188 protein-coding genes and 9 pseudogenes (1 of these 197 only partly in view) are annotated in these 196,493 nt (G+C 68.9%); 113 read left to right on the top strand and 84 right to left on the bottom strand.

Annotated features, from left to right (window positions below):
- From ACN6LM_RS01210 to hisG, 8 genes and pseudogenes are all read left to right on the top strand, one after another.
- On the top strand, positions 1-2,102 hold a 2,102-nt coding region (locus tag ACN6LM_RS01210), incomplete at its 5' end, for a lantibiotic dehydratase family protein (RefSeq protein ID WP_445063356.1).
- 11 nt (positions 2,103-2,113) lie between these two features.
- Positions 2,114-3,169: a lanthionine synthetase C family protein gene (locus ACN6LM_RS01205; protein WP_445063355.1), complete on the top strand. Its 1,056-nt coding sequence runs from the start codon at positions 2,114-2,116 to the stop codon at positions 3,167-3,169.
- 35 nt (positions 3,170-3,204) lie between these two features.
- Complete coding sequence (gene fxlM / locus ACN6LM_RS01200) at positions 3,205-5,250, top strand: methyltransferase, FxLD system (protein WP_445063354.1); 2,046 nt, start codon at positions 3,205-3,207, stop codon at positions 5,248-5,250.
- A gap of 4 nt (positions 5,251-5,254) precedes the next feature.
- Positions 5,255-6,367, top strand: a complete 1,113-nt coding sequence (locus tag ACN6LM_RS01195) for a hypothetical protein (RefSeq protein WP_445063353.1) — start codon at positions 5,255-5,257, stop codon at positions 6,365-6,367.
- A gap of 382 nt (positions 6,368-6,749) precedes the next feature.
- On the top strand, positions 6,750-8,015 hold the full coding sequence (locus ACN6LM_RS01190) for a M15 family metallopeptidase (RefSeq protein ID WP_445063352.1): 1,266 nt from the start codon (positions 6,750-6,752) through the stop codon (positions 8,013-8,015).
- A 132-nt stretch (positions 8,016-8,147) separates the two neighbouring features.
- A complete protein-coding gene (locus ACN6LM_RS01185) occupies positions 8,148-8,744 on the top strand; it encodes a class I SAM-dependent methyltransferase (protein WP_445063351.1) in 597 nt (198 codons plus the stop codon).
- 38 nt (positions 8,745-8,782) lie between these two features.
- A pseudogene (locus tag ACN6LM_RS01180) lies at positions 8,783-9,175 on the top strand (class I SAM-dependent methyltransferase); the annotation flags it as partial.
- A 93-nt stretch (positions 9,176-9,268) separates the two neighbouring features.
- Positions 9,269-9,574, top strand: a pseudogene (hisG, locus tag ACN6LM_RS01175) (ATP phosphoribosyltransferase); the annotation flags it as partial.
- 156 nt (positions 9,575-9,730) lie between these two features.
- On the opposite strand, the gene ACN6LM_RS01170 reads toward hisG, so the two are convergent.
- Together ACN6LM_RS01170 and ACN6LM_RS01165 are read right to left on the bottom strand one after the other, a co-directional pair.
- On the bottom strand, positions 9,731-10,912 hold the full coding sequence (locus ACN6LM_RS01170; RefSeq protein WP_445063350.1) for an MAB_1171c family putative transporter: 1,182 nt from the start codon (positions 10,910-10,912) through the stop codon (positions 9,731-9,733).
- A 285-nt stretch (positions 10,913-11,197) separates the two neighbouring features.
- Positions 11,198-11,713, bottom strand: a complete 516-nt coding sequence (locus tag ACN6LM_RS01165) for a regulator component (protein ID WP_445063349.1) — start codon at positions 11,711-11,713, stop codon at positions 11,198-11,200.
- Positions 11,714-12,024: 311 nt separating this feature from the next.
- On the opposite strand from ACN6LM_RS01165, the gene ACN6LM_RS01160 reads away from it, so the two are divergent.
- Positions 12,025-12,867: a helix-turn-helix domain-containing protein gene (locus ACN6LM_RS01160; RefSeq protein ID WP_445063348.1), complete on the top strand. Its 843-nt coding sequence runs from the start codon at positions 12,025-12,027 to the stop codon at positions 12,865-12,867.
- 54 nt (positions 12,868-12,921) lie between these two features.
- Here ACN6LM_RS01160 and ACN6LM_RS01155 read toward each other — a convergent pair whose 3' ends face one another.
- A complete protein-coding gene (locus ACN6LM_RS01155; RefSeq protein WP_445063347.1) occupies positions 12,922-13,422 on the bottom strand; it encodes a hypothetical protein in 501 nt (166 codons plus the stop codon).
- Between the two features lie 660 nt (positions 13,423-14,082).
- Between ACN6LM_RS01155 and ACN6LM_RS01150 the strand changes: the two genes are divergently transcribed.
- The 13 genes and pseudogenes from ACN6LM_RS01150 to ACN6LM_RS01090 form a co-directional block, all read left to right on the top strand.
- Positions 14,083-15,006 (top strand): helix-turn-helix domain-containing protein, encoded by a 924-nt coding sequence (locus ACN6LM_RS01150; protein ID WP_445063346.1) that lies wholly within the window; start codon positions 14,083-14,085, stop codon positions 15,004-15,006.
- Positions 15,007-15,011: 5 nt separating this feature from the next.
- Entirely contained in the window at positions 15,012-15,698 is a 687-nt protein-coding gene (locus ACN6LM_RS01145; protein ID WP_445063345.1) for a zinc finger domain-containing protein, read from the top strand.
- 147 nt (positions 15,699-15,845) lie between these two features.
- Positions 15,846-16,487 (top strand): WhiB family transcriptional regulator, encoded by a 642-nt coding sequence (locus ACN6LM_RS01140; protein ID WP_445063344.1) that lies wholly within the window; start codon positions 15,846-15,848, stop codon positions 16,485-16,487.
- A gap of 14 nt (positions 16,488-16,501) precedes the next feature.
- Positions 16,502-18,052 carry a hypothetical protein gene (locus ACN6LM_RS01135; protein WP_445063343.1) on the top strand — a complete coding sequence of 517 codons (1,551 nt, stop codon included), beginning with the start codon at positions 16,502-16,504 and terminating at the stop codon, positions 18,050-18,052.
- Complete coding sequence (locus ACN6LM_RS01130; protein ID WP_053558947.1) at positions 18,049-18,240, top strand: hypothetical protein; 192 nt, start codon at positions 18,049-18,051, stop codon at positions 18,238-18,240. Before ACN6LM_RS01135 ends, ACN6LM_RS01130 begins: the two co-directional genes overlap by 4 nt.
- 95 nt (positions 18,241-18,335) lie before the next feature.
- Positions 18,336-18,569, top strand: coding sequence for a hypothetical protein (locus ACN6LM_RS01125; protein WP_445063342.1), 234 nt, complete (start codon positions 18,336-18,338; stop codon positions 18,567-18,569).
- A 293-nt stretch (positions 18,570-18,862) separates the two neighbouring features.
- Positions 18,863-19,246 carry a plasmid mobilization protein gene (locus ACN6LM_RS01120; protein WP_445063341.1) on the top strand — a complete coding sequence of 128 codons (384 nt, stop codon included), beginning with the start codon at positions 18,863-18,865 and terminating at the stop codon, positions 19,244-19,246.
- On the top strand, positions 19,243-20,991 hold the full coding sequence (locus tag ACN6LM_RS01115) for a relaxase/mobilization nuclease domain-containing protein (protein WP_445063340.1): 1,749 nt from the start codon (positions 19,243-19,245) through the stop codon (positions 20,989-20,991). Before ACN6LM_RS01120 ends, ACN6LM_RS01115 begins: the two co-directional genes overlap by 4 nt.
- 428 nt (positions 20,992-21,419) lie before the next feature.
- Complete coding sequence (locus ACN6LM_RS01110; RefSeq protein WP_445063339.1) at positions 21,420-21,863, top strand: hypothetical protein; 444 nt, start codon at positions 21,420-21,422, stop codon at positions 21,861-21,863.
- Positions 21,864-21,959: 96 nt separating this feature from the next.
- Positions 21,960-22,652: a hypothetical protein gene (locus tag ACN6LM_RS01105; RefSeq protein ID WP_445063338.1), complete on the top strand. Its 693-nt coding sequence runs from the start codon at positions 21,960-21,962 to the stop codon at positions 22,650-22,652.
- Between the two features lie 200 nt (positions 22,653-22,852).
- Positions 22,853-23,614: a DUF5677 domain-containing protein gene (locus tag ACN6LM_RS01100; RefSeq protein ID WP_445063337.1), complete on the top strand. Its 762-nt coding sequence runs from the start codon at positions 22,853-22,855 to the stop codon at positions 23,612-23,614.
- Positions 23,615-23,759: 145 nt separating this feature from the next.
- Positions 23,760-24,362 (top strand): hypothetical protein, encoded by a 603-nt coding sequence (locus ACN6LM_RS01095; RefSeq protein WP_445063336.1) that lies wholly within the window; start codon positions 23,760-23,762, stop codon positions 24,360-24,362.
- Between the two features lie 161 nt (positions 24,363-24,523).
- Positions 24,524-24,796: pseudogene (locus ACN6LM_RS01090) on the top strand (transposase); the annotation flags it as partial.
- 6 nt (positions 24,797-24,802) lie between these two features.
- Here the strand turns inward: ACN6LM_RS01090 and ACN6LM_RS01085 are convergent.
- The gene (locus ACN6LM_RS01085) at positions 24,803-25,531 is read right to left on the bottom strand and encodes a DUF2625 domain-containing protein (protein WP_445063335.1); all 729 of its coding nucleotides are present in this window, start codon (positions 25,529-25,531) and stop codon (positions 24,803-24,805) included.
- A gap of 132 nt (positions 25,532-25,663) precedes the next feature.
- On the opposite strand from ACN6LM_RS01085, the gene ACN6LM_RS01080 reads away from it, so the two are divergent.
- A complete protein-coding gene (locus ACN6LM_RS01080) occupies positions 25,664-26,086 on the top strand; it encodes a hypothetical protein (RefSeq protein WP_445063334.1) in 423 nt (140 codons plus the stop codon).
- 116 nt (positions 26,087-26,202) lie between these two features.
- Here ACN6LM_RS01080 and ACN6LM_RS01075 read toward each other — a convergent pair whose 3' ends face one another.
- On the bottom strand, positions 26,203-27,360 hold the full coding sequence (locus ACN6LM_RS01075; RefSeq protein ID WP_445063333.1) for a hypothetical protein: 1,158 nt from the start codon (positions 27,358-27,360) through the stop codon (positions 26,203-26,205).
- A gap of 194 nt (positions 27,361-27,554) precedes the next feature.
- Between ACN6LM_RS01075 and ACN6LM_RS01070 the strand changes: the two are divergent.
- From ACN6LM_RS01070 to ACN6LM_RS01055, 4 genes and pseudogenes are all read left to right on the top strand, one after another.
- Positions 27,555-27,941: pseudogene (locus tag ACN6LM_RS01070) on the top strand (aminotransferase class IV); the annotation flags it as partial.
- Complete coding sequence (locus ACN6LM_RS01065) at positions 27,938-28,657, top strand: HAD family hydrolase (RefSeq protein WP_445063332.1); 720 nt, start codon at positions 27,938-27,940, stop codon at positions 28,655-28,657. The pseudogene ACN6LM_RS01070 and the gene ACN6LM_RS01065, both read left to right, overlap by 4 nt.
- Positions 28,642-29,826 (top strand): glycosyltransferase family 4 protein, encoded by a 1,185-nt coding sequence (locus ACN6LM_RS01060; RefSeq protein ID WP_445063331.1) that lies wholly within the window; start codon positions 28,642-28,644, stop codon positions 29,824-29,826. Before ACN6LM_RS01065 ends, ACN6LM_RS01060 begins: the two co-directional genes overlap by 16 nt.
- The gene (locus ACN6LM_RS01055) at positions 29,819-30,253 is read left to right on the top strand and encodes a hypothetical protein (protein ID WP_445063330.1); all 435 of its coding nucleotides are present in this window, start codon (positions 29,819-29,821) and stop codon (positions 30,251-30,253) included. Before ACN6LM_RS01060 ends, ACN6LM_RS01055 begins: the two co-directional genes overlap by 8 nt.
- A gap of 263 nt (positions 30,254-30,516) precedes the next feature.
- Here ACN6LM_RS01055 and ACN6LM_RS01050 read toward each other — a convergent pair whose 3' ends face one another.
- From ACN6LM_RS01050 to ACN6LM_RS01040, 3 genes are all read right to left on the bottom strand, one after another.
- Positions 30,517-31,203 carry a DUF317 domain-containing protein gene (locus ACN6LM_RS01050; RefSeq protein WP_445063368.1) on the bottom strand — a complete coding sequence of 229 codons (687 nt, stop codon included), beginning with the start codon at positions 31,201-31,203 and terminating at the stop codon, positions 30,517-30,519.
- Positions 31,204-31,281: 78 nt separating this feature from the next.
- Positions 31,282-31,563, bottom strand: a complete 282-nt coding sequence (locus ACN6LM_RS01045) for a hypothetical protein (RefSeq protein WP_445063367.1) — start codon at positions 31,561-31,563, stop codon at positions 31,282-31,284.
- A 103-nt stretch (positions 31,564-31,666) separates the two neighbouring features.
- On the bottom strand, positions 31,667-32,038 hold the full coding sequence (locus ACN6LM_RS01040) for a DUF317 domain-containing protein (RefSeq protein ID WP_445063329.1): 372 nt from the start codon (positions 32,036-32,038) through the stop codon (positions 31,667-31,669).
- A gap of 242 nt (positions 32,039-32,280) precedes the next feature.
- Between ACN6LM_RS01040 and ACN6LM_RS01035 the strand changes: the two genes are divergently transcribed.
- Both ACN6LM_RS01035 and ACN6LM_RS01030 read left to right on the top strand, forming a co-directional pair.
- Positions 32,281-36,807 carry an AAA family ATPase gene (locus ACN6LM_RS01035; RefSeq protein ID WP_445063328.1) on the top strand — a complete coding sequence of 1,509 codons (4,527 nt, stop codon included), beginning with the start codon at positions 32,281-32,283 and terminating at the stop codon, positions 36,805-36,807.
- Positions 36,804-37,670: a serine peptidase gene (locus tag ACN6LM_RS01030; RefSeq protein ID WP_445063327.1), complete on the top strand. Its 867-nt coding sequence runs from the start codon at positions 36,804-36,806 to the stop codon at positions 37,668-37,670. Before ACN6LM_RS01035 ends, ACN6LM_RS01030 begins: the two co-directional genes overlap by 4 nt.
- Before the next feature lie 1,522 nt (positions 37,671-39,192).
- Here the strand turns inward: ACN6LM_RS01030 and ACN6LM_RS01025 are convergent.
- Entirely contained in the window at positions 39,193-40,113 is a 921-nt protein-coding gene (locus tag ACN6LM_RS01025) for a hypothetical protein (RefSeq protein WP_445063326.1), read from the bottom strand.
- 157 nt (positions 40,114-40,270) lie between these two features.
- On the opposite strand from ACN6LM_RS01025, the gene ACN6LM_RS01020 reads away from it, so the two are divergent.
- Positions 40,271-40,435: a hypothetical protein gene (locus ACN6LM_RS01020; protein ID WP_445063325.1), complete on the top strand. Its 165-nt coding sequence runs from the start codon at positions 40,271-40,273 to the stop codon at positions 40,433-40,435.
- A gap of 151 nt (positions 40,436-40,586) precedes the next feature.
- On the opposite strand, the gene ACN6LM_RS01015 is transcribed toward ACN6LM_RS01020, so the two are convergent.
- The 13 genes from ACN6LM_RS01015 to ACN6LM_RS00955 all read right to left on the bottom strand — a co-directional run bounded on the left by ACN6LM_RS01015 (position 40,587) and on the right by ACN6LM_RS00955 (position 50,419).
- Positions 40,587-41,600, bottom strand: coding sequence for a SpaA isopeptide-forming pilin-related protein (locus ACN6LM_RS01015; RefSeq protein WP_445063324.1), 1,014 nt, complete (start codon positions 41,598-41,600; stop codon positions 40,587-40,589).
- A 49-nt stretch (positions 41,601-41,649) separates the two neighbouring features.
- The gene (locus ACN6LM_RS01010; protein ID WP_445063323.1) at positions 41,650-42,009 is read right to left on the bottom strand and encodes a hypothetical protein; all 360 of its coding nucleotides are present in this window, start codon (positions 42,007-42,009) and stop codon (positions 41,650-41,652) included.
- Between the two features lie 171 nt (positions 42,010-42,180).
- A complete protein-coding gene (locus ACN6LM_RS01005; protein ID WP_445063322.1) occupies positions 42,181-42,651 on the bottom strand; it encodes a hypothetical protein in 471 nt (156 codons plus the stop codon).
- Positions 42,652-42,683: 32 nt separating this feature from the next.
- Complete coding sequence (locus ACN6LM_RS01000; RefSeq protein WP_445063321.1) at positions 42,684-43,571, bottom strand: DUF317 domain-containing protein; 888 nt, start codon at positions 43,569-43,571, stop codon at positions 42,684-42,686.
- Between the two features lie 33 nt (positions 43,572-43,604).
- Entirely contained in the window at positions 43,605-44,828 is a 1,224-nt protein-coding gene (locus ACN6LM_RS00995) for an ATP-grasp domain-containing protein (RefSeq protein WP_445063320.1), read from the bottom strand.
- A 52-nt stretch (positions 44,829-44,880) separates the two neighbouring features.
- Positions 44,881-45,219 carry a hypothetical protein gene (locus ACN6LM_RS00990; protein WP_445063319.1) on the bottom strand — a complete coding sequence of 113 codons (339 nt, stop codon included), beginning with the start codon at positions 45,217-45,219 and terminating at the stop codon, positions 44,881-44,883.
- Between the two features lie 41 nt (positions 45,220-45,260).
- Complete coding sequence (locus tag ACN6LM_RS00985; protein WP_445063318.1) at positions 45,261-46,502, bottom strand: MFS transporter; 1,242 nt, start codon at positions 46,500-46,502, stop codon at positions 45,261-45,263.
- A complete protein-coding gene (locus ACN6LM_RS00980) occupies positions 46,499-47,014 on the bottom strand; it encodes a hypothetical protein (protein ID WP_445063317.1) in 516 nt (171 codons plus the stop codon). Before ACN6LM_RS00980 ends, ACN6LM_RS00985 begins: the two co-directional genes overlap by 4 nt.
- On the bottom strand, positions 47,011-47,904 hold the full coding sequence (locus ACN6LM_RS00975) for a winged helix-turn-helix transcriptional regulator (protein ID WP_445063316.1): 894 nt from the start codon (positions 47,902-47,904) through the stop codon (positions 47,011-47,013). Before ACN6LM_RS00975 ends, ACN6LM_RS00980 begins: the two co-directional genes overlap by 4 nt.
- Before the next feature lie 30 nt (positions 47,905-47,934).
- A complete protein-coding gene (locus ACN6LM_RS00970) occupies positions 47,935-48,354 on the bottom strand; it encodes a hypothetical protein (protein WP_445063315.1) in 420 nt (139 codons plus the stop codon).
- Between the two features lie 12 nt (positions 48,355-48,366).
- The gene (locus ACN6LM_RS00965) at positions 48,367-48,795 is read right to left on the bottom strand and encodes a hypothetical protein (protein ID WP_445063314.1); all 429 of its coding nucleotides are present in this window, start codon (positions 48,793-48,795) and stop codon (positions 48,367-48,369) included.
- Entirely contained in the window at positions 48,792-49,250 is a 459-nt protein-coding gene (locus ACN6LM_RS00960; protein ID WP_445063313.1) for a hypothetical protein, read from the bottom strand. Before ACN6LM_RS00960 ends, ACN6LM_RS00965 begins: the two co-directional genes overlap by 4 nt.
- 605 nt (positions 49,251-49,855) lie before the next feature.
- A complete protein-coding gene (locus ACN6LM_RS00955; protein WP_445063312.1) occupies positions 49,856-50,419 on the bottom strand; it encodes a hypothetical protein in 564 nt (187 codons plus the stop codon).
- Between the two features lie 309 nt (positions 50,420-50,728).
- On the opposite strand from ACN6LM_RS00955, the gene ACN6LM_RS00950 reads away from it, so the two are divergent.
- Together ACN6LM_RS00950 and ACN6LM_RS00945 are read left to right on the top strand one after the other, a co-directional pair.
- Positions 50,729-51,253, top strand: coding sequence for a hypothetical protein (locus tag ACN6LM_RS00950; RefSeq protein ID WP_445063311.1), 525 nt, complete (start codon positions 50,729-50,731; stop codon positions 51,251-51,253).
- 322 nt (positions 51,254-51,575) lie between these two features.
- Entirely contained in the window at positions 51,576-52,058 is a 483-nt protein-coding gene (locus ACN6LM_RS00945; RefSeq protein ID WP_445063310.1) for a hypothetical protein, read from the top strand.
- A gap of 320 nt (positions 52,059-52,378) precedes the next feature.
- Here the strand turns inward: ACN6LM_RS00945 and ACN6LM_RS00940 are convergent, their stop codons facing one another.
- The 10 genes from ACN6LM_RS00940 to ACN6LM_RS00895 all read right to left on the bottom strand — a co-directional run bounded on the left by ACN6LM_RS00940 (position 52,379) and on the right by ACN6LM_RS00895 (position 61,217).
- Positions 52,379-53,365: a hypothetical protein gene (locus ACN6LM_RS00940; protein WP_445063309.1), complete on the bottom strand. Its 987-nt coding sequence runs from the start codon at positions 53,363-53,365 to the stop codon at positions 52,379-52,381.
- A gap of 7 nt (positions 53,366-53,372) precedes the next feature.
- On the bottom strand, positions 53,373-55,826 hold the full coding sequence (locus ACN6LM_RS00935; RefSeq protein WP_445063308.1) for a tyrosine-type recombinase/integrase: 2,454 nt from the start codon (positions 55,824-55,826) through the stop codon (positions 53,373-53,375).
- Complete coding sequence (locus ACN6LM_RS00930) at positions 55,819-57,018, bottom strand: tyrosine-type recombinase/integrase (protein WP_445063307.1); 1,200 nt, start codon at positions 57,016-57,018, stop codon at positions 55,819-55,821. Before ACN6LM_RS00930 ends, ACN6LM_RS00935 begins: the two co-directional genes overlap by 8 nt.
- 17 nt (positions 57,019-57,035) lie before the next feature.
- Positions 57,036-57,233 carry a hypothetical protein gene (locus ACN6LM_RS00925; RefSeq protein WP_445063306.1) on the bottom strand — a complete coding sequence of 66 codons (198 nt, stop codon included), beginning with the start codon at positions 57,231-57,233 and terminating at the stop codon, positions 57,036-57,038.
- 53 nt (positions 57,234-57,286) lie between these two features.
- Positions 57,287-57,967, bottom strand: coding sequence for a hypothetical protein (locus tag ACN6LM_RS00920; RefSeq protein ID WP_445063305.1), 681 nt, complete (start codon positions 57,965-57,967; stop codon positions 57,287-57,289).
- Positions 57,964-58,434 carry a GNAT family N-acetyltransferase gene (locus ACN6LM_RS00915; protein ID WP_445063304.1) on the bottom strand — a complete coding sequence of 157 codons (471 nt, stop codon included), beginning with the start codon at positions 58,432-58,434 and terminating at the stop codon, positions 57,964-57,966. The genes ACN6LM_RS00920 and ACN6LM_RS00915 overlap by 4 nt, the downstream gene beginning before the upstream one ends.
- A gap of 29 nt (positions 58,435-58,463) precedes the next feature.
- Positions 58,464-59,159: a DUF3631 domain-containing protein gene (locus ACN6LM_RS00910; protein WP_445063303.1), complete on the bottom strand. Its 696-nt coding sequence runs from the start codon at positions 59,157-59,159 to the stop codon at positions 58,464-58,466.
- Positions 59,156-59,641 carry a hypothetical protein gene (locus ACN6LM_RS00905; RefSeq protein ID WP_445063302.1) on the bottom strand — a complete coding sequence of 162 codons (486 nt, stop codon included), beginning with the start codon at positions 59,639-59,641 and terminating at the stop codon, positions 59,156-59,158. The genes ACN6LM_RS00910 and ACN6LM_RS00905 overlap by 4 nt, the downstream gene beginning before the upstream one ends.
- Entirely contained in the window at positions 59,638-60,258 is a 621-nt protein-coding gene (locus ACN6LM_RS00900; protein WP_445063365.1) for a DUF4913 domain-containing protein, read from the bottom strand. Before ACN6LM_RS00900 ends, ACN6LM_RS00905 begins: the two co-directional genes overlap by 4 nt.
- Before the next feature lie 203 nt (positions 60,259-60,461).
- Positions 60,462-61,217: a DNA-methyltransferase gene (locus tag ACN6LM_RS00895; RefSeq protein ID WP_445063301.1), complete on the bottom strand. Its 756-nt coding sequence runs from the start codon at positions 61,215-61,217 to the stop codon at positions 60,462-60,464.
- 510 nt (positions 61,218-61,727) lie between these two features.
- Here ACN6LM_RS00895 and ACN6LM_RS00890 point away from each other — a divergent pair.
- The 30 genes from ACN6LM_RS00890 (at position 61,728) to ACN6LM_RS00745 (ending at position 84,292) form a co-directional block, all read left to right on the top strand.
- Positions 61,728-62,846 carry a C40 family peptidase gene (locus ACN6LM_RS00890; protein ID WP_445063300.1) on the top strand — a complete coding sequence of 373 codons (1,119 nt, stop codon included), beginning with the start codon at positions 61,728-61,730 and terminating at the stop codon, positions 62,844-62,846.
- 133 nt (positions 62,847-62,979) lie between these two features.
- Positions 62,980-63,297, top strand: a complete 318-nt coding sequence (locus tag ACN6LM_RS00885) for a DUF6112 family protein (protein WP_073967528.1) — start codon at positions 62,980-62,982, stop codon at positions 63,295-63,297.
- Positions 63,297-63,977 (top strand): hypothetical protein, encoded by a 681-nt coding sequence (locus ACN6LM_RS00880; RefSeq protein WP_445063299.1) that lies wholly within the window; start codon positions 63,297-63,299, stop codon positions 63,975-63,977. The genes ACN6LM_RS00885 and ACN6LM_RS00880 overlap by 1 nt, the downstream gene beginning before the upstream one ends.
- A 35-nt stretch (positions 63,978-64,012) precedes the next feature.
- A complete protein-coding gene (locus tag ACN6LM_RS00875) occupies positions 64,013-65,380 on the top strand; it encodes an SCO6881 family protein (RefSeq protein ID WP_445063298.1) in 1,368 nt (455 codons plus the stop codon).
- 87 nt (positions 65,381-65,467) lie between these two features.
- Positions 65,468-66,940: an SCO6880 family protein gene (locus ACN6LM_RS00870; protein ID WP_445063297.1), complete on the top strand. Its 1,473-nt coding sequence runs from the start codon at positions 65,468-65,470 to the stop codon at positions 66,938-66,940.
- A 56-nt stretch (positions 66,941-66,996) separates the two neighbouring features.
- Positions 66,997-67,467 (top strand): DUF6238 family protein, encoded by a 471-nt coding sequence (locus ACN6LM_RS00865; protein ID WP_445063296.1) that lies wholly within the window; start codon positions 66,997-66,999, stop codon positions 67,465-67,467.
- Positions 67,468-67,684: 217 nt separating this feature from the next.
- Positions 67,685-69,199: an ATP-binding protein gene (locus ACN6LM_RS00860; protein WP_445063295.1), complete on the top strand. Its 1,515-nt coding sequence runs from the start codon at positions 67,685-67,687 to the stop codon at positions 69,197-69,199.
- A 51-nt stretch (positions 69,200-69,250) separates the two neighbouring features.
- The gene (locus ACN6LM_RS00855; RefSeq protein ID WP_445063294.1) at positions 69,251-69,706 is read left to right on the top strand and encodes a hypothetical protein; all 456 of its coding nucleotides are present in this window, start codon (positions 69,251-69,253) and stop codon (positions 69,704-69,706) included.
- Between the two features lie 28 nt (positions 69,707-69,734).
- Positions 69,735-70,502, top strand: coding sequence for a hypothetical protein (locus ACN6LM_RS00850; RefSeq protein WP_445063293.1), 768 nt, complete (start codon positions 69,735-69,737; stop codon positions 70,500-70,502).
- Between the two features lie 277 nt (positions 70,503-70,779).
- On the top strand, positions 70,780-71,331 hold the full coding sequence (locus ACN6LM_RS00845) for a hypothetical protein (protein WP_445063292.1): 552 nt from the start codon (positions 70,780-70,782) through the stop codon (positions 71,329-71,331).
- Positions 71,309-71,923 carry a hypothetical protein gene (locus ACN6LM_RS00840; RefSeq protein ID WP_445063291.1) on the top strand — a complete coding sequence of 205 codons (615 nt, stop codon included), beginning with the start codon at positions 71,309-71,311 and terminating at the stop codon, positions 71,921-71,923. Before ACN6LM_RS00845 ends, ACN6LM_RS00840 begins: the two co-directional genes overlap by 23 nt.
- Before the next feature lie 399 nt (positions 71,924-72,322).
- Entirely contained in the window at positions 72,323-72,868 is a 546-nt protein-coding gene (locus ACN6LM_RS00835; protein WP_445063290.1) for a hypothetical protein, read from the top strand.
- A 338-nt stretch (positions 72,869-73,206) separates the two neighbouring features.
- Positions 73,207-73,728, top strand: a complete 522-nt coding sequence (locus ACN6LM_RS00830) for a hypothetical protein (RefSeq protein ID WP_445063289.1) — start codon at positions 73,207-73,209, stop codon at positions 73,726-73,728.
- Between the two features lie 40 nt (positions 73,729-73,768).
- Complete coding sequence (locus ACN6LM_RS00825; RefSeq protein WP_445063288.1) at positions 73,769-74,578, top strand: DUF317 domain-containing protein; 810 nt, start codon at positions 73,769-73,771, stop codon at positions 74,576-74,578.
- 54 nt (positions 74,579-74,632) lie between these two features.
- Positions 74,633-75,817 carry a hypothetical protein gene (locus ACN6LM_RS00820; RefSeq protein WP_445063287.1) on the top strand — a complete coding sequence of 395 codons (1,185 nt, stop codon included), beginning with the start codon at positions 74,633-74,635 and terminating at the stop codon, positions 75,815-75,817.
- 68 nt (positions 75,818-75,885) lie between these two features.
- The gene (locus ACN6LM_RS00815) at positions 75,886-76,287 is read left to right on the top strand and encodes a hypothetical protein (protein WP_445063286.1); all 402 of its coding nucleotides are present in this window, start codon (positions 75,886-75,888) and stop codon (positions 76,285-76,287) included.
- Complete coding sequence (locus ACN6LM_RS00810) at positions 76,284-76,634, top strand: hypothetical protein (RefSeq protein ID WP_445063285.1); 351 nt, start codon at positions 76,284-76,286, stop codon at positions 76,632-76,634. Before ACN6LM_RS00815 ends, ACN6LM_RS00810 begins: the two co-directional genes overlap by 4 nt.
- Before the next feature lie 31 nt (positions 76,635-76,665).
- The gene (locus tag ACN6LM_RS00805) at positions 76,666-77,160 is read left to right on the top strand and encodes a hypothetical protein (protein WP_445063284.1); all 495 of its coding nucleotides are present in this window, start codon (positions 76,666-76,668) and stop codon (positions 77,158-77,160) included.
- 81 nt (positions 77,161-77,241) lie between these two features.
- Positions 77,242-77,691 (top strand): hypothetical protein, encoded by a 450-nt coding sequence (locus ACN6LM_RS00800; RefSeq protein WP_445063283.1) that lies wholly within the window; start codon positions 77,242-77,244, stop codon positions 77,689-77,691.
- Between the two features lie 105 nt (positions 77,692-77,796).
- Positions 77,797-78,213 carry a hypothetical protein gene (locus ACN6LM_RS00795; protein ID WP_445063282.1) on the top strand — a complete coding sequence of 139 codons (417 nt, stop codon included), beginning with the start codon at positions 77,797-77,799 and terminating at the stop codon, positions 78,211-78,213.
- The gene (locus ACN6LM_RS00790; RefSeq protein WP_445063281.1) at positions 78,210-78,602 is read left to right on the top strand and encodes a hypothetical protein; all 393 of its coding nucleotides are present in this window, start codon (positions 78,210-78,212) and stop codon (positions 78,600-78,602) included. The genes ACN6LM_RS00795 and ACN6LM_RS00790 overlap by 4 nt, the downstream gene beginning before the upstream one ends.
- Positions 78,603-78,623: 21 nt before the next feature.
- The gene (locus tag ACN6LM_RS00785; protein WP_445063280.1) at positions 78,624-79,337 is read left to right on the top strand and encodes a hypothetical protein; all 714 of its coding nucleotides are present in this window, start codon (positions 78,624-78,626) and stop codon (positions 79,335-79,337) included.
- A 30-nt stretch (positions 79,338-79,367) separates the two neighbouring features.
- Positions 79,368-80,120 (top strand): hypothetical protein, encoded by a 753-nt coding sequence (locus ACN6LM_RS00780; RefSeq protein ID WP_445063279.1) that lies wholly within the window; start codon positions 79,368-79,370, stop codon positions 80,118-80,120.
- On the top strand, positions 80,117-80,782 hold the full coding sequence (locus ACN6LM_RS00775) for a hypothetical protein (RefSeq protein ID WP_445063278.1): 666 nt from the start codon (positions 80,117-80,119) through the stop codon (positions 80,780-80,782). The genes ACN6LM_RS00780 and ACN6LM_RS00775 overlap by 4 nt, the downstream gene beginning before the upstream one ends.
- A 25-nt stretch (positions 80,783-80,807) precedes the next feature.
- Entirely contained in the window at positions 80,808-81,212 is a 405-nt protein-coding gene (locus ACN6LM_RS00770; protein WP_445063277.1) for a hypothetical protein, read from the top strand.
- Entirely contained in the window at positions 81,209-81,544 is a 336-nt protein-coding gene (locus ACN6LM_RS00765; RefSeq protein WP_445063276.1) for a hypothetical protein, read from the top strand. Before ACN6LM_RS00770 ends, ACN6LM_RS00765 begins: the two co-directional genes overlap by 4 nt.
- A 29-nt stretch (positions 81,545-81,573) precedes the next feature.
- Positions 81,574-81,963 (top strand): hypothetical protein, encoded by a 390-nt coding sequence (locus tag ACN6LM_RS00760; RefSeq protein ID WP_445063275.1) that lies wholly within the window; start codon positions 81,574-81,576, stop codon positions 81,961-81,963.
- Complete coding sequence (locus tag ACN6LM_RS00755) at positions 81,960-82,766, top strand: DUF317 domain-containing protein (protein WP_445063274.1); 807 nt, start codon at positions 81,960-81,962, stop codon at positions 82,764-82,766. The genes ACN6LM_RS00760 and ACN6LM_RS00755 overlap by 4 nt, the downstream gene beginning before the upstream one ends.
- 348 nt (positions 82,767-83,114) lie before the next feature.
- Entirely contained in the window at positions 83,115-83,462 is a 348-nt protein-coding gene (locus ACN6LM_RS00750; RefSeq protein ID WP_445063273.1) for a hypothetical protein, read from the top strand.
- On the top strand, positions 83,459-84,292 hold the full coding sequence (locus tag ACN6LM_RS00745) for a DUF317 domain-containing protein (protein ID WP_445063272.1): 834 nt from the start codon (positions 83,459-83,461) through the stop codon (positions 84,290-84,292). Before ACN6LM_RS00750 ends, ACN6LM_RS00745 begins: the two co-directional genes overlap by 4 nt.
- Before the next feature lie 77 nt (positions 84,293-84,369).
- Here the strand turns inward: ACN6LM_RS00745 and ACN6LM_RS00740 are convergent, their stop codons facing one another.
- Positions 84,370-84,798, bottom strand: a complete 429-nt coding sequence (locus ACN6LM_RS00740; RefSeq protein ID WP_445063271.1) for a hypothetical protein — start codon at positions 84,796-84,798, stop codon at positions 84,370-84,372.
- Between the two features lie 136 nt (positions 84,799-84,934).
- On the opposite strand from ACN6LM_RS00740, the gene ACN6LM_RS00735 reads away from it, so the two are divergent.
- From ACN6LM_RS00735 to ACN6LM_RS00680, 12 genes are all read left to right on the top strand, one after another.
- Entirely contained in the window at positions 84,935-85,726 is a 792-nt protein-coding gene (locus ACN6LM_RS00735) for a DUF317 domain-containing protein (protein WP_445063270.1), read from the top strand.
- 41 nt (positions 85,727-85,767) lie between these two features.
- Positions 85,768-87,561, top strand: coding sequence for a type IV secretory system conjugative DNA transfer family protein (locus ACN6LM_RS00730; RefSeq protein WP_445063269.1), 1,794 nt, complete (start codon positions 85,768-85,770; stop codon positions 87,559-87,561).
- Positions 87,558-88,406 carry a hypothetical protein gene (locus tag ACN6LM_RS00725; RefSeq protein ID WP_445063268.1) on the top strand — a complete coding sequence of 283 codons (849 nt, stop codon included), beginning with the start codon at positions 87,558-87,560 and terminating at the stop codon, positions 88,404-88,406. Before ACN6LM_RS00730 ends, ACN6LM_RS00725 begins: the two co-directional genes overlap by 4 nt.
- Positions 88,407-88,508: 102 nt before the next feature.
- Entirely contained in the window at positions 88,509-89,279 is a 771-nt protein-coding gene (locus tag ACN6LM_RS00720) for a hypothetical protein (protein ID WP_445063267.1), read from the top strand.
- Positions 89,280-89,545: 266 nt separating this feature from the next.
- Complete coding sequence (locus ACN6LM_RS00715) at positions 89,546-89,956, top strand: hypothetical protein (protein ID WP_445063266.1); 411 nt, start codon at positions 89,546-89,548, stop codon at positions 89,954-89,956.
- A 153-nt stretch (positions 89,957-90,109) separates the two neighbouring features.
- A complete protein-coding gene (locus ACN6LM_RS00710; RefSeq protein WP_445063265.1) occupies positions 90,110-90,805 on the top strand; it encodes a hypothetical protein in 696 nt (231 codons plus the stop codon).
- A gap of 77 nt (positions 90,806-90,882) precedes the next feature.
- On the top strand, positions 90,883-91,746 hold the full coding sequence (locus tag ACN6LM_RS00705; protein ID WP_445063264.1) for a hypothetical protein: 864 nt from the start codon (positions 90,883-90,885) through the stop codon (positions 91,744-91,746).
- 60 nt (positions 91,747-91,806) lie between these two features.
- A complete protein-coding gene (locus ACN6LM_RS00700; RefSeq protein WP_445063263.1) occupies positions 91,807-92,310 on the top strand; it encodes a hypothetical protein in 504 nt (167 codons plus the stop codon).
- Positions 92,311-92,658: 348 nt separating this feature from the next.
- Complete coding sequence (locus tag ACN6LM_RS00695) at positions 92,659-93,525, top strand: hypothetical protein (RefSeq protein ID WP_445063364.1); 867 nt, start codon at positions 92,659-92,661, stop codon at positions 93,523-93,525.
- Positions 93,525-94,784 carry a DNA cytosine methyltransferase gene (locus tag ACN6LM_RS00690; protein WP_445063363.1) on the top strand — a complete coding sequence of 420 codons (1,260 nt, stop codon included), beginning with the start codon at positions 93,525-93,527 and terminating at the stop codon, positions 94,782-94,784. The genes ACN6LM_RS00695 and ACN6LM_RS00690 overlap by 1 nt, the downstream gene beginning before the upstream one ends.
- Positions 94,785-95,897 carry a DnaB-like helicase N-terminal domain-containing protein gene (locus tag ACN6LM_RS00685; RefSeq protein ID WP_445063262.1) on the top strand — a complete coding sequence of 371 codons (1,113 nt, stop codon included), beginning with the start codon at positions 94,785-94,787 and terminating at the stop codon, positions 95,895-95,897.
- Between the two features lie 49 nt (positions 95,898-95,946).
- Positions 95,947-97,527: a DUF317 domain-containing protein gene (locus ACN6LM_RS00680; RefSeq protein WP_445063261.1), complete on the top strand. Its 1,581-nt coding sequence runs from the start codon at positions 95,947-95,949 to the stop codon at positions 97,525-97,527.
- Here the strand turns inward: ACN6LM_RS00680 and ACN6LM_RS00675 are convergent.
- Positions 97,469-97,879, bottom strand: coding sequence for a hypothetical protein (locus ACN6LM_RS00675; protein ID WP_445063260.1), 411 nt, complete (start codon positions 97,877-97,879; stop codon positions 97,469-97,471). The two genes, ACN6LM_RS00680 and ACN6LM_RS00675, sit on opposite strands and share 59 nt — an antisense overlap.
- Positions 97,876-98,211: a hypothetical protein gene (locus tag ACN6LM_RS00670; protein WP_445063259.1), complete on the bottom strand. Its 336-nt coding sequence runs from the start codon at positions 98,209-98,211 to the stop codon at positions 97,876-97,878. The genes ACN6LM_RS00675 and ACN6LM_RS00670 overlap by 4 nt, the downstream gene beginning before the upstream one ends.
- 209 nt (positions 98,212-98,420) lie before the next feature.
- Here ACN6LM_RS00670 and ACN6LM_RS00665 point away from each other — a divergent pair, with 209 nt between their 5' ends.
- Both ACN6LM_RS00665 and ACN6LM_RS00660 read left to right on the top strand, forming a co-directional pair.
- Positions 98,421-98,771, top strand: a complete 351-nt coding sequence (locus ACN6LM_RS00665) for a DUF397 domain-containing protein (RefSeq protein ID WP_445063258.1) — start codon at positions 98,421-98,423, stop codon at positions 98,769-98,771.
- 79 nt (positions 98,772-98,850) lie between these two features.
- Complete coding sequence (locus ACN6LM_RS00660; protein ID WP_445063257.1) at positions 98,851-99,822, top strand: helix-turn-helix domain-containing protein; 972 nt, start codon at positions 98,851-98,853, stop codon at positions 99,820-99,822.
- A 21-nt stretch (positions 99,823-99,843) separates the two neighbouring features.
- Here ACN6LM_RS00660 and ACN6LM_RS00655 read toward each other — a convergent pair whose 3' ends face one another.
- From ACN6LM_RS00655 to ACN6LM_RS00645, 3 genes are all read right to left on the bottom strand, one after another.
- Complete coding sequence (locus ACN6LM_RS00655; RefSeq protein ID WP_445063256.1) at positions 99,844-100,701, bottom strand: SAM-dependent methyltransferase; 858 nt, start codon at positions 100,699-100,701, stop codon at positions 99,844-99,846.
- A gap of 139 nt (positions 100,702-100,840) precedes the next feature.
- Entirely contained in the window at positions 100,841-101,248 is a 408-nt protein-coding gene (locus ACN6LM_RS00650) for a hypothetical protein (RefSeq protein WP_445063255.1), read from the bottom strand.
- Between the two features lie 194 nt (positions 101,249-101,442).
- Entirely contained in the window at positions 101,443-101,682 is a 240-nt protein-coding gene (locus tag ACN6LM_RS00645) for a hypothetical protein (protein ID WP_445063254.1), read from the bottom strand.
- Positions 101,683-102,270: 588 nt separating this feature from the next.
- Between ACN6LM_RS00645 and ACN6LM_RS00640 the strand changes: the two genes are divergently transcribed.
- The 4 genes from ACN6LM_RS00640 to ACN6LM_RS00625 all read left to right on the top strand — a co-directional run bounded on the left by ACN6LM_RS00640 (position 102,271) and on the right by ACN6LM_RS00625 (position 104,124).
- Positions 102,271-102,789, top strand: a complete 519-nt coding sequence (locus ACN6LM_RS00640; RefSeq protein ID WP_445063253.1) for a DUF6207 family protein — start codon at positions 102,271-102,273, stop codon at positions 102,787-102,789.
- Positions 102,790-102,911: 122 nt separating this feature from the next.
- Positions 102,912-103,331, top strand: coding sequence for a hypothetical protein (locus ACN6LM_RS00635; protein ID WP_445063252.1), 420 nt, complete (start codon positions 102,912-102,914; stop codon positions 103,329-103,331).
- 101 nt (positions 103,332-103,432) lie between these two features.
- Positions 103,433-103,783, top strand: coding sequence for a hypothetical protein (locus tag ACN6LM_RS00630; protein WP_445063251.1), 351 nt, complete (start codon positions 103,433-103,435; stop codon positions 103,781-103,783).
- A gap of 32 nt (positions 103,784-103,815) precedes the next feature.
- Positions 103,816-104,124 carry a DUF6233 domain-containing protein gene (locus ACN6LM_RS00625; protein ID WP_445063250.1) on the top strand — a complete coding sequence of 103 codons (309 nt, stop codon included), beginning with the start codon at positions 103,816-103,818 and terminating at the stop codon, positions 104,122-104,124.
- A gap of 43 nt (positions 104,125-104,167) precedes the next feature.
- On the opposite strand, the gene ku is transcribed toward ACN6LM_RS00625, so the two are convergent.
- The gene (gene ku / locus ACN6LM_RS00620) at positions 104,168-105,088 is read right to left on the bottom strand and encodes a non-homologous end joining protein Ku (RefSeq protein WP_445063249.1); all 921 of its coding nucleotides are present in this window, start codon (positions 105,086-105,088) and stop codon (positions 104,168-104,170) included.
- Positions 105,089-105,464: 376 nt separating this feature from the next.
- Between ku and ACN6LM_RS00615 the strand changes: the two genes are divergently transcribed.
- Positions 105,465-106,007 carry a hypothetical protein gene (locus ACN6LM_RS00615; protein WP_445063248.1) on the top strand — a complete coding sequence of 181 codons (543 nt, stop codon included), beginning with the start codon at positions 105,465-105,467 and terminating at the stop codon, positions 106,005-106,007.
- Between the two features lie 92 nt (positions 106,008-106,099).
- Here ACN6LM_RS00615 and ACN6LM_RS00610 read toward each other — a convergent pair whose 3' ends face one another.
- Positions 106,100-107,422 carry an XRE family transcriptional regulator gene (locus ACN6LM_RS00610; protein WP_445063247.1) on the bottom strand — a complete coding sequence of 441 codons (1,323 nt, stop codon included), beginning with the start codon at positions 107,420-107,422 and terminating at the stop codon, positions 106,100-106,102.
- Positions 107,423-107,897: 475 nt separating this feature from the next.
- Here ACN6LM_RS00610 and ACN6LM_RS00605 point away from each other — a divergent pair, with 475 nt between their 5' ends.
- The 7 genes from ACN6LM_RS00605 (at position 107,898) to ACN6LM_RS00575 (ending at position 116,383) form a co-directional block, all read left to right on the top strand.
- Entirely contained in the window at positions 107,898-108,467 is a 570-nt protein-coding gene (locus ACN6LM_RS00605) for a hypothetical protein (RefSeq protein ID WP_445063246.1), read from the top strand.
- 41 nt (positions 108,468-108,508) lie between these two features.
- Positions 108,509-110,074: a glycoside hydrolase family 3 N-terminal domain-containing protein gene (locus tag ACN6LM_RS00600; protein ID WP_445063245.1), complete on the top strand. Its 1,566-nt coding sequence runs from the start codon at positions 108,509-108,511 to the stop codon at positions 110,072-110,074.
- Entirely contained in the window at positions 110,065-111,114 is a 1,050-nt protein-coding gene (locus tag ACN6LM_RS00595) for an Ldh family oxidoreductase (RefSeq protein ID WP_445063244.1), read from the top strand. The genes ACN6LM_RS00600 and ACN6LM_RS00595 overlap by 10 nt, the downstream gene beginning before the upstream one ends.
- The gene (locus ACN6LM_RS00590) at positions 111,111-112,709 is read left to right on the top strand and encodes a hypothetical protein (protein ID WP_445063243.1); all 1,599 of its coding nucleotides are present in this window, start codon (positions 111,111-111,113) and stop codon (positions 112,707-112,709) included. The genes ACN6LM_RS00595 and ACN6LM_RS00590 overlap by 4 nt, the downstream gene beginning before the upstream one ends.
- Positions 112,706-114,835 carry a hypothetical protein gene (locus ACN6LM_RS00585; RefSeq protein WP_445063242.1) on the top strand — a complete coding sequence of 710 codons (2,130 nt, stop codon included), beginning with the start codon at positions 112,706-112,708 and terminating at the stop codon, positions 114,833-114,835. The genes ACN6LM_RS00590 and ACN6LM_RS00585 overlap by 4 nt, the downstream gene beginning before the upstream one ends.
- Before the next feature lie 190 nt (positions 114,836-115,025).
- Positions 115,026-115,871, top strand: a complete 846-nt coding sequence (locus ACN6LM_RS00580; protein ID WP_445063241.1) for a sugar phosphate nucleotidyltransferase — start codon at positions 115,026-115,028, stop codon at positions 115,869-115,871.
- Positions 115,868-116,383 carry an NUDIX domain-containing protein gene (locus ACN6LM_RS00575; protein WP_445063240.1) on the top strand — a complete coding sequence of 172 codons (516 nt, stop codon included), beginning with the start codon at positions 115,868-115,870 and terminating at the stop codon, positions 116,381-116,383. The genes ACN6LM_RS00580 and ACN6LM_RS00575 overlap by 4 nt, the downstream gene beginning before the upstream one ends.
- Before the next feature lie 816 nt (positions 116,384-117,199).
- Here the strand turns inward: ACN6LM_RS00575 and ACN6LM_RS00570 are convergent.
- Positions 117,200-118,654 carry a hypothetical protein gene (locus tag ACN6LM_RS00570; RefSeq protein ID WP_445063239.1) on the bottom strand — a complete coding sequence of 485 codons (1,455 nt, stop codon included), beginning with the start codon at positions 118,652-118,654 and terminating at the stop codon, positions 117,200-117,202.
- Between the two features lie 112 nt (positions 118,655-118,766).
- On the opposite strand from ACN6LM_RS00570, the pseudogene ACN6LM_RS00565 reads away from it, so the two are divergent.
- Together ACN6LM_RS00565 and ACN6LM_RS00560 are read left to right on the top strand one after the other, a co-directional pair.
- Positions 118,767-119,269, top strand: a pseudogene (locus ACN6LM_RS00565) (Tn3 family transposase); the annotation flags it as partial.
- A 331-nt stretch (positions 119,270-119,600) separates the two neighbouring features.
- Positions 119,601-120,082, top strand: a pseudogene (locus ACN6LM_RS00560) (transposase); the annotation flags it as partial.
- A gap of 522 nt (positions 120,083-120,604) precedes the next feature.
- On the opposite strand, the gene ACN6LM_RS00555 reads toward ACN6LM_RS00560, so the two are convergent.
- Entirely contained in the window at positions 120,605-121,444 is an 840-nt protein-coding gene (locus ACN6LM_RS00555; protein ID WP_445063362.1) for an endonuclease NucS domain-containing protein, read from the bottom strand.
- Positions 121,445-122,199: 755 nt separating this feature from the next.
- Between ACN6LM_RS00555 and ACN6LM_RS00550 the strand changes: the two are divergent.
- Positions 122,200-122,487: pseudogene (locus tag ACN6LM_RS00550) on the top strand (hypothetical protein); the annotation flags it as partial.
- A gap of 317 nt (positions 122,488-122,804) precedes the next feature.
- On the opposite strand, the gene ACN6LM_RS00545 reads toward ACN6LM_RS00550, so the two are convergent.
- The 3 genes from ACN6LM_RS00545 to ACN6LM_RS00535 form a co-directional block, all read right to left on the bottom strand.
- Positions 122,805-123,098: a putative quinol monooxygenase gene (locus tag ACN6LM_RS00545; RefSeq protein ID WP_445063238.1), complete on the bottom strand. Its 294-nt coding sequence runs from the start codon at positions 123,096-123,098 to the stop codon at positions 122,805-122,807.
- A gap of 31 nt (positions 123,099-123,129) precedes the next feature.
- Positions 123,130-125,691 carry a GH32 C-terminal domain-containing protein gene (locus tag ACN6LM_RS00540; RefSeq protein WP_445063237.1) on the bottom strand — a complete coding sequence of 854 codons (2,562 nt, stop codon included), beginning with the start codon at positions 125,689-125,691 and terminating at the stop codon, positions 123,130-123,132.
- Between the two features lie 213 nt (positions 125,692-125,904).
- Complete coding sequence (locus ACN6LM_RS00535) at positions 125,905-126,867, bottom strand: carbohydrate kinase family protein (protein ID WP_445063236.1); 963 nt, start codon at positions 126,865-126,867, stop codon at positions 125,905-125,907.
- Between the two features lie 246 nt (positions 126,868-127,113).
- Here ACN6LM_RS00535 and ACN6LM_RS00530 point away from each other — a divergent pair, with 246 nt between their 5' ends.
- The 4 genes from ACN6LM_RS00530 to ACN6LM_RS00515 all read left to right on the top strand — a co-directional run bounded on the left by ACN6LM_RS00530 (position 127,114) and on the right by ACN6LM_RS00515 (position 131,180).
- The gene (locus tag ACN6LM_RS00530; RefSeq protein WP_445063235.1) at positions 127,114-128,136 is read left to right on the top strand and encodes a sugar ABC transporter substrate-binding protein; all 1,023 of its coding nucleotides are present in this window, start codon (positions 127,114-127,116) and stop codon (positions 128,134-128,136) included.
- Positions 128,137-128,263: 127 nt separating this feature from the next.
- Positions 128,264-129,259, top strand: a complete 996-nt coding sequence (locus tag ACN6LM_RS00525; RefSeq protein ID WP_445063234.1) for an ABC transporter permease — start codon at positions 128,264-128,266, stop codon at positions 129,257-129,259.
- Positions 129,256-130,089, top strand: coding sequence for an ATP-binding cassette domain-containing protein (locus ACN6LM_RS00520; RefSeq protein WP_445063233.1), 834 nt, complete (start codon positions 129,256-129,258; stop codon positions 130,087-130,089). The genes ACN6LM_RS00525 and ACN6LM_RS00520 overlap by 4 nt, the downstream gene beginning before the upstream one ends.
- Positions 130,090-130,163: 74 nt before the next feature.
- Positions 130,164-131,180: a LacI family DNA-binding transcriptional regulator gene (locus ACN6LM_RS00515; RefSeq protein ID WP_445063232.1), complete on the top strand. Its 1,017-nt coding sequence runs from the start codon at positions 130,164-130,166 to the stop codon at positions 131,178-131,180.
- 157 nt (positions 131,181-131,337) lie between these two features.
- Here ACN6LM_RS00515 and ACN6LM_RS00510 read toward each other — a convergent pair whose 3' ends face one another.
- The 5 genes from ACN6LM_RS00510 to ACN6LM_RS00490 all read right to left on the bottom strand — a co-directional run bounded on the left by ACN6LM_RS00510 (position 131,338) and on the right by ACN6LM_RS00490 (position 137,236).
- Complete coding sequence (locus ACN6LM_RS00510) at positions 131,338-132,807, bottom strand: glycoside hydrolase family 32 protein (protein ID WP_445063231.1); 1,470 nt, start codon at positions 132,805-132,807, stop codon at positions 131,338-131,340.
- 76 nt (positions 132,808-132,883) lie between these two features.
- Positions 132,884-133,756, bottom strand: coding sequence for a carbohydrate ABC transporter permease (locus ACN6LM_RS00505; protein WP_445063230.1), 873 nt, complete (start codon positions 133,754-133,756; stop codon positions 132,884-132,886).
- A gap of 1 nt (position 133,757) precedes the next feature.
- Positions 133,758-134,684: a carbohydrate ABC transporter permease gene (locus ACN6LM_RS00500; protein WP_445063229.1), complete on the bottom strand. Its 927-nt coding sequence runs from the start codon at positions 134,682-134,684 to the stop codon at positions 133,758-133,760.
- A gap of 71 nt (positions 134,685-134,755) precedes the next feature.
- Entirely contained in the window at positions 134,756-136,057 is a 1,302-nt protein-coding gene (locus ACN6LM_RS00495; RefSeq protein ID WP_445063228.1) for a sugar ABC transporter substrate-binding protein, read from the bottom strand.
- Between the two features lie 144 nt (positions 136,058-136,201).
- Positions 136,202-137,236: a LacI family DNA-binding transcriptional regulator gene (locus ACN6LM_RS00490; protein WP_445063227.1), complete on the bottom strand. Its 1,035-nt coding sequence runs from the start codon at positions 137,234-137,236 to the stop codon at positions 136,202-136,204.
- Positions 137,237-137,775: 539 nt separating this feature from the next.
- On the opposite strand from ACN6LM_RS00490, the gene ACN6LM_RS00485 reads away from it, so the two are divergent.
- The gene (locus ACN6LM_RS00485; RefSeq protein WP_445063226.1) at positions 137,776-140,565 is read left to right on the top strand and encodes a GH32 C-terminal domain-containing protein; all 2,790 of its coding nucleotides are present in this window, start codon (positions 137,776-137,778) and stop codon (positions 140,563-140,565) included.
- Between the two features lie 1,108 nt (positions 140,566-141,673).
- On the top strand, positions 141,674-142,468 hold the full coding sequence (locus ACN6LM_RS00480; RefSeq protein ID WP_445063361.1) for an IS5 family transposase: 795 nt from the start codon (positions 141,674-141,676) through the stop codon (positions 142,466-142,468).
- Here ACN6LM_RS00480 and ACN6LM_RS00475 read toward each other — a convergent pair.
- Positions 142,416-143,009, bottom strand: coding sequence for a hypothetical protein (locus ACN6LM_RS00475; protein WP_445063225.1), 594 nt, complete (start codon positions 143,007-143,009; stop codon positions 142,416-142,418). The two genes, ACN6LM_RS00480 and ACN6LM_RS00475, sit on opposite strands and share 53 nt — an antisense overlap.
- A 129-nt stretch (positions 143,010-143,138) precedes the next feature.
- On the opposite strand from ACN6LM_RS00475, the gene ACN6LM_RS00470 reads away from it, so the two are divergent.
- Together ACN6LM_RS00470 and ACN6LM_RS00465 are read left to right on the top strand one after the other, a co-directional pair.
- Positions 143,139-143,762, top strand: coding sequence for a hypothetical protein (locus tag ACN6LM_RS00470; protein WP_445063224.1), 624 nt, complete (start codon positions 143,139-143,141; stop codon positions 143,760-143,762).
- 43 nt (positions 143,763-143,805) lie between these two features.
- Positions 143,806-144,575 (top strand): annotated as a pseudogene (locus ACN6LM_RS00465) (transposase).
- A gap of 245 nt (positions 144,576-144,820) precedes the next feature.
- Here the strand turns inward: ACN6LM_RS00465 and ACN6LM_RS00460 are convergent.
- The 3 genes from ACN6LM_RS00460 to ACN6LM_RS00450 form a co-directional block, all read right to left on the bottom strand.
- Entirely contained in the window at positions 144,821-145,144 is a 324-nt protein-coding gene (locus tag ACN6LM_RS00460) for a hypothetical protein (protein WP_445063360.1), read from the bottom strand.
- A gap of 2,677 nt (positions 145,145-147,821) precedes the next feature.
- Positions 147,822-148,151 (bottom strand): trypco2 family protein, encoded by a 330-nt coding sequence (locus ACN6LM_RS00455; protein ID WP_445063223.1) that lies wholly within the window; start codon positions 148,149-148,151, stop codon positions 147,822-147,824.
- Between the two features lie 375 nt (positions 148,152-148,526).
- On the bottom strand, positions 148,527-149,162 hold the full coding sequence (locus tag ACN6LM_RS00450) for a hypothetical protein (protein WP_445063222.1): 636 nt from the start codon (positions 149,160-149,162) through the stop codon (positions 148,527-148,529).
- 506 nt (positions 149,163-149,668) lie between these two features.
- On the opposite strand from ACN6LM_RS00450, the pseudogene ACN6LM_RS00445 reads away from it, so the two are divergent.
- A pseudogene (locus tag ACN6LM_RS00445) lies at positions 149,669-149,767 on the top strand (IS5/IS1182 family transposase); the annotation flags it as partial.
- Between the two features lie 462 nt (positions 149,768-150,229).
- Here the strand turns inward: ACN6LM_RS00445 and ACN6LM_RS00440 are convergent.
- Positions 150,230-153,319, bottom strand: coding sequence for a Tn3 family transposase (locus ACN6LM_RS00440; protein WP_445063221.1), 3,090 nt, complete (start codon positions 153,317-153,319; stop codon positions 150,230-150,232).
- Between the two features lie 198 nt (positions 153,320-153,517).
- On the opposite strand from ACN6LM_RS00440, the gene ACN6LM_RS00435 reads away from it, so the two are divergent.
- The 4 genes from ACN6LM_RS00435 (at position 153,518) to ACN6LM_RS00420 (ending at position 157,410) form a co-directional block, all read left to right on the top strand.
- Positions 153,518-154,423, top strand: a complete 906-nt coding sequence (locus ACN6LM_RS00435) for a hypothetical protein (protein WP_445063220.1) — start codon at positions 153,518-153,520, stop codon at positions 154,421-154,423.
- A 6-nt stretch (positions 154,424-154,429) separates the two neighbouring features.
- Positions 154,430-155,143 carry a hypothetical protein gene (locus ACN6LM_RS00430; protein ID WP_445063219.1) on the top strand — a complete coding sequence of 238 codons (714 nt, stop codon included), beginning with the start codon at positions 154,430-154,432 and terminating at the stop codon, positions 155,141-155,143.
- A gap of 8 nt (positions 155,144-155,151) precedes the next feature.
- A complete protein-coding gene (locus ACN6LM_RS00425) occupies positions 155,152-155,613 on the top strand; it encodes a hypothetical protein (RefSeq protein WP_445063218.1) in 462 nt (153 codons plus the stop codon).
- Positions 155,614-156,036: 423 nt separating this feature from the next.
- Positions 156,037-157,410, top strand: a complete 1,374-nt coding sequence (locus ACN6LM_RS00420) for a hypothetical protein (RefSeq protein WP_445063217.1) — start codon at positions 156,037-156,039, stop codon at positions 157,408-157,410.
- A gap of 120 nt (positions 157,411-157,530) precedes the next feature.
- On the opposite strand, the gene ACN6LM_RS00415 is transcribed toward ACN6LM_RS00420, so the two are convergent.
- Both ACN6LM_RS00415 and ACN6LM_RS00410 read right to left on the bottom strand, forming a co-directional pair.
- Positions 157,531-158,886: a class I SAM-dependent RNA methyltransferase gene (locus ACN6LM_RS00415; protein WP_445063216.1), complete on the bottom strand. Its 1,356-nt coding sequence runs from the start codon at positions 158,884-158,886 to the stop codon at positions 157,531-157,533.
- Between the two features lie 110 nt (positions 158,887-158,996).
- Entirely contained in the window at positions 158,997-161,045 is a 2,049-nt protein-coding gene (locus ACN6LM_RS00410; RefSeq protein WP_445063215.1) for an APC family permease, read from the bottom strand.
- A 331-nt stretch (positions 161,046-161,376) separates the two neighbouring features.
- On the opposite strand from ACN6LM_RS00410, the gene ACN6LM_RS00405 reads away from it, so the two are divergent.
- Both ACN6LM_RS00405 and ACN6LM_RS00400 read left to right on the top strand, forming a co-directional pair.
- A complete protein-coding gene (locus ACN6LM_RS00405; RefSeq protein ID WP_026242838.1) occupies positions 161,377-162,045 on the top strand; it encodes a potassium channel family protein in 669 nt (222 codons plus the stop codon).
- A complete protein-coding gene (locus ACN6LM_RS00400) occupies positions 162,045-162,722 on the top strand; it encodes a potassium channel family protein (RefSeq protein WP_445063214.1) in 678 nt (225 codons plus the stop codon). The genes ACN6LM_RS00405 and ACN6LM_RS00400 overlap by 1 nt, the downstream gene beginning before the upstream one ends.
- A gap of 52 nt (positions 162,723-162,774) precedes the next feature.
- Here ACN6LM_RS00400 and ACN6LM_RS00395 read toward each other — a convergent pair whose 3' ends face one another.
- From ACN6LM_RS00395 to ACN6LM_RS00340, 12 genes are all read right to left on the bottom strand, one after another.
- Entirely contained in the window at positions 162,775-163,530 is a 756-nt protein-coding gene (locus tag ACN6LM_RS00395) for a DUF3159 domain-containing protein (protein WP_445063213.1), read from the bottom strand.
- Between the two features lie 3 nt (positions 163,531-163,533).
- Complete coding sequence (locus tag ACN6LM_RS00390; protein ID WP_445063212.1) at positions 163,534-163,950, bottom strand: OB-fold nucleic acid binding domain-containing protein; 417 nt, start codon at positions 163,948-163,950, stop codon at positions 163,534-163,536.
- Positions 163,951-164,037: 87 nt separating this feature from the next.
- A complete protein-coding gene (locus ACN6LM_RS00385) occupies positions 164,038-164,730 on the bottom strand; it encodes a response regulator (protein WP_361025286.1) in 693 nt (230 codons plus the stop codon).
- Between the two features lie 53 nt (positions 164,731-164,783).
- Positions 164,784-167,327 carry an ATP-binding protein gene (locus tag ACN6LM_RS00380; protein WP_445063211.1) on the bottom strand — a complete coding sequence of 848 codons (2,544 nt, stop codon included), beginning with the start codon at positions 167,325-167,327 and terminating at the stop codon, positions 164,784-164,786.
- A 142-nt stretch (positions 167,328-167,469) separates the two neighbouring features.
- Complete coding sequence (locus ACN6LM_RS00375) at positions 167,470-168,204, bottom strand: ABC transporter ATP-binding protein (RefSeq protein ID WP_445063210.1); 735 nt, start codon at positions 168,202-168,204, stop codon at positions 167,470-167,472.
- Positions 168,205-168,282: 78 nt separating this feature from the next.
- Positions 168,283-168,936 carry a potassium-transporting ATPase subunit KdpC gene (gene kdpC / locus ACN6LM_RS00370; protein WP_445063209.1) on the bottom strand — a complete coding sequence of 218 codons (654 nt, stop codon included), beginning with the start codon at positions 168,934-168,936 and terminating at the stop codon, positions 168,283-168,285.
- Positions 168,937-168,942: 6 nt separating this feature from the next.
- Positions 168,943-171,006: a potassium-transporting ATPase subunit KdpB gene (gene kdpB, locus ACN6LM_RS00365; RefSeq protein WP_445063208.1), complete on the bottom strand. Its 2,064-nt coding sequence runs from the start codon at positions 171,004-171,006 to the stop codon at positions 168,943-168,945.
- Positions 171,003-172,667: a potassium-transporting ATPase subunit KdpA gene (gene kdpA, locus ACN6LM_RS00360; protein WP_445063207.1), complete on the bottom strand. Its 1,665-nt coding sequence runs from the start codon at positions 172,665-172,667 to the stop codon at positions 171,003-171,005. Before kdpA ends, kdpB begins: the two co-directional genes overlap by 4 nt.
- 7 nt (positions 172,668-172,674) lie before the next feature.
- Positions 172,675-172,764: a K(+)-transporting ATPase subunit F gene (gene kdpF, locus ACN6LM_RS00355; protein ID WP_361024991.1), complete on the bottom strand. Its 90-nt coding sequence runs from the start codon at positions 172,762-172,764 to the stop codon at positions 172,675-172,677.
- A gap of 304 nt (positions 172,765-173,068) precedes the next feature.
- On the bottom strand, positions 173,069-173,833 hold the full coding sequence (locus tag ACN6LM_RS00350; RefSeq protein ID WP_164401025.1) for a DUF3710 domain-containing protein: 765 nt from the start codon (positions 173,831-173,833) through the stop codon (positions 173,069-173,071).
- A gap of 1 nt (position 173,834) precedes the next feature.
- Positions 173,835-174,371, bottom strand: coding sequence for a dUTP diphosphatase (gene dut, locus ACN6LM_RS00345; RefSeq protein ID WP_405939229.1), 537 nt, complete (start codon positions 174,369-174,371; stop codon positions 173,835-173,837).
- The gene (locus ACN6LM_RS00340) at positions 174,368-174,952 is read right to left on the bottom strand and encodes a PaaI family thioesterase (RefSeq protein ID WP_445063206.1); all 585 of its coding nucleotides are present in this window, start codon (positions 174,950-174,952) and stop codon (positions 174,368-174,370) included. The genes dut and ACN6LM_RS00340 overlap by 4 nt, the downstream gene beginning before the upstream one ends.
- 57 nt (positions 174,953-175,009) lie before the next feature.
- On the opposite strand from ACN6LM_RS00340, the gene ACN6LM_RS00335 reads away from it, so the two are divergent.
- Complete coding sequence (locus ACN6LM_RS00335; protein ID WP_164401022.1) at positions 175,010-175,468, top strand: DUF3093 domain-containing protein; 459 nt, start codon at positions 175,010-175,012, stop codon at positions 175,466-175,468.
- Between the two features lie 42 nt (positions 175,469-175,510).
- Here ACN6LM_RS00335 and ACN6LM_RS00330 read toward each other — a convergent pair whose 3' ends face one another.
- The 4 genes from ACN6LM_RS00330 to ACN6LM_RS00315 form a co-directional block, all read right to left on the bottom strand.
- Complete coding sequence (locus ACN6LM_RS00330; protein WP_445063205.1) at positions 175,511-176,455, bottom strand: hypothetical protein; 945 nt, start codon at positions 176,453-176,455, stop codon at positions 175,511-175,513.
- A 13-nt stretch (positions 176,456-176,468) separates the two neighbouring features.
- Positions 176,469-176,765, bottom strand: a complete 297-nt coding sequence (locus tag ACN6LM_RS00325) for a DUF4193 domain-containing protein (RefSeq protein WP_003965732.1) — start codon at positions 176,763-176,765, stop codon at positions 176,469-176,471.
- Between the two features lie 406 nt (positions 176,766-177,171).
- Positions 177,172-178,407 (bottom strand): sensor histidine kinase, encoded by a 1,236-nt coding sequence (locus tag ACN6LM_RS00320; protein ID WP_445063204.1) that lies wholly within the window; start codon positions 178,405-178,407, stop codon positions 177,172-177,174.
- 5 nt (positions 178,408-178,412) lie between these two features.
- Positions 178,413-179,066, bottom strand: a complete 654-nt coding sequence (locus ACN6LM_RS00315; RefSeq protein WP_143617776.1) for a response regulator transcription factor — start codon at positions 179,064-179,066, stop codon at positions 178,413-178,415.
- 384 nt (positions 179,067-179,450) lie between these two features.
- Here ACN6LM_RS00315 and ACN6LM_RS00310 point away from each other — a divergent pair, with 384 nt between their 5' ends.
- Positions 179,451-179,627 (top strand): hypothetical protein, encoded by a 177-nt coding sequence (locus tag ACN6LM_RS00310; protein WP_018105385.1) that lies wholly within the window; start codon positions 179,451-179,453, stop codon positions 179,625-179,627.
- A gap of 87 nt (positions 179,628-179,714) precedes the next feature.
- Here the strand turns inward: ACN6LM_RS00310 and ACN6LM_RS00305 are convergent, their stop codons facing one another.
- Together ACN6LM_RS00305 and ACN6LM_RS00300 are read right to left on the bottom strand one after the other, a co-directional pair.
- On the bottom strand, positions 179,715-180,545 hold the full coding sequence (locus tag ACN6LM_RS00305) for an inositol monophosphatase family protein (RefSeq protein ID WP_445063203.1): 831 nt from the start codon (positions 180,543-180,545) through the stop codon (positions 179,715-179,717).
- A gap of 70 nt (positions 180,546-180,615) precedes the next feature.
- Positions 180,616-181,743, bottom strand: a complete 1,128-nt coding sequence (locus ACN6LM_RS00300) for a ferrochelatase (RefSeq protein ID WP_445063202.1) — start codon at positions 181,741-181,743, stop codon at positions 180,616-180,618.
- A gap of 208 nt (positions 181,744-181,951) precedes the next feature.
- On the opposite strand from ACN6LM_RS00300, the gene ACN6LM_RS00295 reads away from it, so the two are divergent.
- Complete coding sequence (locus ACN6LM_RS00295) at positions 181,952-183,274, top strand: D-arabinono-1,4-lactone oxidase (RefSeq protein ID WP_445063201.1); 1,323 nt, start codon at positions 181,952-181,954, stop codon at positions 183,272-183,274.
- A 7-nt stretch (positions 183,275-183,281) separates the two neighbouring features.
- Here the strand turns inward: ACN6LM_RS00295 and ACN6LM_RS00290 are convergent, their stop codons facing one another.
- A complete protein-coding gene (locus ACN6LM_RS00290; RefSeq protein WP_445063200.1) occupies positions 183,282-184,364 on the bottom strand; it encodes a hypothetical protein in 1,083 nt (360 codons plus the stop codon).
- A gap of 495 nt (positions 184,365-184,859) precedes the next feature.
- On the opposite strand from ACN6LM_RS00290, the gene sepH reads away from it, so the two are divergent.
- The gene (gene sepH / locus ACN6LM_RS00285) at positions 184,860-185,918 is read left to right on the top strand and encodes a septation protein SepH (RefSeq protein WP_019521018.1); all 1,059 of its coding nucleotides are present in this window, start codon (positions 184,860-184,862) and stop codon (positions 185,916-185,918) included.
- A gap of 68 nt (positions 185,919-185,986) precedes the next feature.
- Here sepH and ACN6LM_RS00280 read toward each other — a convergent pair whose 3' ends face one another.
- Positions 185,987-186,817, bottom strand: a complete 831-nt coding sequence (locus tag ACN6LM_RS00280; protein WP_445063199.1) for a sulfurtransferase — start codon at positions 186,815-186,817, stop codon at positions 185,987-185,989.
- 230 nt (positions 186,818-187,047) lie between these two features.
- Here ACN6LM_RS00280 and ACN6LM_RS00275 point away from each other — a divergent pair, with 230 nt between their 5' ends.
- Positions 187,048-187,824, top strand: a complete 777-nt coding sequence (locus ACN6LM_RS00275) for a VOC family protein (RefSeq protein ID WP_445063198.1) — start codon at positions 187,048-187,050, stop codon at positions 187,822-187,824.
- Here the strand turns inward: ACN6LM_RS00275 and ACN6LM_RS00270 are convergent.
- A complete protein-coding gene (locus ACN6LM_RS00270) occupies positions 187,796-188,242 on the bottom strand; it encodes a hypothetical protein (RefSeq protein ID WP_445063197.1) in 447 nt (148 codons plus the stop codon). The genes ACN6LM_RS00275 and ACN6LM_RS00270 overlap by 29 nt on opposite strands.
- Positions 188,243-188,342: 100 nt before the next feature.
- On the opposite strand from ACN6LM_RS00270, the gene ACN6LM_RS00265 reads away from it, so the two are divergent.
- Positions 188,343-188,699, top strand: a complete 357-nt coding sequence (locus ACN6LM_RS00265; protein ID WP_445063196.1) for a MerR family transcriptional regulator — start codon at positions 188,343-188,345, stop codon at positions 188,697-188,699.
- A gap of 3 nt (positions 188,700-188,702) precedes the next feature.
- Here the strand turns inward: ACN6LM_RS00265 and ACN6LM_RS00260 are convergent, their stop codons facing one another.
- From ACN6LM_RS00260 to ACN6LM_RS00245, 4 genes are all read right to left on the bottom strand, one after another.
- The gene (locus ACN6LM_RS00260) at positions 188,703-189,353 is read right to left on the bottom strand and encodes a thymidine kinase (protein WP_445063195.1); all 651 of its coding nucleotides are present in this window, start codon (positions 189,351-189,353) and stop codon (positions 188,703-188,705) included.
- Between the two features lie 51 nt (positions 189,354-189,404).
- Positions 189,405-190,595: an alkaline phosphatase family protein gene (locus ACN6LM_RS00255; protein WP_445063194.1), complete on the bottom strand. Its 1,191-nt coding sequence runs from the start codon at positions 190,593-190,595 to the stop codon at positions 189,405-189,407.
- Positions 190,595-191,191 carry a DUF5998 family protein gene (locus ACN6LM_RS00250; protein WP_164401008.1) on the bottom strand — a complete coding sequence of 199 codons (597 nt, stop codon included), beginning with the start codon at positions 191,189-191,191 and terminating at the stop codon, positions 190,595-190,597. The genes ACN6LM_RS00255 and ACN6LM_RS00250 overlap by 1 nt, the downstream gene beginning before the upstream one ends.
- Positions 191,192-191,279: 88 nt before the next feature.
- Positions 191,280-194,138, bottom strand: a complete 2,859-nt coding sequence (locus ACN6LM_RS00245) for a bifunctional acetate--CoA ligase family protein/GNAT family N-acetyltransferase (RefSeq protein ID WP_445063193.1) — start codon at positions 194,136-194,138, stop codon at positions 191,280-191,282.
- A 171-nt stretch (positions 194,139-194,309) separates the two neighbouring features.
- Here ACN6LM_RS00245 and ACN6LM_RS00240 point away from each other — a divergent pair, with 171 nt between their 5' ends.
- Positions 194,310-194,591, top strand: coding sequence for an HPr family phosphocarrier protein (locus tag ACN6LM_RS00240; RefSeq protein ID WP_018105371.1), 282 nt, complete (start codon positions 194,310-194,312; stop codon positions 194,589-194,591).
- A 185-nt stretch (positions 194,592-194,776) separates the two neighbouring features.
- On the opposite strand, the gene ACN6LM_RS00235 is transcribed toward ACN6LM_RS00240, so the two are convergent.
- A complete protein-coding gene (locus ACN6LM_RS00235; RefSeq protein WP_445063192.1) occupies positions 194,777-195,481 on the bottom strand; it encodes a GntR family transcriptional regulator in 705 nt (234 codons plus the stop codon).
- Positions 195,482-195,690: 209 nt separating this feature from the next.
- Positions 195,691-196,493 carry the 3' portion of a M23 family metallopeptidase gene (locus ACN6LM_RS00230; protein WP_445063191.1) on the bottom strand. Its footprint extends 16 nt past the window's final position, so only the last 803 of its 819 coding nucleotides appear in the window; the start codon falls outside the window, past its right edge — the gene reads right to left on this strand; its stop codon occupies positions 195,691-195,693.

The following is a 196,493-nucleotide window of genomic DNA, read 5'->3' as shown; positions in this document are numbered from 1 at the left end:
GGGCGGGGGCTTGCCCCCGCCCGGCCCGCGTCGCCCACCAAGCAGGAGATGAGGAGAGCCTGATGACACGGCACCGGCCCAGCCTGTTCGAGGGCGCGGGGCAGGCCATGCTGCGCGCCGCGGTTCACACAAGCGAGCCCGCCATGCCGCCCTGGCCGACGTCCACGGCACCCACGCAGGAGTGGCGCGCGTGGCTCAGCACGGTGTGGTCCGATACCGACTTCCGGCGGACCGTGTCGCAGGCGAGCCCTCACCTCACCGAGCAGGTGCAGGCCATCATCGACGGCCGCACGCCGAAGGCACGCCGAATGCGCCGGGCAGCGCTGTCCACCGCCCGCTACGCGATCCGCTACGCCCGCCGCTCCACCCCCTACGGCCTCTTCGCCGGCGTCGCCCCGCTCGCCTTCGACCGGGCCACGTCCGTCCACATCGGCACCAAGCACCAGGCCGTGGCACGCCCCGAGCCGGTCGGGCTCGACGAAATGCTCACCACCTGGGAGAGCGACGCGGTACGCATGGCCGACGCCGAGGTCTGCGTGAACACCCTGATCAGACAGCAGGGCCAGCACATCCTCGTACCGTCTGAGGGCGACGCCGCTTTCCGCCTCTCCCTCAGCCCGGCACTGCGTCTCGTACTCGACGTGGCCCGATCGCCGATCGGGTACCGCCAGCTGTCCGACAAGCTGGCCGCAGAATTCCCCGCGGTGAGCGACGCCTCACGCGACCGGCTGCTCGGTGAGCTGTTGCGGGTGCGGCTGTTGCGCTCCTCCCTGCGTGCGCCCGCCACCGTCGCCGACCCCACCGATGTCCTACCGCCTGCGGCGCGCGTCAAAGCAACCGATCTGCGGGCCGCATACGACCTACGGCTGGACGCCGACGTGCGCCTGCCCGAGCAGGTGCTGACTGAAGCGGAGACCGCGGCGAGCGTCCTGGCCCGCCTGGTCACCCACCCGGCCGGAACACCGACCTGGCGGCGGTGGATCGCGCAGTTCACCGAGCGCTACGGCGAGAACACCGCCGTGCCAGTGGAGATGGCCACGAACCCCGGCCAAGGAGTGGGCTTCCCTGCAGGCTTCGTCACGGCGAGCGAACCCCCTCGTCCGATGTCCCGGCGGGACCGCTTGCTGTTGGAGCTCGCCGGCACCGCCGCCGCCGAAGGCTGCCTCACCGTCACGATGACCGGGTCGATGATCGAGGAGCTGGAAGCAGCAGCCGGCGAGATGCCTCATGACACGGCGCCCCACCTCGAACTGGCCGCACAGGTCCACGCCACGTCCGTCCCTGCCCTGGACCGGGGCGACTTCCGGCTGCGAGTCCTGACCGTTTCCCGCTCCGCCGGCTCGATGACCGGCCGGTTCTGGCACCTCTTCCCCGGCACCGAGAGGACGTGCGCGCGCCTGCCTACCGTTGACCCGCAGGCCGAACTCGCCCAGCTCTCCTTCCACGCTGGACGCGTGCCGGCCGACCTACTCACCCGCGCACCCCAGGCCCTGCCCCGGATCGTCAGCGTCGGCGAGTTTCGGCGCCCCGGACCGCATGTCCTCTTCCCTCGCGACCTGTCGGTCACCGTCGCGGACGGTCTCCCCAAGCTGGTGGAATCCGCGACGGGCAGGCCGCTGGAGCTGCTGGCCCCCACCGCCATCAACTTCCTGTGGAACAACTACACCCCGCCGATGGCGCGCTTCCTCGGCGAGATCGGCCGGGCCGCGTCCCCGCAGGTGACCTGGTTCGACTGGGGCGCCGCCTGGGCCCTGCCCTTCACCCCGGCCCTCACCTACCGGCGCACCATCCTCACCGCCGGCCGTTGGAAGATCCGCAGCCGCACGCTGCCCGCCCGCACCGCCTCACTTGAGCAGTGGGCGGACCAACTTCACGCCTGGCGTGCCCGGGTCCGTGTGCCGGAACGGGTCCTTCTTGCCGAGGACGACCAGCAGCTGCCCCTCGACCTTTCCCGCGACGTCGATCTGGACCTGCTGCGCGCGCACCTGGATTCCAGCTCCTTCGGCATCGCCACTCTGCACGAGGCGCCCCCGACGGGGGCCGACGGGTGGATCGGCGGCCGGGCCCACAGCATCGTCGTCCCACTGGCCAGGCGCTCATGACCATGATCGCCGTGCCCCGCACGCAGGACCTGTCCGAGGGCGCCCTGGGGATGGCCCTGCTCGACATCGAACGCCACGACCTGTCCACCGCTCGCCGGCACCTAACCCAGGCCACTGCACGCGGGGTCAGCACCGGCAGCAACGCCAGCCTCTTCCACGGCGCACCTGCCCTGGAGTTCGTCCTGGCCCGCGCCCACGGAGCCGGCGACGACGTCCGCGCGGCGGTCGACCGCGTTGTGGACGCCCGGCTCGCCGCAGCCCACCGCCGTCAGGCGTCCGGCGCACTGCCCCACCTCGCAGAGTGGGACCTCATCCGGGGCCTGACCGGGCTCGCCGCCCTCTTGCTGTCCCGCCAATCACCCGCTCCCCGGCTGCCCGACGTCCTCACCTGCCTCGTCGCGCTCGCCCGCCCCGGCCACAGCGACGGCCGGGTACTGCCCGGTTGGTGGTCGGCGGCCGGCCCGGACGGGAAGGAGATGGTCGGCGGGCATGGCAACAACGGCATGGCTCACGGCATCGCCGGGCCCCTTGCCGTGCTCTCCCTCGCCTTGCGCGAAGGCGTCCGCGTCCCCGGGCAGGAAGAGGCCGTCGGCACTGTCGCGACCTGGCTCGACCGGCACGGCAGCCATTACTGGTCCACCGCAGCCCATCTGGACGTCGAGCAACCGCCTGCACCGGAGCCATCCCGCCCGTCCTGGTGCTACGGCCGGCCCGGTATCGCCCGCGCCCAGCAGCTCGCCGCACTCGCCCTCCAGGACCCAGCCCGCCGCCGGGTGGCCGAGGACACCGTGGAGAGCATCCTGACCGACCCGACGCATCTCGCCCCGGTCACCGACTCCACGCTTTGCCATGGCTGGGCCGGGTTGCTGACGCTCACCCGCGCGGTCGCCGCCGACAGCACCACCCCTGACCGCTTCACCCCGATCATCCAGGACCTGCAGCAACGGCTGGCCAGCGGCTGGGAGCACCTGCCCAAGCTCGGCTTCATGGAAGGCCGTGCCGGAGCCCAACTCGCCCTCCACTCCCCCGATCCCACGGGGTGGAGCCGCGTCCTCCTGCTCACCTGATCCCCGGACCTGCCCATGCACAAGGAGCTTCCCGTATGAACTTCGACGACGAGAACCTGCCGATCCCCCCGGCCGCGTCCTGGTGGCACGCCTCCGTGGCCTTCGCCGATCCGCACGTAGATGCTGCTCGGGCCCTGGCGACCGCGCTCGGCGAGCACCGTTTCCACTTCCTGCGCAAGGACGGGGGCGTGCGCCTGCGCACCGATCAGCCCGCCGCCGGTCTCCTTGACCAGCTCCTCGCTGACCGCGTCATCACCGGATGGACGGGCGGGGTCTACGAGCCGGAGACCTATGCGTTCGGCGGCCCAGGGGGCATGGCCGTCGCGCACGACGTGTTCTGCGCCGACAGCCCGGCCGCGCTCGCCGAGACCGGCACCCTCGGCGCCCGCGAGCGCAGCGTGATGCTGCTGTCCGCCATGATCCGCGAGGCCGGGCTGGACCCGTTCGAAGCCGGCGACGTCTACGCCCAGTGGGCAGCTCTGCGGCCCCCCGTCACGCCGCCCCAGGGGCCTGCCCTGGAGAAGGCTGTCTCCGCGATGCGGCGGCTGATGAACGCGGACGCCGCCCTGCGCCCGGCGCCCGAGGCGGGCTGGGTCGAGCGGGTCGCCGCGTTCGAGGACGCCGGCCGACGCCTGCGTCGGCTCGCCGCCGACGGCCGGCTGATACGCGGAATCCGGGGCGTCATCACCCATCACGCGATCTTCGCGTTCAACCGCGCGGGCGTGCCTGCCGAAGCGCAGGCCGCCACCGCGTGGCTCGGCCGTCACGTCGCCTTCTCCGCCGGAGAAGGCGCTGACGTGTCTACCCGCAAGTCCGCCTCCGCAGACCCTAGCCTCCCTCGAATGGAGACCACCGTGACACCCGTGACCGACCCCATCAACCTGCGTGAAGCCCTCGCCCAGAGGCTCATCGACAGCGGCCACCTGCGCAGCAAGGCGGCCATCGACGCCTTCCGCACCACCGACCGGAACGCCTTCCTGCCCGGCGTCGATCTGGAGAGCGCGTACAAGGAGGACGCGGTCCCGGTCAAGCACGACGAGTACGGGGAGATGATCTCCTGCATCTCCGCGCCGTCCATCGTCGCCACCCAGCTCGAACAGCTCGGGGCCCAGCCCGGCCACAAGGTCCTGGAAGCCGGAGCCGCCACCGGCTACAACGCCGCCCTCCTCGGCAAGATCGTCTCCCCCGGCGGACAGGTGTGGACCCTCGACGTCGACCAGGATCTTGTCGCAGGTGCGGGCAAACACCTCGCCGAGGCCGGCGTCGACAACGCCACCGCGGTGATGGCCGACGGCGCCGCCGGGCTGCCCGAGCACGCCCCCTACGACCGGATCATCTTCACCGTCGGCGCCGGCGACGTCCCCGTGAAGATCCTCGACCAGCTCGCTCCCGGCGGGCGCCTGGTCCTGCCGATGCGGATCCGCGGCAGTATCTCTCGGAGCTTTGCCTTCGAACGTGACGGAGAGACGTGGAAGACCGTCTCCTGCGAGATGGCCACCTTCATCCCGCTGCGCAAGGGCGTCTGCGACGACGTGTACACCCTCGTACCGATGGCGGGGGACGGCAACGTGCGACTGGAGACGTTCAGCGAGCAGGACATCGACCGCGACGCCCTGCGCACCGTCCTCGACCAGCAGCAGACCAAGATCTACACCGGGGTGAAGTTCCGCCAGGGCTCCGCCTGGGAGTGGCTGTACCTGTACCTGGCCTGCGTGCTGCCCAACGGCCTCTCCCGACTTCCGGGTCAACGCCACGGATTCACCCCGCACTTCGGCTGGGGCTCCATGGCCGCCCTCGACGGCGGATCACTTGCGTACCTGACCATCCGCGAGGGCGAAGACAAGGAAGGCCGGTACTGGGAAGTGGGTGTGATCGGCCACGGCGAGGGTCGCGCCGCCATCGCCGAGCGCGTCGTGGACGAGATCCGCGCCTGGGACGCGACCGGCGGAAACGACGCCCCGGAACCCGGCTTCCGGATGGCCGTCGCCGATGCCCGTGAACGGCTTACGGCGGACGACCCGCGCTTCGTCGTCGACAAGCCTTACAGCCGACTGGTCGTCGACTGGGCGCGCAAGGGCTGAGTCGGTGATCCCCGCGATAGCCAGCCGCATCCCACTGGTCCGCCGCACCAAGGCGCCCGCGCTCCCCATGGTGGAGCGCATCAAACACCTCACCGGGCTGACCGTCGCGCCCGCAGGTGCGGGCCACCACAACTTGGTGGCCCGCACCTGCGGGGTCCTCAACTACGCCGCGCTAATCGCCTCCGACGTCGGCTTACCCGGCCTGGCCGAGGACCTGTGCTGGCGCCAGCACCAGGTCTTCGCCGATGCCGGGCGTCTGAATGGGCGGATCGCCGTCATGTCGCTGATGCCGCTGGTCAACCTCTCCCGACTGCAGACCCGCGCCGGCCGGGGCGAACTCGGCTACAGCTTGTTGCGCTGCCTCAACGACGCGGCCCGCCACCGGAGCAAGACCAACATCGACGGCCGCACGGTCGACCTCGCGGCCCTCACCGGAACGGACCAGGACCATCGCACCGTGTGCCAGGAGCTGTACGTCACCCTGCTCGTGGACGGTGCCCGCGCCCTCGCCCAGATCGGCCGGTGGACCGAGGCCGCCGATGCCATGGCCCAGCACCGCGGCATCGGTAACCGTCTCCTCGACGGCCGCCAGATCAAGATCATGGCCCTCATGGAACAGGGCCAGGAACAGCAGGCCCTCGACCTGATCGACGCCACCCAGCCCACGGAGCCCTGGGAGAAGGCCGTCGCGCTCCTCCTACACGCCCACTGTCGGCCCCCTGACGGCCCCGTCCCCAAAGCCGATCTCGACCGAACCCTCGATGAAGCCCTTCAGCTCCTTGTCCAGCCCGATTTGTCGACCGCTGCCTTCCAGACCCGGGTGGGCCTCTCGGCTCTGGAGCTGGATCGAGCCGGGCGTCATGCCGCCCCAATTCTCGCTGCCCTCGTCAACGTTGCCCGACTCGACGCCTACGCAGCACGAGAGGCTCTGCACCACCCCGTCGCCGCATCAGCCCTGGTCGACCAGGCGACAGCAGAGCTCACCACGGTGATCGCCACGGCCGGACTGGGAGTCGGTGCCCTGTCCGCCCACGACCACGAGGCTCTGACTGGCGCGGTCGGCCATGCCGAGAGGGAGCTGGAATGGCTGCTGCAGGCCGAGCCGGATTGCGTTTAGGAGGGGACGGCTTGCGGCGCCCCGGTGTACCCCCTGCACGGTGCGGTGTTATCAGCGTTTCGGCCATTCCCTGCCCGCAGCCGCTCCCAGTCAGATCAGGGATCGAGTGCCCGTCGGGTCAGCGCACGCTGGGAAAGCGGGCTTCCCAGCACGACCGAATGACGTGTGTTCGATATCGCATCCGTGTCGTTAGACCTCACGACTCAGCCGCAGCGACCGTCCTAGGGGGAACGATGACCTCGGCCATTCCACAAGACCAGCCGCCGCAATCCCGCACTCAGGGGGACCTCTGGGCCCCTGCCGTGCTCCTCGACGACCTCGCCCCCTTCATGCGGGTGGCCGTCCAGAACGGCGCGTTGTACAGCGAGACGGGCTGCACCGCATGACCCGCACACCGGCCGATGCGCCCCACCGCGCGCCGGCTGCTACAGCGGCCGGGCGTCCCGACACCCGACTCGTGGTGCTTCGCGGGAACTCAGCGTCGGGCAAGTCGAGCGTGGCCCAGGGGCTGCGAGATCACTACGGCCGCGGTGTCGCGATCGTGGGCCAGGACGTGATCCGCCGGAACGTGCTGCGCGAGCACGACACCACGGGCGGTGCCAACATTGCCCTGCTCGGCAGGATCGCCCGCCAGGCCCTCGACGCGGGCTTCCACGTAGTGCTCGAAGGGATCCTGTACGCCGACCGCTACGGCCACATGATCACGTCACTGGTACGGGACCACCGCGGCGTCTCGGCCTGCTACTACCTGGACGTGCCGCTGGAGTCGACGTTGGTACGGCATGCGTCGAAGGCGGACGCCGCGTACCTGGAGCAAGTCACCGACCGCCACCTCACCTCGTGGTACCGGGAGCTGGATCTGCTGCCAGGCGGACTGGAAGCCGTGATCCCGGTCGACAGCACGCTGCAGGACACCGTCGCCCGGATCGTGCGCGACACCGATTTGAACCCTGCCGCCGCCCCGCCACCGCAGTGCAAGCCTTCACAGGGAGACGCCATGAACCCTCTGGTGCTGATGTCCGATCCGCAGGTCGCGGCGATCCCGGTGCGCGAGTGCGGAGAACCGCTCGTCGACGTGCGCGACCACGACTTCCGCATCGACCCCCGCAAGCAAGACTCCCTGGGCGCATTCGCCCACGTCCGTGAAGGCATCCTCGCCCGGCTGAAGCATGCTCGTTCGATCCTGCCCGCCGGCACCGACCTGCTGTTCATCGAGGGCTACCGGCCACTGGCGCTCCAACAGCGCTACTTCACCGCGTACCGCGACGAGCTCGCCGCCGCCCATCCCGACTGGACACCTGAGCAGCTGCACCAGGCCGCCAGCCGGTACGTGTCTCCGCCGGAAATCGCGCCGCACTCCGCCGGCGCGGCCGTGGATGTGACCCTCGTCGACCAGGACGGCCACGAACTCGACCTCGGCACCCGCGTCAACGCCACCCCCGAGGAAAGCAACGGAGCCTGCTTCACGCACGCCTCAAACCTCAGCGACCAGGCGTGCCACCACCGCATGCTGCTGCTCAACGCCATGAAGAGCGCGGGCTTTACGAACTATGGAACCGAGTTCTGGCACTTCTCGGCAGCAGACAGGTACGACGCGCTGATGCGCCAAGAGCCGCATGCGCGCTACGGACCGATCAAACTGCCCTAGCACGTCGGCGGACTCGCCCATTCCCCCGCCGCCCGCTCCGATCCGCAGACACAGGAGTGCGGCGGCCACCGTTCCGCGACCGGTCCGCACGACCGCGACGGCCGGACAGGCACCGAACCGAGGCACATACATATGTCCGACGACACCCAGACCACTGCTTCCACCGCGAGCCCGGACTACTGGGAACCGCTCTGGGCCGACGGCCGCCGCTACCGGCAGCTGTGCCAGGCCGAGAAGCAGCTGATGGCCGAGCATCTCTGTCCCGGCGAGGGCCGCCCCGCCCTCGACATCGGCAGCGGCGACGGTGGCCTTGCCCGCCACCTTCACCACGAACTGGGCTACCGCACGACAGGCATCGACTGCTCCGCCACCGCCGTCACGCTCGCCGCCGCCCAGGACACCGGTCCCGGGCCGACATGGCAGTGCCTGGACATCACCGCCGACGACCTCGCAGCACTCCCGGACGCGGCGTACACCCTCATCACCTGCCGTCTGGTCTACCGGTGGATGGACGACAAACCCGGCTTCCTCAGCCGGGTCAGCCGCCTGCTCGCGCCCGGCGGGACCTTCTGGGTCGTCACCGAAATCGCTGGCCGCCGCACGAGCACCGACCCGGCTCTCCTCGGACTCGGCATCTCGCCCGCGGACGCCGAGCTGCTCACGGCCGGCTGGTCCGTCGTGCGTACCGCGGACCTCGACGTCCTGCGCTGCTACGCCCTGCGCCCCTGACCACCCAGCGCTGCCCCGCGAACGGAAGGAAGCCCTTCGTGCTGGAAATCGAGAAGCACATCGCCGGCGTCTGGACCCTCTACGGCCAGCATCAGCTCGGCCGCACGTTCAACCTGCCTGAACTGGACGACTGGGACTGGGACATCCCGCAGGCCGGGCCCGGCATTGACGTGCTCGGCGAGGTCGCGGGCCTGCGCGTCCTGGACCTCGGAGCCGGAGTTGGCAGGCACGCCGCCCACCTGGCCTCCCTCGGCGCTCACGTCACCGCTGTCGATGCCTCCCCCACCCAACACCAGCGCGCCCTCACCCGATACCCCGACGCCCCCGGCCTGCGTTTCGTGTGCGCTGACGCCGTCGACCATCTACGGAAAGCTGAACCCTACGACCTGATCTACTCCGTCAGCAGCACGGACGAGGTCATCAGGGAAGCCGAATGGATCCATACACTGATTAGAGCACCAGTTCGAATCTCAGGTATCACCGGCCCGCCCGTGGGACCTGTGCGGCTCGCTCAAGCTCCGGCTGGCGCCGACACCGACGACGCCGCGGTACAACGCTTCCTCCGGCGCCTCAAGAACGTCCACGTCGCACGCTCCTACGTGATGATGGACTACGACATCCGCATGGAAAACGTCGAGGCCGCCATCAAGCTCACCCCCGGCCTGGAATCACCGACCGTGTCACCACTGCACAGCGAGGGCTGGGCAGCCGTACGCGCCATGGTCCCCGCCGACGATGCCCAACTCATCATGGACAAGCTCGAAGCCGCCGGCGCCCGCGCCATCCTGACGACCCGCATCCACGCCTGCCGCATGACTTGTCGGCGGTGAAGGGCCGCCTTGGTGTCGGCGTATCCGTTAACCGGATAACTCGTATGGCCGCCCCGACCGGGGACGCTCTGCACCGGGCCGGCGGATCGCGTCGCGGTGTAGGCGGCGTACGGGTCTGAAGAGGCATGGGCGCTGTGGATTGAGTCGTTCCTCGTTTCACCCTTCGCCACGCTGGGACGGCTCGCGGACATCGACGGGTCTGGTGTAGGCGTGAGCTACCTGGAGGAGCCAGTCCGTGTCGGCGCGCAGGTCTTTGCGGGCGGCTGTCTTCTTCGGCGGAGGGGCCACATCGTGGGCGAGGTGGCCGACGGCCAGGTCTGCGAGTGCCGCCTTCACCACGGCTGCTTCGATCGCGGCGGCGGCGCGATCGGTGCCCGATGTGAACGTCCGGGAGGCAGCTTCCTGAGTACTGCGGGATCGGTACGGTCGCAGTGCGAGGATGCCGTCGCTTATTTCGATGACGCGTCGCTGAAGGTGATACGAGGTATCGGAATCGGGTGTGCTGCCCGCGATCGGCCTGGCGGGCGAGAGAACGATATGCGGCACAGCCTCCGCAAGGTCCCGCCACAGAGGGGTGAGAGCTTCGAAGGAAGCCTTTTCCCAGCGGCGCTGGCGCATGTGCCGGATCGGATAGACGACGGCGGGCAGGGTCAGACCGAGACAGATCAGCACGACGGCAAGCGCTGGAGACGTCACACCGGCTGCGCAGCGCACGGCGCTCAGTGAGGTGCACCTGTCCCCGTGGCTGATGGGCGCCGGGTCCAGCCCCAGGTCTAGGAGTCTGAAGGATATGTAGCCGAGGTGAATCAGCGCGAAGCCCGTGCCCACCGCCGCGGTACGCAGGCCGATACGCACGGCGGTCCGTCGCGTCCTCCCCACTTGGCGCAGCGCCTGGACGACGAAGTTCACGTCCGTGGCTCCGATGACGGAGATGTACACGAGCATGTAAAAGACGTACGCGCGTGCCGAGTGACGGGTGGCCTGCTCGTATGCGAATAGGGCAACGACGCTGGCGAGGCCAGCAATAATCCATTTCAGACGCGCTCTGATGAGCCTCCTTGCTTCGGCGGGGCCCAGATTGAGCTGGAGCGAAACGGCCAGGACCGCTGCGGTCGCTCCCAGCGATGCACAGTCGCCGAGAATTCGGCTTCCATGGGGAACGGCCGCATCGAGGATTCCCTCGACCAGAGGCGCATACGAGGCAAGGAAAAGGGCGAAGGCCGCCAGGAGCGCGCTCATGGCCCACGTACCGGGAGGCCGCGGCCTCCTCCTGCCGAGAACCCAAAAAACGCCCGCCACGGCGAGCAGCGTGGCCATGCCGAGGAAAAAGATGCTCACGGGTCGACTTGACGCCTTCTAGAGGACTGAGTGCCCGAAGCCCCCCGGTGCTCCGGGCCCAGTCTTGAACGGGTAGGGGATTTTGCAGACTTGACGGTCAAGCCGGTGCCGGCGGCGGCACACAGGGCCGGACGCCTTCGGGTGAGCCACACGGCTGACTCTGGGAGCAGGTCAAGCCGAGAGAAATCTGCGAGGGCGACGTAGCTACCGCCCGCGAGGATGTACTGCCGAGAATGCGGGCGTCTGCGGCACTAGCGGCGGAAACGGAGGCGCAAGAGAAAAGGCTCATCGACCCCGTCTCCAGGCGGTCGGGAATGGCTGAGCAAAGAGAGCGTCCCACCTGGCTGGGCTGGTCTCCGGGCGGCGGGGCGGAGCGTCCCGGTCCTGGTAGATGCGTCGCCGGACCAAGCTGGCCATGATTTCGGCCTCTCGCTCTTCGCCGGTGGAGTACCCCGTGCGGCCCGACGCCCGGAACAGCTCTCCCGTGTCCGAGTCGGCCACCAGCCTGCCGGGATGGTCGCAGTACACATGGCTCAGCTCGTGCGCGAGAATATGCCGCTGGTGATGCACTGAAATGCCTTGCGCATAGAAGATCACGTCCGAGGTCTGCGTTTCCACCCGCATACCACAGACCCCACCGGAAATAACGAAGTCGGGAAGTGGGTTGAAGATAATTCCCTTCCCCCGTCGATCCGCTATTGCATCACAGAATTGGCGCGTCGTGAATCGATACGGGAGGCCGAGTTCATCGATCTTCTTCTCGCACTGCTCCCGCAGACGACGCTCAGCAACTTCGGACATGCACACGGCAAACTCCCATCTTCCGCATTACGGGCGCCCACGAGGCAGCGAGAACGCCAAAAGGTTAGGCCGAACCGGAACTAGCGGAACTGGGGCTGCCGCATACGGAACGTAACCTCCACCTGGGCCCAAGGGGGGCGACCTGTGATGCCCAGGTACACACCGAAAGGCCCATAGGCACCATTTCGGTCATGCCGTCGGCGCGCGAGGCGCGGAGCGCGATCGGCCCGCACTGGAGCCGGTTACGCTGAATGACGGAATGTTTCGCGATTTGTGACACAGATCACCAAGGCGGGGTTACGTTCCCGATCATGATTTCTGGGGACCGATACGACGGAGTCAGCGGCGAGCCACTGCCGATCCTGATGCGGTACTGGCGGGCGAGACGGAATCCCCGAGATATCCCCGGCCTCCCGCAGACGGTGCGGCGTAGAACGGGACTGACCCAACAGGATGTGGCCCACCTGGCAAAGGCGAGCGTGCGCTGGTATCGGCAGTTGGAGAACGGCGTCGCGGCCGACTATTCGGCCGACCTCCTTGACCGCGTCGCAACTGCACTTGACCTGAGTCCCGCCGAACGCGCCACGCTGTATCTGAGAGCCGTAGGCCGGCCACCGGCCCCCTCAACACCGTCCGGGAGCGGAGCGTCTGGGGAGTGGGACCAGGACCTGCTCCAGTGGTTCCTGGAGAACCAGGAGCCAGTTCCGGCCTTTGCCACGGACCTGTGCTGGGATGTGGTCGCGCACAACTCCAGCCTGCGGCGCTGGTTTCCCTGGGTAGAGCACGGAGCCAACCAGATGCGCTGGGTATTTCTCGATCCCTCGGCGCGGGAGCAGTTGGTGAACTGGTCGGTGGACTGGGCGCGGCCTTTTCTGGGACAGCTCCGCTATGCGCGGGCCCATCACCCGGAAGACGTCGCGCTGGCCCAGCTCGAACACGACATTCTCACGGGTTCCCCGGCCGCGCGGACATTGTGGGGCCGACCGGAGTTGGTTGAGCATACCCACGGAGAAATCCGTCGCCTCAGGCTCCCGTATCACCAGGGCAGGGAAGTGACCGTGCGCATCGTCACGATGCGGCCGATTCGCACCGTATCGCTCTGCGTGAATCTGCTGGTGAAGTACGGCTTCCCCGGGGGATCAGCCGACGCGTGACCACCGCGCCCCCTGCCGGGAAGTGACCCGCGCGCCGCGCTTCGGGCCTGGGCTTCACTCGTCGTCCAGGAGGTCGGAGAGGTCTGCTTCCGGCAGCCCCTGCAGCCGGCGCGTCTGGTCGAGCACCACTTCCACCATCCGCAGGCTCGACTCGTCCAGGCCGTCCGCTCGCAGGGCGACCCGGAGTACCCCCCGGTCACGCATGGCCGCGAGCACCCGCTCCTCGGCACCCTGCAGTTCGCTGCCCTGGTCCACGTCGGCGCCGGGCTCGTCGGCGCCGGGCTCGTCGGCGCCGGGCTCGTCGGCGCCGAGAAAGTAGTTCGGCTCCACCTTGAAGAAGGCAGCCAAGCCTTTGACCGTGGCCCACTTAGGGTTTTGGTTGACGCCCGTGCGTAGCTGCTGGAGGCCGCTCGGTGTGATCTTGATGCCGGTGCGGTCGAGGATGCCCTGGGAAACCTCCAAGTACGTGTACATGCGCCCTGCCGGATGTCTCTCCGTCTGCCAGAGGCGTTCGAGCAGCTCTGAGAAGGCTAGCTCTCCATTGCTCTGCGTCATCCATGGCCCTTTCGTCGCAGACGTCATTCTATCCACTGCAGTGGCGCCCCCGCGTGTCTCAAGTGGCAAAACTGCAGTTGACGGGGAGTGGGTGTCGGGGTGTACTTGCCCCCACGTTCGACCACCGGAGTGGATCGCTCCTGGTCGCAGGGCCATGGCGGGCCGCTGGCTCGCCGTCGATTGAAGGGCGAAGGAACTATGCGGCTCGTTCGACGGACTGGCACCTGCCGGCAGCCCCAGGCCCCCGCAACCAGTACAGGGTTTAAGAGCTACCTCTGGACCTTGACGCGGAGCCGTGCGTATGTTCGTCATCCCCCGCCGGGCAGACCGCCCGCGTGGACGAGCACAGGAGCACTGACGTGCACAACCTCCGGGCCTCATAAGTCCTTGGATACGGCGACGGCGCCCAGGAGCTGGAACTCTCGGACGCCGACCGCCTGACGGTACCCCCGCCCCGGCAAGGGCGGAGATCACCCACCACCGCACCGGACCTTTCCTACGGGCACCCCGGCGCGGCTTTCACTACAGAAGAGAGTCTGTCATGCCGCCTGCCCTGCGCAAAGGGCCGGCGCTGCCGGCCTGCGCGGCAGCCACCCCCGCTCCCCCGCTTCCCGTCCCGTCGAGACCCATGCCCGTGCGCCTACTGCAGGTGGTGTCCCGATGAGCGGCCAGGCACGCAAGTGGGTGTGGGAGAGCAGCAGCAGCCGCGGCACTGCCCGCCTGGTCCTGCTGTCGATCGCCGACCGGATCCCCGACGAGCAGTGCGTCGCGTACGCCTCCGTGACCGAGCTGATGACGCGGACGAACGCCAGCCGCAACGCGGTGCGTACCTCACTGGCCTTGCTGGCGGACGCCGGCGAGCTGGAGGTCATCCACGAATACGAGGGCCCGCAGCACAGCACGGTCTACCGCATGCCGCGTCCAGCTGCCTGGCTCGCGAAGGTCGCCGCTGCACAGAAGGCAGACCCGGCCCAGAGCGTCGAGGATGTCAAACCGCTGACGGACGCCGATCCCCCTCCGGCTTTGAAGGACCTTGACGAGGAGCGGCTGCGCAAACACCGCATCTGGCGCACCACGGGGTCAGAAACGGGCCCCCGTCGTCAGAATCCGGCCGGGTCAGCATCTGCTCCCCCTCGTCAGAATCCGACCCCTCCCCGGGTCCAAAACGGACCCCCCTCCGGGGCCAAATCTGACCCCCAGAACTGTAGTAGTGAACCGAAGGTGAACCGTAGGTACAGCAGTGGTGCTGCCGACCTCACCTCGGCTACTGACTGGCAGGTCGACGACGCGAGCCTGTCTTGGGCCCAGCAGCAGGGCCACCTGGAACGCCTCGGCGAGCAGGGCCTGCAGGCCGCGGACGCGAAATGGCGCCATTACCGCGCCACCTGGAGCCCTCGCTCCGCTGCTGCCTGGGCTACCGACTGGCGGTCCTGGATCGACCGCGAGCACACCCCCGCACCGCAGCGTCCGAGCCTCTACGCCCTGCCCGGCGGCAGTCCCGCCCCACAGGCCGGCATGACCCGCTCCGAAGCGCACATGGCCGCCCTGCTCGCCGCCATCGACGAACCGACTGGAACGGAATAACTGCATTGGACCGCCGCGAAGTTGCTGCCGTAATCGCCTACGTCGGCCGCCTGGACCCGCGCACGATCCGCACTGACGCGGGCGAGGCCCGCGACCAGCTCGCCATGTGGCACGAGCTGCTCGGGGATGTGCCCATGGCTACCGGCCAGGGCTGGGATGTGCGCGACGTGGTGCGCAAGCGCATCGTCGCCTCTCCGTACCCGATCCTGCCCGCCGATGTGGCCCGTGAGTGGAACGCCCACTACCGCGATCGTCTGGGCCGGCACACCGATCCAACGCCGATGGCCAACCCCGACGATCCGCGCGCCTGGCGAGCGGAGCTTGTGGCGACCCGCGACGCCGTCGTGACCGGGCGGATCGCCCCGTCGCCGCACCGTGGGGTGACGGCCGGGGAACCCCGCCCCGGCCTGGAGAAGACCCTCAAGGCCGTCGGCATCTACGTCCCGGACGCCGTACGAGCCGAGCTCGCTCCCTTCCGTCCGGCCCGTGCCGCCCGCGAAGCCGTCATCGCTGCCGGTGGACCCGACGTCTTCTGCGTCCCGTGCGAGAGGTGCCGCGCCCCGAAGGGCGAGCCCTGCCGCGAACTGAGCGGTGGAGGTGTCCGCAACCGGCACACCAAACCGCGCATCGAGCCGCATCCGACCCGCGTCGAGGACGCCCTGGCCGCTCAACCCCAGGCCATACCTGCCTGACCCGGCCACCACCCCCTCGAAGAAACGTTCCTCCATGCGGTACGGCCCGCCGCCGTGCCCCAAGCCCGCCTCGCCAAGGCCAGCCGCACCCCGCCACCACCGGTGCCGAGCGAACCGCGCCGGCCGAGGCGCCCTTCGGAGACTCCCTTGCGCCACATCACCACCAACGACTCCCCGGCCGCGACCATCCGTGGCATCGCCGACCACAGCTGGCAGGCCCGTGGCCTGTGCCACAACATGCCGCCAAAGGTCATCGACTCGCTCTTCTTTCACGCGGCCCGCGACCGCACGGCCATCGGTAAGGCGAAGTCGATCTGCGGCCAGTGCCCCGTGAAGAGGGCCTGCTTCGACTACGCCCTCGGCAACGAGATCAGGCACGGAATGTGGGGCGGCCTCACCGAGGACGAGCGCCGCCCCTGGCACGCCAAGGTCAACAAGCGCCTGGACTACAGCCGGGTGAAGGCAGCCTTCGAAGGGCGTGACATCCACCTCAGCGACGCCGAACGCGAGGCCGTCACCCGCCACGCGTACGTCCGAGGCTGGAGCCCCGAGCGCCTCGCCTTCACGCTGCGGCTCGACCTGGACTGGGCGCGTGACCTGATGCGCAACGCCGCTCACGCTGTCGCCGACCGCGACCGCTACTGGGACCAGGACGACGAGACCGAGCCGGCCGACGACGAGACGGCCCAGGACGAGACGGCCGAGGATGAGGACGTTGTCTCGCCGGTGCAGGTGCCCCGCCAGGTTCAGACCCACTCCCTGATCGCCGCTCTCCGAAAGGCCGCATGACTCACCCCATCGCCATGTCTCTGCCACTCGGCATTGATCCCGTCCACCCGGTCGCTGCTGTCGGGGTGCTCGCCCTGGTGCTGGCCGGATGGTCGATCCGACGCAACCGGAGACGGGCAGGCGCCCCGCGCACCGGCACCCCCACGGTCTGGGTCGCTGCCCTCGCGGCGCTGGGCTGCACGGCGTACAGCGCGGAGACCAGCTGGTTCTTCGCCGCTGACTACCTCGGCATGACCGGCACCGTGCAACGGGCTGCCTTCTTCTCCACAGCCGAGCTGGCGCTGTTCGCGAACGCTCTGCTGGCCCGCCAGAACCTGCGCAATCAAGGCGCACCCGGTGTGCCCGGCGTCCTGGTCTGGGTGCTCACCGGGGTGCAGATCATCCCGGCGTACGCCGAATCAGGGCCGGTCGGCGGCACCGTACGCGCGATCGTCGGTCCGGTCATGGCGGCCATGCTCTGGCATCTGGCCATGGGTATCGAGCTGCGGCTGCACAAGCCGGGCGCCTCCTCGCAGGGGCTGTTGGCTACGCTCGGCCGCGAAGTACGGGAACGTCTCCTCTCCCGCCTGGGTGTCGCCACACGGAACCGCGATGCCGCCCAGATCACCAGGGAGCGCGCCACGGAGCGAGCGGGGGCACTCGCGTCCCGACTGGCCAAGATGGCGGAGAAGGACCGCACGAATCGCCACGGGCGCCGGATCGAACGGCGGCTCGAGACGGCCCTTTCACGATCCGGGGTCGGCACCGATCCTGACCAGCGTCGTGTGCTTCTGGACCAGCTGGCCGCCCGCCGGCATGCCGCGGCCCTCGCCTCTGTCGCCCTGCCGTCCCCTTGGACTCAGCCCTCGTGGGAGCAGGACGACCACCTCGGGGACCGGTCCCCACGCGCTACGGCCCCGGGGACTCGGACGCTCCCCGAGGAACAGGTGAGCCCGACGGGGACGGTCCCCGAGGCCGGTACCCGAACCGCAGCCTCGATCGGGGACCGCGCTGTCGGGGACGCGGCCGGGCCCGTTGGGGACGGTCCCCACACCGTCCCCAACGACAACGGGGACCGGGAACACCCCCACACCGAAACGGGGACCGAGCCCGCCGGGAACCGTCCCCACACCGTCCCCAACGACAACGGGGACCGGGAACACCCCCACACCGAAACGGGGACCGAGCCCGCCGGGAACCGTCCCCACACCGTCCCCAACGACAACGGGGACCGGGAACACCCCCACACCGAAACGGGGACCGAGCCCGCCGGGAACCGTCCCCACACCGTCCCCCTGCGCCGCAAGCCGCCGCAGAAGGGCTCTCGAAACCGTCCGGGCGCTGGGAAGGACAAGGGCCGGCGGAACGGGCCCCGGCTGACCGTCGAGCAGATGGTCGAGCGGGTTCGTCCGCACGTGCCCGCGCTGCTGGAGCGGGACGGCAACGCGTCGGTCACCCGTCCCCAGCTGCGGGAGATCCTCCGCGCCGAGAACATCCAGGGCGGCCGGAACGAGCGCCTGACGCCGGTCCTGCAGCGGCTGCGGGACGAGGCCGCCACCACCACGACAAGGAGCACGGCCCGATGAAGACCTGCCATCGGTTCGCCACCATCAAGTCCGGCTTTGAGCAGGACATCCGGTTCCTGCGCGGTCACTCCGAGCGTCACCAGGGATCGACGTCGGCGAAGACAAGCGCGAAGAACGCCTTCTCGGTGAAGCGGAACATGGCGCGGGCCTTGAACCGGCACCTCGACCGCTGTCCCGAGTGCGGCTGACACCCGCAAAGGAGCAGGTCACGCGCCTGCCTCCGAATTCCGCCAGGTGGTCCGGCCTCGGTCGGGCCACCCGCGCCTGCGATGGAGGGATCGCCATGCCTGCCCGCAATCCGTGTGCGCGCGCCCCGTCGACCGCCGAGGCTGGCGCCTGGGCAGACGTGCTCGTACGACACCAGCTCCTACACGCAGCCGTGCTGGCCCCCAACGGCCAGTGGCTCGCCCAGGACCGCCCCGAGTCCCCTGTCCGGGTCCTCGACGGCCCGGCCGCCATGGTCGAACTCGCCGCCGAGAACCAGCACCGCATCCGCACCACGAGGAACCGCACCTGATGACGTACCCGACGAGACCCCCCACACACGCGCACGGTGAGCCGGACTACAACTCGACGTCATCGCGAGCAAGTTGGTGCGAGAGTAGTACTCCCGTTGGGAGTACTACTCTCGCGTCCTCCGCCCCGGGGGTGGCGGAGGCGGTCCAGCGCCGGGGGGCGCCGGACCGAGGGGATGCGACCGAGGGCGGTCGGCATCCCCAGGAGGTGCAGACAGCCACCCACCCGTGCCACAACCCGCACTGCACGTACCACGCGAGCGCGCCGTCGAGCCAACCGCCCGCGCGTAACCGCATGCCGAAGACCAAGTCGAGCAAGCGCAAGCATCTAATCACCAGCCGCTTCAACGACGACGAGAAGCAGTCCGTCCTCGACGCCGCCGCCGCGTGCGCCATGACGCCGTCCGGCTTCCTCGCCCACGCAGCACTCAGCGCCGCGCGCGACCTGACGCGCACGGCAGCCGAGATCGCCGGCGAACGCGAGATGCTCGCCGAACTGTTCAGCCTCCGGCGCCACCTCGGGCAGATCGGCAACAACGTCAACCAGGTTGCCAAGACGCTCAATTCAGGCGGAGACGCCCCGCACGCCGAAGCAGTCCTCTCCGCCGTACAACGTGCCGCTCGACGCGTGGACACCTTCACCCAGCACTACCTGGACAGCGAGCGTCCGGCTGCATGATCCCCAAAGTCCACGACATGGGCACGGACACCCGCGGCCTGGTGGCCTACCTGTACGGTCCCGGAAAGGCCGAGGAGCACATCGACCCGCACCTTGTCGCCGCCTGGGACAGCCAGCCGCCCGACCCCGGCCGCGATCCGACGGCAACGTACGGCGACCTGCAGCGCCTACTCGACCAGCCCGTCATGGCGCTGCCCGAGAGCGCCAGGCCCGCCGAGCACGTATGGCATCTGTCCGTACGCGCCGCGCCCGAGGATCCGATCCTCACCGACGAGCAGTGGGCCGACATCGCCCGCCGCATGGTCGCCGCCACCGGCATCGCTTCCGAAGGCGACGAAGCCGCCTGCCGCTGGGCGGCCGTCCGGCACGCCGACGATCACATCCACATCGTCGCCACCGTCGTACGCGAGGACGGCCGCCAGGCCCGCATCCGCCAGGACGGCGCCCGCTCCCAGACCGAAGCCCGGAAGGTCGAAATCGACTACGGCCTACGCCGGTTGAACGTCGGCGACGGAACCGCCGCCAAGCGCCCCACCAGCGCCGAACGCCACAAGGCGAACCGCCAGGGCAAGGAACGCACCCCACGCGAAGAGCTGCGCGAGACCGTGCGCCGCGCCGCAGCCGGAGTCGCCAACGAGGAGGAGTTCTTCGACCGCCTGGCCGCCGCCGGCCTCCTGATCCGCCGGCGCACCGCACCCTCCGGCGACCTGCTCGGGTACAAGGTCGCGTTGCCGGACGACCGCAACGAGGACCAGGAGCCGATCTACTATTCCGGCTCCACCCTCGCGCCCGACCTCTCCCTGCCCCGCATCCGCAAGCGGTGGGCCGCCGACGCGTCCGGTCGCCACAGCGACACCGACAAGGACCGCTCCTCCGACTCGCCCCGTATCAGCCCGTCGGCCGCTCGGCGGCAGGCGACGACAGCGGTCTGGCAGGCCGTGCTGATACTCGACCAGGGCGACGATGGACAGATCGCCGCGCACCTCGCCGCAGCCGGCGAGGTCCTCGACGCGCTCGCCAAGACCTCGGCCGCGCACACCCGCCGTGAACTGCGAGATGCCGCCTGGGCGTTCGAGCGGGCGACCCGCTCCCACGTCCAGGCCGAGCGAGGCCACGACCGTGCCCTGCGTCAGGCTGCCCGCGATCTCGTCTACGGCGGTCCCGCCCTCGGCCGCGGGGAGGACGGTGCCACCACCGCCATGCTCATCGACATGGCGTTCTTCCTGGTCAGCGCCGCCGCCCACTGGCACGGGAAGAAGGAGCACGCCCAGCAGGCCGCTGCTGCCCGACAGGCCGCCGACCACCTGCGTGCCGCCTACCAGGCCGCCGCGCCGCTGCACCTCGGCGTGATGCACCAGCGCGGTCGCCGCCTGTCCCAGCCCCTCCAGCGCAAGCAGGCCGCCTATCTCCGACAGGCGGTGCCGGAGCTGGCCGGGCAGGTCCTGGCCGAGCCCGGCTGGTACGCCCTGGCCGCTACCCTCGTCGACGTCGAGAACGCCGGCCACGACCCCGCCGCGCTCTTGGCGGAAGCCGTGGAGCGGCGCGAGCTGGAGACCGCAGATTCGATCAGTGACGTGCTGGTATGGCGGCTGCGGCGCATGGCGGATCTGCCTGCGGACGCCTTGACTGGGCCGGAGAGCGGTACGGCAAAGGCCGCATCGAAGGGACAGTCGCGGAAGCAGGCGACGCCACCGTCGCAGAACGCCTCGGTCAAGTGGAGCGGCACGAGAGAACCGCGGCGCTGAGCAACGCGGTTGCCGCACCGAGGTGGACTCCGCGACGACCACGGTGACGCCTGCGGTGCACAGAATGATAGTGCGCGCCTCCGGCACCCGGCGATCTCGTAGTTCAGGCTGCGGCTCGCGGGTGCCGGAGCACCGGCAGCCGGTCGAGTGCTCCATGATCGGCGACTCCCGCCAGTACGCGCCGCTCAGCTGCGTCGGTAACGTTGAAGAACCTGTGACTCGCATGCTCGGGGCAAACACCCGTCCGTCCAAAACGGCACATGCCGCAACCGATCTGGAATGAGGAGCAGGCGACCCCCGCCCCACTCACAGGTGCTGCGCCGAAGCCCTCCGGCGCGTCGTCCGCCTTCAACATTTCTAGAGTTGCAGCAGGTCAGAGGATTGCGGCACTCTCCTCGTGCAGGCGAGACAAGAGAGATGGAGACGGCATGTTCCGACGCAACCGTGCGGACCGAGAATTTCGTGATGCCCAGCGGGCCGACCAGGCAGTGCTGGCGATGCACACCGAGTTGCCGCTGCCGGAGTGGGCCGACTCCCACGCAACGCCGGCACCTGCCGCGCCGGATTCCACGGTGGTGCCCGACTTCCTGCCGGCGGACTTCCGTGCGCCGTCCCGCCAGGACGTCTCGGGGTTCATGATGCGCTGGGACCTGCCGCTCGTCGTTGACGGCGAAGTCCACGAGTGCCACTGCGGCGCGTACCGGAACTGGATCGTCTTCAACATGCGTGACGACTCGGTATGGCTGCGCTGCGAGGCTGGCCACGAGGCAAAGGAGTCCCGTCTGGACACCGCCTGGTACAACCGCAACTCCGGTCCGGTCGACCACTTCCACCCCACCCTGGACGAGGGCCTGCGCCACCTCGGCCGCTAAAGTCCCGAAACCCCTTCCCGCACTCCCTGCCTTCGTCGGCACCCCGGAGGGCCGACCTGGTCAGACCGTCCAACTCGCATCACAAGGGGTTTTCGCATGCGCCGTTCCACCACCATCTTGGCCCTGAGCGCCCTCTCCATCCTCGCCCTGACGGGCTGCTCCCGCAGTACCAAGCCCACCGACCTCTCGGCCGCGTCTTCCACACCCGCGCACCGGGGCGGTCCCAGCGCCTCCGCGTCCGCGACGTTCTCGTCAGCCGCGCTGAACGAGCGGCTGCTGAACGAGAGCGACCTGGGCGAGGGCTACACCCGCAAACCCCAGACCGCTGACCGGCACAACGACGTCACCGTTATCGGCTGCCCAGCGCTGGAGAAGCTCGGCAGCGACGCGGCCACGGGAGCCACCCTCGACTTCACCCGCAAGGCGAAGGCGTCCTTCACTTACGCCGGCAGCACCAGCTCCGAGGTGAGCGAGGAGCTGTACAGCGATAGCGCGACGAAACTGTCCAACCGGATCGGGAAGGTCTTCAACGCGATGGTCTCCTGCCCGTCCTACCGGGTAATTTCAGGGAGCACCACCATCGACATGGGCACGCAGAAGACAGCCGTGCCGGACCTCGGCGACGAGCAGTGGAGTCAGCTGCTCACCTACTCCGCCGGCGGGCAGCGCAGCGTCGTCAAGCAGACGGCGATCCGATCCGGCAACATCCTGGTGATCGTCTCCGGCTCGCCGGACCTGGTGGACGCCCATCTGGACGAAGCGGTCGCCAAGACCCGCACCGCACGCTGACCCGCCCGCTGGAGTCACATGGCCCTGATCGGCGCTCTGAACAGAGCCGCGGCCTCAGCCCCGGCCCGCGCATCCCCCCGCCAGGGTTCCCCCCTTCCCAAGGAGTAGCCGGCGGGCCTCCTGCCGTCCGGCTCAGCAAGGCTGCGGGCCATGCGCAATTTCGGGTGCGCTGCTTGCGGCGGCTGCGGGATCGTTGCGCCATGAGTATCTCCGCTGAGCAGCGCAACGAGAAGGCGTACCAAGGCCTGCAGGAACTGACCGAGCTGTTGAAGCTGGACACGGGACTCCACGCGCCCCCCTCCAAGGACAGCCGGCCGTTCACGATCGGGTGGGGGCTGGTCGCCGCGCTTCACCGCCAGGCGTGCGCCGTCGTCCTCCTTCACCGCAACGGGCTGGGTCACGAGGCTGCCCCGAACCGCCGTCTGATGATCGAGTACATGGCTCAGCTCCAGTGGCTGACCCGGGATGGCGAGGACGCCGTGGACTCGATGAACAAGGCGTTCCAGTACAGCCACGGCAAGCTGCGCAAGGCCGTCGACACGGGCGGTGTGTTCACGTACGAGGACGAGGTGGCTGCCGCAGCCGACGTCGTGGCGGCGGCGGTCATCCCGCCGAACTCCGCGAACGAGTTCAACCTTACGACCAAGCTCCTGGGGCGCCTCGGAAGCGGGCTGCCCGAGATCTGGACCAGCGAGACGCAGCACTCCCACTCCGGAATCGCCGCAGCGCGCGTCTTCTTCGACGACAGTTGGGAAGGAGCCGTCCAGCTCTACGACTGCCCGCACTACGGCGATGCGCCCAACCCGGACGAACTGTCTCCGTTCATGGCATTCATGCTGCTGTACTTGGGGATGGAGGCATTCAACGACCTCATGGTCGGCGCTCCGTGGACGGACGAGCTCCAGCGCATTGGCCAGACGGCTGGGCTCTTGGAGTCGGCGGCGGACGAATTGTCGACCTGAGGGGCCCTGCAGTCGAAGGTGATGCCGGCTGAGGTCATTTGACCCACTGCGGCCAAAGCACTTGCCGCTGCAAAATGGCCACCTCGACTCTTCTCGAAACCCCGTAGCCTGGCCTTTTCTGCCATACAGGGAGGGGAGTTGGGGCGTGAGCGAAACCAACGAGAAGTGGCGGCCGACGGAGCACGGCGCCAACATCGGGCACACGTCGGCGTGGATGGCGCACCGCAAGGTGGCCCTCGACATTCACCGGATGATCAGCGAGGACGACTCCGACCGCACCATCATCGACGCCCCGTACACGGTGATGGCCCTCCGGCATGTGCTCCGCGGCGTCGATATGACGCGACAGCATGTGAAGAGCGAAGCCGCCAAGGAGCTGCTCGCGGAGGCCCTCACCGTCTTTGATGAGACCGTGCCGGGGGGCAAAGACGCCCGCGACGTGATCGAGCACTTCGATGAGTACGGCATGGGCATCGGCAACCTCCAGCAGCCGGACATACGCAGGAAGCACAGAGAGCCGGACGACGACCTGGCCGAGCAGTTCAACCACAGACTCGAATGGGAGCTGGTCGACGGCCAGCGCCGGCCGATGTACAGGGCGGGGCCGTTCAGGATCGACCTCGTGGCGGCCGAGGACGCGGCCTTCCGGCTCGTGTGCGACGCGTACGAGGCCCTGCTCCTGGACGAGGGCAACCTGGTGCAGCGTGGCTGGACGTATGAGTTCCAGCGCGGCTCGCTTCGCATGTGAGCGACCAGTTCAGGACTTCCGTAGCTCACCAGCCCTTGGATGCCCTCGATGAGACTCACCCTCACCCCATGGCCGGATCGACTTCGGCGCCCCGCCTGGCATCGCTGAGCCGTGCCAGACTCGGCTCACGACCGCATCCGCTCCCGGCGCGGGCCGCGGCGCGGCGGCCTGCCAAGCTCCATGGCGACAAGGGGTACGACTACGACGGACTGCGCAAGTGGCTGCGCTCACGGAACATCACCCCGCGCATCGCCCGCAAGGGCATCGAGTCCTCCCAGCGGCTAGACCGTCACCGATGGACCGTGGAACGGACGGTGGCCTGGCTTGCCGGGTGCCGTCGTCTGCACCGCCGCTACGAGCGCAAGGCCGAACACTTCCTCGCCTTCGCCGGTATCGCTGCCGCGCTCATCGGCTACCGGCGTCTGGGTGCGTGAGCTGGTTCATACGGCTCCGATGAACCCCGGGTCGGTGCCGTCGAACTGCAGGCACGAGTCGCGGCTCTGCCTCAGGAGTTCCGCCATGGGCACCGCACGGCGACTGGTCGCCGGCAGGTCCTGGCGGGCTTCGGCCGACCACACCGGCGGGAAGAACGACAATCCCTGCCGGCCGTTCAGCCCGGAGACCTCAGTGCGCCAGCCGTCCCACCGCAGACCTTCGTAGAACTCCTGGAGCCCTCCGGAGAGAGTCCAGGACAGCCAGGCCGAGTGCCCGGCGCCTAGCGTTTCCCAGCCAAGGGAATCGGGAGCGAAGTAGACGATCTCGCCCGGCTCGCCGGGCCGACCGGCCTCACGGGGGTTGCCCCCGTTGAGGGCGAAGACCCCGCCCAGCACATCGTGCGCAACCACGAGCCCGGCTCCCGGCCGCCAGGCTGGATCGAACGTCGAGGGCATCGCGTTGATCTCTGCCAGGCCCGGCAACCGCTCGGCGTCGGGGCCACCCGGGCTTCCGAAGATCCGCAACCAGCCACTGTCGACGAGCAGACCGCCGCAATTCAGCACGATCCCGCCTAGATTCGATCGGGCTGAGACCTGGAGCTGCAACAGGGACGCGTGGCCTGTCTCGGCGTCGCAGGGCAACACCTCAACTGGTACGTCAGTGCTGGACAGCTCCTGGAGAAGGATCGGCCAGGCTGGATCATCGACGTTGAGCAGCTCATTGACCTCGCGCATCCCCGCATCGTCGCACCAGCACTGAGAGCGCAGTCCGCCAGGGCACCTTCACCTCGCTCCACCAAACGAGACGATCTCTAAGACGGAGACGCTCTTCTGGGGTGCCGCCCCGTCCAGCCGTAGAGTCCCGCCATGACGAAAACCGTGTACCACTTCACCACGCCCGGTAACTGGGAGAAGATCCTCAAGGACGGGCATCTCGAACCGTTGTGGGACTACGGCGGGGCCGTGTCGGCGATCGTGCACGTGACAGACTCCCCGGACTGCTCCACGCTTCCACAGCACCACGAGGCCGGGCGAACTATCCGGTTCGAGGTCTTGCTTCCGGAGCAGGACGTCCACCAGTGGCACACGTGGGGAAAGGACAGAGGGCTCCCACCCGAGGCGTTCCGCTCCCTCGGTATCCCCGTCTGGACGCCCGACGACCCTTCATACCTCACGGAGACGAACCGGGAGAGCCACCGGTGGTATGTAGTCGAGCGGCGGATTCCCAGCCCGGAATGGGTCCAGGTGACGGACACCGAAGCCGACTCTGTCATCTGGCCACTGGCGTAGGGCTGATCGTTTCCTCGGTGAATCCAGTCACCGCCGGGGTGCGCCAGCCCGTTCGCCTATAGAGCTGGGCTCGTCGTGTCCACTATTAACGATTCGAAATTTGGTGAACGCGTTACTCAGGCAGCCGAAGGGGGCCAGAACCGTGCTTCCAGGTCGGCGAAGAAGCGTCGAATGAATGTAAGATCGTTCTTTGCTTCGAGTATCTCCCTTCCACCAAAGCGGAAGACCTCGTAGCCCTTCAGCCGGAGAGCCCGGTCCTCAGCGACCATCTCGGAGTAGAGGTCGGCCGCGACCTCCCAATTACCTGACCCAGGGGGAACCTCCCGGGCGTAGTGGTGCTTGCCGTCTACCTCGATCACGATCCGGACTCCACCGGGCAGCAGAAGCAGGAAGTCCATACGCTCGCGGGCGAGCCGTCGAGGCTTGTTGAGCGCTCGGCGCTGCCTCTCGGTGAGCGGGTCGAAGTGCAGGTATACCTGCGGCAGCAGAGCCGGTTGCTGCCTAGCGTTGGGCCCGGCATATCGACTGCCGAAGGCGTGAAAGACGTAACGCTCAGCGTCCGAGGCCAGAGATGCTTTCAGTTGCTCATACAGCGACCGGGCAACCGTGCGGTCGTCTGCCTCGCCCATGCGATTCCGTTCGCGCCACCAGTCGACGAGTTGCCCCCACGTCAGTCCGTCCTCGGTCAGGGGCCGGTCGTAGATCAGACAGTTGTCTTCGTGCTCCACAATTTCGATCGCGCCGTCGATGACCTGGCTCATCACGATCGCGGGCTTGGGGCCGGTGGAGGCGAAGATAATGTTGCGCGGCTCCCCATTGACTCCGCGGAATCCGTGGGCCTCTGCCTCGGCAACGTCGAGCTCGTCCAGAGCGAGCCACACCGGCGAGAACAGCGTGTTGAGGTAGCCACGGCGCGCTGCCCAGCCGCCTCCCCCGCTCATGCCCTGGGCGCTCCAGTAGCCGTGAAACCCCCGGAAGTCCCGGAAAGGCGGGTTGAACGGTATGCCGAGCCGGCGGAGTATTGCCTTCAAGCACCTGATCGCCGCGGCGATCTCCTCCTCGTCCAGCCTATGTCCGCTGTCGGTGCCGCAGTGCTCCAGCTCCGTGTGTACCAGCGTGGCCAGGCCGTCAGCCGCATCACAGTCCGAGGTACCTTCCAGGGCACCCCTGCGTAGGCGCTCCACGAGCTCGATCTCGAACTCATTGACCGTCAGGGGCTCGCCCCAGCCGCCAGTACCGGTGACGACCGTTCGGAAGAAGTCGCTGGCCTTCATAGTCCAAGGCTACTGACGGTCGCTGACAGCGCCGGGCCTGATCGCCCCCGCCCCAGCCCGCCCGGTGGAGCCGATGCGGTGCATCGTCAGCAGCCGGCAGCGGATCGCGGACGACGCGCTGCCGACCGCCGCGAAGACCGGCGCCGCGTACTCCGGGTTCCGCCTGGCCCGTCTGGAGGCGCTGGAGAAGGCGCGGACGAGGCGATCTGCTCAACCAGCACGGCAACGTCGCCGAGACTGGCGGCGCCGCCGTGTTCGCCGTACGGCACGGCCGAATCACCACGCCGCCGCTCACGGACGGCATCCTGCCCAGCATCACCCGCGCCACCGTGCTGGACCTGGCGGAGCGTCTCGGTATCCCGGCCGCCGAGCACCCCCTGACCCCCGGCGACCTGCACGGCGCCGACGAGGTCTTCGTCACCGGCACCCTGGACGAGGCCCGCATCGTCGGCCAGATCGACGGCCACCGCCCCCGCCACCGTGACCACCCGATCGGCAGCGCGCTGCGCGAGGAGTACCTGGCGATGTGCACCGGCACCCGGCCCGCCCTCGACTCCTCCTTCCTGGAGGTGCTCGCGTGACGGCCCCGAAGGCTGTGCTGTTCGACATCGGGATGACCTTCATCCACCCCAGCGGACAGGTGATGAGCGAGGAACTCGCCGCCGTCGGCGTACCCGGCGTGGGAGTGAAGACCGCCGAAGCAGCGCTGGCCACCGCCGCCGAGGCCCACCACCTCGACTTCCCGCAGGGCCTGAGCCGGCCGGAGAAGGTCGGCGCCGCGCGGGGACAGCTGCTGCGCGTCGGAGCGGAGACCGGCCGCCGCGCCTGGCGGCGCTGCACCGACCGCGCCGATCTGTACCGCGACCTCGACCCGGACGCGGTCCCGGTGCTCCGCGAGACCTGCGGGCGGGGCCTGGCAGTGGCGGCGGTCTCCAACTCGGACGGCACCCTCACGGAAGAACTCGCCCGATTCGGCCTGCTCGACTTCTTCACCGCGGTCGTGGACTCCACCCTCACCGGAGTCGAGAAGCCAGACCCCGGGGTCTTCGCCTCCGCCCTCGGCCAGCTCGGCTGCGCGCCCGCGGACGCGCTGTTCGTCGGGGATGGGCTGATCAACGACATCTTCGGCGCGCTGCGGGCCGGCATCACCTCCACCGTCCTCTACGACCGCCACCAGGTGTACCGAGAACTGCCCGTCCCGGTGATCACCGCCCTGCCTCAGCTCCTGGACCACCTGCCCGCCCGCCTGAGCAACTTCCGCAACGAGGGGAGAGGTACAGCATGCATGTCGGTTTAGTCAGCACCACCTACCGCCCACGGCGCGGCGGTATGGAGACCCATGTCACCACCCTCGCCGAACACCTCACTGCAGCCGGCCACGAGGTGACCGTCCTCACCAACCGCGATTCGCCGGACCAGCCCGCCGCCACTTGGGAAGGTGGGGTGCGGGTACTGCGCGGCGGCGCGCTGCTGCAGCCGCCGGACCCCAACGCGGTGCCGTGGGAGCGTGGCTTGTTCGCCGCCCTGGACGACTTCGCCCCCCTCGCTGACGCGCAAGTGGACGTCATCCACACCCGCACCCAGGCCGCGTTGCTACTGACGCACATGTCCGGCCTCGCCCAGACGGCGCCCGTCGTCGCTTCCTTCCATGAGACCCGGCCCGAGACGGAGCCGGGCGGGTGGCCCCGCTCCCGCTTCGTAGCCCGGACCTGCACGCCCACGCTGGTCCTCGCCGGCAGCCGGGTTTTCGCCCGGCAGGCCGAGGGCTTCGGGTACCCCGCCGAGTGCATCCGCACCGTTCATCTCGGCGTACGCCACCGGCCGCGCGTCCACGACCGCCGGGTGGCCCGGCACTTCCTCGCGCAGGCCGCGGGCGTGCCCACCGACGGCCTCCTGATCGCCCTCACCGGCCGCTACACGCCCCGCAAGGCCCAGCACCGGCTCCTGGACGCCGTAGAGCTGATGGCCACCCGCGCCGACTGCCGGGGGGTCCTGTTCGGCTCCACCAACGGCTCCGACGCCGCCTACCTCCGGTACATCACCGAACGCGCCGCCCGGCACGGCGACCGGGTCACCCTCCTGACCGACCGGAGTGACGAGGTACGCGACCTGCTTGCCGAGGCCACTGATCTGGTCACCCAGCCCAGTACCGCCGAAGGGCTCGGGCTCGCCGGTATCGAGTTCATGCAGCACGGCGCCCCTGCCGTCGTCAGCGACATCGACGGGCTCAACGAGGTGGTCACCCCCAACACCTGCCGACTCGTCGACACCACCGACCCGGCCGCGTACGCCGCCGCGCTGGACGTACTTTCCGCCCTCCCCACCCTGGGGGGCCACACCGGCCGGGCCGCCGCCGACCGCGCCACCCGCAACTTAGGCATGGCCCGCTGCGTCGCCGACACCGTCTCCGCATACCGCGAGGCGATCAACGCCGTTCGCCCCCTCGTCGGAGTGGCTCGTGTCTGAGCAGCGGCTGCCCACCCTCGGAGTCTGGGGCCCCGCCCCGCGCAACAAGAGCGGCGTCGCCGGGTACATCACCCAGTCCCTGCCCCACCTCGCGCGGTACTTCACCACCCGCCGGATCGCCGGTCCCGGCATCGACCCGGCCGCCTTCGACCACGTCCTCTACCACCTGGGCAACAACACCCTCCACCACCGCGCCTTCCGCGCGCTGGCCGCCCGGCCCGGCACGATCCTGCTCCACGAGTACAACAACCTCGACTACTACTACGGGGCGTGGGACCAGCTGCCCGCCGCCGAGCAGCAGGCCACCCTGAGCCGGATCTCCACCGCGGTCGGCACCCGCCTGAAGACCAGGTCGGCCATGGAGCGGTACTTCACCCACCACCCGCACGTCGACCGATGCGGAAGCGACTGCGTCGACTACATCTGACGTGATGCCGAGATCACCGCGCGAGTGAGAGTGGAACAGAACAGCCTGGCAACGGCGCTCCCGACAGTGTCGCCGCAGGAATGACGTGCGGGAGAGTGCCTATTCGGGACGTGGATCCTCGGTTCGCGGGCGGGGCCGCTTCCATGCCCTTTACCCGGGTACGGCGAAGGCCCGGTGGTTCCGCCCCCGAGGGGACTGCGGAACCACCGGGCCAGCGGGGGCGGACCCCATCCATCCCGTTCTTGGATCGCCCACGATCGTCGTCAGCTGCGGTAGACGACGGTGAGGCGGTCCTCCGCCCCTTCGGGCAACTGTCGGCGTGGCACCGGGGCAGGTGCAGCAAGCGAGGAGGCGAAGGCGGCCACCAGCTCGTGTGGCGCGCTCGCACTGAAGGTCGCACACCACAGGTACGGCGCTCCCAGCACGGGCTCCGCCCATGCCTGCCACCCAAGAAGGTCGTCCCGGGGGTCGGCGTCGTGGATGAGCGGCGGAAGCATCTCGAGCGAGACACTGGCGGAGAAGCCGGGGTCCGTCGCGGTCGTGCGGGGGCGGTCCATGTCGCGCAGCCAGCCCCGCGCGCCGAGCGCGCGGAGCACCGATTCGGCGCCCTCGAACCCGGCATCGGGGGTGGCACAGGCGTCGAGTGCGAGCAGGAGGTCAGCGAGGGCCTCGTGCGGGACGCCGGCGGTGAAGTATGCGTTCCATTCGGTCAGCGCCGAGGCGGCGTGGGGACGCGCCGAAAGCTGCCAGGCCACCGGGAGTCCGCCCAACTCGAACGGGTAGGCGGCGAGGATCCACTCGGCGCCCCGCAGTCCGTCCGGGCTCACGTAGAGCAGGGTGTTGCGGGAGGTCGGCCACATGCGCCAGCCGAGGCCGGTCAGGGTGTCGCCGATCCGTTCGGCAAGCGCTCCGTCATCGCCGGCCAGGTGGCGCGGGGTGACCCAGTACAGCGGGTCCGGCGGGCCGGGGTGGGAAGGCTCGATGGGGTGGTGCGGGTGCAGGGGCGCCTCCGTAAGTTCGGGGATGGATCACTGGCCGGTGTTCGGCCCGGTCGCGCCGCGTCGGCGGCGTCGGGGTGCCTCGACCGGCTCCTGCCAGGTCAGAGCCACAGCCACCGCGGGCGGCAGAGGGCCGCACTGCTCCGCTCCCTCGGACTCAGCGATGTAGACCATCGGCAGGTCGCGCTCGTCGACCGCCTTGTGGACAGCGCCCAGGCGGTGGGCCATGGGGAAGAAGGGGTTGATGGCGAGCCGGACAGGTGTGTCGCGGTCGCAGGCAGACAGCAGGTCGAGGATCTCGCCGACGGTCATCTCGGGCGCGTGCGGGTCCAAGGCGTTCTCCTAGCGGTGGCGGACAGGGCCGCGAGAGCAGAGGCGGCGTACGCGTCGCGTACGAATGGAAGGGGTCTGTAGGTCACCGGGGCCGGGTGGGGGCCAGGATTCCGGCCACGGCAGCGGCGACGATCTCCGCCGGTGTGTCCGTTCCGAAGGCCATCCGGTACCCCGGCACATTCGTGGTGCCGGTGATGGCGATAGCCCAGCCCTCGCCGCTCACCCAGTCCTCGTCGGCGCCGCCGGGCCGGCCGTTCGGGAAGTAGCCGAGGTAGAAGCGGCCGTCGCGCGAGCTGACGTGCACGTCGCCCCGGTCGTCCACGACGTGAGTGAAATCGGCGTCCTTGAACTGGTCGAGCACCTCCATCGGCTGGCCGGCGCCCAGCTTCCAGGAGCGGAGCCGTGGGGCCGCGACCGTGGTGGCGAATCCAGGTTGCGCCGCGTTCAAAGCCATAGCATCACCTCTCTGACCTGGTGCTTTTACGGGGAGGTCGTTCAGGTTGACATGCCGTGGCAGCGTCCACCAGTCCTCTGGGCGATTTTCCCTGTCTGCCATCGGCGAATATCGTTCGTCATCCAATAGATACGTTTGGCGGCAAACACAGCCGCCTGGGCTATCTGACAGGGAATCTAGTCGCGTGGGTGACCAGCCTCGATCCCGATAGCCTGGAGACCGAAGCGTAGGGGCACGGGGGGATGATGGTTCGAGCACTTCTGCTCGGGGTTGGGGCCTTTGAGGGCGTGGTCGACGGCGAGTGGAACCCCATGTCGGAGGGGTTCCGTCCGCTGCCGGCGGTTGAACCGCAGGTGCGTGAACTCGCCTCGGTGCTTTCGCGCTTCGACGGCCTGCACGTCGGTGAACCGGTGATCGACGCGGATCGAGTTAGCGTTGAGGAGAGCTGGCGGCAACTGCGGCACGATTCGGCGGGCCGGCCTCGTATCGTTCACTTTGCTGGCCACGGGGCTCTTCGTCGCCGGGTCTTGTACTTGCCCGTGCACGACAGCCGTCCAACCGACCTCCCGGAGTCGGCGATTGATGTAGGTCGATGGCTGAACGAGGTCGAGCACGGGTCCAACCAGTCTCCTGTGCTGTTCCTGCTCGATGTTTGTGGTGCAGGGGCCGCGACGGACTATCAGCTGTTCCAGGACGTTCCCGAGGGCGATCGTAGGACCTGGGTGATTGCAGCCTGCACGGCGGACGAGAGCGCCTTTGACGCGCGGTTCACCAAGGCCGCGACCCAAGCGTTTGAGCGGCTCCGCTTGGGCCACTGGGATATTTCTCCGGCTTTGTCCCACGTGCCGGTGGAGGCTGTCGCCGACGAGATCGCACGGGAGCTGGTCCGCCTCGGCGAGGGATATCCGCAGACCGTGGTGCACTCGCCGCGCCGGGCCGCCTCGTTGCCGGTACCGGAGTTCTTCGCCAACCCGGCGTTTAGCACAGACGGCTGGCAACGTCTTCGGAGTCGAATGCGTTTTGCAGTCCGGGAACTAGCGACGGAGTTCGACCCCGGTCTGGACCCCGTCCACTTCCTCACCCGGGCGTCCGGCCGCCTGGACGATGCCGCTGCGATCATGGGCTGCCTGTTCACTGGGCGGACCCGTGAGCTGACCCGGATACGCTCCTGGCTGGCGAGCGACGAACCCCTGTTGCTGGTCGCCGGAAGCCCTGGGGTCGGAAAGTCGGCGCTGCTGGGGGTAACGGTTTTCCTGTCGCACAACCAGCTTGCCGAGCTGAGCGCCGGGCTGGTTGGCCGCATTCCTGCTCAGTTCCGCCCGGAGCGTCGGTACCCGACTCTTGTCGCTGTCCATGCCCGGCACCGGAGCATGGCCGAGGTGATCGCTTCGATCATGGCGCAACTGATCCCCGAGGATACGGAGCCGGACGATGCTAGCAGTGAGCCAGTTCTCGACCAGCTCAAACGCATCGCCCAGGACCTACCAGAACCGGTCATACTCATCCTCGATGCCGTTGACGAAGCCCTGGAGAGCGACGGCATCGCCCGCGATCTGCTACCCGAGCTCCTGCGCACGCCCCGCCCCGACGGTCGCCCCGCCTTCCGAGCACTCGTAGGAATGCGCCCGCCGCCGGCGGACAGCCACCGGTTCTGGCTAGAGCTCGGCGCCCGCGGGAGGGTGCTTAACCTGGACACCTCTTCCAATGTCGAGGACCTTACGAACGACCTCACGACCTACATCGCCGACATCCTGTACAGCGCACCCGGCTACAGCGACCAGGCCCTCCGCGAGTCCGTAGCCCGAGCGGTTGCCAGTCCGATCGCGCATACCCGCGGGCGCAGCACCTTCCTCGTCGCAGCACTCTTCGCCGACTTCCTGCGGGCCGGCGTGCCCCTGCAACCTGCCGAGGCGGTCGCTCGGCTGCCGCAGACGCTGCCGCACCTGCTCGAACTGCATTTGCGGACCACGCTGGACGGTGACCCGTGGATGCGGCACGTAATGGTGGGGCTGGCACAAGCGCGGGGTCAGGGTATGCCACTGGAGCTTGTGGCGGCAGCGGCCACCGCTTCCGCCATGGCCGCAGGTCAGGGGTTTCGCCCCCTGACACTGGGTGAAGCCCGCGAGAAGCTGGCCACCGCCCGTTTCTATCTACGGACGAACATCGACTCGGACGGGCGTCAGCTCTACCGGTTCTTCCACGAGACGATCACCGAGCACTTCCGTGACGCCGGGGCCGAACTCGACGGGCTCGCCGACAAGCTCTTCCACGAGCTACTGTCGACCGTCCCCGGATGGTGGGGTGCTGAGGGGCCTCGGTGGGACCTCGCTGCCCCCTATCTGCTACGACACCTTATGGATCATGCCGCCGCTGTGCCGGGCGCATCCGCAGTCGACCTGTTGTTCCTGCACCCGGAGTACCTAGTCCGCGCCGATCACAACAGCATCTGGGGAGCCGTTCACAGAACACAAACGCCCACGGCGCGGCGAGCTGGAGCCGCGTACCAGAAGGCATTCGGTCGTGGCAGCCTCTTTGGACAGGACGGATTGCTGGAGACACGGCGTGCGAGGCTTCAGCAGAGCCTCGTGACCTACCGGGCGGCCGGACTGGCGCGCCACCTCCAAGACCAACAGGCGGTGCTCTGCACGCGCTGGAGTACGGGCTTGCCGGAGGAGTCCCTGCTGCACGTCTTCACCAAGGACGAGTTGGGCACCACGGTGTCGGCCCTGGCCCTGGGAGCTGCCCATCGACGGCTCTTCGCTGTGTTCGGCGGCACCGACGGCTCCCTCCAAGCGTGGGACATCACACCGAGCCGAACCGGCGCCGTCCCCAGGTATTCCTCGACGCAACGGACAGACAGACATGCCATCACTCACATGGTGATCGTGGATTTGGAGGAGCGGGCGGTCATTGCCTTGGTGACTGACCAAAACGTTCTGCGACTGCACGATCTCGCCACGGGTGCGATCGTTGCCGACGCGTACCTCGACGGTGCCGGGGTCTCTGCCCTGGCTGTCGCCGACAATGGGGACGAAACCTTCCTTGTAGTTGGTCGGGTCAATGGTGACATCAGCCGGATCGGCCTGCTGGATGAGTCGTTCGGTAAAACCCTCGACACCATCAACGCCGGGAACACCGCCATCTCCTCGCTAATCGCGGTGGAATCCGCGGACGGTTCCCTCGCGATCCACTATGTTTGCGCCGAACCTCAAGATGAAGCACCGAGGCTGCTGCACAAACTGGACGGGCGGCCCGTCTGCCTCACATCCGCCGGCGAATTGCAAGCAGTGCGAATCCAGCGCACCAACGCGCCGGCCCTGCTTCTGTCCCTCGCCGCCTACACCGCCAGCATGTACGCGGTCCGGGCGAACGGTGACACCGTCCAGGTCATCACACGCCCAGAGGACAGAAGGCTGGTGCTAGGGGATATCCGCCGCGTCAACCGCTTTCAGCTCGCGCTGACCGCCCATCGCGACGACAACATACGAGTGTGGGACCTCGACGTTTGCCCACGCTTCGGCCACGGCCAAAACCATTGGCACCCCGCCTCAATGCTCGGCACCATCCGGCTCGGCGGCTCGGAGATCGCCCTCAGCGCCGAACTCAGGTCCGGCACGATCAAGGCTTGGAACCTGAACACCGGCGCCGAGGAGCGCGAATTGACCGACCTGGGCAGGCTCAGTCATGCCACCACCGTGACGGCCAGCGACGCGTCCTACATCGTCACGGTGACCACGGAGAATGAGCTCGACACCTGGAATGTCCGTGAGGACGCCCTGGAATCGACGATCCGCCTCCCCGCCCCGGCTACCGCGTTGGCCGCCGTGCCGCACGGCGATTCGGTGTGGGCCGTGGTCGGCGATGCCGACGGCGGTATCCATGTCTGGGACACAATCAAAAAATCGACTTCCCACCTCCTCGCCAGCGTGGACGGGCCGGTCACAGAGCTGGTCGCAGGCGCCGTTGGCGGCGAGTCCCTCCTGATCAGCGTCCACAATGAACACAGGGTTTGTCTCTGGTCCCTGGCTGACAACACCCTGCGGCAAGCGATCACGCTGGACCGGATCGGCGCGATCGCGATGCAGGACAAGCGCCTTTTCGCTGCCGAACAATCATCGGACGACGATCAGGTGCGAGTCTGGGACCTGATGACAGCCTCGCTCGTGGGTACCGTCCCCGTGGCCGGGCCTCGGGTGATGGCTGTCAGCCAAGTGAACGGCAGGCCGGTACTCGTCGCCGCCGTCAACAAGGCCGAGGTACAGGCGTGGGATGTCGAATCCGGCGATCCCCTCGGACCGCCGACCCCAGTCCCCGATCGAGTACACACGATCGCCTCCTACGAGAACGGCGTGCTGGTCGGCAGCAAAGCCGGCCATGTCACCGCCCTCGGCTGGACCTGCTCCGCGACGGCCCAGGAGGTCCATCCGACGCGACCGAGCGTCCACGTCACCCACGTCCTGGCATGGTTGCCGGGCGAACTGCTATGTGGCGATGCCCGCGCAGACGGATGGGAGTTGCATACCGCCGACGAATGGGAGAGAGGACTGCCGCCGTCGTCCGGCCTGGTCTGCAACCACTCCATCACTGCGACGACTACCCAACTCCACGATGCTCTCGTCGACGTACTGACGCCCGACGGATTTGAGGTCGTGCGACTGGAGGCACACATGTACGAGATCAGCGAGGTCGACGGCGTGACCACCGGCGGTCCGTGGCAATTCCCGGCGTACTCCGTTCACTGTTACTCGGAGAAAGGATCAGAGCAGTGACGATCGTCGCAGTGCACGGTATTGGCAACCACCTGAACGGACGCTTGCCGGAACAGGCAGCCACCGAACTAGCAGGGCAGTGGCGACTCAAACTTCAGCACGGCTTCACAGCCGCCGGACTGGGCGCCTACCAACTCCCCGCCCTCCACGCCGCGTACTACGCTCATCACACCCGCGGCGGAGAGCGGCAGACTATCGTACCGGATGTGCTTGCCATTGACGAACGAGAACAGTCCGTGGTCATCGCCTGGGCGCTGGCTTTGGGTTCGCCCAGCCTCCAGGAACGGCAGGGACTGATTACTGCGCCGCTGCGGCAGGTCCTGTCCTGGGTTTCCCGACGCCGCAACATCCCCATCGGGACGGTCATCCGGCTCGCCGCCCAGCTGGCGGGCGAGGTCCACCGCTACCTCCACGTTCCGCAGATACGGGATGCCGCCCGATCCGCCGTGGCCGAGTCGATCCGCCGGGTGCGGCCCCGCGTGGTGCTGGCGCACTCCCTCGGCTCCGTCGTCGCGTACGAGGCCCTCCATGCACACCCCGAACTGACTGTTGACTGCTTCGTAACCCTGGGCTCTCCCTTGGGCCTGCCAGGCGGGATCTTTGATCACCTGATGCCCGCACCCATCGCCGGTCGGGGTGCCCGACCCGTCGGGGTCCAATACTGGGTGAACCTCGCCGACACCGGTGACCTTGTAGCAATTCCCCGTCGGCTCGGCAACCGATTCCCCGTTGACCAGCACGCCGATACCCCGATTGGCCGTATCGACTTCCACACCCTCGGCGCGTACTTGTCCTCCCCGCTCACCGCTGCAGCGATTGCTCCCTTCGTCCTCGACTCGACAACCTCGGACCAGATCGTGTGAGACTCTCGTCGGTCTGCGTGTTCAACGACGTAGCGTCGTGGGCAACGCTCCTGCATGCAGGAGCGTGCTCACCTCGCACGACTGGGTTCGCTGTCAAACGACTGTCTTGGATGTCAGAGGACGGCTCCTCCCTGTCATCCGTGGGATCTCGAACCTCGTGGCCGGATCTCACGGCCAAGGGCCACTCGCTGGCCGATCGGCCACGGGTCCGAGGCCGCTTCCGACGCAGGGGCGGACGCGCGGGCCGGCCACTGGCAACGACGCAGGCAGCGGAGCGGAACCCCAACCGCAGAGCACCACTGCGGAGGACCGTACCGCTGACTGCGCAAAGAGGGCACCGTATGTAGGCCACGCCGAGAAGGTCACCGGCCCGAAGCTCGCACAGTATCTTGGCTGCCCGGTGCAGGTACCGCTACCTCGGCGGAGTGCAGTCGGCGGTGCAGGTGGTCCAGATGCGGCGGTTGGCAGGAACGCCAAGTGCCACCGTCATTGCACAATTGGGTTTACGACTGTGCATTGAGGGCCTGAGAGAGGAGTGTGCTCACCCCCGCACGCGCGGGGAGCACGCTCGGCGACCTGCCTAGATTCGGAACGATAAGAAGCGCGGACCACCCCCGCGCGTGCGGGGAGCGCGCTACAGTGCTTGGGGTGACGACACATATAACTTGACGCATGCCTAGGCATTGAATGGGAGGCGTCGGGTTCATAGTTTGTCGCCAGCGAAAGAGCGGGGCCACGCCCGGCAAGACGTGACCCCGCAAGGACGGGTTCGTGCGACCCGGCCAGTTGACCGCATGTGCGGTCAGCGAAGGGTGACCAGGGACCAGCTATAGGCTATGGCGCCTCCTCCAGTCGCTGAACCAGTCGGCAACAGCTCGACCAGCCAGCGCTGACAGGAAGGTGATCAAGACCTTTGCTGGTCCCTTCTTTTTGTCGCGAGACTCCCCGTCGTCCATGTGTGCCTCCAATGCACCAATGCGAGTGGTATGGCCACGAACTCATGTGCTGATGCTTGGAGTTGCACGCGTCGGACGGAACCGACATCGCAGAGACGACGATATGTCGTGCCGCAAAGCCGGAAGCCACCTTCCCGAGAAGTCCGAAATCACACCCCTTCCCCCATGTGTAGCCAAAAGGGCCGTTGGATTGCGCGCCCAGCGCGCCGCAACGCGCGTACAGCGCGCATTGGAGAACCGAGGGCAGCCCCCAGTCCGGAAATCTTCACAAGCGGATGAATCACTTCCCCCTACTTTCGAATGTGCGTCCAGAAGGAGAGTGCGCGATGGTCCACTTGTAGTGCACATGGGTCAGTTGAAAATCAGACTGAGAAAATGGCCGCGCCCCGGCGATAGGGGCGCGACCATCTGGGGCCGCGCGCACCCGACAAACCTAGACGCGTTGTGCGGAATCCGGAGAACCGGACACCTCCTGCGCCCGCGGTCGTGGTGTGAACACCGCCCGGGACCCGCTGGGGGCACGCGGCACATCGGGGCCGCGCAGCGGCGGTGGCGGGCGGTGCCCGTCAGCGCACCAATTTGCGGCGTGCTGTCTCTGCGGCGTGAAACGCGGCTTCGATCAGCCCGTGTTCGCCTGCGAGGGTTCCCACGAAAGCATCGACGGCCTCAATCGCGCGACCCTCCATGGTGTCGGGTTCTGCGAAGTATGCCGCGAACTCTCCGGCGCCGACAGCCGCCATGGTGGGTCGACGGGCCTGGTACTCGGCCCACATCGGCCTGTAGACCGCGCGCACCCGGTCGAGTTCGGCTTCGTCGATCTCCTCGTGCCGCAGGAGGCGGACTGTTTGCTGGCGGGCCCGCCACATGGCGATGTGGTGCTGGACGGAGACCGGCCCGAACGGGCCGGGTAGGGCTCGCTCGATCCTCGGGATACCCGGCTGGGCCGGCCAGGGCGAGTACAGCTCTGTGAGGACCGACGTCAGTCTGTCGATATCGATCTGCCCGGTCCTCTCGCCCTCCTCAAGGACGAGCTGGGCCGCGCGCCGTTGCTTGAGAGTGGCAGACGGGTGGGCGAGTTGCTCGACGACGGCACGGACGTTCTGGCTGCGCCGGACGGCGTTCGTCTGTCCCGTGGCGCGCGCATGGGTGCGCCAGGCTCGGCGTGCCTGCGGCGTTGGCACGATCGTGTCGTCGATCAGCCACAGATACAGCACGACGCGGATCAGGGAGCGTTGCGGGATGCGTCCCGGCGTGGAGCGTTCCCGGGCCTGCAAGAGCCTGGTGAACAGCTCGCGCTGCTCGGGTGGGAACACCCGCGGATCGCTGCCATGAGCGCTGGTCTTGCGCGGTTCGGGGTTGGCCAGCATGCCGTCCTCGACCCAGGAGGTCACCATCCGGGGACTGGCCTTCACGGCCAGCGCGAGCGCGTCGGCGACCAGGTCGGCCGACGTTCCCTCGACCCACGTGCTGGCCCGATTGCCTTCCATGGCCCAGAACTTACATCGAGATTCAAGCCTCCGGAGCTGCATTCACAGCACGTCAGCCATAAGGCTTAGGGCCAACAGGAACTGCACCCCGCACCGTATCCCTGCCAGGAACACGCGGTGCGGGGGCAGCCGACTCATCCCCTGAACGGAGACCGTCATGAACCACCGTACGCACCGCCGGGCACCGAAGCGGCGCCGAGCCCGCCGCCGTCTCATCGAGGGCCTGGGACAGACCGCGTTCTACGCCGCTTCCGCCACTTTGACCGGCGGGCTGGTCCACGAGCTTCTCCAACTGGTCCACATCCGCGCCTCCTCGTGCTGACCTGAGCAGGGAGGCTCCGGAACCGAGGCCGCGTGACCGGATGAAGTACCGGATGCGTGTAGCGCGGCCTGCCGGGTCCTGCCCGCACCGCGCGAAGGCCCCCGGAATCACGGTGATTCCGGGGGCCTTCGGGGGTACGGCGGCAGGTTGATTAGTTGTCGTCGGTGGAGTCGTCCGTGCGACGTCGGCGGGCCGCGAAGAGGGCACCTCCGCTGGCGGCGATCAGCACTCCGGCGCCGCCGATCATCCACAGGGTGGCGTCCGCGCCGGTGTGCGCGAGCGAGCCCGCAGGTGTGGGGACCGCGGTGTTCGACGCGGCCTCGTGGGTGGGCGCGGTCGATGGGGCCGGGGTGCCCTCGTCCTTGCCGGGCTTGTCCGGCGTGGGCCGGCCACTCGGCTTATCAGTGGGCTTGTCGCTCGGCTCGTCGGTCGGCTTCTCCGTGGGCGGCGGGGTGGTGGCGGTCTTGGCGTTGGTGACGGTCACCGTCACGGGATCGCCCGGCTTGGCCTTGAACGCCTTCGAGGGCTTGTAGATCTCGTAGCCGTCGGGCGCCTTGATCTGCTTGACCCAGAAGTCGCTGCTGGTACGGGAGCTGGTGGGCAGCTTGCCGCTTGCCGTGCCGTCGGAGCCGGTGGTCAGCGTCAGGAGCGTCTTGTCGCCGCGGCCGATGTTGACCGTGGATCCGGCCAGCAGCTTGCCGGTCTTGTCATCCTTGGCCTTCAGTAGGACCGAGGCGTCCTTGAGCGGATCCACGATCGTCAGAGGCGTGTCCACGCCGGGGGTGACGATCACGTCCTGGTCATCGACAGTGTCATGCAACGGACTGCCACTGGAGGTCTCCTTGAGACGGTAGACCCCGGGAGCGAGGTCCCGCAGGGCGAGCTGCCCCTGGGCGTTGGTTTCGCCGCTGGCAGCCTCCTTCCCCGTGGAATCGAAGAGGGTGAAGGCCGCCCCGGCGAGGACGTCGCCGCCGGCGCCCTTCTTCAGGATGGCCACGCCGCCGGACTCCGGTTCGGGTGCGTTCTTCGGAGTCGAAGACGCGGAAGTGGACGGGGTGGGATCGGGGCTCTGGGCCGAGGCGGTCGGTGCCCAGGACAGGCTTCCGGTCATCGTGGCGGCGACGGCGACAGCGGCTGGCAGGGTGCGAACGGAGCGGATGCGCAAGTAGGGCTCTCCAAGGGAACACGTACGGTTGATGGAGCGGGGTGGTAATTCAGCGGGAGCGGCCGGGCGCCGGACGCGGAGGTGGTGCTGTCGCCGGGGCGGCGGGCGAACGGGAAGGCGCGGTGATCGCGTATCTGCGGGCTGCGGCACGGACGAGCTGCTGTTGGTGCTGCACGGGCAGCTGCTCGATACCGGACAGGCCCTGGGCGATGGCCAGGCCGAAGGGGCAGCCGGCGTCGAGGCCGGCGGCCTGCACGATCTGCGCTGCGGCCTCGGCTTCGACCAGGACGCCGTAGGTGCTGGGGACGCCGAGCATGTGCTCGGCGTGGTCGCGGGCACCGCCGAGAACTCCAGTGAGCGAGACGTCGTCATCGTTGAGGCAGTCCTCGACGATATCGAGGAGGATCAACGTCGCACTGTGCAGTCGGTCGCGGAAATCCGGGTCGGTGATCCAGAATCCGTTCGGGCCCGGCGGCGGTGGCGGGGCATGAACCGAAGAGGAGGTCGAGCGCTCCTGCTGTCTTCGGTGGAGTGGAAGCCATCGCGGCGGCAACCGGAACTCTTTTCGTCTGTTGGTTGGTTAGCGAGTGCGGGGTGAAGCCCCGGGGGTGGGTGTGGACTGAGCGACCGGCCGGGCCTGCTGCGGTGACACGGCAGGCGGCGGGAACCACAGGTGGATGTACTGCTCGATCACGGTGCGCAGTCCCGTGCCGTCCGCGCCGTCCCAGGCGGGCCCACTGCTGTGCCAGTCGCGGAAGACGGCGTAGCCGTCCATTCCGGCGACAAGAGCGCGGGCGGTATCGCGTCGGTCGAAGGTGCCGTACTCGGAAAAGCGGAGGAGAACCGTGTCGACTTCGCCTTGCTCGGGATGGATGACACGCAGGCGCAGTCCGTTGTACTCGTCTCGGCGGATGGTCGGGGCGAAATCGATCCGCAGCCGCAGAGACGAGTTCGGCTGGGGGGCTGCGTATAGGGAGTCACCGACGACGGCGTACTGATAGAGGGGCAGTTCGAGGACGTCATCGAAAAACTGCTGGGCGTGAAGGGGCACATGACCTCACGGGTAGAGGGGAGTCCGGCAGGTCAGCGGCGCGGGCGGGAGGGGCGCGCGGGCAGGATCGCCGGTGGGGTCGTCGTGGTGCCCCAGCGCGGGACGCTGCGTGTGGTCAGCGCGGGGCGCCGTCTCGAAGCGGTGCGGCGGAGTTCGAGGGGTGTGGGCACCGGGGGCGGTGGCGGTGTCACGGGTACCAGCTGGGCATGGTCGCGCAGTCCGCGCGGCAGGAAGTCCTTCCAGCGCGGCACCGGCTCGGGGTCGGACACGCTCTGGGTGATGGCCTTCACCAGCGGCGTCGGGGTGTTGGTGGTGGCAGTGGCGTACCAACGCGCGTATCCGTTCTCCGGGCCGCCCCACATGTACCAGCGGGCCTCCAGTGTGGTGAGTTCCCTCTCCGCGTCGAGCCGGCCGGTGGTGTACTCCAGGCCGGCCATCCCGTCCGGGGTCTGCAGTTCCAACACACCCCACCGCCGATGCTGGATCTGCCAGCCACGGTTGATCAGAGGGGCAACCGCGTTGAAGGCAGTGAGTTCGCGATCCGTGGGATCGGGGCGGGCGAGGTAGTACTCGGGCCCGTTCTGGTACGCCTGGGCCAGGGCCGTGGTGAAGGCGGTGACGACCTCGGTGGGGCAGCTGTCGTTGAAGCTGACGCCCCAGGCGGGCGGCCCGAAGCGGTCCGCATAGGCGTTGATCCGCCACAGTCCGTCGTCGTCGCCTTCTGGTAGGAAGCCGAGACGGACCTTGTGGTCGGGGGCATTGAGATAGGCGTTGCCGAGGTCGTCATGGGTCAGCTCCCAACCCAGCTGCATCAGGGGCTCAAGTGCGGGGTCGCCGATGCCGGTGGTGCCGGCCAGGTAGCGGGGGAAGACGTAGACATCGCCGTCGATGTCGAAGTCGGGATCGGTCAAATTGGACATCCGGGAGGGCCGGGGCGGGCGCTCGGGGAGGCTCTAGGCAGGGGTGACCTGGACCACCAGGTGCCGGTACGCCTCGGTGGAGCGTGCTCGCGCTTCCGCGGCGCTGGTGCCAGTGGTGATCAGAAAGCCGATGCGGGCGGTGAACATGTCGCCCCCGTCCTGCGGCAGGACGAGGTGATCGCCGACTTCCCGCTGAAAGCTGACGCGTTCGAGCCAAGGGAAGGTGCCGTCGAGGCTGAGCTCGGTAAGAGTGCCGGAGTAGGCGGGGTAGACCAGTCGGATCGCCGCCGCCTGACTGCGTGTGGGAGTGAGGTCGGGCGCCAGCCCGCAGGCCACGTCCGCAGCGGCGCGGGGCAGGTCGACGCCGGTGGCCAGGCTGACGAGGTGGCCGATCATGTCGCCGCCCACGCGGGCGTTGACTTCGATCAAGCGCGGGCGCCCGTTCACCAGGCGCATCTCGACGTGCTGGATGCCGTCGGTGATTCCGAGTGCCTTGACGGCTGCCGCGGCGACGGGGGCGACTTGTGCGAGCAGTGGGTCGGCCGCGTCGACGCAGTGGGCGACCTCCTCGAAGAACGGCGGGTCGCCGAGGGTCTTGCGGGTGACGGCAACCGCAGTGGTGTGGCCGCGGTAGGTGACGCACTCGACGCTCACTTCGGGACCGTCGAGGAATTCCTCCACCAGGACGTGAGTGCTTTCGATACCGTCGCGTGCTTCCGCCGAGGCGAACTCGAAGCCGGCGGGGAGTTCCTCCGCGCAGTCCACGCGGATGACGCCGATGCTGGCGGCGCGGGCAGCGGGCTTGAGGACGATGGGGTAGCCGATTGTCTCGGCGGCAAGCGCCGCTTCCAGGAGTGTGCGGGCGGTCATGGAGGAGGCCGAGGGGACTCCGTGCCGGGCGAACAAGGTGCGGGCGGTGGCCTTGTTGCGGGCCGCCTCCATCACTTCCGGACTGTTCGTGGCCAGGCCGAGCTGGCGTGCGAGGCGAGCAGTCTGGGTGAGGTACCACTCGGTCCACGTCGCCACACCGGCCAGCTGGTGGCGGTCGGCCAGAGCCCGGCCAGCCTGGTCGAGCGCCTCGGCGTCGTCCGGGTCCGCGATCTCGAAGTCGCTGATGAATTCCTTTTCCCACGTGGGCTCGCTGGGGGTGATCAGCACGATGTCGTAGGAAGCGGCGACGCTTTCGAGACAGTAGCCGCGGTATGCCTGCGCCTCCGGACCGGAGGACGTCACGACGAGGATGGTGCGAGAGGGCAAGGGAACTCCAGAAGGGTCGCTGAGACGTAGTTGAGAGATGGTGCGCGGCGGTTCAGGGGGTGCGGCGGTGGCGCAGCTCGAAAGCAGAAGCCCAGTGGGGGTGGTCCTCGATCAACTTGCGCGCGTAGAGCGCGGTGAAGTTGTTGTTGAGGCCACGCACGCCTTGGGGCAGCCGCCACCGCAGTTCTTCGAAGAGGCCCTTGAGCCCTATACGGGTGGCGCCGGCAGCTACCCGCTCGGCGGTCAGACGCTCCAGGGCCCGGTAGACGTAGGGGTGCTCGGAGTCGTAGGCCAGGAACTGGTCGGTGAGCGTGGGCCGGGAGCCGGCCCGAAGCGAAGGACGGAACACCGGCAGCACGGTCTGGGTCGCCGTGACATCGGTCGTGGGCATCGGATGGATCTCCAAGGTGAACAGTGGGGGCGGCCGGCAGATCAGGCGAGCGAGACGCGCAAGCCGGTAAGGGTGCGCAGACGCGCGAAGGCGACAAACAGGCCCAGGGCCTGGAGAACGGCACAGCCGGTGATCACGTGGCCGAGCAGTGCGGGCGGCACGGCGGCGATGAGAACGCCTGCCACGGGAAAGGGCAGCAGGAGGACGAGAACCGTCATCGCGAGGGTGCTGCCGAACACCTCGGCCGGGATGAGGTGGGAGCGCAGAGTGCGCAGTACGACGGTCATGCCGCCCTCGCTGGCCATGAGCACCGCGATCAACACGAGGTATGCGGTGTAGGTGTGGGTCAGCGAGACGGCCAGGCATGCACTCGACGCGATGCATGCGGAGACGGCACCGACGGGCCACAGGCCCCACCGGTCGATGGCGCGGTGGCAGACCGCGACCGTGACCAATGTCGCTGCGGCGGCAACGGACCAGATCACACCCACGTCAGCGCTGGAGTGTCCGAGCTGCTTGACCACGATCACCGGGGCCGCGGCCTGGAGGAGGCCCGCAGCCAGGTTCGACAAGGTGAGCCCAGTGATCAGCCAGGCAAGCGCGGGGAGCGACTTGAGCGTGGTCCATCCGGTGTGGAGCCCCTTGAGGATGGGCTCCGGGGCCGTGGTCCGCTGCTGGGCGGTTGGACGGGTGGCGAACGCGCAGGCGAGGAGGGAGAAGACTGCGATCGTGGTCAGCATCCCGGATGCCCCGGCCTGCTCCAGGAGCAGGCCGGCGAGTGCGGGGCCGGCGAGGGTGCCGACCTGGTCGATGCCGAGCAGTACGGACTGCACGCGGTGGGCGCGCTCGCCGGCGGCCCGGCTAGCCACGCCGCCTGCGGTTTCGGCGGCGATATAGGAGAACTCTGTGAGCATGCCGGTCAGGGCGGCGAGCGTCATGACCGTGATGGTGGTGCTGAGACCGGCCTGTAGTTCGGGCAGGGCCATCGCGGCGGCCAGGACGACGGCTGCTCGTGTCCCGGAGGCGAGGCGGAAGACGCGGGTGGTGCCGTAGCGGTCGGCCATCGCTCCGGCGAGGGCGAAGGCGCCGAGTCGCGGGAGCCACTCCAGCGCGAACGCGAGACCGGTCAGTGCGGTGGAGTTTGTGGTGGCGAGCACCAGCAGGGGGATGCCGTACGTGGTCATGGCGAGTGCGCCGGCGTCCATGCTGCGAGGTAGGTAGATGCTGCGCAGCAGGTTGGGGACCGGGCGGCGGGCATGCCGCGGTCCGATACGGGTGCTCACGCAGCGTGCTCGCCTTCGGCTGGCTCCTGAGAGGAGCGGGCGTCGGCGTGGTGCAGGGCGCCGGGGTTGGACTGCAGCCAGTCGGTCAGGGCCCGTCGCGGTGCCGACGGCTCCGGCATCGGTCCGTTCGGGTGTGGGTCGCGGCTGTGCAGCTGGAGGGTGTGCTGGACCCGGGCGACGAAGTCGACGGTGGCGACGGGTAGGTTGCGGGCGCGGGCCCAGCGGGCCGCGGTGTCGTAGACCTCGGCGAGGGCCTCGCCGCTCTTGGTGAGCCGGTAGCGCTCGGGGGTCGTCTCGTCGGAGTGGACCAGGTCGAGGGCGCGGGCGGTGTCGATGGCGTGGCGCAGTTGCCCAAGGGTGAGGTCGCCGAAGGCGCCTTGCAGACTGCCGCGCCGGTGGCTGATGGGGCCGTTGTCGTCGATCTCGGTGATCAGACGTATCAGGCCCGGCAGAGTGAGGGTCCGAATGGTGCGACGTTCGTGCAGGAGGCTGTCAGGCAGGGCGCGGGTCATCGGCGCGGGCCTCCCGTCGGGGAAATCGGACGGGCCGGTATCTGATGGGAGAAGAGGTCGCCCGCCTTCCGTGCCGGGCCGTTCGGCGGCGTAGTGGTCAGGGCGGGGCCGGCGGACCGTACTGCGGGAGCCTCGGGTGCCGTACGCCGTGACGGTGTGGTCGCCCAGGGTCCGGAACGGTTCTGCGACGGGGCCAGGCCCAGCCCCCGAGGTCGGCGGGCATCGGCCTCGGCGGGCGGGGCGCCTGCCCAGACGGAGATCGCCTGGAAGACGGGGGACAGTGCCCGGCCGCTGGCGGACAGCAGGTAGTCGCCGGAGTTGCCGGCCGTGATGAGGCCGTCGGCGGCCAGGCGCTCCAGCGGCTTGTAGACGGCGGTCAGCCCGTAGCCGGGCATGGCGTCGGCGGCCAGGTACTTGGCGGTTGCGCTGCCCCTGGCCTGGAGCGACCACAGGATCGGGGTGGCGTGCCGCGGCGCGAGCAGGGCGAGCGCATCGTCGATGTTCTGGGCCGGCGGGATTCGCTCGGGCTCCATCTCGCCAGTGGTCTTGTTGCCGACCAAGTCCTTCTCCAGATACGTGTCGCCCCAGGAAGCGATCGTGGCGAGGACCGGCATGAGCGCAGCGCCGCGGCTGGTGAGGCCGTAGGTGACGTGGCGCGGGGCGTACTCGGTGCGCTCGACGAGGCCGGCGCCGGTGAGATGGCGCAGCCGGGGGTGGAGTTGGCCGTCCGCGAGCCACGGGAGCTTGGGCTTGATCTCGGCGTATCGCAGTGTCTGCGAGGAGAGGGTCATCAGCACCCATACGCTCCAGCGCGGGGCGAGGAGATCCAGGGTCTTGGTGACGCCGGAGAGGTCGTGCGATGCAAACGGGGTCGGCGCGGTGGTGGCCAAGGAAGGGGCTCCTCAAGCGGTACGAGTGGATCAGCGGGTGCGGGAGACCGCGGCCGTCGGGGCCGCGGGCACGGGCGGAGCCGGGCGTTGGGTGTCCGGGGCCGAGGCGCGGCGCAGGCCGCCCAGGACCGCGCCGGTGCTCTTGGCGTAGGCGTCGCGGGAGGCGACGGATTCCGCGATGCGGCGGGCGCAATCGAGGATGTGGACGGCGTCGGACTGGCCGATGTCCCTGTTGGGAGCGGTGAGTTCACGCAGTCGGCGCAGCTGGAAGGCAATGTTGCGTTCCGCGAGGGCCAGGGCGCTGTGGTTGCTGGTCAGGGCGGCGAGCAGTGTGCTCTCGGGGACATCGGCGAGTGCTTCGAGTTCAGCGAGCGGCTGTCCGTACAGCGCCTCGATGCGCTGGGCGACGGTCTGGGAAACGGCGTGGGCGGGGTCGTCTGGCGAGGGCAATCGGTGTCGCTTTCAGCGGCGTCGGGCCCGCACCGGCCCGGCTCGGGGCCCGGTCGGGGCGGGCGGCGCTGTGGCGGTGACCTTGGGTCGCGGGCCGGCACGCGGAACGTTCGGGTGGCTCGGCGGCGGCATGGTGAGGAACAGCTCGTCGAGGGCGGCCTCGTAGAGGTCGCAGCTAGCCACGGCGGCCTCGATCCACTGGTCGTGACGGTGGACGTCGTCGCTGGACAGCTCGCCCATCCGGGAGTCGGACTCGGCGATGCTGTGCACTTGTTCCAGATGCTCCTCGGCGACGGCGAGGAAGCTCCGCAGCTCCAATGCGCGCTGGACGGCGGCATTCGCCTCGCCACAAGCTGACTGTACGTACAGCGCGTCCACTTCGGCGCCGAACGCCTCCTGCAGTGCGACATCGCGGCTGGTCGCTCTATCGACAACGCTCACCGTGCTGTCCCTCGCACTGTCGTGTTCCGAGCGCTGGGCAGCGTGGGCGGGGTGGTGGGCAGGGCCGGGGCACGGCGGGCGGCGGGGGACGCGCCACGCCACGCGCCGGGGCCTCGTTTGCCGGGTGCGTTGGGGTCGAGGAGATAGTTCACGACCATGGCGCGGCCGTCGCGGGAGGCGACAGCGGCATTGACCTGGTGGGCCAACTCCAGGACGGCATCGTCGAGTACGTCGGCCGGCTGGGTGCCCAGCGCCTCGACGAGCGCGTCTTCCGCGGTGTCGAGTGCCTGCTGGGTTTCGGTGAGCAGGCCGTGCCAGTGCACGAGGGTGGTCGCCTCGGGGTCGGACTGCGGTGCCGCCTCAACCGCTCGGCGCAGGTCGGCGAGCGGCATCTGGAATTGGTCCTCGATGCGCTCGGTGAGGACGCTCAACACGTCTTCGCTGGTATCGGACACAGCGTAGCTCCCTTCATTTCGAGGATTTCCGTTGCGGGAATGAGAAACTGGGACGCGGCTGGTTAGTCCAGGTACATGTGGACGGTCCGGCGGACGTATGCTCCGGAAGCTCAGACCGTTAACCCGGTCTTCCTGTCCGTGATGTGGACCCACGAGCCGGTCCTGGTTGCCTTGCGGACGATGGGCTCGTGGATCGGGTAAAGGACTCCGCCGGCATCCGACTTCGACGACTCCTTCGAGCGGATGGTGACCGTACTGGTCCCGTGCGCCATGTACGGGTCTGCCCTGTGACACGGCGAGGAGGCGGGGACAGTGCCCGGGGCTTCGACGTTGACGGACGTAGCGGTGACGGCGGGCAGCGCGAGCGCGGCACAGACAACTCGGCATCGGCAACGCGAGTAATGTGCACGGAGTTTTCCCTAACTGGCTATGGGGAGGGAATGCGGAATTAGCCCCGGGCGGATGCCGTACGGGCTGATAACAAGAGTCCGCAGAATCCCCGGTTTCGGTAACCGGGGACTGCGTGCTATGTTCCGCGCTGCCCCGCACGCGTTTCGCGGCATTCCGCCGGTTTCAGAGAGAAAGACATGTGCGCTGGGGGGAGTTCAGTGGCTCGGGCCGCGCGGCAGTGTAGGGCGGGCCGGCACGACGGGGGCTGCAACAGTGGTGTGCCGGACCGCAGGTGAGGCCGCGGGCAGCGGCGGCTTGTCACCCCTCCAGTGCGCTTCCCACCACTGGGTGGTGGCCTGGAACGTCTGGAAGCCGCCTTCGCGCAGAGTGTGTGTCCACGCGTGGCTGTCGACCTCTTCGAGTAGCACTCGGAAGGGCAGGGCCGCGTTCTCGTCGAGGGCCCGCAGCAGCACGGTGGTCTCGATCGGCTCGCTGTCCTGCGTGTAGCTGGTGAGCAGCGCGAAGTGGTCGCCGTCACTGCGCAAACGCTTCTCCAACGCGCGGGTGGCATCGTTCGCGGGGGCGGTGCCCATGCCCTCGGGCAGGAGGATCGCCTCCTCGGGGCAGCCGCGGGCGACGAGCCAGGACTGCGCCATGAACGGCAGCGGCAGCATGTCGCTAGCGAACCGGAACGTGTGGGTCGCCGGGTCGCGCTTGAGGTGGAGGGCGGCGATCTGGGGCTTCCCCGGGGTTCCCCAGGTGACGGCCCGGTTGTGCATGACGAAGATTCTCTGCACTAAGTCAAGCGCATGGGTCAGGGGCTTGAGGTGAGCCGTGACAGGCGGGCTTGACTCTGAGGGCGAGCAGGATCACTGCGGGTCGGGAACGAGGACGGCCTTGGGAACACTGAGAGGGCGGTGCCACCGACCGCGTTCTGCGCCGTCCTCCTCCCCCTTGGGGGCCACGCCGACAAAGGGCTGCCTGGAGGCCAGACGTGAGGCGAGAGGAACTGACCTCTACGTTCTCCCGAGGTCTGGCTGAAAATAATGCTAGGCGGATGCAGGGAACGTTGCGCAAGAATTCAGACTATGACGTCACTCTGGGTTCCAGGATCGGACAGCGTCGACGATGCGGACGAACGGGTCAAGACTGTGTTCGCAACGTACGGCCTCGCGATGTACCAAGCTGCGCTCTTGGAAGTAGAACTCGTGCATGCCTTCGCGCTGCACAAGATCATCGATGCGAAGAGTGCGGCGAAACTTATCGCCGACCCATGGCATAGCGGATACAAGAAGAAGCTCTTCGAGCTGATCAGGCATGTCGAGGGCCAGTCGCCGAGTGATCCGGACCTCGTTGAAGACCTCACAGAGTGCCGCAAGCGTCGAAACTGGCTTGCCCATTCGTACTGGCGCGAACATGACCTGCATTTCGTCTCGCCCTCAGGTCAGACGGAGATGATCCGTAATCTGGACGCAGATGTCGAGTTCATCCAGGGAGTTCGCGCCCGCCTGAGCACCGTGGTCCACGAGCCGGCTCACCAGGATCTCGGCTTCACTCAGGGCATGTTTGACGCCGAATTCCGACGGCTCTATAGCGAAGCTGGCGGCGAGTAGCGCTCCCGCCCACGACGGTGCGAAATTTCTGGTGGCCCGGCCGGGTTTCACCCTCGGAGGACGCACGAAGCTCAGTAGCACTAGCGCAACGTGGCCGAGCCGGTCAGTAGGGGGTACTCTCCTGCGCGCCTCGCCAGGGCGGTTACTTAAAAATCATCTCATTTGACTATCGGCCGAGGGCGGCTCACACCCGCACGCCCCGCGGCAGGTGAGGTAGGGACGTAGCGGGCCGGGCTTAGGTGAGGTACCGTCAAAACACGCCTACGGGCGCCCTGTCCACGGACACTCGGACCTACGGGTTCTCTCCCTACGAGGAGTTCGCGTGCTTACACTCACGCCCATCGAACGCGACATGCACAGCCTTCTGCGCTCCCTTGCGAAGGCTGGCGATCCGGTCGACCCGCTTTCCGCCTGCATCGGCTACAAGGAATTCGCGCAACGCGTTGACCCGCACGGCTTGGACCCCTACACGTCGCAGGGCCAGATGCGCGGGCTGTACCCGAAGCTCGGCCACATCAGCGTCTACGAGCATCAGCACGGTCGGCCCCTGCTGTCGGCGCTTGTCATTCGCAAGGCTACCGGTCGGCCCGGGACCGGCTTTGCCGAGCTTGCGTCGCAGCTCGGATTCGAAGCCGCCGAGGATGCTGGGTTTTGGGAGCATCAGGTTGCTCAGTCCGTGCGCTTCTGGTCGGCTGACGACCCGGTCATGCTGATGGACTCCGCGATGGACCAGGTATTGAAGGAGCTTGGCTCCATCAAGCGCGCCGTACGCCGACTCGCCGCGAAGGCGCCCGAGAAGGGCTAGGCCCGACTGACCGCCTCACGGGGCAGAGCGCCCCGACTTCCCTGAACCGGTTGACGCTAGCCGCAGTTGCACTCGGCGCCTAGGTACGGCTCGGATCGTTTGACGTGAGGCTGGCCCATCAATCGGATGTTCAGTCCCCACAGCGTCCTCTGCCGGACCAGTCAGAAATCGCGCAGGGGGTTGCCGCACCCGACACCCCCTCCGCAAGCCCGGGCATCAGCGGGCGGGCGCGCCCGGGCACCAAACACTCCCTGGCCTGCACCGGCATCGCCTACGTATTAACCTGCTACCCCCGACACTCACCAAACGAGACCGATCTCTTAGTTCGGGGAGTCTCTAGGCCCGACCCAGGTCCACTCCTCGACGTCGTAATCGATGTCCTCTGGGAAGTGGGCAGCGAGCCGTTCAAGCGTGGCGTCGGCTCGAGCGGCCTGCAGAGCCGACTCAATGACGAACAGCCTGGCTTGTTGGTAGTCATGGGCGGTCACAGACTTGCTCATGTCGTTCACGGAGAACTTGATGCTCCCGTCGTGGCCCCAGCTGATCCCATTAGGTGTCAAGACGCTGAAGTGCATGTAGCGGGCGTAATCGATGCCAAGAGCGATCATCGTCATCGCATGTTTCATCTGGCGCGTTGTGGTCGTTAGCGCCTTGAGCTGGCGGGCCACTGGGGATTCACGCTCGCCCCTCTCCGGCCGGAATATGGGCAGCCGGTCGCCGAAGGTGTAGGGCGACTCTCCCCACCCCTTCCTCCGAGACATGTAGTGCTCCAGAAGCTCCTGGAAGGCCAGTGCGAGTCCAGCCATGGCAAAGACGACGCGATCGGCCAAGAAGTGTGTGCGTGCTTCATGTAGAAGTCGGGCGACTTCGGGATGGGCAACCAAGTCCGCCATGTCTACGGTCTCGAAATCAACGTTGAAGATCATTTGTGTCGCGTCCATGAAGAAGGTCGTGACATCAGCCTTGGACTGGGCGATGGAGTGGGAGGACGGGACGTTTCCGTGATGCTTCAGGTCGACGCGCAGCTTATTGACCCTGCCGAGGGCCTGCTTGCTCGGTAGGACCTGTCCGGTTGGCAGCTTGGGCTGGAGTTTCTCCCAGTACTGCAGAAACTGCATGCTGCTCGGCAGATTTACTTCGAGGTGATCGGCACTGATCAGCAGAAAGTGTTCGACCGCGTCCTGGAAGGACAGGATGGCGGCGGCTGACATCGGCTCGGGTTGCGCGCTCTGGGCGACGCCCTGCGCGTGCAGGAAGCGGACGAAAGCGAGCCGTTGGATCGTCTGCTGGCTGAGCGGTTTGGTCATGGTTCTCCTAGCGGCGCGGCTGCGGGATTCCCAGGTCGACGGGAGCCCGGCGTGTGAGTCGTGCGGCGTCTGCCTGCTTGGCCCGGAGGAAGGTGAGTGTCAGCTCGATCCCTTCCATCTCGCCAAGCCAGTGCTCCTCCTCGGCCCTCTTACGCCGCAGTAGGAGATCCTTCTCTATTTCGGCCAGCCTCGGCAACATTTTTGGGTTGACCTGCAGCATCGGACATCGGATGCAGGCGTGCTCGTGCTGGCAGGGTGAGCCATAGGGGCGAGCGCAGTTGCCCAGCTCGACCTTGCGCTTGTCGAAGCGGTCCTCGAACTCAGCCCATTCGTCGGGGGTGACGTCGACATACTCACCCTCGGGACGGAGCAACCGGCGGTGGTTGAGGAACTCCTGGTAGTGCTTGACGATGTCCTCGGCGAACACCGCGACGTAGCCCTGAGTGGTTTGCAGATTCAGGTGCCCGAGCAAAGCGGCTCCGATGTGGATGGGCAAGCCGCCGTTGACGATGTCGGTGGCGAAGAGCCTTCGGAAGTCGTGCGGGGTGAACTTGGCGAAGGCCGGGTTGGTCTTGCCGATCTCCACGCAGGTGCGGGTGAGCATGTGCAGGACGGTGCCCGTTGCCATAACGCTCCGGACGACACCGAGTTGGCGTTGCAGCAGGAACGGCATGGGCTCTGACCAGGTCTTTTCGTGAGGGTCATAGCGGCTGATCAGTGGGATGGTCCGCTTGTTCCGGGTCTGTCGGCGGACGATCTGGGCGACGGCGTGGAAGAGCTCAGCGGACATCGGAATGACGCGCTCGCGGTCGCTCTTGGACGGGGCGATCACCAGGAGGGCGATGACCTCGCCCTTGGGCCTCTGGTATTGGCGGATGCTGAGGTGGGATAGCTCGCAGAGCTCCTCGACGCGGATGCCGCTGTGCCGCAGGACCTCGACGACCGCCCACCCCCAGAAGGCCGCGTCCTCGGCCATGGTCACGTGGATGGTCTCACCGGTGCGGTGGTCGATGACCCGGACGGACGGGTCGGAGACGGTGGCGGCCCGGCGTCGGTCATCCCGGGAGTCGGTGCGGCTGTAACTGCGTCCCTGGTGTACGAAGGGTTCCCCCAAGGGGACCGGAGTGGCGGCTTCGAGCAGGCTGGTGAGGTGTTCGTAGCGTGCCTCGACATGCTGAACGAGCACGGGCAGCAGCGGCTGGCGGACCCGGGTCCTGTCGGCCATCCGCCGGTGGATCTCCCGGCTGCGTTTCCCGAAGCCCTTGAGGTCTCGCGGCATGATCGGGCAGGGAGCCACCCACTGTGCCCACCGTTCGGGTTCGGTGATGGACCAGCTGTGCAGGTCGACGTAGAGGCCGCGGACGGCCAGCAGGATACTGGCGGCGCCCTTGCGGAGCTTGGTGCGGTCTCTTTGCTGGTACTGGAGCTCGGCTCGCCATTGGTCGTAGACCCCGGAACTGAGCGCGAGATCCTGCTGGCTGGGGTTGATGCGCTCGATAGTCGCCCAGAACAGGCTGGCCAGATTGCGGGTGAGCGCTTCGATGGTGATGTAGTCGGTCTCCGCGCGTCGCCGGACGAGGTAGTCGATCAGTAGCTGGCGGACGCCGGCATTCCTGATGCCGTAGCGGTCGACGAGTTCCTCGACGGTGGACTGGCCATTGTAGATGAACATCCGTAGCGTCGCGGCGGTCCCGGGCGGGAAGTGCCCCATGCGATGCAGAACCTCCCAGGCACCCAGTGCCGCGAAGCGGGTGGTGTTGTTGGTGGCGCCGTGAGTCAGGCCGAGCCGCTTATTCTCCATCGAGTAGTGCAGCAGGGCGGACGGCGTCAGGTGTTCCAGCGCGATGCCCTGCGTGGTGAGCGCGCAGGTGAGGTCGAATTTCGCCCGCCGACGGTGGCCCGGGTGCAGATGCGACTGGGCATCGACCGTCTCGAAGAACTCATCCAGCCGCGGGTCCTTCTGCATGATGCGGAACGGCTCGGCGTAGTCGGTGAACGTGTTGGCCCTGAACCCTGGCACGGACGGCTGGATGATCCGCAGGGAGAATGCCATCTTGAGCGCGGAGGTCAGGCAGCTGCTGTGGTAACGGACCTCGGGCCGCCCCAGGACGGAGACCGACGCAGCGTTCACGTCGTTGAAACCGCTGGCCTCCCACCGTTCCTGCCACGTGGTCCCCGGCAGGGTCGCCAGGTGGCCGAACAGTATCCGGATGTCGGCCCGGCGCTGCTCGGCCGATGACCCGCTCTGGCCCGGCAGGATGTCCCTGGTCAGGCCGCACAAATCGGCGACCTCCGCCTTCGAGAGGTCCCCGAACGGGGCCGGCGGGGTCTCCGGCCGTGGGGCCGGTGCTGCTTTGAGGGCGGCGCGGGTGAACGGGGTCGATGGAAGGCGGGGCTCCTCGCGGAAGGTCTGCCGACGGTTGCGGGCCGTGTAGGTGCCGAACGTGGGCCGGCTATCCACCGAACACCGCCTCGACATCGGCAGGGTCGTATTCCGGTGCGAAGCTCCGCTCGACGCGGGGCCGGTTGTAATGCTGCTGCAGGGCGTCGAAGAGGTCCTCGACGCGGGCGTTGAGATAACGGCCTGTGGTCGCCAGGTCGGTGTGCCGCATGATCGTCCGCACTTGAGGGAGGGTGAGGTGCGGGTCGTTGGCCATCCGGTTCGCAGCGGTGTGCCGCAGGTCGTGCAGGGTCCAGTTCGTCTTGAGCTTCTCGTTCGCCCGCTGCAAGACGCGACGCATCGCCCAGTAGCTCAGCGGCTTGTCGGGACCGCGGAGGGTGCGGAAAATCGGCTCGTGGGCCGGCGGCAGACCCGCCTGGTCGAGGTAGGCCGCCAAGACGACCAGGGCCTGCGGGCTGGCCGGGACCGGTTCACGGTCGTCGGTTCCCTTGGTCACCACGTAGATGTGCTGACCGGGCCAGTCGATGTCGCCGGGCGTGACGCCCAGGAGCTCACCGGCCCGAGAGCCGCTGGAGACATAGAGCAAGATCGCCGCCCGGTCCCGGGTGTGAGCCATCGCATCGAAGAGCTCGTCCCACATCGCGTCCGGGATCGCGCGCGGTTCGGTCTGCCTGACGCGCTGGCGCAGACGAGCCCGCCGGAACACCGGCATGGCGCCGTCGGGCGTACGGTGGGCCAGAGCCTGGCGTTGCGCCCGCGATGCCGGCACCGGATTCACCAGCGGACCACGACTGTGGTGCCGGTGAAAGGCGTAGAAGCCGCTGACCACGGTGAGGTTGTGGTTGATCGTGATAGGCGCGTAACCGGCCTTGAGGTAGCGCTTGCCAGTCCGCAGGTTCACCGAGCCCGGCGGCGGAGCGTCACGAGCCCTCCTGCCCCGCTGCGGGTTCTCCGCGGCACGCAGCCAGCCCACCAGCACGGAGGCTTCGGCCTCGGTAGCCCGCTCCCAGTCCACTCCGAGGAACCACAGCAGCCTGTACCAGCGCAGCATGTCGTACGCGTAGCTTCGGCCGGTCAACGGCCGACTGTCATCAAGCGCGAGCTCACGGAGGTACGACGCGACAGGCTCAACCACACCGCCGGAAGCGTCGAGGACGGCATATCGGGGATGTACGGTCTCCAGCTCGACCACAGAGCCGACGCGGGGCACACCGGCCCGCCCCTCGATCAGCTCACGATGTAGATCCTGCAACTCTGTCTCCCTAGTGTTCAGTTCACCCCGCTCAACGAGCCAGAGAAGGTGCAGTTAACACAGCAGCTGTGCTCCCCGTTGGCGCTGTGGTGCTCGGCGAGCACGGTCATGTCGTGCTGCTCGATGCCAATGCTGGCCCAGAACTGTTCGGCAACGTTGTTGTTGACTGCTTCGTATCCGTCGAGACGGAAGTCGGGTTCGTAGCTGGGCATCATGGCTTTCGTTCGATAGCGCCTGAGTGCCGTGCGCGTCGCGTGCACAGCGCCGTTCAGCGGCGGGGACGGGAAACAGAGGGAACGGCCGGAGGCGGAGATGCGGGCGCGGCACTGGGAGGGCCGGCGCGGCGGGGAGCGGTCAGGACGGCTCGGCCGGCGTCGGTCAGGGTGACGGGCTGTCCGGCCTGCATCGGATGCGAGATGTCGCGCTCCACGAGACCGTTCGCCTCCAGGCGCTGCAGCTGGGCGTAGGAAATGCGAGTACGGGTCGGCGTCGCCACGGTCAGCCGGTGGGTGACGAGGTGTTCGTGGAGCTTGGCGCCCTGAGCGATAGCGAGCAGGGCCGCGACGTCCTGGGACGGGATCTGTCGGGGCACCTGCCGGGGAACGTCGGCCTCGATCGACTCCAGAGCGGCGGCTGCCGTGGTCTGCTTCGCCTCGCGTAGACCGGCGGCTTGGGCCAGTTGGTCAAGGGTGCGGTCGATCCGAGTGAACAGCGCCTGGTCCACGGGCAGATCGCTGGAGGCGAGACGGGCGAGCCGGACGCGATGGAAGGTGACGTCCCGCTCGGCCGCCACGAGATCACGGTGAGCATCTGCCAAGGCGGCATGGGAGGCGTCAAGGAGACCGTCGTCGCGGTGCTGCCGCAGCTCCTCGACGCTCCAGCCCACCGCGGTCTCGATCCGCTGATCGAGGGCAGTCCGGGTGAGCCGGTCGGGAGGGGACGGGGTCATGGCGGAGGGACGTCTGGATCCGGAACAGACGCGTCAAGAGCGACACGGACCTCGACGTACGGGCCGTCGCGCGTGTGCCGGGCCGGGCCCAGCCTGTCCATGACGCGGAGCATCGCCGTGTTGGATGCCTGCGTGAACGCGGCGAGGGTGTGCGCTCCGCGCGCGCGGGCAACGGCCGACGCCTGGCAGGCAAGGGCCGTGCCGATGCCCTGACGGTGCCGGTCGTCGGCGACTTGCAGTCCGAGGTCGGCGACGCCAGGCTCCCGACTGACGGGCCCGACGCAGACGAGGGCCAGTGGCCTCCCGTCGGCGCCGAGGCCGATCCAGCATGTGGCCTGGTCGAGCATCCGTGTCAGGTCACGGGGCAGGAGGCGAGTCCGGCCCCAGCGGCGCAGCATGTTCGCATCGGAGCATTGCGCGTGGAAGGCGGCGACCAGGTCCCCGTCCGCCGGTGTCACTAGGCGCATATTCGCAAGGGCGGGGTGGATTTGCAGGGTCAGTCCGCGAGGGCGCCGAGCAGGTCCGTGCGCCGGAACGCCCGGTAGCGACTGCCGTCGGCCGCCCGCGGCCTGTGGGACTGGACTCCGTGGGAACGCCGCAGGATCAAGGACAGCCGCAGTGCGTTGAGGTCGGCGTAGCGCCAGCGTGCATCGGCGTGACCGGGCAGTTCGCGCAGGCGCTCGACCAGCTCTGCGGAGCTGACGTACTCCGGGGAGCCGTGGGCGTCGAAGACGTCGAGGCAGGCGTGGACGATGGTCTGTGGGCGGCTGGGACAGGACAGGAAGTCCTCGGCCGGGTCCTCGTGGAGGTCGTCGAATTCGTCCATTTCCTCCAGGTCATCGAAGTCGTCGAAGTCCGGATCGAAGTCGGGCTCATCGTCCTCCGCCAGGTCGTAGTCGCCCGGGAGGTCGGGCTCGGACGCGGCGGCGCAGCAGCAGTTGGTGGACAGCAATGCACTCAGCTCGGCCCCCGCTGCCATGCGCTCGACGAGCAGGTCGGTCAGCGTGTCCAACTGCTCGCCGGCGCTGACCCCGGGGAGGTCGGCGGCAGCCAGCTCGGCGATCTGCCGGTCGAGTTCCTGGGTATCGACGAACACGTCGAGGATGGCGCGGTGGTGCGGGTTCTCGCTGACCTCGGTCGGTGCCAGTACGGCGGCGGCGATCTGATCGATCAGGGTGGGGAACTGCGTCAACGGACAGGGCCCTTCAGGGGTGGGGAGGCGGGTCGGGGAAGACCGGGCACCGCATAGGGCGGTGGACCGGGTTTGGGTACGGGCTGCCGTGCGGTCAGCTGCGGTGATCTGGTGCGGGCGGCATGGGTGCGTTCTCCGAGCGGGCGCTGCCGGATGCCCAGGCGGGCACGGGCGGTGTCGTACACGTCGTGGGCCTCGCGCGGACGTACGGCCACGACGTGGATCTCGGCGGTGTGCGTGGAGTTCGCGGGCGCCGGCCGCTGGGCGTAGACGATGCGCCATGCGTTGCGGTGATCGACGTAGACCTTGCGGCATCCCACGAGATCGCGGGTGAGCTTGGTGCCGAAGAGGCGTGCGTCGACCAAGTCCTGGAGCTGGGCGAGGGCCAGGTCCCGGATGTCACTGGGGGCTTGGAGCAGGTCGGTCAGGGCGCGGGGGTCGATGGAGAGGCCGAAGGCCGGCCGTTCCACGCGGCCCGTCATCCGTCGGCCTGGCCGAGTTCGCTGCTCCCCTCGGGCTCCTCGGCCGTGGTGGTCCGGTTCGATGGCGGCGGGCCGGGCAGCAGGCGGTGCGCGGGCCGGTCTGGGTCGGTCATGCACGCGGACAGCGGACCGCCGGCCGCCCGCACGGTGGCCATGGCGTGGGTGAGGAAGTCCCGGTGCCAGACGAACAGGCCGGCCGGCCCCGCCTCCGGGTCCTTGTGCTGCTGGTAGGCGAGCCATAGTGCGTGGAGCCAGGCGACGACATCGGCGTGTTCCTGCCACTGCTCGCACCACGGGGCGGCGGTCGTGACCTCCGCCCCGTAGACCCGGACAAGGAAGTCATCCACCCAGTCGGACAAGAAATCGAGTTCGTCCTCGTACTCCTCGCCCTCCAGTTCAAGGATCGGGCGAGGCTCGGGCGGGGCTGCCGGCGACGGCAGGCCCGCGAACCCCGGCATGCCCGGCATCCCGAAGGCGCCGAACGGCGAGTCCGCAGGCGGTGGCGCGGAAGCGAGGCTGTCGAGCTGACGGGCCTGCTCCGCGGACTGGTCCAGCAGTTTACGGACGCTCGCCTCGATGCGTTCCAGGTCGGAGTCCGGAAGCCGGACCGGTTCCATCTCCCCGTCGTCCGGGAGGTTTATGGATTCAGGCACGAGAATGGGCCTCCTTGAGCCGCAGCCATAGGGCGTGAGTTACGGCTCCAACCATCCGGAGAATCCCCGGTTTCGGTAACCGGGACTTGGCTGGTATATATCTCTGCGCGGCACGAGCGGGCACGCACGGAGGGCTCCGAGCCGCGTCGCCCAGACAGAGATTTACCTCAGACCACGAGCGTCAAATCGTCCTGGGTGAGGGTCTGCTGCTGCGCCTCGGCGAGCCGGTCAGCAGCGATCTCGGCATAGGTCCTGCTCTTCTCTACACCGACGAAATCGCGCCCCTCCAGCAGGGCCGCGACACCGGTCGAGCCGGATCCACAAGTGAAGTCGAGCACCGTACCTCCCGGCGGAGCGATTTGCACCAGCTCACGCATGACGGAAACAGGCTTCTGCGTGATGTGCTGCCGAGCCTTGCCGCTGGGCTGCGAGGCGCTGAAGAGGCCGGGCAAGTAGACCGGATTACGGGCCGCGTCGATCGGCCCGTTGCTGGCCCAGACGATGAACTCACAGTTCTGAGTGAAGCGCCCCTTCTGCGGCCTGGCCTGCGGTTTATGCCAGGCGAGCACACCACGCCACAGCCATCCGGCGGCCTGGATGGCATCCGTGGTGATCGGCAGCTGCCGCCAGTCGGTGAAAAGCAGCGCCGTGCCACCGACCTTGGTGAGCCGGTGCGCCTCGGTCATGATCTGGGTCAGCCAGTAGCCGTAGCTCCTCTGGTCCATGTTCTCGCCTGTGAAATCCGGCAGCTCGTGCCCGGCGCCGGCAGAGGTGTACTTCTGCTTCGCGGACCGGGAGGTCCTCTCCTTCGCCGTCCGCCCGCCGCTGTTGTACGGCGGGTCGGTGATCACGGAGTCGACGCAGTTGTCCGGCAGCTCGGCGAGGACGCCGAGTGCGTCGCCCTGGTGCAGGGAAAAAGGCAAAGAGATACCCCAATTCGGTTCGGGTGGAGGGGGACAGACGCTCCGGCTCGCCTGGATGAGACCCGTTGGACCAGATGCGGGAAGGAAGGCTCCGCGATCCGCGCAGCGGGGAGGCGAGGGGAGGAGCCAAAACTGTAGGACACGATTCCCGGTTGAGCGCTATCGACGCCAAAGACCCCGAGACAGGTCCTCGACCAGATGCGATTTCGGCAACCGGGGATTCGCCCTTACTGTTTTGGAACTGCCCGACCAACACCGTCGACGGCACGTCCTTGTCCCTGCCTTCACGGAGATTTCCCATGTCCTGGCACACCTGACCCGACGCCCCGTGCCCATGCGAGCGGCAACTCGCACCCGTGCACCCGGGCCCCGAACACCCACCACCCCGGCAATCGCGCCCTTTCCTCAACGACGCACGCGTCGTCGGGGCTTCACCAAGGAACCGCTTGTGACGTCGCTCTACCCTCCCCCGCCCACCCCTCGTGACCGTCTGCCGGGCGGCAGGCCGGATTGAAGGGCATAGCCGCCGGCATCGGCGTCGTCGCCCTCTCCCCTCTGCTGCTCGCGGGCACCGCCATGATGATGGCGTCCTCCGGTGAAGCCGCGGCCACCGCTTCGTTGAGGGGTTGCCTGACCGGCCTCGACACCGCCGAGGTGACCAAGGAAGTCACCAGACTCCTCGACGGCGCCTCCGGCAAGAACATCCACATCCAGGGCCTGGACCTTCCGACCGAGCAGATCCCCAACGCCCAGACCATCGTGGCCACCGGCCTGAGCCTCGACGTGCCCAGGAAGGGCCAGATCGTCGCCATCGCCACCGCGATGCAGGAGTCGCGGCTGCGCAACCTCAACTCCGGAGACCGGGACAGCCTCGGCCTCTTCCAGCAGCGCCCCAGCCAGGGGTGGGGTACCGCGCAGCAGATCCGTGACCCAGTGCACGCGTCCGAGCAGTTCTACAAGCACCTACTCAGGGTCAACGGCTGGGAACAGATGAAGGTCACCCAGGCCGCACAGGCCGTGCAGCGGTCCGCCTACCCGCACTCGTACGCGCAGTGGGAGAACCTCGCCACCGCGTTGCAGAAGGCCATCGCCAAGACCTTCCCGAACGCTGGCAAGGATGAGCCCACCAAGGAAAAGGAATCCGCGTCCGGGCCCGGCATCTGCAAACCGGACGAGGACGGAACGTCCTTCGGACCGATCCCCGAGGGCACCGTCCCGAAGGGATACAAGATCCCCAAGGACGCCGACCCCAAGGCACGCGCGGCCATCGAGTGGGCCATGCACCAGCTCGGCACCCTCTACCAGTGGGGCGGATCCTGCACCGACTCCCACGGCCCCGACCCGATGAAGCGTTGCGACTGCAGCTCTCTGATGCAGCAGGCGTACGCGCACGCCGACGTGAAGCTCACCCGCACCACGTACACGCAGGTCAACGACGGCAAAGCCGTCTCGGCAAAGAACCTCAAGCCCGGGGACCTGATCTTCAGCCGCGGCACCACTGCCCGGCCCGAGCATGTCGGGATGTACATGGGCGAGGGCCTCGTCATCGAGGCACCACGCACATCAAAGCCCGTCCGGATCGCTCCGATCAAGGACTGGGAGATCCTCGCCGCGCGCCGCGTCATCTGACGCCGCACGCCGCCCGGACACCACCCGGGGCGCCGCCGGGCCTTCCTCTCGCGCCCCGCGCTTCGCCCCCCCTTCGTTCACCTCTTTCGCCGGCCCCTGTCCGGCCCGCGCACGCAAGGAGCCCTGCCCCACTATGCCCATACCTCTTGCAGACCGCGCCCTCGTCGTCCTCGCCTACGACCCAGGGGTCTCCCCGCAGGGCGGCGGCCTGCCCGGCCTGGCCGTGCTGAAGAACGTCGTCAACTCGATCAATCTCTTCGGCATCGTGGCCGTCGTCGGTGCTCTGGCCGTGTCCCTCGGCGTGTGGGCCTGGGGCCACCACACCGGCGGCCACCAGGCCGAAGCCAACGGCAAGAAGGGCGCGGTCGTGTCCGCGGGCGCCGCGCTCGGCCTCGGCGCCGCCAACGGCATCGTGGCCTTCTTCTCCGGTCTCGGGTCGCAGGTCCACTGATGCAGAAGCGATTCCCCTCGCTGTCCGAGTACGGCGTGACCTGGTCGGCCAACAAACGCGTCGCGATCGTCGCCCTGGTCATCACCGCGCTGCTCATCATCGCCGCCACCACCGCCTGGTTCACCGGCCGCGGCGAGCACGACCAGAGCGTCGGCGCACCGTCCCCGTCGAGCAGTTCCTCACCCTCCGAGGCCACCCCGAAGCCCGCGGCCGGGTCGGGTTCGGTTCCCAAGCCACCGCAGATCAGTGAACCGATCGCCTTCGCCAAGGCGGCAGCGGCGATGCTCTGGTCGTACGACACCCGCGACGCCGACCGCGACCAGCAGCTCGCGGGCATGGGCACGTGGATGACCAAGGAGACCAAGTACGCCGACTGGCCGTCGGTCTCCGGCCAGGTGCCCGACCCGCTGCTGTGGTCACGCATGGCCGACCAGGCTCAGCACGCCACCGGCACGGCCACCGAAGGCCACTACCCCGGCGCGTTCAAGCAGGCGCTCGCCGAGAACCCCTCCGCGATCACCGAGGCGTACATCTACGTGGTCACCGTCAACGGGCGCCAGCAGATCGAGTGGAAGGCGGGCGGCGGCGGAGCCGAGGAGCGCGCCGTGACTCTCGCCGTGCAGTGCCGGCCCAGCCACGACTGCCGCCTGGCCGCCATCGCCCCCAGCGTCACACAGTGACCCACCCCGCCGACATGTAAGGAGACCAACCCCCTGTGGGCTTCTGCGACTTGCCTCTCGCGGACAGAATGTGCGCCGTCGGCGACGCCGTCGACTTCGCGAGCAATCCCATCCAAGCTGTCGGCGACTGGATAGCCAAGAGCGCCGGCGAACTCGCCGCCACAGCAGCGGACCTGGCTGCCGAGGCCGTCAACCGCACCACCAAGGTGGACCTGCGGGCCGGATGGTTCGTCGACAACTACGAGGTGCTGCTGCCGATCGGCCTGACCATACTGGTCGGAACATTCTGCGCGCAACTCATCAGGGCCGCCGCCAAACGCGATGGACAGGCCCTTGCCCAGGCATGCACCGGCACCGCGTCGGGCGTCTTGTTCGCCTTCTGTGCCATCGCCCTGACGACGGTCGCCATCGAGGTCGTCGATGCCTTGTCCGGCGGCCTGTTCGCCTCATCGCACCTGAACATCGAAACAGCCGTCCGCCGCATGGTGAAGGTGTCCCAAATCGGAGCTCTGGCCGGCCTGGGCTGGTTGGTCCCGACGGTCGCCGGACTCGGCGCCGCTTGCGGAGCCCTTCTCTACTGGTGCGTCATGATGGTCAGAAAGGTGGGCATTCTGGTCATGGTCACCCTCGCCGTCTTCGCGGGCGCCGGTGGCGGCTGGGAGGTCGCCCGCCGGTGGCGCCGCGGCTGGATCGAAGCCACGGCCACCCTCGTGGTCAGCAAGTTGCTGATGACCATCATCTTTGTGCTCGGAATCGCCGCCATGGGCAAGACGGAGGCCAAGGACGGCCTCGGAGCACTCGCCGACGTCATGGCGGGCATTGTGATCATGGTCTTGGTCTTGCTCTGCCCCTACGCCACGTTCAAGTTCGTTCACTGGGCAGCCGAGGGCACAGACGGAGAATCGATTCACCGCGCCGGTGGCGCCGGTGCTCAGCTCGCCCGGCAGCACGCCGAGAAGGCCGGCCGCAAGGCCGCTGCTGCTACGGCCACCGCCGGCACGGGCGGCGCGGCAGCAGGAGTGGGCGGCGCCCCGCAGGGCCCCGATGCCGCCGGAGGCGGCGGGTTCCCCGGCGACATCGCCGCCAACCCCACCGGGGGCGACAGCGGCAAGGACGGCCAGGGTTCTCAGGGTTCTTCCGGGCCCGAAGGGATCAAGAGCGGCCTGGAGAGGGCTGTCCAGCCGCCCCCGACCAATCCCAGCGACGACACCAGCGGCCAGGTTGGCGGTGCCCCCGGAAGGGGTGGCGGCTCCGGATCGCCGTCCGAGGGAGGCAGTGGCTTCATGTCGCAGCCCAGCGCCGGAGGGTCCTCGCCCCCGCCCCAGGGCGCTCCGCCGGCACCGGACTCAGGCACTGCCTCCAGCGGGACCGGCGCTCCGCCGCCCCCTCCCGCCGGCCTGTAGCCCCTGTCCGACTCCGGGGCGGCATGCGCCGCGCACTTGCCGCCGCGTGCCCCCCCGGCCACCGCCCGCGCATCCCCGGAACGGCCCTTGTCTGATCTCACTGTCACACCGCTCACCGTCAAATTCCCCCACCGGTCGAAGCGCGGCATCCTGCTCGGCCTGTCGCTGCCACAACTCGTGCTGTTCTCTTGCGCGTTGGCGCTTCTGCTGGCCGCCGTGGTCTCTACCGGTCTGCTCGGCGCCATCGCCCTGACCCCGCTATGGGCCGTGGTCGCCGCCTTGGTCGCCGTCCGCCGACACGGCCGCTCGCTGATCGACTGGGCGCCGATCGTCGTACGCTTCGCCCAGCGGCGCCGCACTGGCCAGACCCTGTGGCTCGCCCGGCCCGTCACCCGGCCCCGCCAGGACGGCGTCCTGCATCTGCCCGGCACCGCCGCCTCGCTGCGCGTGGTCACCCCGGGCGACTCCGCCACCGGTGCCGCTGCCGTCCACGACCCGCACCATCAGACCCTGACCGCCGTGGCCCGGGTCTCCAGCAGGGCCTTCGCGCTCCTGGATCCGGCGACGCAGAACCACAACGTCGCGGGGTGGGGGCGAGCCTTGGCGGGCATCGCCCGTACCGGACACGTCGCCACCGTGCAGGTCCTGGAGCGCACCGTGCCCGACAGCGGGGACGCCCTCTCCCGCCACTGGAGCCAGCAGGGTCACCCCGAAACGCCGGTCGCCGGGCAGGTCTACAGCGAACTCGTCGCCTCTGCCGGGCCCGCCGCCGCCCCGCATGAGGCATACATCGCGATCTCCCTCGATCTGAAAGCCGCCAAGCGACTCATCAGCCAGGCCGGCGGCGGGCTCCCCGGCGCCTTCACCGTGCTGGAACAGACCACCAGCTCCATCGCTCAGGCAGCGCGCAGCGCCGGACTGACGGTGACCGGCTGGCTCTCGGCGCGCGAGATCGCCGCCGTCGTCCGCACCGCCTACGACCCCAGGGCACTGTCCGCACTGCAGCAGTGGTCGGAGTCCGGACGGGCGGAAGCCGACCCGGCCGCCGCCGGTCCCGTGGTCCAGGTCGAGGAGTACGACCGGCTCGCCACCGACTCCGCCCGGCACGCCACCTACTGGGTCGAGGACTGGCCCCGCACCGAGACATCCGCCGGGTACATGCACGGCCTGATGTTCACCGCCGGAGTCCGGCGCACCCTGTCCCTTATATACGTGCCCCAAGGGATCGAGTCCGCAATGCGTGACGTCCAGCGCAAGAAGGCCGCCATCATCGCCGACGCGAACGAGAGGTCGCGGCGTGGACAGGTCGACTCCGAGGCCGACAGTGTGGAGTACGCGGACGTCAAGACCCGCGAGCGCCAGCTGATCGCCGGACACGCCGATGTGGCTCTGACCGGGCTGCTCACCGTCTCCGCCGAGACCGACGCCCTGCTCGACGCCGCTTGCGCGCAGATCGAGACCGCTGCCGTCACCGCCCAGGTCGACCTGCGGCGCTTGAACTTCCAGCAGCCCGATGCCTTCACGCTGGGCGCCCTGCCGCTCGCCCGCAGGGCCCTGTAACCCACGCCCCCGCCAGCCGACGTCCTGCCACCTCGGCAGGAAGGAACTTGTCCCCTTTGACCTCTGCCATCCCCGTCGGCGACGCGTACCCGTACCTGCGGGCCGCCAGCGCCGGCATCCGCCATCACACACGTGCCCGCGCCCCGCGCGCCGGACGCCCCGCCTCACCCGCGGACCGTGTGCACCTCGACGTGCTGCATGCCCATCTGACCTCGCTGCACCAGCTGCTCGACCAGCTCGCCGACACCACTCGGCCGCCTCATCCCGCCGCCGGCCGACATCTGGTCACCGCGCACGCCCGGCTGTGGCAGGCCACCGCCGCCGTGCACGACGCCTTCCACCTCCTGCCCGTGGCGAACACGGCCCCGGCGGAAACCGAGTGCCACCCCGAACGGCTCCCCGAAGGACCGCCCGTCCTGACCATCTGCCAGCGCCACCTCGCCGCAGGCCACGTCGTACGCCGGAAGACCACACCTACCGACCTCAACACCCCGGCAACCGGCCATGCCACCACCTGCGCCCAGTAGTAACGCGCCCCACCGAAAGGCCCGTGCATGCGCAAGCTCAGGCGCTCCGCCTCCAGCGCCGCGCTCCTCCCCCACCCTCGTCGGCGCAGCCGCGCTGGCCACCGCCTCTCCCGCGTCCGCCGCCAGTTACAACTGCACGACCAGCAACTACAGGCGCCTCCCACCGGCGCCTGATCCCGCACCCTCAGACCCGCCACCCTGTGAAAGCCGCCCTGCCATGAGTCCCCGGCCCGCACGCCGAGCCCGCCGCGCCAGCGCCAGCCCTCTGTTCACCCCGCATGGCACCGACCGCTCCGCCCGGAAGGCCGCCCGCCGGCAACTCGCCGAGGCCGCCGCGAAAGCGCGCGCCGAAGCAGCCACCCACACCGTGGGAGCCGGGACAGAGGAGCAGGAGATGCCGTCGCCGCTCTTCCCGCCCGCAGGCCGCCCCGGCCCGGCGTCCTCCCGCAACAACAAGATCAAGTTGCCTGTGCACCGTATGACCACGGCCACGGCGAGCGGGGCGTATCCCTTCCTCGCCGAGGGCGGGCTGGGAGCCGAGGGCATATACATCGGCCGCGACGTGCACGCCGAAGCCGGCTTCTGCTTCGACCCGTTCGCCCTCTACGGCAAGATCGACGGCTTCACCAACCCAAATGTGCTGTTGGCCGGGGTGATCGGGCAGGGCAAGTCGGCGCTCGCCAAGAGCTTCGCGCTGCGCTCCATCGCCTTCGGCTACCACGTCTACGTCCCGTGCGATCCCAAGGGAGAGTGGACGCCCGTGGCGCAAGCACTGGGGGGCACCTCCATCGCGCTCGGGCCGGGGCTGCCAGGCAAGCTGAACCCGCTGGACGAAGCGCCAATGCCCACCAGCGTCTCCGAGGCCGATTGGGCGGGTGAAATCCGCAAGAGGCGCCTGCTACTGCTCGGCTCCCTGGCCCGCACCGTGCTCGGGCGGGACCTCTTGCCGATGGAGCACACCGGCCTCGATGTCGCCCTGGACACCGTCGTCGCCCGCGCCGCTGCGAGCGGACGTACCCCGCTGCTCGGCGACATCGCCGCCACCCTCAACAACCCCGACGAGCTCAACACGGCCGGCGGCACCATGTCCGGCCGCCTGGGCGACGCCTCCCGCGACCTCGCCCACGCCATGCGACGTCTCGTCCACGGCGACCTCGCCGGAATGTTCGACGCCCCGAGCACCGTGGCCTTCGACCCCAACTCGCCCATGCTGACGATCGACCTGTCCCGTCTCGGCGGCTCCGGCGACGACACCGCACTCGTCCTCGCCATGACCTGCGCCTCCGCGTGGATGGAATCCGCACTGTCCGACCCCGCCGGCGGCCGGCGCTGGATCGTCTACGACGAGGCATGGCGATTGATGCGCCACCCCGGCCTGCTCGCGAGAATGCAGTCCCAGTGGAAGTTGAGTCGCGGCCTGGGCATCGCCAATCTGATGGTGATCCACCGGCTGTCCGACCTGCTCACCGCCGGTGACGCCGGATCTCGCGGACGCGCCTTGGCCGAGGGCCTGCTCGCCGACTGCTCCACCCGCATCATTTACCGGCAGGAGACCGACCAGCTCCACGCCGCTGCAGCTCTGCTGGGGTTGACCTCGGTGGAAGCCGACGCGATCTCGCATCTCAACCGCGGCAGGGGCTTGTGGAAAGTCGCCGGACGGTCCTTCATCGTTCAACATCTGCTACATCCGCACGAACTGGCCCTTTTCGATACGGATGCCCGAATGCATTAGTCGCTCGTCGAGATGTGCCAACCGCCCCTCAATCCCCGAATCCCCACCGCAATGGACAACCAAGCCAGCCTTCCACCATCCGCCGCCCCCGGCTCCCAGATGGTGAACGACGCCTTCGACACATCGCCCCAGTCCCTTGGCCGCCTCCACGCCGAGGGCCCCGAGCTGGTCGTCGCCGAACTCGTCCACACTGCCGCCCGCCACCTGGACTACCTGCACGAACAGTTCACCGTGACCGCTCAGTACGCGGCCTCCACTCTTACACGCGCTGCCGCCGGAAAGACGACGATCAACTCCCTCGGCATCCTGCAGAACAGTGGTACGCAGATCGACATCCTCGCCGCGCGCCGGGCGGACGCAGTCGACCGCCTCAAGGAAGCCATCATCGCCTACCGACAGGTAACGGCCTCCGAGGACGCCACCACCCGGCAGACGCGCCGGCCACGAGCCGCACCCCCTTCGGCACCCGCGATCACCCAACCCGCCCGAGTGACGCGTGGCAGATAGTCCGGCCTCACCACCTCGTCAGGAGCCCATGCCCTCTGATCGCACCCACCTGGACATCATCGCCGCTGGCCTGGCCGAACGCCTGCCGGGCGCTTGGACCAGCGAATACCACCGTCACCTCGCCGACGCCGACCAGTACCCAATGGCCGACCAGATCTGGGACACCGGCCACGTCAGCTACGCCGTCTCCGAGTTCGCGCTCGAACACGTCGCCGTACTGCACGGCCCGGATCAGCAGCACCTCTACCTCACCGACCAGCCGCGCCATCCGCACCAGTTCGTCGTCGCCCCACTCGAACCCGACGCCGCCGCCATCAAGCCGCACCATTTCGACGGGATCGACGAGCCGAACGGCATCGTTGTCCCCAACGATGCCGCGCGCGCCGCAGCCCTCATCACCCGCAGACTTCTGCCCCGCTATGAGCAGGCCCGCCAGGCGGTACGCCGCAACGCCGTCGAGCAGCCCGAACCCCCGCATCGGCAGCCTCCGCCGCAGGTCGCCCACGTAGTAACGCTCACCTGGTACGACGACGGAGCGCTCGGAACGCCGTACGCCAGAGTGCCGGTGAAGACGCGCGTGACGCTGTACGCCCATGGCTTCCAGTACCACCCGCACCAGGCAGCCTTCCTGCTGCCCGCTGCGTACGGCGAGGACGGTCGCGCTCTGCGGATACAGGCGGTCGCCCGCCGGCTCGCCGAGCAGGGGATCGGGGGGAACCTGCGCCACGCCGCACCGACCACGACCACCGTGCTGTCGCCCTCGCGTCCCACGGCCGCTCCCAGCCATCAGCGCTGACCGCACCGTCCGGATGACGGCCGGCGTCACCGTTCGGGAGGTGCACACTGCGCTACCTCGGCACTCCCTCGGGACCTGACATACGGGCCGCGATGAGCGCCGGACGCATCGGCTGTATGACCACCCCGCGCAAGGCAGCCGCATCCCCGAGGGCGCACTGTATGCCTGCGACAACTCGAAGTTCGGCAGCGACGGCAAGGGCCGCTACTGGCCCGGCGCCGAAGCGTGGTTCGCCTGGCTGTCGCGGACCATCGAGAGGTACGGGCCGGATCGCTGTTTGTGGGCGCTCGCCCCGGACCAGCCGTTCGACGCCGCCGGAACCCTCACCGAATCGTTGCCGTGGCTGGCCCGCATCCGGGCGCTCGGCGTCCCCGCGGCCTTTGCGGCCCAGGACGGCTGCGATCAACCGGGGCTGCTGCCCTGGGACAGTCTCGATGTCCTCTTCCTGGCCGGATCGACCGAGTGGAAACTCGGCCCGGTCGCCGAACGGCTGGCCCGCGAGGCGACGGCCCGAGGAAAGGGGGTCCATATGGGCCGCGTCAACTCCCGTTCTCGCTTGGGGATTGCCGAATGGTTTGGCTGTGACAGCGCTGACGGCACCTATCTCGCTTTCGGGCCCGACAAGAATCTGCCCCGGCTCCTCAGCTGGCTCGACGAACTCGACGGCACCCCCTCCCTCCTCGGTGGCGCACCACCCAACGGCGGCCCCGACGCCATGCCGAGTGCGGCCCGCCCGCGTGAAGCTCCTCGTCGTCGCACACCACCGCACCCAGGGTCGCACGCTCCTGCCGTACCGCCGGCCGGACATGCACGCGCTCGAATCCGCTGACCGCGGCGTCACTCGCCGCACACGATCAGGAGTCCATCTGCTCTCCGCACACGGCCGGGTCGGCCAGCTGCACTCACTGGCCGAGCGCATCCACGACGCGGCCGACGAGGTACCGCTCACCGACTCGGTGCACGCTGGCGTCAACATCCTCGATGACTTGGCCGACAGCTCTCGCGGCATCGCCGGACTGATCACCCACCTCACCGCCGCGACGGCCGTCGCCGCGCGCACCGAACGTGGTCGAGCCCCCGAGGCGGACATCACCCCGCGTACGGTCACCCAGCTCGCGCACACGGTCGGCGCGCTGGGGCACGCCCTGGCCGACCTTGGTGAAGCCGTTGTCCACGCTGGCGTACTACACCAGCTCGCCGCCTCGGGACGTTCGACGCGGCGCAACCAGGACGTCGAGGCCAGGCAGGCTCTGCTGCGCGCCCGGATCGACAGTGCCCGCAGTCGACTCCACAAGTCGGGGGCCCTACTGCACCAGGCGGCTAACCGGCTCGCCGCTCCGCCAACTCCGTCCCACAGCCCACGCGCGAACGCCACCAGCCCCATCACCACACCCAGCGCTACTCCCTCCCGCACTCGCTGATCCACTCCGACCGACACTCTGGAGCACCCTCATCCGCAACGCCTTCCGCGTTCTGCCGCTTGTCACCTTCGCCGGTAGCACCAGCCGTTTCAAGGACGCCTACGGGCTGAAGACCGCCGACGGCGGCGCCCTGCTGCTGTTCGCCCACACCCACACGCAGACCGACGCCGTTGCGCACTCCGGGCTGCAGATCAACCCGGACACGGACGACAACGCCTGGCTGCACGGCATCCCGCGCACGTCGGTGACATACACGTTCGTATGCACCGACGCCGCCACCGTGCCGGCGGACGCGGGCCCGTCCCGCCTGGTCGGCTACAGGTGCGCCCGCACCGACGCCTCGGGGCCGCCCGTCGGTTCCGCCCGCACGGACCGCGCCTAGCCGACCGGGAGACCCCCTTGTCCCTGCCCCACCCTGATTTCCAGCTGTACGACAACGTCGGCCGTACCACCGAGCAGGTCACCGCCCACCGGGCGGACCGGCCGACCGTCGACGACCTGCACCGTTGGGCCGACTACGACGCGCGAGAGTTCAGCGCATCGCTCCCCACCAGGGACTCCGGCCTCAATATTATCGACTGGGCCCAGCACGTCTACCGGGCGCGCTCGGCGGCCGAGTTGTACACCGTCACGCAGGCCGTCCTCGGCGACTGGCATAGCGGTCTCGGCGAGCTGCATATGTTCTTGGAGGCCGCGGCCGAGTGGTGCGAGCACAACCGGGAACCGGGCTTCGCCGCCCGCTACCGCCAGCACGCCGAGGAGCTGTCCGCACTCGGTGATCAGCTCGCCTACCTGAGCGAGGACCACCTGGCCAGCGTCTACCGGCGCCCGAACCAGTCAGCACCCTCGCAACCCGCGCCGTCCGTAGCGGCGGCCCCTTCCACGCCGGCAGGCACAACGCACCCGGCAAGCGATACCCGGCCCGCGCGAACGACCCGCCGCTGATCTACACCGAGCGGACGGCATCGCGACTGAGCTGGGGCTATGTCCTCCACCCGCACGGCGTCGAAGTGATCGGCGAGCCCGGCGCGAGGCGCGGCCCCCTCGTCGCGTGGGGCACCGACCCCCGCGTGCGGTTCCGCGACACCGCCTGCCTCTGGCGACCCGACCAGCCGGTCCCCGCCACCACCCCGCCTCGCACCACCCATACGGCCACCACCCCAGCCCAGCCGATGGCCACCCCGGCGGCACGCCCTCGCTCACACTGACCAGCCCCTCCCCAGGAGACCGATCTGTCCACCCGTGCGGTCATCGCCCGCCCCACCTCCACCGGCTACGCCGGCATGTACGTCCACTTTGACGGCTACCCCGACAGCAAACTCCCGCTGCTGCTGGCCGCCTTCCGATTCCGGTTCGCCGGTGACCTGGAGGTGATGGCCCGGCACCTGATCGACGAGGTCCACATCGGCTGGGAGGAGCTGGGCACGGATCTCCTCGACGGAGCACCCGACGCGCTGCGACGCTCGCTGACCCGGGGCGACGAGTTGCCCAGCCGTCAGCTGACCAACGTGTACAACACCGACGGCACCCCGGCCGAGCGTGAACTGATCACCCAAGACGACACCGGCGACCTGGAGTGGGCCTACGTCCTGCGCGAGACCGGAATCGAAGTGATCGGCCTGCTCGCATACGACCGCGGCCCCGTCGTCGAGTGGGACACCGACCCGCGCTGCCGAATCCTTACCGATCCCAGCGCGTGGAACCCGGATTCCCCGGCTCCGGTCGGACCGCCGCGCATCGTCCCACGCCTGTCCGCCACCGCGCCCGCATCGGCCCCGGCCTCCCGCAAATCCGCCCGTCGATAGCCCCGGACGACCGCGCCGTCCCGATCCCACCGGAAGAACCATGCCCAACGCCCCCGACCAGGAGAGGCCGGGGGAGAAGATCCTCATCTCTCCCCGCTATCTGGCCGCCAGCCTCCCCACCGACCACCAGCAACTCCTCGACGTCTTCACCCAGGAGACCTCGTGGAGCGCACACACCGATGCGTCGTCGTTGACCGTCACCAGTCCATGCCGGCGCATCACGATCCGCCACGACCGAGCAGACGTGGGCCGCGGCCCTCACATGGTGATCTCGGCCCGTACCGATGAAGAAGCGGCTGAGCGCTGGCGTGTGGATATCGGGGGTTTCGCGCCGATCGAATGTGTGGCCAGGCTCCTCAGCACCCTGGCCGGCGAACTGGCCACCGACCCGGATCACGTCGTCTACGGCATCGGCGCCGAGCCCGGCCTGCTGGAGCTCTACGTCGACGCCGACTCCTGGAACCACTTCGACGCCTTCGGACTCTCCGGGTTCATCTCGCACGACGGGCATGCTGCCGTGGTCAACCGCCCCATGGACTCCCCGGCACCTCCCCTTCACGCAGACGCATCCGTCACCTGGCACGTGGCCGCCTCCCCGGAGGACCTCGGTCACCTGTGGGACATCTCGTTCACGGACAAGACGCCACCGTTGCTCCTGCACGCGGTCGCCGCCGAAACGCTGGATCCCCGGCCCACTCTGCGCTCCGCCGCCTTCCCGTTCCCCGCAGTCGTCGCCCCGCTGGTGAACATCGAACACCTCTCGTCCCCATCCCAGCGTCCCACGGCGCGGCCTCCCCACGGCGGGCCGCCGCGCAGCACCGATCCCAAACGCACCCCGAAGGCCCGCTGAGCCCTGTCCCTCTGGACGAACACGCTCCTGCGGGCTCGACCCACCAGGACCTTGATGCCCAAGTCCACCGCCGAGATCACCCTCACCACCAGCCGCCACCTGGGCCTGGTCGCCATCGCGCACGGCGAGAAGTACCAGCTGGCCAACCGGGCACTGGATGAAGCCGGATTCACGCGCCTGCGCCACGGCGCGTCCACCGCCCCGCTGACCGATCCGGAGGCCGCGCGACGCACCGCGAGCGCTCTGGTGCATCACGCCCATGCACATGGCGCCACCATCACCACCAGCACCCGGCCCTACCTCGGTGACATCGGCACCGAGATCGCAGCCCAGCTGCCCGGCACTTGGACTGCCGAACTGGAGATCTACTCCCACCGGCTGTGGCAGGAAGACCTTTGGCCGATGCTGTGGGAGGCCGGCGAGATGTATCGGGCCCTCGAAGAGCACCGCATCCCGTTCGCGTCCGTCCTGAAGAACGGCGCGGGCACCGAGCTGCTGCTCATCGAGCGCCCCGGCCACAGCAGCGGCTACCTCCTGGGCGCACTCACCGACCGGGAGCAAGAAGACCCGCACGATGACCCGACCACGCCACACAGCATCGTGCTGCCTGCCGACCCCGGTCGCGCCGCCCGCGCCATCGCGGACACGTTCCTTCCCGCCCACCGGCGCGCCCTGCACCACCAGGACCTGTACACCGTCCTGAACGGCCTGGCCCGCATCCGGGAAGAACACGAGACCCTCCAGACGATCAAGGAATCCGGCCGGTACAGCGACGGCGTCCCGCTCCGCGACCCCCGCCTGATCGCGGGTGTGGAAAGGGACTTCGCCGACCACGCGTGGCTCTCCTACCGCGCTGTACTCGAACACGCGCCGCTCCTGCTCACCCGCTGCCGTCCAGCCGCCACTCCCTGGCCCGAAGACGTCGCGGCGCTGAACCGTCTGCGCGAGGCGCTCGCCCACAGCCAGGATGCGTGGGACGAATGGAACGACTTGCGCCGGGAGTTGCACTCGATCCCGGCCACGCTGTCGGCCCACGAATGGAGCCAGGTCCGCGGGCAGCTCGGCCTCGCCGTCCTGCCGGCGATCGAGACGTGGCTCTCCGACAGCGAGGTGTTCGAGCGCCAGGTCCGCGTCGCCGTACCGGGTGGGCCGGCCGCATTGTCCGCGCCTACCCCGCGTCTCCTTACGGCCCGCCCCGCGGCGCTGCCCGCCCCCCGCTCGACGCCAGCGCACCGCTGAACGCTCACAGAAAGGATTCGCCTCTGTCTGACCACTTCCGCTTCGGCTCCCATCCCGACCACGGCTTCGTGGCCGCCACCACCGCGAACATCCCCGCACACATCGCCGACTGGTTCCTGGTCCGTGAACAGTTCGAGCCCGTCCCCGGCACCCCGGGCCTGTACCGGCTCACCGACCCCGAGAACGACGGCATCCGCCGTACCCGCCAGGCCGTGCAAGACCTTCGCCGGCACGGCTACGAGGTCCAGACCGACTACTCACTCGATCCGGGCCACAGCGCCGGTCCACCGCAGCCCGCCGTACGCAACGGGCTGATGGAGCGCCGCAACCGCATCGCGCAGGCCGCAGCCACCCGGTCCCCGCAGCGTCTGACCGCCCCGACCACCACGATCCCCACGGTTGCGCCGCAGCCCGCCTCCGTCCCCGCCAGCGGCCGAGCGCAGACGGCCGGGAACGGACGAGGTCGATGAACGGCGAACCCATCAGCATCATCCGCGGCCGGGGTGGCCAAGTCGAAGTCGAAGGTGCGGTCGATGCTTTCGCCTCAAGCGTCCTTGCCCGCGCCGGATTCGACACCTACCCCACGCTGCAGGGTGTGTGGATCCACTTGCCCTTCGATCTGGGCCGTACTTGGGAGAACGAGCACGCAACGTGGGCAGCCGAGATGCTCGTCGCCGCCCGCTACAACGTCGACCTCGACCAGGACCTGCGCGCCGCCGGGCCCCCGGCGAGCGCACCGCCGGCTCAGCGCCGCACGAAGGCCGCCATGACCGTGCAGTCCGCGCCCCCGGCCAGCTCGCGGCGGCAGCACCGCTGATCTGACGCCCCCCATACGAAAGCCTGCCGTCTTGACTTCCTCCGCCGCCATTACCCTCCACCTTGCCGCAGGCAACACCATCGTCGCGCTCCCCAGCGGCGAGCGGCATCGGTGGGCCACCACAGCCCTGGAACTGGCCGGGTTCACCCGCCACCAGGGCGAGGCCCATCGGTTGCCCCTCGGCGACCATGCCCATGCACGTGCCACCCTCTCTCAACTCCACGAGACGGCCCGTGACTGCCAGGCCAAGGTCATCACCAGCGAGCGTCCCTATCTCGGCGACATCGCGGTCGTCGTCGCCGAGATCCTGCCCGGCTCGTGGGAGGTGGAGGTCGAGCACTACCCGGACGGCTCGATCCCGGCGCACCTGCTGGAGTGGGCGTGGGAGAGGCCCCGGAAGGAAAACTTTCCCACTCGGCCATCGCCACCGCGACGCCGCCCAAGCCTCCGGCGGCGGTCGCTGCTCCCGGAAGGGCCCTCTGGCCTCTGCTGCCGCCGTCCGTCCAGACCCGTCCCCTTCCCCTGAACTGCCCCTTATCGCAAGGAGATCACCAAGCACATGGCTGTCCGTACGAGCTGGAAAGTTGTTCACCCCTGTGGCCATGAAGTGACGCACAATCTGTCCCACCGTCCGGCCGATCGGCGCGCCGGATTCGCACGCTGGCTCGAAGGCCGCGACTGCACCGACTGCTGGAAGGCCGCTCGCGACTCCGACACGGCGTCCAAGGAGGCGTGGCTCGCCGCCAAGCGTGCCGAGGAGCAGCAGGCTGCCACGAAGTGGGCCGAGCAGTTCGATATGCCACCGCTCGAAGGACCCCAGCGGGCCCTCGAATGGGGCGAGCGCTCCCGCCATCAACTCGTCACCACCGCGTACGGCGCGCTGGTGAGCGAGGGCACCTGGGACGAGGCCGACTGGGCCGTCCTGGAAGACAAAATCCGCACCCTTACGCGGGCGGGATGGTGGATAGACCAGCGCGACGCCGAGGGCCCTGACCTGCCCGAACTCCTGGACGCCGCGACGGCCGACGACATCGGCACCGAGAACCCGTTCCGGTAGAAGGCTGGGTATACCCGATGATCCCCGGTTTCCGAAACCGGGGATCATCCGGATCCTTGTTCCTCCCACCGCCTCCCCCGTACCTCGTGGAAGGATCCTCCCGCTGTGCCCGTTCCCCGCCACCCGCATGCCCCCGGTGACCTCGTCACCCCCGAACGTGACATCACCCACCGGCACTTCCGACCCGGCGACCAGGTCGGGATCCTCAAGGGCCTCGCCGGAAGCGAATTGTGGGCCGACGCTTACAAGATCGTCGCCCCCTCGTGGCACACTCCGACCGACGAGGACGGCTGGCGCCTGTTCGACCCGTCCGGAGGCGAGCGCACCTTCATCACCGCGCACCCGCGCTACCTCGTCCACCTCGCCAGCCGGTGCCCCGACTGCCTCATCTACCAGCAAGCCCTGCGGACGTACCTGACTCATCGCTTGGTCGGCGCCAAGGAGGACGTCGACTGCGGCTGGTACTCGGTCACCCACCTCAACCAGGTGGTGCACGTCGCCGACGCCCGGGGCGGGAAGTGACACACGTACTCGACTCGGAGCGCACCGAAGCCCTGACCGGTGCGGCTTCAGCGGCCATCGAAGCGATCACCGGGAGCGAGTGGCCGACGCTGCTCGCCGAGGCTCTGCGCGAGATAGAGGCGACGTGGCAGGAGTCGGCCGAAGTGTGCGCCGACATCGCCTGGCAGGCCCGCACGGCCGAGAACAGCGCGCTGGTCGTGCTCACCCCCGAGCACGTCACCGTCGCCAGCCCTGACCCGGTGATCTGGCGTACGTACCGGCACCTCGATCTCGACGCCACCGCCGCCACCCTGCCGGGCACCGCCCCGCCAGCTCCGGCGCGACCTACACCCCCGCAGTGCCGGGCAGCGGCAGCCCCCGTCCCGTCCGGCGCCCACCTTGCCCGCTGACCCGTCAGAGAGAAGCACCACTTGGCCCTTGCCGATCGCACCCTGACCCTGCGCCGCGACGAGCACTCCGGAGAAGTCCTCGCCCGCGGCGGCGATCCCGAAGCCCACAGCATTCTGCAACGCACCGGCTTCGTCCCCATCGTCCGCCTCCACGAGAACTATCACCGCCTGCCCGTGGCCCTCGGCGCAGCGGAGGAGCAGCGTCTCGCCATCCGCGCCGTCGCCCGGCTCCGCGCCGTCGGATACCACGTCGAGGCCGACGAAGCCTTCGACACCGAGACGCGCGAGCCTCACTACCTGCCGCTCGGATCACAGGTCGCGCACCTCGCCGAGCAGATCCGTGAAGCCACCACCAGCGACGAGGTCTCCGCCGTACTGACCGAACTGACGGCCTCCCACGACGGCGTGCTCATCGCCCTCGGCGAGGTCCTCACCGCGGCGGCCACGTTCTATTCCGACCTCGGTCAAGCGCCGGACCCGTACACCGCCAAGCGGTTGCAGTACCTCGTCGAGCGTCGGCTCGGCGTCATCTGGTCCGACCTCACCCACATGCGCAACGACCTCGCCGACCGGCACCAGGACCATCCCCACCGCCGGGCCTGCTCCGCCGAGGTCGGACCGGACGAACGCGAAGCATCCGCCGTCTGCGCCTGCCCGCCGCCTCCGCCGCGCCTGGCCACCAGCCCTGCCACACCGCCGGCCGCACCCGCCCCCGCGGCACGCCCCCGGCCCTGACCCCGACACCGTTCCTTATCCGAGGAGACCATGCACGACCCCACCCCCGACACCGGCCTCGGCTCGTTCGCTGCCGTCCTCGCCGGCGAACTGCCCGGCGACTGGACCAGCACGTACCACCCGGACCACGGCGACCTCAACGTCCACCACGTCCTCACCGACCGAGTGTGGGACATGAATGACGTCGCCGAGGCCCTGGCCCAGCGCAACGTGGACCACTGTGCCGTGCTGGCCCGGCATGACGGCACCCGCCTCTTCATCGCCGAGCAGCCGGGCCCCGGCGAGGGTTACCTCATCGCCGCCATGGCACCCGCCGAAGCGCCAGACGAGGTGTTCAGCGGCGTACGCGAGCCCGACGGCATCGTGGTCGACGCCGATCCGTTCAGCGCCGCCGCAGACGTCACCGCCGATCTGCTGCCCCGGTACTACGTTGCGCTCGCCCAGGTGCGCGGCAACGCCGACGAGCTGGCACTGCGGCAGGCCGATCCGCTACGCATCGTCATGACCTGGTATGACGGCTCGCTCGTCGTCGACAAGCCCGACCGCCTCGACATCGCCCGGGTCCTGACCGAGGCCGGCTTCACTTTCGACCCGGACCGCGACGTCTACGTATTGTCCGGTGACGACACCGCCGAACAGGCCGCCTCCGCGCGAGCGGCTGGGGCCCGCCTGAGCACGTTGGGCGTCGGCGTCCATCTGCGTCATCCGCAGGCCCGGCCGGCGCTGGGCACCACCCCGACCGCGCCGCCACCGACCGTCGCCTCCCCGCACCGAAGCCGATGACGCGCCGCGACGACGAGCCCACCTTCTTCGCGCTGGACTACGTCACCATCACCCGCGATCCGCGCACCCGGTTGGTCGTCGCGATCGGCGGCGACCCTCGTGCGGCGGGCATCCTGCAGACTGCCGGCGGCTTCCACTCAGCCCCGAGCGTCAGCCGCGACTACCATCGCCTCCCGCACCACATGCCTGTCGAGCACCAGCGCCATAGCGCCACGGCCGCAGCCCACGCCCTGCTTCTCGCCGGGTACAGCGTCCATCTCGACCCCTCCTTGAACACCCTGACCGCTCCGGACGGCGACCGACAGGCCGCCCACCGCTACCTCGACCAGCTCGCCGAGCGTGCCCGCGCCGCCGAGACCGATCAGGACGTCGCCACCGTCCTGGCCGAGATCGCAGCCCCGGAAGAGGGACTGCTCCCGCAACTGGTGCAGTCCCTGATCTCCACGTGGGCGACGTGGGGCAAGCACCGTCGCGAAGTCGGTCTCGATGAGGAACCCGCGGACCAGCTGATGGAGATCACCAGCAGCCTGTCCAACCACGCCCGGCGAATCACACAGATCCGCAACCAGGCCGCCCGGCACACCCCGTCGCCGTCCGCTGCACCTGGAAGGGCCGTTCCGCCTCCAGCCCCCTCGACCGCGCCATCTGCGCGACGGCGATAGCCCCGACCCGGAGGAGCCACCTCACGTGGGAAACCGTGCCGACGACGAAGGCACCGACGTCACGATCTATCGCGAGGCCCTGACCGACACCGTCCACGCCGACACCCCAATCGGCGCGTCCGAACAGCTCTTGGGCCTGCTGGACCGGCTCGGCTTCGACCGTCATACCGTGGTCACCGCCGGACCCGTCATCGTCTGGCACGAGGCACCCGAGCACCTCTACGAGGCCGCGAAGAACCGGCTCGCCACCCATGCGGTGCCCTGGTTACACAAGGCCGGATACATGGTCCGCATCGCCGATGACATCTGGGACTCCGCCGCCTACACCGACGCCGCCACAGCCATGCGCACCCAGAGCTCCCCGGCCCCGCCGCCGTCGGCGGCCGAATTCCGAACCACGAACCGCCCGTCAGGCACCCACCGCCGGTGAGACGAGCGGCACCGGAAGCCGCCCCCGGCATCCGCGCCGTACGCGCCCGTCACCCGCCCAGTCCCTCCCCGTCCCACCAGGACCGGCAGCGACCCTCACCAGGAGCCCCCGTCACCGACGAACCCGATCGCACACCACCGCCCATCAGCTCCAACCGCAAGCCCCGCCTGGTCACCGCCCTGTTCCGCCGATACCTGCGCGTCCCGGCCGTCGGCTGCGGTGAACGCACCAACCCGCTGGCAGGTGGTCGCCCCGAGGGAGCACTCGACGAAGCCCGCCGACACCACGCCCCGCTCCTCGTCGAGAGCTACCGCCTCCGACACCCCGACTAGCACCCCGAACCGCCCTGTTCAGGAGGCCCATGACCGACTCGAACCTCCCTTCCGTACAACTGGCCGAAGCCGTCGCCGGGCAGATCGGCCAGCTTCGTCGCCTCCTCGCCCTGGCACCGACGCACGAGGCGGCCCAGATCCTCGCAGGCGTCCTCGACTACGACAACGGCATCCTCGGCGAGGTCACCCAACTCGTCGAAACCGGATCACGTTTCGCGAAGGTCCACTCCGAGCGCGGCGTCCTGCCCCCCGAGGTCTGGCTGGCCCTCGGCCGCGCCGCCAACGAACTCGACAGCGTCGGCGGCGACCTTTCCGAACACGCCAACACGATCAAGCAGGTGGCCAAGCCGACCACCCCCTCCAGCAGACCGGCCGCTACGCCGGTCGCCTCCGCGATGGTCATCCGGCGGCGCCGGTGAAAAGGCACCAGCAGTGGGCCGGCTGGGGCCCCAACAGCCAGCAGCCCCAGCAGCACTACCTCATCGAGCCCCGCCACCTCGCCGGCGCCGGCGACATGCGCTACGTCACCGAATTCCTGCGCGCCTCCGGGTGGAAGGACAGGTCCAAGAACGGCGGACCGGTCGTCTTCGACAGCCCCGACAAGTCCGTGCGTATCGGATACGACCCGTACATCCAGCCCGGCGGCTGGACCATCAGCGGGAGGCAGACCAAGACACAGGAAGCCTGGCACGCCACCCTCGGCCGCCGGGTCCCCGTCGAGATCGTGGCCGGCGTCACCGACGCACTCACCCGGCCGAAATCCGCGCATGCCCCCAACGTGTGGGAACCTCTCCAGGAGCAGGGCTGGGAGACCGAGCGAGGACAGCACTTCACCGCGCGCAGCCCCGACGGCGACGCGTTCGTCCGCTTCCATCAGTCAGCCCCCGGACAGGCGCATTGGTGGGCCGGCGCCCGCAATGAACACGGTCGGGTGTGGGAGGCCGTGTTCACACCGACCACGCCGATGCACCTCATGCAGGCGTTCAGCATCGCGCTCGCCGATCCGCAGCCAGTGATGCGCCCCCTCGGCCATGTCCCGCCCTCCCAGAGGATCCGCACCACCTCCGTGTCCGTGCTGCCCTCGCAGCTCAGCGCCTGGCAGCAGGCCCGGATCACCGCGGCCCGCGCCGCCACCTGGGCCAACAACGCCTTCGCCACCAACAAGGCGCGCCCTCAACGCCCCGGAGCGCGCTCATACGCCAAGACCGGCCGGACGCGATGAGCCACGAGAGATCCCATTCCCGCGTCAACGGCCCCACCCCGCATCGCGTCAACACCGCCTGCCGGCTGGACGAGGTCTCGACGGGAACCTGGCCGACGGAGGCGACCCCCCGCACGTGACCGAGTACCTGCTCGCCGGCCGGAGCAACCACTCGGTGCCCGGCTTCCCGCACGTTCTGCTGGAGAGCGCAGCGGTCGCCTGCAGCAGCACCGACATCGCCAAGCGCCTCGAAGCCGCTCGTGTCCGGACCCACCGGGCCCATCGCCGTCAGTGCCACCCCGCCCCAGAAAGCGCCCCTGACCAGGCCGCCGTACACCCTCCTCATTCCCTTTTCCACGAAGGACGTTGATGCCCAACCCCTCCGCGCCCAGCACCGACCAGGTCGCGCAGGCGACCGCCACCCTGGCTCAGGCCATGGACTACCTGCGTACCCAGCCGCCCGTTTCGGACGCGCTGCCGCTCCTCGCCGGTCTCCTCGATGCGGACACCGGCGTGCCCATCCTGCTCGGCGACGTCCTGCGCAACGCCGCACGCCTCGTCGCCGAGCAGACCAGCGCCGAGACGGACGAGATCCGCCTGATCATCACCGGACTCCGAGAGGCCGCTCAGGAGGCCACCGACTGGCACGTCCTGCACTGGGACGTGCAGCGCCTGCGCGGCTACGCGTTCGAGGCAGCCGGGCCCGCGGCCACGTGACGTCGCGCCCATACATCGCCAGCCAGGCCGACGACCCCTGGTCCCGCATCTGGTGCGACACCACGCCCCGCCATCTCGCCGGCCCCGGCGACCCGCGCCATGTCACTCAGGCCCTGCGAGCCGCCGGGTGGAAGAACGTCGGCGACCCCGACTTCCCCCACGTCGTCCTGGCCGGCCCCGACTACCAGCACACCCTGGTCCTGGAACCCACGCCGGAGACGTACGGCTCCTGGTGGCGAATCTCGTCGATGCCGTGGGGCGGTTGGCACGCGTCCTTCGGCGGCAACACGCCCGCCGAGGTCATCGCCGGATTCACCGATGCGCTCCTGCGCCCCACGCCCGTGGTGGAGCCAGACTTCTGGCCAACGTTGCGAGCAGCTGGCTGGACCTACGAACGCGACGAGCGAGGCAACGAACACGCACGCCACCCGGACGGCATCACCACCATGGAGCGGCGGGCCACAGCCCCGGACCGTGGCCACTTCGCCTGCACTGCCGAAGTCGCACTGCCCACCGGACTCGGCGGCCACCACCGGCTGTGGCACGCATACTTCGACGACCGCACCCCTGGCCACCTGCTCGCCGGCTTCGCCGCCGCTCTCGTCGATCAGAGCCCTGTCCCACGAGGCCGCTACGACGTCCCCCACTCCCACCTGGTCACGCAGGTGGAACGCGGTGCCCAGGGTGATCAGCTCGCCGCCGCCCACGAAGCGAGGCTGAAGGCCATACGGACGGCAGCCCGCAAGGCCCGTCGCGCCTCCGCACTCACGACACGCCCTGCCCCGGCGCCGGGTGCCGAGACGGCTATGCCTGCATCCCGCAGCCGCTGAACGGCGCGGAGCGACCCCAACCGCTGCGCGTTCAACACCAACCACAACCGCTCGCCCGAAAGCCCCTCTTGACCATCTCACTCGAACCCGGGAGCGAGGAGCACTGGCTCTACCTGCGCCAGCTCGCCCACTACCTGCGTCACAGCCGCCAGATCCTCGGTGCCTGGGACCATTACTCCGCACGCCATTCCGACCCCGAGACATTTCAGCCCTACGACGAGGATGCCTACGGCCGGCGTCAGCAGCAACGCGACGCCGACACCCTGGCCGCCTTCGGTCGCGTGCACTACCATGCCGACGAACTGGTATATATCGCCGAACAGCAGCTCGCTCAACTGCCGACCTCTGACCGTACGCGGCGCTACGCCTGGCAGGTACGGGAACTGCATGAGGCCACGGACCGCTTGTACGCCGTTTACGACGACTGGCTTGCCGTACGCGCCGCGCTGCCCGAGAGCGCCCAGCCTGGCACCACGGCCTACGAGGAACCGCTCGCCGAGAGCCACGCGGAAGCATGGCACTACCTGGATCAGTGGGTGATCCACGGCCAGGCGCTCTTCGCCGTCAACGCGCTTGCCGCACGGCAGTCGAAGACCGGCACACCCGCACCCGTCACTGCTTCCACGGTACGGAGGGGGCGCGGTGACCGAGACCATCGAGCAGACGCTCATATCGCCCGGCTATCTGGCCGGCAGTGGCGACCCGGCCTGGGTCACTGTCCCCCTCCATCGCGCCTGCGGCTGGAGCACTGTCGGGGATGCGCTGGTACCGCAGGTCATCCTCACCAGTCCGGACCAGCTCGCCCAGCCGCGCATCGCACCGGACCCCGACCCGGCCCAGCCGTGGTGGACCCTGCGTCATGCGCACCGCGGTGATCGACGCGCCTGGGAGATCACCTTCGACGCCCAGACCCCGGTCGAGATCATCGCCGCGGTCACCGACACGCTCACCGCTCCCGCCCCACCGCCGGCCGCACCGGTCGACCCGTACGGTCCGCTGCGCGCCGCGGGCTGGCACGCTCCCCGCCACCACGACGGCCTCACCTCGCCCAAGGGGATGAGTTCCCCCAACGGCCTGGCGCGGGTCGACCGGATCGTCGACGAGAGCGGACGCAGTGCCGGCTGGGTCGTCGAAACGTCCGTATACAACCTCCCCGCGATCTGGCGCGCGCGTGTAGACGGCAACACCCCGCCCCACGTGGCCTCCGCGCTCTTCAGCGCAATGGCCGACACCACACCCCTCGCCCGCAATCCACACCGCGTTCCCTCGCTGGCCCTCAAGCACGGCAGTACCAGCACCCGGCAGGTCAGCACAGAGTCCGTCGCCTTCGCGCTCAGGAACCGCACCACCGCGCTCGCCCAACGCAACTCCGCATTGCCGCCATCGACGTCTCCCGCTCCGCCGCGCGCTCCCGCGTCGCGCCGCACTCGCTGAACAGCGCTGCCGCACCCCTCCACGCTCCCTGGAACAGCCCCTTGCCCCAGCCCAACTCCACGTCCACCGACGGATACGACATAGCCTTCCGGGTCCTGGGCGTCGCCCTTGCGATCGCGGTCCCCCTGGCCAACCTGGCCTGGTTGAGCGGCACGATCACCGCCAAGGTCACCGACGCCGACCCCGGCGCCCCGTACCAGCCCGTCCAGGCCCTTCTCCATCCCGAACAGCTCTGGCCACACCTCGGTGAATCGTCCCTCCTGATCGGCACCCGCATCGTTCCCAGCGCCCTGCTGTTGTCCCTCGCCGTCACCGCCGCCGTGCTCTACAAACGGCACAAGGAAGGCGGAAGCGGACACAAGAAACGCGTCGTGGGCATGGCCAAGCACAAGGACATCGAACCTCTGATGTCCAAGGCCATCACCGCGAAGGCCCGTTCGCTGCGCCCGAGTTTGAAGGACGCCAAGCACATCGACCCAGCCGATGCCGGCATCCTGCTCGGCAACCTCCAGGGCAGCAAGTACGAGGTGCGGATGGGGTACGAGGACGTGGCCGTCGCGATCATGGCGCCCCGCTCAGGAAAGACCACCAGCCTGGCGATCCCCTCCATCCTGGCAGCGCCCGGCCCGGTCCTGCTCACCTCCAACAAGGCCGCCGGCGATGCCTACACAGCGACGATCGACGCACGGGCAGCCGTCGGGCGGACCTGGTCGATGGACCCCCAGCAGATCGCCCACGCCGAACGGGCCATGTGGTGGAATCCGCTGGCCGACGCCAAAACCCTTGATGGCGCCGGGCGCCTGGCCGGCCACTTCCTCGCCGCCTCCGTGGACGCGAGCCAGCAGGGTGACTTCTGGTCCAAGGCCGGGTCGAACATCTTGAGCCAGTTGTTCCTGGCCGCCGCGCTCGCCGAGAGGCCGATCACCGACGTGATGACCTGGCTCGCCTTCCCCGCCGACCGAGCCCCGCTCGACATCCTGCGCGACCACGGCTTCGCCGCTGTCGCCGCACAGCTCAAGGGGACGGTCGAGGGGCCGCCGGAAACCAGGGATGGGATCTATGAGACGGCCCGCCAGTACGCCGCCGCTCTCCTCAACACGGAGATCGCCGCCTGGGTGACGCCGCGTAAGAACGTGCCGGAGTTCAAGCCGGCCGCGTTCGTCACCTCGACGGACACGCTCTACCTGCTCTCGAAGGACGGCGGGGGCGGCGCCAGCGCACTGATCGCCGCGTGCGCGGACAGCGTGATGCGAGCCGCGACCGCGCAGGCCGAACGTGCTGGTGGACGTCTCGATCCGCCGATGCTCGCGATCCTCGACGAGGCGGCGAACGTCTGCAAAATCAGCGACTTGCCCGACCTGTACTCGCACCTCGGCTCGCGCGGCATCATCCCCATCACCATCCTGCAGAGCTACCGCCAGGGCCAGAAGGTCTGGGGGGACGCGGGCATGGACGCCATGTGGTCTGCCTCCACCATCAAGGTCATCGGCAGTGGCATCGATGATCCGGATTTCGCGGACAAGCTCTCCCGGCTGATCGGCGATCACGATGTCGAGACGACCTCCACCTCGACCTCGGAGTCCGGGAAGTCCACCTCCGTGTCCATGCGGCAGGACCGCATCCTGGCCGCAGACGCGATCCGCGCACTGCCCAAGGGCACCGCATTGGCGTTCGCCACCGGCATGCGCGCGGCCATGCTCGATCTGCGTCCCTGGTATCTCGAACCCGGCGCCGACGAACTCTCCGCCGCCTCCGCCCGCGCGTCCAAGGGCATCACCGAACGCGCCGTCGCCAAGGCCGCGCCTAAGCAGAGCGACTTCGGCCCTGCCGCTTGACCGTCACTGCGCCCGCGGCCCCGCCCCACTCGACTGGAGAAGAGACTCATCGCCTCCCGCCCGCCCGTACGGCGGCGCTCATAACCGAGCCGCCCTCCGAAGCCCTACTGTTCGATGTCCCTCCTCCGCCCACCCCCGTCGAGCGGCTGCTCCACCTGGCGGACCAGTACACCCAGCACAACGACGTCCTCGATCTCCACCTGCGCGCCACCGCCCCGTCCGGGCCGGACACCCACGCCGACTCGGCACTGCGCCTGGCAGCCGAGACCCAGTCCGCGATCAAGGCGATCCAGGGTGAACGGCTTTACGAGAGCGTGGAGCTGACCGAGACGGTCATGCGCCTGCAGCAGCTCGCCTTCCTCGCCACCGCCTCCGCGGACCTTCGTGGCGGGACGGCTCGCGGGCTGACCGCCCTGGCCCCGGAAGCGGCCGTCAGTTGCGCGGCGGCCCTGGCCGCCGAGACGCGCCGACGCCGCTGGGCCTCCGCGCCCGACGCCGATCATCGGCTGACTGCCGTTCAGCGCGACGTCCTGGCAGAGATCGCCCGCGGACACGTCGTGGTCGGCAGTTCTCTAGGCCGCGAATTCGCACGCTCCCGCGAACCCAAGGTACTGATGAGCACCCTGCGTGCCCTGGAGGCGAAGGGCTTGGCCGAGAGAACCGCAAACTCGGCGCTCGCCGCCTACGTCGGCGGGCCGCCCCAGGACCGCGTGCGCCTCACCTCGGAAGGCGTCGCATCCCTGGCCTCGGTCATCGAACTGCCCCCGGCAAGGCTGAGCGCCGCGCCCGGGACGACGCCCCGCCCTCTCCCGGCCACTGCGCAGGCCACCGCCCGAAGCCGCTGAACATCCCAGGAGCCACCCATCCCCATTCCCTCGAGCGGTTTCAACGAACAAGTCCACCGCCTCCGCCAGTTGGCCCGCGAATTCGAAGCCCTCAAGGCGCGTGTGCACGACGCTTCGTACACGCCCGGCACCGACGCGCTGCATCGCATCGGCCCCCTCCTCTTGCAGACCCAGGACCTCACCGCCACCGCCATGGCGTGCCTGACCGCACTGGACAACAGCGCCTACACCCACGTCGCCGGCAGCCGCGCCAGCCTGGACCTGCTGTCCTCGATCGTGTCCTCGTCATCGCTCGCCGGCACAGACCTTGCCCACGTACTGCTCGCCAACCCCTATGAAGGGGCGCAGTTCACCGGGTACTCGGCCGACGACGAAGCGGTACGTGCCGTCCGGCACGCCGAGGTCATTCCGAAGATGAGCGGGCACCTCAACGATGCCATCCATCAGCTCGACCTGTGCGTGACCGGCTGCCACTACGTCGCCCGCGGTATCACCGAGGACCTCGCCCCAGCTCAAGATCACAAACCGTCGGCCAAACAGCGGGCTGCGGCGGCCTCGCTCAGCCCCGCCCAGTACGACGCCCTCACCGCCCTGGCCGTCGGCGGATGGCTGTATGAGAACTCGACGCGTGGGCTGGGCGTCACCCGGGTCGCCACCCAGGACGGCACCCGCGTCTCCATCACCACCTACCGCGCTCTGGCCAAGCGCTGCTTGGTCATCGCCGACATCGGCACCTCTCTGCTCTGCGGGCAGAAGATCACCGTGACCGAGGCGGGACAGCGCGCCCTGGCCGAGCCCCGGCCTCGCGCCGCCCTGTCAACGGCCTCCACCGCCCCGAAGGTCAACGTGGCAGCGCAAGGTGTTCGACGATGAGCCAGCACGCACCCGACGAGCGGGTCACGGTCTCCCCCGGTACATGGCCGGTGCCGGGGATCGGATCGCCGACGCGATCGGCCCCTTTTCCACCTCTTCGGCTGGAAGGTCGAGCCCGATGTCGGCAACGGGGGCAGCCTCGACAGCCCGACGGCAGCGTGTCGGTCGACTTCGTCCCTCCGCACCCGCTCAGACGCTGGTGCAAGGTCGCCCACCATGAGCCCTACTGGGAAGCGGTGTCCAGCCGACAAGCACCGTTGGAGGCAGTGGCCGCGTTCACCCAGGCCCACGCCGAGCAGATCCCGGTCACATGCCAGCCCTTGGATCAGGTCGCCGCCCTCAACGGCTGGTCTGCCGAAGGCAGCTCCCCCGTCTCACCCGACCTGTACTGCCAAATCGAGCAGACACGGGGCGCGGACGGTGTCTGGAGAGACAAGCACGTCTACTTCGAGAAGGAGCCGCTGGCCACCTTCACGCGGCGGAATACCCCCGAGCACCTCGTCGGCAACTTCTTCGCCCATCTCGCCTCGCCGATCGCCGTCGAGCGCGCCTTCGCCGACATCCCCCTCAACGCCCGGTACGAGCACAGCGGCCTGATCACCACGGTCCGCAGGGCTGCGATCAACCCACAGGTCGCTCACGCCCTCGCCGAGCTCGGGCGCCCCCACCGCCGCTAACCGTCCCCTGTTACGGAGCCACCCCTGTCCGAAAAGACCCTCTCCGTTGAGCCGGCCGAGCAACTCCTTTCCCTGGCTGCCGACTTCACCCGCTTCCACGATCTTCATGCGCGACATGCGGTCAACGGGAACCGGCCCGCCGACACTCTGACCGTGCAGGCGGCGCGTGCCCAGGACCTGGCCAACTCGGCGCTCAGCATCGTAGCCACGCTCAACAGGGAGTCGATGTACCACAGCCCAGTGATCCGCGCCGTCTACGCCCGGATCCGCCAACTCGCACACCTGGCCTATGACGCTGCCGACCACCTGATCGACGCCGAGGATGTCCTCACCCATGCACAGGCAGGACTGCCCATGGAGCTGGGTGACGGCTTCCTGGCCGTCCCGAGCGAGCACGACGCCCGCCAGGAAATCGGACGGCGCTTCACCCTCGTTTCCGACCTCACCGCCCTCGGCGCCTCCGACGCCGTGGCAACCGCCGAACAGTACGTCGCCGAACGCCGCCTCTACGGCCATCTGCCCGCGCACCAACCACCAGCGCTGTCCCGAACCCAGAGCAGCACAATGCTTGCGGTCGCCCGTGGGGAAATCACCATCAGCAACGACCGGCCGCGGAATCGCCGCGAACTCGACAACTTCAGCATCAGCACCATCCGCGCGCTAGAAAGCCGCGGCCTGATCACGCGCGAGGACTGCCAGCTGTGGGCCGTGGACGAGCGCGTACACCTGAGCACGGCCGGGCGCCGCGGCCTCTCCGCCTCTTTCGCCTACCCCCGCCCGGCAGCCCCGACCACCACACGCCCGGCGCTACGGCCAAGTGGCACCGCGATACCGGTACGTAGCCGATGAACCGATCACCGAACACCCCGAATCGCGAAACAGCAGCGCCCGGCGCAGCCGCTGCCGCGCGGACCCCGGACACACGGATGGGCCGCTACGACTGGGAGAAGGCCCGAGGACCCATCGTCGCGTTCGGCGAATCCAAGTCACTCAGCGCCTGGGCCAACGATCCGCGCTGCCAGGTGAAGAAGGAAGCGCTGCGGACACGGCTCGCTCTGGGCTGGGATCCCGAAGAGGCCGTCTCCAAACCCAAGCACGAACTGCCCACCCTCCATTTCACCGTCGGTGACAGAACGCTGACGCTGCGCGGCTGGGCCGAGCAGTCGGGAATCAAGTACCACACGCTCTACGGCCGCATCCGATCCCAGGGCCTATCCCTCGAAGAAGCCCTGGACAAGGGGCCCGACAGTGACCACTTCCGTCAGCCCGTAACCGCCTTCGGCGAAACCAAGCCCATCTACCAATGGGGAGTTGACCCGAGGGCCAACGCCTCTACCAGCACCATCCGGAAACGCATCAAGGCGGGCTGGAACCCACAGATCGCCATCACCGAGGAACCCGAGAACCGGTCCACCCTCGGTACCGGACAGCCCCACAGCGCGTGGGGCAAGCGGATGAGTCTGCCCGAGTGGGGTCGCCTGTCCGGCATCCCCGAAGAGGTCATCCGCGGCCGGATGCACGGACACGACCTGACGCTCGAAGCCGCCCTGCACTCCCTTGGCTGGACCCCCGAAACCTCGGCCGCCGCCACATCGCTGCTGACCGTCCGGGTTCACCAGCTCCAGCCCGGGGATCTGATCGTTTCAGTCGAGGCGCCCTCCGGCGAGATCACCGTGCGACGTCACCACGTAGACACCCCGCCCCCGCGGCCCGCTTCACGCCCGATGGCACAAGTGCCGGCCACCCCACCGCTCGGTCCGCAACCTGCTCGTCGCTCAGCCGGGCGCTGACCACCCGTCTCTGGAGTTCCCACGCCTCCCGACTCTCCCTCCGCGCACGACTTCGCCCGTGTGCTCGCCGACCAGATACCCGGCGCTGCTCCGCGCGACGTCACCGTGCACTTCGCCGTCCGGCGCCAAGCAGCAACCCAGCACGGCTACCGCTCCCGCGGCGGCCCCGTGACGGTCTACGCCCAAGCCCTGCATGCCCGGCTCTACGGTCTGCCTACGGACGAGGAACCGCTTCCCGCCGCCCTGGACGCGCTCTTGCAGACCCGCACACCGTCAACGGGGCCCGAACAGCAGTGCGCGGTCCTGCAGCAGCTCGCCGAGCAGCTCCGCAACGCCACCGAGATCCTCGAATGGGCCCGCGACCACGCCCACTGGCGTCAACTCCCCCACCCGGCATGGGAATGGCTGCGCGATGCCACGGATCGTACGCGCGACCTCGCCAACGGCCTCGACACCGTCTGGCCCGGCTTCACCGCCGAACCACCGGCACACGCGGCGCCACCCCGGCCAGTTCCGCATCCCCCCGCAACCATGCCCGTCCCGCCGGCCAGCCATCGCCGCTGACCTCCGTCAGCACCGAGAAGGCGACCCAGGGCGCGAGCGCGGAACTGGCCGCGCCCTGACGCGCGCTGTCGAGAACCAGCGCCGCAGCGCTGACGGCCCGTCCTCATCGCCGGTTCTTCTCCGCCCACGCCGCAGCAGTTCGTCGCCTCGACCGTCAACCTGCGCGACGGGCTCCTCGCCTCGCCCTCTGCCACGCGCTGCGCCGAGACCACTCCCGACCGCCCGCCGTACCCGTACCGCCGGAGCGCCGAGATCCCCTTCCGCTCCCCACTCCCTCCAGGACCCACCATCACCGAACAGCCCCAGTTCCGCGCCCTGTCTCTCGGCGCCGGAGTCCAGTCCAGCGCCCTGCTCGCCCTGTCCGCCGCCGGCACCCTTCCCAAGGTCGATTACGCGATCTTTGCCGACACCGGCTGGGAGCCTCGCGCCGTCTATAAGCACCTCGACCGCTTGGAGCGTGAGATAGCCGCCCCGGCCGGCATCCCCGTCCTGCGCGTGTCCACCGGGAACATCCGCGACGACGCCCTCGACCCGCACCACCGGTTCGCCTCCATGCCGCTCTACATCCTCAACCGGAATGGCAAGGCCGGGATGACCCGGAGGCAGTGCACTGGCGAATATAAGATAAAACCAATAAAGAAGCAGGTCAGAGCCCTCCTCGGCTACCCCTATCCCGCCCGGATTCCGCGGGAGGTGTTCGTCGAGCAGTGGGTCGGCATCTCGACCGACGAGTTCCACCGCGCCAAAGACGCGGACGTGAAGTACATGCGCAACCGGCACCCACTCATCGACCTGGGCTGGTCGCGCACCGACTGCATCCGGTACCTTTCCTCGCTCGACCTCGCCGACACCCCGAAGTCGTCCTGCTTGGGGTGCCCCTTCCACGGAAATGCGCAGTGGCGCCACATCCGTGACACCTCGCCCGAGGAGTGGGCAGACGTGGTCGAATTCGATGCCGCCATCCGGCAGGGCAACGCCCGCGCCAACGCCAGCGGAAATCGCCTGCTCGGCCAAGCCTTCCTGCACCGCTCGCGCATCCCACTGGCCGAGGCCCCCATCGATCACGTCACCGCCGCTGAGTGGGCCGCCCTGCAGCAGGAACTCGGCGACGACGCCGCCGCGCTGGAAGAGGGCGTCACGGACGGATGCTCGCCCTGGGCCTGCCGGGGCGAGGCAGACGCCCTGACCCATGACGATTTCGGGCTGGCCACGTGATCGTGCTCGATCTGTTCGCCGGCCCCGGCGGCTGGAGCCACGCACTGACCGTTCTCGGCGTACGCGATATCGGCCTGGAATGGGACGAGTGGGCCTGCAAGACCCGTGCGTCAGCTGGCCAGTTGACCATCCGTACGAACGTCGCGATGTACCCGGTGGGGCCCTTCCTCGGAAAGACCACGGGGCTCATCGCCAGCCCGCCCTGCCAGGCATGGTCGATGGCCGGCAAACGTCTTGGGCTCCTCGACCAGCCGCTGGTCCACCAGGCTGTCGCCGACCTCGCCATCGGCCGCGACACCCGCGAACAGCTTCTGACCGCCTGCCAGGACGAGCGCTCTCTGCTCGCCGCCGAGCCCATGCGCTACCTGTACGCCCTACACCAGTACGGCCAGCCCGAGTGGATCGCGATGGAGGAAGTCCCCGACGTTCTGCCCTTGTGGCGTCAGTACACCGCGATCCTGCGCAGCTGGGGCTTCTCGGTATGGACGGGGATTCTGAACGCCGCGGACTTCGGAGTGCCGCAGACCCGGAGGAGGGCGATTCTCCTCGCCTCCCGGACCCGTACCGCCGAGCCGCCGCCGCCCACGCACGCCAAGGTCGCCGAGCCGGAGTCGTTGTTCGGGCCGGGCCGCGCCCGGTGGGTGTCCATGGCCGAAGCCCTCGGCTGGGGTGCCACCGACCGCCCGGTGCCGACCGTGTGCGCCGGCGGAGTGGGAGGCGGTCCCGAGCCCTTCCCGTCCGGATCCCGCAAGACCCTCAGCGACGCCCGCGACCGCGGAACCTGGAAGCCCCAGAGCGCACTCATCATGGAGCCCCGCGGGAAAGGCGCGGGGTGGTCGGCACAGCACGGAGGCCAGGAGATCCGGCCGACCGACGAGCCAGTCCCCACGTACACCGGCGAAGCACAGCGCTGGTCATGGTCACTGCGCAGCAACAACCAGGCCAACGCGACCGTCCGCCGATCTGATGAACCGGCCGGCACCCTGTTCTTCGGCCATCGCGCCAATGAATGCGTCTGGATCGCCGAAGCCGCCTCCAGCACCGCTGGCGGAGAGCAGCCGGCGCCGGAGTCCATCCGGATATCCGCCCAGGAAGCCGGCCGCCTGCAAACCTTCCCCGCCGACTACCCCTGGGCCGGAAACAAGGGACAAGTCTTCGGCCAGATCGGCAACGCGGTGCCACCCCGGCTCGCCGCCCACCTGCTGGCCCCGCACCTCGGCAAGACCCTCCGCCCCAACGACTTCACCCTGGCCGCCTAGATGTCCCACTCCACCGACCCGTACGAGGACGGCCTGGACGACCTGCCTCCTCCTCCGCCCGTCCACTACGCCGAGCAGTCCCTGCTCGGAGCGCTCCTCCTGGATCCCCACCGGCTACCCGACATCCGCGCCCTGAGAGCGGAACAGTTCAGTAACCACGCCCACGGCGCCCTCTTCCAGGCCATGCGCATGGTCCCACTGCCCGATCCGGAGGCTCACCGCTCCGATCCCGCCTGGCTCAACGCCGTCCTCGACGCGGCCCGCCCCCATGCCCCGGGACTGAGCACCTCCTACCTCCATACCCTCGTCCAGATCTGCCCGTGGCCCCAGCACGCGCCGACGTACGCCCGGATGATCCAGTCCGATCACGCCCGGCGCACTCTGCTCATGCACGCCCAACGCCTCGCCCAGACCGCTACCGACGCCACCCTGCCCAACCGAGCCGTCGCCACCCTGGCCCAGGCCGACGCCCTCGCGCAGTTCCTGGATACGCTCGCCGGACAGTTCGCCCCGCACCCCGGCTCCCTGCCACGCACCGCCCTGCCGATACAACCCACGGCGGGCAGCAGCGAGGAAGTCCTCAACGAGGAACAACTCCTCCTCGCCACCGCCACCGCGCACCCGGCGGCTCTGAAGGACATGCGCTGGCTCCAGCCCGAGGACTTCACGCAGCCGCTGCACTCAGCCCTTTGGCAGTGCCTGACCTCACTGGTCCACCGCGCCGAGCCCGTGGACCCGGTCACCATGCTCTGGGAAGCCCAGCATCGCGGGCTCCTCGCCGACGACCTCTCCGCCGGTGACCTGATGGCTCTGGTCTCCGCTCCCCTCGGGTCAGCCGACTACTGGGGCGAACGCATCCTTCAACGCGCCCTGCTGGCCCGCGCGTGCGACGTCGCCACACGGATCGCCACCTACGCCGAGGACCCGGCCAACACGACGCACCAACTGATCACCGGCAGCCGCCGCGCACTGGCCGACCTCGCCGCACTACGCGCCCGCTGGCAGCGCAGCACCGCCCCAACACCACCGACGACGCCTCGTGCCTCGCGCAGCCCGACCGTCTCCCGGGCCGGTCCGCCGCCCCGAACCTCACCAGCACGCGCACTCCGATGACCCCACTCCGGCCAACCCGCGTCGGCCGGAGCCGCGAAACGAGACCAGATTGCCGCACCCCGAAGCCGCCCCTCACATCCGCCTCGACCTGTACCAGGAACACTCCAGCGCCGTCACCGCCACCATCACGGGCACGCCCACCCGCACGCTCCACGCCCTTCTCACCCTCCACGGCTTCGAGCCGCTGGACGAGCAGACGATGGTCATGGCACGCATCGACAGCGAGGAACCGCACTATGCCGAGCAAGCCGCACGCGCCCTGCGAGCCGAGAACCTCACCGTGGACATCACCCCCGAACTGCGCGAGGAGATCGACACCGAATGGACGTGGGCCAACTACCCCATGCCCTGGTGCTCACGCGAGGAGGTCCGCGAGGTTTCCAACGACGCCCAGAAAATATACGACGACATCCGGCACGGGCGCCTGATCATCCACGCCCACGCCCACGACGGCTGGACCACCGTCGCCGTCGGCACCTACCTCCACGGCCCAAGCGTCCACCTCCACGGGGAAAACCACCTGCGCACCGAATCGACGCGGTACGACAACCCCGTGGAAGCCATGACCGAGTTTGATCGCCTCTACGGCGACGCCGTACGCCCCGGCCCGGCACCAGCCACCAGCACCGAGCGCGAAGCCGAACGGACTCGCACCTCGCTACCGGGTACGGCCGATGCGCCGACGACGCCGGTGGCGGCAACCACGCTCGTAGACGCGCACGCTGCCGTGGCGGGCAACCACGAAGCACTCCTGAACGAGTTTCTCGACTCGCATGGAGAGTGGGAAAAATGGCGCACCTGGTCCGACGACACGACCCACGCCATCCATGAGGACCAGACTCTGCGCATCGAGCACGTCCACGAAACCGGCGCACACGAAACGGTGTGGACCGTGGCCGCGTACGAGACCCCTGTCTCCGACCGCATGTGGGTCCTCACCACCACCAGCGCCACCCCGCCCCCCCTGCTGCGCGGCCTTCTGAGTCACCTCGCCGATGCCGACATCTCGGACACCGTTCTGGGCTCCCCTGTAGGCGAGAAGACCGTGACCGCCTCCACTCGCCCCCTCTCCGAAGCCGGATGGAGCCACACCGTGGACGGGCAAGGGATCCGCTGGACGTCCCACACAGGAGACGCAGGGGTCAAGTTCGATGCCTTCGCAGCCCAGCGACCGACTCAGAACCTGGCCACCTGGACCATCTGGGGCGGCCCGGACCCCGACCACCCCGCCTGGACCCTCACCGTCCCCGTACACGCCCAGCCTGCTGTTGGCCGACCTCTCCGAAATCCTCGCCTACGAAACCGGTGCTCGACATGGGCCAGCCGCGGGCCACCAGCGTCTGACAAGCACCACAGCCGCTCCACCGTCCGTATCTGCCGCGACCAGCGCCAGCCACCAGCCCAGTCGTACGCGCTGACCCCAGCGCCCTGCTGGAGCACGGTCGGGGGTACGGCCCGCTCCGCGGCGGGTGCGGTCTGCGTGGGAAACTTCCGGGCTGGGCGCCGACCTCCGCTCTGGACGACCGCCAGCCTGGGACGGGAGATTGGCGGCGAGAGGGCTGCTGGGGGGCTCACCAGGGAGACAGGGTGCCCTCCTGGAGGTGGACAGGGCGGGAGAGCAGAGAGCTGACGAGAGCGGCGGCGTTCGCGGTGTCCTCCAGCAGACGCATAGTAAGACGCAGAGCGTTCCCCAAAGCCGGGTCGCGGACAAGGCCCCCCGGCAGTCCCTCCTCCGGATCGGGCCCGCGCATGATGTCGTCGAGCAGCCTGCGCTCCACCACGTCCTGCGGGTAAGGAAGCTCAGCCGTCCCAAGAGGGAGCGGTGTGCCCGCGTAGATGTGCATGAGGGCCTGGGCCAGGCCGCCCCTCAGACTGTGGACATCCATGCGGATCTGGCCGAGGTATCGCTCCAGATCCGCGGTGGTGACACAGGCTGCACCCTGGAGATCGCGGGCCTGACGATAGGCGAGCTGCTCGTTCACGGTACCCATCCTGGTCCGCCGGGCAGCAACCGGGAGGGTTCGACACGGGCAAAGCTCAAGCGCTGGCCACCGACCTGGTCAGCGAGCTCCCTGCAGGACAGCGCCCCTTCCGCGGCGGTCAGGACCGTTATGATCCGCCGGCACTTCGACGACAGCACTGCCACCACGAACCCTTCACACCATGCGGGCATCACCGCCCCCGACACCGCACCCGACGGCGACGGTTCAAGATCTCCGGGCACCCGCAGGTCTGCCACCTTGGCACCATCCGGGCCAGCGAAAACCTCCACCAGGGTCTCCCGGGAGACGACGAATCTCTCCCAGTCGAGCACCGCTTCCCCCAACGCAGCCAGCACTCGGTCCGCGCTGGACGACACGGTCCTCAACCCGGCCGTGCAGGCGCTCTCGCAAGTCCGCGATGAAGTCCGCTGACCGGAGGCACCCGGCAGGCACGCCGCACCGGCCGGCCTCAGACCGGTCCACCCATTAGTGGGACGGCGGTGTTCGATTTCCAGAGGCTAACATCCCTTTCAAGCAGGGCATGAAATTTCATGACGGGATTTCATACCCGCCCGACCTGCACGGCCTTACAGACGGCCAGAAACGAGCAGGACTAATGGGATTATCGAACAGAGAGGGATTGCCGCCGATGCAGCAGTTTACGAACGGCATGCCTGCTAACCTCGTCAAAGCGGCTTGGATCAAGAGCCGCAAATCTGAGGCCAATGGTATGTGCGTACAAGTCGCCGCACTCCCGAATGGCGGTTACGCGATGGCCAACTCCACTGACGCCACCGGCCCCGCCCTGATCTTCACCGCCGAAGAGATGGACGCCTTCATCGAAGGCGTCCGGCAAGGCGACTTCAATGGGCTGTTCACCCACAACAGGTAGGCAGGGAACGAAAGTTTGGGCGTCACCATTCTCTCAGGCGTGCCATGATGGACATATGACCGCCCGCTAAGGAGAGAGTGTGTCCTCGGACCCTATTCCCATCATGCGTCTGGCCCGGCCGGCAGCCGGGCCAGCCACGACGACGACGGCCGCCGCCATCATGCTGGGCCTGTCCGTCAAGGCTCACCGTGAAGCGGTCGGCCTGCGGCAGCAGGAGCTGGCGAAGTCGATTCACGTCTCCACAACGACCGTCTGCCGCCTCGAAAAGGGTGAGAAGAGCCCACAACGCCGTACGGTCGAAGGGGCGGCCGACGCCCTGAAGGTCGATAACAAGACGCGCGATCTGTGGAGGGTGTTGGTCGCCCGCACGGAGGAACCGGAGTGGTTCCAATCGCGGTTCGCCGACCTCACCCCCGACTGGTTGAAGCGCCTGTTGGGCCTGGAGTCGATGGCAATCGATCTCACGCTCTACGACGTGCGGCTGGTCTCCGGACTCCTCCAGACGCCTGAGTACGCCGCCTGCGTCATCCGCACGGGGCTGCACCGTCGGGAGTGGGACGGCGAGAAGATGGAACTGCGGCTCGCCCAGCGCGTCGAGCGGCAGCAGCGTGTTCTCGGACAGGCTGAGCCTCCCACTGCCATCTTCTTGATGGACGAGTCGGTTCTGGTCCGTCGCGCCGGGCCCGACGAAGTGATGCGGGCCCAAATGGTTCACATGCGCGAACTCGCCGACCTGCCGCACATCGTCATTCGGTTCGTCCTGCTCGACGCGATGATTGCCGGCAACGAGGCCGCCATGGCTGGCTCAATGGCACAGCTCAAGTTCGGCAGCGACGGCCCTCCTGACATGGTGTATGCCGAGCACTACGGGTCTGCTGACTACCACGTCAAGCCCGAACGGAGCCACGACGAACGCGCCCGGCCCTGGTCGCAGAAGGACATGGAGTACGAGAGCCACCTGCAGCTGCTCCTGCGCATTCAGGGCGAAGCCTGTGCGTCGCCCCAGCAGAGCCGCCGCATGCTGGAAGAAGCGATCCGCCGTTACTCCTAGCAGCCTGCCGCTGCCGGCTACCTAGTCCCGGGGCGGCACGATGCCCAGCCCGCCGTACTCCGTCCACTCGATACTGCGTTGGCGTTGCTGGAGCTCGGAGTCAGGTCGCCAGTCGGTTACATCGACAAGACCTGGCTCCGCCTTGATGAGCCCTTCGAAGATCGCTTCGACATCGCGCTTCTCCCGCACGCGGCCCCAGTTGCCGTGCGTCTGGACCCGCATGAGTTCGGTGACATCATCACGGACCTGCGGGTCGTCGCTGACCAACTGGCACACCACGACGCAACTGCCGGGAACGAGACGCTCAACCACTCGGTGGACGAGTTGCGCGGGGCCTGCGCTGTCGGGCAAACAGTGCAGGACGGAGACGAACAGCGCGGCCACCGGCTCGGAGAAGTCGATGAGTCGCTTCAGTTCCTTGTGGGCGAAGATCGTCTCAGTGTCCGTCATGTCCACCGGGAGAATGGCAGTCCTGTCGTTCTCGTTGAGCAGCGACTGCCCGAGCGCCAGGACAACGGGGTCGTTGTCGATGTAGACGACACGAGCCTCCGGATCGGCCTCCTGGGCGATCTGATGCACGTTGCGCTGGGTCGGAAGACCGGAGCCGAAGTCGATGAACTGCCTTATCCCATGTTCCTTAGCGATGGCCTCGACCACGCGTTGAAGGAACCAGCGATTGTTTCGGGCAATCTCGCGTGAGGTAGGCGCGACGCGAAGCAACAGCTCGCAAGCCGTCTGGTCCACCTCGAAGTTGTTGCTGCCTCCAAGTAACCAGTCGTACATCCGGGCAGCGCTGGGCACGGACAGATCGACCACAGACTCCTCTTCCGCCACACCTGACCCCTTGCTGATTGCGGCGTCCACAGTGGAGTTGCCCATCCTAGGAGGGCATCACACCGTTCACCACCATCAATCAAGGAGAAGGGTGGCGTGAGGTGGCGATTTGTAGCGCGCAGGAGTGCTTCACCGGGGAACGTGCACGCGGGTAGCGTCCGCTTGTGCGCCAAGTGCGCCAATGTCAGGTCAGATACGGAAGGTTCCGGCGGGCGACGGCCAGGCCCGCATGCACCACGGACTTCTCCACTCCCATGAGTTCAGCCGCCTCACCAACGGCCAGCCCGAGGCGACGGCACAGCAACAGACTGTCCGCACTTGCCTCGGGCAGACCCTCGTAGATGGCGGTCACGTCCGGGTCGGGCGCGGCGCCGACACGGGCCAAGCACCGCACCTGGTGGCGAAGTTCGTCCCACACATCCGCCGCGGGGCTCGGCTGCCCCAACAGCCAGTCCCAGTCCTCGCGGGCATACGCCAACGCGGCCAGCACGGCGCCGGCGGCATCCGCCTTCTTCGCGAGGCGGGCGCTGGTGTAGCGGGCGTATCGAGGAAGGTTGCGTTCAGAGAAGGCCACGAAGCCGAGGTCCGACACAGTCGCCGCACACCTGGGCCGCACCGACGAATGACGCCACGGGCCACATGACGGCACACTTGATCGATAGGTGAAGAGAATGAGGTGCTCCTCATGCATGCAGGGTCGCAGCACCAGCACACGTAAGTGGTTCCGCGCGCGCTGGGGCAACCGCGAAGGCCCCGCGCGCAGGGCGCGGGGCCTATAGAGCGGAACTACCTTCCCGGGCCCCAGGTGACGAGCACACCGGCGTGCCAGGCAAAGCCCAGCATCGTCACGATGAAGGCCGACTCGTTCACGTCCACGACGGTCCCTGTGACCACGGTCCAGACCACGACGAAGGCCGCGAGCGGCGCGCACAGCCGGACCACGGCCTGCCGTTCGGGAACCGCGTGAATCCCTACGGAACCGATGTTGAAACTGGTACCGTGAAATTGCCCGGAGGGCTGCTGCACGCACCCTCGGCGAATTGGTTCGAGCATTTGTTTGTTTCCTTCGTGCTATTCGTCCCCGGAGTCGTGATGCAACCACTGCTCCAGGCGGGCCCCAATCGTGGAGCCCAGACACGAAAGTACTCCCCCAGCGGGGGCGTTCCGGGCCGTAGAGGGTCCCGTGAAAATTCATTCTTGTCGCACTAAACATCTCGATCAACTTCGATCAGCACAGGACAGTACGCGTCCGGATTTCACTGCGAATCGAGCGGTAAGCGCCGGCGTCCATGCCCACCCCGACGGCGAACCGCCTCTTGCTCGTAACCACCGAGTTTGGACGGCTCCCCGCTGTCAGGTGACGCATGCTCGGCGCCGCTCTATCGAGGAGACGCGTCAGCCTTTTTGACACAGGAGCATCAAAACGGCGCATGGCAAGCGCCAAGCGACGCCACCACCGCTTCACCCCCGCGGCACCGAATTACCCGAACCAGTGACATCAAAGTGGCGTCGGCGGGACACCGCGCGGCGTGGTCCTGCGCCCTCTCGTCTTCTTCTGGGTGAGGCCCCGACCCGGCCCGTAACGCCGGCGGGACGACAACCGTCTGTCAGGGCATGAAAGACCACATCGCGCGGCATCTATCCGGGCCCGGGACCGGCTACGTCGACATCGTCGCAACCGACGAGGAAGCCCTCCTGCAGATCGCCGAGCTCCTCGCACGGACCTGGACCTCGAGCGGCCCTCCCACAATCCGGGACTTGCCCGGACAGGCGGCCTGCACCGCACGGGTCCACCTGGACACCTCACTCCCGGCACCCGGCCGGATGCGGGTGCTGCCTCGCGACTGGGTGCGCTTCCCCTCCCCGCCCTGGGGCGGGCAACTGGACGGCACGAAACCGACGTCTGTACGCCGCCGGAATGACCACCGCCCGTGCGGACGGCAGGCCGCGGAATGGCCACGCGGATACGGCGCGGACGACCCCGGAGCCTGCTGGTCACACCTGAACGACGAAGAGCGGGAGGAATGCCTCCGGGTCCGGCAGGCGTACAAGAACGCGTTCTGGGTCCTGAAGGGGCAGCACCGGGCGGAAGCCGGGCACGGCCGGGACGAACGATGCAATGACTGCATGTGAGCGGCCGGTGGTGCCATATCGGTGCCAGCCCCGGCGACCGGGGATCTATCCGTGGGCCGCGCAGGTCAGGCGCGTGTCCGTGCGGCAGGATCAGGCAGGTCAGTAAGACGGGGAGGTGCCTGGTGATCACCCAGGGAGTGCAGGTCACTTCGCGGTGTGCTGCGTGCGGCGGTGTGCTGGTGCGTGACGTCGGCCAGTTCACCGAACGGGGCCAGCTGCGCTGGGGCATCGAGGGGCGGTGTCAGAAGTGCCCCGAGGGGTGGTGCGAGACGGGTACAGGGCCGGCTCCCCAGGAAGTCAGGCAGGCGCTGCTGGCTGAGCACGGGGCGGTTCGGCTGCGTCTTGCCGACAAGGGCGGCAGTCTCGTACCGGTTCTGCGTGCGCTGCGGGAGATGAACGGCCTGTCCCTGGGCGAGGCCCGGCTGGCGGCGGCCGATCTCAGTGGGGAGGGCCTCATAGGCACCTTCGTGGAGATGACGCTCTTGGCGCAGGGACTGGAGAGGCGCTCCGTCGCCACGACGCTAGCCACGTCGCCGGACTGACCACCGCGCGAACCGGGCAAGCGGGGCCGTCCGGGTGAGCGCAGGCGGCGGCGCCAGCGTGCCCCTCGCAAACCAAATTCGAACAGTCGTACTATTCGAGTGTGTCCACGTACGACTTCCCCCAGGACCTGCGCGACGCGCAGCTCGCTCTTCACCGCACCCGTGCCGCCTACGACGAGTACGCCAAGACCTTGCCGTGGTCGGCCGAGCCGCTCCCCGGCTGGGAAACAGACGCGCAGCCCCAGTCCGGCTACCGCTCCGCCAAGCCCGACAGCCCCGGCTACACCCCCGAGCAGCGCGAGCAGGTCGCCAAGTACCGGGCCGAGCTCCTGGAGCTGAGCGCGACCGTGTCCACGCACCCGTACTGGGCGCAGCTCGGCGAGGGCGTGGTCGCGGCGCGGATGGCGCTCAAGCACGTCCACGCAGAACAGCTCGCCGGCGAGACGGGCTGAGCACCGTGGCCGGGTCCGGCTCGATATCCGCGTTGGAGAAGTGGCGTGCCACGCGGGAGTACCTCGCCTGGCAGCTGCGCTGCGCCGACCAGCGCGTCCGCGAGCTCGAAGCCGCGGAGGAACAGGAACGGCTGAGGGCGGCGCGGGAGCGGGAGCGGGTCACGTTCAAGATTCAGCCGCAGCGCTCGCACGAGGGCGCGCTCCTGCACCGCGGGAACTGTGGCCTCTACAAGAGCCCCTTCGGCTACCTCAGCGCCGACGACGCGGCCGTCGCCCTGGACGAGCCGGACATCGAGGCGTGCCAGATCTGCCTCCCCGAGGACGCGCTGCCGCTGGTATGACCCCGTCGGCCGGCGCCGTACCGGGGGGCGCTTTCGGTCAGCGTCAGGATGCGGAGCGCTTCTTCGCGGACTTCGAGGGTGCGGCCTTCTTCGCCGTCGTCTTCTTGGCGGCCGGCTTCTTCGTGGGGGTCTTCTTGCGGGGCCGGATGTCGTGGACGGTGGCGTCCTCGCCGCTCTCGCCGCGCTTTTCCTTCGCCGCGGTGACGGAGGCGTTCAGGGCGGCCATCAGGTCCATGACCTTGCCGGACTCCCCCGCCCCGCCGTCCTCGGCCGGCTCTGGTCGCTCCTTGCCCTCGGACTTGGCCTCGATGAGCTCTTCCAGGGCGTCGCGGTAGCGGTCCCGGAACTGGGCGATGTCGTCGGTGGTCATGGACTCGGCGAGCTGGACGGCCTGCTCGATCTCCGACTCGTCCAGCTCCACCGGCTTCGGCGCGAGGGATTCGGGGCTGCGGACCTCGTCGGGCCAGTGCATCGCGTGCAGCACGATCGCGCCTTCCTTCACCTGCAGGAGCCCGAGCCGCTCACGGCCGTGCCACGCCCATTTGGCGATGGCGACTTTGTCGGAGCGCTCCAGGGCCTTGCGCAGGAGGGTGTAGGGCTTGGCGGCGACCTGGCCGTCCGCGCCGAGGTAGTAGCTCTCGCCGATCCGTACCGGGTCGATGGTGTCGGCGTCGACGAACGCGACGATTTCGATCGCCTTCGCGGTGGGCAGCGGCATCTCCTGCAGCTCCCGGTCGGTCACCGGGACGACTTGGTCCTTGGAGACCTCGTAGCCCTTGCCGATCTCCTCCTGCGACAGCTCCTTCTCGTCGAGCTCGCAGACCTTGCGCGTACGGACCCGGCCCATGTCCTCCAGATGCACCCGCCGGAAGTGGATCGAGTGATCCTCCGTCGCGCTAATGATCTTCGTGGGGATCGTGACCAGCCCGAAGCTGATCGCCCCCGACCACAAGGGCCTCGCCATATGCCCACACCTCCAGCACCCCTGGACAGGACAGACGGAGACAGGCCGCACACCGGACGCGTACGTCGCACACCCCGACCGTCACCGCACCACGATCCTCACGCCGCGCACGACCTACCGCATCCCGGGCCCCGCCGAAGTGCTCGCTGCCCTCCAGCTGCCACCCCTCGCTGGGGAGCGGTCGTGACCTCCGCGAGGTCGGCTCGTTGAGTCCCTGGTGCCGCATGAAGCTGCCGCGACGGTGCCTGGCTGAGAGCTCCCGGCCCATGACCGCGAGACAGGTAGGCCCTAGGCGCGCCGCGTCATCGCAGCAGAGGACTGTGGAGAGTCACAGCAGCTCCGCGTGGAGTCATGGGATCGCACGCGAGGAACGCTCATGGCATCCCAAGCACGCAAGAACGCCGCTCGTCGGCAGCAGGACCTGACAGGAGCCAGCCGTCGCGCTGCGCTGCAGGACATCCGCAACACCATGCCGCCGGTTCCGCATGCTCAGAACGCGAACACAACGACGGGTGCGAGGACGCCTGCTCACGTCGTGCCGCCGGAGCTCACTGCTCTCGTCCAAGACTTCGTTGGCTGGGAGCAGCACCATTTGAACGAGGCGGTCAGGGCTGCGCGCCAGCACGTCGAGTGGCCGGCGAACTGGCATCGGCTGGTGCTCTACGCGCTCACGGACGCTCTGGTGTACAACTTCTTGCTGGTCGGTGCACTTGCCGCATATCTCCAGGAGGAAGGGCTGGACGCGGAGCTCTTGTGCCAGCACCTCCAGTCCCCCAACCCGGATCGATACATCAGCCAAGATGCCTTGGATCTGCTCGCGGGGTTGATGGGCAGGGCTGTCGCGGACGGTCAGCAAGAGCCCACGTGGCATTTCATCGGCACCCAGATCGCCGAGTACGGCGTTCAGGACCGCGGCTAAGAAACGGCCCCCTTGCCCCGCGCCCTGCGACATGAGCCCGGCAGTCGATACAGTCCAACAAGTACCTCGACGTCCCACCGCGTATGTACCCGTTAGGCTGCGCGGAGCTTTTCGATGAAGTCATCGACACCCGTCACCTGCCGGTAGGGCTTGAAGGCGGGCGCAAGTTCGCGAACCTGGGCCACGCAGCGTTCGGCACCGATTCGGTGCGCCAGTTCGAGGGCTTCTTCCGTGACGGCGAGGGCGTGCTCGATATCGCGGGACTGCAGGAGTCCTCTGGCTTGGTACGTCAGAAAGATGCCGCGTGTCTTGCCCCGGGCCTTCGGCAGCAGGCTGAGGCCCTCGCGCATCTTCGCCGAGGCATCGGCGAGCTGGCCGAGGTCGAGCAGGCACTGACCGGAGTCGACCGCGAGGTCGGCCGGACTCATCCATGAGCACCAGTTCGGTGCCGCATCGGTGGGCTGCACAGACAGTGCTGTCTCGGCGTCGGAGAGATCGCGGTAGCACAGGGAGCGTTCTCCGAGCGCGGCGTAGGCCCTGGCCCGGCGGAGGAACAGCAACGACCGGGCGGTCGGGTGCTGGGTGCCGGTAATCGCGTGGCCGAGCTGGTCGACGGAGACATTCGGTTGCCCGAGCCAGTTGGACTGATAGGCGAAATCAGAGAGGACGCCGGCCCCGAAGTCGCGGTCGCCCGCGGCGTGGGAAGAATGCAAGGCCGCCGTCCACAGCTTTCCCGCCGCGTAGTGCCTCCCCTGGTCGAACCGGTACCAGCCGCATGTGGTGGACAGGGATGCGGCAAGGCTGTGCAGCCGTTTCGTAGACGTCCCGGTGTGGCGTCCGCCTTCGATCAGGTCGGTCACGGTTTCCAGGTGGGCGTCCATCATCTTGATGGTGTGCTGTCGCTGTTCGGTGGGGAGGCCAGTCAGTTTCCGGCTGGTTTCCTCCAGCCAGTCGATGAGTTCGTGATCGGCTGTCGTTCTTCCGCTGAGTGCGGAGGCCAGATGGTCCGGTTCGATCGAGACCCATTGGGCTCCGAGGCCGGCCAGAGCGGCTGCGCTGTAGGTCATGAAAGTACGGCGATCCATGGCAGCTTTCTGTGCGTCGCGAAGGACTTGAACGGTGTACCCCGACCCAAGCGGCAGCGGGATCTCCGAGCCGGGCAGCCAGTCCGGCCAGCCGTACCGGTCCACGTCTGCTAGAGGCACGTCGAACACTTCGGCATCGGCCATGAGGAGCTGCGTCTCGCGGTTCGGCCGCTGAAGCCAACGCTCGTACCGGCTGATGGTCGTCTTGTCGGCGCCAGAGCGCAGCCCGCGCTTCCGGGCGGCCCGGTCCAGGAGATGGACGAGCTCGTTCTGGGACAGATCGTTGACTTTTCTGGCGTAGGCAAGCGGGTGCCGGATCGGGTTGTCCACGCCTCGATTCCATCATCGACCGTGACAACGACTCTACCGTCAGCGACGACGAATCTACCCCGCATCTACAGGCAACTCCTTATGCGTTGACGGAGGTTGGGCTGTACTCGACGCACATCGAGCAGGTTCCGCTCGAAGCCGGAACAAGTCCTCCAGGAAACGACAGCCACAGACACCAGTCGGTGGCTCGCGCGCCCCGAGGTGACAGCTCGATCCGGACGGTTCTCCCCTGCGCTCCCATGCCGGAGCGCGAGATCGTGAAGGAACGCCCATGCCCAGACTCTCCGCTCCCCCGCCGGGGGACACCGCTCGACGCAACCGGTCTGGCCGCTGGCTCGCTGGTGGAGCCGGCCGGTCTTCTCGCCGGCCGCGCATCCTGATCGACGGACTGGACCTGTCGGGTAAGACGACTCTGGTCGACGCTCTGCTCACCATGTGTGCCGCGCAAGGGACCGCAGCTGTACGCCACCGAGGGATGCTCGCTGAGCACCACCCGCTGGAGAAGCTTCTGAAGCGGCTGCCGCTGGCCCACCAGTACGAGTCGAGCGGAATCACCACCGCCTACCTCGTCGGAGGGTTCGCCCTGGACGCGCTCCTGGTCCGCGTCGACCCGCCGCGATGCGCCGACGCCGTCCTGGTCCAGGAAGGCTACGTAGATCGCACCATGGCCGTCGGACTGGCCGGCGGCCCCTTCCTGTCGGCCGCCCTGGCTCTGTGGGCCGCGCGCTACTTCGCCGCCTTCGACGTCGCCGTATACGTACACGCATCCCCCGAGGCGCGGCGCGCCCGGATGCTGCGTCGCCAGCGCGTGGACGTCGGTGACCGCAACAGCGTCGAGGAAGGCTTCGCGGGTCGCTTCAACTCGGCGCTTCTGCACCACCTCGGCCGCCGCCACCGCACGGTGCTGGTCTTCGACACGGAGCAGTACACCCCCCAGGAGATGGCCCGGCAGATCCTCTCGGTTGCCGGACTGCTGTCGGAGGAGACACACCGGCCCAGCGGCGACGGCTTCGAACTCGTCGTCCCCGCGACGCCGGCGTCCTGATTCCCATCCGGCAAACGAGCGCGTGAGCGAGGAGGACCGCCATGCCCGGAAACACCGCCCAAGCAACACCGGACCTGAAGGCGTGCATCGATCTGATCGTCCGTCCCGGCCGATACCCTCTGGCCCCTGACATCACCGAGGCCCGGCTGGAGCGCGTGGCCGGCGCGGCGTCCGGGAGGATCGGTAAGGACGCGATCACCAGCCCGGACGCGCTCCACCAGGCTCTGCGCGGGGCACAACGGCTGCTTCCGTACCCGTTGTTGGTGAGCGTGAACCAGGAGGGGGGCCGACTCAACGCACTCGACTGGCCGCAGGTGGCGCAGCTTCCCGCCAACCTCGCTCTCGGTGCGGGCCGGAACCCGGAGGCGGCCGAGCTGGCCGGGTCGGTCGTCGCGGGCCAGCTGCGGGCTGCGGGACTGACCTGGAATCTGGCGCCGGTGTGCGATCTGGCGACGTGGCCGTCCGTGCCGGCGGTCGGAACGCGATCCTTCGGCTCGGACCCGGAAGCCGTGGCCGCTATGGCGGCGGCCTACGTCCGGGGCCTGCAGGGCGGCAGAGTCGCAGCGACGGCCAAGCATTTTCCGGGACTGGGCGGGATCACAGTGGACCCCCACCATGGCTCCCCCGTCACCGAACGGCTCCCCCGTGGAGTGCTGCTGCCTTTCCGGGCTGCGGTGGAGGCCGGGGTGGCGTGCGTGATGGCAGGCAGTCACACCGTGCGGGCCCTTGACGACCGGCCCGCGCTCGCGTCACCACGCGTCCTTGGAATGCTGCGGGACGATCTCGGCTTCACGGGCGTGATCGTCAGCGAGAACCTGTCGATCCCTGCGGTGCACCAGCCGTTCGGCGGGCTCAGCGAAGCAGCGGTGGCAGCCGTTGCCGCCGGCGTGGACATCGTGATGCTGGACAGCGAGATCTCCCGCGGCCACCAGGACTTCGCCCAACGAGCGGCCGGCGTGCGGCGCCGCGCGCTCGTCGCCCGGGCCCTGTGGGACGCGGTGCGTGAACACCGGGTGAGTCAGGACCGGATCGAAGAGGCCGCGGCCCGTGTGCGGGCACTGCACCACGCCTACGGTCTCGGAGCCGACGCTGTCCTTCCCTCATGGGATGAGGCGAACGCGGCGGCCGAGCACGCGGCCCTGCGTATCGCAGGCCGATCGGTGGCCGTGGTCCGCGGTCGCCACGTCCTCCCGCTCTCCTCCACTGAACCGGTGCTTGCGGTACGCGTACCGGACACCGGGGAGCGCCGGGCCGACAGTGCCCGCCGGGCCCCGGATCATCTGCCCGGCTCTCTTACCAGGCACAGGCCGGTGACCTCTGTCAGCCCGGGTTCTGCCATACCGCCGGGCTCCGGCACGGTCGTGGTCTACGGGTACGACACGGGCGGCGGCGCGGCGGCCGAGGCGGCCCGGTGGGCCGGTGCCGGGCGTGTGGTCGTCCAGGTCGCTTTCGGTGATCCGGACGACTTGGTCGGCTCGTCGGCCGATGTCCTGGTCGCGGCGTTCAGCCCGCACCGCTCCAGCGCCGAGTCGGTGGCGGACCTCGTGCTGGGCGGCCGGGCTCCCGGCCCTGCCGATGTCCCCGTGGGAGGAACGACATGGCGATAACGGTGCGCCCCGAAGAGCTGGCCGACTACCTGATCCGCCTGTACCTGGCGGCGGGAATGACCAGGCTCGGGGCGCGAACAGTGGCCGCCGCGCAGGTAGAGGCCGACCTCAGGGGTGTTGTCGGTCACGGCAGCAGGCTCGCTCCCGGGTATGTGGCCAAGCTGCGCTCCGGACGCCTGACAGCCCGGCCGAAGATGATCCGCCGACCGGCCGGGGCCGGCTGCCTGGTCCTGGACGCGGACCGGGCACCGGGTGCGCTGGCCGTGGAACACGCCGTCTCGTTCTCGGCCACCGAGGCGCGCCGCCAGGGCGTCGCGCTCGTCATCGTGCGTAACGCCGGCCATGCCGGCGCCCTCGGTGTGGGGGCAGCGCAGCTGGCCCGGCGTGGGCTGGTCGGGGTGCTGGCCACGCAGACGTCCGGGCCCAGCGTGGCCGTCCTGGGCGGGCCGGGGACGGCGCTGCTGGGCAACTCGGCGCTGGCTGTAGCCGTTCCCGGTCCCGACCCGCAGCGGCCGGTGCTGCTGGATATGGCCGCCGGATCCATGTCCTGGGGCCGCCTGCACGAGCATGCCCGTACCGGTCGTCAGCTGCCCGAAGGCTGCGCGCTCGACCAAGGTGGGCAGCCGACCCGCGACCCGGTTCGGGCCGCCGTCCTGCTGCCGTCCGGCCAACGGGCTCAGGCGCTGGTCATCGTGCTGGAGCTGCTGGTCGGCGCGCTGACCGGAAGCCCCGCACTGCCCTGCGGGAACGAAGGCCGGGGTCTGCTGTGCCTGGCCATCGACCCTGCCCGTCTCGGTACCGGCGGTCAGCTCGCCGCTGCCGTCGCCGAAGTCGCCCTTGCCCTCAGCGAGCACGGCGCCCGGCTGCCCGGGGAACGTGTCTGGTCCCATCGCGACCACGCCGCCACCCGGGGCATCAGCCTGGCCGAACCGGATCTGGCCGCCCTCGTGGCCGCCGGCGACCCGCACGTGCACCCGCCACCCGCCTGGACCACCCGCCACGACGACCGCACCGACAACTCCACGGAGGTACTGCTGTGACCACGCACGCCACGCCGCCCACCGCCGAGGCCATGGCCCGGCTCATCGCCGCTGGCCCTCGGGTCCTTCATGACCGAGGACTCCGCCCGGACGCCGCCCAGGCTCTGCAGAGTGCCCTGGACATCGCGAACCCGTACCCGGTGGTTACCACCGCTCGCCGCCTGTGCGACGGGAAGCTGGAACTCGCCCTGGCCGACGTCGTCGAGCAGCGGCTGCTCCACGAAGTGACCGGCCGCCGCATCCCGTTGCAGGAACTGCCCTCCCGGACCTTGCGCCCACTCACGGCCCGCCACCAACTCAGTCCGGACCAGGTGGACGCGCTGCACTTCGTGCTCCGCTGCACCTTCGCCTACCCCGGCATTGTCGGCACCCCCGACGCCCCCCTCGCGCTGAAGGCCACGCTGTCCGACGGCTTCAAGCCGGTCGCCACCGCCCAGGAGATCGCCGCCACCCAGGCGATGGCCGGCCCCGACGGTCTGAACACCAGTTACATGGTGTCGCAGATGAAGGGCGGGGTCTCGGTCGACTTCGGAATCGGCTGCCCGCTGATGTGCGCCTACTGCTACCGGCGCGAGGGCGACACCGTCGACGGCTACCTCGGGTCGTGGGAACCCACCGGGTTCCTGACCGCGGACCAGGCAGTCGAGCGTCTGCTCGCCCACCCCTGGTTCACCCCGCACGTCACCCCGATCGGTCTGCACATGTCCACCAGCGAGGCGTTCCTGCCCAAGCTGTGGCCCAGAACGTGGGCCGCCCTGCAGCTCCTGGACCGCCTGGGACTGACCAACCGCGTCTCCTGCATCACCAAGTACACGCTGTCCGACGAGCAGATCGCATGCCTGGAGTCCCTCGTCAACGTCGACCTCGACGTCAACGTCTGCTACGCCGCGATGCCCGAGGCGATCGAACCGCCCAACCGCAAACGGCGTCTGGACTTCCTGCGCCGCATCCTGACGTCGGACCGGATCAACACCCTCGCCTACTACCGGCCGATCGCCGAGGGCATCAACACCACCGACGCCCACCTGCGCCACGTCTGGGAAACCTTCAAAGAGGCAGGTGCCCGCACCATAGTCCTCGGGGGCCTCAAGTTCGGTGACGACCACGTCCACTCCTTCATGTCCTACGGCCTGCCGCTGCCCAGCGGGTCGTTCACCCCGGGAAAGAAGCTGCTGACCGGCGCCACCGAGAAACGCATCATGACCGCGTTCGACGAGGTGTACGCCGATGTCCCCGCGAACGAACGACCGGCCGTCCTCAAGCGCTCCTCCTGCGGCCGATCCGTCGAACGCGGCAGCCACATCCCCGACTACAACGGCCACTACGACCTGCCCCAGACCAACTGCCGCCTGCGCTGCCCCACCGCCCAGCACGACGTGTGCGCGGCCAGCCAGAGCCCTGACGAGGAGACCGTCCGCCAGCTCCTAGCCCGCATCGACCGGGAAGGGACGCCGGTCGACATCACCCCCTCCACCGTCGTCGTCCACGCCGACCTCAGCCCGTTCGAGCGCACGTTCCTGCGCCAGAACCTCCTCCACCCCGTCCACACGGCCCGCCAGGCCGCCGACCTCGTCGCCGGAAGGCTCTCCGCATGACCACCCTCCCCGCACCGCGCACCTACCTGCCACTGGCCCAGTCCCCGCTGCTCACCGGCCGTACGTACCGTGCGGACGCCGAACTCGCGATCCGGCTGGCCCACCAGGCATTACCCGACCCGGCCACCATCCGCTCCCTCCTCAACGTTCGCGCACCCGAGGCGGCCGACCAGATCACCACCGCCCTGGAAGCCCGGACCGACCTGCCCCCCGCGGCACTCGCCCTGCTGGTCGCCCACCGCCCAGCGTCCAGGCCGGCCACGGCCCGGCTCAAGAACCTGCTCTTCCCCGGCCCGGCCGCCGGGTGTCACACCTTCGCCCGCACCATGGCCCAGCTCGCCCACCGCCCCGAAACGATCGACCACCGGTTCCTGGCCAGCCCCCGCTTCGCCGAAGCCGCCGCCACCGTGAACCCCCAGGCGCTGAACGACCTCCTCGCGCCCCTGCTCGCCGCCCCCGTCCTGACCGGGCCCGCCGACGCAGCCCTGGGGGCCCTCATCCAGGCCCGCAGCGCGGCACAGATCCCGGAGAGTGACCTCGACCAGGCCGCCGCCCGTGCGAGAGAACGCACACGGCGCACCCGGATCGGCACCGAACTCGCCGCCCGCCGCGAGGAGACAATCGCCGCTCTCGCCCAGCACACCGGCGGCCTCACCCTGGCCGCCGCGCTCTGGTTCGAAGCGCTCGCCGAGGCCGCCGACACCCCGCAGAACGCCGGACGCGCCCTGGCAGTCGCCCTCCTCGCCCCGGACACGCTCGCCGCCGACGCGGTGCCCGACTGCCCCTGGCCCGGCGTCCAGGCCCGCTGGCAGCAGCTTCGAGCCGCCGCTCGCGCCGCGAGTCGGCAACCCCAGGTCTGGTCACCGGCCTGGCAGAAGGCCGCCACCACCACAGACGGCTCCACCTGGGACCCCAGCCAACGGGCGCTGATCGCCGGGTACGACCTTCTCGTTGAGCACGTCCGCACCCACTACACCGAAGACCCCGCGCCCACCCCCGAGCGGTGCTGGGCCTCCGACCCGGCAGGACGTGCCCTGCTGCACACCATCGCGGACCACCTCACCGGCCACCTCGGGCACAGCCCGCTGCCGCACTTCGACGACGCCCTGCTCATCACCTTCGTTCAAGCCCACGCCAAGAACAGCCGGCACAAGATCCCCGGAGCCCTGCACATCCACGGCCTGATCGCCGCGCTCAAGGCAGCCCGCTCGAAAGCGGCGCTCCTCACCCTCACCCAGACACCCGACGTCGGCATCGTCATCCCCATGCGCTCCGAGACCGGACGGCTCGCCCCCGCCTCACCCGACAACCCCGACGGACTCGACGCCCTGGCCGCAAAGACTGCACAGCTCGCCTGGCTCCTCGAAACCCGACCCGACGCCCGCGCGCACCTGCTGCTCATCGACGAGGCCCCCGACAGCGCCTCCGCACAGGCCGCCGCGGAACTGACCGGCTCCCACCCCCGGATCAGCATCACCATCGCGCACCGAGCGGATGTGACAAGCAGCAAGGGCGGAGCGGTGCTGTGGGGCCTCAATCAGCTGCACGCCGCCGGCCACACGACCCTTGCTTACACCGACCTGGACCTCACCTACCCCCTGGACCAACTGGGCCTGCACCTCGAAGCGCTGACCCGCTCCGGAGCCGGGGCGGTAATCGGGTCGCGACGCAGGCCCGACTCGCACGGCTACTACCCGCCTGCCGGCCCCACGCCGGCCACCCTGCTCTACACGCAGGTGGTCAACGAACTGCTCAGCCTGAACGTCAGCGACCCCCAGGCCGGGTTCAAGGCGTTCACCCGCACCGCCCTCGCCGCCGCTCTGCCCCAGGTCACCGATCACCGGCTGTCCTTCGACACCGACCTGCTCGGCGCCCTTCAGCACACCGGCAACCACATCATCGAGGTCGGCATCGCCGCCCTGCACCGCTATGTGAACGGCCAGGTCGGCACGCCCCGCGACTACGACACCATGCTCGCCGCAGTCCACCAGCAGGCCGTACGCCACGGTCTCGACCCCAGCAACCGGGCCACCCCGATCTGGGACCGAATCCGTGGGGCCGGCTCGCTGACCGACGCCGCGGCCCCCAAGCCTCTCTCCGTTTCGATCACACCCCCCGCCCACTGATCCAGAAGACGCACTCCGCCAAGCCGCCTCGCTCAACAGCGATGGCGGCTAGGCCGGTTGAGTGCAACCGCCGTGGACTGCGGGTTCACAGAAACCATGCACGGTATGCGTAGACTGTCGCGCCTATCCCGCCCCGCCGGGCCCTGCCAAAGGACCACAGGCAGAGCCCGCACCCACCCGAAGGGCCCGCGTGAGTCGCGCCGTCATCGCCGTAGCCGGCATGGGAACCCGCTTCTTCCCCATCGCCAAGTCGGTCAACAAGTGCATGCTGCCGGTACTCGACCAACCCGTCCTCGCCTACGCGGTCGCCGACTGCCTGGCAGCGGGCGTGCGCGAGATCGCGATCGTCACCTCGCAGGGCGAGGGTGGACGGCAGGTCCGCCACTACTTCACCGAAGACCACGGCATGCGGGACTACTTCGCCGCCCGCGGCTGGCAGAAGAAGTACGAACCGATCGCGCACCTCCACGACCAGGCGGACTTCCACTTCATCGAGCAGCCCCGCGACAGCGACCGGTACGGAACGGCCCTGCCCGCGATCCTGGCCGCCGACTTCATCGGCGACCAGGACTTCTTCCTCATCGCCGGCGACGACCTGCTCCTGCGGACCGACGGCGGATCCGACCTCGCCGACCTGGCCGCCGCCCGCGACGCCGCCGGCACCGCAGGTGCTGTCGCCGCCTCCACTGTCCCCGGCAGCGACGCCCACCGGTACGGAATCCTGAAGCCCCGAAACACGAAGGACGGCCGGCAGGTAATGGACGACCTGCTGGAAAAGCCGACGGCCTACGGCGCACCGACGGCCTACATCAACATCAGCCGCACGCTGCTTCCCGCCGAGGCCACCGCCTACTTCGAGAAGCTCACCCCGGCCGCGAACGGCGAGTACCAGGCCACCGACGCCATCACCGCCTTCGCCCGCGACCACAACGTGCTCATCCACCCCGTCACCGGCCAGTACTTCGACTGCGGCAACCCGATGGGCTGGCTGGCGGCCAACAACGCTGTCGCCCTCCAGTCGCGGACGGACTCATGACCACGACGGGCGCCGTTCCGGCCATCGCGATCCGCACCTGCGCCGCCATCATCGAAAGCGACGAAATCTGCCTGATCCGCCGGGCCCGCCCTGGTGGAGACCAGTACTCACTGCCGGGCGGGCTCCTCCACCCGGACGAGGAAGTGCCTGTTGCGCTCGCCCGCGAACTCAAGGAAGAACTCGATCTCGATGTCACCGCCCTCCCCGACCGTCCCCGATTGCGCTGGGCACAAGACCAGATCACGACACGCCCCGGCAGAACCGGCACATTCCGCCGGCTCCACCTGATCCATCTTCTGCCCCTCCCCCGCCACGTCCGGGCCTCCCTCCCCACAACCGAGCAAGACGCCGAAGACGTCACCAGCGTGGTCTGGGTTCCCCTCGCCCAGGCCGCCCACCGCCACCTCTACCCCGCCATCGGCACCGCGCTCAGTGAGCTGACCGGGCCCACCGACCCGCCCAGCGACATACAACTCCCCCCGATCACCGACCAGACGTACACCTGGCGCTGACCAAACGGGGCGCAGCCACCTGCCCCGCCCCGGGCCTTACACGCCGAGCAGATCCGGCCTCGGTACTGGTGGGCTCGCCTATTCAACTGTCGCCAGTTCCTCGTGGGCCCCACCCTGCTGGTGACCGTGTGCGATCGCCAGCAGGTATCGGCTCCAGGTTCCTCCGCACTGCTGTACCGGCAAAACCACATGCAGGGATGGCCCGTTGGGGGCTGGTGGCAACCCTGCTTCCGGTGGAACATTCGGATGCATGGGGAATAGCCAACGCCGTCAGCCGTGGCCCAGCTTCGTAGCCTTCGTCCATAGCGCCGACGGCGATGTCGTCGAGGCGTCCCTGACTCCACGAAAGGGCTGGACGTACACCAAGGTCCGCCTGACGACGAACCTCGTCGCGCTCCAGATAGTTCTCGATCGTCTGAAAGCCGGAGAAGGCGTACGCGTAGCGGTCCCTGATCCGCCCACGCCACCCCGCCAGATCGTGATCACGAGGAGCACCAACCGGGGCGCCCTTGTGGCCGGGTCGCAGAAGGGTAAGGGTCGGCAGTCGCTGATCGAGCTGGTGACGTCCGCGGTGGAGATGCACCCAGAGACTGAGGCCGGCCGAGAGGCTGAAGAGGTGGCGAAGCGTCGCGAGGCGGAGCGGCGGCAATCGGCGCACGGACCGCAGGACGAACGCACCCCCTCGGTCAGTCTGCGTACGGTTTCCGGTGGCCTGCCAACCTTGAGGCGCCGTAGGTGACGGGGCCGGTTGGCACAGCGGTACAGCTACTTGTGAGCCGACTTCGCATACCAGAACCATGCTTCGGTGAGCGGGCTCTAGCGGCGTTTGGAGAGCTGCACTTCGATGCGCTCACAGTTTACCAGCATGTCCATCAAATGCAGGAAAGGAAGGTAGCAGAGGTCTCCGGGAATCACCCCCTCGTGGACAAAGAGAAGACTGCGGTCGAGAGGATCCTCTTCGATCTTGCCGAATGAATGAGCGCTGTTCCGATCCAGACGGATGTACATCTGGACGGCCTTGTCCCAGGAGATATTTTGCGGACCTCCCTTTCCTGGCATTTCAACCAGCCCGTCGGTGGAGTAGTGACGGCTTCTGGTGATGAATCCGTCCTGCACCTCTTCCAGGGCTCGTGCTGCACGCTCACACAGGGGAAGTGCCACTTCGGCGACCGGTGAAGGCAGTGTCTCACGCAGTCTCTCCAAGACTTTACGGACTTTGCTGGGATTGGTCGCGTTGTCGAACGCGTTCCATCGCATTCCTTCCAGGCAATCGAGCGCATCGTATGCCGCGCGCAGGGCGACACTGTGACTGTTCGAGCGCATGGCCTCGGCTGTGTCACGGTAGAGGCGCCCCAGGCTCGCGATGAAGGCGAGGTGGCGAGTCGGCACATAGAAGCCCTGTTCATCTTTGAAGCCAGCAGGGTCAGTAGCTATGCGGAGGAGCTCAGCGGAGCGTTGCACCCACCAGCTGAGATATGGACCCGTAAGGTCCACGCTTGGGGTGGTCGCGCGCCCCCTTGGGCTATCGAAGCGTGCCATTGGGAGAAGTGCATCGGTGAGGCGGTTGCTTGGCCAATCCGCATCACTCAGCGCCTGGCCAAAAAGCCAGACGCCGCATGCGAGCAAGCGAGCAGCCGCTACACCAAGCACTTTCGGAGACGCTGCGGAGAGCGCTGGAAGTACGAACGTGAGTGCCCCGATAGAAACGTCCTGCGTGAGCCCTTGTGCGACAGGGAAAAGCTTGCCGACTTCTCCGCCTATTGCAGGGAGATCCTCTTTCTGGAAGGCCAGCGAGGTGAGGATGCGTGGGAAGTTGGCCCGGCGAGGCAGGGCGGAGTCACTCAGCACAACTCGAATTTCAGAAGCTGGCCCGTCGAGCAACGTCGCCCGTTCACTCAGGAAGGCTCGCATGACACCGGCCAGTTGTTGTCCGGGAGTGAACATGAACTCGAGTTGGAACTGAGCCGCCAGTGCAGCGGGCGTCTGCTGCTGGCGGACCTTCGCATGGCCAGCCTGAGTGAGGGAGGAGACCTCTATAGGGGTGTCAAACAGTTCAGTCAGCCGCGAAAAGGACGCTGGGTCTGCTGCGCTGGCGCGCTCAGAACGCAGCAACGGTGACTGACTCCGCCGGTAATCCTCCTGCACGCACACGCGCCAACCGCCGTCCGAAGTCCGACGAGCTTCAAGACCCGCATCGTTAGCGAGCGTCCGCAGCTTCGCCGGCTGCAGCTGCGAGGCCGCAAGGTTGATCCATCGACTACTGGTGGTCACGAAGACATCTTGTCTTCACCTTGGCCTGGGCACTAGCGATTTCCTCAGATGTGCCTCACTTGCCTGCCACTGTGTCAGGACGAGGATCAGCGGCAGAGCTTGACACTCCTAGATAATCACCGACGATGCCTCGTACTCGGACATGGTGTTCGGCCTGTTCAAGATCCTCGGCTACAACTTCAGTCCGCGGTTCCGCGACCTGGGCGACCAGCGGTTCTGGCGGGCCACGATGCCCGGCGTCGAGACGGGCACCTACGGCATGGTGGAGGACCTGGCCCGCAACCGTGTGAACCTGAACAAGGTGATCACGCACTGGCCGGAGATGCTGAAGGTCGCCGGTTCCCTGGTCACCAACCAGGTCCGCGCCTACGACCTGCGGTCCTCCACGCCATCGTGCTCTGGAGCACGAAGTACATCGACGCCACCGTCGCCCAGCTCCGCGCCGAAAGCCACGAGATCGGAGACGAGGACATCGCTCGCCTGTCCCCGCTCAAGCACCGCAACCTGAACCTGCTCGGCCGCTACAGCTTCACCGCCAGCACCCCGGCCGCCGGCGCCCTGCGCCCGCTGCACGACCCGGACGGGCCGGAGCTGGACGACGACGGTCAGAACTGACCCGAACGAATCCTCTGGTCCGAGTCAGGACTCGGCGGGCGCTTGTACAGCTCCGTGCCCTGGGGGCGGCCAGCGGCCCAGCCTGGGCATCAGGTTTCGTCGACCAGCTTGAACGTCCAAGCGTACGGATGGCCATCTACGCCGGAGACCAGGGCGGGCAAACCCCGCTCAGAGTCGTAGCCGAGACCCCACGGACTGCCGTCGGCGACGACATTGATGAAGAAGCTGTCAGCCTCCCCGCCTAGCGCGAGCCTCCACCGGCGTGGCTCTTCCAGAAGTTGGGCCCGAACCTTCGTGTGCCGGCTGTCCTGAAAGTCCAGTGGCGGACCGGGATCCGCATATCGTGATCGTCAGCGACGCCGGCTATGACATCACCCGCCTGGCCTGGGTCCTGCGTGACCTGCCCGTCGAACTGGTCGGCAGGGTGCGGTCCGACCGGGTCATGCGGCTGCCGAAGCCGCACCGCCGACCGGGGACGAACGGCCGGCCACCCAAGCACGGTCCGGAGTTCCGCTTCACCGAGCCGGAGACCTGGCCCGAGCCCGCGATCACCACGGTCACGGACACCATCAACTACGGCAAGGCCGAGACCCAGGCGTGGGACCGGGTCCATCCCGGCTCACCCACCGCTCCTCATGGCTCGACCACGAGGGCGAACTACCCTTGGTCGAGGGCACGTTAATGCGACTGAAGGTCGAGCACCTGTCGAAAGACCGGGACGCCCCGCCGGTGTGGCTATGGTCCTCGAAAGCCGGCGCGACCCCGGACGACGTGAACCGATCCTGGCAGGCATTTCTCCGCCGCTTCGACCTGGCATCCGCGCGCTGGGCGGCCGGGTCGTCACCTACCGCCGGGATTCGGAGAACCGGGACGCCCTGGTGGCCGAGATAGCCGCCCGTGACGGCCTGGCCGTCGTCCCCTCGGCGAACTCCCTGCATATCATTGCCGGGGCCGGGACCAGCCCACCAGCCCCGAGGCCGAGATCGGCCTGTACGGCTTCGTCAAGCGCACCAGCTACCGACCCCGGCCTTTCCTACGTCGCCGCACGCGGCAGCCGAATCAACGGGCCTGGCCAGCCTCTCGACAGCAGCTCACCGTGACTGCTGGAGGCCCACCGCGTCCGCCACCGGGATCCTGGCATTGAGCGGACAAACACCGTCGGCGGCTAACCGAGTAGCGGTGGCAATATACCGGCGGTTCCCCGGTTACCGAAACCGGGGAACCGCCGAATACTTGTATATCCACCGCCACTTCCTGACCAGCCGACGAGAGGCAGCACCCGACGAGCACAACTCCAACCGCGAAATCCGCACGGCAGTACCGAGCGTCGCCCCTTCACGCAGCCGCGTAACTGAGTCGGAACAGTTCCTGGGCACGCTCCAGGTCGCCCTCGGTGCGTAGCTGAACCTCCAGGTCGCCCGTGCCGTGGTGACCAAGTCCCGTCACGTCCCGCGTGAATCCAGGCACTAGGTCCACCGCTGCTGGCGCCACCTTCAGGTAAACCACCACTTTGACTTGCTGCGGCGGGATGAGGCACGCGAAGTTTCGGAGCCGCTGATAGGCGCAGTACTGCTTACGCTGGACCCTAGTGACGTTTCCGCCCAGTCCGACGAGAACCTCGTCGACCGCCTGTGCCAGCTCGGACATTGCTCCGCCCTGCTTTCGACGGAGCGGCTCGCCGGCTGCTCGGCGACGTTCCCGTTCACCCTGAGCCGATCGCCCCGTGACGGAAGCCACAGTCTCAAGACTGAAATGATCCCTGCCGAAGTACTGGTAGCGCACGAGATCGATTGACCGTCGGTGCTCCCGGACGGCGTGCGCGTCATAGCGGGTGAAGTCGCCGGCCACACAGATCAGCCGAGGTGCGCTCCACAGGATCTGGGACGCGGCCGTGACCCCGAGCCGGTCGCGAACCAGGTTCCGGAAGACGTCCTTATGATTCACCAGCCAGGCCATGTAGTAGAGGCCCTGGTTGATAACGCCGGCGTCTGTGCCGCGCTTGTACTCAACGATCACGGGTGCGCCGTTCTCATCGAGACCCAGCGAGTCGATACGTCCGCCATCGGCGCATCCAATCACGTACTCACTCGCCAGGAATCGCACCCCGAGCATCGCCTCCATGTGCGCCTCGATAAGGCTCTGCACATCCGCCTCAACGTCGGCAAGACGCGGCATGACCTCAGTCACGCCGCCTCTCGATGTATGGAACAGCTTCACGCCCGACTTCCCCCCTCGGCTAGGAAATCGACAACGTCGAGCAGGGGCAGATTTGTTTCCACACGAGACCACGGGGCCGTGAAGAGAGCGTGTAGACACATCCTGCCCCTGCTCGCTCGACGTGCCGGGCGGCACTCCACCACGTCACGGCGGGCAAACGCGGGCCAACGGCGCCCAAGCCCTCCCCCCGCCCCTCCGGAGCCTCTACGCGGCGTCGAATCCGTCACAGAGCGTTATCAAGCCTGGGTGCCCACCGACCCCGCCTGTCACGCCGTCAGAAGTCGCCGCGATCGCCTGATGATCCGTCAGCTTGTGCGTCAAACGTGCGTCAGAAGGGCCCGTCGTGCGTCGAATATGCGTCAAGATATCGCCCGTAGCGCCCACAGCGCACATAATGCACACTCGATAATACGGCAGGTCAGGCGCCCTTTGCGGCGGGCTCAAGGATCGCGACGCACTCCACATGATGGGTCATCGCGAAACATGTGGAGCGCAAACGCGTGGAAGTAGCCGCAGTTCAGCACCCTACGGCTTACATTCTGGGTAAAATGCTCGCGTGCGCTACGTGCGCTGTGTGCGTTACGTGCGGCTTCTTGACGCACGAGGCACCCAGCTTGCCATTCAAAAATTGGGCCCCAGGCAGACCCCCACGAAACCAGTCCGCCCAGAGCACTCCAGCGGCCGTTAGGGTTCCAGCCGGCCCCGACCCGAGCATGGAAGCCATCGGTCACGCCGTCGTCGAAGGCCGAACGGGCGACACCGCCTCCGCCCGCCAGAAACTCCTGAAGCGGTGGCCGGAGATCGGCGTCACAGGCGACCCGCCGCACCGTTGCTCACTCGCCCAATACCGGGCGGACCTCTATGAAGATCCCGCCCAGGCCATCGCCTGAGCCGTCCGGGCCCTGGACGCTGTTGATGCCGTGACCGAGCGGCGCGTCCAGGGCCACCACGCCAGCCTCCATATCGCCGGCTTCTCCCTCTCCCTCCACCTCAACCTCGCGACACATGTGGAACAGAAGCATGTGGAAGTCGTCGCAGGCCAGCGGCACACATGAGGAAGTCTGAACGAGTTGCCGCGGTGCGTTACGTGCGCGCATCTGACGCACGCCGCTGGCGCGCTGTTCGCCGGACGTCAGGCATACCGTCCACGGGCGCAAGGGTTCGACGTCCGGCGAACAAATGCGTGGACCAACCCGTCACCCTGCGGGCAGGGGTGCTCTCTCACCCGATGGACCACGTGCGGCCCATATCCCGCGGGTCCCGATCCGTGGCGGTGCGAGGGCTGGGTTCGCGTCTCAGGCCGAGAGACATCATGTCGTCACGACTCGGGAACGAGGAAGGTCAGGCCCGAGGCAGTCTCCTCGATCAGGGGGGCGAGGGCTGCGTTGAACGGGTCAACGTACTGAGCCGTGAGGTGGCGTTGAAAGGCGGCCTCGTCCTGATACGTCTCGAAGATGAGGTAGGCACGTGGGCTGGAGGCGTTGGTGTAGACATCGAAGGACAGGTTGCCAACCTCCTTGCGCACTGTCTGGGCGTACTCCCGCAGGAGGTGTGCGACCTCGTCCTCCGCTCCTTCGCAGGCGGTGAACTCGGCGAGCAGGGTCTTCTTCACGTTCGGGCCTTTGCGATCGGGGTCACTCGCGTCACGTCCGAGAGGATTCAAGGTGCCAGACGCGAGCGTGGTCCAGCTTCACTGAGCCGTTCTCGGCGAAGACCTCCGCTCCCTGGCTGGAAGGGTCGGGGAAGATCTGGTCCGTGATCACCGCTTCGCCGTTGCCGCCGAAGACCTCGACGGATGACCAGTCGACGACGATCCGCAGCTTCACCTTTCCGTTCACGGCGTGCAGGGGCGCCCGCTGGACGCCGGCGAAGGTGTCGCTGAAGTCCACGGCGCCGGATCGGGTCCGGTCGACGTACAGCTCCTGCGTCATGGTGTCGTATCCGATGACGGTCTCCTCTCCACCGGCGCCGGTGCGCACCTTGATGCCGAACCGTTCGGCGTCCTTGAGGGAGAAGGCCGCCTCGATGTCGAGGGCTTTGCCCCTGGCCGCGCCGCGGACCAGGGGCTGTGACGTGCTGGTCACCGTGGTGCCGGCCGACACTGCCGGGCGCCCCTCTCGCAGGGAGGCCAAGCTCCTCACCGGCTCACTGGTCAGCTTGATCCGGCCGTCCACGGTGCGCAGGGCCATCTGGCGGGGGATGCTCTGCGCACCGCGCCAGGGGGAGGTGGGAAGGGAACCGCTGTAGTCCCAGTTGTTCATCCAGCCGATCATGTTCCGCTTGTCGCCCGGTGCGTTCTCCCAGGACACGGCCGCGTAGTAGTCCTTGCCGTAGTCGGCCCAGTCGGCGCGCTGCACGGCGGACTTGGCGGGTGTTGGCGCGGCGGTGAACTGGTCGGCCATGATCTGGCCCCAGCCGCTGGTGTTCATGTCGACGATCTGGATCTGTGCCCTCTTGCCGGCGTACGGGCGCATGTCGATGGAGGCCCAGTCCAGCGTCTCGCTGTTGGAGCCGGTGGCGCTGCCGACGACCTTGCCGTCGACGACCAGGTTGACCGCCGTCTCCCGGGAGATGGGCTGGGCCCGGATGTCGGAGAGCACGATGTGGTCGACGTTGATGTGGCCCCAACCGCTGGTGTTCTCGTCGACAATCTTGATCTGCGCCTGCTTGCCGATGAGTTCGCGGACATCCCAGGCGTCCCAGTTGAGTGCCTCGCCGTCGTGTCCGGTGGCGCTGCGCACCGCCTTGCCGTCGACGAGGAGTTCGACGGCGGTGGGCGCGGCCTGGCTCGCAGGATGGTTGCCGCCGCCGATGAGGAAGTTGACGTAGTCCTTGTCGATGGTAAATTCCGGCGAGGTGAGGCTGCCGGTCGAGCCGTCGCCGTTGAGGAACGAGTTGGCCAGACCACTGCCGAGAAAGCCGGTGACCTCCTGCTGGCCGGCGTGGCTACCGGTGGCCGGGGCGGCTCCGAAGGCGTCGCCCGTGACCGTCCAGTTGTCGTAGGTGCCGTCTTCGAAGTCGGTGAGGATCGTTCCCTCCGGCACGGGCCCCCGTTCCTGCACGGTGCCCGCCTGGTGGGGATGGCGTCCACCGGCGACCTTGAAGTTGAGGTACGGGCTGTCGACGGTGAAGGGCGGGGAGGACAGGATGCCGGTGCCGGCGTCGCCCGCGTGGAAGCTGTTAGCGAAGCTCTTGCCCTCGAAGTCGCTGACGGGTCCCTGCCCGGTCAGCGCCCCGGCCGTGGGTCCCTGGCCGAATGCGTTGCCAGTGGCTGTCCATGTACCGAAGTCGGGGTTCTCGAAGTCCTGCATGACGGTGCCGGTGGGCGGGGTGTAGGAGCCCTTGTCGTCGGCGGTGAACTTCGTGCCGTCGAAATCACCGACGAAGTACTGGGCGCCCGAGCCGCCGGCGATGCCGCCGGGGTTGATGTTGACGACGAGGACCCATTTGATCTTCGTTTTGTTCCCGTCGACCGCGAGGGGGAACAGGTCGGGGCATTCCCATACGCCGCCCGTCGCACCGGCTGGCCCGAACTCGCTGAGCAGGTCCCAGTTCTTGAGATTCTTCGAGGAGTAGAACTGCACCTTGTGCTCGGTGGAGAGGGACACCGTCATCAGCCAGGTCTTGGTCGGGGCGTACCACTGGACCTTGGGGTCGCGGAATTCCTTGGAGCCGAAGTCGATGACGGGATTGCCGTCGTACTTGGTGAACGTACGTCCGCGGTCGTTGCTGTAGGCGAGCGACTGGGCCTGGGTGCCGGTGCTCTTGTCGTAGCTGGTGTAGATCGCCACCATGGGCGGGTTCTTCTTCGTTCCGAAGCCGGTGGTGTTGTTCCAGTCGATGACCGCGCTGCCGGAGAACACCATCTCCTTGTCGTCATGGGAGAGGGCGAGTGGCAGCTCCTCCCAGTGCATGAGGTCGGTGCTCACCGCGTGTCCCCAGGACATGTCGCCCCAGGAGTTGCCGCTGGGGTTGTACTGGTAGAAGAGGTGGTACTCGCCCTTGTAGTACACCAGTCCGTTGGGGTCGTTCATCCAGTTCTTCTGCGGCGTGTAGTGGAACTGGGGCCGGTAGGTCTCGGTGAACGGCCGGGTTCCGGCGGCGACGGCCTGAGGCGCCAACAGGGCGGCGGACACGGCGCAGACGGTCGCCGTCGCGGCGATCATCCGTGTGCGGGCATGCCGGGGTACGCGTCTTGAGGTCATGGTGTCTCCTGGGCTGCGGCCCTTTCCGCGGCCGGGTGGTTCCCGGCGCGGGGAGGGAACTAAAGGGAGTACTGCCGGCGCTGTGACAGCGCGTCGGCGAATGTCATCGTTGACTTATGTCAGCGATGACATCTGGTGCGGCCGATGATGGACACATTCCGGCCGACGCGTCAACGGCTGGGACGCCTTTCCGTCGCTCGAACGGACCGCCTATCACGCGATGATCCGCGAGGCGCGCTGCGGCAGTTGGCTCAGCCACGGAGGGTTCGGACCGGCGACCGAGCAGGTCAAGGCCGCGACATGGGCGGCGAACCGACAGGCTTCCGCCACCGCGCCCAGACGGAGATCGGTCAGCCGCCCCCCGAGGAGTCCACGTGCGCCCAGATGGTGCAGCAGACCCGCAGTGAAGGAGTCACCCGCCCCGATCGTGTCGACGACCCGCGTCGCCACGCCCGGCACATGCATCCGCTCGCCGTCCAGCGAGACAAAAGCACCATCTGAGCCACGCGTGACCACGACGAGCCGTGCTCCGGCAGCGTGCCAGACGTCGCACGCCTGCTCCAGGGGCACTTCTGGCAGAAGGAGCCCGAGGTCTTCCTCACTCAGCCGCAATATGTCCGCGAGGTCGCACCACTGCCGCAGTTTCACGCGGTAGGACTCGGGACGCACCAGCAGCGGCCGGACGTTGGGATCAATACTGATGGTGGCTTGGGGCGAGGCAGTCGCCAGGAACTCCTCCACCGCCGCCGCCCCGGGCTCCCGGATCAGAGCGAGCGAACCCGCGTGCAGACAGGCGGTGGAAGACAGGTCCACACCGGCCAGTTCAGCGCTCGACCACTGCCAGTCGGCCGTGCCTTGCGCGTGGAACGCATACATGGCCTGCCCCTGGGCATCCAGCTCCGCCACCGCCAACGTGCTCGGCTCCGACGCCACGACGGCCTGCGACAGATCCACCCCTGAAGCCTCCAGGTGAGCACGGAACAGCCGGCCGAAGACATCCCCGGACAGCCGCGCGAGGAAACGGGACGGAGTACCCAGCCGCGCCAGGGCCACGGCCGTGTTCGCCGGTCCACCACCAGGCAGTACGTGGAGGTCCAGCTCGTTCGGAGCGCTTGCGGGCCGGGTGAACGCGTCTGCGACGCATTCACCCAGGACTGTGATCTGACGCGGGCTCATGGACTGCTCTTCTCTGACGAACGGACGGGCAAACCAGGTACGCCGCGACACGGACGTTGCGGCCGCGGGTGACCGACGGGCTGGGGACGTTGCCGATTTGTAACAGCGGCAAGGCATTGACGTGCCCGGGAGACGGAGTCCATCATCCTCGGCAAGCAGTGTCAACGATGACATAAGTCAACGATGACACCGCGGACGGCACGCTTCGTTGCCAGCAACCCGCACGCGATTCCGCAGGAGCCCTTCATGTCTCGCCCCACTCGTCCGACCCCCTCCCTGATCAGAGCCGCCGCATGCCTGGGCATCGCGGCCCTCACCCTGACGGCCTGCGGATCCGGTTCCGGATCGGATTCCGCCGGCTCCGGCTCGGGCAGCGTCAAGGTCGGCCTGATCACCAAGACCGACACCAACCCGTTCTTCGTGAAGATGAAGGAGGGGGCAGAGAAGGCCGCCAAGGACAGCGGTGCGCAACTGATCACCTCAGCGGGCAAGTTCGACGGGGACAACGCCGGACAGGTCACCGCGATCGAGAACATGGTCGCCGCCGGGGTGAAGGGCATCCTTATCACCCCCAGCGACTCCAAGGCCATCGTGCCTGCCCTTGAGAAGGCCCGTGCCAAGGGGATTCTGGTCATCGCCCTCGACTCCCCGACCGACCCCCAGAGCGCGGTCGACGCCCTCTTCGCCACCGACAACCTCAGGGCCGGGGAACTGATCGGCTCCTACGCCAAAGCCTCCATGAAGGGCAGGACGGCCAAGATCGCCACCCTCGACCTGGCTCCGGGCGTCGCCGTCGGTGTCCAGCGGCACAACGGCTTCCTCAAGGGCTTCGGCATCGGCGAGAAGGACCCCGCCATCGTCTGCTCCCAGGACACCGGAGGCGACCAGGCCAAGGGCCAGACCGCGATGGAGAACTGCCTGCAAAAGGCGCCCGGCATCAACGTCGTCTACACCATCAACGAGCCGGCCGCCCTCGGCGCGTACACCGCGCTGAAGGCAAAGGGCCGGGACAAGGACGTCCTGATCGTCTCCGTCGACGGCGGCTGCACCGGGACGCAGGCGGTCAAGGACGGCAAGATCGCCGCGACCTCCCAGCAGTACCCGCTGAAGATGGCGGCCGAAGGCGTCGGGGCCGTCGTGAAGTATGCCAAGGACGGCAAGAAGGCCAGCGGTTACACCGACACCGGCGTCAGGCTGATCACCGACAAGGCGCAGGCGGGGGTCGCGTCGAAGGACACCGAGTACGGCCTGGCCAACTGCTGGGGATGAGTCGCCCGCCTACCAGGCAGCCGCCGCCGAACCCCATGGGCGAGGTGGCCGGCCCTGCTCCGGCCGGGGACGGCCGCCCCCGTATGTCCTCCCCCGAGGACCTCTGCTTTTCCGACAAGGACTTCGCATGACAGCCACCACCGCGCCGTACGCCGATCTCGACACGCCGAGCACGGCCCGCAGACTCCTCACCGCACCGACCACTGGCCCTCTGGCCGCGCTCCTTCTCGCCTGTGTGTTCTTCTCCCTGTCGACGGACCAGTTCCTCACGGGCGGAAACTTCTCGCTGGTCGTACAGCAGGTCATGGTCGTCGGCACCCTCGCCATCGGCCAGACCCTGATCATTCTCACAGCCGGCATCGACCTGTCGTGCGGTGCCGTGATGGCGTTCGGCAGCATCGTGATCGCCAAGATGGCAGCCGAAGGCACCCTGCCCCCACTCCTCGCCATCACCGCGGGTCTCGTCGTCTGCGGCGGCTTCGGCCTTCTCAACGGGCTCCTGGTCCAGAAGATCCCGCTACCGCCGTTCATCGTGACGCTCGGCATGCTCAACGTGGCGTTCGCCCTGACGCACATCTACTCCGAAGAGCAGACCGTCACCAGCCTGCCCGGCCCGCTGACCGCGCTAGGAGAGACCTTCCCGCTCGGCGGCACGGACATCACCTACGGCTCGCTGCTCACCATCGCCCTCTTCCTGCTTCTGGCCTATGCCCTCAGCAGCACCGGATGGGGCCGGCATGTGTACGCCCTGGGCAACAGCCAGGAGGCCGCACGCCTCAACGGCATCCGCACCTCCCGTCTGACCATCGGCATCTACACCGTCGCCGGCGTCCTGTACGGTCTCGCCGCCCTGCTGCTCATCTCGCGCACCGGGGTGGGCGACCCTCAGGCGGGACAGACCGAGAACCTCGACAGCATCACCGCTGTGGTCCTCGGTGGGACCAGTCTCTTCGGTGGGCGCGGTTCGGTCCTGGGCACCTTCATCGGTGTCCTCATCGTCGGTGTCTTCCGCAACGGCCTCCAGTTGATGGGTGTGGCCTCGATCTACCAGACCCTGATCACCGGGATCCTCGTGATCCTCGCGGTGACCGTCGACCAGATGTCCCGGAGGAAGACCCGATGACCACGACCACTCCCACCCCTGTTCTCCAGGCCCGCGGTCTGGTCAAGCGCTACGGACAGGTCACCGCCATCGACGGCGCCGACTTCGACCTGATGCCCGGCGAGGTCCTCGCGGTCATCGGCGACAACGGGGCCGGCAAGACCAGCCTGATCAAGGCGCTCACCGGCGCGGTGACACCGGACGCGGGCGAAATCCGCCTCAACGGCGAAGTCATCCGGTTCACAGGGCCGCAGAGCGCGCGTGCCCACGGCATCGAGACCGTCTACCAGGACCTGGCGGTGGCCGCTTCGATGGACATCGCCTCGAACATGTTCCTGGGGCGTGAACTGCGCAGGCCCGGGGTCCTCGGCAGCGCCTTCCGCATGCTGGACAAGAAGCGCATGCGCCAACAGGCCGCAGAGCACATGGCCGACCTCAAGATCGGACTGCGGTCGCTGACACAGGCGGTCGAAACCCTTTCCGGCGGGCAGCGGCAAGCCGTGGCCGTCGCACGTTCCGTCGCCTGGGCGCGCAGCGTCGTCGTCATGGACGAGCCCACCGCTGCCCTCGGCGTCAAGGAATCGGGGCAGGTCCTCGACCTGATCCGCCGCGTCCGCGACAAGGGCATGCCCGTCATCCTGATCAGCCACAACATGCCACACGTCTTCGAGATCGCCGACCGGATCCACGTCCACCGGCTGGGCCGTCGCGCCGCCGTGATCAAGCCCTCCGACCACACCATGGCCGAGGTCGTCGCCATTATGACCGGCGCGCTGGTCCTCGATGAGGCTGGAGGTACTGTCGTAGCGGATTCCGAGGCCGCCGAGGCGGCAGGGGTCCAGGCCACCTGACACGCGAAGAATCACTCACGGGTTCCGGCCGAGGCCGCGGCCGGAACCGACGAGCGCAGGGAGACTCCCGCTTCATGGCAGCGAACCGCCGCCCCACCCTGGCCGACGTCGCCCGTGAAGTAGGCGTCAGCGCCAAGACGGTTTCCCGGGTGCTCAACGAGGACGGCCCCGCCTCGGCCCGGACCAGGGAACAGGTTCTGGCCGCTGTGGCCAAACTCGGCTTCCAGCCGAACCTCATGGCCCGGAATATCCGAGTCGGAGGACCCGACACGACCATCGGGCTGGTCGTTCCCGACCTCGGGAACCCTTTTTTCGGCGCAGTGGCCGGTGGCATCGAGGACGTCGTGCGGGACCGCGGCCTGACCCTGCTCATGGGGTCGTCCGCGGACGAACCCACGCGTGAAAGGGGGTTGACCGACACGTTCCTCGCCCGGCGCATCAGCATCCTGATGGTCATCCCTTCCGTCGGCTCCGACCACTCCCACCTGCGGAGCCATCGGAGCACGGGGCTGCCCGTCGTCTTCATCGACCGGCCGGGAGCCGGGCTGACCACGGACAGCGTCGTGAGTTCCAACCTCGCGGGGGCACACGAGGGTGTCGCGCACCTGATCGCCCACGGCCACCGCCGCATCGGCTTCGTCGGTGACCTCCCCACCCACCTCTACACCCGCCGTGAACGCCTCGCCGGATACCGCTCGGCCCTGGCGGAAGCCGGCCTCCACCAAGACCGCTCCCTGGTCATCAACGCCCACGACCAGAACAGCGCCTCTGTCTGCACCTCCCGCCTGCTGGAGCTGGAGAGTCCCCCCACCGCTCTGTTCGCCGGCAACAACATCGTCGCGCTGGGAGTGGTCGCCGAGCTGGCCCGCCTCAAGCGGAAGGATGTCGCCGTGGTTGCCTTCGACGACGTGCCACTCGCCGAGGCCCTCGAACCCGCCCTGACCGTCGTGGCCCAAGACCCTGAAGAGATCGGCCGCAAGGCGGCGGAGACCGCCCTGGCACGGCTGGACGGCGACCGTTCCCGCGCCCGCACCATCACTGTCCCCACCCGGCTGATCGTCCGAGGCTCGGGAGAGCTCACGGCCTCGTAGGCACAGGAGGACAGAGACGGTGCGGGCCGGCACGCCTGTCCACCCGGATTCCCTCCACGTCTGTGATCCGCGTCGTGGCTGTCGCAGCGTCGCACGCTGAGACAGGGCGGGACTGCGGTGAAGAAATCCGGTCAGGCGTGCCCTGTCAGGCAGGGACTCAGTCGATCGGCGCCCGCCCCCGGCCCGTGAGGGTCGGCTCTCCCAGGGCGCCCGTCTGGGTCAGGTCCCAGGCTTCGACCGCGAATTCACTGCGCAGCGTGCCCGTCGTACGCACCTGGAGCCGCCACGGCCCTTCACCCAGTGGGTAGAAGCGCAGAGTGAGGACCTGCCCGTCGGCCAAGTAGATCTCGGCTATCGAGTGGTCCACGATCACGCGCAGTTCAACGGGATTGCCGGGGCGCTTCATCGCCGGGAAGGGCAGGGTGTACGAGCCTCCCCGGGCTCGTGTGTCGAGCGACGCGTGGCTGCGGTCGACGGTGAGGTGTCCGACCGCGGGGTCGAGACGGATATCGAGGTACTCGGAGCCGTCGGCGGACGTGATCAGCCGCAGCCCGCTCGTCCCCGTGGCGTCGGGAACAAAGGCGGCGGTCAGGTCGAAGGCAGGGCTGACCTGACCGAGCTCGACCGCCTCGGAGTGCGTGACGTGTCCCGTTCGATGAAGCGCGCGCGCACCTCGCAGAGCAAGCACTTCGCGAGCGGGGCGTTGGGCGACCGTTCCCTTCCCCGTGAGACTCACCTCACGGGGAAGGGTGAGAACACCGGCCCAGCCCGCCTCACGCGCCCAGGCATCATCGCGAGCCTCCCACACCCACGCCCACAGCAACCACCGGTCGTCCCCGGGGGCCCTGAGCAACGCGGGGGCGTAGAAGTCAGGGCCGTGGTCCAGAGGGACAGGGGGCGAATCCGCCGCGAAGTGACCGTCCTTCTCGCAACCGGTGTGGACGGTGGTGTGACTGGGGCCGTTCTGCGGGGTCCAGTCGCTGACGATCAAAGCATTGCGGTCGCCGAACGTCGCGTACTGCGGGCACTCCCAGCCGATCGGGCCGGTGCCGGCCGCGGGGTCGCCGGTGTGGAAGGGGCCGAGGTACGCCCAGTTCTCCAGGTCGTCCGACTCGTACAGCAACGCCGCGGCGCGGCCGTCGTCGAGGGCGGAGCCGACCAGCATCCGCCAGCGGTCACCCTGCCGCCAGACGTAGGGGTCCCGGTACATGGTGGTGCCGGCAGGAGGCTGAGGGATGAGGAGTTGGGGGCGTTTGACCCAGGTGTGGCCGTCGTCCTGTGACTCGGCGGTGGTGATGGGCTGCCACCAGCGGTCGTTTCGATGGGCTGAGTAGAAGGCCACCATGCGGTCATCGACGGAGACGGCGTTGCCCGAGAAGCAGCCGTCGGCGTCGTAACCGTCGGGCGTGGGTGCGAGGGCGACCGGGAGGGGCTCCCAGTTGATCAGATCGGGGCTTCGGAAGTGGCCCCAGTGCACGTTCGAGTGGTCTGGTCCGTGCGGGTTGTACTGGAAGAACACGTGATACTGACCGTTATGGAAGACCAGCCCGTTGGGATCGTTGATCCAGTTGCGGGGCGGTCGCAGATGTACGGCCGGGAGGTGGGGGTCGGAAGGCGACGCGGACACGCAGGGCCTTTCTCGGGGTGCGCAGAGCACACGGAAGTCGTCGGGAAGAGGGCGAGCGGCTTGGTCATGCCGCGGATCAGCCCTTGACGCCGCTGGAGGCGATGCTGTTGACGAAGGAACGCTGGAAGGCCACGAAGAGCGCCAGGATCGGCACGGTGATCATGGAGGAGTACGCCATGATCTGGCCCCATCCCACGTTCAGCTGGAAGAAGTAGGAGATACCCACCATCACCGGCCGCAGTTCCTCGCTCTGCACGACCATCAGCGGCCAGAGGTAGGAGTTCCAGGCCGGCAGGAAGGTCAGGATCGCCACGGTGGCGACGGCCGGCCCGGACAGCGGCATGACGATGCGGCGGTAGATGGTGAACCAGCCGGCGCCGTCCACGATGGCGGCCTCGTCCAGTTCCTTGGGGATGCTCTGGAAGTACTGGTGGAAGAAGAAGACGGAGAATGCGTTGGCGACGAACGGCAGGATCTGCACCTGGTAGGTGTCCATCCAGCCGGTGCTCCACTCCAGGTGGAATCCGTTGACGTTCAGCAACGGAAGCTGGTTGACCCACCACACCAGCGGCAGTGCGAAGGTCTCGAACGGCACGATGAGAGTGGCGATGATCGCGGTCAGGACGAGCTTGCGGCCGGGCCACCGCATCCGTGACAGGGCGAAGGCGGCCAAGCTGTTGACGACGATGCCGCACACCACGGTGATCGAGGAGATCAGCACGGAGTTCAGCAGGAACCGTGCTGCCGGGACCCGCTCGAACACGGCTGTGTAGTTGTCCAGCGACAGTGCCCCGACCGGCAGGAAGGCGCGCAGGGAGTCCAGGTCTCCGAAGATCTGGTCGTCCGGCTTGAACGACGAGACGAACATGAAGACGAGTGGCAGTGCGAAGACCAGGGCCAGGACGATGCGGCTGGTGTGACCGCCGAGGTACTTGAGGAAGGAAGTCATGTCAGTCCTTCTCCCGGGTCAGGAAACGCTGGACGAGGGACACGCTCAGTACGAGCACGAAGAAGATCAGCGAGACAGCCGCCGCGTAGGCGGTCTGCTGCTGGTCGTAGCCGCTGTGCACCGCCTGGTAGACGACGGTGGTGGTGGAGTCGAGGGGGCCGCCCTGCGTCATCACCCTGATCTGGGTGAAGAGACTGAGCGCCGCGATCGTGATGGTGACGAGCACGAACGTGCGGGTGGCGCGCAGGCCAGGCCAGGTGACGTGGAGGAAGCGGTGCCAGCGAGTGGCTCCGTCGAGATCCGCCGCCTCGTACAACTCGGCGGGGATGGTCTGCAGCCCGGCCAGCCAGATGATCATGTGGAAGCCGACGCCCTGCCACACCGACATCAGGATGATGGCGGGCATCGCGGTGGCCGGGTCGCCCAGCCAGTCCGGCCCCTGGACATGGCCGAAGGTGAGCGTGGAGAGGACGTGGTTGACCAGTCCGTCCTCCCGGTACAGGAAGGTCCACAGGAGCGACACTACGACCATGGAAGTCACGACCGGCAGGAAGTACACGGTACGGAAGAAGTTGACGCCCCGGACCTTGGCGTTGACCAGCAGGGCCAGCACCAGGGCGAGCCCGGCCTGGAGGGGGACGACAACGGCGGCGAAGTAGGCCGTGTTGCGCAAGGACTTGTAGAAGGTCGGGTCCTGGAAGAGCAGGGTGAAGTTCCTCAGGCCCACGAAGCGGGCCGGAGTGGGTGAGACGAGTTTCGCGTCGGTGAACGCCAGGGTGAAGGCCAGAGCGACCGGTACGACGAGGAAGACGATCAGTAGCACGACGGCCGGGGTGGCCATGCCGAAGGCGGTGAGGCTCTCGCGGCGGCGGGCGTTGGTCGTTCGGGTTCGCCGGACCGGACGCAGCCGCTCGTGGGCTGCGAACATGGTGGGCACGGTATCTCCAGGGGTCGGCCCGGTTCGGACGGCGCAGTGGCGCCCGAACCGGACCGGACGGGTCAGTTGGAGTAGTAGTTGTTCGTCTTCAGGTTGTTGTCGATGCTCTTCGCGGTCTGGCCGAGAGCGTCCTTCGGGTCGGCGCCGGCCAAGATGTCCTTGGTCGCCTTCTCGAACTCGGTGGATATGTAGGGATAGGCCGGGGTCGCGGGGCGCACCATGGCGTACTTGCGCGCGAAGTCGACGAGCACGTCGAACTTGCCGCCCGGCTGGTAGTCCGCGATCTGCTGCGCGGCGGCGTCGGTGGCGGGGATGGTGCTGGTGGCCTTGGCGTAGTCGACGAAGTACTTCGTCTGGCGGGAGAACTTCAGCCACGCCTGCGCGCCGGCCTTGTTGGAGCAGGTGGAGCTCATCCCCCACTGCCAGGACGCGCCACCGATCTTGGGCCCGTCACCGAAGTCCACCGGCGGGATAATCGCCAGGTCGTCGCCGAGCTTCTCGGCGTTCTTCGCGGCATTCCAGCTGCCGTCCCACTGAATGGCGCTCTTGCCGGCAAGGAAGTCCTTGTTGGGGTCGGCTCCGGACTTCTTCGCCATGTAGCCCTTGGCCACCAGAGAATGGAACCAGGTCGCCCACTCCACGGCCTTCTCACCATCGAGCGTCCCCGAGGCAGTCTTGTAGTCGCCCCGGTCGATCAGGTCCCCACCGAAGCTCTGCAACTGCGGGGAGTAGCCGTAGGACCACCACTCGCCGGTGCCGCCTGTGCCCATCTCCAGCGGGTAGTCGAACTTTCCGCTTTTCTTGAGCTTGGCGAGCGCCGCGTCGAACTCGTCCTTGGTCCAGGGCCTGTCCATGGTGGGGACACGGACGCCGTTCGCGTTCAGTACGGACTTGCGGGCGAAAAAGGCAAGCGAGACGTCGTAGAAGCCGAACGCGTAGAGCTTGTCGTTGTACCGTCCGACGGTGCTGTCCAGTTGGCCGAGGACGGGCACTTCGCTGCCGGAGACGTCGATCGGGTCCAGATAGCCGCCCCACGCCCAGTTCGCCACATTGGGGCCGTCCACGTCGAGCAAGCAGGGCAGCTTATGGGCAGAGGCCGCCGCGACGACCGAGTTGTTGTAGTCGCTCTGCGGGAACGCCTGCAGTTTGACCTTGTACTTGTCCTGGGAGCCGTTGAAGTCCTTGATGATCTTCTTCACGACATCGAGTTCCACCGAGTTGCCGGCGTTGTGCGTCCAGAGGGTGAGCGTGTCACCACTGGCACCGGACGTGCTTGCGCTGCCGGAGATGCATCCGGCGACCAGTGCGGTCGCCGCTGTGACGGCTACACTGGCAGCAGCGAGGCGTCGTGTTCTGAACAACATGAGGTTCCTCCATCTCACTGAGACGGGTCTTGCAGGACCCGCCCTCGGCGACCGGTTACGACGGTCGCTGTTCTTGGTGGCCGTCCCGCCACCCGCCCGGACTCATCGGTGCGGGCGGCGGGACGACTGTCTTCGGTGCCGGCATCAGCCACGGGTGGGTGCGGCGAGGGAGGCGCGGCTCTGCAGCGGCATGGGCACGCGGTGCACCACTGGTTCGAGCGGGCCGGGGCGGAGAATCAGCTCCATCGCGAGGTGTCCGAGCCGATGGTGCGGCAGCCGTAGCGTGGTGAGCGCCGGACGCAGCACGGAGGCGATGTCCTGGTCGTCGAAAGAGATGACCGACACATCACCGGGCACCGACAGACCTGCCTCGCCGAGCGCCTGGTAGGCGCCGAAGGACACCCGATCGGCCAGGCACACCAAGGCTCGGGGCCGGTGGCCCGCTGCCAGCAGGGCGGACACCTCACGGTGTCCGTCGAGTGTGTCCCAGTCGCACTCGACGACGCCTTCCAGCCGCGCCCCGCCCTCGCGCAGAACCTCCTCCAGACCGCGCATGCGCTCGTTACCGGCGATGATTCCCTCAGGGGTGGCCGGAACAGCCTGGTGGCCGCCGATCGCCCAGATGCCCTCACTGTGACCAGCCGCGAGCAGCGCCCGGGCCGCATCCCGCCCGGCCTCGAACTCGTCCGGGACGACGGAGGGTGCGTCGAAGTCGGGGGCCAAACAGTTCAGCAGGACCACGCGGCGCCCGAACAGCTCCTTGGGAGGGGTCACGTACCGGGTGAACATGGACGCGTAGACGACAGCGTCGACCTGCCGGTCCAGCAGGGCGTGGACCAGAGACGACTCGGCGGCACGATCACCGCCCGCCTCGGTGATGAACAACAGGTGCTCCCGCTCCCGAGCAGCCTCCATAGCCCCGCGGATCACTTCGCCGGCGAACGGTGTCGTGGTGATCCGGTCCGAAACGAGCCCGATCGTCTGGGTGGACTTCGTCCGCAGACTGCGCGCAGTGACGTTCGGGCGATAGCCCAGATCCCGGGCAGCCGCCAGGACGCGCTCGCGGGAGGCATCGGAGATACGCATGTCGGTCCGGCCGGAGAGGGCGAACGACGCGGTCGTCGGCGAGACGCCCGCTTTGCGGGCAACGTCGGCCATGGTCACGCGACGTTCGGACATCAGAGGATCAGCCCCGTTCAGCTAAATCGGATTAGCAAGGTGTGACGAGATTGCTCCACCCGTCATGCGCTGTCAACACCCCGGACATCTCACCTACATAACGACGGCCTTATGTGCCGTTTTAGGTGCCTACAAGGGGTGAGAAATCGAGTTCCGTCTGCGTTAGCTCTTGCTTTAGCGGCTGCGGCGCACGAACCATGCCGACCCATGACCTAAATCGAATTGGCGAACCGTCAGGTGACGGTCGGTCACACGTTCGCACCTCCCGTGCACACAACACGGCCATGGCCGAAGACGCAGCACCGTCGCCGATGCCGGCACCCCCGGCGATACCTGTAACTCCCCGCCACTTACCCGCTGCCCACGGACCGTGTCGCGTCCGGGGTCGGCGCCCCGTTCCACCCGCTCACCCCAACCCCACACCACCGGAGGTTCGTATGCGAACCCGCTTCCCAGGGAAACCTGCGACAACGAGCAGAAGCAACGTGCTACGCCTGCTGCTCGCGCTCACAATCTGTCTCGGTCTGACATCACCCCTGATGTCGGAGCCCGCCAGCGCACGCGAGACCGCCCTGTCCAACCCCGGCTTCGAAACCGGCGACCTCAGCGGCTGGACCACCACCGGAACAGCCTTCAGCGGGGCCGTCACTGACGAGCCGGGTTGGGGGTGGGGATGCTGCTTCAACCAGGAAGGCACCCACCACCTGTGGGGATTCGCCGCCGGCGGCGACGACGCCACCGGCACCGTCACGTCCCAACCCTTTACCGTGACCGGTACGGGAATGATCAGCGCCCTGGTCTCCGGCGGCCGTAATGAAGCCCAGCTGTACGTCGCACTGACCACCCTGGACGGAACCGTCCTCCACAAAGCCACCGGCACGGACGACGAGGCGTACCACCGTGTTACCTGGGACGCCCGCGACCACCTCGGCGAGCAACTGCGCATCACCGCGATCGACCAGGCCACCGGGGGCTGGGGCCACATCAACCTAGACGACGTGCGCGTCGGAATCGACAAGGCACCCACCCCTGCCGAGGAAGGGCTTGCCGCCTACTGGGACTTCGCCGAGGGCCGGGGAACGACGACCACGGAACGGATCAGCCAGGCCGCGGACCCCATCAGCTACGTCTTCAACGACGCGGTGTACAAGCCGGACAGCGCCCCCCTGTGGCGCACCGGACGCCAGGAGGAAGGCGTCCTGTCGGGCGCTCTCCTGTTCGACGGATACTCGACCTGGGTCACCCGGGCCGCCTCACAAACGCAGATCCCCGCCGACGGCATGACCGTCGAGGGGTGGGTCGCACCGCGGGCCTTCGAATGGGGCGACGACGGCAAGCCCTCCGCCGTTGTCAATCAGCAGGACAAGGCCGCGCGCCGCGGCTTCTCCCTGGGCGTCGGCCGGCACGGAGTATGGGAGTTCGGCGTGGGCACCGGGGATGCCTGGTATGAGACAAAGGTACCCAAGTCCGCGGCTCTGGCCGCTGGGAAGTGGGCCCACCTTGCCGCGGTATTCGCACCTGGCGAAGGCGCCATCAGGCTGTACCTGAATGGAGAGCAGGTCGCCCAGACCGCCATCCCCACGAGTGCCCGGATGGCCAAGGCGGACCTCCCGTTGATCATCGGGCGCCACAACCAGCCCACCATCATCAACGGCACCTTCGCCGTGAACATGTTCAACGGTCTCGTCGACGAGGTGAAGGTCCACACCGGCCCGCTCACCGCCGCCGCGGTCGCCACGAGCCATCAGCAGGACCTCCAGACATTCAGCGGCGGCAGCATCCCGGAGGCGCGTATGGCCATGGACCGCTCGCGCTATGACGGTGACCGCTACCGTCCCGGCTATCACTTCACCGCTCCCAACCACTGGATGAACGAACCGCACGCCCCCATCCAGGTCAACGGCAAGTACCACCTCTTCTACCAGCACAACCCCCACGGCCCCTACTGGCACAACATCGGCTGGGGGCACGCGATCAGTGAGGACCTGGTCCACTGGCGGGACCTGCCCGTCGCCCTCGCCCCCACCGCCGACAGTGTGGCGCCCGACGGTGTCTGGTCCGGTGACTCGACGCTCGACGAGAACGGCGTCCCCGTCCTGCTGTTCACGGCAGGCAACGACTCCCAGCGCCCCAATCAGGCCACCGGGCTCGCACGCCCTGTCGATCCCAGCGACCCCGACCTGGTCGAGTGGAAGATGCACCCGACCCTGGTCACCAGCCAGAAGGCCGATCTGAACGTCGGTGACGGACGGAAGGTCCGCTTCGGCGACTTCCGTGACCCATTCGTCTGGAAGGAGGGGGACACCTGGTTCCAGCTGATGGGCTCAGGTGTCCAGACCACGTCCGGCACCGACGTTGGCGGCACCGCTCTCCTGTACACCTCCACGAACCTCACCGACTGGTCTTACTCGGGCCCTCTGATGGTCGGTGACGTCGCTGCTCATCCCAAGACGGGCCAGGTCTGGGAACTGCCCACCTTTCTGCCCATCGGCAAGGACGCCCAGGGCCGCCAGCGCCGGGCACTTCTCGTCAACCCGGCCTTCCCCGCCGGTCCCGGCGAGTACAGCAGCAAGTACGTCTACTACTGGGTCGGCACCTGGGACGCCGGGGCCCGCCGCTGGACACCCGACACGACCGAGCCCAAGCTCATGGACTACGGCGACCACTTCACCGGCCCGAGCGGAACCGTCGACGACAAGGGACGGTCCCTCGTCTTCAGCATCGCCCAGGACCGGCGTACCGAACGGGCCCACTACGACGCCGGCTGGGCCCACAACGCCGGCCTCCCCATCGAACTGTCCATGCTCCCTGACGGAGACCTCGGCTTCAGCCCCGTGCAGGAAGTCTCCCGACTCCACACCGGCGCGCCGCTCCTGGACATCAGCGAACCGACCTCCGTCAACGACGCCAACTCACGCCTGGCCGGCATCAAGGGAGACATGCTCCACGTCAAACTGACCATGGAGCAAGGCACCGCCGGCACCTTCGGGCTGGACGTACTGCGCAGCCCCGGAGACGAAGAACGCACCCGCCTGTTCTACGACGCCCCCGCAGGACAACTGGGCGTCGACCGCACACGGTCCGGGAACAACTCGAGCGCCGAAGGCGACCTCGGCGTCCAGAAGGGCCCGCTCACGCTCTCCAGCGGAAACCTGACCCTCGACGTGTTCCTCGACCGCTCGATGGTCGAGGCATACGCCAACTCGCACAAGTCCATCACCACGCGCGCTTACCCCTTCCGCCAGGACTCGCAGGGCCTGCGCCTGTTCGGCGACGGCAGCGTCATCAAGTCCATGACCGTCTGGAGAATGGGCAATATGACCGAATGACCTGACCACGCACAGAGGGAGCAGGGCAGCTGACGGCCTCTCCTGCCCACAACCTGTTCGGGCCGCAGCCACGTTGGCTGCGGCCCGAACAGACGTCTCCTCAGACGCCGGTTCGCTGCGCGTGCATAGTTCTGCCGTCTTCGATGCCACGAAGCGGCACTCGGCATAGCTCCTGGACAACTATCAGTCTTCTGATCCCCGTCGGCGCAAGGCTGACGTGGTCGCTGCGGACCAGCCCGTTACCAGGACAGCGGCCCATGGCCGATCGCCCTCCCTTGTCGGCGTACGCACCTCCCCTCCCCCACGCGGACGCCATGCAGGAAATGGCGCCGCCCTCACCAGCCTCGGGCCGGATCGAGGTCCTGAACCACGAGAAGAGCAGGGGCAAAGTGTCATCTGGCGATCACCGGGTGACCGTCGCTGGGCAGGCGATTTTCCGGATCCCGGGGAAGGATGGGAAAGCACCACCGCAGCAACCACCTGCCGATACACCGCGCGCAACACTCGCAGACCGGCAAGCCAGGGGAAGCCCAGCAGAGGCGCGGGGAAACCGCCATGGAGAACGCGCGCACCGCATACGCCTATCGCGTCAAGCACCTCGAATAACAAGCAGACGCCTGGCACCAGACCAAGCGCCTGACCGAATACGTCACAGCAGTACGCGACCACGCCACATCGCTGCCACCCGGACAGGAAAGAACAGAAATCGAGGCGTGGCTCGCCTTCACGAACGCCCGGCTCCAGCACCTCACCGAGTCCGCCGCAGCGCCGAAGCTGCCCACCCCATCCAAGCCCAGCGGCGACGACCTCAAGCCTTTCCTCGGCCACTGGAGCCCTTAGAGGCCGTATCTCAACCGATGATGGAACGTGTGAGTCGAACGGGTTTCCCGCCGGGGTGATCTTCCGGCGATAGGTGCATGAAGGCAGGGCCCCTTGGTAGCTCGGAGGTGCGAACCGAACCGAGCAGTTCCAGGAGGCCCTGTTGTCGCAGTTCTACGTGTCCGCGCCCGCATTGTTCAACTCGGCTGCCCGATCGTGTGATTGTCTCGCGCACGTGTACGGGAACGCGGCTGATCATCCGGACCGGGTGCGCCAGTACCCGTCGGATATGACGGACGCGGAGTGGGCGGCTGTGCGCCCGTTGCTGCCGGTGCCGGCCTGGCTAGAGGGCCGGGGCGGGCAGCCCGAAGCCTACTGTCACCGTGCCATGTTGGACGCGATCCGGTACCTGGTCGCCGGCGGGATCTCGTGGCGGGCGATGCCCGCTGACTTCCCCGCCTGGGGCCGGGTCTATGCCTTCTTCCGCCGGTGGCGTGAGCACGGGCTGATCAAGGAGTTCCACGACCGGCTGCGCGGACAGGTCAGGATGCGCGAGGGCCGTGAGGCGGAGCCTTCGGCGGGGATCATCGACGCACAGTCGGTGCGGGCTGCCGCGTCCGTGCCGACTGCCTCGAGCGGGTACGACGGCGGGAAGAAGGTCCCGGGCCGCAAGCGGCATATCGTGACCGACACGCTCGGACTGCTGCTGGCCGTCGCGGTGACGGCCGCGAACGTGGGAGACCGGGACGCGGCCGTGCCGCTGTTGCGGCGACTGCGCTCACTGCACCGGGAGATCACCCTGGTTTGGGCCGACGGCGGCTACACCGGCGGCCTTGTCGGCTGGGCGAAGGAGAAACTCGCACTGACCTTGGAAGTCATCAAACGCACCGACGACATGAACGGGTTCGTGGTGCTGCCCCGCAGGTGGGTGGTCGAGCGCACGTTCGCGTGGCTGATGCACTCACGCCGTCTGGCCCGCGACTACGAAACCCTGACGACCACCAGCGAGGCGATGATCCAGTGGTCGATGATCACGCGGATGAGCCGCCGCCTGGCCCGGCCACGATCCCGCGGCCGGCACTGAACACCCCCGACCCCTCCTGGACCAGCCACCCGCGCTCCGCCAGGCGCCGGGCCTTCGAGCGCACACCCTCCACCTTCGCCGGCGTCGGCCCCAGTCCCAGCACCACCGCGATCTCCTTGGCCCGCACCGGCCCCTGGTCCGACCGGTCCGCCACCATGCCCAGGATCCGCTGGTAATCCGGCGTGAGAACCGTCGCGGGCAGCCCCTCCCGCCAGGACGGCACCGTCGTTCCCGGCAAGGGCGCCGGCACGGACACCGATTTCACCTCCGCCTCCGCATCGGTCACGGCGGTGGCCTCGGCAGCGGACACAGCCAGGGCCTCGACCAGTTCCTCCCGCGCGATCACCCGCCGGTCCAGCTCGATCTCCGCCGCCTCCAGCACGGCAGCCGCCCGGGCCGCCGCCTCCCGCAGATCCTCCACTCGCACGCGAGCAGCCGCTTCCCGTGCCTCCAGCAACCCCAGCATCGACGCCACCGCATACCCCTCACCGAACAGGCGGAACAGAACGTCGAGACTCTCCCTCACCTCCTCCGAAACCATGCCTGACCAGCGACAATCAAACGATCACGCCCGGTAGAGAAACGGCTTCTAAGAGTTGTCCCGTAACTGGAGGGCCCCCGTGCCGATCCCGGATCGGACCGTGTCAGTGGCTGATGACAGGATCGAGGCGTGCTGATCACGGGATACGACGTCGGCCCGTTGGTGCCGGGCGAGTCATTGCTGGCCCATCCGGGCTACTGGTCGAACTACCTCCTGACGATGTGCAGCGACGGAGGATGTCCCGAGCGCCCGCTTCCCGAGTGGTTCGGCGAGGACGGCGCCGATGTCGATGCCCTGTCCGAGGTCCTCTTCGATCCCGAGCACTGGCCAGCATTCAGGGTGCCGGCAGAAGACAGCCCCGGAGCCGTGGTGATCTACCGCAACCTGGATGGCGATTACGGCACCGACTACCTCCTCACCCATCCAGGCAGAAGCTACGCCGAGCAGATCGCCCGCTGGGACGGAGATTTCTCGGGTACTGGGCTGACATGGCACGAACTGATCCGGATCGCTGAGAGCCCGTCGCTTGCGGACGAAGGCGTCCAGGACGCGGCCACCCGCTTTCTGCTGCTGCTTCCCCTCCTCACCGACCCGGACGTGCCGGAAACAGCATCAGCAAAGCTCATCGCCGCCCTGACCGCAGTCGGCGCGCCGCAAGACACTGTCTCCATCGCGGCGGAGCACCTCCTCGCCCATCTCACGAAGAGATCCCGACACGACCCCACATGGGCGTCTCCGCTGAGCGGCAGCTGAGAGGCGTGCCGAGTCACCAGTCACCCCATGAAACGATCTTGGTATGGCTGGTGTAATCACGGCGCCGGAATCTTCCTGGACAGCCCCGTTCTCCGGGCTGAGCCCTCGCGCCTTCGGGAAGCTGGTGACGGTTCTGCGGCGTCAGGGTGCGGACGCGATCCGCAAGGCCGGCCGTGGAGTCTTCCGCTGGAGGACCGGGCCCTGCTGGTCGCGGCCTACTGGCGCACGAACCTCACGATGCGGCAGCTCGCTCCGCTGTTCGGGGTGTCGAAGTCGGCGGCGGACCGGATCATCGACCATCTCGGGCCGATGCTCGCACTCCATCCCCGCAAGCGGTTCGCGAAGGACGCCGTGCTCGTCGTGGACGGAACCCTTGTCCCCACCCGGGACCACACCATCGCCGAGCGGTCGAAGAACTACCGGTACTCCACCAACCACCAGGTCGTCATCGACGCCGACACCCGCCTGGTCGTCGTGGTCGGCCGACCGCTCGCCGGGAACCGCAACGACTGCAAGGCATGGGAGGAGTCCGGCGCCAGGGCCGCCGTCGGCAAGACCGTGACGATCGCCGACGGCGGATACCCGGGCACCGGACTCGTCATCCCGCACCGCCGGCAGCGCGGCCAGACCGAACTGCCGGACTGGAAGGAGGAACACAACAAGTCCCACAAGCAGGTCCGGGCCCGGGTCGAGCACGTCTTCGCCCGCATGAAGACCTGGAAGATCCTCCGCGACTGCCGCCTCAAGGGCGAAGGCGTCCACCACGCCATGCTCGGCATCGCCCGGATGCACAACCTCGCCCTCGCCGGATAGGGAAGCGGGCCGCACGGCAGCCCACCACGCTTGAGACGACCAGAAGATCATTTACGGGACAGCCCTTAGGGGATATTGGTCCGTCGGCACCATCACCAAGCACGCGAAGCGCCACTCATAGGTAACCGGCAGTCCGCCTCATCCCGGAGCTGTCCTGACGGGCGCGGCGCCGGTTGTTCAGGAGGCGGTGACGCCCCATCCAGGGTCCTGGTCCCGTCGGGCGATGTGCTGGTTCGGTGTGGTGTTCATGGCTCAGAGCGTACGCCCCGTGGTCGGGGCGTATCACCGGTGTGGTGGAAGCAGCACGTTACGCCGGGGGCCGGTGCTCGTGGTTCCTCGGGGTGGGGGGCATACAGTGTGCGACCGCCGGGGAATCGCCCGCGTTCGGCAACCAGGGCCGCGCCATTGTCGATCTCGTCCTTCGTCCAGTCCGTGATGTCCAGAAGCAGCCCGTCCAACGGCCCGCCGATGAGCGCGGCGTAGGTTCGCCACGGCACTGGGACTGTGCTGGGGAGGCCGCGACCGTCTCCGTAGACCCGGCGTCGCAGCAACTCCCAGCGCATGTTCATGCGGCCCAGCGTCTCCGGTGCCGACGGCATCGAGGGCTCACCCGGCGAGGTGATGTCGGCACGTGGTGTGGGCGGCTGTGTGATGTTCTGAAGCTGGCCGAACGAGATGCGCCAGGCGTAGGTCAGGGATGCCAGGCCGAGGGCGAAGAGGACCGGCCACAGGAGCCAGCCTGCGGGCCAGCTTTGGCTGAGCATGAGGCCAGAGAGGGTCGTCGAAGCGATCGTGAACAGCGGTGCGATCCAGGAGATCGCAGAGGTTCCGGGTCGGCGGCCGCCGAAGACGCTCGCGATGATCAGGTGCATCCCCACGTTGAAGGGAACCAGGAGCCACATCACCCAACCGTCGTCTTCGGTGCTGGTGGTGAGAGCGACGGCGGAGGGGACGGCCGCGACCAGCACCAGGTGGCAGAGGCCCAGGAAAGTGATGATGATCCGGGTGAGCCGGCCGACCTGTGGTCTGACGAGGACAGGGTGGGCATCACTGGCGGGCGCGTCCGGGGTCGGCTGTTGCGGGGCGTCGTCCTCCGGGGGGAGAGGTGCGCCGATCAGTTCCTGCAGGTCCCTGTCGTCGGTGGTACAGGCTTGGGCCTCGCTGATGAGGCTGATGGCCCATTGGTTGATGTCGGGGTCGCAACCCGGATCGGCAGCCCGGTTCGCAACGGCTTGTTCGAGGTCGCTGAGCCACTGGCGGGCGTGGTCGGTGCTGAGTTCAGTGGTGGCGGTCTGGACGGCGAGCGGCAGGAGACGTTCGGGGTCGGCGGCGACGGCCCGGTGGGCACCGGCAGAGAGTCCGGGCTGGTCCTTGGCGGTGCGGGCGACGGTGCTGAGTGTCTGGTGGCGTTGGCCGGTCGCGAGGGCGTCGTGCTGGAGGAAGGCTTCGATGAACTCTTCGCCGCTGTCGGCCTCGACTTCGGCGAGCCAGGCGGCGGCGAGCGGTTCACCGACGGATCCCCAGTGGGCTCCATCGGTGGCCGGGTAGGCGGCGGTCAGGACGTCGTCGAGTGCGGCCAGCTGGCGGGCATCGGGCGGGGCGGTGGCCCCGTAGCCGCGGTGGTGGGTGTCGAAGCCAGCCCGGATGGCGGCGCGGCCCTCTTGCGCGGTTCGTGCTCCGGCGAGGAACTGGGCGGTGATCAGGGAGCGAAGCAGTTTGTCGTCGGCGATACCTGCAGGGAGGCGGGCTTCGGCGACGCGCCGTACGTACTCCACCTCGTTGGCGAGCAGGACCTCCATGGGGTGGTCGTTGAGGGCGAACTCGGGGTTGGCGTGGGCCAGCACGTCGGCGAGTGCGGCGATGTGGAGGTAGATGACCGGTTGCCGGGTGCTGTGCTCGACGTCGGCTCCGTAGTAGCGCGGTGCGTCGCCGACGACACGGTCCGGCCAAGTGCCGTCGCCGTGTCCGGCCTTTCGGAGCAGACGGATCCGGCGGGCGAAGGCCGCCTTCGCCTCTACGTAGATGTCCTCCGCCGTGTGGCCATCCAGCGCAGTGTCGGGTGAGAGAGTGAAGGCATGTCCGATGGGGCCGACGCTCCGGGTGCGCAGGTGCCGACGCAGTGCCGGCCACCAGGTGTCGTGTGCACGGGCCAGGAGCAGAACCCTGACTGTGGCACCGTCGTGGAAGGCGGCCAAGGCCGTCATGAGATCGCGGATCTGAGGCAGGCGGGCTTCTGCAAGGTCGACGGCCAGGAGCAGCGGGTAGTTGGCCGCGGCAAGGACTTGGTAGTCGGTGTGGCTGGGGTGATCGGCGAGGAACCCTCCACTCCACGGCCGCTGATCGCCTGCACCTGTGGTGAGCCGGTGCAGGACCTCGATGAGAAGCCGGGATTTTCCCGTGCCTCCCAGCCCGGTCACGGTGGCGACGTCAAGGCGGTCCGGGCCTTTGCACCACTGCTCGATCTGACGGACAAGTCCATTGACGCCGGTGAGTTCGGTGACCTTGGAGCGTGGATCGAGCAGGTAGGTGGAGGACAGCTGAGGATCGGGGGCGTTGTCCATCAGGGGCCGGAGGTCGGCGGGCTGGAGGCTCGGGGTCATGCCGGTGTGGGCTGCGACTGCGGGGATGAAGCCGTCGGCGGCCAGCAGATGCGAGAGGGGCACCACCATGAGGGTCCGGTCCCACTGGCGGTCGACGAGGCGGACGAGGCCGATCAGCACACTGTTGCAGAAGACCCCGGCGCCGGACAGTCCCTGCCAGTTTTTCACCTCGGTCGGCAGGGTGCCGTCGACTTCGAGACCGTACAACCTTGAGCGGGATCCGGTGTGCGGAGCGATGATGCCCTCCACCGTCTTCAGGTCGTCGATGTACTGCTTGGAGCCAGAGGAGACCCGACGGCGCATAGCCTTGGGGAACCCCGACATCGAGCACACGGGGCGACGCTCCGGGTAGTCACAAACCAACTCGCCCCAGCGCACGACACCCAGGTTCGCTCCGACCAGTGCGCTGTCCGCCTTCAGCAGCACCGCGTCCAACCCGGTGTCCTCCCACACCACCACCGCCTCGGTGAAGTCAGAACTCGCGGTATCCCGAACGGCGACAACGCCCTCCCCGGGCCAGGCTACGTGGTAGGCGGTGAGCACCAGACCCGGCGCGATCAGGCAGCCGGTCCCATAAGAGTCCTTGTCATAGTTGGTGACTTCAACGGTCCGCCGAGTCGCTCCCCCCGCCCTCACGCCGCCCCCTCTACCGCAGACCGTCCACCGGTCCGCCGCGGCCTCCACCCAGGTCACCGATCAGCAGATCGCTGCCTTCGCCATCCGGAGCCACCGCCAATGTGACCGTCATGCGGTGCGTGGCTGTCTTCGCCCGCTCTCCCTTGGCATCTGCGGAGACCACGAACGCCTTCACTCCGCCGCTGGCCGACGCGGTGTGCCTAAGCTCGATTCCCAGGTCCAGCACGATCTCCTTGACCGTGAACCGGACCGATGCCCCGTCCGCATCCTGCTGCGCGGCGGCCAGGCCCCCGCGCACCGCCTTGATCGCATCGGACAGTTCGGTTGGCTCCAACTCCATGATTCCCCCTAGGTTCTCTGTTACGGAGAGCCAGTCTGTCGGGCGGCGCCCGGCAGCGGAAGTACAGGCTCAGCCGGTTGAAAGCACCTGGTTTCTCACCTAGGGTCTGTCGTCAAACTGTCGCGCACACCCACCTGGCCTAACGACGGGTTCACGCGAGCACAACAGCTGCGGTGATGGGCCCCAGATCACTCGTGGCCTGAACTTGGTCGTCCCAGATCGTTCGGTTGCTCTGCCCTTGAGGCGGCATCGTGCACTGGAACGGCCCCTGCCTCCGTTGCAGGGAGCCCCCGGGCGACGGATCTCGGCGCGACTGCTCCGGCCTGCAAATGCTGAACGGAACTATTTCCGTGGCAGGTTACTCAGCTCGGCAGCTCAGATGTCACGTGCCAGCGAATCTTGAGTACGTGCCTGGAAGGTCGCGTGACTGTGTTGCGTGCTCAGGCACGTCTCGACAAACTCAGTGAAACGGCCAGTGTCCGCAAAGTAGTTCGGGTATGCGTCGCGCAGCTGGCCGATCCGGGCGATGTTGATGAGAACCGCGTCCAGGTCCTCGTCGTCCAATGCCTCCAACTCGGTGATGCGGGCCTCTGCCGCGGCCAACGTCTCGTGCACCGTCACGGTGAGCTGTCCCTCAGTCAGCCAGAGCTCGAGGGTCAGCGTGTTCCGGCGGTCCGTCTTGGCGTGCTCGCCCACGATCGCCGCATAGCCTCGTAGCCTCTCCAGAACGCCGACGTTCGCCTCTAGGCGCGCCAATTCGGCCGCCAACTCCTCCCGGCTCCCCTCGGCGCCAGGTACTGGGGTGGTGCCTTCCTCTTGCGCCATCAGCGAGCCGACCAGGACGAAGAACCTGAGCACGCCCGTGTCGCCCTTCCCGTACTTCAGCTCGCTGCCCGAGAACAAGTCCATGGTCTCGACGGCGGTGGCCCAGGCATGCTGGAGCTGCGTACGCACCTGCAGCTCGATCCGCAGGCCGTGGTATTCCTTTTTCGAGGCTCCGTACTCGTACACCAGGTGAACACCCCGGTAGCCAGAGTCACGCGGCCCCGGTTCATCACGTAGGTAGTTGTAGACCTTCTTGACGCGGTTCTTGCTCCGTGGCAAGTCCGCCAGGACGCGGACCAGCTCGTCGACCTCGGCGACGGTGTCGAAGCCCCCCCCCCCCCCAAGTCCTGCATGGTGGTCACGCTCATCGTGGGATGGCGCCTCAGCTTGTCCAGGATCGTGGGCAGGCGCTTTCGGCGCTCGGCCACGACGGTGTTCGGGTTCACGTCGAGCGCTCTCTGCCGCACGGTCACGGTCACCGCGTTCAGAGGAAATGCATGGGCGAGACGGTAGTTACTCAGGACGCCCCGCGCCTCCCTGATCTCCTCGGGCGTGGCCGTCCCCGTACCGATCGTCCGACTAGCGCGTCGGACGCGGTTGTTCGAGTTCTCAGGGACCACCCACCTCTTCATGCTCGCGACCGTACAGGGCCGCACCGACACGCGCCCGCAGATATCGGCGGGTGACCGTTCCGGGCGTGGGGCGCGCATGCGGTCCGCAAGGGCAGGGCGTGGAGCCTTCCGCTGGAGTGTCGGGTATTGCTGGTCGCGGCGTACTGGCGCACGGGCCTCGCTGCCTTCACTCATGTTGCCAGCCGCAGCCGGGATCCTTCTGATGCAAGGCCAGGCTGACGCTCCACCACGAAGCCCACGCACGACCTCCACGGCCGACGGGGGGTTCGTCACCCCTGTTACCTTACGGACCCGAAAGTGAGTACGTATGCCTGAATCCCAGGGGCGGGGTGAGCCTCCAGACGATCTTGGTGGGCCTCTTTGCCATCGATGAGGCAGTGCATGGTGGGCGTTCCCGCGCCGCGACGCTGTCGAGAACCACCACCAAGAGCTGTTCTCCCTGTAGGGCGACGCCGAAGATTGCAGAACCGTGTGATAACGCCTATCACTGCAGGTCATCGAGTTCGTTTGTTGACCACCGTCAAGGTGCCTGTGCCAGGGTGGCCGAGAACGGACGGCAGATGACGGCGTTTCCCCTGACGCCTACGGCTCTGCGTGAGGTGTGGCAAACGCGACTGCGGATCAGCTGGCATCGGTGCCACCACCTGTCTCGTCGTCGGGTCCGTCGTATAGGTCCTCCACAGCCCGCATAGAACTGTCGGAGAGCTCCGGCAGCTCGAAGGCGTAGCGACCCTTCATGTGAATGTGTCGATAGAGGAAGGGGGACAGGCTACGCACGACTTCTTCGGGAACGGGCCGCAGGTGACTGGCCTTCTTCTCAAGAAACAGGTCGATGTAGGCGGTGTTGAAGAGTACAACCATGTTGACGATCAGCCCGAGTGCGCTGAGTTGTTCTTCCATCCCGGTCTGGTAGCGGTGGATGCGGTCTTCGGTGCCGTGGTAGATCTTCGCGGCCAGTTCCTGGCGTTGGCCGTGGCGGCTGCTCTGCGTTTCGATCTGACGGCGGTATTCGGGATTGTCCATGAGGTCCAGGACGTGTGCGGTCTTGAAGATCTTCCCGTAGTGGGCGAGGGCCTTACCCAAGGACGTGGGGGTGCTGTTGCGGACCACCATGCGGATCGCGTCTGCGGATCGCACACGGCCGAGGTGAACCGCCCCGACGAGATGGAGCATCTCGTCCCAGTGCCGTTCAATGAGCCCGGTGTCGATCTTGTTGCGAGTGGCGGGCTGCAGGGCGCCGTAGTCCTCGCCGGAGGCGGTGTCCATGCGGGCGAGGGTCATGTCGGTGATGTCGGCGGCTGTGGGAGCGTAGATATAGCCGGAGAGCGCGAGCAGACCGAAGATGATCTCCTGGTGCGGGCCGCCCTCCGCGACGATTTTCTGGCGGTGCTGGCTCCGGGGGCTGGTCGCCTTGAGGGCGCTGGTGCGACGGTCGTTGAGGACGTCGAGTACGTGCAGGCAGGTATGGGCGGATCCGGCGACGACCTCGCTCCTGAGGCCCATGGCGTGACCTGACAGGAGGGTGAGGTGGGTGACGTGCGTAGTGCCGTGGGAGGACAGGCGAGCCTGGACCGCGCTCGGAGGCGCGACCATGCGCTGGCCCTCCACGGATGCCATGTGGCCGCCGTTCCATGCCGCAGCGACCGCCAGCTGTGACTGCCGTGCCAGCAGGCGGTTGTTCAGTGCTTCCAGGCGATCAGGTCGCAGGAAGTTGTCGATGACATAGGTGATGTGCCTACTGTGCAGTGCCGGGACGTTGCCGGCGACGGCCTCGACGCCGACGTTGCAGCCAAGAGCGACCAAGGCGGCGGACAGGGTGATATCGAAGTCGCGTTGGCGTGGGGGCTCGCCACTTGGTGTGGTGAACACCTCGGCCCCCCGGATCCACGTGAGATTCTCCAGGATGAGTTGGGGAAGATCGCCCTTGGGCAACCAGCTCGTGAGTTCCGTGGTCAGCTTGCGCAGCCGGGGGTCTGGCGGAAGAGGCGCGGTGGACAGGACGAGCCGGCCGCCGTCGCCGATCTGGACTTGCCGGTCCTTTGGCAAACGCTCCGCGATCGCACGGGTCTTGGCGTGGAGTTCGTGGCCCAGCCGCTTCAGGTGGTCGACCACGTCCAGGGGGAGCCCCAGGCTCTGCGCTACTGAGGTCCGCAGCGCCGCCCACTCCGCCGGTGATGGCAAGCCCGCTTCCGGGTTGCCCCACTTCGATGCGCCCTCGATGAAGATTTCGCGCCGCAGGAGGCGGGAGTAGAACCGCTCCACCACACAGAAGGCGTAGGCGGCGGTGTCGACCGTGTCGGGCGCCAGGTGCGGCGCACGGAGTGCTAGCTCTTTCCACGACCCGGTCAGCAGGCTCTCATCGACCTCGGCTCGGCTGATGGCGGGGCGGTCGATCAGTTCGGTCAACGACCACAGGGCATTCAGGACTCGGCTGGCTTCCGGCGTGCCATGCCGGTACGCCAGTCCCTGGACGATGTGCGGCAGGTGCGTCTTGAGGAGATCGATCCGTTCGATCATTTTGGCGCGGCGCGCCTGTTCCGAGTCCGATCCCATCGCCGGCGCCAGTTCGTCGGCCACCCTGACGGCCGCCTCGAGCGCGGCGAGGTCCTCACGTTGGTTGAGGAATTCGCTCAGCGTCATGGTGTCCACCACGGGCGGGGTGATCTCGCCCGTGGTGGTGTCTACCTGTTCGTGTCGCGCGGCAAGCAGGTCTTTGACTGCCTCCCTCATAACGGCGGCGGCATAGGCGAGGTCGGGGAAGCTCGCCGATCGCTCCTTGTCGGTCTTGCGTCGCGCCCTGCCGATGAGGTCATTGGCAATCAGGTGCACCAGCATGTCGACGGCGTCGTCCGCGGCGGTCTCGGCCAGGCGGCCAACTGCGGCCACCGTCGCGGCGCGTCGCTTCACCCTCTGCGCCTCATGGTTCGCGGCGAACCGGGCGAGATGTGCCAGGCGTCGCGGGGAGAAGGTCCGAGGGTCCACAGGAGGCAGCCTCAGCAGCTGAACCGCACTGTTCCGCTCGAAGGCGCGTTCGAGGTTTGTCCAGGCCGGCTTGCCCGGCCCGCGCTGCAGTTCAGCCAGCCGCGACTTTCGCCCGTCATCCGGGACTGCGGTCAGGCCATCGAGCTCGGATAGCCGGTCGGCGTGCGGGGCCAGGAGCGCCTTCCACATCTTGTGGTCGGCTTCCCCTCGCACCGTTCGGACCAGGTCGGTGAGGGCACGCTCACCGGGCAACTCGACACGCTCTTCCCGCAGCCAGGCGACCGCCCGGCGAAGGAGCGCCCTGACTCCCTCCTCCGTGTACGTGGCGCGCGACACCAGCATGCTTGTCAGCGCTGCCTCGCCCTTCTCGTACGGCTTCCAGCGACAGGCCGACCTGATCTCCTGCGCATGACGCCGCGTCAGCCCGTCGTGCTTGCCATACGTGGCCAGGACGGCCTTGCCGTCACTGATGTCGAGTTGGGCCGCCACGTGTTCTACGACCGGCCGGGACAGAGAAGCGATCTCCTGCGGTTTAGGGAGCCGGCCCAGGGCTCGCAGGAAGGTGAGCTGGATGGCAAAGCCCAAGCGGTTCTGCGGCCCGCGTTTGGCCAGGGTCATCTCGGCCTCGGACTCGGTGAGGTCGAAGAGGGCCAGCAGGCCCTCCGGGAGATCTCCTTCGGGAACTGACGGGTAATCCCGGCCCAGGGGAAAGCTAGGGCTGGTGCTCATCTTCTACGCCTCACTGCAAATTCGACTACGACGACGTGCAGATTCAAGGCATGCAGCACGGTCAGTCAAACGGGCCGCGCCACCGGTTTGGCACTTAGCACATGGTTCTGCAAGATTCGTCGTCGCAGGCATTTCGCCTGGTCCGATCAGGTGAGAGGCCACGCGCACGGCGGTCGGGGCCGCCTACGGTCCCCGGCCATGGAGAACGTATGGATCGAGCCGGACGGGACCACCGATCCCGGCTACACCGAGGATCAGCTCAGACGCGCGAGAGCCTGCGCCGAAGCAGACATCCGGGCGTCCCGGGCACAGTTGGCGGCCCGCTTCGGTCTCGGTGACGTCTGTGCCGAGATCACCGACGGTGCAACGTCCGACGCGACTGCCCCCTTGGAACAGCTCGCCCAGCATCTCGGGTACGCGACGGAGACCCTGGAGACATACCTGCGGGTGACGCGCCTTGCAGGAGCCGCGCTTCGCGAACGGCTGCTCGCCTCCGCAATTCATGTCCCGTGGAAGTGCGTGACTACCGCTTGCGTCACCGATGCCCAAGAACGGGCCCGGCGCGTCCAGATACTGACCGAACGGCTCGACAGTGCCGAGCGGGCGGGGTGGCCCGTTTCGCTGGATGCGTCACAGTTCCGCCTGGCACTGGGCCTGGCGGGCGGGGCTGAGCCTTGCGCCGAGATCGTGGCCCAGCTCGACCGAGAGGAGGTCCGGGAGGCCGTCCTTGCCGAGCTGACCAAAAGTCCGGCGGCAGTGCTGGCCGTGCTGCGGGAACCGGGCGTGCGGGAAGTCCTGAAGGACCAGGAGGTCGCACGCTACGTCCGCGCACAGATGCGATCGGTCCCCAGTGCGGACGAAGCCCTGCTCGACGAGCTCGTCGGCCGTGAGGATCGCGACCCGCACGCGGACTGGACCATTCGCTACTTCGGGCTGGTCCACAAGGCCAGGGAGATCCTGCTCCTTGGCCCCGAGGAGTTTGTGGACGTGAACGACCCCGACGTGTGGGAGTCCGTCGAGTCCATCCGCGACTCGGTCACTTCCTGGGCCGACCGGGTATTGCAGCAGCGTCCCCGCACCATCCGACTCCTGACAGGAAAGTAGAAACCCATGCCCAGTACAGCTGGCCGCTACTCCAACACTGTGCGCGACGTCCTCGACCGTGAAGCCCTCCGCTGCATTCTCGCCGGCGGGAACGAAAGCGAGCAGTTCGCCCGCCTCCAGAAGGCCGTCGGGTCGAAGATCAAAGTGCTGTCGGCTGACTACAACGCGGTGTTCGACCGCGCGGTCAAGACGATGTGCACCACCTCCTTCAACAAGGTCACCAAAGAGATCCGACTCGCCGCCCTGGCCGGACCGCCCGGCCCAACGCACACAGAACCCACCCTCCAGGGCCCCTGCTGCGGCACCACCCCGGACGACACGAGCGTTCCCGGCCCACGGGCTGGCGCCACCGATGACCAGGTCATCGCGAAGGTCGTCCTCGGTGAGGGCGGCGAGCTGACGGAGAAGACCGCCCGGCAGCTCGTACTGCACGACCTCGACCGCATCATCGAGGTCCTGCCCCCTCTTGCCGAACGCGACTTCAGGGAGGCCGACCGGCTCGACCAGCAGGCCAAGGAATCCACCCAAGGAGCAAAGAGGCATCGGGCCCGCGGCAACCGCATCCTCGCCCTGGTCAAACGCTATGACCGCCTGGTCGCCGGCATCGACAACCTCCCAGGCATCTTCACCGTCGCCGACCTGCTCTCCGAAGTCGGGCCGCAGGCCCTGGGCCTGGACGAGGACGACGCAGAACTCCTCCGCTACGCAGGTGCCCTATGACCGAGTCCATGTGGCACAAGGAGATCAAGGGATGGGGCGTGGCTACCGAGATTCCCCTCGGCAACCGTCGAGCCGACTGTCAACTACGCTGCGGCAAGCGGGTCGAGGTGCAGGCCCGCCCACTGCCACCGACCGAAGTCGCCGGCCGGGAGGCACACGCCGACCTGTGGATCCTGGACTGCCGTGACGCTCACCGCTCGCAACGCCTGATGGTCTGGGATGACCCGCAGTTCGGCACGTTGTTGCGCTGGGAACGGGCCTGGAAGGGATTCGCCGTGGCCAAGCGGCCCGTCCTCCTCAATCTCACGCTCGATCTCCGTACCGGTCACGGCACCTTCCTGGAGGTCACCGACTGGGACTTCAACGGGCACCGGGTCACGGGCACCGGACGGATCCACACCGCCGCCACCCTCCGGTCCTGGATGCGCTACGGCCTCACTTCCACCGGCGACCGGACCGTAGCGCGATGAACCTGTCCTGTACCTATTCCTCCCGCCCGCGTCAGCGCACCGTCATCATTAAACTCGGACGAGCAAATCGCTTAAGGGGCGGGTCTTCCAGAGCGAGCGAAGCCGGGCGCTGAGGGCCGCCAAGGGTCCGTGGCTGACCTGCACCTCCCGCCCAGCCCATGAGCGGGCGGCCCCGGCCGCCGACACCGTACCCGACGCTCGTCGGACTCACGGGCTCTCGCCCGTAAATGTCATCGGAACGAAGCACTCCCTCCAGCCCGCCTGAATTCCGGCAACAGGAACGGGCATCGTGAGCGGAGTCAACACGGGCGCACAACTACGGGAGGCCGCGTGCGCGGGGACCTGAACGAGCGGCAGCACGCCGTACTCTCCTGGTTAGGCCAAGGATGCCCCTCCGGGTTTTGGCCGGACAGTGCCTACAAGGTGAGCGCCCAGGCCCTGCAAAGCCGCGGACTGATCAAAGTCACTAAACGCCGTGGGCAATGGGACGCCAAGCTCACCGACAAGGGACAGCTCTATCTCACTGCGTGCGTTACCGGCCCTAAGGGGGCTGGCGGTGAAGTGCCCGGTGCCGCTGGCGCAGCAGTGCTGTCGCCTCAGATCCGCCCCGTGCCGAGGTCCCGCGCCACGAACTACACCGACCAGCTCCTCGAAGAGCTGGCCGCGAACAACAACCACCTCGTCAAGGCAATTGGATCCGGGCCGCACGCAGTGAACTGGGCATCGCGGATCAGCGCCGCACGCCAGTCAGGCAAGATCCCGCGCACACAGAAACTCCGCGGCAAGCACACGTACCACGGCTACGAAATCAAGCTCGTCGATATACCCGCCTGGCGGCCCACCGAACTCACCCCCATCACGGTGCGAGCCAGACTCACCAAGCCCCATCCAGTGGTCGCGGCCCTCCAAAAGCACCCCCAGCGCATGGGACTGACCGAGTCCGTCTACAACCGAGCTCTACGCCTCATCCAAGCCCTTGTCACCGCCGTCGAATCGAAGGGTTACACGACCACACTCGGCCCCACTCCAGACACTCCCCCGCCCCGCCATCGTCGACAGGCGGCACCACACTTCACCATCACCGCCCAGGACGAATCCATCGACGTCCTCGTCCTACAGGAACAGGACCACAGCAAACACGCCCCTACCGACAAGGAACGCGCCGACGCCGAGAAGCACACATGGATGCGCATTCCTCGCTTCGACTACACCCCCGCCGACAGACTACGTTTCATCCTCCGGGGCGGCACCCCGCACCGCGGCAGCGAATGGGCCGACCTCGACACCCGCCCCCTGGAAGACCAGCTCGCCGAGATCGCACATGAAGTTGCACTCCGAAGCGAAGCCGCGGAACACAGTCGTCACGCAGACCAGCAAGCCCAGAAGACGGCTCAGCAGAACCGGGAGAACGCCTTACACCTAGCCCATGCCGCACACGCCCACGCCTATCGTGTCCAGCACCTCGGAAAACAGACAGACGCATGGCACGAAGCCAAGCGCCTGGCCGAATTCGTCACAGCAGTACGCGACCACACCGCATCCCTGCCACCCGGACAGGAAAAGACCGAGATCGAGGAGTGGCTAGCGTTCACAGACGCCCACCTTCAGCAACTCACCAAAGCCGCCTCGGCGCCGAAGCTACCCACGCCGCCGCACCCCAGCCGCGCAGATCTTGAGCCGTACCTCGCGACCGTGAAGCCGTCCGCGAACGGGCTCAACCTCGGCCCCGAAGTCGGCCGGACCAGAGACCCTCAGTCCACACCTGACGGATCGCCGCCTGGGCACAGGAACGCCTGATGCTCCATCAGTTCATGCGTCAAACGTGCGTCACGTGCGTCAAACATGCGTCGAACATGCGTCAAGATATCGCCCGTAACGCACACAACGCACATAATGCACACTCGCTAAAACAGCAGGTCAGCGGCCCTTTCCAGCAGGCTCAAGGATCGCGACGCACTCCACATGATGGGTCATCGGGAACAGATCGAACGCCCGCAGCGTCCGCACCCGGTACCCCCCGTCCCGGAAGTACCCCAGGTCCCGCGCCAGCGCCGCCGGGTCGCAGGCCACGTAGGCGATCCGGCGTGCCCCCAGCCCGACCAGCTGCTTCACCGTGGCCTTGCCGGCGCCCGCGCGGGGCGGGTCCAGGACGATGAGGTCGCACTCGGTGATGCCGGTGCGGGGCAGGACCTGGTCGACCTTGCCGTGTTCGATGCGGACGCGGTCCAGGTCCGCCAGGTTGTGGCGGGCGTCCTCCACCGCGCGCTTGCCGGACTCGATGCCGAGGACCGCGCCCTTCTCGCCGATGCGCTGGCCGATGGCGCCGGCGAAGAGGCCGACGCCGCAGTAAAGGTCGAGGGCGGTGTCGTTCTTGCGGGGCAGGAGGCCCTGCATGACCGCGCGGACCAGGGTGTTCGCGGCCTGGGGGTGGACCTGCCAGAAGCCGCCGGAGCCGACGCGGTAGGTGCGGTCGTCGGCGCGCTCGCGGACGAAGCCGCGGCCGTGGACCCGGTGGACGCCGCCGTCGCGCTCGTCCACGCGGAGGACGGAGACCGGCTTGTCGAGCTCGACCAGGGGGAGGCGGCCGCCCGGGCGGGGCGTGAGGATGACCTGGCGGTCGTGGGAGCCGGTGGCGGCGATGGCCTCCACCGTGGCCATCTGCGGCCAGTCCTGCTGCTCGACGCCCAGCTCGGAGACTCCGGGCGCGGCGATCATGCAGTGGTCGATGATCTCGATGTCGTGCGAGCGGTGCTTGCGCAGCCCGACGCGGCCGTCCTCGTCGATCGCGTACTGGACGCGGGTGCGCCAGGCCGGCACCTCGCCCGCGGGGACCTTGTCGCCCTCGGCCGGCATGACCGTGCCGTCCCAGCCCGCCTCCTCCGGGGTGAGGCCCGCGAGGCGCTGGAGCTGTTCGGCGATGACCTCGCCCTTCAGGCGGCGCTGGGCGCCCGGCTTGGCGTGCTGCCAGTCGCAGCCGCCGCACTTGCCGGGGCCCGCGAAGGGGCAGGGGGCCGGCACCCGGTCCTTGGACGCCTCGATGATCTCCACCGCGTCCGCGCGCAGGAAGCGCGAGTCCTCGGAGCCGTCCGTGATCCGGGCGACCACCTTCTCGCCCGGCAGCGTGTGGCGCACGAACAGGACCCGGCCCTCGTCCGTGCGGGCGATGCAGTGGCCGCCGTGCGCGACCGGGCCGACCTCGACCTCGTACTCCCGCCCGACCAGCGACTCCGGCTGTGTCTCCCCGGTCTGCGGCGACGTGGATTCGTTCTGCATGAGGGGATGGCTCCAGGAAGGGAAGGGGACGGTCCGCGGGCGGACGACAACAACCTACGAGTCTACGTGCGTGTCGTCCTCCCGCCGACCACCCGCGGCGGCCCCCCGGCTCAGCCCTTCGGAGTCGGCTCCTTGTGCTTGCGCTCCACCGGGCCCCGGCGCACCGAGCCCGGGGCGCTCCAGTCGGCGCGCTTGCGGGCGCGCTTCTTCGCGGCTTCGGAGGACTCCAGCTGGTACGGGACCGAGGTGACCATCACACCGGGGGTGAAGAGCAGCCGGCCCTTGAGCCTGAGGGCGCTCTGGTTGTGCAGCAGGTGCTCGTACCAGTGCCCCACGACGTACTCGGGGATGTAGACGCTCACGACATCGCGCGGGCTCTCCCGGCGCAGGCTCTTGACGTACTCGATGACCGGGCGGGTCACCTCGCGGTACGGGGAGTCGAGGATCTTCAGCGGCACGTTGATGCCGCGCCGCTCCCAGTCCTCCCTGAGGGCCTTCGTCTCGGCCGGGTCCACGCTGATGGACAGCGCCTCCAGGTGATCCGTGCGGATCAGCTTGGCGTAGGCGAGCGCGCGCAGGGTGGGGCGGTGGAGCTTGGAGACCAGGACGATCGAATGGACCCGGGAGGGGCGGATCGACTCGTCCGGCGCGGTCTCGTCGGCGGCGATCTCCTCGGCGACCCGGTCGTAGTGCTTGCGGATCGCGGTCATCGTGCCGAAGAAGATGACCATGCCGAGCAGCGCGACCCAGGCGCCGTGGGTGAACTTCGTGGCGAGGACGACGACGAGCACCAGACCGGTGAAGAAGGCGCCGAAGGTGTTGATCGCCCGGGAGCGGATCATGTGGCGGCGCTTGGCCTGGTCCTTCTCGACGGCCAGATGGCGGTTCCAGTGCCGGACCATGCCGGTCTGGCTGAGCGTGAAGGACACGAACACGCCGACGATGTACAGCTGGATGAGCCGGGTCGAGTCGGCCCCGTAGATCACGACCAGCAGGATCGCGGCGCCGGCCAGCAGCACGATGCCGTTGGAGAAGGCGAGCCGGTCGCCGCGGGTGTGCAGCTGGCGCGGCAGGTAGCGGTCCTGGGCGAGGATCGAGCCGAGGAGCGGGAAGCCGTTGTACGCGGTGTTCGCGGCCAGGAAGAGGACCAGGGCGGTGGCGGCGGCGAGGACCACGAAGAAGAACGTGCCGTCGCCGAAGACCGCGGCCGCGACCTGCGAGATGACCGGGTCCTGGACGAAGCCCGCGCCGACCGGGCTGCCGTTGCTGATCAGGTCCTTCGCCGGGTTCTCCGCCATCTTGACGTCGGTGGCCATGGCGAGACCGATGATGCCGCAGAACATGGTGACGGCGAGCAGACCCATCATCGCGAGCGTGGTCGCGGCGTTCTTGCTCTTCGGCTTGCGGAACGCGGGCACGCCGTTGCTGATCGCCTCGACCCCGGTGAGCGCCGCACAGCCGGAGGAGAAGGCGCGCAGCAGCAGGAAGACGAGCGCGAAGCCGGCCAGGCCCTGGTGCTCGGCCTTGATCGTGTAACCGGAGGTCGGGGCGTGCATGGTGTCGCCGAGGACCAGTCCGCGGAAGGCGCCCCAGACGATCATGATGAAGACGCCGGCCACGAAGAGGTAGGTGGGGATGGCGAAGAGCTTGCCGGATTCCTTGACCCCGCGCAGGTTCATCAGGGTCAGCAGGACGATGGCGGCGACCGCGCACCCCGTCTTGTGCTCGACGACGAAGGGGATCGCGGAGCCCAGGTTCTCCACGCCGGAGGCGATCGACACGGCGACGGTCAGGACGTAGTCGACCAGCAGCGCGCTGGCGACGGTCAGCCCGGCCTTGGGGCCGAGGTTGGTGGTGGCGACCTCGTAGTCGCCGCCGCCGCTCGGGTAGGCGTGGACGTTCTGCCGGTAGGAGGCGACGACCGTGAACATCAGAACCACGACCGCGACCGCGATCCAGGGACTGAAGTGGTACGCCGACACACCCGCGATGGACAGCACGAGGAGGACTTCTCCGGGTGCGTACGCCACCGAGGACAGCGGGTCGGATGCGAAGACGGGGAGGGCGATGCGTTTGGGGAGGAGCGTCTCCCCCAGCTTGTCGCTGCGCAGGGCCCGTCCGATCAGGATCCGTTTGGGCACGTCGGTCAGTTTGGACACGCAGAGGATCGTAAGGGTTCCGTATGGGCCTCGCCCCCGCTGCACCGGCGTGGCCCGCCAATCTCCTGCACTCGGCCGGAAACGCCACGGAATCCTTAACGCAATCCTTGCGCCGCGCCGCCGGCGGGCGCCCCGGGCACGTCGTCTTTGCCACACCCGCACCGGGATGCGCACACTCGGATGAGGCGACGCGACCCGCGCCGCATAAGCTCGTAACCGGGCGACGGGACACCCCGTTGCCCCGTTGTTTGCCCGGCCAGCCGAGGAAAGAGTGTGAGCAGGGTGTTTTCGCAGGTCAGCCGGACGATCAGGACTGCGAGGTAGGCGCAAGGTGCACATCGTCATCATGGGCTGCGGGCGAGTGGGAGCCGCTCTCGCGCAGACCCTGGAGCAGCAGGGGCACACGGTCGCCGTCATCGACCAGGACCCCACGGCGTTCCGGCGCCTCGGCTCCGGGTTCGGCGGCCGTCGCGTCACCGGGGTCGGGTTCGACCAGGACACGCTGCGCGAGGCGGGGATCGAGGAGGCCGGCGCGTTCGCGGCGGTGAGCTCCGGCGACAACTCCAACATCATCGCGGCCCGCGTGGCGCGCGAGATGTTCGGCATCGAGAACGTCGCGGCCCGCATCTACGACCCCCGGCGCGCCGAGGTGTACCAGCGTCTCGGTATTCCGACGGTCGCGACCGTGCGCTGGACCGCGGACCAGATGCTGCGCCGGCTGCTGCCGTCGGGCGCGGAGCCGCTGTGGCGCGACCCGAGCGGCGGGGTGCAGCTCGCGGAGGTGCACACCACGCCGTCCTGGATCGGCCACAAGATCAGCACGCTCCAGGAGGAGACGGGCGTGCGCGTCGCGTTCCTCACCCGGTTGGGTGAGGCCATACTGCCGTCGTCGCAGACGGTGCTCCAGGAGGGCGACCTCGTCCACGTGATGATGCGTACGGACGAGATCGCGAAGGTCGAGGCGGCCTTCGCCGAGGGCCCCGAGGAGGGCGGTCACTGATGCGTGTCGCGATTGCCGGGGCCGGTGCGGTGGGGCGTTCCATCGCGGGCGAGCTGCTGGAGAACGGCCACGAGGTGCTGCTCGTGGACAAGGCGCCGACCGCCATCTCGGTGGAGCGGGTGCCGATGGCCGAGTGGCTGCTCGCGGACGCCTGTGAGATCACGTCGCTGGACGAGGCGGCGCTCCAGCGCTGCAACGTCGTGATCGCGGCGACGGGCGACGACAAGGTGAACCTGGTCGTCTCGCTGCTGGCCAAGACCGAGTACGGCGTGCCGAGGGTCGTCGCCCGGGTGAACAACCCGAAGAACGAGTGGCTGTTCAACGAGTCGTGGGGCGTCGATGTGGCGGTGTCCACGCCGCGTCTGATGTCGGCGCTGGTCGAGGAGGCGGTGAGCGTCGGCGATCTGGTCCGGCTGCTGCGCTTCAGCCACGGGGACGCGAACCTGGTGGAGCTGACGCTGCCGCCGGAGTCGGCGCTGGCGGGCACCCAGGTCGGGGAGGTCGCCTGGCCGGAGGACACCTCGCTGGTGACGATCATCCGGGGTCAGCGGGTGCTGACGCCGAGCCCGGAGGAGAGCCTGGAGGCCGGTGACGAGCTGCTGTTCGTCGCCGCGCAGGCGCGCGAGGAGCAGCTGGAGGACCTGCTGTCGGTGCGCCGGGACGACCCGGAGGCGTGAGCATGCGGGAGGGGCCCCGTCACCAGCGGTGACGGGGCCCCTCCCGTACGTCTCAGAACTCCTGGCCCCTGGCCGCTTCGGCGGCGGCCGCCTTGCGGGCCTTCTCGGCCTCCTCCTCCGCCTCCATCTCGGCGAACACGTCGATGGGCGGCGGTGCCTTGGCGAGGAAGACCCAGGTCAGGTAGACCGCGAGCAGGAAGGGCGGGATCTTCAGGGCGACCAGCACCCAGCCGAGCTGAGCGGTGTCGGCCCACCAGTACAGCGGGAAGAGGATCGCGCACTTGGCGAGCAGGATCAGCCCCCAGGCGTAGCTGGCCTTGGTGTACGCCTTCTTGCGGCCGGGGTTACGGGTGCGCCAGGAGAGGTTCTCCTTGAACACCGGACCCAGGATGAGGCCGATCAGCGGCAGGCCGGCGGCCGCGGTGACCAGGTAGGCCAGGGCGAGGCCCAGGGTGTAGAGCATGCCCGGGAGGTAGAAGTCCTTGGCGTTGCCCGTCATCTTGGCGAAGACCACGCCGAAGGCCACGCCGAAGACGCCGCTGAAGGCGTGCTTGACGGTGTCCTTGCGGATCAGCCGCACGACCACGAGCGCCAGCGACACCGCCAGGGCCGCGATGGCCGAGGCGGTGAGGTTCTTGTTGATGGTGAAGATCGTGACGAAGAGCAGCCCGGGGAGGACCGTCTCCACCATGCCCCTCACGCCGCCGAAGGCTTCGAAGAGCGCGGCCTCGGTGACCGCCCTGCTGTCGGCCTCCTGCTGGTCGGTGGTGCGGTCCGTGTCGGACGTCGGCTTGTCGAGAGACGTCACCGGCTACTCCTTGCCGAGCGGTCGGAGTTCGTATTTGGGGTTGAACAGCACCCGGCGGCCGTGGCTCATGGCGATCCGGCCGGACGCGATGAGCTTGCGGCCCGGTTCTATGCCCTGGATGGAGCGGCGGCCGAGCCAGACCACGTCGAGCGGTGCGGTGCCGTCGAAGAGCTCCGCCTCCAGGGCGGGCACTCCGGCGCGCGGCCGCAGGGTGACCGTCCGCAAGGTACCAGTGACCTTCACGATCTGGCGGTCGGTGCATTCGGAGATCCGGGTGCACCCCGACGCCTGCGAGTCCTCCTCCAGCTCCTCGCACTCCAGGTCCTCCTGGGAGCTGGAAAGCCGGTCGAGCATGCGCCGGAAGCGCCCGGAGGGCCGGTCGCCCTTGGGCGGCTTCGCGGATCGAGGAACAGCACTCATACCCGAAGGGTACCGGTCCCACGAGGTCATGGCGGGTGGCCGCCGTCTCACCCGTACGGAGGACGCGTACGCGCCCGCCCGCCGGTTTCAGGCGCGCTCGAAGCGGTAACCCATGCCGGGTTCGGTGACGAAGTGGCGGGGGTGGGAGGGGTCCGCTTCCAGCTTCCGCCTGAGCTGGGCCATGTAGACGCGCAGGTAGTTGGTCTCGGTGCCGTACGAGGGCCCCCAGACCTCCTGGAGCAGCTGGCGCTGGCTGACGAGCCGGCCGCCGTTGCGGACCAGGACCTCCAGCAGGTGCCACTCGGTGGGGGTGAGCCGTACGTCGCGGCCCTCGCGGTGGACCTTCTTCGCGGCGAGGTCGACGGTGAAGCCCTCGGTCTCCACGACGACGACCTGGTCGCCGCCGTCCTGGCCGACCGGCTCGGCGCGGCGCACCGCGGCCCGCAGCCGGGCCAGCAGCTCGTCCATGCCGAAGGGCTTGGTCACGTAGTCGTCGGCCCCCGCGTCGAGCGCCTCGACCTTCTCGTCGGAGGTGTGCCGGGCCGAGAGGACCAGGATCGGGACCCGGGTCCAGCCGCGCAGGCCCCGGATCACGTCGACGCCGTCCATGTCGGGCAGCCCGAGGTCGAGGACGACGACGTCGGGGTGGCGGGCGGCGGCGAGCTGGAGGGCGGTGGCCCCGTCGGGCGCGGCGTCCACCTCGTACTTGCGCGCCTTCAGGTTGATCACGAGGGCGCGTACGATCTGCGGCTCGTCGTCCACCACAAGCACCCGGGTCATCGGGGTCCTGCCTTTCTGCTGGGCGTACGTCGGTGCGGGGAGGTCCGTGCGGTTCATGAGGTGATCCGCGCGGGGAGGCCGGGGGCGGCCGGGGCGTGGCCGGGTGCCGCCTTGAGGGTCAGGACCATGGTGAGGCCGCCGCCCGGGGTGTCCTCGGCGTCGAGCGTGCCGCCCATGGACTCGGCGAAGCCCCGGGCCACCGCGAGGCCGAGCCCGACGCCGGCGCCGCGCGGGGCGTCTCCGTAGCGCTGGAAGGGCTCGAAGATGCGCTCCTTGCCCTCGTCGGGGACGCCCCGGCCGCGGTCGGCCACGCGGAGTTCGACGCGGGTGCCGTGCGCGCTGGCCGCCACGGTGACGCGGTCGCCGTCGGGGCTGTACTTCACGGCGTTCTCCACGATGTTGGCGACGGCCCGTTCCAGGAGGCCGGGGTCGACGGCCACCATGGGCAGGGTCTCGGGTATGTCCAGGTCGACGCTGCCCTCGGGGACGCCGCCGAGGGCCATGGGCACCACCTCGTCCAGGTCGATCTCCCGGATGAGCGGGGTGACCGTGCCGGTCTGGAGGCGGGACATGTCGAGGAGGTTGCCGACGAGGTGGTCGAGGCGGTCGGCACCGGCCTCGATGCCTTCCAGGAGCTCCGCCTCGTCGTCGTCGGACCAGGCGACATCGTCCGAGCGCAGGGAGGAGACGGCGGCCTTGATCGCCGCGAGGGGCGTGCGCAGGTCGTGGCTGACGGCGGCCAGGAGCGCGGTCCTGATGCGGTTGCCCTCGGCGAGCCTGCGGGCCTCCTCGGCCTCGTCCACCAGCCGCTGGCGGTCCAGGACGACGGCGGCCTGGGCGGCGAACGCGCCCAGCACCCGGCGGTCCTCGGCGGGCAGCACCCGGCCGGTCAGTGCCAGGGCCATGTGGTCGCCGACGGGCATGTCCACGTCGGCGTCCTCGGGCCGGGCGGCCGGGGCCGGGCCGACGCTGCCGGCGGAGGTCCAGGGGTCGACGTCGCTGCGGCGCTCCAGCAGCGCGACGGACCCCATGCCGAAGGTCTCCCGGACCCGGTCCAGGAGCGCGGCGAGCGTGGTCTCGCCGCGCAGCACGCTGCCGGCCAGGAACGACAGGATCTCGGACTCCGCGCGCAGCCGGGCGGCCTGGTGGGTGCGGCGGGCGGCGAGATCCACCACGGAGGCCACCGCGACGGCCACCGCGAAGAAGATCACGATGGCGACGAAGTTCTCCGGGTCCTGGACGGTGAGGGTGTGGGTGGGCGGGGTGAACCAGTAGTTCAGGAGCAGGGAGCCGCCCGCGGCCGCGGCGAGGGCGGGCAGCAGTCCGCCGATGAGGGCGGCGGCGACGGTCATGAAGAGGAAGAGCAGGACGTCGTTGGCGAGCCCGGGACCGGATCCGAGGGCCTTGAGGAGCACGGCGAGGAGGACCGGGCCGCCGACGCCGGCCACCCAGCCCCACATGATGCGGGCGCGCCCGAGGCGGGCGCCGCGGGCGATGGGCAGGCCCCGGCCCTTGGCGACCTCGTCGTGGGTGACGATGTGGACGTCGAGGTCGGTGCCGGACTCGCGGGCGACGGTGGCGCCGACTCCGGGTCCGTAGATGTACTGCCAGGTCTTGCGGCGGCTGGAGCCCAGGACGATCTGGGTGGCGTTGACGCCCCGGGCGAACTCCAGGAGCGCCGACGGTATGTCGTCGCCGATGACGTGGTGGAAGGTGCCGCCCAGGTCCTCCACGAGTGTGCGCTGGACGGCCAGCTCCTTGGGCGAGGCCGAGGTCAGCCCGTCGCTGCGGGCGATGTAGACGGCCAGGATCTCGCTGCCGGAGCCCTTGGCCGCCATCCGGGCGGCGCGGCGGATGAGGGTGCGGCCCTCGGGGCCTCCGGTGAGGCCGACGACGATGCGTTCGCGGGCCTGCCAGGTGGTGCGGATGTTGTGCTCGCCCCGGTACTGCTGGAGGTATTCGTCCACGCGGTCGGCGACCCAGAGGAGGGCCAGCTCACGCAGGGCGGTGAGGTTGCCGGGGCGGAAGTAGTTGGAGAGGGAGGCGTCGATCCGGTCGGGCTTGTAGATGTTGCCGTGGGCCATGCGGCGGCGCAGGGCCTGGGGCGACATGTCGACCAGTTCGAGCTGCCCGGCCCGGCGGACGACCTCGTCGGGCACGGTCTCGCGCTGGCGTACGCCGGTTATGGACTCGACCACGTCGCCGAGGGACTCCAGGTGCTGGATGTTGACGGTCGAGACGACGTCGATGCCGGCCTGGAGCAGTTCCTCGACGTCCTGCCAGCGCTTGGCGTTGCGGGAGCCGGGCACGTTGGTGTGGGCCAGCTCGTCCACCAGGGCGACGGCCGGGGCGCGATCGAGTACCGCGTCGATGTCCATCTCGGTGAAGACGGCCGAGCGGTGCTCGATCTCGCGGCGGGGGACCACTTCGAGGCCGTGCAGCAGCGTCTCGGTGCGCGGGCGGTCGTGGTGCTCGACGAAGCCGACGACGCAGTCGGTGCCGCGTTCGACGCGCCGGTGCGCCTCGGCGAGCATCGCGTACGTCTTGCCGACGCCGGGTGCCGCACCGAGGTAGATCCGAAGTTTGCCGCGCGCCATGGCCCCATTGTCTTCCGAAACCGGCGGCTGCCGTCGTGGCAGCCATGGTTCGAAAGTACCTGGTGGATTTCCGGCATATCAGGCGGAGGGTGGGGAAGCGGCGGGATTTGACGTAACTCTGATACCGGTTCCCGGCCGCTGGTCAGTGCTCGATGATGTGGCCGTCGCTGAGTTCGAGGACCCGGTCGGCGAGGCCGAGGAGCTGGGCGTCGTGGGTGGCGACGAGCGCGGTGACGCCCTCGCTGTGGACGACGGCGCGCAGCAGCTCCATCACCGCGAGGCCGGTCTCGGCGTCGAGCTGCCCGGTCGGCTCGTCGGCGATCAGCAGGGCGGGACGGTTGGCGAGCGCGCGGGCGATGGCGACGCGCTGCTGCTGGCCGCCGGAGAGTTCGCCGGGGCGCTGGGCGGCGTGGTCGGCGAGGCCGACGAGGGACAGCAGCAGCGACACCCGCTCCTCGCGCTCCTTGGGGTCGGCCTTGCGCAGCCGCAGGGGCACGCCGACGTTCTCGGAGGCGGTCAGGATCGGGATCAGGCCGAATGACTGGAAGATGAAGCCGACCCGGTCCCGGCGCAGCTCCAGGAGCCCGTTCTCGCCGAGCGAGGAGAGGTCGGTGCCGTCGACGGTGATCCGGCCGCCGTCCGGGGTGTCGAGGCCGCCGACGAGGTTGAGCAGGGTCGTCTTGCCGGAGCCGGAGCGCCCCTTGAGGGCGACGAGCTCGCCGCGCGGCACCTCGAAGGAGACGCCGCGCAGCGCGTGCACCGCTCCCGTGCCGGAGCCGTAGGAGCGGTGCAGGTCCTCGACGCGGACCATGGGGCCGTCGGCTACGGCCGTGCCGGCGCCCCCGCCGGTGCTGGTGGCGGCGGTGTTCTCGGTCATGGCGCTCCCCCGTGGGTCCTCGGTCCTGTCGGCCGCCAGTATGTGCGGGTGGCGGGGGAGCGGGCAATGCCCCTCCTGTCAGCGCGCCCCGGTCAGCAGCTGCCGCAGGGCGATGTTGAGCCGGAGGACGTTGACGCGCGGTTCCCCGACGAAGCCGAGATCGCGGCCCTCGGTGTGCCGCTCCACCAGCTCGGCGACCCGACCGGCGGCGAGGTGGTTGCGTGCGGCGACACGGCGGACCTGGAGGTGCGCGTACGCCGGTGAGATGTCCGGGTCGAGTCCGGAGGCGGACGAGGTGACCGCGTCGGGCGGTACCGCGTCGGGGTCGACCGGATGGCCTGGGACGGAGTTGTCCCGGACGACGGCCGCTCTGGCCGCGGTGACCCGGTCGATCAGCTCGGGGTTGTCGCCGGCGAGGTTGGACGCGCCGGACACCAGCAGCGAGTACTGGGTGTTACGGCTGTTGGTGCCGAGCCCTTCGGAGGGGCGCGGCTGGAACCACCTGAGATCCGGGGCGCCTCCCGGCAGGTCGTAGCGCTGGCCGATGAGGGCGGAGCCGACGGTCCTGCCCTGCACGGTGATCTCGGAGCCGTTGGCGCGGCCGGGCATGAGCGCCTGGGCGGCACCGGTGACGGCGAGCGGGTAGAGGACGCCGCAGACCAGGGTGAGGGCTAGCAGGGCGCGCAGGGCGGCCCAGACCTGGCGGACGGGGTTGCGTACGGGTGTGTTCATGGCGGGTCAGCCGATTCCGGGGACGAGGGAGAGGAGCAGGTCGATGAGCTTGATGCCGGCGAAGGGGGCGATCAGGCCGCCGATGCCGTAGACGGCGAGGTTGCGCCGCAGCATGGACGCGGCGCCGCCGGGCCGGTAGCGGACGCCCCTGAGGGCGAGCGGGACGAGCGCGACGATGATCAGCGCGTTGAAGATCACCGCGGAGAGGATCGCGGTGCGCGGCGAGGACAGGTCCATGATGTTGAGCCGGTCCAGGCCCGGGTGGAGCGCGGTGAACATCGCGGGGATGATCGCGAAGTACTTCGCCACGTCGTTGGCCAGGGAGAACGTGGTGAGCGCCCCGCGCGTGATCAGCAGCTGCTTGCCGATCTCCACGATCTCGATGAGCTTGGTCGGGTCGGAGTCCAGGTCGACCATGTTCCCGGCCTCCTTGGCGGCCGAGGTCCCTGTGTTCATGGCTACGCCGACGTCGGCCTGGGCGAGCGCCGGGGCGTCGTTGGTGCCGTCACCGGTCATCGCGACGAGCCCGCCGCCGGCCTGTTCGCGCTTGATGAGGGCCATCTTGTCCTCGGGCGTGGCCTCGGCGAGGAAGTCGTCCACCCCGGCCTCCTCGGCGATGGACTTCGCGGTCAGCGGGTTGTCGCCGGTGATCATGACGGTACGGATGCCCATGCGGCGCAGCTCGGCGAAACGTTCCGGCATGCCTTCCTTGACGACGTCCTTGAGGTGGACGACACCCAGGACCCGCGCCCCCTGCCCGTCCTCCACGGCCACCAGGAGCGGGGTGCCGCCGGCCGCCGCGATGCGGTCGGCGAGGGTCCGTGCCTCGTCGGGAACGCCGCCGCCGCGCTCCTTCACCCAGGCGACGATCGCTCCGGTGGCGCCCTTGCGGACCTTGCGCCCGTCCACGTCCACGCCCGACATGCGGGTGCGGGCGGTGAAGGCGGCCCAGGTGGCGCCGGACAGCTCGCCCGCGTGGCGTTCGCGCAGCCCGTAGCGCTCCTTGGCGAGGACGACCACGGACCGGCCCTCGGGCGTCTCGTCGGCCAGCGAGGCGAGCTGGGCGGCGTCCGCGAGTTCCGCTCCGGTGACCCCGGCGACGGGCAGCAGTTCGGTGGCGCGGCGGTTGCCGAGGGTGATGGTCCCGGTCTTGTCGAGCAGCAGCGTCGAGACGTCACCGGCCGCTTCGACGGCCCGTCCGGACATCGCGAGCACGTTGCGCCGTACGAGCCGGTCCATGCCCGCGATGCCGATCGCGGAGAGCAGCGCGCCGATGGTGGTCGGGATGAGGCAGACCAGGAGCGCGGTGAGCACGATCATGGACTGCGCGTCACCCGCGTACACGGCGAAGGGCTGGAGGGTGACGACGGCGAGCAGGAAGACGACGGTGAGGGACGCCAGGAGGATGTTCAGGGCGATCTCGTTGGGCGTCTTCTGCCGTGCGGCGCCCTCGACCAGGGCGATCATGCGGTCGATGAAGGTCTCGCCGGGCTTGGTGGTGATCCGGACGACGATCCGGTCGGAGAGCACCTTGGTACCGCCGGTGACGGCGCTGCGGTCGCCGCCGGACTCGCGGATGACCGGGGCGGACTCGCCGGTGACGGCGGACTCGTCCACGCCGGCCACGCCCTCGACGACGTCCCCGTCGCCGGGCACGATGTCCCCCGCCTCGCAGACGACCAGGTCGCCGACGCGGAGGCCGGTGCCCGCGACGCGCTCCTCGCCGCCGCCGGTGAGGCGGCGGGCGACGGTGTCCGTCTTCGCCCGGCGCAGGCTGTCCGCCTGGGCCTTGCCGCGGCCCTCGGCGACCGCCTCCGCGAGGTTGGCGAAGACCGTGGTGAGCCAGAGCCAGCCGGTGATCGCCCAGCCGAACCAGTCGCCGGGGTCCCGGGCGGCGAGGACGGTGGTGAAGACGGACCCCACGAGGACCACGAACATGACCGGTGAGGCGGCCATCGCGCGGGGGTGGAGCTTGCGCAGTGCTTCGGGCAGCGCGGCGAGCAGCGTCTTGGGGTCGGACAGCGCGGCGCCGGCGGTCATCGGGCCCTCCTGCTTCGTACGAGTGGTCATGACGCCAGCCCCTCGGCCAGCGGACCCAGGGCGAGGGCCGGGAAGTACGTCAGGCCGGCGACGACCACGACGACCGCGGCCAGCAGTCCGCTGAACAGCGGGGTGTGGGTGGGCAGGGTGCCCGGGGTCGCCGGGACGGGCCGCTGCTCGGCGAGCGAGCCGGCGAGGGCCAGGACGAACACCATGGGCAGGAACCGGCCGAGCAGCATCGCGAGCCCGATCGTGATGTTGAACCACGGGGTGTCCGCGGCGAGCCCGGCGAACGCCGAGCCGTTGTTGTTGGCGCCCGAGGTGTAGGCGTAAAGGATCTCGGAGAAGCCGTGCGCCCCGGGGTTGGCCACCGAGTCGGGCGGGGTGGGCAACGCGACGGCAGCGGCGGTGAAGCCGAGCACCAGGGCCGGGGTGATCAGGAGGTAGCAGGCGGCGAGCTTGATCTCGCGGGTGCCGATCTTCTTGCCGAGGTATTCGGGCGTGCGGCCGACCATCAGTCCGGCGACGAACACGGCTATGAGCGCCATGATCAGCATGCCGTAGAGGCCGGAGCCGACGCCGCCGGGGGCGATCTCGCCGAGCTGCATGCCGAGCAGCGTGATGCCGCCGCCGAGGCCGGTGAACGAGGAGTGGAAGGAGTTCACCGCGCCCGTCGAGGTGAGCGTGGTGGCGACGGCGAACAGGGAGGAGCCGCCGGTCCCGAACCGGGTCTCCTTGCCCTCCGTCGCCCCGCCCGCGAGCTCGAAGGCGGCGCCGTGGTGGGCGGACTCGGTCCACATCATCAGCGCGGAGAAGCCGAGCCAGAAGACGAGCATCGTGGCGAGCAGCGCGTACCCCTGCCGGACCGAACCGACCATGCGGCCGAAGGTGCGGGTGAGGGCGAACGGGATGACGAGGATCAGGAAGATCTCGAAGAGGTTGGACAGACCGCCGGGGTTCTCGAAGGGGTGGGCCGCGTTGGCGTTGAAGTAGCCGCCCCCGTTGGTGCCCAGCTCCTTGATGGCCTCCTGGGAGGCGACCGCGCCGCCGTTCCACTGCTGCGCGCCGCCCGTGAACTGCCCGACCTCGTGGACGCCGGAGAAGTTCTGGATCGCCCCGCAGGCGACGAGGACGAGTGCGCCGACGATCGCGATCGGCAGCAGGACGCGTACGGTGCCGCGCACCAGGTCGGCCCAGAAGTTGCCGAGTTCCCCGGTGCGGGAGGCGGCGAACCCTCGTACGAGGGCCACCGCGACGGCCATGCCGACGGCGGCGGAGACGAAGTTCTGCACGGCGAGGCCGCCGGTCTGCACGACGTGGCCCATCGCCTGCTCGCCGGCGTACGACTGCCAGTTGGTGTTGGCGACGAACGAGGCGGCCGTGTTGAACGCCTGGTCCGGGCTGATCGAGGAGAAGCCGAGCGATCCGGGCAGGGCGCCCTGGAGCCGTTGCAGCAGGTAGAGGAAGAGGACGCTCACGGCGGAGAAGGCGAGAACGCCGCGCAGGTAGGCGGCCCGGCGCATCTGCGCGTCGGGGTCGGCGCCCACCGCCCGGTAGATCCACCTCTCGGCCCGCAGATGGCGGGTCGAGGTGTAGACGCGGGCCATGTGGTCACCGAGCGGTCGGTATGCCAGCCCCAGCGCGACGACGAGCGCGAGGAGCTGAAGCACGCCGGAGAGGACGGGGCTCATGTCGGGCTCAGAACCTCTCCGGGAAGAGGAGGGCCAGGACGAGGTATCCCAGCAGGGCGGCGGCCACGACGAGGCCGGCCACGTGGTCCGCGGTCACAGCTTCGCCACCCCCCTGGCGACGAGTGCCACCAGCGCGAAGACCGCGATCGTGGTGACGACGAAGGCCGCATCGGCCATCGGATGCTCCTGAATGAGGTGTCGATGAATCGGACCCCCTGAGCAAACAGCCGGCAGACACCGCCGTGACCTGCGTTGATGCCCCTCTTACGGAAGTGGGCCCGGCCTTGACGACGCCTGTACGCCGCCCATACGCGCCCCGTACGCGCCGGCGCACGCAAAAGCCGGTGGGCCGCACCCCCGGGAAGGGGTACGGCCCACCGGCCGGTGTCCGCGGGTGCGGGTCAGCGCACCTCGGTGATCTCGGGACCGCGCTGGAGGCCCGCCATGCCACCGGAGAACTTCGAGCCCTCCTGCTCCTCCTGCTGGACACCCTCGGGCACCATCTGGGCGTCGTTGGGGAGCTTGAGGACGATCGGGTCGCGCGGGGCCATCGGGCCCTCGCCGCGGACCACCACGGTGTCACGGAAGACCGACTCCAGGAGCCCGGCGGCCTCCGGCTGCACGGCGCCCTGGCCGGAGATCACGCCGCGCAGGAACCAGCGCGGGCCGTCGACACCGACGAAGCGCACCAGCTGCACGCCGTTCGCCCCGTCGGGCAGCTGTACGGGGACCTGAGCGCGCAGCTCCCAGCCCAGCGGGCCCTCGACCTCGTCGATGATGCCGCCCTGCTGGGTGATGCCCGTGGCGATCTCCTCGCGGACCTCGCCCCAGATGCCCTCCTTCTTGGGGGCGGCGAACGCCTGGAGCTGGATCGCGCTGTCGCGCATCACGACGGTGGCGGCGACGATCGCGTCACCGGCGACCTCGACACGCAGCTCCATGCCCTCGACTCCGGGCACGAAGATGCCGCCCAGGTCGACCCGGCCGTCGGCGGGCTGGGACACCTCGCTGACGTCCCACGGGCCGTCCGGGCGCGGCGCCGGCGGAAGGTTCGTCCGGCGGGTCTCGCCCTCGGCGTCATCCTGCTCGTCGACGACCTGCTCGGCCTCGCGCGCCTCGGCCGCCGTGTCATCGGCGGCACCACTGTTCTTGCGACGTCCGAACACGTCACTGTCCTTCCCGGTCGGATTCGACCGAAGCGTAGCTGTTCCCGCCCTGGGGAACCCCGCCCCGGACGCCATCAACATCAACGGCGGCATGGCCGCCGGTGGACCCGAAGCCCCCTTCGGCCCGCGCCGAGCCGGGAAGCTCCGACACCTCGTGGAAGCGCACCTTCTCGACCTGCTGCACGACCAGTTGGGCAATCCGGTCGAACCGCTCGAACCGCACGGACTCGCGCGGGTCGAGATTGATGACGATCACTTTGATCTCTCCACGGTACCCGGCATCGACCGTCCCCGGGGCATTCACCAGGGCGACTCCGCAGCGGGCGGCGAGACCTGATCGTGGGTGCACGAACGCGGCGTACCCGTCGGGCAGGGCGATCGAAACCCCGGTGGGCAGTACGGCCCGCTCCCCCGGTGCCAGTTCGGCGGCCTCGGTCGTCACGAGGTCCGCGCCGGCGTCTCCGGGGTGCCCGTAGGCAGGAAGCGGAACGTCCGGGTCGACCCGGCGGATCAGGACGTCGACGGGATGGCGCGTCACGGGTTCACCTCGAAGGCGCGGGCGCGCCTGACCTGGTCGGGGTCGGCCATGGCGGCCTGGATCTCGGCCGGCCGGCCGTTCTCGATGAAGTGGTCGACCTTGACCTCGATGAACAGGGCGTCGGCCCGCACCGCGACCGGCCCCTCCGGGCCGCCGATCCGGCCGGTCGCCCGGGAGTAGATCTTCCGCCCGTGCACGGCGGTGACCTCGGCGTCGAGGAACAGCACGGTGTCGACGGGGACGGGGCGTGCGAAGTCGGTCTCCAGCCGTCCGGTGACGGCGATGACCCGCAGCAGCCAGTTCAGCGAGCCGAGCGTCTCGTCCAGCGCCGTGGCCAGCACCCCGCCGTGCGCGAGGCCCGGGGCGCCCTGGTGGGCCGCCTTCACGGTGAACTCGGCGGTCACCCTGACGCCCTCGCCGGCCCGCGCCTGGAGGTGCAGCCCGTGGGGCTGGCCGGAGCCGCAGCCGAAGCAGTGCTCGTAGTGCGCGCCGAGGAGCTCGCCGGGGGCCGGGGCGTCGGGGTGCCGGACCGGTTTCACCGCGTCGGCCGGGGGCGTCAGAGCCGCTGATGTTCCACTCACAGGCGCTGACCTTACCCGCGCGGGTACCCGGCGGTCGCGCCGTGCCAAGCTGGAGCCATGCAGCCTTCGACCCCGCCCTACGACGAACGCCTCACCGCACCCCGTTCGTGGTGGCTGATCGCCGTCCTGATCGGCATCGCGTGCGCGCTGATGCTGCTGCCGCTGGGCACTCTGCCGCTCCTCGCCGGTCTGGCCGGCGGCACGGTCCTGTCGGCCGTCGCGGTCAGCTCGTACGGCTCCGCCCGCATCCGGGTGGTGGCGGGCGCGCTCGTCGCGGGGGACGCCCGCATCCCGGTCTCGGCGCTCGGCGAGGCCGAGGTGCTGGACGCCGAGGAGGCGCGCGCCTGGCGCACGCACAAGGCGGACACCCGGGCCTTCATGCTGCTGCGCAGCTACATCCCGACGGCGGTCCGGGTGGAGGTCACGGACCCGGAGGACCCGACCCCGTACGTCTACCTCTCGACGCGCGACCCGAACGCCCTGGTGGCGGCGCTGCACGCGGCGGTCCGGGCCTAAGGGCCAGGCGTCGCCGGACAGGCGGGACTTTCGAAACACGTCCTAGGAGCTTCCGGGTTCCGGCGGAGGCTGTTCCGGGAGGCGGTCCCAGGGGATCTGCTTCTCGCGCAGGTCCTTCCTGACCCGTTCGGCCAGCTTCCTCGTGTCGCGCCGGTTCATGGACGCGCCGACGGCGGCGCCGACCATGAAGGGGATCAGGCTCGGGAGGTCGCGCACGGTGCGCTTCATGATCTGGCGGCGCAGTTCGCGCTTCATCCGGCCGCTCAGCGCCGCGTCGACCGTGGCGGGGCGGGTGACCTCGATGCCGCGCTCCTCGGTCCAGGCGGTGAGGTAGGCGGTCGAGCGCCGGGCGATGCCGCCCGGGGGACGGCGTCCGTAGACCTCGTGCAGCTCGGCGACGAGCTTCATCTCTATGGCGGCCACGCCGGTGACCTCGGCGGCCAGCTCGGCGAACATCGCGGGTGGCAGGGGCATCATGGCCGCCGCGCCGATTCCGGCGCCGACGGTGGCGGTCGCGCGGCTCGCGCCCACGACGAGCCGGTCCGCGATCTCCTCCGGCCCGAGGCCGGGAAAGTGCTTGCGCAGGGTGGCGAGGTCGCGCACAGGGACGCGGGGAGCGATGTGGATGATCAGGTCCGCGATATGACCGATCGCTTCCTTGGCGCTCTCCCCGCCCTTGCGTACGCCCCGTTTCACTGAACTCAGACGGCCTGCCCCGGTCACGGGCTCCGTCCTGCCGACCTGTCCGGCCCCATCGGCCGTGTCGACTCCGGCAGCCTCACGGGCTGCGCGTACCGCTACTTCGGCTGCTTCGAGCGAGGCCGCCTGCAGGCCCCGCTCGTTCTCCTGTCCGTCCGGCGAGAGTGGCAGGGCGGACCGCTCGGCAGGCGCCTGGGCGCCTTCTGCCGGGCGTGTACCGCCCTGGTGCGCCTCCGGTGGCTTTCTGCCCCAGGGGCGCCGCTTGCGGAACGGTGTGTCCCCTGCCACGGCCGACCGGATCTCAGTCGCAGTCGCGGCAGATCGGCTGGCCGTTCTTCTCGCGGGCCAGCTGACTGCGGTGGTGCACGAGGAAGCAGCTCATGCAGGTGAACTCGTCGGCCTGCTTGGGCAGGACCCGTACGGCCAGTTCCTCGTTGGACAGGTCTGCGCCGGGCAGCTCAAGGCCCTCGGCCGCGTCGAACTCGTCGACGTCGACGGCGGACGCCGTCTTGTCGCTCCGGCGCGCCTTCAGCTCTTCAAGGCTGTCCTGATCGACGTCGTCGTCGGTCTTGCGTGGGGTGTCGTAATCCGTTGCCATGTCGCTCTCCCCCTCTGGGTGTCTGCGGTGTCTCAAGCGCTCGTAACGCGTGAGAGGCCGGACTTGTGCCCGACCTGAGGCGGAGATTTTGCCTCACATCAAGGTCTGTTACTCAATCGACACCCAAAAGGACCGCTCGGGAGTGATCGGCTTGGGTGGCGATGGGGACCGTACACGGTCCCGGCGGCGCCCTTCACAGGCGCCACCCCGTGTACTTCCCGTCATGCCTGCCCCCGAAAACCCGGTGTTTCGCCGGGTTTCCGGTGACTTCCCTGGTCACGGAGTGTGGACAGGGAGTTATTCGCTCCTGTGATCGATCACACACGGTTCCTTCGGGATCAGGTCCCGAAAATTCCGCTCAAAGCGAACAAAAAATAATCAGTACGCAAAGCGCCTCTCGCGCCCGTCAGACCGGCAGTGAGACGCGCATCACAAGACCACCGCCTTCGCGGGGCTCGGCGATGATACGGCCGCCGTGGGCCCGGGCGACGGACCGTGCGATCGACAGACCGAGCCCGACCCCCTTGTCGCTGCCCGTCCGCTCCGTACGCAGCCGTCTGAAGGGCTCGAAGAGGTTGTCGATCTCGTACGCGGGGACCACGGGGCCCGTGTTCGAGACGACGAGCACCGCCTGGCCGGGCAGCAGCGCCGTGGTCACCTCGACCCAGCCGCCCTCCGGGACGTTGTAGCGGACGGCGTTCTGCACGAGGTTCAGCGCGATGCGCTCCAGCAGGACGCCGTTGCCCTGGACGACGGCCTCGGCCAGCTCCTCGCGCATCTCGACGCCCTTGGCCTCGGCCTCGCCGCGCGCCTGGTCCACGGCGCGCGAGGCGACCTCGGCGAGGTCGACGGCTTTGCGCTCGACGATCTGGTTGTCGCTGCGGGCCAGCAGCAGCAGGCCCTCCACCAGCTGCTCGCTGCGCTCGTTGGTGGCCAGCAGCGTCTTGCCCAGTTGCTGGAGCTCGGGCGGGGCCTCCGGGTCGGAGAGGTGGACCTCCAGCAGCGTGCGGTTGATGGCGAGCGGCGTGCGCAGCTCGTGCGAGGCGTTGCCGACGAACCGCTGCTGCGCGGTGAAGGCCCGCTCCAGCCGGTCCAGCATGTCGTCGAAGGTGTCGGACAGCTCCTTGAGCTCGTCGTCGGGCCCGTCCAGCTCGATGCGCCGGGCCAGGTCCGTGCCGGCCACGGTCCGGGCGATGCGGGTGATCCGGCCCAGCGGCGAGAGCACCCTGCCGGCCATCCCGTAACCGAAGGCGAAGGCGATGATGCTGAGGCCCACCAGGGCCAGCAGCGACCGGTTGAGCAGCGTGTCCAGCGCCTGCTGGCGCTGGTGGTTGACGCAGGAGTTCATCGCCGCGTTGACCGCGCTCGGCGAGTTGCCCTCTTCCAGGAGGTTGCAGACGTCGCTGGAGACATGACCGTCGACGATCTTGAACGGGAGGTCGCTGCCCACGTGCAGGGCCTGGGCGGCGAGCATGTAGATGATCGACAGCAGCAGGATGCCCGCGATCAGGAACATGCCGCCGTACAGCAGCGTGAGCCGTATCCGGATGGTCGGGCGCAGCCACGGGTAGGGAGGCTCCTGCTGTTTGGGCTCCCAGGTGGGCTTGGGGGGCGCCGCCATGGGCGGCGGGACGGTGGGCACCGGCGTCAGATCCGGTAGCCGGAGCCGGGCACGGTGACGATCACCGGCGGCTCGCCGAGTTTGCGGCGCAGGGTCATGACGGTCACCCGGACGACATTGGTGAACGGGTCGGTGTTCTCGTCCCACGCCTTCTCCAGCAGCTGCTCCGCCGAGACGACGGCGCCCTCGCTGCGCATCAGGACCTCCAGGACGGCGAACTCCTTGGGCGCGAGCTGGACCTCCTGGCCGCCCCGGAACACCTCCCGGCGGTTGGGGTCCAGCTTGATGCCGGCCCGTTCGAGGACGGGCGGCAGGGCGACGGTCGTACGCCGGCCGAGGGCCCGCACCCGGGCGGTCAGCTCACTGAACGCGAAGGGCTTGGGCAGATAGTCGTCGGCGCCCAGCTCCAGGCCCTCCACCCGGTCGCTGACGTCCCCGGACGCGGTGAGCATGAGCACCCGGGTCGGCATGCCGAGCTCCACGATCCGGCGGCAGACGTCGTCGCCGTGGACCAGGGGCAGGTCGCGGTCGAGCACGACCACGTCGTAGTCGTTGACCTCGATACGCTCCACGGCCGCGGCCCCGTCGTACACGACATCGACGGCCATGGCCTCACGGCGCAATCCGGTGGCCACCGCATCGGCGAGCAGCTGCTCGTCCTCCACGACGAGTACGCGCACGGCGCTTCCTTCCCTAGAACTTCGCAAGCGGACTGCACTACGGGGCTCAGGGGCGTCCGCGACGGCGCGGCCGCCCGCGCCGCGGGCACGGCCCCGGCGCACTTGTGCGGCTCCATCCTGCCCGTAACCCGCATAAACCGGCGGTAAGACGTCCCGCCCCCACCTGCGGCTTCGAGGAAGCAACGGGATTTACCGGCCAGTTGAGGTTTCTCTGAGCTTCGGGCGGGGGAGTACGCATTCACACCCGCGATCACGTCTTCCCATGTGGCGTTGTCACAGGCCCCTCCGTCCCCCGGAGAGTGCGTGATCACCCGCCCTACCGCCTCGGCGGAGGGAAACCCGGGCACACCCCCGTGCCACCGACCCACGATGAGGGGGCGCTTCATGGACGCTTTCACCGCAGGTCTGCTGCAACGCATCAAGACGACCGAGGACGACCTCACGAAGGCCCGCGAGACGGGCGACGACTTCCTCGCGGACGTCGAGCAGAGCGAGCTGGACGACCTCCGTCGTCTCGCCGCCGAGCACGGTGTGCGGATCAGTACGACGACGAACGCCTGACCGTCGCTATGGGCCAAGGGCCCCGCAGCCGCTCCACAGCGGCCGCGGGGCCCTTCCGGCGTCCCCGGACGCCCGGCGACGCCCCGGTCAGTCGTGCCAGGCGCCCAGCCCGTCCAGGAGGGCCTGGAGCGGTTCGAAGACGCCGGGGGACGCCGCGACGGTCAGGTCCCCGTCGGCCGGGCGGCCCGGGCGGCCGCCGGTGAGGGCGCCCGCCTCCCGGGCGATGACGTCCCCCGCGGCCAGGTCCCAGGGGTGCAGCCCGCGCTCGAAGTAGCCGTCGAGCCGTCCGGCGGCCACGTCGCAGAGGTCGATCGCCGCGGAGCCGCCGCGCCGGATGTCCCGGACCTGCGGGATGAGGTCGTACGCCACCTCGGCCTGGTGGGCCCGGACCTCGGCGACGTAGTTGAAGCCGGTGGCCACCAGCGCCTCGGAGAGCGGGGCGGTGGGCCGGCATCGCAGCCGGACGGGTTCGTCGCCGTACAGGCCTCCGGTGACGAAGGCACCGTGGCCGCGGCGCGCGAAGTACGTCTCGCCGCGCATCGGCACCTCCACCGCGCCGGCGACCCGCTCGCCGTCCACCTCGACGCCGATGGAGACGGCCCAGGACGGGAGCCCGTAGAGGTAGTTCACCGTGCCGTCGAGCGGATCGATCACCCAGCGCACTCCGGTGCTGCCCTCGGCGGTCGTGCCGCCCTCCTCGCCGAGGTAGCCGTCCAGGGGGCGGCGCTCGATCAGGAACTCGGTGATCAGCTTCTCGGCGGCGATGTCCATCTCCGTGACGACGTCGACCGGGCTGGACTTGGTCGCGGCCACGCCCAGCCCCGCCGGACGCCCGTCGCGCAGCAGCCGGCCGGCGAGTCGCGCCGCTTCCAGGGCGAGGTCGAGCAGGACGTCCGATGAGTGGTCGGTCTCGGTCACGGCGCTCCCTTGAGGAGGTTGAGGGCGGTCGGGAGGGGTGGGACAGGGGCGGGCGGGGAAGCGCGAAGGCTCACGCGTAGGGGCTGTCGGCCCCCGCGGCGGCGGGCTTGGGCGCCCTGGCCGGGCAGCAGCCCACCGGGCAGAGGTCGTGGCTCGCGCCCAGCGTCCCGAGGGCGCACCGCTGCGGCTCCCGGCCCTGCTCGGCGGCGGCCCGCTCCAGGACGAGCTCGCGCACGGCGGCGGCGAACCGGGGGTCGGCGCCGACCGTCGCGGAGCGGCGTACCGGCAGGCCCAGCTCGGCGGCCTTTGCGGTGGCCTCGGTGTCGAGGTCGTACAGGACCTCCATGTGGTCCGAGACGAAGCCGATGGGCGCCATCACGACGGCGGGGACCCCGTCGCCGTGGAGCGCGTCCAGGTGGTCGCAGATGTCGGGCTCCAGCCACGGGATGTGCGGCGCGCCGCTGCGCGACTGGTAGACGAGCCGCCACGGGTGGGCCGTGCCGGTCCGCTCGCGCACCGCGTCCACGATCAGCCGGGCCACCTCCAGGTGCTCGGCGACGTACGCGCCGCCGTCCCCGTGCGCCTCCACGGGCCCCGAGGCGTCGGCCGCCGAGAGCGGGATGGAGTGCGTGGTGAAGGCCAGGTGCGCACCGGGGCGCACGTCGTCGGGCAGGTCCGCCAGCGAGGCGAGGACGCCCTCCACCATGGGCTCCACGAAGCCGGGGTGGTTGAAGTAGTGCCGGAGTTTGTCCACGCGCGGGACGGGAAGCCCCTCCGCCTCCAGGGCGGCCAGCGCGTCGGCGAGGTTCTCGCGGTACTGCCGGCAGCCGGAGTACGAGGCGTAGGCGCTGGTCGCCAGGACGGCGATGCGGCGGTGGCCGTCGGCGACCATCTCGCGCAGGGTGTCGGTGAGGTATGGGGCCCAGTTGCGGTTGCCCCAGTAGACCGGCAGGTCCAGCCCGTGCTCGGAGAAGTCCTTGCGCAGCGCGTCGAGCAGCGCTCTGTTCTGGGCGTTGATCGGGCTGACGCCCCCGAACAGGAAGTAGTGCTTGCCGACCTCCTTGAGCCGTTCCTCGGGGATGCCCCGGCCGCGGGTCACGTTCGCCAGGAACGGGACCACGTCGTCCGGGCCTTCGGGACCGCCGAAGGAGAGCAGGAGCAGGGCGTCGTAGGGGGCGGGATCGCGCAGATCGGACATGCCGTCGATCCTGCCACCCGCACCGGGGCGGGGGCGCACCGACGTCCGGAGCGGGCGCTTCCGGCCTCCGCACGGGGTGGCGGGAGGGGTGGATGAATATGCGGGACCCGTGAGTATGATCCCCCTCCAACCGGCCGGTAACCCGTGGTCACCGTCCGGGGGAAGCGCCGGCTGGGTGGGCCGGTTCCTAGGGAAGGGCGCGGGGAAGATGACCGAGACCTACGCACGGACGGCGACGAGCCCATGGCGCAACTGGGCGGGGACCGTCACCGCCCGGCCGGCCCGGACCGTGTCCCCCGCCTCCGTGGACGAGCTGGCCGAGGCGCTGCGCAGGGCGTCGGAGGACGGGCTGCGGGTGAAGCCGGTGGGCACCGGGCACTCGTTCACCGCGACCGCGGCCACCGACGGGCTGCTGATCCGGCCCGATCTGCTGACCGGAATCCGCGAGATCGACCGCAAGGCGATGACGGTGACGGTCGAGGCGGGCACTCCGCTGAAGCGCCTCAATACCGCGCTGGCCCGCGAGGGCCTCTCGCTCACCAACATGGGCGACATCATGGAACAGACGGTCGCCGGAGCCACCTCCACCGGAACGCACGGCACCGGTCGTGACTCGGCGTCCATATCCGCGCAGATACGCGCCCTGGAGATGGTCACCGCGGACGGCACGGTGCTCACCTGTTCGGAGACCGAGAACGCGGACGTCTTCGCGGTGGCACGGATCGGGCTCGGAGCCCTGGGCGTCATCACCGCGATCACCTTCGCCGTGGAGCCGGTCTTCTTGCTGACCGCCCGTGAGGAGCCGATGAGCTTCGATCAGGTGACGGCCCAGTTCGATCAGCTCGTGACCGAGAACGAACACTTCGAGTTCTACTGGTTCCCGCACACCGGGAACTGCAACACCAAGCGCAACAACCGCAGCGCGGGCCCCGCCGCCCCGCCCGGCAAGGTGAGCGGCTGGATCGAGGACGAGCTGCTGTCCAACGGCGTCTTCCAGGTCGCCTGCGCGCTCGGCCGGGCCGTGCCCGCCACGATCCCCTCGATCGCCAGGATCTCCAGCCGGGCCCTGTCGGCGCGTACGTACACCGACATCCCGTACAAGGTGTTCACCAGCCCGCGCCGGGTGCGGTTCGTGGAGATGGAGTACGCGCTGCCGCGTGAGGCCGCCGTCGAGGCGCTGCGCGAGGTCCGGGCGATGGTGGACCGTTCGCCGCTGCGGATCAGCTTCCCGGTGGAGGTGCGCACCGCGCCCGCCGACGACATCGCGCTCTCCACGGCGTCGGGCCGGGAGAGCGCGTACATCGCCGTCCATCTGTACCGGGGGACGCCCTATCAGGCGTACTTCACGGCGGTGGAGCGGATCATGACCGCGCACGGCGGCCGCCCGCACTGGGGCAAGATCAACACCAGGGACGCCGCGTACCTCTCCGGGGTGTATCCGCGTTTCGGTGAATTCACGGCCGTACGGGACCGGCTGGACCCGGACCGGTTGTTCGGCAACGACTACCTGCGCCGGGTCCTGGGCGACTGACCCGGGCTCACTCCCCCGCTCCGGTGCCCTCGGGCGCCGGGGCGCCGTCGGTGGCCGCCGGGTCCGGCGTCGTGCTCTCACCGCCGTCCGTGGCGCTCGGGGTGGGAGTGGGCGTGGGCTCGACGCCGCCCGCCGGGGCCGAGGGGGTCGGCGAGGGCGTCGCCCCTTCGGTGGGAGCGCCGCTCCGGTCCGGCTGCGGGGCGGTGCCCTCGTCGTCCTGGCCGCCGGTGCCGGGCGTCGCGGTGCCGTTCCCGTCCTGCCGGCCGGGGTTCGTCCCGCCCTGGCCGGGGTCACCGGTTTCGGCGGGCTCGGGCGTGGACGGCCCGCTGTCGTGCCCGCCGCGTACGACGGAGCCCACGGTCGTCCCGTGCCCGCCGCTCAGGTCGTCGCCGGAGATCAGTTCGTACGTCGTGATGCCGGCCATCGAGACCGCGAACACCACGGCCGCGCCGATGGCCGACCGTTTCCAGCCACGCAGCCGGGTGCCGTGCGTGGTCGCCTCGGAGAACTCCTCGTCCGGCCCGGCACCTGCGGCGGAACCGCGCAGCACGGTCGTCGCGCCGGGCTCCACGCGGCGCAGCACGGTGGTCGCGTCCGGCTCGGCGCGGCGCAGGAGCGTCGTCTCGTCCGGCTGCGGGCCGACCCGGCGCAGGAGCGTCGTCTCGTCCGGCTGCGGGCCGACCCGGCGCAGGAACGTCGTCTCGTCCGGCTGCGGGCCGACCCGGCGCAGCACCGTCGTGGCGTCGTCCACCGCTCCCAGCAGGGCGGTCTCCTGCGGCAGGGGCGCCGCCGGGTGCCGCGCACCGGTCTCGCGGGTGTGGACGGTCACCTCGCGGTCCGGGTGCTTCACCTGGACCGTCACCTCGCGGATCTGCTCCCCCGTACGACGGAAGAAGTGCTGGAAGACCGAGCCGCCGCAGGTCGCCACGACGCTCATCACTCCGGCGCCCGCGATGGTTCCGTACACACCGAGCTGGGAAGCCGCCACGGCCGCCGCCACCGCGGCGACCGCACTGCCCGCCACCTGGGGCAGGCTCAGATCGATCCGCCTCTCCTTGGGTTCTATGCCACTTTCCGGCTTCTGCACCATTTCCAGCCCTTGATTGACATCTCTCCCACCATGCACCAACTAGGGACACGTGAGCGAAGCCGAAAGTTCCGGTTGCGTGGATTGTGTGAAGCACGACACGGATCATGAGCGGGAGGCGTCGGGAGGGGTAGGCAAGCTCCCGCACCTGACGAGAACTTCGACGGCGCGGCGGTCCACCCACATGGCCCGAATGGAGTACTGTGGCGAGCCCTGGGGCCGGACACCCTCGCGGGCGTCCGGGACCTTCGGGAGGGGGCCGAAGGAGGCACTCGATCCGGCGGCGCACGGCATCGCACGGCGGCCAGCTACACGGAGTGACCATCGGTCACTTTGCGTTGCGCAAGGGCTACCGTGGCATACCGGCGAACAAGGGCTCACGCCCGACACGCCGGGCAACACGGCAATGTTGTGGCAGGCTGCACCCGGGCAGGCCACACTCGACTAGCGGAAGCAGCGACGCACGTGACGTCGGCAGGCACCACCCGGGAGGTCCCCATGCCCGAACTGCGTGTCGTGGCCGTCTCCAACGACGGCACACGACTGGTGCTCAAGGCTGCGGACAGCACGGAGTACACGCTTCCGATCGACGAGCGGCTGCGAGCCGCCGTGCGCAACGACCGCGCCCGGCTCGGCCAGATCGAGATCGAGGTGGAGAGCCACCTCCGCCCGCGCGACATCCAGGCACGGATACGAGCCGGCGCCTCCGCCGAGGAGGTCGCCCAGTTCGCCGGGATCCCCGTCGACCGTGTCCGCCGCTTCGAGGGCCCCGTGCTCGCGGAGCGCGCCTTCATGGCCGAGCGGGCCCGGAAGACTCCCGTGCGCCGTCCCGGCGAGAACACCGGACCCCAGCTCGGCGAGGCGGTGCAGGAGCGCCTGCTGCTGCGCGGCGCCGACAAGGAGACCGTCCAGTGGGACTCCTGGCGCCGCGACGACGGCACCTGGGAGGTCCTCCTCGTCTACCGGGTCGCGGGTGAGCCGCACTCGGCGAGCTGGACCTACGACCCGCCGCGCCGACTGGTCCAGGCCGTCGACGACGAGGCCCGTTCGCTGATCGGCGAGACGGACGAGGTCGCGGCGCCCGAGCCCAGCTTCCCGTTCGTGCCCCGCATCGCCCGGCTGCCGCGCGACCGGCCGCTGGACCGCGCGCTGGACCGGCAGATCGAGCGTCCGGCCCCGCCGCCTCCCCCGGAGCCGGAGGAGCGGATCGCCGGGGTGACCGCGAGCGAGCGGGACTCCCTCACCAGCCTGCTGGAGGCGGTGCCCAGCTTCCGCGGCGACATGGTCGTACCGGAACGGCCCGCGCCGCCGGAGCCCCCCGCGATCGAGCCGGCGGAGCGGGAGCCGGAGGCCGAGGAGCCGCCGGCCGCGTCGGCCGGAGCGGGCTCCGCGTACGCGGACGTCCTGATGCCGCGCGCGGTGGCCGGTCACCGCGACCGGCTGACCGGGACGACGGACCGGCAGGCCGAGGCGGACGGGGTCCGGCCCGGGCGCCGGGCCGCGGTGCCCAGCTGGGACGAGATCGTCTTCGGTACCCGCCGCAAGAAGCAGGACTAGAAGGCATGACCGGGGCCGGTACGCGAGCGCGTACCGGCCCCGCGTCGTCCTCGCGCGACGGCGTGCCGTTACCGGGGGTCGGGTCCGATGGCGACCGGGCGCGACTCGTCGGCGGACCAGTGCGACCAGGAACCCGCGTAGAGGGCGGCCCGGTGCCCGGCGAGCTCCAGCGCCAGCACCTGCTGGGCCCCGGAGACGCCCGAGCCGCAGTAGACGCCGACCTCCGCGGTCTCGCCGCCGACGCCCAGCCCGGCGAACCGGGCGGCCAGGCGCTCGGGGCTCAGGAAGCGCCCGTCCGCGTCCACGTTCTCGCCGGTCGGCGCGGAGACCGCGCCGGGGATGTGACCGCCGACCCGGTCGATGGGCTCCACATCGCCCCGGTAGCGCTCGGCCGCCCGTGCGTCGAGCAGGACACCCGAGCGGGCCAGGGCCGCGGCGCCGTCCGCGTCGAGCAGCGGCAGCGCTCCCGGCGCGGGCACGAAGTCGCCCTCGGCCGAGTCCGGGGTCTCCTTCGACAGCTCCCCGGTCCAGGCCGCGAGACCGCCGTCCAGCACCCGTACACCCGAATGCCCCGCCCAGCGCAGCAGCCACCAGGCGCGGGCCGCCGCCCAGCCCTGACCGCCGTCGTAGACGACCACCGGGCCGTCCTGGCGGACCCCGGCGCGGCGCATCGCGGCGCCGAACCCCTCCGGGTCGGGCAGCGGGTGACGGCCGCCGTCGCCGGCCGGACCGGCGAGCTCCGTATCGAGGTCCACGAAGACCGCGCCGGGGATGTGCCCCGCCTCGTAGTCGGGCCGGCCGGGCGGGCCGCCCAGCTGCCAACGTACGTCCAGGAGCACCGGCGGACGCGGCCCCGCCAGCTCGCTCGCGCATTCGAATGCGGAGATGATGGGCTTCATGCGTCCCATCCTCGCGCAGACGCCCGGCCACACGTAACAACAGCCAAGCGGCTGTACCGGGACAAACCGGTACGCCCGGGGCGAGATCCAGGAAAAGACGGCGCGGCCGGAGCGCATCCCGCGCCCGGTGGTGCAAGCATCTGCACGGGGCGCACACGAGTCGCACCGCACCACGGCGCGCCGACCCCGATTTCCCGTACGGCCACCACGATGGTCCGAGGAGAGTGACGATGACCGAGGCTGCCGCTCGGCGTACACCCGGAACACCTTGCTGGGTGAGCCTGATCGTGCACGGCCTGCGCACGACCCAGAACTTCTACGCCGAGCTGTTCGGCTGGGAGTTCGGCCCCGGCCCCGAGCAGCTCGGCCCGTACGTACGGGCGCTCCTGGACGGGAAGGAGGTCGCCGGCATCGGGCAGCTGCCGCCGGACCGGCACCTCCCGATCGCCTGGACCACCTATCTGGCCACCGACGACGCCGATCAGACGGCGGAGACCATCCGGGCCTGCGGCGGCACGGTCGGCGTCGGACCGCTCGACGCCGGCGACGCGGGCCGCATGGCCATCGCCTCCGATCCGGGCGGGGCCGTCTTCGGGATCTGGCAGGCTGCGGCGCACGTCGGCACCACGCTGGCCGGGGCGCCCGGCACCCCGGTCTGGAACGAGCTGGTGACCCGGGAGACGTCGACGGTCGCCAAGTTCTACCAGGCGGTCTTCGGCTACGAGAGCAAGGCGGTCGTCTCGGCGGACTTCGACTACCAGACCCTGCACATCCAGGGGCGCCCGGTGGCCTCGCTGCACGGAGTCGGCCACGCCCTGCTGCGTGACCGGGGGCCGCACTGGATGACGTACTTCGAGGTGGCCGACACGGACGAGGCCGCGCAGCAGGTGGCGGAGCTCGGCGGGCAGGTCCTGAGCCCGCCGAAGGAGGGCCCGAGCGGCAGGGTCGCGACGGTCGCGGACCCGGAGGGCGCGGTCTTCACGATCCAGCGCTCGGTGCCGCGCTGACGGTGCCGCGAACGAGCCGCCAGGGCGCGAGCTGGACGACGCCGAACGCCACTTCGGCCACCAGGAACAGCCACAGCCAGGACGGGGCTCCGTGCGCGAGCGCGTACGCCTGCCACAGGGCGAACAGCGTGCGCGCGGCGCCGTCGTACAGACCGTGCGCCGGCAGCGGCCGGAGGAGGCGCAGGAGCGCCCAGACGACCACCACCGAACCCATGAGGTTGGCGTAGAGGGTTTGTATCGGATCGAGGGCGGGCAGAGCGCCCGCCCCGATCGCCTCCCCGAACCGGGACAGTGCGCTGTGCAGCAGCCTGTACGTCCACGGCGTGGCGAACCCCGCGGTGACGACGAGGTCGTACCACGCGCTCGCGCGTACGAAACGCGGATAGACGGGGTGGGAGGGCGTGACGGTTCGGAACAAAGCGGGGCTCCTGACGGCTTCCTTCACGGACGCCCCCGACCGTAAACACTGGAGTACTGTCCAGGGTCAAGTCCGCGGACCCAGGGGGTGGGAGACGACCGTGCGTATCGGGGAGCTGGCCGCGCAGACGGGACTGAGCAGGGACACCATCCGCTTCTACGAGCGGACCGGGCTGATCTCCGGGCAGCGGCTGCCCAACGGCTACCGCGACTTCCCGCCCGAGACGGTGCCCTGGCTCGCCTACGTCCGCACCGCCCAGGCGCTCGGCTTCTCACTGGCCGAGATCGCGCGCACGGGCGAGGAGCTGCGCGAGGCACCGGACAGCGCGCAGGCCCTGTCCGCACTGTTCGAGGAGAAGGTCGCGGTGATCGACGCGCACATGGCCCGGCTCACCGCGCTACGGGCCGACCTCACCGCCCGCGCCGGCTCGGGCTGCCCGCTGCGGGCGGCGGGCTGAGCGTCAGGCGGAGCTCACCGGCAGGACGTCCGGGGAGAGTGCGCCCGCCTGCGCGGAGGCCGCGGTGGCACGGCGGCGGTGGTGCCGGCGGCACAGGACCTCGTAACCGACCTCGCCCGCCGCGCGGTTCACATCGCCGACAACGACCTGCGCGCCCTCCACGACCATCTCCCCGCCCACGGTGCGGGCGTTGTGCGTGGCGCGGGCGCCGCACCAGCAGAGGGCTTCGACCTGCAGCTGTTCTATGCGGTCCGCCAGCTCGACGAGGCGCTGGGAGCCGGGGAAGAGACGGGTGCGGAAGTCCGTCGTGATACCGAAGGCGAAGACGTTCATCTCCAGGTCGTCCACGACCCGCGCCAGCTGGTCGATCTGGGCCGGGGCCAGGAACTGCGCCTCGTCCACGATCACGTAGTCGACCCGGCCGCCCTTGGACAGCTGGGCGACGAGATACGCGTACAGGTCCATGCCCTCGTCGGCCTCGACGGCCTCCGTGACCAGACCGAGCCGGGACGAGAGCTTCCCCTCCCCCGCCCGGTCGTCCCGGGTGAAGATCACGCCCTGCAAACCCCTCGCCGAGCGGTTGTGACCGATCTGGAGGGCCAGGGTGCTCTTTCCGCAGTCCATCGTTCCGGAGAAGAACACAAGCTCGGGCATGGCGGGTCGAGCACCTTTCGGGACGGGGAGACGGGAGGGGGGAGGAACGGGCTACGAGCGTACTTCGAGGAGCGGGACGAACTGCTCGACGGGGGTCATGGAGCCGTGCACGCCGACCATGGCCGACTCGTTCGGCTCGTTGCGCGAGGCGGTGATCACCACGTCGTCGTGGGCGGCGGCGACCACGTCACCGATCCTGCCGTGCACCCGCTCGTCGATCGTGGGGCCGAACCAGCCGGCGGCGACGGCCTCGTCCCGGCTCGCCACCCAGAACTGCTCGCCCAGCACCTCGCGCCAGACGGCCAGCACGTCGGAAGCCGCGCCCGGGACGGCGTAGACATGCCGCGCCCGGCCCTCGCCGCCGAGCAGCGCGACGCCGGCGCTCAGCTCCCAGTCCTCGTCGAAGTCGATCCGGGACTGCTCGTCGAAGGGGATGTCGATCATGCCGTGGTCGGCGGTGATGTAGAGCGCCGAGCGGGGCGGGAGCTGCTCGGCCAGGCGCCGGGCCAGCCCGTCGACGTACATCAGCTGTCCGCGCCAGGCGTCGGAGTCGGTGCCGAAGCGGTGGCCCTTGCCGTCGACCTCGCTGTAGTACGTGTAGACGAGCGAGCGGTCGCCGGCGGCCAGCCGCTCGGCGGCGGTGTCCATCCGCTCCTCGCCGCTGAGCCGGCCGAGGAAGGAGCCGCCGCTGAGCGCGACCTTGGTCAGCGGGGTCTGTTCGAAGGCCGGGGCGGAGACCTGGGCGGTGCGCACCCCGGCCGCGTCGGCGAGCTGGAAGAGGGTGGGGTGGGGCTGCCACGCCTTCGGCGGGGTCCACGGGTTCCAGCGGAGCTGGTTCATCAGCTCGCCGGTCTCGGGGTTACGGACCGTGTAACCGGGAAGACCGTGCTCGCCGGGGGGCAGGCCGGTGCCGACGGAGGCCAGCGAGGTCGCCGTGGTGGCCGGGAAGCCCGCCGTGATCGGGCGGCCGGTGCCGCCGCGCGAGGTCGGCAGCAGCGAGTGCAGGAAGGGCGCCTCGTCGGGGTGGGCCTTGATCTGCTCCCAGCCCAGGCCGTCGATCAGGAAGACGCAGTTCCGGTCGGCGGGGGTGAGTTCGCCGATGGCCGCGTCGAAGCCGGGCACTTCCTGGCCTGCGAGGAGGGTCGGCAGCAGGTCGGCGAGCGAGCCGCTGCCGTACTCCGGGACGGGCGCGGATTCGACGGACAGCGGGACGAAGTCGTCCTGCCAGGCCGGCTGGGCCATCAGCGGCCGGCCGCGGCGGTGGCGGCCGTGGCCTCGGAGAGCGCTTGGGCGAAGGCGAGGGTCTGGCGCACGGTGTCCGGGCCGTCGCCGGCCTCGCTGACCCGCAGGCTCAGGTCGTCGGCGGTGGTGCTGCCGGTGTAGCCGTGGTCGGCCTCGCAGTTGGGGTCACCGCAGGCGGCCGGCTCCAGGTCGATCCGGGATACCGCGCCCCAGCCGATGGTCAGGACGACCTCGCGGGGCAGCGTGCCCGGAACGTACTTCTCCGGGTTGGCCACGACGCGGCTGACCACGACCGAGGAGATCCGGTCCAGCTTGACCGACTCGGTCGAGGTGGTGGCGTACGGCGACGGGGAGCTGGTGTCCGCGTTCTGCTCGTCGGTGTGGCTGACGATGAAGCGGGTGTCCGTGAGCACCAGCACGGTGACGTGCCGGCGCACCTCGTTGGAGTCGAAGGTCGTCTCCTGGTGCACCAGGTACGAAGCGACCGGCTCACCGCCCACGGCGGCCTCCACCGCCTCGGCCACGAGGGCCGGGTAGTAGCCGCTGCGCTCGATCGCCGCGCGCAGCCCCTGGGTCGTCGTACCGGTCTTAGCCATGGGAACCATCCTACGGGGGTCGGATGGCTGCCGGGGACGGTGCGGGAGCCCCGCCTCCGGCCGGTCCAGGGGGACGCGAGCGGGGCGGTCAGTAGTTGGACAGGCGGCGCGGGCCGAGGTCGTTCCGGGCCGGGGGCGGCGAGAGCCGGACGCTCGCTCCGAGCACCGAGAGGCCCTGCGGGGCGACCACGACCGGCTCCAGGGCGATGGAGACCACCTCGGGGTGGTCGTCGACCAGCCGGGAGACCCGCAGCAGCAGTTCCTCGAGCGCGGCGGTGTCCACCGGTGCCGCTCCGCGCCAGCCGAACAGGACGGGGGCGGCGCGGATGGACCTGATCAGCTCGGCGGCGTCGCGGTCGGTGGCAGGCACCAGACGGTGGCCGGTGTCGCCGAGCAGTTCGGAGGGCGCCCCGGCGAGACCGAAGGAGAGCACGGCGCCCGCGGCCGGGTCGATGGTGGCCCGTACGACGGTGTCGACGCCGCGCGGCGCCATGGCCTGGACGACGGGCCGCAGCTCCGCCGGCTTGCCGAGCAGTTCGGTGAGGTCGCCGTACGCGCGGCGCAGGGCCGCCTCGCTGTCGAGGTCCAGGCGTACGCCCCCGAGGTCGGCCCGGTGGCGCAGGTGGGGGGCGGTCGTCTTCAGGGCCACCGGGTAGCCGAGCCGGGCGGCGGCGGCCACCGCCTCCTCCGGGCCGGGGGCGGCCAGCGTGGGGCGGACGGCGATGCCGTAGCAGGCGAGCAGTTCGCGGGCCTCGTCGTGGCCGAGTGGCCGGCCGCGCGGGTCGGGGTCCTCGCCGAGCAGGGCGTCGATGCGGGCCGCGGCGCCCTGGGGGTCGATGGTGTCGTCGAGGAAGTCGGGCACCTTCCCGGGCACGGCTGCCTGGCGCCGCCACTGCGCGTACCGGACGGCCTCGGCGAGCGCCCGGACGGCGCGCTCGGCGGCGGGGTAGGCGGGGATGCGGCCGACGTGGCGCGCCTCTTCGGGGTTGTCGGTGCCGGGCGCCGGCGCGGGCGGCTCCGTGGGGGCACCCTGCGCCGCCGCGAACGGCTGGGTGGCCGGGCGTTGCTGGGCCACCGTGCTGGTGGCCGCGGACAGCGCCTCCGCCAGGCCGCCGATCTCGACGTGGACCACGGCGACCGGCTTGGCCGGTCCGGCGGCGGCCGCCGCGTGCAGGGCGGTGGCCAGGACCTCGCCGTCGCCCGACTCCGCCTCGCCGTCTTCGCCGACCCAGGGGATCGCCGTCACGATCACGGCGTCGCACGCCCCGTCGGCCAGCGCCGCCGACAGCGCGTCCCGGAAGTCCTGCGGGGTGGCGGACGTGGTGAGGTCGATGGGCGGGCGCGGGCGGAGCCCCTCGGCCAGGCAGACGTCGTAGGTGAGCAGCCCCAGGGACTCCGAGTTGCCGAGGATGGCGACGCGCCCGCCCGCCGGGAGCGGCTGGTCGGCGAGGAGCAGCCCGGCGTCGACCATCTCGGTGACCGTGTCGACGCGGATGACGCCCGCCTGCCGCATCAGCGCGGAGACCGTGGAGTCGGGGATGCGGCTGACGGGGACGGCGTGACCGGGCGGGGTGGAGCCGCTGTGCCGGGCGCCCTTGACCACGACCACCGGTTTCACGGCGGCGGTACGACGGGCGAGCCGGGTGAACTTGCGGGGGTTGCCCAGCGACTCCAGGTAGAGCAGGGCGACATCGGTGCCCGGGTCCTCGTACCAGTACTGGAGGAAGTCGTTGCCGGAGATGTCGGCCCGGTTGCCGGCCGAGATGAAGGTGGAGAGGCCGGCGCCGCGCCGGTAGAGCCCGGAGAGCAGGGCGATGCCGATGGCCCCGGACTGGGTGAACAGGCCGATGCGTCCGGAGGCGGGCCGGTCCGGCGCGAGCGAGGCGTTGAGCCGGACCGCCTCGGAGTTGTTGATGACGCCGAAGGCGTTGGGCCCGATGATCCGCATCCCGTACGCACGGGCCTGGCGCACCAGTTCCCGCTGGCGCTCGCGGCCCTCGGCGCCCCACTCGGCGTAGCCGGCGGAGAGGACCACCAGGCCCTGGACGCCGTGTTCGCCGCAGTCCGCGACGGCCTCCGGCACCCGGTCGGCGGGCACGGCGACCACCGCGAGGTCGACCGGCTCGCCGATCTCGGCCAGGGAACGGTGCGCGGGGACCCCGTCGATGGTGTCCTGGCCGGCGGAGAAGGCGCTGTTCACCGCGTGGACGCGGCCGGTGAAGCCCGCGCCGAGCAGGTTGCGCAGGACGGTGCGGCCGACGCCGCCGGGGGTGCGGCCGACACCGATGACGGCGACGGAGCCGGGGGCGAGCAGTCGCTGCACGGACTTGGCCTCGGCGCGCTGTTCGCGGGCGCGCTGGACGGCGAGGGATTCGGCGGTCGGTTCGAGGTCCAGGGTGAGGTGGACGGAGCCGTCCTCGAAGCTGCGCTGCTGGGTGTAGCCGGCGTCCCGGAACACCTTGATCATCTTGGTGTTCGCGGGCAGCACTTCCGCGGCGAAGCGCCGGATACCCCGCTCGCGGGCGACGGCCGCGATGTGTTCGAGCAGGGTCGAGGCCACGCCCCGGCCCTGGTGGGCGTCCTGGACGAGGAAGGCGACCTCGGCCTCATCGGCGGGGGCCGAGGCGGGGCGGCCGGTCGCGTCGATCCGGTCGTAACGGACGGTGGCGATGAACTCGCCGCCCACCGTGACGGCCAGGCCCACCCTGTCGACGTAGTCGTGATGGGTGAAGCGGTGGACGTCCTTGGCGGAGAGCCGGGGGTAGGGCGCGAAGAAGCGGTAGTACTTCGACTCGTCGGAAACCTGCTCGTAGAAGCTGACCAGCCGCTCGGCGTCGTCCGTGGTGATCGGCCTGATCCGCGCGGTGCCGCCGTCGCGGAGCACCACGTCCGCCTCCCAGTGATCGGGGTAGGCGTGATGCGGACTCTGCTCCGGAGAGGGCTGCATGGGGAAAGCCTACGGCTGTCGCACGGGTCGCGGGGGTGCCGGGGCCGGGGCAGTCTGAGGTCTCCGGACGACGGTGGAAGCGGCGCCCGGGGGCCCGCGGGTCTGCCCGGAGCATCGCGCACCACATGAGACACTGGTCTAGACAACCGTTGATTCTTGAAGGGCAGAACCATGGCTGAGCGCCGCGTAAACGTCGGTTGGGCCGAGGGCCTGCACGCCCGCCCCGCTTCCATCTTCGTCCGTGCCGCCACGGCCTCCGGCGTTCCCGTCACCATCGCCAAGGCGGACGGCAACCCGGTGAACGCGGCCTCCATGCTCGCGGTGCTCGGTCTCGGCGCCCAGGGCGGCGAGGAGATCGTGCTCGCGTCCGACGCGGACAACGCCGAGGCCGCGCTGGACCGCCTGGCGAAGCTGGTCGCCGAGGGCCTCGAGGAGCTTCCGGAGACCGTCTGAGCCCGAGCGGCCGACACTGTCGGAATTCTTACGGGAAAGCCGCGGCCCCCCGCATGGGGCGCCGCGGCTTTTACGTGCGCGGGGCGAAGTCATGGCAGCCCGGAAAGAAGAAAGCGGGCGGCCACGCCTCCCGGCTTTTGCACGCGTTTCTACGCGCGCCTTTCTTTGTTTGTACGCGCCCTTTGTTAATTCCGGCCGCTCGCGGTGTGTACGGCAGGTTGCGAAGCCCTCACACGGCCGGCCCGGGGCACGGTCGCGGGGCCGGCGACGCGGCGGAGCCGATGCGCGGCGCCATGGCGTTCGGCGAGCTGCGCGGCCAGCGCCCGCGCCCGCTCGGCGTCCCGGCGCGCCACGGCGTCCACGAGGGCCCCGTGTTCGGCCCAGGCTTCGGCCGGGCGGGCCGGCTGGTCGACCGCGTACATCCAGGCGATCTTGTGGCGGAGCTGGGTGAGCAGGGCGATGAGGCCAGGGCTGCCGGATGCCTGGGCCAGCGTCTCGTGGAACCAGGCGGCCAGGGAGCGCAGGTCCTCACCCTCGCCCCGGCGGGCCCGCTCCTGACCGAGTCTGACCAGGCCGCGCAATACCTTGAGGTGGGCCTCCGTCCGGCGCTGGGCCGCGCGGGCGGCGCTCAGCGGTTCCAGCAGCATGCGGACTTCCAGCAGGTCGGCGGCCTCCTGTTCCGAGGGCTCGGCGACGCAGGCTCCGGCGTGTCTGCGGGTGACGACGAAACCCTCCGACTCCAGGGTGCGCAGCGCTTCCCGTACCGGGACGCGGGAGACCCCGTAACGCCGTGCGAGCACCTCCTCGGTGAGCCGGCTGCCTCGTTCGAAGACACCGGAGACGATGTCGTCACGGATTGCCGTGCATACCGAATGCGCCGGAACACGCATGTCCGAACCTCCGCCTCAATCCCCGCGAACAGCGGCCGATCGACACCTCTGGCGCGACTCTATTGCAATGCGCTCGCATTTCCGATGCCGGGCGGGAATTCATGAATATCTTTTGGCCGCGGCGGAGCGGCGGGAGGCGCACGGGGAGGTGCGGACACGGCGAAGGCCCCGGCGGGATGCCGGGGCCTTCGGTGTGGAGCCCGAGTCCGTCAGACGCTGACGCCGTGGGCGCGCAGATAGGCGACCGGGTCCATGTCGGAACCGTAGGAGGGCGTGGTCCGGGCCTCGAAGTGGAGGTGCGGGCCGGTGGAGTTGCCGGTCGAGCCGGAGAGCCCGATCTGCCGGCCGGCCGCGACGCTCTGGCCGACGGAGACGCCGATCGAGGAGAGGTGGCCGTACTGGGTGTACGTGCCGTCCGTCATCCGCAGCACGATGTTGTTTCCGTACGCCCCGCCCCAGCCGGCCTCCACGACCGTGCCGGCGCCGACGGCGACGACCGGGCTGCCGGACGCGGCGTGGAAGTCGATGCCGGAGTGGCTGCCGGACGACCAGAGCGAGCCGCTGGACTTGTAGCCGGTGGTCACGTACGAGCCGGCTACGGGCAGCCGGTAGGACGAGCCCAGCGCGGTGCGGGCGGAGGAGCGGCCGGCGCGGGCGGACGCCTCGCGGGCGGCCTTGGCCTTCGCCTTGGCCGCTGCCTTGGCCTTGGCAGCCTTCTCGGCGGCCTTCTTCTCGGCCGCCGCCTTCGCCTTGGCCGCCGCCTTCTTCTCGGCGGCCTCGGCCTGGTGCTGCTGTGCCTCGGCCTGGGCGTCGATCCGGTCGGCGAGGGTGTTCTCGATGGCGAGGAGCTGGGAGAGGCCGGTCTCGGTGGCGGCGGGGGCCGTACCGGCGTCGGCGGCGAGGGCCGGGGAGGCCAGGGAGCCGATGACACCGCCGGCGGCCAGCGTCGCGACGCCGACGGCCTTGGCGCCGGCACGCGTCAGGCGGCTCGGGGCACGGTGCTTCCCGGTGG

This window comes from Streptomyces sp. SAS_281, from assembly GCF_052542855.1.
Note: the sequence above shows the minus strand (reverse complement) of the source record. Positions and strands in the feature narration are given on the sequence as shown.

Coding starts and splice junctions, on each gene's coding strand:
- ACN6LM_RS00490 (WP_445063227.1), bottom strand. CDS start 137,236: ATGTCCGAACGTCGCGTGACCATGGCCGACGTTGCCCGCAAAGCGGGC.
- ACN6LM_RS00475 (WP_445063225.1), bottom strand. CDS start 143,009: ATGGTTTCGGAGGAGGTGAGGGAGAGTCTCGACGTTCTGTTCCGCCTG.
- ACN6LM_RS00460 (WP_445063360.1), bottom strand. CDS start 145,144: ATGAACATGCGCTGGGAGTTGCTGCGACGCCGGGTCTACGGAGACGGT.
- ACN6LM_RS01150 (WP_445063346.1), top strand. CDS start 14,083: ATGAGCGGCCAGGCACGCAAGTGGGTGTGGGAGAGCAGCAGCAGCCGC.
- fxlM (WP_445063354.1), top strand. CDS start 3,205: ATGAACTTCGACGACGAGAACCTGCCGATCCCCCCGGCCGCGTCCTGG.
- ACN6LM_RS00920 (WP_445063305.1), bottom strand. CDS start 57,967: ATGACCCCGTCCCCTCCCGACCGGCTCACCCGGACTGCCCTCGATCAG.
- ACN6LM_RS01185 (WP_445063351.1), top strand. CDS start 8,148: ATGTCCGACGACACCCAGACCACTGCTTCCACCGCGAGCCCGGACTAC.
- ACN6LM_RS00780 (WP_445063279.1), top strand. CDS start 79,368: ATGCACGACCCCACCCCCGACACCGGCCTCGGCTCGTTCGCTGCCGTC.
- ACN6LM_RS00325 (WP_003965732.1), bottom strand. CDS start 176,765: ATGGCAACGGATTACGACACCCCACGCAAGACCGACGACGACGTCGAT.
- ACN6LM_RS00240 (WP_018105371.1), top strand. CDS start 194,310: ATGGCTGAGCGCCGCGTAAACGTCGGTTGGGCCGAGGGCCTGCACGCC.
- ACN6LM_RS00290 (WP_445063200.1), bottom strand. CDS start 184,364: ATGGTGCAGAAGCCGGAAAGTGGCATAGAACCCAAGGAGAGGCGGATC.
- ACN6LM_RS01120 (WP_445063341.1), top strand. CDS start 18,863: ATGCCGAAGACCAAGTCGAGCAAGCGCAAGCATCTAATCACCAGCCGC.
- kdpC (WP_445063209.1), bottom strand. CDS start 168,936: ATGAACACACCCGTACGCAACCCCGTCCGCCAGGTCTGGGCCGCCCTG.
- ACN6LM_RS00515 (WP_445063232.1), top strand. CDS start 130,164: ATGGCAGCGAACCGCCGCCCCACCCTGGCCGACGTCGCCCGTGAAGTA.
- ACN6LM_RS01135 (WP_445063343.1), top strand. CDS start 16,502: ATGTCTCTGCCACTCGGCATTGATCCCGTCCACCCGGTCGCTGCTGTC.
- ACN6LM_RS00575 (WP_445063240.1), top strand. CDS start 115,868: ATGACCACGACGGGCGCCGTTCCGGCCATCGCGATCCGCACCTGCGCC.
- kdpA (WP_445063207.1), bottom strand. CDS start 172,667: ATGAGCCCCGTCCTCTCCGGCGTGCTTCAGCTCCTCGCGCTCGTCGTC.
- ACN6LM_RS00810 (WP_445063285.1), top strand. CDS start 76,284: ATGAACGGCGAACCCATCAGCATCATCCGCGGCCGGGGTGGCCAAGTC.
- ACN6LM_RS00685 (WP_445063262.1), top strand. CDS start 94,785: ATGTCCCACTCCACCGACCCGTACGAGGACGGCCTGGACGACCTGCCT.
- ACN6LM_RS00375 (WP_445063210.1), bottom strand. CDS start 168,204: ATGACCGAGAACACCGCCGCCACCAGCACCGGCGGGGGCGCCGGCACG.
- ACN6LM_RS00400 (WP_445063214.1), top strand. CDS start 162,045: ATGCGTGTCGCGATTGCCGGGGCCGGTGCGGTGGGGCGTTCCATCGCG.
- ACN6LM_RS00245 (WP_445063193.1), bottom strand. CDS start 194,138: ATGCAGCCCTCTCCGGAGCAGAGTCCGCATCACGCCTACCCCGATCAC.
- ACN6LM_RS00940 (WP_445063309.1), bottom strand. CDS start 53,365: ATGACCAAACCGCTCAGCCAGCAGACGATCCAACGGCTCGCTTTCGTC.
- ACN6LM_RS00750 (WP_445063273.1), top strand. CDS start 83,115: ATGCCCAACCCCTCCGCGCCCAGCACCGACCAGGTCGCGCAGGCGACC.
- ACN6LM_RS00525 (WP_445063234.1), top strand. CDS start 128,264: ATGACAGCCACCACCGCGCCGTACGCCGATCTCGACACGCCGAGCACG.
- ACN6LM_RS01040 (WP_445063329.1), bottom strand. CDS start 32,038: ATGGCTTTGAACGCGGCGCAACCTGGATTCGCCACCACGGTCGCGGCC.
- ACN6LM_RS00950 (WP_445063311.1), top strand. CDS start 50,729: ATGACGTCACTCTGGGTTCCAGGATCGGACAGCGTCGACGATGCGGAC.
- ACN6LM_RS00840 (WP_445063291.1), top strand. CDS start 71,309: ATGCACGCGCTCGAATCCGCTGACCGCGGCGTCACTCGCCGCACACGA.
- ACN6LM_RS00500 (WP_445063229.1), bottom strand. CDS start 134,684: ATGTTCGCAGCCCACGAGCGGCTGCGTCCGGTCCGGCGAACCCGAACG.
- ACN6LM_RS00235 (WP_445063192.1), bottom strand. CDS start 195,481: ATGCGTGTTCCGGCGCATTCGGTATGCACGGCAATCCGTGACGACATC.
- ACN6LM_RS00505 (WP_445063230.1), bottom strand. CDS start 133,756: ATGACTTCCTTCCTCAAGTACCTCGGCGGTCACACCAGCCGCATCGTC.
- ACN6LM_RS01110 (WP_445063339.1), top strand. CDS start 21,420: ATGTTCCGACGCAACCGTGCGGACCGAGAATTTCGTGATGCCCAGCGG.
- ku (WP_445063249.1), bottom strand. CDS start 105,088: ATGGCGAGGCCCTTGTGGTCGGGGGCGATCAGCTTCGGGCTGGTCACG.
- ACN6LM_RS00415 (WP_445063216.1), bottom strand. CDS start 158,886: ATGCAGAACGAATCCACGTCGCCGCAGACCGGGGAGACACAGCCGGAG.
- ACN6LM_RS00885 (WP_073967528.1), top strand. CDS start 62,980: ATGCCCATACCTCTTGCAGACCGCGCCCTCGTCGTCCTCGCCTACGAC.
- ACN6LM_RS00275 (WP_445063198.1), top strand. CDS start 187,048: ATGACCGAGGCTGCCGCTCGGCGTACACCCGGAACACCTTGCTGGGTG.
- ACN6LM_RS00900 (WP_445063365.1), bottom strand. CDS start 60,258: ATGGAACCGGTCCGGCTTCCGGACTCCGACCTGGAACGCATCGAGGCG.
- ACN6LM_RS01160 (WP_445063348.1), top strand. CDS start 12,025: ATGATTTCTGGGGACCGATACGACGGAGTCAGCGGCGAGCCACTGCCG.
- ACN6LM_RS00255 (WP_445063194.1), bottom strand. CDS start 190,595: ATGGCCCAGCCGGCCTGGCAGGACGACTTCGTCCCGCTGTCCGTCGAA.
- ACN6LM_RS00585 (WP_445063242.1), top strand. CDS start 112,706: ATGACCACCCTCCCCGCACCGCGCACCTACCTGCCACTGGCCCAGTCC.
- ACN6LM_RS01080 (WP_445063334.1), top strand. CDS start 25,664: ATGACGAAAACCGTGTACCACTTCACCACGCCCGGTAACTGGGAGAAG.
- ACN6LM_RS00655 (WP_445063256.1), bottom strand. CDS start 100,701: ATGGGCAACTCCACTGTGGACGCCGCAATCAGCAAGGGGTCAGGTGTG.
- ACN6LM_RS01000 (WP_445063321.1), bottom strand. CDS start 43,571: ATGTCCAATTTGACCGATCCCGACTTCGACATCGACGGCGATGTCTAC.
- ACN6LM_RS00955 (WP_445063312.1), bottom strand. CDS start 50,419: ATGCACAACCGGGCCGTCACCTGGGGAACCCCGGGGAAGCCCCAGATC.
- ACN6LM_RS00495 (WP_445063228.1), bottom strand. CDS start 136,057: ATGTTGTTCAGAACACGACGCCTCGCTGCTGCCAGTGTAGCCGTCACA.
- ACN6LM_RS00760 (WP_445063275.1), top strand. CDS start 81,574: ATGACCGACTCGAACCTCCCTTCCGTACAACTGGCCGAAGCCGTCGCC.
- ACN6LM_RS00640 (WP_445063253.1), top strand. CDS start 102,271: ATGAAAGACCACATCGCGCGGCATCTATCCGGGCCCGGGACCGGCTAC.
- ACN6LM_RS00775 (WP_445063278.1), top strand. CDS start 80,117: ATGACGCGCCGCGACGACGAGCCCACCTTCTTCGCGCTGGACTACGTC.
- ACN6LM_RS00555 (WP_445063362.1), bottom strand. CDS start 121,444: ATGCCGCGTCTTGCCGACGTTGAGGCGGATGTGCAGAGCCTTATCGAG.
- ACN6LM_RS00825 (WP_445063288.1), top strand. CDS start 73,769: ATGCCCAACGCCCCCGACCAGGAGAGGCCGGGGGAGAAGATCCTCATC.
- ACN6LM_RS00820 (WP_445063287.1), top strand. CDS start 74,633: ATGCCCAAGTCCACCGCCGAGATCACCCTCACCACCAGCCGCCACCTG.
- kdpB (WP_445063208.1), bottom strand. CDS start 171,006: ATGACCACTCGTACGAAGCAGGAGGGCCCGATGACCGCCGGCGCCGCG.
- ACN6LM_RS00925 (WP_445063306.1), bottom strand. CDS start 57,233: ATGATGCCCAGCTACGAACCCGACTTCCGTCTCGACGGATACGAAGCA.
- ACN6LM_RS01190 (WP_445063352.1), top strand. CDS start 6,750: ATGACCCGCACACCGGCCGATGCGCCCCACCGCGCGCCGGCTGCTACA.
- ACN6LM_RS00605 (WP_445063246.1), top strand. CDS start 107,898: ATGCTCGCTGAGCACCACCCGCTGGAGAAGCTTCTGAAGCGGCTGCCG.
- ACN6LM_RS00880 (WP_445063299.1), top strand. CDS start 63,297: ATGCAGAAGCGATTCCCCTCGCTGTCCGAGTACGGCGTGACCTGGTCG.
- ACN6LM_RS00390 (WP_445063212.1), bottom strand. CDS start 163,950: ATGAGTGCTGTTCCTCGATCCGCGAAGCCGCCCAAGGGCGACCGGCCC.
- ACN6LM_RS00530 (WP_445063235.1), top strand. CDS start 127,114: ATGTCTCGCCCCACTCGTCCGACCCCCTCCCTGATCAGAGCCGCCGCA.
- ACN6LM_RS01020 (WP_445063325.1), top strand. CDS start 40,271: ATGAACCACCGTACGCACCGCCGGGCACCGAAGCGGCGCCGAGCCCGC.
- ACN6LM_RS01130 (WP_053558947.1), top strand. CDS start 18,049: ATGAAGACCTGCCATCGGTTCGCCACCATCAAGTCCGGCTTTGAGCAG.
- ACN6LM_RS00600 (WP_445063245.1), top strand. CDS start 108,509: ATGCCCGGAAACACCGCCCAAGCAACACCGGACCTGAAGGCGTGCATC.
- ACN6LM_RS00535 (WP_445063236.1), bottom strand. CDS start 126,867: ATGAGCCCGCGTCAGATCACAGTCCTGGGTGAATGCGTCGCAGACGCG.
- ACN6LM_RS01085 (WP_445063335.1), bottom strand. CDS start 25,531: ATGCGCGAGGTCAATGAGCTGCTCAACGTCGATGATCCAGCCTGGCCG.
- ACN6LM_RS00520 (WP_445063233.1), top strand. CDS start 129,256: ATGACCACGACCACTCCCACCCCTGTTCTCCAGGCCCGCGGTCTGGTC.
- ACN6LM_RS00615 (WP_445063248.1), top strand. CDS start 105,465: ATGGCATCCCAAGCACGCAAGAACGCCGCTCGTCGGCAGCAGGACCTG.
- ACN6LM_RS00705 (WP_445063264.1), top strand. CDS start 90,883: ATGGGCCGCTACGACTGGGAGAAGGCCCGAGGACCCATCGTCGCGTTC.
- ACN6LM_RS00980 (WP_445063317.1), bottom strand. CDS start 47,014: ATGACCCGCGCCCTGCCTGACAGCCTCCTGCACGAACGTCGCACCATT.
- ACN6LM_RS01075 (WP_445063333.1), bottom strand. CDS start 27,360: ATGAAGGCCAGCGACTTCTTCCGAACGGTCGTCACCGGTACTGGCGGC.
- ACN6LM_RS00335 (WP_164401022.1), top strand. CDS start 175,010: ATGCAGCCTTCGACCCCGCCCTACGACGAACGCCTCACCGCACCCCGT.
- ACN6LM_RS00385 (WP_361025286.1), bottom strand. CDS start 164,730: ATGACCCGGGTGCTTGTGGTGGACGACGAGCCGCAGATCGTACGCGCC.
- ACN6LM_RS00260 (WP_445063195.1), bottom strand. CDS start 189,353: ATGCCCGAGCTTGTGTTCTTCTCCGGAACGATGGACTGCGGAAAGAGC.
- ACN6LM_RS00595 (WP_445063244.1), top strand. CDS start 110,065: ATGGCGATAACGGTGCGCCCCGAAGAGCTGGCCGACTACCTGATCCGC.
- ACN6LM_RS01045 (WP_445063367.1), bottom strand. CDS start 31,563: ATGACCGTCGGCGAGATCCTCGACCTGCTGTCTGCCTGCGACCGCGAC.
- ACN6LM_RS00485 (WP_445063226.1), top strand. CDS start 137,776: ATGTCGGAGCCCGCCAGCGCACGCGAGACCGCCCTGTCCAACCCCGGC.
- ACN6LM_RS00280 (WP_445063199.1), bottom strand. CDS start 186,817: ATGAAGCCCATCATCTCCGCATTCGAATGCGCGAGCGAGCTGGCGGGG.
- ACN6LM_RS00380 (WP_445063211.1), bottom strand. CDS start 167,327: ATGGCGCGCGGCAAACTTCGGATCTACCTCGGTGCGGCACCCGGCGTC.
- ACN6LM_RS00480 (WP_445063361.1), top strand. CDS start 141,674: ATGACGGACGCGGAGTGGGCGGCTGTGCGCCCGTTGCTGCCGGTGCCG.
- ACN6LM_RS00440 (WP_445063221.1), bottom strand. CDS start 153,319: ATGAGCACCAGCCCTAGCTTTCCCCTGGGCCGGGATTACCCGTCAGTT.
- ACN6LM_RS01125 (WP_445063342.1), top strand. CDS start 18,336: ATGCCTGCCCGCAATCCGTGTGCGCGCGCCCCGTCGACCGCCGAGGCT.
- ACN6LM_RS00540 (WP_445063237.1), bottom strand. CDS start 125,691: ATGACCTCAAGACGCGTACCCCGGCATGCCCGCACACGGATGATCGCC.
- ACN6LM_RS00665 (WP_445063258.1), top strand. CDS start 98,421: ATGAAATTTCATGACGGGATTTCATACCCGCCCGACCTGCACGGCCTT.
- ACN6LM_RS01100 (WP_445063337.1), top strand. CDS start 22,853: ATGAGTATCTCCGCTGAGCAGCGCAACGAGAAGGCGTACCAAGGCCTG.
- ACN6LM_RS00455 (WP_445063223.1), bottom strand. CDS start 148,151: ATGGAGTTGGAGCCAACCGAACTGTCCGATGCGATCAAGGCGGTGCGC.
- ACN6LM_RS00295 (WP_445063201.1), top strand. CDS start 181,952: ATGACCGAGACCTACGCACGGACGGCGACGAGCCCATGGCGCAACTGG.
- ACN6LM_RS01035 (WP_445063328.1), top strand. CDS start 32,281: ATGATGGTTCGAGCACTTCTGCTCGGGGTTGGGGCCTTTGAGGGCGTG.
- ACN6LM_RS00435 (WP_445063220.1), top strand. CDS start 153,518: ATGGAGAACGTATGGATCGAGCCGGACGGGACCACCGATCCCGGCTAC.
- ACN6LM_RS00430 (WP_445063219.1), top strand. CDS start 154,430: ATGCCCAGTACAGCTGGCCGCTACTCCAACACTGTGCGCGACGTCCTC.
- ACN6LM_RS00860 (WP_445063295.1), top strand. CDS start 67,685: ATGAGTCCCCGGCCCGCACGCCGAGCCCGCCGCGCCAGCGCCAGCCCT.
- ACN6LM_RS01105 (WP_445063338.1), top strand. CDS start 21,960: ATGCGCCGTTCCACCACCATCTTGGCCCTGAGCGCCCTCTCCATCCTC.
- ACN6LM_RS01025 (WP_445063326.1), bottom strand. CDS start 40,113: ATGGAAGGCAATCGGGCCAGCACGTGGGTCGAGGGAACGTCGGCCGAC.
- sepH (WP_019521018.1), top strand. CDS start 184,860: ATGCCCGAACTGCGTGTCGTGGCCGTCTCCAACGACGGCACACGACTG.
- ACN6LM_RS01155 (WP_445063347.1), bottom strand. CDS start 13,422: ATGACGCAGAGCAATGGAGAGCTAGCCTTCTCAGAGCTGCTCGAACGC.
- ACN6LM_RS00250 (WP_164401008.1), bottom strand. CDS start 191,191: ATGGCTAAGACCGGTACGACGACCCAGGGGCTGCGCGCGGCGATCGAG.
- ACN6LM_RS01060 (WP_445063331.1), top strand. CDS start 28,642: ATGCATGTCGGTTTAGTCAGCACCACCTACCGCCCACGGCGCGGCGGT.
- ACN6LM_RS00850 (WP_445063293.1), top strand. CDS start 69,735: ATGCCCTCTGATCGCACCCACCTGGACATCATCGCCGCTGGCCTGGCC.
- ACN6LM_RS01165 (WP_445063349.1), bottom strand. CDS start 11,713: ATGTCCGAAGTTGCTGAGCGTCGTCTGCGGGAGCAGTGCGAGAAGAAG.
- ACN6LM_RS00425 (WP_445063218.1), top strand. CDS start 155,152: ATGTGGCACAAGGAGATCAAGGGATGGGGCGTGGCTACCGAGATTCCC.
- ACN6LM_RS00915 (WP_445063304.1), bottom strand. CDS start 58,434: ATGCGCCTAGTGACACCGGCGGACGGGGACCTGGTCGCCGCCTTCCAC.
- ACN6LM_RS00300 (WP_445063202.1), bottom strand. CDS start 181,743: ATGTCCGATCTGCGCGATCCCGCCCCCTACGACGCCCTGCTCCTGCTC.
- ACN6LM_RS00855 (WP_445063294.1), top strand. CDS start 69,251: ATGGACAACCAAGCCAGCCTTCCACCATCCGCCGCCCCCGGCTCCCAG.
- ACN6LM_RS00310 (WP_018105385.1), top strand. CDS start 179,451: ATGGACGCTTTCACCGCAGGTCTGCTGCAACGCATCAAGACGACCGAG.
- ACN6LM_RS00990 (WP_445063319.1), bottom strand. CDS start 45,219: ATGCCCACGACCGATGTCACGGCGACCCAGACCGTGCTGCCGGTGTTC.
- ACN6LM_RS00830 (WP_445063289.1), top strand. CDS start 73,207: ATGTACGTCCACTTTGACGGCTACCCCGACAGCAAACTCCCGCTGCTG.
- ACN6LM_RS00905 (WP_445063302.1), bottom strand. CDS start 59,641: ATGACGGGCCGCGTGGAACGGCCGGCCTTCGGCCTCTCCATCGACCCC.
- ACN6LM_RS01115 (WP_445063340.1), top strand. CDS start 19,243: ATGATCCCCAAAGTCCACGACATGGGCACGGACACCCGCGGCCTGGTG.